This window comes from Nocardia sp. CC213A, from assembly GCF_030766805.1.
In the GTDB taxonomy this organism is placed as follows: Bacteria; Actinomycetota; Actinomycetes; order Mycobacteriales; family Mycobacteriaceae; genus Nocardia; species Nocardia otitidiscaviarum.
Genome location: NZ_JASFXA010000004.1, coordinates 284,965 through 515,650 on the forward strand (window position 1 = coordinate 284,965; position 230,686 = coordinate 515,650).

The window sequence follows — 230,686 nt, forward strand, 5'->3', positions numbered from 1 at the left end:
CCAAGGCCCAGGAGTTCAAGAAGACGCACGAGATGCTGATGGGCCAGATCCGTCAGCTCAAGGCCGATGAGGACGCCATCACCACCGGCTCCAACTGGAAGGGCGGCGCGGCCGACGCCTTCAACGCCTTCATGGAGCGCTACTACTTCCAGGCCGACCGGCTCAACGACAAGTTGATGCAGACCGCCGAGAGCCTCATCAAGGCCGGTTCCAATTACGAGGAGCACGACCTCGACTACGCGGCCCAGGTGAAGGCGCAGGTCTCCAGCCTCGACCTGCCCCCGGTGTAGCCCACCGCACACCCGGCCTCTTTTCGACCTCCCCCGAATCTCTCGACCTCCCGAGTAAGGACACAGCTATGGCAGGCTCCATGGGTCAGATCATTTCCGCCCAGTTCGCGGGCGTGGAGCAGAACGCGAACACCATCATCAAGCGCGCGGAGAACCTGCGCGACCAGCTCGAGGCCTTCCACCGCAGCGTGGAGGAGTTCGTCGCCAACAACTGGAAGGGTGACGCCAACGAGGCGTTCGCCGATCTCCAGCGCACCTGGCGCTCGCACACCGACCAGCTCAACGCCACCCTCTCCGGTGCCGCCACCCTGGTCCGCACCGGCAACGCCGAACTCCAGGCCAAGGACACCGCCCTCGCGGGCCTGTTCTGAGGCAGCCCGACCCCGTGGGTGCCCCGGTCCACAGCCGGGGCCTCCGTCACCTGCTCGGAGCGCGCTCGCGCCCCGGGCGAATCCGCTCCGATATCCTCGCGGCACCCCGTTTTCGGTGCCGACTTTCGCGCGGGGGTGTGCTCGGCACGAGGTGCAGTGGCGACGGGGCTCACCGTTGGTGCGCTCACCATGCGCTGGCCGCGCTGGCCGTTGGCGGCCTCCCAGGCCGGAAAGGTGTACCCGCGCATCGGCTTCCGGCGCACCGCCGTCATCGGCAGCACGCTCGGCTCGGTCGGGGTGGTGCCCCTGCGGCTCGTCGACGCCGATTTCGGTTGCCGCGCAGCGACGTTGGGCCGTGGCTGTGGTGGATTCGCGGGCGGCGCGAACTACGCGCCCGGGTCGCGGGACAGCCGGGAGTCCTCCAGCCAGCGGATATCGGTCGGGCGGCGGCCGGTCGTGAGGAGGGCGCGTAGGGTCCGCGGCGGAACCGCCGCCCTGTCGCCGAGCACGATGGTCCGTGTGGGCGGGCAGTCGTCCACCGCCCGCTCGAGCAGTGCCGCGAGCCGGTCTGCGGCAGTCCGCTGGAACGATTCGATCGCGCCGCGCTGGAACGATTCGATCGCGCCGCGCTGGAACGATTCGATCGCGCCGCGCTGGAACGATTCGGTCGCGCCGCTCAACGGTTCGTATTCGCAGCGTTCGATCCGGGCGCTGTTCGGGGTGCGCGCGACCACGGTCGCCGTGGTGGACGTGGAGCCGAATTCGAGTACCAGGACCCGCTGCTCGTAGCCGGTGGCGGGCTCCGCAGTGGCGGCTCGAACCGCCAAGGTGTCGAATTCGATTGTCGCGCCGCACCGCCCCGCCGCCGCACGCAAGGCTGCCAGGGGGCGCGCGCCCCAAGCCGTCGGACACGCCGCAGTGATCCGTTGTGGGGATACTGGTTGCACCCGAAGAGGATTTCCGGGGAGTAGACCTTTCTGGAATCGGCCGGACAGCTGCGGAGCGGATGGCTGGGGGCCGGATAGCAGCGGGCCGGTCGGCCGCAGGCTGGTCAGCGCGTGTCGCAGCAGCACCGCCCAGGCGTGCACCACGGTCGGCAGACAGTACCCATCGCTGCCCGCACGCTCCCTCGTGTCCGCGGCCGCCCGGTGCGCGAAGGCGATTCGATCGGAGTCGGCGAAGGCGACGAGCGAGGCCCCCAGGCTCGGCGGCACCCCCGCCATCAGCCCGGTTCCGGCGCTGGTCGGGGCGATCGTCGGCGGTCCGTCCCAACATATTTCGCGCGTGCAGGCCCGCAGGCGCGTCTCCGTGACAACCAGGTCGATGGTCATCACACCGGCGGCAGCCAGCCGAGCTGAATGAGCTCCTCGGCGGCGCGGGTGACGTAGGTGCCGCGCCCCGGCGGTTGCGGCGACGGGCGGACCGCCCCCACGAGGGTGCCCTCGTCCCGGCTGCAACTCATGATCAGCGCCGCAGAATTGAGCTCCTTCATGCGATTGAGCGTGGCCTCGTACATGGCACGCCCCGCACCACCGGACCGCCGCGCCACGATCAGATGGAAGCCCAGGTCACGGGCATGCGCGAGCTGGTCCACCAGGGCGTGCAGCGGATTGCCGGATGAGGTGGCCACCAGGTCGTAGTCGTCCACGATGACGTAGAGCTCGGGCCCCGACCACCAGGAGCGGTCCTTGAGCTGCTGCGGCGTGACGTCCGGCCCGGGCGTGCGCTGGGCGACATAGGCGGCCAGATCGGTCATGTTCTGAGTGAACTGCGGTGCGGTGGACGCGTATCCGGCCTGGTAGCCCTGCGGGATGGTGCCGAGCATGCCGCGCCGGTAGTCGCCCACGATGAGCCGCGCCTGATCCGGGGTGTTCGCGGCGCAGATGGACTGCACCAGGGCGCGCAGCAGCGTGGTCTTGCCGCACTCCGAATCCCCGATGACCAGGAAGTGCGGGCTGGCGGCGAAGTCGAGGTAGACGGGGGCGAGTTCGGATTCGTTGATGCCGATCGGGAAGCGCAGGCAGGCGGCCCCCGGGTCCACGCCGGCGGGCCAGTTCCCGGCCATCCGCAGCAGGTCTTCGCGCGGCAGCCGCTCGGGCAGCATGCGCACCGGCGGCGCGGCCCGGCCGGAGGTCGCCGCGGCGATGGCCGCCACCACCCCGGCCACCCCGGTGCCCAGGGTCACCGGATCGGAGACGCCGTCGACCCGCGGCAGCGCGGTGAGCATGTGCAGGCAGTCCGGCGTCATACCGCGACCGGGACGCCCCATGGGCACCAGCGCGGCGAATTTGCGGCCGAGATCCGAATCCATGGGATCGCCGAGGCGCAGTTCGATACGGGTGCCGATCTGATCCTTGAGCGCGGGTCGCGCCTCCGGCCACCGCGCCAGCGTGATGACCACGTGCACACCGTAGGAAAGTCCCTGGCCCGCGAGGTTCATGACGGTCTGTTCCAGGGTCTCGAACTCCTGACGGAAGGTGCCGTAGCCGTCGATGACCAGGAAGACGTCGCCGAAGGGATCCCGCTGGGCTCCGGCGGCGGCCGGGCTGGCCGTCGGATCGTCGGCGCGCAACCGCCGGAACTCCGCCATGGATTCGATGCCGAGCTGCCGGAACCGCGCCTCGCGCTGGCGCACCAGGGTGACCATCTCGGCGACGGTGCGCCGCACCTGGTCCGCGTCGAGCCGACTCGCCACCGCGCCGACCTGCGGCAGCCCCTGGAGCCCGGCCAGGGTGCCGCCGCCGAAGTCGAGGCAGTAGAACTGGATCTGCTCGGCGGTATGGGTGAGCGACATGGCCATGATCAACGACCGCAGCGCCGTCGACTTGCCGGACTGCGGTCCGCCGACCACCGCCACATGCCCGCGCGATCCGGACAGGTCCACCACCAGCGGATCGCGCCGCTGATCGTAGGGCCGGTCAACGATGCCGATCGGCGCCCGCAGCGTCGCCACCGGGGCGTGCTCACCGGTGAGCACCGACCGGGGGATGAGCTGATCCAGGGTTGGGGCGTGGTCCAGGGGCGGCAGCCAGATCTCGTGCGCCGCACGCCCGTGTCCGCGCACCCGGGACACCAGCATCTGCAGGTTCGAGATCTGCTCGGCGTCGGGCGCCGGCTCGTCGAGCACCGGCTCCGGCGCGGCCGGAAGATAGTCGCCCGCACGGTAATCCACGTGTGTGGCGGTGAACGGTCGCGCCGCCACATCGACCGCCGGAGTCCCGCCGCCGACGCTCGGTTCGCGGTGCGACCCGCCGCCCGCATACGGCCCGGACACGTACGCGGACTGGAAGCGCACGATCTCCCCCGAATCGGACTTGAGGTAGCCGCCGCCGGGATTGTTGGGCAGGTTGTAGGCGTCCGGCACCCCCAGCACCTGGCGGGACTCGTTGGCGGAGAAGGTCTTCAGTCCGATCCGGTAGGACAGGTGACTCTCCAGGCCCTTGAGCCGCCCCTCCTCCAACCGTTGCGAGGCCAGCAGCAGGTGCACGTGCAGTGACCGGCCCAACCGCCCGATCATGGTGAACAGCTCCGCGAAGTCCGGATGTTGGGAGAGCAGTTCGGAGAATTCGTCCAGCACCACGAACAGCGCGGGCATGGGGTCGAGATCCGCCCCGGCCGCCCGGGCCTTCTCGTATTCGGACACATTGGCGAAATTCCCCGCCGCGCGCAACAGCTCCTGGCGGCGATTCATCTCACCCGCCAGGGCGTCGCGCATGCGGTCCACCAGATCGGCTTCCTCTTCGAGATTGGTGATGATGGCGGCGATATGCGCTACCCCGTCCAATCCGAGGAATGTCGCGCCACCTTTGAAGTCGACGAGGACGAAGTTCAGCTGATCCGGCGAATGGGTGGCAATCAGCGAAAGCACCAATGTGCGAAGAAATTCCGATTTGCCGGAACCGGTCGCGCCAATGCACAAACCATGCGGGCCCATTCCACCCTCGGCGGCCTCTTTGATATCGAGGACGACGGGCAATCCATCGGCCCCCACCCCGAACGGCACCCGCAGTCGCTCCCGGCCGTAGCGCGGCCGCCACGCCTGCTCCGGGTTGAAACCGCCGATATCCCCGAGACCGAGCAATTGCGCCCAGGAGGAGATGACCTCCCCCTCGTCCCCGGTGGGTTCGGTTCCGCGCTGCACCACCGGCCGATACGGAGCCAGCCGCCGTGCCGCCCGCTCCGCCTCCCGCGCGGTGACCCGGTCGATCCGGGCGAAGCGCTCCATGGCCCCGGTCGCGCCCCGGCCCGAACACTCACCGCCCTCCACCACCATCTGGATACCGCGCGAAACCGCCAGGCGCGGAGCGTAATTGCACAGGTCGACAACGGTCACCCCCTCGAATCCGGTCTCCCGCAGCGGATCCTCGTCGGCTTCCAGCAGCCCGCCGTCCACCACGACCACCACCTGCACCAGGGCGGGATCGGGCGGCTGATTGCGCGAGTAGCGAACCCGGTTGTGCAGCAGCGGACGCAGGCCCGCGTGCGCCTGCCGGATGGAGCCGTAGACCATGCGCTCGGAGCCGACGCCGTCGCACGCCTCCGGATGCTGGCTGTGCGGCAGCCATTTCACCCACTCCCATTCGCGCGCGGTGTCCGGACCGCACACCACCGCGATCAGCACCTGGTCGGGGCCCTGGAACATGGCCAGCTGCAACAGCATCGCGCGCGTCATATCCCGCGCCTGCGCCCGATCGCCGCCCAGCTGGATACTCGCGAAACCCTTCACCGCGATGGCGGTCGGCAGGTCCGGCACGGTGGAGTGGGTGCGCACGAACCGCCGCAGCGACACCGCCGCGATGGGCTCCAACTCCTCCACCGGCCCGGTCTCCGGCGCGACCAGCCGGGTGGCGAGCCGCTGCCCGCCCACCCCGATGCGCGCATGGCAGAAGTCCTTGTCACCCGGCCGGCGCTCCCACATGCGGGTGGTCCCGGCCAGCATCCAGACCAGGCCGGGCTCGGGATGGCTCCACTGGACCGCGGCGCGCTGCCGCGCGGCGGTCTCGGCCACATCCCGACGCACCTGGTCCAGATAGCGCAGATAGTCCTTGCGGTCCTCGTCGGCCTCGGCCGCCTTCTGCCCCTTGCCGCCCTGCCCGGCGTACATGCCGACCATGGACACCACCATCATCATGGGGAACATGAGGCTCATGGGATTGGTGGCGATCCCGCTGCCGGAGGTGAACAGCAGCACCAGCATGCCGAGCATGCCCACGACCATGACGAGCGGCATGAGTTTGGTGAACAGATTCGCGGGAATGTTCCGGGGAATTTCCGGCGGCGGCTGCAATGTCACCTCCCCGCCGGGAGAACGCGGAATCTCCCGGCGGGGACGGCGCTGAAACCGGACGGTGCTCATCTGACGGAAATCCCCCATAGGGTTCGTGACCAGACTGCCGAATTCGGCCTCAGTGTACGGCCAGCATCCGACATGACGTACAGTGCGGGCAGCAATTCCGCACATCACGGCGTCGCCGCGAATCGGCGAACTCGCCGATAAAGAGGTGACAGCGAAAGTTGGCGACAGCGTGAACGCGCGAATGGATCAACTCGACGACGCCCGCGGCACGGTCCGCGCCCCCGACCTGGCACGGGTCACCATCCTGGCCAAACACACCCAGGTGGATACCGCCATTCCGCTCGATGTGCCGGTCGCGCTCGTCATTCCCAGCGTCGTCGACATGGTCGCCCAGCACAGCCGCGCCAACGACTTCGACCACGACGACGAGGATGTCGAACCGCACGAATGGGTGCTCGCCCGCATCGGTGAACCGCCCCTGGCCAACTCGCTCAGCCTGACCGAGCAGGGGGTGCGCGACGGTGAGCTGCTCATGCTGGAGAGCGCCGAACACATCGCTCCCACACCGCTGTTCGACGACATCATGTACAACGTCGCCATCGCCGACGCCGACCACTACCGGGGCTGGACGCCCGGCACCGCGCGGCTGACCGGGTCGGTGCTGGCGGTCGCCGCCACGCTGGTCGGCTGCCTCGGACTGCTCGCCGCACCCGATGCCGTCCCCGGCTGGGTGGGCGGTGCGGTGGCGCTGTTCGTCACCGTGCTGCTGGTCGTGGCGAGCACGGTGCTGGCGCGCCTGTACGACGACAGCGGGACCGCGCTGGTGCTGGGCGGGTGCGCGCTGCCGCTGGCGGCCACCGCGGGGATGCTCTTCGTGCCCGACCACTACGGCTGGGCCAATCTTCTGCTCGGCGCGGCCCTGCTGGGCGCGATGGCGATCCTGGCCTGGCGCGGGGTCGGGGTGGGGCCCGGCCTGTTCCTCGGCGTCGCCACGGTGACGGTGTACGCGGTGCCCGCCGCACTGGTCGGACTGCTCACCGACCTGCCCGTACGCTCCATCGGAGCAGGTGCGGCCGGGCTCGGGCTGGCCGGGCTGGCGCTCGCGCCCCGGCTGTCCATGCTGCTGGCCGGACTGCCGCTACCGCCGGTCCCCGCGCCGGGCACGCCCATCGACCCCACCGAGGACGATCCCGACGACCATCGCGCGCTGCCCACCCTGGAGGCGCTGCGCGCCGCGGCCGAGGCGGCCCGGCGCTGTCTCACCGGCTTGGTGGCCGCCGCGACGCTGGTCACGGCCACCGGTGCGCTGGCCGCCGCCGATCCCGCGGGCACGGATGTCTACCGGCCGGGGCTGGCGCTGGCGCTGGTGTGCGCGGCGGTGCTCATGTTCCGCAGCCGCACCTACGCGGGTGCGGCGCAGGCCGTTCCGCTCGTCGCGGGCGGCGCGGCCATCGTCCTGCTCATCCTGGCGGGCGCGGCCCTGCGCATGCAGCAGCCCCTGCTCGTCTTCGGCGCGGCCATGGTCGTACTGGGCGCGGCCCTGGTCCTCGGCATGATCCTGCCCAACCAGCAGGCCACCCCGCCCATGCGCCGCGCGGTGGAACTGCTCGAGTACGCCTTCGTGGCGGCGGTCATTCCGCTGGTCTTCTGGGTGACCCAGCTCTTCGCCCTCGTCCGCGGCCTCTGATCGAGCCCCCATGTCGCCGCACGCCACCGCGCCCAGCTCGCCGCGAACAACGGCACTCGCCGCACGAATCACGCGGTGTGGCAACGGGGTTCGGACGCTCGCGGCGGCTTCCGTATTGGCGCTGAGCGTTTCGGTGGGTACTGGTATCACCGCTGCACCCGCGCGGGCGGAGCGGCCGCCCGCGATCGATGCCGGGCTGCTGCCCGCCGGAGGTCCCGCCGCACCGCCCACCGAGACCGAGCATCCGCCCAATGCGCCGTGCATCAGCACCCAGGCCGGAGGCGGCGGTCCGACGATTCCGCCCGCGCAGCGGTCGCTGGAACTGGAGCACGCCTGGCGGTTCTCCCGGGGGGCCGGGCAGTTGGTGGCGGTCATCGACACCGGGGTGACCCCGCATCCACGGTTGCCCGGGCTCATCGCCGACGGCGACTACGTGGCGGTCGGGGGCGACGGCACCGAGGACTGCGATGCCCACGGCACCCTGGTCGCCGGTCTGATCGCGGCCACCAGGGTGGAGGGGCAGGGCTTCGCGGGTGTCGCCCCGGAGGCGCGGGTGCTGACCATCCGCCAGACCAGTGCGCTGTACCAGGCGAAAGGGGCTGGGCGCGACAAGGGTCCGGACGATATGCCCGACGGCTACGGCAAGATCTCCGCGCTGGCCTCGGCGGTGCGCCGCGCGGCCGACGCCGGTGCGCGCGTCATCAATATCTCCCTGGTGGCCTGCCCCACCGCTCGTCCCGACAGCCGGGAGTTCGGAATGCTCGGCGCGGCAGTGCAATACGCGGCGCTGGAGAAGGACGCGGTCATCGTCACCTCGGCGGGCAACACCGACACCTGCCGGGCGAGCAATCCGGGTACGGACCCGCTGCATCCCGACCGCGACCCCTGGGACACCGTCGTCTCCTACGTGGCCCCGGCACTGTGGGACGAGTACGTGCTGTCCGTCGGTTCGGTCGACTCCTTCGGCCAGCCTTCGGGTTTCACCGTCCCCGGCCCCTGGGTGGGCGTGGCGGCCCCCGGGGAGAACATCGTCTCCCTGGATCCGCGCAATACCGGACTCACCACCGCCAAGTTCACCCGGCAGGGGCAGCTGACTCCGTACAGCGGCACCAGTTTCGCCGCGCCGTACGTGGCGGGCGTGGCGGCGCTGGTGCGGGCGCGCTTCCCCGAGCTGCGGGCGCGGGAGGTCATCGACCGCATCCAGGCCACCGCGCACGCACCGGCCGAGGGCTGGAACCCCTACATCGGTTACGGCGCTGTCGATCCCGTCGCCGCCCTCACCGCCGAGGTGCCGGACCAACTGCCGCCCAAACGCGCCAGCGCCGCCCGCAGCGAACAACTCCCCCTCCCGACACCCCCGCCCCCGCCCGACACCACGGCCCGGGACACGGCACTGATCGGCACCGGTGTGATCACCCTGCTGCTGACCCTGGGCTGGCTGGCCTCCTTCCCGCTGCGCCGCCGCCTCGGCACGCGTGATTGAACGGACACATACGATCCGGTTGGCACGAAAAGCGTTGTGCACGAAGAGAAATAGACTTTCGATTACTACCCGAAACTACCCGGGAACGCGCCACACTGAAGTCATGCCGCGCAATGAGGCTCGACATGACCATCCATTTCGCGCACAGGAGATTCCCATGAGCATGATGCTGACCGGCCTCATCGACCTGGACGCCCCGAACGAAGCCGAACTGCGGGGAGGGCAGACCGGCACCTTCACCGAGGTGACCTTCCCGACGCCGTTCCCGCCGAATTCCCATGTGATCGTCATCCCGATGGTGCAGACCTTCAACGGCCCGGACACTCCGGGTGTCCGCATCGCGGACGTCACCACCAAGGGCTTCCGCATTCGAATGAACGAGGTCGTGGTCGAGGGCAAGGCGCTCGCGCCGCGCAGCGGTACCCACACCAAGGAAACCATCGCCTGGCTGGCGACCACGGTGTAGTCGGCGCCGGGGTCGGGTCACATACCCGGCCCCGGCTCAATTCTGGGACCGCACCGGCTCTTTCGCGGGGTTCGCGTCCGGGGCGACACCGTCGTGCGCGACCATGGCGGCGGCCCGGCTCAGGGCCGGACCCGGCGCCAGCAGGCCGATCAGCTGCCAGGGCGCGCGCTCCGGTCGGACGCTGTCGGGGTCCATGCCGAGCGCCTTCGCCGCGTCGAGGTCCACGATGCCGTAGCGCACGCCGAAATCGGAGATGTAGAAGAGGCTGTCGCGGCGCTCGCTATCGGGTTCGATCCCCGTGGATTGCGCATACGCGCCCGCGCCCGGCCGCATGTAGAAGGCATCCGCGTGCGGCCCGGAGCCGTCGGCCTGGGCGAAGGAGACCAGCCGCGCCCGGTCCGGGATCGGCACGGTGTGCCCGGTCAGCACGGTCAGCTCCGCGCGGGTGCTGCCCTCGGACTTGTCGGCGACCGGAACGGGTTGCCAGGACAGGCAGGCCACGGGTTGGTCCTTGCCGTCGACGATCTCGGGGGCGGCCGCCGGATAGTCGGCGACCCGCAGTGCCGAGGAGACCGGGGCCGCCGTCCGATCCGCTTGGGCGATATGGGTATCGGTCGGCGTGGCGCGGTAGGTGTTGCGGACGATATCGGCCGTCAGCTCCGACACCGGTTGCAGGCCGTCGGCCAGCACCACGTAGTGGCTGCCGTCGGTGCGCACCTGCACCACATCGCCGATCCGGTGATCGCCGAGCGGATAGCCCGGTGCCGCACCGACATCCGCGATGGGCGGCGGCACGATGGGCAGCACCTCGGGGATGGCGTTGAGCAGCCCCTCGCTGACGGGGCGCGGCGTCATACCGCGAATACCGAGGGCATCGACGACGGCGCGGTCGTTCATGTCCACCCGGGCCCGCCGATCGTCGTACACCAGGTACGCGGCCTCGCGGCCCCGCACCAGCAGCGCCCGGCCAGCGGCCAGCGGACCCGCCTTCTCCGCCAGCTCCGGATCACCGGCCAGCACGGCGGTGGTCAGCTCGCCGCTGCCGTCACTGGCGAGCGTGTCGCAGACCGTCCAGGCGCGGCCACGTCCGGTGTCGTCGAAGTTCAGCGAGGCGGGCGCGCCCGGAATGCCGATGAGCTGGCCGCGCGGCTTCTTGCCCAGTTCCGATTCCTTGACGGTCGCGGGTGCGGCGGCCTCGCCCGCCGCCAACCGGGCCGAGGCGAGATTGAGCGCCGGATGCACCACACCGTCGATGACCACGTAGACCGCACCGGAATCCTTGCCGATGAGGATGGTGCTGTTGCCCATCTTGTCCTGCGGACGCAGTAGAGCCAATACTCCGCAACCAGCCAGGGCGACCAGGGCGAGCACCAGGCCGACCGCGAACGCGCGCGACTGCGAGCGCATCGGGTCGTGCAGCATCCGCACGTCCCGGCGCACCAGTGCGTGTTCCATGCGGCGGACCAGGAAGCGGTAGCCGCTCACCTGCCAGCGCGTGGTCGGTTTCGAAGGCATGGATTCTCCCCCGACGGGTCATCGAGTTCGCTCGACACAGTACAGTTCCGCTGACAGCCGATTCCTATCGCACCTGGTCTTTGTCCGATTTCGGTCGCCATCGGCGGCCGCCGACGGAAGTTGGGGGACCATGATGGCCGCACCGGGCGAGACCGCCGCACCCGCTGATCCGCCGACCGCGCCGCCGCCACCGGGCCGCCCGCTGCTCGGCTGGATCACCCTGCCGGATCTGGTGGGCGCGCAGCTGGCCGGGCTGGCGGCGGGGTTGGCCACATTCGCCTGCGGGCCGACGTGGTGGGCGGCGCTGACGGTCGGCCTGGCGCTCATGGCGGCACTGCTGATCCCATTAGGCAAACGACCAGTTTCCTCTTGGCTCGCGACCTGGTGGCGCTACCGGAGACAGCGCGCCTACCGCATCGGCGACACCCTCGACTTCCGCGCCGCCGACGGCCGCTCCCTCGGGATCTACCGCGACGGCAGCCGAGTGGTCGCCGTCGTGGAGGTGCTCGCCACCAAGGGCGGACTGACCCGGCTCGGCAGCGGTACCGTGCACGCCTCCCATCTGCTGCCGCTGCCGGAACTGGCGACATGCCTGCGGCAACACGACATCCTGCTCGCCGGGATCGACATCGTCGCGCACGGATTCCGCAGCCGTTCCGGCACTCCCGCCGGTGCCAGTTACGAGAAACTGCTGGGACCGCTGCCCGCCACCGCACACCGCACGGTGTGGCTGGCCATCGCGTTCGACCCGCTGCGGTGCCCGCAGGCGGCACGACGGCGCGGCGGCGGCCTGGGCGGGGCCTGCCGGGCGGTCAGCATCGCCACCCAGCGCGTCGTGCGCACCCTCGCCGACGCCGACTGCACGGCGCGCATTCTCACCGCTCCCGAGATCCGGCAGGCGGCGGTGCAGGTGACCGGCGGCCTGGATCCGCGCGAACTCACCCAGCAGTGGCGGGGGGCCGAGGTCGGCAACGGCGTGAACATCGGTGCGGCGGTGGATCCCCGGCGGCTCGGCACCGACGTGCTCGACAGCCTCTGGGTGCCGCCGACCCGAGGCACCACCGTGGTGGTGCGGCTGCGGCCGGGGCGGTCGGCGCACACCGTGCGGGTCGGGGCGGCGTGGCGGTTGACCATGCGTGAGCTGCCCGAGAAACCCCTACAGCCGCACATGATCTCGATGAACGGACGCCACCGCGACGGACTGCTCGCCCACCTGCCGCTGGCCGTGCCCGGAGCGGACGCCGCGGTGCCGACCGACGAATTCCCCGTCGCCGATCTCGACGCGTTGCGGCTGCCGTCCGCGGGCTGCGGGCAACTGCTCGGATCCGACGCCGAGGGCCGCGGCGTCGCCATCCGCCTGGTCGGACAGGGGATTTCCCGCGTGTACGTGGCGGGCGAGCTCTATCTCGCCCAGCAGCTGATATTCCGGGCGCTGGCGATCGGGGAACGGGTGCTGATCCGCACCGACCGACCGCACTCCTGGGAGCACCTCGTCACCACCATCGGCAATCCGGAGCGGCTCACCATCGCCACCGAAACCCATCAACCCGACACCGATTTCACCGCCACCGTCGTCGACGGCGTGCTCGCGCCCGCACCGCACGCGGGCATCACCACCGTCTACCTCACCGGCGACCCGCTCGGCTGGCCGGACACCAGGCCCGAGCTGTCCCTCCACCAGCCCGGAGCCGTCGGCAACCGAATCACCTTGCGCACCGGCACCACTCGGGAGGAACTGACCCTGGTGTCCATCCCGAGCGAGACCACCTATATCGGCCGACCGCGCGGGGCACACGCCCAGACCCGGTGAGGCTCAACCGGGATACGGCTCCGACGCCCGCGCCGCCCGCAGGTGCCGACCCCACCAGTCGAGCTGGCGCAGCAGCCGCCCGGCGGCGTCGACGGCGGCACCGTCGGCGGTCTCGCCCGCCGCGTCGAATCTGCGCTTGGCCTCGTGGAAACTCACGGTCTCGCGAATCGACACCATGTGGATCTCGGCCACCACCTGCCGCAACTGCTCCACCGCACGCAGGCCGCCCGACAGTCCGCCATAACTGACGAAGCCGATCGGCTTGCCCCGCCACTCCCGTTTGGCCGAATCCAGCGCCGTCTTCAACGACGCCGGATACCCGTGGTTGTACTCCGACGTCACCGCCACGAAAGCGTCCGCTGCCGCCACCCGCTCCCGGTACGCCACCACCTCCGGCGTCTCGCTCAGATCCACCGGCAGCGGCGTATCGAGCAGATCCACCACTCCGACATCGAATCGCCCGTCTCCCCGGGCCGCCCGCAGAAACCAGTCCGCCACCACCGGCGCGAACCGCCCCGGCCGCGTACTGGCCACGATCACCTCGAGCCGCACCGGATCATCCATGCGCGCAGCCTAACCCCGCACGGAAACCGGTGGCGCACCGCACGCTGACCGGGTGTCACCATCGCCGCGGCGGGCGGTCAGGGTTGGGTGCCGGTGGCGTAGGCGGCGAGGCCCTGGGCGGGTGAGATGCGCGGGGTGAAATCGAGGGCGCGGCGGGCACGTTCGGGGTTGGCGACCAGGTGCCGGATATCGGTGGCGCGGTACCGGCCGGTGACGACGGGTTCGGGGCCGCCCAGGGCCTTGGCCAGCAGGGAGGCGACCTGCCAGACGGTGACCGGTCGGCCCGAGGCGATATTCAGCGGCACGAAGCCGGGCAGGTGCTGGCGGACGGCCGCCACCGTGGCGGCGGCGACATCGCGCACGTGCACGAAATCCCGGGTCTGGCCGCCGTCCTCGAAGATGTGCGGGGCGCGTCCGGCCGCGAGTTCGGCACGGAAGCGTGCCACCACACCGGCTTCCGCCGTCCGCACCGGACACACCGGGTCGCCGTAGACGTGGTGGTATCGCAGCACCGTGGCCGACACCCCCGGCTGCGCCGCCCATGCCAGCGCGTAGTTCTCCTGCGCGACTTTGCTTGCCGCATAGGCGCTTCGGGGCCGCACCGGCGCATCCTCACCCACCGGCTCCCAGGTCAGCAGATCTCCCGTACGCGGGGCCCGGTGATCGAACATTCCCCGATCCAGATCGCGCCGCCGCCGCATGCCCGGATGGAACACCCCACCCCGCATCCCGCGATACCGCCCCTCCCCGTAGACAGCCACCGACGAGGCCAGCACCAGCCGCCGCACCCCGGCCCGCTCCATGGCCGTCAGCAGTGCCGCGGTCGCGGCGTCATTGTGCGCCACGAACACCGACGCGCCCCGCATGAGATCCACGCCGGGCATCCGGTTCGAGTCCACCGCCTCCGCGTCGACCGCGCCCGGCCCGGCGCCCGCCAGATGGCACACCACGTCGACACCGGGCAGCAACTCCGCCAGGGCGTCGGCATCGCGCACATCGACCATCGAAACCCCCTGCGGCGGTTCGGCATCCGCCCCATGCACGTCCTCCCACATGCTGTCCACCGCGACCACCTCGTGCCCGGCCGCAGTCAGCGCCCGCCGCACATGCCCCCCGATGAACCCGGCCGCCCCGGTCACCAGCACCCGCGACCGCTCCCCCGGCCCACCACCCACGCTCATGCCCCCAGCGTAAGCGAGCGGCGACACCCCGGGACCGGCCGAACGCGCCTGCCCGAGGTCGCGCCGCGCATCCGGCCGGTTACGGCAGTTCGAACGGCAGTTTCACGCCCGTACCCGCGTGCACGCGGCAGTGGTCACAGGTGTCGTCGCGGTCGACGGCGGCGACGGCACGGCGCACCAGGGTTTTGAACGGGACCAGGTTGCGTTCGAACTCGGCGAACACGGCCGCGGCGGAGACGCCCTCGCCGGACTCCAGCCCGGCGTCCAGGTCGGTGACCAGAGCGATTGCGCTGTAGCACATTTCGAGTTCGCGGGCGAGGACGGCCTCGGGATGCCCGGTCATGTTCACCAGTTCCCAGCCCTGTCCGGCGAACCAGCGGCTCTCGGCGCGGGTGGAGAAGCGCGGCCCCTGCACGACCACCATGGTGCCGTGGTCCTTCATGGGGAGTTCGGTGACGGCGGCCGAGACGGCGGCCGCGCGCAGTTCGGCGCAGTACGGATCGGCGAAGGCGACGTGCACCCCGCCCGCGTCGAAGAAGGTCTGGTCGCGGCCGGAGGTGCGGTCCACCAGCTGGTCGGGTACGGCGACGGTGCCCGGCCCCCAGTCGGCGCGCAGGCTGCCCACCGCGCACGGACCGAAGATCCGCCGCACGCCGAGCGAGCGCAGCGCCCACATATTGGCGCGGTAGGGCACCGTGTGCGGCGAGTACTCGTGCTTGCGCCCGTGCCGGGGCAGGAAGGCCACCGACCGCCCCTCCACCGTGCCGATGGTGATCGGCGCGCTCGGCGCGCCGTAGGGCGTCTCGGCCTCGACCGTGATCGCGTCGTCACCGAAGAAGTCGTAGAACCCGCTGCCGCCGATAATGGCCAGCGTGGCCCGAGGATCCGCACTCATGCCCCGATTCTTGCGTATCCGTGCATGGGTGTCGGTGTCAGGTGGTGACGGTCCGCGCGCACGTGTACCCTAGGGGGGTATTAGCGGGCGAGGGCCGACACGGCCGGGAGTGAGGGTATGCCGGTGACCGACGAGAACACCACTGTCGAGGCGGCCGAGTCGTGCCACGATCACGCCACGCACGGCTACATCACCGCCAAGGACGACTACCTCAAGCGCCTGCGGCGTATCGAAGGCCAGGCCCGCGGCCTGCAGCGCATGGTCGAGGAGGAGAAGTACTGCATCGACATCCTCACTCAGGTCTCGGCCATGACCAAGGCCCTCCAGGCCGTCGCCATGGGCCTGCTCGAGGATCACATCAGCCACTGCGTGGTGGACGCCGCCGTCGCGGGCGGACCGGAAGCCGAGGCCAAGATCAAGGAAGCCACCGACGCCATCGCCCGCCTGGTACGCAGCTGAGCCCGGGTACGCGGCTGCGGTATCAAGCGCTTTCGCGCCCCACGAGACGGATCCGCTCGGCGCCCGGCGCGGCCGCCGTATCGCGGGAGCCACGGCGGCGTGTGGCGGCCGGGGCGTCGGGTGCGGCCACCGGCGGTGCGCCGAGCAGATCGCGCAGCGGCGGATCGACCCGGCCGACGCCGAGATTCAGATCGGCGTAGAGGAAACCCTCCTCGTCCTCGGCGAGGGGGGTGGCCAATTCGGCTCCGTCCGAGCCGAAGATGCGCGCGTAGCCCCCGCCGCGCGCCAGTCGCGCGTTCACCCCGGGCACCGACAGTCCGGCCGACCCCACCACCGCGCACGGGGCCAGCACGAATGCCCCGCCCTCGATCGCGTACAACCGGCTCGCCGTGGTGGGCGCGCCGATTCCGGCGGTATCCCCGGCGGTGAGGAATCCGGGCCAGGCCGCGACGTGGATCTGCTGTCCGTCGGCGCGCATGGCGCGGGTGAACAGCGGCCGCGAATTCTCCTGCCCGGACAATGCGCCCAAGCGTCCGATGCGGCTGCGGTGCACCGTCGGCAGGCCCGGCGTGCCCGCGCTGAACACGCGCCGCTCCTGGCTGTTCAGTCCCGGTTTGCGGCGCAGCGACAGCACCGTCCCGGCGTCGTCGATGACGGCCTGCGTCATGAATACGCGGCGATCACACCGCTCCACGAATCCGAACACCACGTGTATTCGATACTCCCGGGCCGCATCGAGCACCGCACGCATTTCCGCGCCGTCGCGGGTCATGGCATTGGAGCGGTAGTGCGCAACGGATTCCGCCGCACCGCGCCCATCCGGCGATACCCACCACGGATAGCCGGGTACGAAAGCCTCGGGGAATGCGATCAGTTCCGCACCAGCCGCAGCGGCAGCGCCCATCAATTCGACAATATGTTCGATTCCGGCGCGCAGTTGCCATTTCGGCTCTGCTTGAACGACAGCGACCCGCACTTTCTCTCCCTCGGCAACTCCCGCGTAAACCCCTTCGTCTTCGCATTCTTTGCAGGAACGGGTTGCCGCACAATGCCTATCCGTGCCTGGTTACCGACCGTCCGTGCCAGTGCGGCCGCCCACCACCCTGAATGAGGCCGGGGTCGTTCCCTTTTCGACTCGGAAGGCCCGATAGAAATGCCGTTCGGTGAGGAATCCCGATGCGGCGGCGACAACCGCTATGGGCAGCATAGAGTCTCGGGTGAGCATTTCGCAGGCGTGTTCCACCCGCATTCGCCGCAATACCGCGGCCGGACCCTCCTCGAAATCGTCGAACACGCGGTACAGGGTGCGACGCGACATCGCGCAGCCGTCGGCTATTCGATCGACGGTGAGCTCGGGATCGGTGCAGCGGGCGCGCATGAAGTCGAGTACCCGCTGACGCGCGAAGGCGTCCGCGGACTGCTCGGACTCCGCCCCTCCGGCCGCCAGGGTGACCGCGGAGGCGAGCAGATCCATTCCCGGCGCCATGAGCAACCGCGCCTGATCCGGTTCCCGTCCCTGCAGTTCGGCCAGATCCCGGAAGTACCGCGCCACCACCCCGGCGGGACTGTCGTGCGATACGGCGGTGGCGGTCGGCAATTCGTCGTCGACGAGTCCGGTGAGTTCCCGTATTCGCGCCAGCGGCACCCGCACGACCGCCATTTCCCATTCCTCGGGAATCACCCAGTGATAGGGCCGGGTGGTGTTGTAGAACACCAGCGAGCCGGGCCCCACCTCGGCGACCCGGCCGTCCTGATACAACCGTCCGTGCCCACCGAGCTGAACGGTCGCGATCAGGTACTCGTCGCTCGACCGCGCGATCAGACCATTCGTGCGCCGCGCCTCCTGCGGCGTCGATCCGACGGTGGACAAGTCCACGTCGTCGTAGTGGCCCAGTTCGATCCGTCCGTGAAAACTCCGGGACGGCAGCGGTGCGGACGCCAGCGGCACATAGCTGTCCCCGAGCAGCGCCTCCCACTGCTCGAATACCTCCGCCGCCGACTCGTCGGCACCGGATCGCAGCTCGATTCGTTCGAGCGTCGACCGATTCAATTCCGCACTCACCTTGCACCCGGTGTACGTCGATGATTGCGTTGCAGTCTGTCAGATTCCCGGCGCCGATCCCAATGACCGCGCTTACAGGTGGCTTCCGTTCACGACGACTCGTGCAGAAGTGGCGCGAGCGTGCGCAGCGTCGACAACGAATCATCGTCGAGCACCTGCAGCACTACGTGGTCGGCGCCGGCGTCGATGTGGTGGACCAGCTGCTCCACAACGGATTTCGCGCTTCCGTGCGCTACCAGGGCATCCAGTAGCCGATCGCTGCCCGGTTTCACCAGATCGGCGTCCTCGAATCCCAACCGCCGCAGATTGCTCGTGTAATTCCGGAGGTCGAGATAGAACTCCACCCGCGGTATCGCCTGCGCCCGGGCGCGCACCGGATCGGTATCCAGCACCACCTTGTGCTCCACGGCCAGCAGTGCGTCCGGCCCGAGAATCTCGCGCGCACCGCGAGTGTGTTCGGGGGTGACCAGATACGGCAGCGCGCCGGCGGTGCGGTCACCGGCGAGTCGCAGCACTCGCGGGCCGAGCGCGGCCAAGGCGCGACGTTCCTTCGGCACCCCCGCGCGGTCCAACTCGTCGAGGTATTCGACGAGCACCTCGTAGGGCTTGCGGTATTCGCCGGTCATCTCCGGATGGCCCGCACCGATGCCGAGCAGGAATCGTCCCGGATAGCGGGCGTCCAGGCGATGGAAGGACTCGGCCACCTCCTTGGCCGGGGCCGACCAGACATTCACGATGCTGGTGGCCACGCTGATGGTCTCGGTGGCGGCGAGCAGCTCCGCCACGCCCGGCAGCTCGGCCGGCGGCGATCCGCCCAGCCACAGCGTCCCGTAGCCGAGCCGCTCCAGCTCCCGGGCCTCTTCCGAGGTGAATCCCCCGTGGGCACGCCAGACACCGAATCTTCCGAGTTCCGTCATACCGAGAGCGAACTCGATCGCGCACTCGGCTATTCCACCACCGTCGCCGTTCAGGCCGCGTGCACCGCGCTGAGATCGAGCTCGACGTCGGCGAAGAGAATGCCCTCGGCCCCGCCCGCCAGCGGTGCGGCCAGTTCCCGCCCGCCGGGTGCGTAGATCCGGGTGTGCCCGCCCGGTCCGCGCACCAGTCGCTTGCCCGCGTCCGGCCCGCGGCGCTGTTCACTGCCCGCGACATCCATGACGGCGCACGGCGCGATCACGAACATGCCGCCCACCACCGCGTACCAGAGCGTGGCGGCGGTGTTCACCCGCACGCCCCAGCCCACCTCCTTGGCGACGATGAACCCCGGCCAGGACACCACGTGCAGCTGCGCCCCGGCACGCTCGAGATCCTGCCGGGCGGGCAGTCGCAGCTGCTCGGACCCGCCGTGCATGCCGATCCGCCCGATGGCGGAGCGGAATACGTAGGGCTGCACCCGATCTCCGGGCGTGAAGATCTTCGCCTCCAGTTCCGTCGGCTCCGGTTTGCGCCGCAATCCGACGAGATTCCCGCGATCGTCGATCAAACCCTGCGACAGGTACAGGTCGTTGCCGGATCGTTCGCTGAATCCCACCACCACGTGAATCCGATTCCGCCGCGCCGCATCGGTGATGCGGCGGAATTCGGCACGGCCCACGATCATCGAATTGGTCCGGTAGCGGGCGAAGAACCCGGGTCCGCCACCGACCGAGTCCAACCACAGCCACCACGGATATCCGGGCAGGAACGCCTCGGGGAAGGCGACCAATCGTGCTCCGCCGGCGGCCGCCTCCGTGATCAGTTCCACGGTCTGCTCCACGCCGGCGCGCAGGTCCAACCAGCGCGGCTCGGCTTGCACCGCCGCGACTCGCACTTTCGAAAGCACCTCGCCTCCCCTCGACACTCACCGTTGATTGACGGTGCAATCACCCTTCGCCAGGTGAGTGCCGGGGCACACCGACATCTCGTGCCGTGCTACCGACCGTGCGTGCCTGGTTAGCCGTCGGGACCGAGACCGGTGCGGAATTCGCCCGGCGTCATCCCGGTCTCGTCGCGGAAGGCGCGGTAGAAGTGCCGCTCGGTGCCGAAACCCGAGGCGAAGGCGATGGCCGACAGCGGCCGGGAGGGATCGGCGCGCAACAGTTTGCGGGCGTGCTCGATGCGCATGCGCCGCACCAGCGCGGCGGGTCCGCCGAACCCGGCGCAGACGCGATAGAGCGTGCGCCGCGAAACCAGGCAGGCGTGCGCGACCTCGTCCATGGTGAGGTCCGGGTCGGTGAACCGGCGGCGTAGGTAGGTCAGCACCTGCCGCCGGGTGAAGATCGAGTCGGTGGGCGCGGCGGTATTGCCACCCGTGGCCAGCAACACCGCCGAGGCGAGCATCTCCACGCACTGGGTGCCGAGTACGTTTGCCGCTCGGTCGCTTTCGCCGGGCGGCAGTTCGGCCAGCCCGCGGAAGAATCCGGTCACCACGCCGAGTGCGCCGTCGGTGGGCATGGCCGTGGCAATCGGCAGTTCGTCGCGGGTCAGGCCGGAGTGTTCGAGCAGTTGGTCCATCGGGGCGCGCACGATCACCGACAGCGCGTTGTCGGTGGTGAGGCTGACCAGCGGCCGCCCGCTGTCGAAGAAGGCGATGGATCCGGTGTCGGTCTGGGCGCGCCGCCCCTGCTGCTCGGTCCAGTTGACCCCGTCGACGACGAAGTTGGCGAGGAAGAACTCGTCGGTGGACTGATCCACCTGTTTACGCGATCGGATCACCCGCTGCGCGCTGGCGCGCATCAGGGTCACGCTGGAGCGCTCGAACTGGGTGCAGGTCAGCTGGCCGTGCCAGTGCCCCTGTGCCAGCGGCGCGACGGTCGCCGGCACCACGGTGTCGGCGACGATGGCCTCCCATTGTTCGAAGGCTTGGCGCGGCGAAACATCCGAGGTCGATATGACCTCGGCGGTGGCGGCAATCGGTCGGCCCACACCGCTATCTTCCCACCGAGTGGGCCGGAACTCCCAGCATTCCGATCGACGCTATGAGTTCGCTCGCTTCACATTCGCAGATAAGCGAATTCGATCGGACAAATCGGGCGCACATCAGGCGAGGACGGACACCCGGAACGCCGCCGGGGTGACCCCCTTCTCCAGCCGGAAGGCCCGGTAGAAGTGCCGCTCGGTGAGAAAACCGGACGCCCGCGCCACCGCCGCGATGGGCAATGCCGATTTCGTCAGCAGCTCGCACGCGTAGTCCACCCGCATCCGCCGCAGCACCGCCGCCGGGCCGCCCTCGATCTCGTCGAAGACCCGATACAGGGTACGTCGGGACATCAGGCAGCCCCGGGCGATCCGATCGACGGTGAGGCCCGGATCGGTGCGGTGGGCGCGCATGTAGTCCAGCACCCGCTCGCGGGCGAAGGCGTCCGGAGTGGACCGCTCACTACCCGCGGCCAGGGTCACCGCGGAGACCAGCATGTCCATGGCCGGAGCCGCCAGTGCCGCCGCCTGGTCCGGATCGGTGCGCTGAATTCCGGCCAGGCCCTGGAAATAGCGGGCCACCACGCCGGCCGCGGAGTTGCCGGGCAGCGCCACCACGGTCGGCACCTCGTCCAGGGTGATCCCGCTGTGCTCACGCAATCGGCTCAGCGGGACCTGTACGACCGCCTTCTCCCACCGGCCCTCGATCTCCCAGTGGTACCGCTCCCCGCTGCCGTAGAGCACCATCATGCCGGGACGCAGAGCGGCGACCCGGTCACCCTGATGCAACCGCCCCTGGCCCCGGACGAAGATCCCGGCCAGCAGATACTCCTCCTCGGCATCGGCGACCGCCCGCGCGGTGCGCCGCACCCGCTGCGGCGTCGACCCCACCGCCGACAGCTCCACACCGCCGTAGCTGCCGTGGCTGATCCATCCGTGAAAGTGATGCGGCGCGGTGGGCGATACGGCCAGCGGGAAGTACGTCTCACTCATGTGCGCTTCCCAGCGCTGAAACGCCTCATCCGACGAGACCTCGGCTCCGGAGCGGATCTCGACCTCGCGGATATCCGGCACCCAGCCGGTCACCGGCTGCCGCTCCCTCCGGCGGCGGTCACTCCGATCACGGTGATGGCGGCATGGCAGGTCGACACGACTACTCCTCATCTCCCGAACGGACAGCTGTGCGAATACTCAACTGCCGCAGCAGCCCTCAGCGCCGGGCACGGTGCGCACCTCTCGCGTCCGGGCATTGCGGGCGGCCAGTTCGGCGGCGGGCGGATAGTCGACGGCGACCAGACTCAGGCCGTGCGCCGGGGCCACGGTCACCGCGCTGGAACGTTCCCGTTCGCGCAGCAGGCCCGCCACCCACTCCGGCGTACGCCGCCCCTCGCCGACCGCCAGGACCGCGCCCACCAGGCTGCGGACCATGGACCAGCAGAACGCGTCGGCGCTCACGTGGGCGGTGAGCAGATCGCCGGCGCGCTCCCAGTCGAACCGCTGGAGTTCACGTACCGTGGTGGCACCTTCGCGGCGGCGGCAGAAAGCGGCGAAATCATGCAGCCCCAACAGTTCTCGCGACGCGGCGCGCATGGCGTCCAGATCGACGTCGGAGCGGCACGCGACCACGCTGCGCGCCTGCAACGGCTCCGCGCCGTAGGGCGCGGTGGTGAGGCGGTAGGCGTAGTGCCGGCGAACGGCGGAGAAGCGGGCGTCGAATTCCGCGGGCGGGAAACTCACCGCCTTGACCCGCACGTCCTTCGGCAGGAACCGCGCCAGCCGGTGCACCAGCCGCGGCCCGTCCACCTCGGCGCGGGTGTCGAAATGCGCGACCTGCCCCTCGGCGTGCACCCCCGCGTCGGTGCGCCCGGCCACGGTCAGCTGCACGGGCTCGCGCAGCACCTTGCTCAGCGACTCCTCGAGCACACCCTGCACGGTGCGCAACCCGGGCTGGCGGGCCCAGCCGATGAAGTCGGTCCCGTCATAGCCGATATCCAGCCGCACCCGCACCGCACCCGGCTCCGAGCCCGAATCCTCCACCGCCACAGCCACCTCCTGGTTGACACGAGTCGAGCCCGCCGCCCCCGAAGGGACGACGGGCTCGACATGAGTCCGACTATCGGGGCACCGGGGCGTACCCCGGCTCCCAGGGGCGCGGGGGCAGAGCCTCAGATCCCCGCCACGCACCCAGCTCATACGGGCGCGCGGGCGAAGCCTCAGATCCCCGCCACGCACCCAGCTCATACGGGGGTGCGGGGGCGAAGCCCCCGATCCCCTTCGGAAGAAAGAAGACGTCAGTCTTCCTTCTTCTCCTCCGCGGGAGCCTCGGCGACGGCCTCGGTCTCGGCCTCGTCGGCCTTCTCCTCGACCTTGGCCTCGTCGACCTTCTTCTGCGAAGCGGCAACGCGGCGGGCGCGATCGGCCTCGTTGGTCACGGTCTTCTCCCGGACCAGCTCGATGATCGCCATCGGCGCGTTGTCACCCTTGCGGGGAACGGTCTTGATGATGCGGGTGTAGCCACCCTCGCGACCGTCGAAGGACGGGCCGATCTCCGCGAAGAGAGCGTGCACGATGTCCTTGCGACGGATCACCTTCATGACCTCGCGACGGTCGGCAAGGGTGCCGGCCTTCGCCTTGGTGACGAGCTTCTCGGCGTAGGGGCGCAGCGCCTTGGCCTTGGCCTCGGTGGTCGTGATCCGACCGTGCTCGAAGAGCGCCGTGGCCAGGTTGGCGTAGATCGCCTTCTGGTGCGACGCCGACCCGCCGAAGCGGGCACCCTTCTTGGGCTTGGGCATTGTTGGAATCTCCTGTGTTGAAGGCCGGCTCGGGGCGCTACACCCCGCGCGGCCTTAGAGCTGTTCGGTTTCGGCGTAGTCCTGCTCGCCGCTGTCGGTGTCGCTGAACGAGCCGCTGTCGCTCCAGGTGCCGCTGGCGGCGTCGTAGCCGACGACGCTGGACGGATCGAAGGAGGCCGGGGAGTCCTTCAGCGAGAGGCCCAGCGAATGCAGCTTGACCTTGACCTCGTCGATGGACTTCTGTCCGAAGTTGCGGATGTCCAGCAGATCGGATTCGGTGCGGGCAACCAGCTCGCCGACGGTGTGCACACCCTCGCGCTTGAGGCAGTTGTAGGACCGCACGGTCAGATCCAGATCCTCGATCGGCAGCCCGAAGGACGCGATATGGTCGGCCTCGGCCGGGCTGGGCCCGATCTCGATGCCTTCCGCCTCGACGTTGAGCTCACGAGCCAGACCGAACAGCTCGACCAGGGTCTTACCGGCCGACGCCAGCGCATCCCGCGCGGAGATCGAGTTCTTGGTCTCGACATCCAGGATGAGCCGGTCGAAGTCGGTGCGCTGCTCGACACGAGTCGCCTCGACCTTGTAGGTCACCTTCAGGACCGGGGAGTAGATCGAATCCACCGGAATCCGGCCGATTTCCGCGCCCGAGGCCTTGTTCTGCACGGCAGGGACGTAGCCGCGACCGCGCTCGACCACGAGCTCGATCTCCAGCTTGCCCTTGTCGTTCAGGGTGGCGATGTGCATGTCCGGGTTGTGGACGGTCACACCGGCCGGCGGCACGATGTCACCGGCGGTGACGGTGCCCGGGCCCTGCTTGCGCACGTACATGGTGACCGGCTCGTCCTCTTCGGACGACACCACGAGGCCCTTGAGGTTCAGGATGATGTCGGTGACATCTTCCTTCACGCCCGGAACCGTGGTGAACTCGTGCAGCACGCCGTCGATGCGGATGCTGGTGACCGCGGCACCCGGGATGCTCGAGAGCAGGGTGCGGCGCAGCGAGTTGCCGAGGGTGTAGCCGAAGCCCGGCTCCAGCGGTTCGATGGTGAACCGGGAGCGATTCTCGGAAACGACCTCTTCGGTCAGCGTCGGTCGCTGTGAAATCAGCATGGACTGTTCCTCCTTCAAGAGCGCCCGCTATTTGACGCTCACGACATGGATTGCGGGGGACCGTTTTTCGGCGGTCCCCCACCAGCGGCGCGGTGAGCGCCTACTTCGAGTAGAACTCGACGATCAGCTGTTCCTGCAGCGGAACATCGATCTGCGCACGCTCGGGGAGCTGGTGCACCAGAATCCGCAGTCGGCCCGGGACGACCTGCAGCCAGCCCGGAACCGGGCGCTCGCCGTAGGTCTCACGCGCGATCTGGAACGGCAGGTAGCCGGCCGACTTCTCCTTGACATCGATGATGTCGTACTGGGAGACCTGGAACGACGGCACGTCGACCTTCACACCGTTGACGGTGAAGTGGCCGTGCGACACGAGCTGACGAGCCTGACGACGGGTGCGGGCCAGACCGGCGCGGTACACGACGTTGTCGAGCCGCGACTCGAGCAGACGCAGCAGGTTGTCGCCGGTCTTGCCCTTCTGGCGGTTCGCCTCTTCGTAGTAGCGGCGGAACTGCTTCTCCATGACGCCGTAGGAGAAGCGAGCCTTCTGCTTCTCCTGCAGCTGCATCAGGTACTCGGACTCCTTGATCCGCGCGCGGCCGTGCTGGCCGGGCGGGTAAGGACGACGCTCGAACGCCTGGTCGCCTCCGACGAGGTCGACACGCAGACGACGCGACTTGCGGGTGATAGGGCCGGTGTAACGAGCCATTTTCTACTCTTCCTTTCCCGCTAGACGCGACGCCGCTTGGGCGGACGGCAGCCGTTGTGCGGCTGCGGGGTGACATCGGAGATCGTGCCGACCTCGAGGCCGGCGGCCTGGAGGGAACGGATCGCGGTCTCGCGGCCCGAACCCGGGCCCTTCACGAACACGTCGACCTTCTTGACGCCGTGCTCCTGCGCCTTGCGGGCAGCGTTCTCGGCAGCGAGCTGCGCGGCGAACGGGGTGGACTTACGCGAGCCCTTGAAACCGACGTGGCCGGACGACGCCCAGGAGATGACGTTGCCCTGCGGGTCGGTGATGGACACGATGGTGTTGTTGAACGTGCTCTTGATGTGCGCGTTGCCGTGGGGGACGTTCTTCTTGTCCCGGCGACGCGACTTCTGAGTCTTCTTCGGGCCAGCGGCCCGGCTCTTCGGAGGCATGCGCTATCCCTACTTCTTCTTGCCGGCGACGGTCTTCTTCGGACCCTTGCGCGTGCGAGCGTTGGTCTTGGTCCGCTGGCCACGCACGGGCAGGCCGCGGCGGTGGCGGATGCCCTGGTAGCACTGGATCTCGATCTTGCGACGGATATCGGCCTGCACCTCGCGGCGCAGGTCGCCCTCGACCTTGAAGTCCTGCGACTCGATGTAGTCGCGGAGCTTGGTCAGGTCGTCGTCACTGAGGTCCTTCGAGCGCAGGTCGGCGCTGACGCCGGTGGCTTCCAGGATCTCCTTGGCGCGGGTACGGCCGATGCCGAAGATGTAGGTCAGCGCGATCTCCATGCGCTTTTCGCGCGGGAGGTCGACGCCCATCAGACGTGCCATGGTGGCGATTCCTTTTCTGTTCGGAGGTCTGCTCCCTGTCCGTCCCCTCGTCCGGGGCCCCGGCCTCCGTACCGGGGGTGGGCCGCCATCCGCCCCTCGCGGGGCTCGACAACGGCGACTGGCGCTGGGAGGTCTTCTTGTGTTGCCAATCCGAACTGCGTTCGGTGCTTGGCTGGTGAGCGACCGGGATTGCTCCCGGCGAGCTCGGCCTTCCGGCCGAAATCAGCCCTGACGCTGCTTGTGGCGCAGGTTGTCGCAGATCACCATGACCCGTCCGTTGCGGCGGATCACCTTGCACTTCTCGCAGATCTTCTTGACGCTCGGCTGAACCTTCACGTCAGATCCAATCTGGGTCGGTGTTCACTGGCCGTGAACACAGTTGTTCCCCGGCCGGTATGGCCGGGGAAATCTAGGGGCAATCGCCGCGGGCGATTACTTGTAGCGGTAGACGATGCGGCCCCGCGACAGGTCGTAGGGCGACAGCTCGACGACCACGCGGTCCTCGGGCAGGATGCGGATGTAGTGCTGCCGCATCTTGCCGCTGATGTGCGCGAGAACCTTGTGACCGTTCTCCAGCTCGATCCGGAACATCGCATTCGGGAGCGGCTCGATAACTCGACCCTCGACCTCGATGGCCCCGTCTTTCTTCGCCATATCCTCCGCGATCCCGTTTAGGCTGAACCTGGTTGGTTGCAGCGCTCTCGGCTAGCTGTGCGATCACTGGTTTGTCGTGCACTCCAGTCGACCCGGTGCCATACTCACGGGACACGACATGAGGACATGCCACTGCCACCGTGTAGGCGCACCGCCGACCAAGCTTACCGGTCTTCCCAGCTCGCGCCAAATGCGGGGCATTGTGACGTGCGGAGCGGAGCCCGCGCCCGGCCGTCATCCACCAGCGGAGAACCGACTGCCCCCAACGCGGCCTTGTCTCGATCGCTAAACTCTCGGCTGTCCTGTATCAGTTCGGTCCAGCATTCAGGGGGACATGTGAGCCGCAACAACGACGGCCTCCCGATGCTGCCGCCGTGGCTCTCCGAGAGTGAAGTCACCGAGGTCGGCTACGAGGCTCCCGTCGAGAACCTCCCGCACGACGAACTCATTCCCGAGAAGAAGTCCGCCCGCGGCGGCCTGTTCGGCCGCCGCAAAGGCCGCAAGGACAAGGACACCCCCGAGCCCGACCCCATCCCCCAGCGCGAGCCGGTCCGCATCCCCCCGACCCCCGCCTGGAACCAGGACCCGTCCCCCCACGACGCGCACGCCCCCGAATCCGAGCCGCCCACCGGACTCCCCCGCCGCACCCCCCAAGCCTCCGGCCACCACCCCGGCGACCCGCTCCCCGGCTCCGCCCACGGCTTCGACTCCCACCGCCAGCACGGCGAGCCGGGGACGCGGGGCGAGCACCACACCCCCGCGCAGCCACACCCCGCCGAGGCGGCGCGCCACCCGCTGCCCGACGACGCCCGGATACCGCAGCGCCACGACAACCAGGTGCCGCGACAGCCCGAACCCGGCCGAACCCCTTCGTCCCGGCACGAACCCGCCGAAGACGCCCCCCGTCGACTGCCGCCCTTGGAAGAGCCCGCGCCGCACGAAGGTGCGGCGAACGGTCGCCCATCACTGCCGCCAGCACCGGCCCAGTCGTCGGCACCGGCCCACCCGCCGGTTCCGGCCCAACCATCAACTCCGGCCCGACCCCCGGTTCCGGCCCAACCGCCGGTGCCCTCCGTCCCGACAAACGCACAACCGCCGAGCCCCGTGCCCGGCGAGACCGCCCCGGAAGGAACGCTCCCACCACCGCCGCAGCATCCCTCGCTGCCGCAATCCACACTGCCACCCGCGGCGAAGCGGGATACACCGCGCACCCCGACTTCCCCCACGAACTCGGCATTCCCCACGAGCCCAGCCCGTTCCACGGATTCCCCTGCGAGCTCGGCGCCGCCGCTGGGCACTCCCACCAACCCGGCACCCGCCCCGAGCCGGGATTTCACCCGGCCGCCCGCTCCCATCGCGCCCGAGGTTCCGACGCGCGACACCACGCCTGGCCCCGCGCCGACGCCCGCCCGGACACCGGCGGCCGAGCCCACTCCGCCGCCCCCCGGTACACCCGACGGCGCCGACCCGAGTGGCACCGCACCCGCCCCGGGTGCCGCACCGACCTCCAGCCAGCAGTCGTCGCGTCCCCCCATGCCGACCCCGGCTCCCGCCCGCCCCACAGCCCCGAACCAAGCACCGGCCCCCAGCGCCGCGACCCGCCCACCGCTCCCACCGCGTCCGCCGCTCCCGGACCCGCCCCCGACGGCCTCCCCGACCTCGACTCCCCCCGGCGCCGCCGACCCCACTCCTGTCGGAGCCCCGTCCGGGCAGCACCCCTCGCCAGCCGACGATTCTCGACAGGCCGAACAACGCCCGCCGCTGCCCGACTCGCCCGCACAACGCCCGATGCCGTCCGACACCGGATCACCGACCGCGAGCGGGCGGCCGGGGCATACCTCGGTCTCCGGTGCGAGCGATACCGCCGTACCTGATCGCTCCGCACCGCATCGACCGCCCATGGACTCGACCGGTCCCGGGTCCGGCGCTCCGTCCACCGGCCGTGATGCTGCCGGTGCCAACGACGGCACCGCGCGCACAAGTCCCACTGCACCGCAACAAGTCTCCGCAGTATCGGGACAGCAGTCGACCGACGGGGCAGTGAGCCCGAGTGCCGCCGACCCCAAGTCGGCCGACTCGAATTCGGCGGGGCGACAGACCAGTTCCGCGCCGAACGGCAGCGTCCCGCCGCAATCCACGCCCACCGACGGCACCGCGGGCTCCACCCCGGCGAACACCGACTTCGACGGTTCGGCCGTGCCGGGCGCGACCGCCGCACCGCACGGTGAGGTTCCCGAGGCCCGCACCGCGCCTGCGGGGACCCCGCCACCGTCGGATAAGGCACCGGACTCGGCGGCCCGCACCACCCCGACCGCTGCTCCTCCCACGCGGCGGTTCGACATGCCGGACGCCCCGCCGGGCGGTCACGCGCCAGCGGCCGAGCCGGTTCCCGGCACGTCCCCCGGCGGTAGGCACCGCGCCCCGACCACGCCACCGCCGAGCCCGCCCACGCGCTACGGCACGCCGCAGCCCGGCGGCCCGCAGCATCCCGGCACGGCGAATCCGGCTACCCCCGAGGGGAATCCGTCCGCCGCTCAGCCGCACGCACCCGCGGCCGAACAGCGCTGGACCGCTCCCCCGACCGCCTCGCCGACGCACCCGGCACCGGACGAAGCTCGCCCCGACACTGCGGCCGAGTCTCAGGCCCCGTACGCGACTCCGCGGCCACCGGACCCGCAGACACCACCCGCACGCGGCGCACAGGTCCCCGGTTCGACAACCGCGCGAGAACCGGACTCAGCCGGTCCGCTGGCACCCGACACTGCCGGTCCCGGCCCTATCGACCGTGGGCCGAGTTCGCCCGCAGCACAGCGCAACACACCGGCCGACGACCGCCAGGCACCGGATACGACGGGTTCCGACCCTGCCGACCGTGGGCCGGGTTCGCCCGTACCGCAACACAACACACCGGCCGACCATCCCGAGACAACGGACGCAACCGACCCCGGTCCGGGCGACCGTGGGTCGAGTTCGCCCGTACCGCAACACAACACACCGATCGACCATCCCCAGACAGCGGACGCAACCGGCCCCGACTCAGTCGGCCGTGGATCGAGTTCGCCCGTACCGCAGAGCAATCCCGCTCCCGGCCACCCGGCACCCACGCCGCAGAATCGGTGGGCCTCCCCGCCTGCCGCACACCCCGAGCACCGGGCGCCGGCAGAGCGGCCGACCAGCGGTCCGATCGACCGCCCGGGATCGGACGGGGCAGGAGCGCGGGCGGTCGGACCCTGGGCAAGCGCCGCGACCGGTCCCCAGGCGGGTGGCCCGCACACGACCGGTCCGTCGCACACGGTTCCACCGGGTTTCGAGTCCGGCGACAGTGCGCCGCAACCGGATGCGGCGCGGTTCCAGTCCGAGCAGCAGGCTCCGGAGCAGGGGCACGCCGCGCCCTACCCGCCCACGCCGGCGATGGCCTCGGAACAGGACGGCCAGCCTGGACTGCCTTGGCGGCAACAGCAGCCGACCGCGTACCCCCAGCCTCCCGAACCGCCCTCACCGACCCTCTACGCCCAGGCCCCCGAACCGCCCTCGCCGACCCTGTACACCCAGGCTCTGGAGCAGCCCTACGCCACGCACGGTCAGCCCGGCCCCGGCGGTCGGCCTGACTCCGGCGAGCGGCCCGACTCCGGCGAGCGGCCCGAACCGGAGCAACCCGCTCAGGGTCGACCCGAGCAGCCGAATCCGGGCCAGCCCGACTACGGCAGTCGGGCCGGACACCCGCACCCCGGTCCCGCCTACCCACCTCACCCCGGCCACAGCCAGCCCGGCCACAGCCAACCCGGCTACGACCAGCCCAGCCACAACCAGCCCGGCTACAACCAGCCTGGCTACGGTCAGCCCGGCTACAACCAGCCTGACTACGGTCAGCCCGGCTACGGTCAGCCTGACTACGGTCAGCCTGGCTACGGCCAGCCCGGTGCGCCCGCACAGCCGGGTTACGGCCCGGCGGGGGGCGGGCGTCCGTACGGCAATCCCGCTGCCGCACAGGGCGGCCCGATCCCTTCACTGGATGACGTCCCGCTGCGCCGCGCCAAGAAGGCCCCGGGTTCGGGGTGGCGGCGGGCCGTCCATCACCTGTCCGGCGGCGCCGTCAACCCGGGCATGTCCGCCGAGGAGCGCCGCCTACAGGAGCTGGTGGCCCGCATTCGCCAGCCCGTGCGCGGCGACTACCGCATCGCGGTGCTCTCCCTGAAGGGCGGTGTCGGCAAGACCACCACCACCATGGGCCTGGGTTCCATCTTCGCCTCCATCCGCGGCGACCGCGTGATCGCCGTGGACGCCAACCCCGACTTCGGCACCCTCTCCCAGCGCGTCGCCCTCCAGACCCGCTCGACGGTGCGAGATCTGTTGCTGGACGAGCACATCCAGCGCTACTCCGACGTCCGCCGCCACACTTCCCAGGGCACCAGCCGCCTGGAAGTGCTTGCCAGCGAACGGGACCCGGCCGCCTCCGAAGCCTTCAACGAGGAGGAGTACCGCGCCGTCGCCCGCATCCTGCAGCGCTTCTACAACATCATCCTCACCGATTGCGGTACGGGCCTGATGCATTCGGCCATGGCGGGCGTCCTGGATCTGGCCCACTCCCTGGTGCTCATCTCGTCCTCGGCCATCGACGGCGCCCGCAGCGCCGCCGCCACCCTGGACTGGCTGTCCCTGCACGGCCACGACCACCTGGTCCGCAACGCGGTGGTGGTCATCAACCTCCCCCGCCAGGGCTCCCCCAATGTCGGCATCCAACAGCTCCGCGAGTACTTCCTCGCCCGCTGCCGAGCCGTCCACATCATCCCCTTCGACCAACACCTCTCCGAAGGCGCCGAAATCGACCTGTCCCGCCTGCACAAAACCACCAAGCGCGCCCTGGTGGAACTCGCGGCAACCGTCGCTGACGACTTCACCGCCGAGCACCGCCGCTATCGCGGGTAGCGCCGTGTCCGCCACCGGCTGGGGCGGACACGGCGCACACCGGACGATCTACCAGGCGGGCAACCGCCGCCGCCCCGCCAGCACATCCCGCACCAAATCGTCATATGCGTCCGACAATTCGGCCAAATGGTGCCAAGCGGAATGCAGAATTTCGTCATTGGCGTCAAGCGTCATCAACGCGTGATGTGCTCGCACCGACGCTTCCGCCAGCCTGTCGATGACCGAACCGACCGTTTCGGTGTGTAGAGTCGCACCCAGCCGATGTTGGGGCAGATTGCGCACGACCCAGTCGTCGATCGCCATGACCAATTCGATTCGGCGTCGTTTGTTCTCGACGATGGAGGTTGGGTCCGTATCCGGCCCGGTGCCGCCCCGCCCGACCAGGCGCTTCTCATGCAATACGGCCAGGTCATGGGCGAACCACAGCAGTGACCCGCCGATGACGCGGTGGCCGCGGCATGCACGCAGGAGTAGGTCCGAGGGCGGCAATAGGCCCGCCGTCAGGGGCTGCGACTCGGCGTCCGAATAACCCGGAACGTCGGGAAGGGCCACTACGACCGTATTGGATGTCTCCGAAACTGCCACGTTGCCTCGCGTTCATCGCTGACCAACACGCATTCAGGACGTTCATTACAATAAACCGAGAAATGCGTGTGTCAAGCCTCACACGGCGGTTCGTGGGGCGGAGTAGACTTCGATGCCTTGAAGCAACAACCGAGGAGCGAGATGGCGGACGGTCCGAGGTATCAACGGATCGCAGACCTCCTCCGCGAGGAGATCCGAGGCGGCAAGTGGAAGCCCGGTGATCGACTACCGAGCCACAACGAGCTGGCCGAGCAGATGCAGGTGTCGATCACGACCGCCCGCAACGCCATCCAGGTCCTCGTCGCCGAAAACCTGGTCTACACGGCTACTTCCCGCGGCACCATCGTGCGCAGCCAGGAAGTGCTGGAATCGGTTGTCACCAACCACATCCGCCCGAACCGCCCGCGGGCGGCGCACGACATCTTCGAGGAGATCGCGCGCGCCGCCGGGCGTGAGCCATCCAAGCAGTTCACCGCCCGTATGGAGCCGGCGAGCGCGGAGGTGGCGCATTGGCTGGGGATCGCGAAGGACTCGTGGGTGGTGGCGCGTACAGTCGTGCAATACCTGGACAACGAACCGTGGTCCTGGGAGGTGAGCTTCTATCCCAGAGACCTGGCCGAGGCCACCGGCATCGACTGTCCCTACGACATACCGGAGGGCACCACGCGCAGACTCGCCGACCGCGGACACGCCGAGACGGCGCACCGCGACAGCATCGTCGCCCGCCCGGCGACCTCCGAGGAGGCCGCCGTACTCGGCGTCGGCCCCGGCACCTTCCTGCTCGACCATCTGCGCATCGGCGCCAATCACGACCGCGTCACCCGAGTGACCAGGCATCGTTCCACTGCGGCACGCAATCGCCTCACCTATGAACTCGGCGACGACAGTGGCACCGAGATGATCCGCCGCGTCCTCGGCGTCCCCTCGGCGCCCGCCAACTCCCACTCCTTCGGCAACTCCCTGCTACCCGGCTCACCATGACGCTTCGCATCCGCCCAGCCCGCCTCGATGATCTCGGGACCATCTGTAGGCTCCGACTCCAACGAACGGTATGGCTGGCGGCCCGCGGCAGTGATCAGTGGACCCGCGAGGGTCGCGGCCTACCCATCGAGACCTTCGCCGGTTCGGTCGCGCAAGCGATCAGCAATGGCGAAACCTGGATGGCGGAGGTCGACGGCGAACGCGCGGGAACCATCACGGTCAACGACCGCGCCGACGAAGGACTCTGGAGCCCAGGGGAATTGGCCGACGCGGTCATCGTGCACTACATGATCGTGGATCTGCGCTTCGCGGGACAGCGGGTCGGGGAAGCGCTGCTGGCCCACGCGGCACGGATCGCCCGGGACCGACATCGCGGCTGGGTTCGTCTGGATGCCTGGTCCGCCAATGCCGACCTGCACGCCTACTACCGGCGGGCCGGCTTCCACCTGGCCCGTTTCGCGGGCCCGGAGGCGACGGGCCCGTCCGGTGCGCTGTTCGAACGCCGCACCGAGAGCTGGGCGCACCGGCCGGTGCGGTCGCTGGCCGACAGCCTGTACCCCCTGCTGACCACGGCGACCCCGGACCGGGATGCCCCGGCGGCTCGGTAGCCAGCCGGGGCGCCGCCCGGTCACTCCGGCGGCAGGTCGATGATCTGCACCATGCGTTGTCCGGAGCGCGTCCACAGCACGCCGCGCCCGGGAGGCAGCTTCGAGGGCCGGATATCGCCGATGATCTTTCCCTCGTCCCGGGGGCCGCTCATGATCAGAGCGGGCACCGACATGTTCTTCATGGCCCCGAGCAGACCGCCGTAGAGAGCGCGGGATACGCCACCGGTATTGCGGGTGACGACGATGTGCAGGCCGATATCCCGTGCCTGCGGCAGCAATTCGATCAGCGGAGCGAGCGGATCCTGCATGCCGCCCGTGGAGACCATGTCGTAATCGTCGATGACGACGTAGATCTCGGGGCCGCTCCACCAACTGCGGTCCCGCAGCTGCTGCGGGGTGATGTCGGAGCCGGGGATCCGCTTGGTCATGAACCCCACCACCTCCTTGATCATGGGTCCGCAGGTCTGCGAGGACGTCGAATACCCGGCCAGCTGATCACCTTCCAGCGTGCCGAGCAGGGTGCGGCGGTAATCGATGAGGATGATCCGCGCGGTCTCGGCGGTGGAATTCTCGGCGATGCCGCGAATCAGCGTGCGCAGCAGGGTCGTCTTGCCGGACTCCACGTCCGCGAAGGCCATGAAGTGCGGATCGGAACCGAAATCCAGTGCCAACGGCTGCAGTTCGGCCTCGTCGATACCCACGACCACCCGGGTGGGGCTCTGTTCGACACCCCGGGCCTGGGCCAGTCGCAGCACCTGTTCGCGCGGCAGATGCTCCGGCAGCATCCGCACCTCCGGTGCCCGGAGTTCGCCGTAGAGCTGGGCCATCTGCTCCCGGGAGGTCGATACCCCCTCGGCGAGGGTCTGCGCGTTGGTGTCGGAGTCCAACCGCGGCAGCGCGATGAGCATGTGCAGCTGGTCGGGGGTCAGGCCGCGGCCCGGCCGGTTCTGCGGCACATTGGCGGCCACCCGCCGCCCCAGCTCCGAGTCGGAGGGGTCACCGAGTCGCAGCTCGATCCGAGTTCCGATCTGGTCCTTGATATTCGCGCGGATCTCACGCCACGCGTTCGCACCCAGGATGAGGTGGATGCCGTAGGACAGGCCCTGCTGGGCCAGCGCGGTGATCTGCCCGACAAGACTGTCGAAATCGTCGCGGATGACCATCCAGTTGTCGATGACGAGGAAGACGTCACCGAACCGGTCGGCGAGAATCGGATCGTCGGTCCGGCCCTGCGCCTTCGCGGCATCCTTGCGCCGTCGGTAGTCGGCCATGGATTCGATGCCGAGCTGGGTGAAGTTCTCCTCGCGCTGTCGCAGCAGGGTGGTCATCTCGGCGACCGTGCGACGAACCCGGTCCACGTCCATGGCCCGCGCGATCGAGCCGACGTGCGGCAACCCGTTGAGACCGACCATGCTGCCGCCGCCGAAGTCGAGGCAGTAGAACTGCACCTGTTCGGGCGTGTGGGTGGCAGCGGCGGCCATGATGATGGTGCGCAGCGTGGTGGACTTGCCGGACTGCGGACCGCCGACCACCGCCACATGGCCCTGCGCGCCGGACAGATTCACGGTCAATACGTCGCGACGCTGCTCGTAGGGCTTGTCGATGATGCCGATCGGCATCCACAGCTGGCCGTGCCGGTTGACCGGCGAACGCCAGTCCGGATCCGGCAGCAGCATGTCCACGGTGGGCGATTCCTCCAGCGGCGGCAGCCACACCTCGTGGGCGGGCCGGCCGTGACCGGTCAGCCGCTTCACCACGACCTGGAGCAGACTGTCGGGCACGCCCTCGTCGCCCGCGGGCGGGGGTGGCGGCAGCAGGTCCAGCGGATCCAACGGGTTCTCCGGTTCGGGTGCCTCCAGCACCTCGACCGGGGACGCGGTGAACACCCGCGGCGGCGCCTCGATGACGGCACGCCCGTCGGCCTGCCGGGTGGCGCGGGGCGCGACGTAGGGTCCGGACACATAGGTCGCGTTGAATCGCAGCGGGTCGGAGGCGTCGCTCTTCAGGTAGCCCGCACCGGGGACGGACGGCAGGTGGTAGGCGTCGGTGATACCCAGCACCGCACGGGATTCATTGGCGGAGAAGGTGCGCAGACCGATCCGGTAGGACAGGTGCGAGTCCAGTCCGCGCAGTTTGTTCTCTTCGAGCCGCTGTGAGGCCAACAGCAGATGGACGTGCAGCGACCGGCCCAGTCGGCCGATCATGACGAACAGATCGGCGAAATCCGGCTTCTGCGCGAGCAGTTCGGAGAACTCGTCGACCACGATGAACAGCGCGGGCAGCGGATCGAGGGCGACACCGGCGGCCCGGGCCTTCTCGTAGTCGTTGACATTGGCGAAATTGCCCGCCTCGCGCAGCAATTCCTGCCGCCGGTTCATCTCACCGGCCAGCGCGTCCCGCATACGGTCGACCAGCTCGATCTCGTCCTCGAGGTTGGTGATCACCGCCGCCACATGCGGCAGCGGGTCCAGGCCGAGGAAGGTGGCGCCACCCTTGAAGTCGACGAGCACCAGGTTGAGCTGATCCGGCGAATGCGTGGCGACCAGGGAAAGCACCAGGGTGCGCAGGAATTCGGACTTGCCGGAACCGGTCGCGCCGATGCACAGGCCGTGGGGACCCATGCCGTTCTCGGCGGATTCCTTGATGTCGATCTCGACGGGCGCCCCGTCGGGGGTGATGCCGATCGGCACCCGCAGCCGTTCGCGTCCGGCGCGTGGCCGCCACACCTTGGCGGGATCGATCTGCGCGGCATCCGGAATCTTCAGCAGCGCCATGAGACCCGGATCGGCGGTGGTGCTGGAACTGTCGCCGAGGCTGACGATCTGCGCCGCGGTGGCGAGCCGGTAGCGGGCCAGGCCGCGGGCGAAGGACTCCGCCTCGGCGAGCGACACCCGGTCCGCGGTGGCGAACTTCTCCGCGCCCACAGCGCTTTTGGCGAGGATGTCGCCACCGGTGGCGACCAATTGCAGACCGCGGCGCACGGCGAGGCCGTTCTCGGGTGCGGTGAGGTCGATGACCGTCACCGAGTCCAGGCCGGATTCGCTGACGAGGCGCTCGGTTCCGTTGACGTAGCCGTCGTCGATGACGACCACCAGATGCAGTCGCCCCTGGGTCGGCTGGGGATTGCGCATGAAGCGCCCGCGCTCGAGCAGATCGTCGGCGAGCCCGGTTTCCAGCTCGCCGAGCGATCCGTACATCATGCGCACCGCGCCCATGCCGTCGCGTTCGGTCCGGTGCTGCAGGTGCGGCAGCCACTTCGCCCACGCCCAGGTCTCCGAATCCGGGTCCGAGCAGACGATGGCGACCGCCACGTGGTCGGGGCCGTGGAACGCGCAGAGCTCCATCAGCATGGCCCGCACCAGCCCCCGGCTGTCTTCTTCCGGCCCTTCGATATTGATGGCGGGGAAGGCCCGCAGGGAGACCGCGGTGGGCAGGTGGTGCACCACGGAGTGGGTGCGCACGAACCGGCGCAGCGCCACGGTCGACACCGGCTCGAGGTCCTCCAGCGGACCGGTTTCCGGGCGGGCGAGCTTGGCGGCCAGGCGGTGGGTGCCGATGCCGACGCGAACATGGCCGAAATCCGGATCGTTGGGTCGGCGTTCCCACATCCGCCGCGTGCCGATGATGGAGAGCAGGTGGTCCGGTGCGGGATGGCTCCACACCAGCGTCTCCAGCTGCTTGGCCGCCGTGCGCCGCACCTCGCGCCGGGTCTGGTCCAGATACCGGAAGTAGTCCTTGCGTTCCTCGTTGAGTTCGCCGGCGCTCTTGTTGCCGCTGCGCTGCCCCATCATCATGCCGGCCATCGACATGATCATCATCATGGGGAACATCATCATCATGGGGTTGGTGAGGATGGACCGCCCCATCATGGCGAACATGGCGAGCATGCCGATCACGGCGACGACCATCACCACGGGCATGAGCTTGCTCAGCAGCGGAGCCGGAACTGCCCGCGGGATCTCCGGCGGCGCGGTGAGCGCCATTTCTCCGCCCGGCGCGCGGGGTGGCGCAATGCGGGGCCTGCGCACGAAACCTTCGGTAGCCATGGGTATTTCTCCGGTCGTTACGAATCGAGGTCGGGCAGCTCGTCGTCGCGGCGGGCACGGCGGAACGGAATCGAGACGGCGAGTCCGATGGCCAGCGCGGCGAGGCAGACGATGGATCCGACGGTGGCGACGAGCCGCGGCAGCGGGTCGGGGCCCTGGGGCCGGCCGGGTACGGGGAAGGCGCGGGGCTGATCGGCGCCGACGCTCACCGGTTCCGCGGGCAGCTGTGCGGTGAGCGCGGCCAGGGGGTCGATGAGACCCGCGCCGATGCGGTCGTCGCGGCCCGGTCCGGGACCGTGCGCGGTGCGGGTGATGCGGTCCATGACCTGCTGCGCGGAGAGATCCGGGAAGCGCGCCCGCACCAGCGCCGCCAATCCGGCCACGTACGGTGCCGCGAAGCTGGTGCCGTCGATGGGTTGCAGGCCGTTCTGCCCCTGCACCGCGTTCACCAGTCCGGTGCCGCCCGGCTTGCTGTCGAGTGAGACGACATTGCGGCCGATGGCGGCGGCCCCGACCCAGGGGCCGTACAGCGTGAGCGCCGAGGGGTCGCCATTGGGGTCCACCGAGCCCACCGACAAAACGTACGGACTGAACCAGGCCGGGGTGGCCACGGTCCGCACCTGACCCCAGCCGGTGCCCTCGTTCTGGTTCTCACAGCCGGAGCCGAGATTCCCGGCGGCGGCGACCACGACCACATTGCGGTCGTAGGCGTATCGGACCGCGGCCCCCAGTGGCGCGTCGGAGGTGTCGGATCCGGCCGGGACGCACGCGACCTCGGAGATATTGATGACCGTCGCCCCCATGTCCACCGCGCGCACCACGGCTCCGGCGAGGGTGAGCATATTGCCGTATCCGGACGAGTCGATGGCGCCCGGTTGCGGATTGCTGCGGCTGTCCTTGGCCCGGTAGGCGAGGCTGAGCTGGCGAATCGTGAGGATCTCCGCCTCCGGTGCGACCCCGACGAAGGCATCGTCCGGGCTGGGCCGCGCGGCGATGATGCCGGCCACCAGGGTGCCGTGCCCATCGCAGTCGACCGTGCCGTTGCTGTCGGAGACATAGTCGCCGCCGGCTTGCAGGGCGGGCAGCCGCGGATGCGGGTTCACCCCGGTATCGATGACGGCCACCTTCTGGCCCGCGCCCCGGCTGAACTGCCAGGCCGCCGGGAGGTCGAGCACCTTCTGGGCGAGCGGTTCGTCGCGAGGGGCCTCGCCGCGCAGCGTCGGTTCCGCGCAGATGGCGTGCTGTTCGGTCTCCTGTAGGGGGGCCGGGTTACCGCTGAGCGCCTGCGCTTCCCCGAGCCGACCGAGGTCGATCTCCGGCGGATTGACCGTCCGCACCGGCGCGGCCGCGGCCGGAGTGGACGGTCCCAGCAGCGCGGCACCGAGTAGCGATGCGGCGCACAGTGTCCGTGCCCAGGCCCCGGACCACCGACTCATATGTTCCGAGCCATCGAGTAGACGTCCATGATCCACAGCACCAACGGGACTATCGACACGATCAGGGCGTACTCGAACAGCTCGTTGCGCCGCCGGGTCACCGGCGTCACCTCGATGTGCGGACCGATCACGCCGAAGCCGATGGCGCCCACCGCGAAGGCGAGCAGCAGTGCGGCGGAGAGCAGCAGCCGGTCCGGATCGTCCATGGCCAGCAGCACCAGCAGTGTGGTGAAGGTGAGGCAGCCACCGGCGATCAGGATGGTGGCCTGCGCGAGGTCGGCGAACGAGCGACCGCGCAGGCACAGAATGACGGATATGACGACGGCCAGGGTGATGCCCTGCCAGCGGGCCTGGCCGAATACATCGGCCGCGCCGATCGCACCGAACCCGGCTCCCAGCGTCGCGCCGAGCACGATGCCGGTCTGGAACTGATTGGCCGCGCGGGCGCGCTGCCCCAGGCCCTGCGCGGACGGCAGCACCGTGGCGCCGATCGCGCCGATGCCCTCGATATTCGGGCGGGGTTCGTGGTCGGCGGGGTCGATGGCCGCACCGGCGGTCGGCACCGGCGGCACCGGCAACCGGGCCAGCAGGGCGGCCAACCGCGGCACCATGGAGAGCAGAATCATCGACGAGATCAGGATTCCGGCGGCCAGTTTCGGCAGGTCGGTATCCCAGATCATGTGCACGGCCGCGGCGACCCCGGCGAAGACGACGAGCGTGACGACGGCGGAGACGATGGCCGCGCCGACGCCGATGAGGCGGTATCCCACGACAGCGAACAGCAGGGTGGCCGAACCACCCAGCAGTGCGTGCGGGCTGCCGATGGCTCCGGGCACCGCCAGTCCCGCTCCCCCGAAGACGAGTAGCAGCATGCAGAGCATGAGTACGGTCGCGGTGAGCTCGTCACCGTACTTGCGGGCGGCGATGACGGCGGCCACCAGCGCGGCGATGGCAGCGCCGAGCAGCATGGCGGGTGCGACGAAGGTGTCGCCGTGGCCACGCGCGACCGCGCCGAGCAGTAGTGCGAGCACGGTGGCGAGCACGCCGACCACCAGGCCGGTCCAGCGCGCGGAGGCCGCCGACCAGCCGCGGAAGTCGTCGGCGGTGAGTCGGGACACCGCGTCGATGACATCATCGAACAGCGCCGGTGACTCCTTCGCGGCGACGGAGCGCAGCACCAGCAATTCACCGTCGTGGATCTCGGCGTCATTGAGCGTCTGGTTGGGCGGGATCATGTCGCGGCCGAGTTTGGCCAGCGTCCAGTTCTCCACCTGTCCCGGGTTCGAGTCCTCCTTCTCGACCGGATCCGGATTGCGTGATTGGATGAGCTGCACCAGATCGCCCATGAAGGCAGCGATGGGTACGTTGGCCGGCAGACCGACGTCGAGCTGGGTGTTCCCCCCGATGACGGACACTCGGCACAATTCGGGCTCAGTGGCGCGGACGCCGCTGGTCGACTGTGCGGTCACTTCCTGAACTGCTCCTAGCTTCTCCCTCAGTTGCCCATTCAGGGCGGTTAACCATAATGTATCCGACAGTCCGCAGCAGTGCGACGGCACTGGGTTGGTGGGGATTGTGAACGAAAGTTAAACCAGGCTCAACGAATTCGGGGTTCGACCAATATGATCGACACTCGCCAGGCACAACGCGCATTCGACGCCGGGGTGCTGTCACTGGGATTGAGCATCGACGGACAGGAGTCGACCCGCGATCTCGAGTACGCGAAACTGGCCTTCCAGCGCGCCACCGAGTGGGATCCGACCATGTGTGACGCGTGGCTGGGACGGGCCGCCGCGGGCGAGGTCACCAAGGACGTTCTGTACAACCTCCACAAGACCAGCACCACCACCCTGTACCGCGAGCAGCGCCGTCTCGGTCTGCCGGCGCGGGTGTTCGCCGGACGTTTTCTCCCCGGCCTCTATATCGACTACCCGCTCGCGAGCTTCACCGAGATCTGGCTCGCGTACGCGGCGCAGCTGATCTCGGAAAAGCAGTACGACGAGGCCGAACGCATTCTCGACGACCTGGAGAAGCACCGGCGCGAACGCACGTCGGACCCGGACCGCGAACTCGACAACCGGATTGCCGCCTATGTGCGGGCGGTGCTGCACTACAACACCCAGCGCTGGCCGGATGTGATGACCATTCTGGCCGGTTCGGCGGAGTGGGAGGACCCCTATATCGCCGCGGGCGCCCATGTGATGGTGGGCACCGCGTGCGCGCAGCTGGGCCTGTTCGGCGAGGCCGTGCAGCGCATGGAGAAGGCGGAGGCGGGGCCGATTCCGGCCGCCCGCACCGCCGCCATGTTCTGCCGCGGCCTGTGCCTGCGCGAGATGGGCAAGGCCGACGAGGCGCAGTCGCTGTTCGAGAAGGTGTACTCGCAGGCCCCGGACTTCGATGCCAACACCGCCGCCATGCGCGACCGGACCTACCGCATCACGGTGACCAACAAGGAGGTCATCGAGGCGCGCACCGACAAGTGGGATCCCGCCTCCGCGCCCTCGCTGGAGGAGAAGGAAAAGGCCGAGTTCGCCGACCGCGCCAAGAAGATCCTCGACGAGGCGCGGGCGGAGCTCGACAAGCAGATCGGCCTGGCCGCGGTGAAGACACAGGTGGCCAAGTTGCAGTCGAGTGCGCAGCTGGCCAAGATCCGTGCCGAGAAGGGGCTGTCGAGTTCGGCGCGCGGCCAGCACCTGGCCTTCACGGGCCCGCCCGGTACCGGTAAGACCACGATCGCCCGGGTGGTCGCCAAGATCTATTGCGGACTCGGCATTCTCAAGACCGACAAGGTGGTGGAGGCCAAGCGGTCCGATTTCGTGGGCCAGCATCTCGGCTCCACGGCCATCAAGTCCGAGGCGCTCATCGACAGCGCTTTGGACGGTGTGCTCTTCATCGACGAGGCGTACACGCTGATCCAGACCGGCCTCTCCGGCGGCGACGCCTTCGGCCGCGAAGCCGTGGACACGCTGCTGGCGCGCATGGAGAACGACCGCGACCGCCTGGTGGTGATCATCGCCGGATACGACGGCGAGATCGATCGCTTCCTGGCCGCCAACGACGGTCTGGCCTCTCGCTTCGCCAAGCGCCTGCAATTCCCGTCCTACACCGCGCCGGAACTGGGCCAGATCGGTCAGGTCATCGCGGGCAAGCGGGATTCGGAGCTGTCGGAGGGCGCGCTGGAGCTGCTGGTGCAGACCTGTCAGCGACTCTACGAGATGGAGAGCACCGATCAGAGCGGCCAGCCGCGTCGAGGCGTGGACCTGGCCGGTAACGGCCGGTTCATCCGCAACCTGATCGAGGCCGCGGAGGAGGAGCGGGAATTCCGGCTCGCCAACGACGATTCGCTCGACCTGAGCGCGGTCGACGAAACGGTGCTGATGCGGATCGAAGCTCCCGATATGAAGGCGGCGCTCACGACCGTTCTCACCTCGCTCGGCCTGGCGTCGGCCACGGCCTGATCGTCGGGGACAGGGTGGGCACAACGACAGACGCTGCCGGGGACGGAACTCGGCTGTACACAAGGCATTTCGGGGGTGGGCTGTGAACGGCTCGGTGAACGACCAAGCGAATGCGATGGAGCGCACCGCTCGCATCCCCCGCCCGGGGGGCGGACCGCCCCGGCATGAGCGGCGTGGAGCACCCCAGCATGAGCAATTCGGTGCGCCCCAGCACGAGCAGCGCGACCCGGCCCGACACGCGCAGGACCGTCCTCCGCGCCGGCCGGATCAGCCGCCGAGGCCGGATTCGCCCGCGCCGCAACGTGACTCCCGGTCCGCCGGATCGGGCCGCCACCATCGCGCACCGGAACCTCAGCCCCCGCAGCTGCATTCGGACGAGATGTGGCTGTTCCGGAATCTGCCGCTGCGGCTGGTGATTCCCGTGGCGCTGCTCGCCGTGGCGGCATCCCTGATCGCCATCGCGTTCGACGCGCCGTGGTGGGGTACGGCCATCGCGACCGCCGTCCCCGCCCTCATCGGCCTGGCACCGGTCGGCGGCACTCCGTTGGGGCTGCGGCTGGGCAGCTGGGTCGCCTACCGCTGGCGGCAGTCTCGCCGCCGCGCCGCCGAGGACGAGGAGGCGCTCACCGATCTGCCACTGCCCGAGGGCGGCAGCTACGGCATGCGCTGGGACGGCACGCTCGTCACCACGATGCTCCGCATCGACCCGCCGCCGGACACCCTCACCCGGCTCCGTCGTGGTTCGCTGAGCACCGATCAGGTGCTGCCGCTCACCGAGATCGCCGACTGCCTGCGGCAATACGATGTCGAGCTGGATTCCGCCGATGTGGTCAGCACCGGCACCCGCACCGCCGGCACCGACGCCGTGCTCTCCGGCTACGCCGCGAGCGTCGCGCATCTGGGCCGCATGTACGACGAGATCCTCGGCCCGCTGCCCGCCATCGCGCATCGCACCGTCTGGATCATGCTGCGGTTCAACCCATTGGCCAATGCCAAGGCGGTGCAGAACCGCGGCGGGGGTTCGGAGGGAGCGCTGCGCTCCGCCATCACCGCCACCCGCCGCGTCGCCAACCGCCTCGCCGCCCGCGGCATCACCGCGTCGGTGCTCACCAGTTCCGAGATGACCGCCGCCATCCGCGAGATCACCCGCGGCATTCCGGTGCACGAGTTCACCGAGACACCGAAATCGCTTGCGCACGATGGCATTCACCTGACCACCTACCGCATCGGCCGCGATCTGTTCACCTCCGACGGTCTCGCCAAGATCTGGGCGGTCCGCAGCCTCGCCACCACGGTGACCGTCCGCCTGCGCCCCGTCACCGACCCCACCGCCCGCCCCGGCACCAAGGCCACCACCATCGAGGTGGATGCCCGCGTCCGCTACGACACCCGCCACGAGCCCGAGGTCCCGCCGGTGGACGGCCTGCACGAACTCCCCCGCCGCCAACTGTGGGCGCTGGTAGACACGCTGGCCTTCGATTCCCAGAACGCCCGGGAGAAGGGCTACCGCGGTCCGGTCACGGCCCTGTCCGGCATCGCCATCCCCACCGCGGGCTGCGGCCAGCTCATCGGCGCCGACGCCTCCGGCAGCGGTGTCGCCGTCCCGCTGATCGGTTCCGGCTCCCGCCGCATCGACATCATCGCCAGCCTGCACCTGGCCCAGCAGACCATCCTCCGCGCCATCGCGCTCGGCGCGGGCGCGGTGGTGCACACCTCCCGCCCCGCCGCCTGGCAGGGCATGATCGCCAATGTGGCCGCCCCCCACGCCCTTTCCCTGGCGTCCTCGGTCACCCACAGCACCCGCCACCAGATCATGAGCCCCAACGCCCCCCACCCGGCGGCCACCGTCATCGTCTTCGACGGCGTCCCCGCCAGCACTCCCCCGGGCTCGGCCTCGGTGATCACCGTGCTCGACCGCATCCCCGAGCACTACCAGCCGAACGCGGACGTCACCATCGTCCAGCACCCGAACGAACCGCAGACGGTCACGGTGCACACCCCGGCGACCCGCACCACGGCACAACTGGTGACGACGCCGACGGAACAGCAGCTGATCGGGGCGATGCCCGTGCGGCGCTAGACCCCCGCGCGACCGTGTCCGATCAGAGCCCGAATACGACGAAAACCACAGCGGTCCCGATGATCAGCAGCGCGCCGAGCAGGCAGAACAGCCACCCCGAACCGCTGCTGTAGCCCTCGATGGCCATCCGGTCGGGATCGGCCGGATCATAGTGCACCAGCACCTGCCGACCGGGCCGGAAATTGACGATCCACGTCTTGCCGATCGACGCCGCACGCTCCACAACCCGCCCATCGGCCGCCACCCACCGAACCACCGGATGGTAGAGCGTGCCATTGTTCCCCGAACTCGTCGCCAACCGCACCACTTCCCCATACGCCTTGGCCCCGTTCCGGCGCAATGCGCGGGTGCGCAGCACGAAGTTGGCGCCGACGGCGAAGAACACCGATCCCAGTCCGAGCGGGATGAGGGCAAGCAACCAATCCTTGCTCATCCGGTCCCTTCTGTGGCCCGCCACCCCGCGCGGGGCAGCTTCCGGCATCATCCAGGTTGCCGCGGCAGTCTGTCGATAGCCGTTCGAGCCACGGATTCCGCTGTGGCGCAGATCTGTTCGTTCATGCCCGCACCACCGTGCACCCTTACGTTCACGACCTCGGAGTCCGCGCCATCCTGTCGGAATACGTACGTGCGGTCGCATATCGCATCCACGGTCGAGGTCGGCGCGAGCAGCTGCCGCCCGTCCCCGAGCTCGATCACCGGGGCGTCATCCAGGTCAGCGCTGCGGCTGGTCGTGATCACGACGGATTCCGAGCCTTGCCATTCGCAGGAACGTGCCGAGGCCACGGACGGGGTATCGGGGACCGGACCGATGAGCGGGAGCAGGGAGGCCGGATCGGCGAGGCCGCACGGATCGACCGATGCCAGCGAACCCGCGATATTTGCCAGACGTGGAACCTCCTCGACCGCCAGTACCCGCAGCAGGATGTGCTCGAGCAGGTCGCAGGAGTCGGTGCCGCCACTCACGGTCAAACCCCATGTCGTGCCGTCGGAGACTCTGACCGAGCGTTCGCAGCCGTACCCGTCGGAATCGCCCACGATCGGCTGGCCTGCCGCGAAGGAACCCGCGGGGACCTCGACGTCAGTCCTCTCCGAGCGGTGCACTACGTCCCCTGCATTGAAGATCAGCTGGCGGTCGCCCAGACGAACCGCCGAATGACAGCCCCATTGGGAGAAGGGGACCAGTTGCCAGGCGGAAACCTCAGCGGGCACGTTCTGGGCGAGACCGGCTGGAACCGACGCTCCCAACGCCTCTTTCAACCACGAGCAGGTATCCGCCTCGCGTACCTGGGGCAACGTCAACTCTCTGGCCGCCAGCCGTGGTGCGGCGTCACTCGCCCGCACCCATGCCACGGTGGCGGTTACCCCCATCGCGACGGCCAGCACCACCGCGACGGCGATTGCCGCCCCGACGCGTCCCCTCCGCCTACGCGTCGGGTATGGCTGCTCGCGGCGGTCGCGCACCCGGCGGACGCCAGGCAATACGGAGGTGGCATCGGGGTCGGCCGCCAAGGCGGCCAATTCCGTACGCTGCCGCTCGATTTCGTGGTGGACCGGTGCCGGCCACGGCAGCCCGTGCTGTACCGGCTGGCCCAGGTAGTCCAGGATCTGTGCCGGTGTCGGACGTGCGGCCGGGTCCTTGCGCAGACAAGGTTCGATGAGATCGCGAAGTTCCGACGGCAGCGCCTCCAGGTTGGGTTGGGTGTGGGCGATATTGAACAGCGTGTACGCCAAGGAAGCGGCCTCGAAGGGACTGGATCCGGTCGCCGCCGCCATCAGCACCGAACCAAGCGAGAACACGTCACTGGCGGGTGTAAGACGTTGTGCCAGTGTCTGTTCCGGTGACATGTACGCGGGAGAACCGAGCACCGAACCGGTCTCGGTGAGTCCACCCGGATTCTCGCTCATGGACGCGATGCCGAAATCGATGACGCGGGGACCGTCGTCGGCGAGCAATACGTTCGCGGGCTTGAGATCCCGATGAACGAGACCAGCCTGGTGGATGGCATGCAATGCCGCCGCCAATCCGACGGTCAGCCTGCGTACCGCCTGCGGGGGCAGCGGCCCGTACTGGGATACGGCCTTGTCCAGGGGCATTCCGATGACGAATACCGAGGCCAGCCACGGTATGCCCGAATCGATGTCGAAGTCGATCACCGGCGCGGTGAAGGCACCCGACACCCTGGTGGTGGCGGCGACCTCGCGGCGGAAGCGGGCGCGGTACTCCGCCTCGTCGAGCAGATGCGGATGTACCTGCTTGATCGCAACCAGCCGTCCGTCGGCGCCGACGCCGAGCAGCACCCGGCCCATGCCACCGGCGCCGAGTTCGCCGAGGATCCGATACCGACCGACATGCTGAGGGTCATCGGCCTGGAGCGGCTGGATCTTCATGTCGTCAGCCGGGGAAGCACCGTGGAGAACAGGCGCGCAGCCCGATCGCAGGTATCGGGAGCCGAATGCCAACTGCCGATGGTTATTTTCACTATCTCGGCCCTATCGTCGCGAGTGGGGCGAGCCAGATAGGTCAGCTCACATTTCGCGGTACCGTGCGCTGCCTGAATGTCATCGACATAGACCGTTTCACCGTCGATCTGCCTCGGTTCGGTGCTGCGGCTGCCGCTGGAACGATCGGGCCGGGCGCCCTCGGTCAGCTCGAGCGACACGTAGTAGTCGTCGCCGGACCAGTAGCAATTGGTCGGAGCGCTGCGCTGCCGAACGGAGTTCCCGGTCAGCTCCGTGACCTTGGGCCGATCGACCAGATCGCAGGGATCGAGTGTCCGAATAGTCCCCGCGGGCAGGGCAAGTCGTGGCGGATTGACCGCCAGCCGGGTCACCACTGCTTGTATTCCGCGTTCGGCCGCCGGACATCCGTCGGTCCCGCTGCCGGACTCCCGCGCGGTGAATCTGACCGCGACACTCGGCCGTCCCTGCGACATGACCCACCGGTCACACGATGCGCCCTGGTCGAGCAGACCGTAGATCGGCATCCAGCCGGCCACTGCTCCGGTGGGCCGCATTCGATTTCGGCTCGTCGCGATGCCGACGCCGATCGACACGTCGAAGGTTCGTTCGGTTCCGACGGAGTCGGTGAACTCGGCGCGGCATTGGCCTGCGGAGTTGGTCGAGGGATCACCCGTACGGGCTCCGAATTCATCCCGCAGCGAGCCCTCCAGCAGCGCGCAGGGGTCGATGCTTCGCCACTGCTCGCCGGTGAGCGTCACCGCGAGATCGCTGGCGGGCGCCGCGTGCCCCGGCTGCTCGGCCCACCGATGTCCGGCATAGGCGGTGGCGATGAACAGCAGCAGCGCACCGAGCGCCGCACCGGCGAAGCGAACGGTGCGCCGCCGCCGCTCCTTCAAACCGGCCAGCTGGGATTCGTATCTAGCATGTTTGGCGGTGGTCTCGACCCACCAGTCCGAGTCGGAACGGTGCTCCGAGATGGCGTCCTGGACCGCCCCGGACCACACGGGCTCGGCCGCGATCGAACCGGCGGCTTCCAACAACTGTTCCGGTGTCGGACGCTGCCCGGGATCCTTCGACAGACAGCGCTCCACGATGGCGCGCAGCGGCTCGGGCACCCGAGATGTCTCGGGCGGGGTGTGTATGACGTTGTAGAGAACCTGAGGGGTCGCGGTACCGGCGAAGGGTCCCGCGCCGGTGGCGGCCATGACCAGAATGGCTCCCACCGAGAAGACGTCGGCGGCGGGTGTCAACGGCTGCCCCTGTGCCTGTTCCGGTGACATGTACGCGGGCGAGCCGATGACGGACCCGGTCGCGGTGAGCTCCGCGTCGCCCTCCATCGCTCGGGCGATACCGAAGTCGATCACGCGTGGCCCGTCCGCGGCCAAGAGCACATTCGCGGGTTTGAGGTCTCGGTGCACCAGCCCCGCCCGGTGTATCTCGATCAACGCCGAGGCCAAACCCGCTGCCAGCAAACGCAATCCGCCCAGGGACATCGGGCCGGTTGCTTCGATCACCGTCTTCAGGGACGGACCGGGGATGTATTCGGTCGCCAGCCACGGGGTAGCCGATTCGGTGTCACTGTCCACCACAGCGGCGGTGTACGCACCGGTCACCCGCCGGCTCGCCGCCACCTCCCGACGAAACCGTTCCCGGAACTCGGCGTTCTTCGAGAGGTGACGGTGCACTTGCTTGACCGCCACCAGCCGCCCGGACACGGACTGGCCGAGGAGCACCCGGCCCATGCCGCCCTGGCCGATCACGGCCACGATTCGATTTCGCCCGAGCTGGCGCGGGTCGTTGGAACCCAGCCCCTTCATACGTCTACCTCCGTGCCCCCGCGGTATCGAGGCCGTCTTGTGATGGCCCTCATTCGCCGTCTTTCAGCAGGGCGTATTGGGCGGCTGCCAACTGCCGGACATCGGACTCCCGATCGCTGAAAACCTCGGCTACGACATTTCGATGCGGGATGACGCAGCGAAAGCGGCGCGCCTGCGCCTCCGTCGGATTCGGCACGCTGGCCTGGAAACAGTTGATCTCGTCCGTACCCGAAACGCCGTCCATCCGTACGTATTCCGAAACGGTCGGCGTCTCCGACAGGTAGCCCGCGAAGTTCACGGCGGCCCCGGGATCTGTCAGGGCGTACAGATACTTGTTGTCCGACACCGCGATCGACGTAACCCCCCGTTGCTCGAACTCGCGCACCAGGTCGGCGGGATCCTGACTGGAAAGCACGGCATAAGTGCGCAGACCGTAAACCGCGAAATCGCGCGCGTCCGGGAGATTGTCACCGGTGCCGACCAGTCGGGTCAGCAGTCCGTCGTGATCCATCGGCAGGGCCTCGAGCCCGTCGGGTGCTACGGCCGCGTACCCTTCCAACCGCCGTGCCTGTTCGCGATAGGTCTTGGTCAACAGAGCGGTGAGTTGGTCGAGTCGAGGTTCCTGAAGCTGGGCGATGACATGGACGACAACCGATCCGACCGCCATCCAACTGCCGACATTGGCGTATGAGGGAATCCAGTGCGTCAGTGCCGCGGGATAGTCGGGCAGGGACACCGGGGTATTGGAGGCGTTCAGTCCGAAATCGGCGGCGGCCATGGCTCCTGCGGCCGCGCCGGCCGACTGTTCGTCCGGAAACGCCATGAGGGTGACGCTCACCAGCGGCTGCTCCGAATGCTCACCGAGATAGGGCGAGTCCGCCGCCTCCGCCGTGAAGCCCGCGTACGGATTGAACGGCTGGGCCGCTACCACCTGGTGCGTCTGGATTCCCGACCACGCCCCACGCTCTCCGAGGGGCACCGCGGCGTAGCGCTGCACCGCGACTTCAGGCGCGATCTCACTGCCGAACACGATGTGCTCGCCCAATCGCAGTGACTCCACGAGCATTCCGCGCGCCCGGTCCGGGCGGACGTCGAAATCGCCTTCGGGAGGTTGCGCGGAGTACGTTCCGAAATCGGTCGTCGAAATCGTTCCCGGCGGCGCATCCGCGGTGCCCCCGCATCCGGCGACAACGCCGGACAATGCGGCGATGACACCGGTCGCCGCCGCACGGTGAATCCGGAATCGCACGATCCCCCCCATTTCGATCCGCTACCTTCGCGGACGCTGTCCAGACGTACTTTCGAATTGCGCGGTCAGCCGCTTGCCGACACGGAATCGTGACTGACCAGGGCGTCCTGTTTGCTCAGGGTGGGTCCGGGCACGAGTTGGCCGATGATGGCCCACGGTGCGAGATTCGGAGTATTGCCGAGGCCGAGTACGGACGCGGTATCGAGATCGGGCACACCGTAGCGGATCCCGTTGTCCGCGACGTAGAACAGGCTGTCCCGCCGCTGGCTGCCCGGCTCGACTCCGGTGACCCGCACGAATTCCCCTGTGGTCGGCGGGATATAGACACTGTCGATGCGATCACCGGTGCCATCGGACGTCGCCAGGGCCACCGGCTTCGCCGAATCCGAGAGCGGCAGCCGCGTCCCCGAGAGCAGCGTGACCGTCGCGCGGTCGGCAGGCCCTTCGGTCGCATCGGCTTGCAGCAGCCCGGCGCCACCCGACTTCGACCATGTGATGCAGGCCACCGGATGGTCCTCGGCCGCGATCACGGTCGGAGTGTCCTCGGGGAAGTCGTCGACCGGGAGCGTGTGCACCGTATTGATTCCGCTGAGCAGGTCCGGCGGTATCGACGGGATATCGCTCATACCGCGAGAGTCGGTATTCCGGATCACCTGGGCGGTGAATTCGGAAACGCGCTGCACACCGTCCTGGAGCACGACGTACAGGTCGGATGCGTCGGCATCGCTGAGTCCGGTCACCCGGATGACGCCACCGATCGGAATATCGGCGAGCCGTCCGGGTCCGGGCTCACCGCCGCGCTCGATCACCGGCGGCGTCAAGGACGGAACCTCGGTCGCCGCACCGAGCAGGCCCGCGGTAATCGGCCGCGGCTGTTGATCAGCCAACCGCAGCGATCGCTGCATAACCGCATTCGCCGTATCGATTTCGGCGCGTTTGCCGTCGTAGATCAGGTACGTCTTGTCGCCCGAACGCACCAGCAGCGCATCATTGTCGGCGACATTGTTCATCCGGTCGCTGAGCTCCAACTTCCCGGCGATCGCGGTGGTCGTCGCACCCTGCGAGGCGGCAGCCCCACCGGACGCGGACAGCTGAACCGTATCGCACAGCGTCCACTGCGACCGGTCACCTTGACCGGAACCAGGCAGCGCCGCGGGCGCGCCGGGTATCCCGAGCAGCGGCCCACGTGGCAGCGAATTGAGCTTGTTGTCCTTGACCGACGTGGGAGACTCGTTGCTTCCCATAATCAGTCGCGCCGAGGCCAGATTCAGCACCGGATGCAAAGTCTTGGCATTCTCGTCGTTCTCATCCGGCACGACGACATACAACGCGCCACTTTCCTTGCCCATCACGATATTCGCGTCCCCGATCGACCCCTGCGGCCGAATGAACGACATGATCACCGCACCGGCGACAACCAACAATGCCAGCACTGCACCGACCACCAGGGAACGGAACTGCGCCCGCATCGGATCATGCAACATCCGCACATCGCGACGGATCAGGGCATGATCGAGCCGACGAAGAAGAAAACGGTACCCGTTGACCTGGGCCCGGGTGGTCAATTGGGCTGGCACTTGTCCTCCGTCGAACCGTGAATTGCGGTCACAAGACTACTGGGTGATCTTCCGCAAGCGGAACAGGCAGCCGCGCACCCCTTCCGATCGAGAGGTGCGCGGCTGCTGTGTGTTGGATCAGAAGGCGCCGAATGCGCCAGCGATCTTGTTGTCGGCCGAAATAGCGTTGCCGAGAGCCTGGCTCACAGCGGTACGCAGTGCATCCAGCTTGACGTTGGTGTCACCAAACTCCGTGACCCACTTCGTGTGCGCACCTTGGAACGCGGTGGCGGCTTCACTGTCTTCCCATGCCACGTTGATAAGGTTCCGCGCGGTGGCGTTCAGTGTATCGATTTGACCATCGAGGTTCTTGTAATGCACCTCGAGCTTATCGATGAACTCGTTCATCACCACCGGGTCATACTGCATGTTGTCCATAGCTATCCTCCTCTTCAGATTACGGTCAGGCTGGCGATCTCTAGACCAGGTTGGTCAGCGCCGCGGCGTTGTCGGCGTTGACATTCTCCAAGGTCTGATTGCCTTCTTGGACCTGCTCGGTCATGGCGTCGAGCTTGTTGTTAAGCCGCGTCGCCTCTTCGTTCCATGCAATAGAGGAGTCGTGCATCGCCTTGGACGCAGTCCCCTTGAACCCGTTCGTGATGACCCACTCGGTGTCCTCGCCCACCTTGGAAAGCGTCGACTTGATCGCCGACACGGCATCCAAGAATTCGTTGACAGCCTGTGCGGCGGCCTGCGCGTCGAGATTTACCTTTGCCATTTTCCTCTCCCTACTTTTCGTTCTCGAGTCCGACCACGGGAGTGCCCATCAATGCACCACCCTGATATCGGCGAAGATCAACTATCCGGCTCATATATGAGTTACGACAGCCACCTTCCCCCGGGCAGCCGGTCGACCAATCCCGAAATCGCCTGTGCGACCCGATGATCGGTGCCCGGTGTCAACGTGGACCAGAGTTGCTGGTCCAATGCAGTACCGGGTGCGGCCACGATGCGGCCCTGGGCAGTGTCATACACCACCACGGCTCCGGGTACTCGGTCCGTCACGCCGTCGGCGTAGGCATAGGCCACCACCTCGGCGTAAGCCTTGCAGGATGCGAGTGCGAGACCATAGGCGCTGGCTTCGGCCTCCTCGAGGCCGTAGCTGTACACAGCACCCGCGTAGTCCTCCGATGTCGTTGCGGCATCGAAGCGTTCGAGTAGTTCTGTGGAGGGCGCGCTGAAGTTTGCTACTTCCGCGGGCGGACATCCACCGAGCGCGTCGATGATCGGGCGTGCCAGCGACTCGGCCGAGCCATCGGACCACAGCGTGCGGATTTCGAGGTTGTCACCTCGTCGCACCGCCACCGCCTGGCTGTCTCCGCGCCGCGCCGCGCACACTCGTGTCTGCCCGTCCTCGGAGAAGACCCGCACGGCCAACTCTCGTTCGGGTTGGGCGAGTACGAACATGGCTTCGGCCGTGTCGGGTTCGACATCGCCGCGACCGTCGATCACCCGACCGGAGATCAGTTCCGCGCGGGCCCGCTCCTGCGCGAGAGCCCAGTCACGATGTGATTCCTGTTGCGGCCCAACCGAAAGTACGAGCGGCAGGGTTTGCACACCGAGGTGCCCGGCGAGCGCGATCACGCCGTCATTGGTGAGAGTCGTCATGACGACGCCTCCTCACTTCTGCCCGACTCGGTGGGCTTGGCGCTCTCCGCGCCCGCGCTGCCCGCGTTGAACGCGATATCCGGAACCGCCCGCTGCGTATTCGGGTCCAGGCCGCCGAGCACCGCCGGGGCGACCTGTACCCCGGCGTTCAGACCGAGGTCGGTGTCGCCGGCCGGCATGCCCGCTAGATCCGAACGTGTGGTGTGTCCCTCTTCGGACTGCCCGGCACCCGCCGCCATCGCGGCCGGAGCCAGCGGCATGGCCGTGCTGTGCTGGATCGTCGAGACCGGCTGTACCTGCGTCCGCTCGGACTGTGTGACTGTGACCGGGGTGGTGGTTCGACCGCGGTAGTCGGTCTTCACGGGTGCGATGCTGATCGGAGCGATGGGATACCCCGGGACAGCGCCGGGCGACAGCGCAGTCGACTGGCTCGGGTCCGTCGCTCCGGGTTCCGCACCGCTGGCGGCCACCTCGGGCACAACGACAGGCGGAGCCTCGTGCTCCCACGGGGTCGCCAACGTCTCGGTCGCGGCCTCGTAGGTGCGCATGACCCGCGCCGCAACGGCTTTCGCCGCGTCAGCATCGCCTTCGACCTGTGAGATCTTGGCGAGCATCGGCGCTCCCATTGCGGTGCCGACCTGTTCCATCAGCTTCTGCAGGTCGCGCAGCGCTTCCGTCTCCTGCGCGTCGGGCATGGCCAGGCGCGCGATCTCGTAAGCGACAGCATGTGCTTCGGCCTGCGTGGCATTGCCGGCGGCGGCCGCCGCAGAGGATGTCAGCCAGTCTCGCAACATGCGGAACCGCTCGATGGCGGGTCCGCTGTTACTGGATTCCCACGCCGTGCCGAGCGTCGTGAGGATCCGGTCGTACTCGACGGCCGCCGCCGCGAAGCTCGCGCCCAACCGCGCCCACGCGAGCCCGGCCTCGGCCGCGGGCACCGCGCCCGCACCCGTCACCAGGTCTCGGGCCAGCTGCTCCGGCGGCCTGGCTTCCCAAACCGTCCCGGTGAAGCCGGGGTTCTGTGGTTCCAGCATCGGCGGCGGTTCCGATCAGACCGCGAAGCCGAGCGCGCTCTGGCTCTCGACCTGTCCGAAGTTGGTGGTCTGCGCGCGCAGCGCGGTGGCGAGCCGGCGCAGCTCGCTCACGCCGTTGTCGGCGCTCTGCTGGAACGACGCGGCGACCGCGTTGAGGGTCTGCGTCGCACGCACCGAGACCTCGTCGGAACCGGCGGAAACCAGAGTGAGCTTGGGCTGTTCGTCCCGCACACCCCCGGCGAGGCGGTCCGCGAGGGCGTCGAGCTGGGCGGCGGCGAGCAGAGCTGATTCGGGATCGAAACGAAGGCCGGCGAATTCGGTGGTAGCCATGGTGGTTTCTCCTGTTGCCCTTGGCGTTTCAGAGGGTTAGCGCTTTGTCCGGCGGCTCTTCGATCGGGGCCACGCCACCGATCACGGGGGTGGACACGCCTTCGACGACGCCGACCACTTCGTCGCCGTTCACGCCGGTGACGAGGTTGGAGCGGTCGTTCGAAGCGGTCTCGTCGGCGGCACCGGCACGATTCGCCGCACCCGCGCCGCCGCCCATGCCGGACATCATCGGCGAGGTCGACATGCGGCCGGTCTGTGTCGTGGTGCCCGTGGAGGTGCGAGCCGGAGCGCCGGATCCGGTCGGCTCCCCGAACGATGTCCTGGTCAACGGGGTATTGCTGGGCGAGGTCGGGCTCATGGGCACGCCGCCGCCACCGATGATGGAGCCGCCGGGAGTCGAATCGTCGCCGTCGATCTTGCCGCTCGGGTCATCGCCCAGCCCATCCGTGGTGGGACTGTCGGTGGTCTTGGACGGGTTGGTCGGCGTGGTCGTCGGCGTCAGCCCGCTGAGCAGCTGCTGACCGGTATCGGTCGCCTTGCTGATCACCTGCGCACCGCTGCTGACCACCTCGCCGCCCTTCTCGGCGACCTTGGTCGCGAGTTGCGCGGCGGGCTGCGCCAGCGGCTGCACCGACTGCGCGACCATGTTCGCCAATTGCACCGCATCGGCGACGGTGGGCGCGCCGGTGACCGGAATCTTCATTCCCGCACCGACGATCTGAGCGGTCTTGACACTCAGCTCGCCACGGGTCTTGGCGGCGATGATGGTCGCCTCGCCGACGACCTGGGACGCCAGGCCGAGCAGCACCGGGAAACCCGGCGGTGTCACGAAGAACGGCGCACCGGCGATCACCTCGGCGACGAATTTCGCGATGACACCGCTGAGTTCCGCGTATCCCTGGGCGACGACCCGCTCGGCGTCGAGCAGGATCGCCTTCTGCTGAAAGCCCTGTGCCTGCACCCGCCCGGTATCGTCGACGACGCTCAGGCTCTTCTGCTTGGCCTTGACCGCCGCCTCGCTCTGCCACCCGGCCGAGACCTGGTTCAGCGCCTGCATGGTCGTATCGTTCGCGCTGCCCAGCGCATTCGTGACCAGCGAGAATAGATCGGTGGGATCGAATCCGCCGCCGCCCAGACTGCCGCTGCCGAATCCCGACAGCAGCTCCACCACAGGTTGGATCAGCACCGTCGGATCAATGGACGGCAGGGTGATCTCCGGCATGGCAGGCAATTGTGGAAGCTGCGGCAGCTGGGGAATACCCAGATCGCGCAGCACATCGGCGACCGGACGATCCAGCATCGAACCCACGGGGCTGGTACGCAGTACGTCCAGCACCGTCGGGTTCAGCGTGGCGTCACTCACAGCGAGTTGACTGCGAAGCTGATCGCCGACGCGAGTTCGGTGCTCTCGTACAGCGCGACGCCCGAGTACGCGGCGGCCGCGGTCTGTCCGTGCACGGCGGCGATCTCGGCCGTCGACAGCAGATAGTTGGCCTGCGCCTGCGCGAAGGCGATGAGGAAGTCCTGACCGATCAGCCCGAACACCGGTACCGCCGATGCCAGTGCCGCCGCCGAATCGGCTGCGGCAGCACCGGCGACCTGCGCCGCCGTCGCGGCCTCGGTGCTACCGAAAGCTGTGATCTCCGCGAACTCGGCCTTCACCAGGTCGCCCATTGTGTTCCCTCCCTGACGATCGATCTTGGGTGAAGAGTACTGGCACGAAAATGGTTGCGCCAGTTGGTTAACAATTTCAAAAGGTCCGCTTAACCTGGCGGCTAACCAGCGAACTCCTCGTTGAAGCGAGTCATAAGCTCTGCCCGCTTCGTGAACGCGTTCCGCGCCGCCGCATTCGCGGTGTCGACAACAGCGCGCTCGAACTCGTCGGGCGACATCCGCGCAATCTCGCCGGAAAACTCCAGATCCCGCAGTGCGCCATTGCCGTCGACCTCGACGGTCACCGCGCCGTTCTCGGACGTCTCTCGCCCGCGTACGGCGGCGAGCTCGTCCCCGAACTCCTGGAACCGATACATCTGCTGGCGAACGCGCGTCTCCAGCTCATCCCACGACCCGACCACGTACCCCTCCCCTACACGGTCCCGAGCCAGCTCTGCGGCTCGGTCTCGTACTCCTGCTCCTCGACCAGTTCCAGACGTGCGACGTCGGCCTCGGTGGGGAGTCCGGAACGCTGCAGCGTCTCCGCGCTCACGCCCGCCTCCTCCAACTGCTTGCGGCGCTCGACACCCGCGCGAGCCGCGCTGCGCTGACACAGCCGCAAGACCTCGGCCGCGAGTTGTGATGGATCACGATGCAATTCGGAAGGATTGACACGAATGGCCACGGGCAGGCCCTGCTCAGTGGTTCGCACCTTGATCGAGCCGCTGAACGTGGCCGCGGAGAACGTCAGAACCGTCCGTTCTGCCGCGCTGGGCTCATCGCCGCCCATACTGGTACTCCCTCCCGCGTATCCCAGTGTGTATACCTACCATACGACAAGCAGGCCGCACCACATGGCTCTGGCGTGAACGGTCAGGTTGACATGAACAGTCAGCCATCTGCTGTTCAGATCGACGGGCACCACATGAGATACACTGCCGCCAAATCGCGACGTGGACTTGCTCCATCTAAAGAGGGGGATAATGGCATGACGTTCGAGGCATTCGGCCCGATGCGCCCTTTGGATTTCGCCGAACCATCACAGATTCAGACGCCTGACACTTGCAATACGTAATGCGAGGGCTAGATTTACAGGGAAACCTCATCATGTCGCAGGCCTAGGTCACGGCTTAGCTCCCGTGCACTCTGCGCGCATTAAGGTCTCGAGTAGCAGGGCTCTTTTGCACCGCCGACGAAATAACTAGGAAACGCGATTGAAATGAACATACGCTATGTTAATTACGGTTCCGATGATGAGCAAGAAGAAGAACCCTCGGTTCAGTCGGCAGAGATCAGAACCACTGAGACTGAGCACGCAGCAGGCTCTCCGTGGATCAAAATGCATCTTGATTCCGGGCTTCTGCCAATTCGGCTCGAGTTTAGTAGTAGCTGGGCTTTCGAGATCTCATCACATGAAGTAGATCGAGAGCTAATGAAGGCATACGAAGGCGCGGTTCTAAACATACTGATTCGCACTTTCAAAGCACATGGCGGTCGGCCGAACCGGCCACTCGCTCATGCGAATCGTATTCCCACTTTACGAGAGCAGATCTGCCTTCTATTGCAGACGGAAACATGGGAACAGTACCAACAGACCGCAAAGTCTTTGCGAACATTTGGAAAATATACTGCACACGGACCCACAATGATCCAGGACGAACCGGTCTTCTCGATGACAGCCGATCGAATGCAGGTAAAATCATTTCGAACATGGCCGATATGGCAGGGCAGTATCGACTCATTATCCCTTGAACGAGAGGTGCTCGCATGCACACAACAAATCCGACAATTACGTCCAAAAGTAGATCCGAACAGCAACTTCTCGCGGTACTCCGACCGACACCTCGATGAGATGCACCAACAGCATCGAATTCGCCTATCGAGATATTGATCACCCAAGGCTGCACCCAGAATCTTACCACCGCGCACCGAGAACCTCGCGACACAAACAGCCCTATTCGAAGCTAGCCAATCTATGAAGGATTTGACACTATGACCGAAAAGGTTTACATCGACGCCCTCAAGAGGTTGAAAGACACCGCCCCCGAGTGGGAGGATGCCGCGAGATTCCTCGGATCTGCAGGCAAGCTGATTGAGCAGGTCAGCATCAACGAGAACGATGCAGGCCCCTTCTTTAGCAAGGTATATACGCAATACATGAAGCCTGGGTCAGAAGAGCCGAGCTTGCCCGCTTTCGTTGATGGGATACTTAGGGATGGAGCAAAACACTGCCTTCAGATCGCAGCAACGTTGCGTCAAGCCCACGATGACTACACTGGAGTCGAAGAACTCGGATCGCGGACATTTACCAATCTCAATAATTAGAAAATTTCATAACACCGCCCGTCAAGAATGATGTGATTCATGAGTGAAGATGAACCAGCAACCGTAGGTAGCAATATTCAGGCGTCCATCACCGCCATCGATGGAAAGCAGCCCGAGTTTGACAGCCTTTCAACGAAAGTGGAAGACTCCTACAATTCTGCAATAAAATGGGCTTCAGCAGGTGCTGCAGCAGGCGGAACGCTATTACTCGGACCATTCGGTGGCCTAATTTCGGGGGCAGTCGCGTACGACTACCTGGAAACCGATCGTGACAGAATCGTCAAGCTAATAAAATTAGCTCTTGATGGCGATCCCGAGAAGGGCATACCAGGACTGGTTACCTTTATGAACTGGTACAATTTCCCGGTCAAACTTATAGAAATTGGGGACACCTGGCGCAGCATTGCGGGCGAGGTAGTAAAAGGGTACAACGAGAGCAACGATCAAACAAAACTTTCCGCCCACTGGCAGAGTCCGGGTGCACGCGAGTACGGTGATGCTCGTGAACGTCAACACGCAGGGTTTGTCGCGGTGGAAAAGGTGTGCATCGACATAGCCGAACAGCTTGAGCAGATTGCTCGGGATGTCAGGAACTACTACACTGAGCTGTCTGAGAATGTACTTGAGCTTGTGGAAGCAGTTACAGTGACGATAGCCAGCTGCAATCCTGCTACACTTATCGCCAGCACCGATTCATTTGTTAATGGCATCGCAGGTATACAGCAATCAATAAACAGCGCCATTCAGTCAATAAAGACTGCCTCGGAATCTGTCCAGATCTCATTGAACATCATGAATCAAACGACGGTACAACGTGGCCTTCCGTCACAACAGTGGCCGACTGCTGATACTGACCGATACGACGACGCCTCTGGGTGGTCGATAATCGCCTTGGATGGAGGCTACAGATGAGGAAAACGATCCTACTCGCCGGCGTTGCTCTCCTTGGTGTGACAGCATGCGGTGACCGAGTCGAGTTGAGCACTAGACACAACTCCGAAGCTCATGCGTCAGCATATACTGTCGGCGACCTCTGTCAGGGATTTCTAGAGTTTATACAGAATGAACTCCAGGTGATGGATGCCACATGGAGCCCCCCTGAAGGCCACCAAGAAGACTCATCAATTGGATTCTCCGGGATCTGTAAGATTGGTACAACGAATTACGGTGCATCAGTAGCCAACCTCCAGGCTTGGAATCCACAGCTGAAAACTGTAAGAGAACCCGACAGTGAAGGATACCAACGCCAGGAAGGTTATGATGATTCTCATGTGTGGATTAGCGATGATAACGAATTCTACGTCCAGGTTGATGAATGGGTAATGGACCTTTATTTCCGCAAGAACGGACCGATAGAGACAGCAAGTGGCGACCTCATCTTCGACGAGAACACGAATGGCAAAATAGTTCAGTATCTGGATCGTACTGCCCGAGACATTGGCGCCCGTCGTAAGTGACAAGGTTGAGGACTACACAAGCCGGTAGCACTGTCACCCAGAAGCTTGTGAACCCAGCTGTCATACTAGGTAGCTGGGTCAGGTTCTATTCTCAATCTGAATAGCCCTTTGTGCGGGAGAGCCTAAGCCCTCTCATCCTTAATCGTTTGGACGATATCCGCTACGCGAATATTGATGATCGCCTTCAGTCTGGCCGCGTCGCTCGTCATCGCCGTCCACGGCGCGGAGTGCCCGATGACATAGCGACCATCGTCCGATAGGTCCCGAAATTCGATGCGGTGCGCGTTGATTCCACGTGGACCAAATTTCGACTCGCCTTGGCTGATCTCGATAATGCCGATCCGATCGTGGCGAGCGCGAAGAAATGCGCGGACATGCTCCTCGGCGTCATCACCCGGCGCAGCTACCGGCGATACCCCGAAGGAGTGGTCGTGGTTCTCGACTGCCGCCGACAGTGGAATATCGCCCCGCCCGCCAGGTTTCGCCTCGGGCAATGCGGCGACCACGGCGTCCGCCAGCGCCAGGGCATGACACTCGATGATCGTGAACCCACCGCTGTGCCTCGGGGTCTCACCGGGCAGTTGCGCGACGAGACAACCACGGTCGCCTCGACGTCCGGCCAAGAGTCGGATCCAGCCGTCCGCTCGCTCCGGAGCCTGCGCGTCCCAACTCTGTACCGCCACCCGAATGTCAGGGTGCGCCAGTGACTCGAACACACGGACCAGCGCAGCGTCCACTTCGTCTCGCACCCGGAGCGACGTCTCGTATCTCTCGCGTTGAAAGTCGTCATACAGTGGCGTACGGCTGGTGAAAGTGAAGGGGTGTGGGAGGAAATCTCCGGTCAGTTTCTCCCACAGCACAACGAATTCCAGATCCCCGAAGTGCCAACTGCGGTTCACGTGTCGGCGACCGGCTTCACTGCGGTCGGCAGTTCACCGAGAGCTTCGGCGAGATGTGAGCGGTCTTCGAGGAAACTCGCTCGCTTGTATTCCTTCTCCTGGCTTTGCCCCGCACCAGCGGCACCGGCCGCGCCCATCGGCATCATGCCGGGTGCGGCGTAGGGCGAATTCGATGATGGTGTGCCCGCGGTTCTCGCTGTCGAGACTTCTTCCGCGATATTCGCTCGGGGATAGAGGTTCGAGGTGGGAGTGTCCGAGAGCGTGGTTTGCGGGGTGGCCGATGGACCACCACCGCTACCGGTGGGCACGGCGGATTCCGGTGTGCCGTTCGCGGGATCGTCCTGGGCGAGTTGTGGTTCCTCGAGTTGGTCTTCCTCGTCGGATCGGTCGTCGAGTTGCTGAATCTGTTCCTGCACGGACTGGATCGCCTGTTGCACTGTTTGCGCCACCTGCTGTGCTACCTGCCCAGCCATTTGCAGAGCTCCCTGTGCCAGTTGCGTCAACTGCTGGGCGGGGTCTTCGGTCGACGGAGCCGGTGTATCCGTAGCCGGGCTGGGCTCGGGAGCCTGGTCCTCCGGCTGCTGTGGGTCCTGTGGGTCGACTTCGGTGGTCGGCGCGGTGGGGGTCTGCTGTGCGGGACTGCCGCCGTCGGTGACCGGAGACGTGTCGGCTCCGGTCGGGCTCTGCGGCACCGTGGCGGGGTTCACGGGGTTGGTCGGCGGATGTAGTTTCGGGGTCGCCGTGTTGTAGTCCGCGATTCCCGCCACGTATGTCCGGCGGTAATTCTCGCGAAACTCGTTGGTGCGATCCGGGACGGCTTCGGCGGGGACAGCCAGTCCTTGTTGACCGGACGACGTCGAATAGGCGGGATTGCGTTGCTCAGTCGGCATGCTGTTCTTGCAGGCTTGCAGCCAACCGGAGATGCGGCCGAGCCCCTCGCCGATCGTCTTGATGCTCGCGACGAACGCGACGAGATTGTCGGCGTACGAACTGGCCGCCGATCTCGCGGTGTCCCCGGAACCGCCCGCCCATTTGTCGTTCGAACCGACAATCTTGGTGCTGAGCTCCGGAACCGCACCGCTCAACTCGGTGGCGATGAATCCCCAGACCGACCCGATATAGGCGACAGCCGGGGCGTCGATGCTCTCGCGCAGTTGGTAGAGGTCCTCCCAGGACTTCGACTCGGGGTTCTCGGCGCTGATGGCATTCGCGCCGGACGGTGACGTCGCGGCCGGTTCCTTGGGCTCGAAAGCGGGGACCTCGCCCCCGCCGCCCAGTGCCGGGTGCGGTGTGGTGAAGCTGCCGCCGAGTGGGCGCTGAATGCTCTCGAATGCCCTGACGGATTCGTCCTCCGCACCGGCGAAAGCCTTACCTGCCGCCTTGTACGTTGCGACCAGGTCATCGAGTGTCGTGATATGAGTCTCGAAGTAGGCAGCGAGGTCGGCACCGGCACTGGAGTACGCCCGTGCGAGATGGGTTCCGGACTCGAAGAGTTCGGGCGGACCCGCGAATGCCGCCAGCGTACTCACCTGGTCGGCGAAAGTTCGCAGCGCGAGCAGCTGACCGAGCACGCCATTGCAGGCATTGACCATATCCGCGACGACACTCGCGTCGAAGAGAAGCTGACCCCCGCCGTTTTCGGCCTGCGACTTCAGACCGCCGAACCGAGTTCCACCATCAGTCATTGATTCGGTTCCCCATCACCCGCGAACGCCCCCGGTGTGTCGCCATGGGTCCGACCGTATCACGGTGTATTCCGGTCGGCTCGCCGTCGATACCGCACCTACTGCTCCCCCGTCACTCACGGATCAGAGCGGAAACATGCTCGTCGGACGCACGGAACTGCCGGACCACGCGGATGGGAATGATGCCGTCCTCAGGTAACGCACGACGCAACAGATCACCCCTCCGTTTCATCGCGACACTGAGGATATGCGAGGCGTTAGCCAGTGCTTCCGCACTCGTCGCGCCAGTGCTCGCCGATGGCCGCTCTCGGTGCGCGGCTTCGGCGGCTTTCAGCGCGGCGCGTGCCTTGTCGACGGCTGTGACAGCCGCTTCGATCTCGGCGGCGGGAATCGGACAGCGCCACTCCGGTATCGGCGTGACCAACGGGTCGAGGGCCTCGCGGGCCGCTGCTTGGGACGGCACCACGCGGTGACGCAGTCGCCGTGGATGCGTTCGAGGAGCCGGGCGACCGCCGCACTGTTGCGTGTGTTCACAGGCAGGGGGCCGGGATCGACGCGGCACTCGTAGATGGGGTAGAGCGTTTCGGCCACCTCGTGCGTGCGGCTCTCCACATGCTCGAACTTCGCGGTGTTCATCGCGATGCGCCTGCTTCCTCGTGCTGCACTCGGGAGATGATCGCCGCGGCGGTCCACTTCTCCACCTCTGGATCCCTCGGCCGGTGCCGCCTGACCATCGACACCAGCGATACGTGCACGACCGCCAGACCGCTGTAGACCACGAGCAGAACCTGCAACGAGTCGAGAACCATGGCCACTCCTTGAAGCGTCGAGAAGAGTTGTGTGAGTAGGGATCCAGCACAACAGCTCACAACGGCGCGGAGAATGCCGAACAGAGAATTTCTGGAGATCGGCGTGTCATCCCAGGTGGATTGCCAGACTGAGAACAAGCACTTCTCAGTTCGGCAATCGCAATGGGAGTTTCGATGGTCACCGAGAAGCCCACACCGTCACTGCCGCATCGGCAGATGGGTCGGTACCTGCGCAGAGCACGCGAGGCACAGAATCTCAGTCAGGGCCAGGTCGCGGCGATGGCTGATTGGAGCGTCAGCACCCAGTCCAGGTTGGAACGGGGCGAAGTCGGCCGTCTACGGCAGCGCGATATCGAACTCGTGTGCCGGAGTCTGGGTTTGACCGACGACGAGACCGCAGCCATGGCTGGGATGTTCAAGCAGGGTGCGGAGAAGACCTGGTGGCACAGCTTCGGAGATCTCATCCCGGAGAGCTTCAACGTGTACATCGAGCTGGAGAACGAAGCTCGCACCCTCGAGATATACCGACCCGACCTGGTGCCCGGGCTGCTGCAAACCGCCGGGTACGCGCGGGTTCTCGATCGGATCTATTTCCCATACGCGACCGAAGAAGAGCAAGTCCGGCGTATCGAACTGAGGATGAAGCGTCAGCGGATTATCACCCGAAGGGCATCACCGGTTGTAGTCGATGCTGTGCTTCACGAAGCAGTCGTGCATTCCCGGGTCGGCGACAGGGTGACCATGGCTGCTCAGATGCGCCACCTGGCGGAGTTGAGCACTTCACCGAACGTCTCCATTCGTGTCCTCCCGTTCAGTGCGGGCTTCCCAGTTGGCGGCCCCGTCGGGCCTTTCGTCATCCTGGGCTACGGCGCTGACGGCGGGTCCACGGCGGCCGACCCGACCGTTGTCTACGTGGAGGGGTTCACCGGCGACCTGTACCTTGAGGGCAGGTCGCAGGTTCAGAAGTACAGCGCGGCCTGGGCGACTATCCACCATGCCGCTCTGGACGTCGTCGCTAGTCGAACCTTGCTCCGGCAACGGTTGAAGGAGTTCATGACGTGAACAATGATCTAGCTCAGGCTGTTTGGCACAAGAGCACACGCAGCTCCATGGGCAAGGAATGCGTGGAAGTCGCGTTTCTCACCAATGAACAAGTCGCCGTTCGCGATTCGAAGCACCCCTCCGGACCCGCGCTGCGGTTCAGCGGCGCAGCGTGGGCCGCGTTCACCGCCGCGTTGGCGGGCAGCGAATTCGACTTGCCGTAGTCTGCGGGAACTCACGCGGGCAAGTTGCCGACGGCCGACCGCATCACAGATTCCACTGTTGCGCAGGATATTTCCGTTTCCTTGTACGCGCCCGAGGCGTAAACCTCCAGAACCTCGGTCCGACCCCCGATTTCACGATAGGGGTAGATGCGAGTGCAGCCGTACGAAGACTCTTGTGAGGGGCTCAGTACCGACAGCCCGTCACCGAGGTCGATCGGGTGGCCGGACATCTCGTCGGGTTCGTACTGGCGCAGCTTCACGCGAACGTCCGAGCGGCCGGTCCACAGACAGGAGTGCGCGTCGGACTCCGCAGGGGCTGGCGGCAATTCGCCGAGGAGCGGATTCAGTTCGTCGGGTCCCAAGAGGGTGCAGGCGTCAACGCGTGCGAGGGATTGCGCTATGTCTTGCATACGTGGGATCGCGTTGCGAGCCGACATCACCCGGGAGAGCACGAACTCGGCAAGGGCACAGTTGTCGGCCTGGAGCGTGTAGACCTGCGATCCCCATTTCCGACCTGCCTCACCGAGTTCGAGATCACGTTGGCACCTGCTCTCACTATCGAACGCCATGACCGGCCTGCCGTCGATCTCGGAACCCGTGGGTTTCGAATAAGTGAAATCGAGCAATGTCCCGGGTTCGACTGTCAGGCTTCGTGTTCCCGTGCTTGCCCTGCATCCCCAACTGGATGTCGGCGCCCAGGACCACTCGGCGACCTGGACCGGCCACCCGGCTGCCGCCTCCGCCGGGATCGTCGAGCCCAGCGCCTGCTCGATCCAACGGCAGGTATCTGCCTCCCGGACGGCAGTGAGGGTATCCCGCGTGGCCGTATCGGCGCTGCGACCAGCCCAGACCGCGGCGGTCGCCGCCACCATCGTGAGGACGAGCCCGGCCAACGCCGCGAACAAGACTTTGGATCGCCGTCGGGCCCCAGAACGCGGTGCGAGGCGTGCCGTCCCGCGCGTCCGGCCCGATGCGGAAATAACCTGTGTCGCATCGGGATCCGCAGTGATCCCCGCCAATTGCCCGGCTAGGCGATCGATATCGGCATGCACAGGCATCGGCCACGGGCTCTCATCGCTCCATGAGTGCCCGAGATGGTCGAGTATCTGTGTCGGCGTGGGCCGGGCATGTGGATTCTTGTGCAGGCAGGCGGCGATCAGTGCGCGCAGCTCCGGTGGCACCCGCTCCAGATCAGGTTCGGCGTGCGCGATATTGAACAGTGTGTAGGCCAGCGAGGGGGCCTGGAACGGGCTAGTTCCGGTCGCCGCCATCGCCAGCAGGGAGCCGAGCGAGAAGATGTCGCTGGCCGGTGTCAGCGGCTGCGACAGTGCCTGCTCGGGCGACATGTATGCCGGTGAGCCCAGCACCGAACCGGCTTCGGTCAGCTCGCTCGTGGTTTCGATCGGCTGCGCGATGCCGAAGTCGATGACGCGAGGACCGTCGGACGCCAGCATGACATTGGCGGGCTTGAGGTCCCGGTGGATCAGCCCGGTCTCGTGAATGGCATGCAGAGCCGTCGCCAGACCGACCGCGAGGATTCGAACGGACCGCACCGGCAGTGGGCCGTGCTGAGTAACCACCTTGTCCAGCGGCAGGCCGACCACGAAGACCGAGGCGAGCCAGGGTGTCGGGCTGTCGACATCGAAATCGAGGACCGGGGCCGTGAACGCGCCGGACACCTGGGCCGTCGCCATGACTTCGCGCCGGAACCGAGAGCGATACTCCGCCTCGTCCAAGAGGTGCGCGTGCACCTGTTTGATCGCTACGAAGCGACCGTCCGGCCCGATGCCCAGCAGCACTCTTCCCATGCCGCCGGAACCGAGTACTCCCTGAAGTCGGTACCGACCGATATGGTTCGGGTCGTCCGGTGCGAGTGGTTGTAACTTCATTTCGCGAGCTTCGGTACGAGGGCGGTCATCACCTGTTTGCCACGCTCGCAGGCTCCCGGTTCACGGGCCCAGCTGGCCACGTTGACCTTCGCTACCTCGGCCTTGGTCCCCTCGAGCAGCCGGACCATGTATTTGTAGTCACATGAGCCGTTTTTGGCCTCATCGTCCGACATGTACACGGTGGCGTCAGCCATTTGGACCGGCGTGCGACTGCCTCGATCCGGGCGCCCCTCTTCGAGCAGTTCGAAGTCTATGAGGAAGTCGCTGCCGTATATCCAGCACCGGTGTGGATCGCCCGATACCTTCTCTCCGGGATCACCGGCGGTGTTCCGAGCAAGCTGCGGATCGAGGATCCCGCAGGGATCGATCCGAAATACCGAGTCATCGGGGAGGTTCCGAAGTGGCGGATTCACGGTAAGGCGCTCGACGACCTCGATCAGAGCGGTTTGACCTATCTCCGCGCACGGCGCCTCGCCGCTCACCGAGTACGCCTCCAAGGTGAGCACGACGGGAGCGCCGCTCTGTACCGCCACCGAGCGAGAGCAGGTCTGAGAGTTCTGCTGTTCCGATTTGAAGATCGGCATCCATGCGACCGTGGTTCCGGTTGGGACCGCCGCTGATTCACCCCAGGGCCAGCCGTAGTACAGGCTGAGCCAGAACTCCTGTCCCGCGTCATCGGTGACGGATGTGTTGCACAACTCAGGATTATCCGGTGCCTTGTCTTCCAGTGTCCCGAGCTCCCCGATCACCGGTTCTTCCAGCAGTGCGCACAAATCCAGCAGGCGCAGCTCCTCGGCGCTGAGCGCCAATGACGGGTCGGTCATGGGTACGGCCTGCCCCGGCTGACTCGCCAGGTCCCGCGCGGTGGCCGCGGTACCGCCCACCACCAGCAGACTGGCGGCCGCTGCGGCCGCAACGCGGAGTGAGCGTCGGCGACGGTGCCGGGCCGCGGCCAACCGGTCGCGGTGCCGAGACTCCTTCGCGGCCTTCTCCACCCACCAGTCGGTCTCGGCTTGGTGCCGCGCTATCTGTTCACGCACCGCAGGTGGCCACATCGGTTCGGCAGCGATCCGGCCCGCGGCCTCGAGCAGTTGTTTCGCAGTGGGGCGTTGCGCCGGATCTTTGGCCAGGCATGCGTCGACGAGTGGACGCATATCGGGGGGCACCCCGGTGGTGTCCGGCTCGGAGTGCATGACGTTGTACAGGATCTGCGGCGTGGACGTACCGGAGAACGGGCTGCTGCCCCGCGCCGCCATCGCCAGGATCGCCCCGACGGAGAACACGTCGGCGGCCGAGGTCAAGCTGCGACCCTCCGCCTGCTCGGGAGACATGAACGCAGGAGAACCAATGACGGAACCAGTCGCGGTCAACTGCTGATCACCTTCGAAGGCTCGCGCGATGCCGAAGTCGATGACGCGCGGGCCGTCCGCCGCCAACAGCACATTGGCCGGTTTGAGGTCGCGGTGCACCAGGCCCGCACGATGGATCTCCACCAGTGCCGACGCCAGCCCGGTCGCGAGGAGCCGCAGGCCGCCCAGGTTGAACGGCCCACACTCTTCCACAACGGTCTTCAGCGCGGGGCCCGGGATGTACTCGGTTGCGAGCCAGGGGTTCTCGGCCGTGGTGTCGCTGTCCACCACAGCGGCGGTGTACGCTCCGGCGATTCGACGGCTGGCCTGAACTTCCCGGTCGAATCGGGCACGGAAGTCAGCGTCTCCGGCCAGGTGCCGGTGAATCTGTTTGACCGCCACCAGCCTGCCGGTCGGGGCACGTCCGAGCAGTACCCGGCCCATGCCGCCCTGGCCGATGACGGCTATCAGGCGGTTTCGGCCCAAGATACGCGGGTCCTTGGGGCCCAGCGGTTTCATGCGCTTCCCTCTCCCAGAGCGGCGTACTGAGCGGCCGCCAGCTGCCGCACATCGGTCTCCTGGTTACTGAAGACCTGTGCCACGAACTCGTCGCGTGCGATGAGACAGCGGAACCGTCTGGCTTCCTTCTGAGTTGTGGACGGCTGCGTGGCCCGGTGACAGGTGATGTCGGGAACTCCCGAGACCCCCCGCAGCGGGACGTATCCCAATCCGTCATCGACCGAAGCCAAATACGCAACGACATCGGCCGCTTGGGCCGAGTCCGAAAGCTGGAACAAAAACTTGTTGTCGGACACAGCGACTGAGGAGACTCCTCGCGAGGAGTAGTTCGCGAGCGCATCGGCCGGATTGTCGACCAACAGCGAATAAGCCCGCGGCCCATAGACGGCGAACAGGCGGTCGTGAGGCGTGTAGTCGCCAGTTTTGATCAGTCGCGGCAGCAGCTTGTCCGGATCCATACGCAGATTAGGAATGTCTGCTTCCGGCGTCGGCGTGAACGATTCCAGGTCAGCCAATTGTTTGCCGTAGGCCCGGGTCGCCGAATCCACGAGCTGCTCCAAGTTCGGCTCCGGGATCCGCGCGAATACCCGGATGACCACCGATTTCCAGGCCAGCCAGCTACCGATGGTCGGCACGCCTGGCCGCCAGTGACTGAGCGCTGCCGGGTACGCGTCTACCGTTACCGGCACGTTGTCGGCATTGGTTTCGAAGTCGGCCCGGGCCATGGCGGCGGCCGCAGCAGCAGCGGACTTCTCGTCGGGCAGCGCGATGAGGGTGATCGAGAGCATGGTCTCGGTCTGATCGTCCCCGCCGTATCCCTTGTCTGCGGCTATGGCCCCGTAGGCGCCCAGCACGGAAAAGTCGTCGAGAGCAAACCGCTGTGGCGAGGAGATCATGCTCGACACGCCTCGGTAGTCGGCGATGACCCCGCCCCCACGCCCCTCGGTAAGCACTGGATCGATCTCACTCGCATAGGCCAAGTGCTCCCCGAGGCGCAACGATTCCACCAGAATCCCGCGTGCCCTGCTGGGATGGTCGTCATAGTCGCCGTCGATGCGCTGAGCCGGATAAGGACCGAAATCCCGGGCCGGATCCTTGTTTCCGTCCGAACACCCGGCCGAAACAATGGCCGTGGCGGCGAGCGCCACGGCGGCAAGCCGGTGGTACCGCAACCGCATCTCCCCCTAGGTCCGCCGCCGTGCCAGCGACCGGACTTCCTACCTTTGATCCCCGCCGGAATGCCGACCGGTCCGCGTCAATCTAACAGCAGTCCGCGCGCCGCCCCACTCCAGCGGAACGCCCCCGGACCGAGAGTTCCACGCTTCGCACCGCATTCGTCGGATCGCCGCGTTGCCCCGTCCGAGATGTGCCGCTTGGACGTTCGGTGCGTCACCCTCCGTTCATATTGTGGTCACCAACCGGCTGTGGCACAGTCGATCTCACTGTGTTGTCGCGCGCAGCGGACGGCTGCCGGAACCTCGGAGGGGATCCATGGCTGAGCGGGTTGAGGTCGATCCGGACCGGGTCGACGGGGTCGCGGATATCGCGGGGGATATTCGGGATCGGTTGTCCGGGATTGCCGGGCGGGCGCGGGCGGCGGTGTCGGCGGGGCAGGCCGCGTGGGGGGATGACGAGTTCGGGAGCAAGTTCGCGGACGGGGATGAGGGGTTCGTGGCGGGGAGTCGGAATATGGCTACCGGGACGGATAACCTGTCCAGCTCGTTCGGGAATCTGGTGCAGGGGCTCACCGAGGCCGCGCAGAATCTGCGGCTGATGGAACAGCGCAATACCGGCCGGTTCTAGGAGGAGGTGTGTACGGCGAAGGCGATGCGGCGACCCTGCTGGAGGGTTTCTCCGAGCAGATGCGGGCCATCGGGGCGGCGGCGCAGGAGCGAGCCAGGCTCACCGCCGCCGCGACGGCCGGTGGCGGACGGGTCACCGTGACCGTCAATGCCGATGGTGCGGTGATCGCTACCCGATTCGCCGATGATGTCGGCGAGTTGTCGTATGCCGAGATCGCCAAGGCGGTCACGAGTGCGGCGCAGAAGGCGGCGGCGGAGGCGGCGCGCAAGACCGAGGAGTTGATGCGGCCGCTGGCGGATCGGCGGGCCAGGATGCCGAAGCTGTCGGAACTGCTCGAGGAACTGCCCGATCTGGAAGATCAGCGGCCCGCCATCCCCGACGCGTCCATGGCACCGCCGGACGCTCGGGAACGGCTCGACCGGGAAGCCGACGCCCCGACATACGCCGATGCCGAGGAATACGAGGAGTGGCGTTCCCGAGGAAATCCCGGTGCGACCGACCGGTCCTGGTGACGATCACGCGGAACGTCGATCGACGCGGCGGCGGTCGAGCGACCCGCGCAGCGCGCCGCGAGCCACGGCGGGCCGGGCACGATCCAGTGTGAAGTTCAGCTGTAGCTCGACCACCGCTACGTCTCTCGATCCGGCTGCCGCGCATGATCGCCACGGCTGCGTCGCTTGATCGCCGCCCGGCCAGCGGCGGACGAGCGGCGCTCCCGCGTAGAAGGCAGCGACGCTACCAGCGCACCAGCGTCGCGGCGTACTGATCGCGGACGGCCGTCAGCCGTTCGCGGGTGAAGCGCCCGGGCTCCCGGGCGTATACCGCTCGGCCATCCGCGGAGAAGAAGGCCGTCGCGGGCACCCGGTTCTCATTCGGCGGCAGGAATTTCAGCACCTCGTCGACCGCCGCCAGCGCTGTCGCCAGGGTGTGCCGGGCGGTGCGGCGCGCCCGACCGTCCAATCCCGCGCCATCGGCCGGGGCCCGGCGGGCACACATATCCGAGTACCACAGCCACACACCGGGGTCCAGCAGCTGCGAAGGATCCTCCGCACCGAATCGCACCGAATCGGCGGGCGGCGGCAGCACCACGTCGGGCAGCCGGAATTCGTACACCCGATGCGCACCGCACTGTCCGCAGTCGCCGGAATAGCGGCTGGCCAGCACACCGTCCACGGTCACCACCGCGCTGCGGAAGACGCAGCTGCCCGCACCGCATTCCGGGCAGGGTTGCAGATCCAGGAACAGCCGTGCCTCGGCATTGGTCCGCGCCAACGGCAAGACATCCGGCACGGGCACTCCCCTCCTCTGACGACCAGGCACCGGGCAGCCTACTGCGGCTCGTCGCGCAGCTCCGCGTAGCGTGCGCGCTCCTCCGGTCGCAGGTCGGTGATGTACAGCTGTCCCGCGCCGCGGCAGATGGGGCAGACCCGCTGCCGCAGGCACTCCGGGCACGGCTGCTGGTCGCCGTCGGCGCCGGTGATCCAGCCCTGCCCACCGCAGGTCGGGCACCAGCCCAGACCGTCGCATTCATAGCACAGCACATAGCCGGGTGTGACCGTATCCGGTGTGCGGACCGGCTCGGGCGCTTCCGGTGGTTCCGGCGTGTAGAGCGCGACGGCGGGAGTGTGCGCGCTGTACAGCACGCCGGGAGCGTCCGCCCAGACGCGAATCTCGATCGTCATGCCGTCACGGCTGCCCGTGAGCACCATGGCGCCGCGCCCGTCGGAGTCCTCCGGTCCGGAAACGCGCCACGCGGCGGCGGTCAGCAGCTCGCTCGCGCGGTCGAGCACGCTCCCGGGATCCGCCGAGCGCGTCCCACGCACGATCGCCGAGTATCGGTACCCTTCCGGCTCGCGCCAGTCGGCGACCTTGGGTTCGGCGGGCATGAAGAGATCATCGGCCGCCTCGGGGGTCAGCCGGGCGACGAGCTCGGTGAGCTGCGCACGCAGGGCCTGACCCAGGCGGTCGAGCTCCTGTCGCGCTCCCGGAATCTCGCCCATGCCATCTCCTCCGTCGGGAGGCTATCACTAACGGTGTTCATGTTGAGTTCACCTACCCGTTGTGGCACAGTCGATCTCGCCGAGATCAACACGACACCGTCCGAGGATATGTGTGGCACTTCAGTTTCCGTCATGGCTGGAGTGGCTGGAATGGCTGGTCGGAGCGGACTGGCCGCACGGCAACGAAGACCTCATGTGGCAGATGGGCCGCGACTTGCAGGCCGTCGCGGATGAGGTCGACGCCCTCCTGAACGATCTGGACGATCTCGTTCGCGGTGTCGGTGACGCCTACCCCGACGGTACCGGCGGCGACAAGATCCTGGAGTGGCTGAAACCACTGCGCGAGGGCGAGGGATCCGAGGAGCACGGGTCCATCGGGCAACTCGCCGAGCACTACCGTTCGCTCGCCGCGGCCGCCGACGGCATGGGCGACGAACTCCAGGCCGCCAAACTCAGTTTCTACATCGCGGGCGGCTGGCTGCTGGCGGAACTGGCCTGGGCCGCTGCCGCCGGGCCCGCCGCGCCACTGCTGCACGGCACCATCTTCGCCATGGCTCGGATTACGTTCCGCAAGCTCGCGGAACGGCTGGCCCTGCGCATCACGACCACCCTGGGCAGGCACATCACCAAGCCGGTGCTGCAGCGTGTTCTCCCCAAACTGGTCTACGAGATCGGCCAGGAGGCGCTGGTCGAGACCGTGCAGGGCGTCAGCGAAGAGCTGCTGGTGCAGGCCATTCAGAACCAGACCGGCAGTATCGACGGCTACGACTGGAACAAGGTCGGCATCAACGCCCTCGTCTCCGCCTTCGCCGGTGGGGTGGGCGGCGGCGTCGGTTTCGGTGCTGGTCATCTTCTCCCCACCGATATGGGCGGTTGGAAGGGTGCGTTGAACGGCGCTCTCACCGGCGCCACCGCCGGCACGGCCGGGGCCGGGGCCGCGTGGCTGGGTGGCGGCGCCCTCACCGGCAACTGGGATTTCGATCCGCGCTCGCTCACCGGCGGTGCGCTGTCGGGGGCTGGGCCGAGCGCCCTCTACGGGTTCAGCGGAAAGTCCGATTTCTCCGGCGCGCCCCTGGACTCCACCATCGGCGATGGCAGCAGCACCGGGCCGGTCCCCGGCGGCACGACGCCCGGCCCGACCGGTACCGACCCGACCACCAGCCCGACCGGCACCGACACGACGCCCGGCCCGACCGGCACCGACACGACGCCCGGCCCGACCGGCACCGACACGACGACCAGCCCGACCGGCACCGACGGCGAGCCCGGCACCACCGGCGGCACTACGCCGAACGTGGGGGCGAACTCCGGTAGCACCACATCGGGCGACGGTCCATCCCTGCGCCCGGCCGGGTCGAGTGAGAACGCCCCTACCGGCACCGATTCCGCATCCCGGTCCGGCCGTGATCAGACCTCGAGTTCGGGGGGCGAATCCCCCGGCGGTGGGCAGACCGGGCGATCGATCTCGGAGGCCGACGCGGATGCGGGCGGGCGGTCCGACCGCGCCGATTCGGAATCCTCGGACGACGGCACGCGGGCCGGGGACAAGTCCGCCGGCGAGCCGGGCGGATCGGACTCCGATTCGTCCTCGAATCGCGACGAATCGGACCGTCGCGAGGACTCGCAGCGCGGCGAGACCGACTCGGATCATGCGACGAGTGAACAGGACTCGACTCGCGACGGAACCGAGCCCTCGGGCGCTTCCGACGACCCCCATTCGAACTCGGATACCTCGGACAATTCGAAATCGCAGCCCGGCCAGCGCTCCGCCATCGACGCGCCCGCGACGAATGCGGGATCCACGTCCCCGACGGCCGACACGGGGGCGGCATCGACAGCACCCGTCGGCGCGGGTCCGGCCGCACCCCTCGGTGGCGCACCGACCGGTCTTGCCGGAAGCGCGTCGGGCACCTCCGGCACCACCGCGTCGGCACCGACGTCGACCACCGCATCCACATCCTCCCCGTCCGGTAGCGGCGCGCGCGGTGCGGACTCGACCGGCGCGAGCCGCGTCACCCCAGCGAACGCGGGTCCGACCACACCCCCGGGCACGACCCCGACTACACCGCCGAGCGCCAGCCCGACCGCACTGCCGGGCATGACCCCGGGCGTCAGTCCGACGACATCCCCGGGCACGACGTCGCCCACACCTTCCGACGCGAACCCGACCGCACCCTCGGATGCCGCGTCGCCCACACCCTCCCACGCGAGCCCGACCACACCCTCGGATGCCACGTCGACCGCACCCTCCGACGCGAGCCCGACCACACCCTCGGATGCCACGTCGCCCACACCCTCCCACGCGAACCCGACCACACCCTCGGATGCCACGTCGACCGCACCCTCCGACGCGACGTCGGCCACACTCCCGGACAACGGCCCGACCGCGCCTCCGTTGGACGGAGGTAGCAGTGCGCCAAGCCAATTCGCACCGGCGACAGCCGATGCCGATCGGCCGTCGGCGGGTGTGGAGACCCGTGCGGGCGCGGATCGCGGCCCGTACCCGGGCACCACCGGACCGATGCAGGCTAGCCGCACCGGGGTCGAACCACCCGGCACGCTCGCGTCCGCCGATACCACCGTCGATCGCGAGCAGAGCTCACCGGATACCTCTGTCGACACCGCAGCGGTGGTGCCGATCGCGACGCCGATCCCCGGACCGAGCGGCTCCGACGCCACGCCGCAGGGCACCCGCGGCCCGAACCGCTCACCGGAGCACGGCACCGCGAGCCGGGTCGGCGACTTCGACGGCAGCGCACGCCCCGAGGGCCAGCCCGACCTGACGCCCGAGCGCCTGTCCGGGGAGATCGGCAACAATCTGGGCCTGATCACGCCCGAGGGCGTGGCGTGGAACCGGGACCAGGGCCGCCACTTCGTGCTGCCCGACGGCCGGACCGTGACGGTCGCCGTCGGCCCCACCACCGACGGCGCGGTCGCGGAATTCACCTCGCGTCCCGATGATTCGGGCTACGAGGTGCACGTCTCGCTGCGGACACGCGATCAGGACGTCGTCCGGGCGGTCGCCCACGAGCTGGCCGAGATCCGGCTGTCGCAGGATCCGGTGATCGACATCGACCCGATCGCCGATCGCCCGTCCCAGCAGACGCCGCACCTCGACGGCCGCTTCGCGGAGCTGCGGGTGCTCACCGCGCAGATCGACCGCGCGACCTTCGATCCCGCGCGGTCGCGCGAACTCCCGGGGCTGCGAACCGATCTGAACGATCTGGTGAACCAGCTCGGCTTCCACCATCCGGAGCACGCCGGCACCGTGCGGCGGCACCTGACCGACCGGCATCCCGAACTCGCGCGGCGCATCGACCTCGAATTGCGCGACGTGCTCGGCGCACGACCGACCATCGACCAGAACCTGCCGAATACCGACCTCGACCCGACAGCACACCTCGACCGCCTCCGGCACCTGCTGGGCGGCGACTTCGTCGACGATGTCGTGCGGGCGGAGCAGCGCGCGCTCGACGGGCGCATGCGCGAGGAACTCGCGCGGCGCGTCTTCGACCCCATCTTCAACGATCCCGCCGCCGCACCCGCGCGCAAGACCGTGAAGACGCCGGAGCTGTTGAGGGCACTCGATCCGATCAACGAGGCGATCAACAATCCGACCCTCAGCGGTCCGGATCGAGCCCAGGCCGTGCACCGGGCCATCGACGAATTCCACAACTCCATGCCCGACACCTTCCGCGACGCCCTCGGTCCGGCGGCGTTCCACCGCATGCACGAGGCCGCGGACGCCTTCGGGATCGGTCCGAGCCGCATCACCGGCGTCCTCGATCCGGCCACGGGCGCGCTCACCGTCGACGGTGAGCAGACCACGCTCGGCGACCTCCTCCGGCAGGTCGACCGGGCCAATCGCGGCGCCACCGAGAACGGGCTGAACCTCGAGTTCGCCGTGATCGTGCACGATCCGGCCGACGGCGCCGCCGCGGTCGAGATCCTGTCACGGCCGCGACCGCAACATCGGCTTCCCTTGGCGCAGAACGTATTCGGTCCGGACAACCAGCCGCTTCCGCATCAGCCGCGGCCGTCCGTGCCCGCGGCGGTCGCCGGTGCGCACACCATCGACGTCGGTGTCGGCCGCAGCGCCTTCGCCGTCGAGATGACGCCGGTGGGCGACCGATCCGGTGCCGGACTGGTCATCAAGACCGAACTCGCCTCCGATTTCGCCGTGGCCGGGCAGCGCCGCCGCAATCTCGGCATTCTCGACCCGGGACCGCTCACCGAACCGGGGACCGTCATGGTGTTCGGTGACCTGTTGTTCAGCGGCCACGTACTCGGCGACGGCACCACCGGCGACGTGGCACGGATCTACATCAACAATGTCAGCGCCAAACTGCCCGATGCCGCCTACGACGCGCTGGCCGCCGGACTGGCGAACACACTCGCGCCCGGTGGCAGGATCGAGCTGCAATGGGATATGAAGCCGGAGAAGCCGATCGAGAACGGCGGCCGGCTCGGCGACCGCGGGCACATCGACGGCGACAAACTGTGGGAGGCGATTCAGCGCCGCTACGGCGACACCGGCGGCCCGTTCCAGCTGGCCGAACGCACCGAGTTCCCCCCTCCGGGCAATGACGACTACGACTACACCATCGACGCCGGAGCCAGCAATACGCTCGACGCCGGAAAGATGGCGCAGTTCGTGCCGCCGCGCCCCGACCACCGCATGGCGATCGTCTATCACCCCGATGGCACGCAGGCGACGGAATCGGTTGCCGACCAAGCGAATTCGCAAGACATCCGATCCACCGACGCGGATGCGATGCCCGCCGCCACGCGCTACGCCGAGCCGACTCCCGCCGGTGTCTCGCACCATCGCGGTGATCCGGTCCTCGGCGACCTGCCCCACCGGGTGCCGCCGGATCCGAATCGCTTCACCGCCGACGTCCACATCACCCCGGACGGGCACGCGCGCATCGGCGACGACCGCTACGCACCCGCACAGTACGGCGATCTGCTCCGCCGAACCGGTTGGGACGGAAGCACTCCCATCCGCCTCATCGGCTGCGACGCCGGTTCGAACACCTTCGCCACCCGACTGGCCGAGCATCTGGGTGTGGACGTGCTCGCGCCCACGGCACCGGCCTGGACCGACTCCGCGGGCCGCGTCTACACCGCCACTGCCGAGATCGGTCCGGACGGCAACCGGCGGCCCCGCATCCCACCGGACGGGCTATGGCAGACCCATCATCCGGACGGCACCACGACACCCGCCACCGCGGACGGTTTCGCACCCGGTACCCGACCGGAGGACCCCCGCGGCCTCGACCCCGACCAGGCGCGCGACCGCGCCCGCGATATCCCGGACACGACGCAGCGGCGCGAGGACTTCCGCGAATTGCGGGACGAGAACCGGGAGCGACGCCTCGAAGGCTTCGGATCCGTCCAGGAACTGACCCAGCGGAACCCCACCGTGGACGAGGTCCGCCGCCCCCTGGACCGCACCCTCACCACCGCTCGCTACCGTGACGCCGAAACCGGCACCGCCACCGATTTCTTCAACTACAGCGGCGTGACCCACGACTGGGCTCCCGCGTCGGACGCACCGCCCCGACCGCCCAAGGGCCAGCGCGTCTTCGAGACCTTCCACGCCACCTCCTACGATCCGGAAACCGGCGTGCCGCGCCCGGGCGAGGGCACCGACCGCGCCAACGACTCCGAACCGAAACTGTTCGAGGACCTGCTGCGGCACCAGTTGGAGCAGTACAGCGGCCTGCCCCGCGAGGATGTCGAGCGAGTGCTGAACGAGGCCGTCCAGGCGGTGGACACGGCCGCCAAGGCCGAATACGCCGAGGTGCGGAAGACGTGGCTGGAGATCAACCGGTTCCTCGTCGAGGACAACCGCGAGGCGGCCCGGGAAGCCGCCGCCAACGGCACCCCCTACACACCCCGGACCATCCGGGACGCCACGGTGCACGAGTTGGTGAACGACACCGATCTGCCCTGGGAGCTGGTGGACCAGGTCGTTCAGGACGCGCAGGAGGTGCACAAGTCGGCCGTTCCCGATATGCGGCCGGGCCGTGCGGCCGAGGAGCAGCGCACCCGACTGCGCATCGAGCTGGCCATCGACGAGCTCAATGCCCGCGCCGGGGCCGCGGCCACTCGGGAGGGCCGGGCCCATACCCCGTTCACCGCCGCGGATATCACCGGTGACCTGCGACTGGTCATCGACCTGCCGTCCGCTCGGACGCACGATATGCCCGAGCGGTTCCAGATCTGCTTTTCGTGCACCAACCTGCTCGAGGTGTATCAGCGCATGTTCCCCAATATCCGGTTGGAGGCGGTCAACCTCGCGCTCGATAGGTTGTATCCGTTATGACTCGATCACAGCAGGCAGCGCGCGAGCGGATCCGGTCCGCCTTCGAGGAGGTGCTCGCGCAGGGATTGCGTCGGGATTCGGTGCGGGGCGCCACCGCGGCGGAGATCACGCGATACGCCGACCGGCAGCAGGTCGCGCACGTTCCCGACGCCGTGCACGAGGTGTTCCAGCTGATCGGCGGCGAGCCTGGATTATGGTTCGACGGAACCGATTTCGGCGTCGAGAGCGGTATCGACGACATGGTGAAGCGCGGTGTCGTCGGCCAGCTCCTCGACCGGACCGAGCAGCAGATGCGCGACCCGGCGGGCATGTTGGTGTTGTCGGCGCATCAGGGCTATCTGTTCCACGGGATCGACGGGGCGGACCTGGCATTGGACGACCCGCCGGTCTGGGAGATCGGCGAGGGCCGGGCGGTGCGCCGCTGGGACTCGACCACCGCGTGGTTCACCGAGATGGAGCCGCTCGTCGAAAGCCGGCGCCGGGAGCTGGAACGGTACGACCGCGAGGGGCGGCCGCGCCCGTCCTGGGCCCGGTTCATCCTGCCGCGCACCGCCGGCACACCCCCGGACCTGGATCCGGACCCCCGGATCGGCGAAATCGTCGAGCGGGTCTTCGCGGCGGGACTGCGCCGGAATTCGGTCGTCGGCGCATCCGACGCGGCGATCGACCGCTTCGCCGCCGCACAGAGCGTGGAACGGGTGCCGACCGCGGTGCGCGCGATGCTGCGGCTGCTCGGGGAACGCCCCGGATTCTGGCTGCACCCCATGACTTTCGGCGTCCACGGTATCGACGGACCGTTGAAACGCCATGTGCTCGAGGTGGTGGGCGGTATGGACCATGGGCTGCGCGATGCCGCCGGAATGCTCGTCCTGGCCGCGTATCCGGGTCAGACATACCACGTCGTCGACGGTGTCGATCTCGTCGACGAGGACCCACCGGTCTGGGAGATCGGCGAGGGTGAGCGGACCCGCCGGGTCCGTGCGATGTGGGGCAGCACCACCGGCTGGCTCGACGCCATGGCACCCGATGTGCCGCGCGCACGGCGCACGGTGCGCCGCGCGGTGGAGCAGAGACGTCCGCTGCCCGAATGGGCGCGGTTCATCGAGGAGGCAACGGACCGATGAGTCGGCAATCCAGCCCCCGCCTGGCGCGGGTGTACGACGGGCGCGACGGCGACGGCCGCCCGCACGCCGATCGGGTGGCGGTGGACCCCGGCGTCTTGGACGCCGTCCTCACCTATCTGGAGGCGGCTCCCGTGGTGCTGGCCGCGCGCGGCTTCGACGTGGACGAGTTCGCGCCGCGAGAACGCGACGTGCCGTTGAACTTCCGTACCGACGGCGAATGGGTCTGGGCCGGATCGGTTCCGCACTATCTGCGCAAATACGGGCTGCCACCGGAGCCGGACCTGCTGGCGCATATTGCGGACCGCGGATTCCGGATCGGCGAGGTGGCCGAGGCCGCCAAGGACCGCGCGGTGGAACTCGTCATCGGCGGGTGAGCGGCGGCCCGATCGACCGAGCGCACTCCCGCCGGTCGATGGGGGGTGCGCTCGGTCGACGGCGAACCGTCCGGATTCGACACCGGCCGGATTCAGCCCAGCGTCGAGATGGCGGAGAAGTCGGCGACGGAGTCGGCCTCCACCCGGGTGAAGGTGCTCACCTGATCGCGCAAGGCCGCGGCCAGTTTGCGCAGTTCCACGATGCCGAGGTCGGACTGGGTGGTGAAGGATGCGCCGACCGCGGTCAGGGTGTTGGCCGCCTGCACGGAGACCTCGTCGGCTCCGGCCGCCGCCACCGGCAGCACCGGAGCTTCCGCGCGCACAGCGGCCTCCAGGTTGTCCGCCAGCGTGTCCAGGGCAGCCGCCGCGGACAGTGCCGTGTCCTTGTCGAAACGTACAGCGCCCAAGTTGAATTCGCTCATTGTCCCTCCCTTCGACGGCATCCTACAGGGTCAGCGTTCGACGTGCGGAGTCTGCGTCCCCACCGCGCCGACCACCGGGGTCGCGGTGTTGCCCATATCACCCACCACGGCGTCACCGTGTTCGGAGGTGACCAGCTGGGTGCGTACCTCGTGATCGCCGGAGTCGGCGTCACCGGCCCGCGCGGCGAGTCCGGCGCCCGCACCCATCGGCACCATGCCCGTACCGCCCGTTCCCACCGTGCGGGTGGCCGGGGTGGTCGATTCGGTCACGGCGGCGGGCGCGCTGGGGGTCGTACCGGCGGCGGCGCGGGCCCCGGACCACTGGCTCAGCTGCGTTCCCGCGCCCGCTGCGCCGAGTCCGGCCACCGCCCCGACGGGTCCGCCCATGGCCTCCGGGGTGGCGAGACCGACGGGCTCCGTCTCGGTGGTCCGCAGCTCGTCCTCGGGCTGCGTCGTGGGCTGGCTGATGTCGTGCAACTGCTTGACCGTCTGCGCACCGGTCGTGGCCATCCCCATCAACGGCTGCACCAATCCGAGCAGCTGCGATACATGCTGCATCGGATCCACGCCCTGCGGGGCGTTGGTGACCTTCACCTTCTCACCCGCCGCGGTCATGGAGGCGCTGTGCCCGGTCAGCTCGGCCCTGGTCTTGGCGACCACGGCCGTCGCCTCCGCGGCCGTCTCGGTGGTCAGTGTCAGCACGAAGATCTGGCCCGGAGGTGTCACCAGGAAGGGCGCCGACGCCGCCAGCGCGGTGATGTACTTCGTGATGATGGCCGCCATGCTGGCCGCGCCGGTCGCGACCGTGCCCGCCGCACCGGCCAGCACGGTCTTCTGCTGCGCACCCTGTACCTGGAGTTCGGCCGCGTCCGAGGCAGCCGCTGTCCCCTTCTCGGCGGCGCCGGCCGCGCCGGCACCCTGCCACAGCGAAGACGCCAGCTGCATGATGCTGGTGGCGAGCGTCATCGCCTGCTGCAGGGCACTGGCGACCCCGGACAGCGCCTGTATCGGATCCTGTCCGCCGGTGTCGCCGAGCTGGCCGGTACCGAAGCTGGAAGCCAGATCGGTGAGCGGCCGAGTGAGCGCGGCCAGGTCGATCAGCGGCAGCGGGGGCAGTTCGGGCAGCGGCGGGGCCGGTGGCAGGTCGGGCAGCTGCGGCAGGCCCATATCCTGCAGGATCGAGTTGACCGGCCGGTCCAACAGCGGCCCGAGGGCCGTGCCGCGCAGCGCGTCCAACACGGTGGGGTCCAGCGGTCCCGGCGCGGAGGTCGGGACCGGGTTCATAGCTGCGCGCTGAGGTTGAGGAAATCGGTGCCGGACGCGGCGTCGACCGCCTCGTAGGTCCCGGCGGCCTCGTACGCGGCCACCGCGGTACCGGCGTGCACGGCCGCGAGCTCCGCGGCGGAGGAGAAGTGATTGGCCTGCGCATAGGCGAAAGCCGCCAGGAAATCCTGGCCGATCAAGCCGAAGACGGGCACGATCGCGGCAATGGTGGCGGCTTGGTCGGTGCTGGCGGCGCCGAGCACCGCACCGGCCATGGCGGCAGAAGCATCCCCGTAGCCGCGGATCGCGTCGGGCGTTGCAATGAGATTGCTCATAATGCTCCCGTCAACAAGTTACGTTCGAAATGTAGTCTACGAGAATAAGATTCGCCAGTTCGAGGTAATCTTCAACGAACTTCCGGCGAGCATGGTTAACAGCTGGCGGCCTAATGGTTATTTCCCGGTGGCCATTTCATCGTTGAAGTCCACCACCAGTCGCGACCGTTCCGCGAAGACCCGCCCCGCCGCCGTGGCGCAGGTATCCACCAGGACGCGCTCGAACTCCTCCGGCGACATCCGAGATACCGGGGTGCCGAGTTCCAGGTCGACCAATCCGCCGTTGCCGTCGACCTCGACGGTGATCGCGCCGTCCGGTGAGGTTTCCCGCATCCGCACCGCGACCATGGCGTCCTGCAAATCCAACAGCCGGTTCAGCTGGCCGTTCACCCGCGCCTGCAGCTCGTCCATCGACTCGATCACGCGAATCCCCTCTCATTCCCTGCCTTCTGGTGTATCGCGGAGATCAGACCGGGCGCAACCAACTATCCGGTTCGTCTTCGTAGTCCTGCTCGTCGGCGTACTCCTGGCGCGCCACCTCCTCGGCGGTGGGCAGCCTGGTCAGCGCCAGGTGTTCCGGGGCGAGCCCGGCGGCGCGCAAATGTTCGCGCCGTTCCATACCGGCGCGGCTGGCCGCCTGGCGGCACAGCAGTACGATCTCGCGGGCCAACGGCCCCAGATCGCCACGCAGTCGGTCGCGGTCCACCTCGATGCCGAGCGGCAGGCCCTGTTCGGTGGTGGTGACCACCACCGAACCCGTCCGGGACGACGCCGTGAACTCGGTCGGGAAGGGTTCGGGGTCGTATCCCATTGGCTGGTCCAGCCTTTCACACGTGTTCGTCTTCGAGTACCAGCATGACCTCGGCCATCCGGTTGTGCAGGGTGGCCGTCAGTCGACCGCGGTCGGCGGCGACGGCTACTCGCGGGTACTCGTCGATGATCACATATCGGCCGTCGTCGGTCAGGTCTCGCCATTCCAGCCGGTATCTGGCGAGGCCACGCGGGCCGAAACGGGAGCGCCCCTGCACCACGTCGATGGTGCCCACGGAGGACGCGGGCGCCGCCATAAAATCGGCGGCACGGTCCACGACCGATCCGTCCATGGTTTCGTGTGCCGGCGAAAGACCGAAACCGTAGTCCACCTCGGCGGAGTCGTCCCGTCCGGCCAGCACGATCTCCCGGCCTCGCCCGGCGCCGACATCCGGCAGCGCCGCGACCACGCGTTCGGCCAGTTCGTTCGCGTAGAACTCGGCGATCGTGAATCCGCTGCTGTGCCGGACCGTTTCACCGGGGAGCTGCGTCACCAGATAGGCGAGATCACCACACCGCGCGCCGAGGATGCGGATACTGCCGTGCGGATCGTGCGGATCGCACCCGTTCTGTCCGAACACCGCGATGCGGAGATCGGGGGCGTGCACGGCCCGGAGCACCTCGTCGACGGCACGATCTCGATCCCGCAGGGTGTCGCGGGTGCGGGCCAGGTTCTCCAGATGCTCGCTCCACCATTCGGTGCGGCTGGCGAATACCAGTGGCCAGGGCAGGAATTCCGCACCGAGGTCCTCCCAGAGCACCAACAACTCCAGATCGGTGAGAGTCCAGGTGCGCAACGCCGATTCCGTTTCCACCGATTCACCCCTCCACGACGGGCTTCGCCACGATCGGCGGTTCACCGATGGCGTCGGCGAGATGCTCATCGGAATCGAGGAAGTCCGGGCGTTTGTGCTCCTTGCCCTGATTCTGAGCACCCGCACCCGGAGCGCCCGCGGGTCCCATCGGACCGCTCATGGGCATGCCCGCGCCGGTGGCGAGACCGGCCCTGACGGTACCGACAGCATCGACGGACAAGGCGGCGCGGGGAAAGAGCTTCGAGGCGGGACTGTTTGCGCTGAGCTGAGTCTGCGGACCGCCGCCGCCCGGTGCGCCGCCGCCCCCTTTCGGTCCACCGGCGCCCACCTTCTTGGCGAGGTCGTTGAGCGCGGCGGGCATTCCCGCCAACGGTGCGTTCGCCAACTGGTTCCGCACATCGTTCTGCGCCTGCTGGGCCAATGCCTGCTGGGCCTGTTCCGCGGCCTGCTGCGCCGATTGCAGCCCCTGGTCCACGGCGCTCTGCAACTGCTGCGCGACTTGCTGACCCTGCTGTCCGCCGGTCCGCGAGTCGGACTGGGACCCTCGCGGATCCCGATTCGCGTCCGGGGAGGGCGTATTCGGACGGGGCGATCCGTTCTCCGCGTCCGGGGGCAATCCCGCCTGCCGCGCGGCGGCCAGTTGACGCTGAAGGTCGGCGCTCAGGCCACGGTCACCGCCACCCGTACCGCCGCCACCCGTACCGCCGCCACCCGTACCGCCGCCACCCGTACCGCCGCCACCCGTAGCGCCTCCGGTGCCGCCTCCGTTGTTGTTGCCGCCGTTGTTGTTACCGCCTGGATCCAGCGACGGCGGCGGGGCGGTCGGATCGGCCAGTTTCGGGATGGCGAGACTTGATGCGGTGAGGCCCGGGATGTAGTACCGCTTCCAGCCCTGGATCGCGGACTGCACCAGCGACTCCTGAATCTCGGGGCTGTACTGCGCCACATTCCGCGGCAGCGATTGCTGTGTCCCCCACAGCCATTCGGCCGCGTACAGCAGATTCCGCGAGATCGAGCGCATATCCGTGGTGAGGTCGTTGGCCTGCGCCTTGAAGCGTTTGGCCGCGGCGATGGCCGCGGCCGCGCCCTGACCGGACCACTGCTCGTCCTGCTCGATTCGTTCCAGCCTGCCGGTGAGATTGTCGAAATCCTCATCGATGCGGTCGGCGATCCACCGCCAGTCACCGCTGCTGTTGGCCACCTTCTGCGGATCCATGCCCTCCCGAGCGGTCTGGAACCAGTGGCCGGTATGGCCGTTCGGGTCCTCGGGGTCGATCGGGTCGGCGTAACGATCATCGAAGTGCAGGTTCGGGTCGTCCGCACCGGTGCCGACCGCCTTGACGTCGCTGTAGTTCGAGGACAGGATCTCCGCTGCCGTCTTCCGCCCGTCCGGCATCGGCACCTCGATCTGGCCGTAGCGAGGGCTGGGACCCAGCATGGATCTGTCCCGCTCCGCGGCGGCTGGACCGAGCCCGTCGAACGCCGCCTTGGAGTCGGTCTCGGCGTCGTCGTACAGCTTCCCCGCGATCATGAGCGTTTCGCCCATGGCGGTGACCAGGTCGATGAACTTGCCGAGCGATTCCTCGAGCCGACGGCCCTGCGCATCGAAACGGGAGGCGAGGGCGAGCGCCTTCTGCAAATGGTTGTTGTCGCTGAAGCCCTTGTGCTCCTTGACGAAGGACACGTACGTACCGACCGAGGTCAGCGAATACACCGAGTCGGCCGCGAAATTGGCCGCCTCCCGCGCCGCGGTCTCGGTGATGCGCAGCTGCCCCTGCCGCGCCTGCTGCGCCAGACCGGACCATGGATTGTCGCCTTCGGCCACCGTATCGCTCCTCCCTCACCCGAAGCCGCTGTGGCGCAGCGTGAGCGCGCCCGACTCGCCTACCCCTGCCGGAACCGCGCCGCTGCGATACCCATGAAGTGAACAACAAGTGTACGCAGTACGACGTCGAGGCACCGGACCACCGAACATAGCGCGGAGCGCCGCGGGCGCGCACGGTGCAGCGGCGAGGCGCGCCCCGGCGGGTGAGAGGTCCGTCGACTTCGAGAACGAGGAGCGTGGAGCGTCCGGTCAGACCCGCTCGTCGTCGAGGACGAAAGCCACCTCGGCGATTCGGGTCTCGATGGCGGTGAGCATGCGCTGCCGGTCGGCGGCCACCGCCATGGGCGGATTCTCGTCGGTGATCAGGTAGCGGCCGTCGTCGACGAGGTCACGCCAGCCGAGTCGATACCGCGCGATACCGCGGGGGCCGTAGGCGGAATAGCCCTGTGCCACGGTGATGGTGCCGGTGCCGGCCGCGGGCGCGGCGAGAAATTCGGCGGCACGGTCGATCGCCGAACCGTGGTAGGTCTCATGGGCCGGAGACAATCCGAACCCGTAGTCGGTCTGATCGCGGCTCTCCCGCTGCGCCAGCACCAGGTCGCGGCCGCGGCCCGCGCCGATGTCCGGAAGCGCGGCGACCACCTCCCGCGCGAGCTCCTCCGCATAGAACTCCACGATAGTGAATCCCGCCGCCTGCCCCGGGGTTTCACCGGGTCGCTGAGTGACGAGATAGCCGAGGTCGCCGCAGCGGGCGCCGAAACACCGGATGGCTCCGGCCGAACCGGGCATGGCACCGCCGTCCCGGCCGCGCACCTCGACGCGGATGTCGGGCGTGCGCAGCGCGGCCACCACCCGATCGAGGGCTGGATCGCGGTCGCGCAACTCCTCCCGGGCCCGCACCTTCTCGGCCAGATGTTCGTCCCACCATTCGGCACCGGTGGCGAACATCAGGGGCGCGGGCAGATACTCCGCATTCGTGTCCTCCCACAGGACCAGCAGCTCCATGCCGCCGAGATTCCAGGTCCGGTGCACCGGTATCAGTCCTCCACCACGGGTTTCGCCACGATCGGCGGCGCGCCGATGGCCTCCTCCAGGTACTCCTCCGATTCGAGCCATTCCGGCCGCTTGCGCTCCTTGCCGCCCTGGTTCTGCGCTCCCGCACCGCCCGCGCCCGCCGGACCCATGGGGCCCATCATGGGCGAGCCCGCCCCCGGTGCCGCGCCGGCGCGGAAGCTGCCCGCCGCCTCGGCGGCCAGGGCGGCGCGCGGGAACAGCTTCGACGACGCCGAGTCCCGGGCGAGGCTGGTCTGCGGTCCGCCGCCACCGGGTGCGCCGCCACCGCCCTTCGGCCCGCCGCCACCGGCTTTCTTGGCAATGTCGTTGAGCGCGGCGGGCAATCCCGACAACGGCGTGTTCGCCATCCGGTCGGCCAGATCGGACTGTTGTGCCTGGGACAGCGCCTGCTGGGCGGCCTGCTGGGCCGATTGCAGCCCCTGTTGCATGGCGCTCTGCAACTGCTGCAGGGCCTGCTGGCCGTCCTGACCGGTGGACTGCTGACCGGTCGGCTGCTGACCGTAGCGCGAATCCGGCGTGGTCCGATTCGCGTTCTGGTACCGCGCGTCCGCAGCCGTAGTGGTCGAACCGGTGTCCCTGCCCGCCTGCTGCGACAGGGCGGCCATCTGGCTCTGGAATCCCGGACTCAGTCCGCCGCCACTGTTTCCACCGCCGCCGCCACCGCTACCACCGCCACCGTTGCCACCGCCACCGTTGCCACCGCCACCGTTGTTGCCGCCGCCGGAGTTGTCACCGCCGTTGTTGCCACGGTCGCCCGGATCCTCCAGGCCGGCGGTCGGATCGGTCGGGTCGGTCAGTTTCGGAATGGCCGCGCTGGAGTTGCGCATTCCGGTGACGTACCAGTTCTCGAACGCCTGGGCATATCCGAGTTTGACCGAGTCGTAGTCCTCGTGGTTGTTGTCCCACTCCGACTCCCAGCGTTCGGGCATGCTGTCGCGGGTATAGCGCAGCCAGCCCGCGATGTAGAGCAGGTTGTCCGCCATGACACGCAGATCCGCGGAGAAGTCGTTCGCCTGCGCCTGAAACAGCCTGGCGGCGTTGATGACGCCGTTGGCGCCGTCACCGGTCCACGATTCGTCCTGCTCCATTCGGGCCAGCCGACCCGTGAGATTCTCGAAATCGCCACTGATGCGATCGGCGAACCATCCCCATTCCCCGGAGCAGCACGAAACGGCGGACGTGCTGATGCCCTCGCGTACCTTGACGAACCACGCACCGTCGTGCAGGTGGTTGTACGGGTTCTCGGGCGTAATGGCGGCGTGCACGCCTCCGGCAGCGGCGGCCCGATCCTCGAGGTTCTTGAAGTGGTTGTCGTACGCCGTGGCCGCCGTCTGATCGTCGCCCGGCCAGTGGGGAATATCCTCGCCGATGTACCTGGGCCGCTCACTGTTCGGCGAATCCTCCAGGGACTGCCGCTTCAGCCCGTTGAACGCGTCCCCGGAATCCTGCTCGGCATTGTCGTAGAGCTTCCCCGCGATCACCAGGGTCTCGCCCAGCGAATTGACCATATCGAGGTAGATATCGAGGATTTCGGCGAGTCGACCACCCTCGATATTGAAGTTCCCCGCCAGTTGCAGCGCCCGCTGCAAATGCCCGTTATCGCTGAAGCCCGTATGCTCGGTCAGATTCGAGACATAGGACTTCATATCGACGAGTGCGTTCGCCACATCGGCGGCGAATCCCGCGGCCTCCTGCGCCACCCCTTCGGCGACCTGAATCAGCCCGTTGCCCGCCTGCTGTTTGAGCCCAGGCCAAGGATTTACGGTCTCGCCCACTCCCCGCTCCTACATTCACCTCGACCTACGGCATCGAAACGCTAACGGCCGCGAGTGAACGAGCTGTGAATACGATCCGTCGAGACATCGAATTGCCTGTGCCTGTGGCGAATCGATACCACGCGCGGCCCGTTAGCGGGTCGCGACGGTCACCCCGGCCATGGTGAGCTGATAGAGCGCGGAGTCGATATCGAACGAACCGGTGTCACCAAACGTCTCGACCAGATGATCCCGGGTTACCGCAGCCGCCTCCGCGGCCGAGACCAGAGCGGCCACCGACTCGCGTTGCTGCTCGGTCGGCTGCTCGGCGACCAGCCTCGACACCAGATCCACCACGGTCTCGACCGTCCACATGCCCGGCAGCGCGCTGGCGAGTTCGGTCGCGGATGGAGACTCGCCGCGATACCAGTGGCCGTTCTCCCACCAGTAGCAGAAGGACAGCAGACCGTTGGCGGCACGCGGGTTCACGACCGGGTTCGCCACCCACTCCGGTGCTCCGGCATAGAACCGGGGCATGGGTGCGCCCGCGTTGTAGACCGCGTCCAGGGTGGGCGCGTCCCATACGCCGCCGGACAGCACGGCGCGGCCGCCGGGTAGGGCGTACAGGGTGGAGCCGCTGCGTTTGGCGCCTTCGAACCAGGCCAGCGACGGCAATACTCTAGGGCCCCATTGTGATTCCGCTCCCACGAAGGTCGCCGCGATCACTGCCCAGCGGGCCCACATCAGCGGGAAAGGGGGAAAATCGTTGTCGGCCACGGTAGCCGCGACCTCGGCGGCCCGGTCGGCACCGGCCTGCGCGAAAGCCGTACGGGGCGAGCGGGTCTGGCGACCGTCGTGGTGTACATAAGCAGCCAGCCAGACCGGGAGCCGGGTGCGCGGATACTCGGCGAGATCGGCACGGTACGCCGGTGCCGGGAACAGATAGTCGTCGGGGAAGGGCACGTCGCCATAGTCGTAGTCGGCCTCCAGCTTGCCGGAATCGTCCAGCGACACCAGCATTCGCCACCAGGGTCCGTCGCCCAGCCGCGCCGCCAGCCCGCGGTGCTCGCGGATGAGCTCGAGGACCGACTGTGGCGGCTGGACACGGACCGTGCTCTCGTCGGTCGCGAAGAAGACGTGCACCACCTCGGTGGCCACGGTGAGCGCGAAGACGGCGTCCATTCGCCGCCAGCCACGCGGGCCCGCGGCGGCCAGTTCCCGGGCGATGCGGTGGGTGAGTTGCCTTGCCCGCGTGGCGGGATCGACGTCAGGCTCGGGGGCTGCTACCCCGCCGAGGGTGAACCCGATATCCGGCTCATCGACGGGTTCCCCGAGCACCGCCGCGGTCACCGCGGCCTGCTCGGAGCCATCCGATACCCGGCCCTCCCCCGCGAGACCGCTCCCCTCGAGCGCCTCTTCCGCTGGTCTCGTCACGTCGCAGCCATCTCCTCGTCCGGCACCTGTCGGCATTGAACATATGTGGTGGCGCACTCGGCGTCATCCCGGGTGCGCTATGCGCGATCCGGATCGGCCGGCGCGGTCATGTGCGCGATCCGGGCGCGGCGCGCGGCCGCGTTCGAGCCGTCCAGCTGTCCGGCGAAGGCGCGGTGAGCAGTGGCGATCAGGTCGTCGTCGATGCGCGGGTGGGCGCGTGCGATCGCCCACAGCGCACCCTCGGTCTCCATATCGAGACCGGTCGCCGAGCTGACACCGCCGCCCTCGCGAACCGAGGTCAGGGCGGCCTCGAAGTTCCGGCGCAGTTCGTCGTCGGTGGGTGGACCCAGTCGCACGGTGTCTCCTCTCGTTGCGGCCGCCCATCGGGACGACACGACGTCGTGCCCACACTCGCTCGAGTGCCCGAACATTCGGCGACGGATCGGCGAAGTTCCGGTGAACCGGCCGCTCGGCTACCCGGTGAAGATCCGGGATCGGCGGTCCGGATCCGCGAGTGTGTCCCGGATGAACAGGCCGAGATCGAGATCGCCACCGATCGAGCGATAGCCGATATCGACCAGTACCCGGTCACCGGCGGTGACGGTGAACCGCGCCGTGCGTTTCTCCGGCTGCTGCCACTGTGCCCGCACCGCCGAGTCGTCCAGATCCATGACGTGCTCACCCACGCGCAGCCACAACCGGCCATCGAATCGGTAGAACACCGCCGGGATCTCACCCAGTTCGCCGTAGACGCCGCCGATCTCCCGGGCCTCCGCCACACCGGCCTGCAACCGACCGTTCGCGGGATCGAAGCTCGCCGAGACACCGAATCCGGTGTGCGGACGCACCACGATCTCGCCACCGTTACCGCGGGGCTCGGCTCGACGGCGGCCGTTCGCGGCCACCGAGCGGCCTCGGCTCGCCCCGGTGGATCCGGGTCCCGGCGGCGGCATGGGCGGCATCGCCGGGGACATCGGGTAGCCGGACGATGGCGTCGGCGCGGCGGTCGCGCCCGCCGGCGGCTGGGTCGACGCCGACGTTCCGTGGCCCCATTCGTGTTCCGGCACAGTGAGGTACGGGTCGGCGGGCGACTGCCAGGAGGGCATCTGCCCGCCCGGCGGCACCCCCGGCGCTGACGCCCAGGACGGCGGTGCGGGTGCGACGTGCTGTGGGCCGCTCGGCACCGACGGTGTGGGTGCAGCGGGCGAGTACGGTGGCCGCGCCGACGACTCCGGGGACAGCGGCGGCTGCGACGGCATCGACGGACCCGACTCCTCGGGCGCGACCTGCGCGGCCCACGGCTCACCCCCTGGCCCGGGCATCCGCTGCCGATCACCCGCCCCGGAGGTCTCCGACGCTGCGGGCGGCAGCCACGGCCGATCCACCGCCGACAGCCCCGATGGGCTGTCCGACGCCACCGGCAGTGCAGGCGAAGTAAGCGATGGTTTCGGATACCCCGACAGCTGCTCCGATCCCGGCTGCCGCTCTGATGACACCGGCGATCCCAGCGCATCGGATACCTCGAGCGGCCGCGGCGACTGCGCCTGCCCCGGAGGCTGCGGCGAACTCGGTAGGTTTGGCAGGTTCGCCCGGTCCGGCAAGTTCACCTGCTCCGGCAAGCCCGAATGGTCCGGCAGGTTCGGCTGGTTCGGCAGGTTCGGCTGATCCGCCGAGCTCACCTGGTCGGGGACTAGCGGCGACTGCGGACGTATCGGCGACTCCGGAAGGCCCTGCGGCCCACCGCGTTCTGGCACATCAGGGCGGGCGGGTGGTTCCGACGAGCCAGGAAGCGCCGACAGCTCCGGCGGCACCGACACTCCGAGCGGCTCGGACACGCCGAGCGGCCGAGGCGACTGCGGCCGCGTATAGCGCTCCGGCGTGTCCGGGGACTCCGGCGCGTGCGGCAGACCTGGCTGTTCGGGCAGATCCGAAGACTGAGGATGTCCTGGCGGCTCGGGGAGATTCAGGGGCTCCGGCAACTCGCCACGCTCCGGCAGGTCAGGGCGTTCGAGTGCGTCCGGCAGACCAGGACGCCCCGGCAGGTCTGAACGCCCTGGAAGCTCGGGGACATCCGGCAGTTCGGGGCGCTGCGGGAGATCCGGAAGCCCGGGAGACCCTGGCGACTCGGGCGGTTGGGAAGGCCGCAGCGGGTCCGGAAGCTCAGGCAGGTCGGGCCATTGCGGCAAGTCAGGGCGTCCGGGTGCGTCCGGGTAACCAGGAAGCCCCGGCAAGTCTGGACGCCCCGGCAACCTCGGGAGGTCCGGCGACCCGGGAGAACCTGGCAACTCGGGAGGTTGGGGCAGCTCTGGAACCTCGGGCAGCTCCGGAACCTCAGGCAGCTCAGGCAACTCCGGAACTTCAGGCAACTCCGGCAACTCCGGAAGCTCGGGCGGCTCCGGCAACTCCGGAACCTCGGGCAGCTCCGGAACCTCAGGCAGCTCAGGCAACTCCGGAAGCTCGGGCAGCTCCGGAACCTCAGGCAGCTCAGGCAACTCCGGAAGCTCGGGTGGCTCCGGCGGTTGCGGCAGCCCTGGGGGGTCCGGGGGTTCAGGAGATTCCGGCGCATCCGGAGGTTCCGGCGCATCCGGAGATTCCGGCGTATCCGGGGGTTCGGGCGATGCCGGTGGTGCGGGTGCGTCTGGGGCTTCCGGTTGTCCCGGCTGCTCGGGGTGTGTTGGCTGCTCCGGCTGATTCGGTTGGTTCGGCCGGTCCGGGTGTAGCCATCGGCGGGGGTCGAAGGGGTCGATGCCTTCGAAATCGGGGAGTTCGACCTCGAATTCGTGTGGTGGATGCGGGATGTGGGAGCGGAAGCCTCGCCTCGGCGGCTGGGGGGATTCAGCCGACGGTATGCGGTGGCCGTCGTGTGGAGTGGACGGGCCGGACGGTGGGTCGGCAGGGGGATCCTGCGGGCCGGCCGGGCCCGGCGTCCGGCCGGGCCCCTCATCGGTCTCGGGATCGACCGGACCCGTGGGGATCTCGTCCGGGTCCAGCGCTACTGTCGGCAGCTCATCCTGGTCCAGAGGTACTGTCGGCAGCTCATCCGGGTCGAGCGCCACCGTAGGCACCTCATCCGGGTCCTGCGGCACCGTCGGCACTTCATCCGGGTCCTGAGGCACCGTCGGCACTTCATCCGAGTCCTGCGGCACCGTCGGCACCTCATCCGAATCCAGCGGCACCGTCGGCAGGCCGTCCGGGTCCGCCCGGGTCGTCGCTACCTCTTCTTGATCGAGCTGAGCGGTCGGCAGGTCGTCGGGGCCGAACGGCCGTGTGGGGCCGTCGGGTTGCGGGGTGGTGGTGTCGGTCGCGCTGTCGGTGGCAGCGTCGGATTCGGTTGTCGCGGTGGCATGTTCCGGTGTGCGGGGTGGGAGGAAGGAGGCGGGTGGTGGGAGGGGCATGGGTTCGTAGGGGATGCCCGCGCGGTCGCCGGTGAGCGGGGGGCGGGCCGCGTCCCAATGGAATCCGTCCAGCGCGGCGACGTGGGCATTGGCCTCGCGCCAGGTCGCGGTCGGATTCGCGCGCAGGTACGCGGATTCGGCGAGGGCATCTTGCAGGAGCAGCAGATCCGGCGGCAGGGGCTTGCCCTGGATCAGGCGGTGCCACGCCTCGGCGACATCGGCGACCGCGTCCAGCGGGCTGCGCGTCAGCTGTCCGGTGACCGGATCCAACACGAGATGCCGGTCCCGCATGAGATGGTTCTTGATCTGCTCCATCTCGGCACGGGTGAACGCGGGCGGCAGTGGGTCCACGCCCATCGCGGCATTGATCTTGTCGGAGAACAGCGTGGCGAGCCGGTCCGCGTCCGCATCGGGCCCCAGCGCTCTGGCCAGCTTCTCGACGAGGGTTCGCCGTACCGCCTCGCGATGCTCCGCGAGGCCGCGCGTGATGGCGTCCAGATCGGAGTCGTCGGCGCGGAAACGGGCATACTGGGCGTCGGCCCATTCCTGCACCCGCGCCCACCTGCGCGCGGCGGCCTCCTGCTGTTCGCGCATGCTCTCCGCCACACCCATATCGGTGTCACGGCTGGTGAACTCGTTCATGGCGCGCAGCACGCCATCGACGACGCCGTCGGCTCGATGCCGAGGTGGGCGCGGTCGAGCAGCGCCGTCGGCGTGCTCCTCGGGCCGCCATTCGCGCACCATGGGCTGCACCTCGGCGGGCCGATCCCGGAACCAGGGATGTCCCTTGAACCCCGGACGGATCCGGCCCGGATTATCCGAGTCCTTGAACCAGGTGAAGCCGCTCAGTTTCGCGACTTCCAGGATCACGCGCATGATGTTGGACACCGCGTCCGCGTACGGCAGCTCATACATCGGCGTGCCGTCCGGCACCGCGGGACTGCCGCCGCCGGGGAAGTGCGGCAACAGATCCTGGTTGAATGCCTCGGCTGGACGCCCCGTCGCCGGATCGACGCCGAGCGCATCCACGACCGCGGCCTGTATCTGGTCCACGGCCCAGCTGCTGACGCCTTCCGGAAGGTCCCGGGGTTCGTACTTCTTGGGCACCTCACCTTCCCGGTTGCCCGTCCAGTCCGGGCGCGTGGGATCGACTTCGTGCCAGTTCCCCTCGGCGTCCCGCCAGCGGGTGCTGTCGAAGCGGTCCAGGCCGTACCGACCGCCGGGCTGCGAGCCGATTCCACCGGCGGTGAGATGGTCCACCTCGGGCGGCCGCAGCGCGTCGACGGTCAGATTGCCGTCGCGATCGGCCCGGACTCGCCGGTATTCGAGCCGGGTGTCCGGGTCGACGAGCGCCTGTGCCACCGCGGCACTGCGGCGCAGCGCGTCTTCGAGCGCCCGGTCGTGGTCGGCGCGGGAATGGCCGAGTTCATCGCGTGGGCCGAAGACGATGATCCGGCGCGGATCCCCGTCCACGATCGCCACCCGCTCGGATTCCATTCGGGCGCCCTCGGATTCGGCGAGCGTCCGCCACTCCCCCGCGATCCGTGCCATATCGTCCTGGAGCCGCCCGATCCGGTTGTGCGCCAGATTCACCTCGTGCGCCACGTCACCGAGAGCCGCGATGGTCCGGTGCTCGTCGGGGAGGTCGGTGCGCAGCCGAGCCAGGGTGTCGGCGAGCCGGTCGGGGCGCAGCGCCGACTCGTCCACCACGCCCTCGTCGTCGAGTACACCCAGGTGCCCGGCCAGTTCATCGCGCGCGAGCCGTCCGGGTTTGGTGATCAGCAGTTCGTCGGCCCGCTGTTGCGCCAGCCGGGCGAGTTCGGCCGTGACCAGTTCGGAAGGCGGCCGCACCCGGTCGACCCCGGCGCGCTCCAGCGCACTCATCCGCTGTTCGAGATCGAGAATCCGCTCGCGCAGTCCGAGCACCCGCTCCGACGATTCGGTCAGCTTCGACAGCGTTTCCACTCGGTAGGCGCGCTCCTCGGGCCCCGGCGACCGGGTGGTTCGCAGCGGGCCCTCGTCACCGAGTGCTCCGATGTCGACGGATTGCGATCCGGTCTCCTGGTGCAGCCGGAGCAGCGTAGCCTGGAGCGACTCACCGGTACCGAGCGCCCGCTCCGGATTGCCGCCACCCAGTTGGGCGAACCGGTAATCGCGTTTGGCGCGCTGGAACTCCAGTTCCTTCGTCAGTTTCTTGTGCTGTTCGAGCAACCGGTCGTAGTGCGCCACCGGATCCGGATCGGGCGCCGGTATCGGCTCCGGCGAACTCCGCGCCGGATCCGGTGCGGCGGACATCGGATTCGGCTCGCGCCCCGGACCCGCATCCGTGTCGATGGCCGTATTCGTCTGGCGCGGCAGCGGTTCCGGCCAGTTGCCCGGCGTCGGGCGTACATATCCGGGTTGTGCGAATCGCTGGGCGGCATCGACCAGAATGGAGTACAACGCCCGCTCCGGCCCGGATGCGTAGCGGCCGTTGATCTCGTGGGCCGCGAATGCCTCGGCGTAGGCCTCCTGCGGTACCAGGTTCTCCGGGAGTTTCGGATTCCCATTGAAGCTGTAACCGCTCAACTGGCTCAGCCACTGCACGAATCCCGCGTGGTCGTATGCCCCGGCTTCCTCGCGGTAGTACGCCTGCAAGCGCTCGATCGTGTAGTCCCGCTGCGTCCGCGGGTCCCAATGCTCGATATTGCCGGCATTGTCGAGCGCATGGCCCAGTTCGTGCAGCAGGATCGACCGCACCGGATTCTCGGAGACCCCGGGCGGGAACCAGCCGACGGACTCGCGGTGCTCCACGAGTGCCCGCAGCGCCTGCGGGTCCGCGGCGTACGCACGATTCAGGATGATCGCGTCGGTGTACATCCGACCGTCGGACCCGATTCTCGGCTCCGCCCAGGCAATCCAGTTCTGGTCGGGTGGATCGCCGATTCCGAGGCGGCGCAGCCGGATCTCCGGATAGGTGCGCAGTGTCTCGTCGACGGTCCGGGCCATTTCGCGGACGACCTCGGTGTCCACCTGCGGGTCCTCGACCCCGAAGACCGTCAGATCGTCGTAACGGTCCTGGAGGACCTGGGCCACCTCACGCGGCGCGAGCAGCGCCCATTCATCCCCGGCCAGGGAGCCCAGCAGCCGTTTCAGCATGGTCAGCGCACGGTCGGCGAGCGTGGGCGTGCGCGATTCCTGCGGGCCGGTCGGCGTGTGCGCGGCCGACCCGAGATCCGGCATACCCGCATCGAGGTCGGTGTTCTCCGGGTCCATGCTGCCGTCGGACAGTGGCTGCGGATCCAGCGGAGCCCCGGAATCCTCGGGTGCCGCGTCCTCGGCGACGAAGCGCACGGCCCGCACATCGTTGACGGTGCCCTGAATGACCACCTGCTGCAATTGCATTGCCAGGTCGTAGTCTTCGATCGGATTGAACCGCCAGGTGGCGCCCTCCGGCGGTGCACCCGTCCGCCATTCCATGATGAGACCGTCACCATTGGTGAACACCTCGGCGACCCCCGGATCACGGGTCCATGAGGTGGAGTCGCTGACATCCGACTTCGAAAGCACATGTTCTTCCGCTGAAACGCTTTCGGTGCCACGCGGAATGGCGTCGCCGCGCAGCGCCGCCACATACGCCGGATTCAGAATGCCGCTCTCCAGTTTCCTGGGAATGCCGCGATAGAGCGGGGTGCTGCCCTCGCCGTCCGGCAGCGTTCCCCCGTGCAGGACCGCGCCATTCTCCGGGCGAATGAATCTCACTGTGGCACTCAGGTTTTCACCCAGCGGACCTTCCAGATCCAGTCTGCGGTCGATGATGACATCGGTGAACCCGTACCGCTCCGCGAGCTGGCCGGTATGCGTGTACCAGGCCGACTCCTCGGGGCTGAACCCCGCCTGGAGAGTCGCGTTGAAGGTCGCGAGGTTGTCGCCGAGCGGACTGCCGCCGCCTTCGAACCAGTTGCCCTCGATGGCCCGCACCCGATCCCCGAGCACGCGCCAGGCGTCGGCGAACATCTCCGACCCCGTCGCCGTTGCGGGTCCGGCGCGCAGTTCGAGGGTGAGGGTGCCGTCGGCGTCGACGCTGGCGAGGATGCCGTGGCGGTGGTCGCCGCCGTAGCGGTTGACATACGTTCCGCCGTCCGCGGAGACGAAACCGCCCCCGGGGACCGGGACCATGCCCTCGGGGTGCCCCGGACCCGCGTGATCGGCGAGTTCCGCGAGCCGGTCCAGCACGGCATCGTGCCAACCTTCCCGGCCACGGGCGGCGAAATCCGGTCGCAGCGCCTCGATTCGGCGACGGATGGCCTCCAGCTCGGCGGCGGTGAGGGCGTGATCGGTTACTTCGAGGGTGCCGTCGGGCAGGCGGACCTGGAAATGCTGGGCGAAGGGGCTGAGCGCGTCGCCGGTGGTCGGGTGGTTGCCGAAGTTCAGGTGGTGGCCGATGCCGCTCACGCGGTTGCCGGGCGCGAGCACCCAATCGAAGTCGCCGCGGCCCGGGGTTCCGGTCAGCACATCGAGCAGCCCTAGCTCCCGGGCGCCCGCCGCGTCCAAGAACATCTCGTGGGCGTCGACGAACTTCTCCCCGGCCACCGATCCCGGCATCGGTTCCAGGTACACCACATTCGCGCGGCGCGGGTCGCGGTACACCTGCGGGACGTCGGCCCCGACCGCGCGGCCGACGAGCGAGGCCAGCTGCTCGGCGTCGGCATGCCGGGAGTTGAGCATGGTGACGCGGTGCAGCACCGTGCCGTCGTCGAAGGTGAGCCGTTCAGTGCGGCGTGGCTCGGTCAGCGACCTGCCTTCGCCGAGTACCTCGACCGAGCTCGGTCTCGTCGCGAGGGCGGCCCGAGCCCGATCCGCGAAGCTGCGAACGCCGTGCGCGACATCCCAGGCCCGGCCGTAACTCTCGGCGTAGGACTCACCGGCTTTTGTGGTCCGATGGTCCGCGAGCACCGGGCGCAGCGCCTCCAACCCCGCCTGGTTGGCCAACCGATCGAGGGTGGCGTCCGACGTGCCGGGCAGCGCCTGCGTGACATCGGCGCGCGTCCGGTCGAACGCGTCCCGGTACACCTGCTCCAGCGGGCTCACCGGCAGCTGGTGGCCCGCCTCGCGCATTTGCATGGCCACCACGATCTCCAGCGCGTAGGCCCGGCTGTGCTGCGCGAGCATCCGGCGGATGTAGTCCTCGCGCGTGGACTGCATGCGATGCCGGACGGCGACCGGATCGCGGTGCGCGAGGTCGGCGTGAATGGCGGCATGGGTCAGGGCGAGCAGATGCTCGGCATCGGTGGCACCGGGGTCGAGAACCAGCGTATTGCGGGCCGGGTAGTACTGTGCCGGAGCTCCCGTCCGGTGCGTGTAGGCGACGCCGTGGCGGTCCAGAGTCTCGTTGGCCCATTGCCCGGCCGGAGTCTCCGCGAGCACCGCGCGCAGACGCGTGATGCGTTCGGCCGTAGACTGATCCGCCAGCCGGCCCGGTGTGATGTCGGGCTGGTCGACCCGTGGCTCCGGCCGCCCGTGCGGGTCCACCGGCACGGTATCGGTGGTTTCCACGCTGACCCGGCCGTTCCCGTCAATATGAATGGTGCGCGCCTCCGGCGCGACCGACGGTGAGATCTGTTGGGCCACCGCCGGGTCGCGCAGGGCCTCAGCCAGCACGCGCTGGTGTTCGCCGGGTGGTGCGGCGATGACGAGACGGTCCGGCGCGGCGATCGCGTGATCGCCCGGGTCGCCGGGGATGAGGGCGACGTGGTCACCGAGCAGCCGCCCGCGCTCCGGAATCTCGGCGGTGAGGACATCGCGGGCCGCGACGGCCGCGAGGTTGTCGAGGTGCCGCCGCTCATCGCGCAACGCCAGTTCCCGCTGGTCGGCGAGATCGGCCAGGGTGCGCAGATCGTGGTCCAGGCGGCGCAGTTCGGCGAGCCGGTCGGCGGGAGTTCCGGAGTCGGTGAGCGCGCCCTCGAGGTGTCGGCGCAGCTGTTCGGCCTGCCGCCGAAGATCCGGTCGATCCGCTGTCGGGTCCGGCACGGGTGGGATATCCGGATCGGCGGCCAGCACGCGCTCGGCGGTCGTCGCCGCCCGCTCGGCCACCTCCCGCAGCTCGGTGGCGAGTTCCGCCGCACGCAGCTCGGCGGCCCGGCCGTCGAGCGCGGAACGGCGCATCCCGTCGGCGATTTCGGCGGTCGTCGGCAGGTGCGGCACGCCGGGACGGGTACGCGACGCGGCGTTGACGTCGTCCCAGGCCCTGCCGTAGAGGTCGGTGTAGGTCGTGCCGTCGTCGGAGGCGAGGTCGGCGATCTCCGGCCGGATGGCGTCGCCGGCCAGTCGTCGCGCGAAATCGTCGACGGCCTCGGCGGTCACGGCCGTATCCGGGTCACGGCGCGCGAACGGAGCGAGCGACGCCTCGCGGACCGCACGCTCGTAGACGTCGCGGTAGGTCTGCTCGATCCGGGCGACGGTGTCGCTGCCCGTGATCTCGTACCCCAGTTCCCGCAGCTGCTGTGCCAATTCGACCATGCGGATGCTGGCCTCGACCTCCTCGTCGATCATGGCCCGCACGAACTCGTCCCGGCCCATGGTCCGGATCCGCTCGACCGCGCTGCGCCCCTCGGTGAGGTACTCGGCGTGCAGCGATTCGTGCGCGAGCCAGAGTGCCTGGCGCACATGGTCGACGCCGCTGGTGTAGGTGACGACGGACAGATCCCCCCGCCGCGTCTCGCCGGACCTGCCGTCGGTGTGCGTGTGGTCGAAGCGCTGCCGCAGCGGAGCCGCGTCGAGGTCGGCGAGTATCCGCCTGCCGATATCGGTCTGCGCCAACAGGCTTCGCACCGAATCGGCGGGATCGTCGAGCGAACGCAGGATTGGCGGCGTTGGCTCCGGGGCGACCGCGTCGCGTGGTGCGGAAGAGTCGCCCCAGGCCGGGGTGTCCACCTCGCTGGAGTTGGGGGTGCCGTCGGTGGGGGTGCCGTCGGTCGGGGTGCCGCCCTTGGGGCCGTCGTCGGTGGGGGTGCCGTCGGTAGGTGTGCCGCCCTTGGGGCCGTCGTCGGTGGGCGTGCCGTCGATGGGAGCACTGTCGGAAGGGATGCCGTCGGTGGGAGCACCGTCGGAAGGGATGCCGACGGTGGTCCGCGCGGGCGCGGAGCCCTCGGGCTCCGCCTGATTCGCGTCCGATACCGGGCCGTGCGGTGGACCGTCCGGGGTCCCGGGCGCGGTCGGCGTCCCGTCGGAGCCGTCATCGTCCGGACCGTTGCCGATCCGTCGGAGGATGTCGTCGAACGCTGCGTCGGTCCGGCGTTGGATATCGTCGAGCCGGTTCAGTGTCTGCCGCGACAGTTCGTGGAGACGCTCATCAGCCTCGCGGGCGATGGTCTGGAAGCGGTCCCCGGGTGTTGGCGGGTGCAGATGCGCGGCAGCGGGTTCCGGTGGCGGCACGATGTTGTCGGCGGGATGCCGAAGTTCGCCGCGCGTCACCGTGATTCGGCCCTGGTCGTCGAAATCGATACGCAGTTCCCGCACGACCGTGCCCCGGTTCACCCGCTCGCTCAGCTCCGGATACTGTTGCCGCGCTTCGTCCCACACCCGTGCCGCATCGGTGTTGCCCCAGCCGACCACCAGGATGTGGGGTGGGTCGCCGTCGATGACGCCCACCCGGTCGGTGATCAGCTCCGCGCCCGCGGTGAGCAGGGTGTCGCGCTCCATGGCGGTGGCCATGGCACGGTCCAGGATGTCCACCCGCTCGGCGGCGGCGTGGTAGCGCTCGGCGGCGGTTTCCAGTGCGTCGATCCGCGCCAGGCGGCGGGGCATCTCGTCGACCCGCATGGTGGTGCCGCGCAGTTCTGCGACGGTGTCCGCCAGGCGATCCGGGGTGAGGTCCGCGGCGGTGACCGGCAGTCCGGTCATGGCCGCGTCCAGGGCATCCCAGGCCGTGTCACGGGTTCGGACGGCGGCGGCGCTGTCGGCGGCGAGGATGTCCATGACCGCTTGGCGCTGGCGGGCCGCGTCGTCCAACGCGGCCGTTTCCCGCTGGAGTGCGGCATCGATGCGCGCGCCCGGGTCGGCGGGCGGTTCCTCGAGCCGTACCGGGCGAGCGGACTCGTCGGCCGGGGGTGGCTCGGGTGATCGGTCCGCCGGGGACGAGTTCGCGTCGGCGTCCGGAACCCGCTGTGCGGCACCGTCCGAGGACGGGGTATCGGGTTGCCCCGGTTCGACGGGTCGCCGGGAGGCGTCGGCCGGAGGAGAATCCGCGCTGTCGGCGTCCGGAACCTGCTGTGCGGCACCGTCGGACGACGGACTGCCGGGCTGCCCCGGAGCGACGGACCGCCGGAAACCGCCAACCAGAGGCGCGTCCGCGCCGTCAGCGCCCGGAATTCGCTGGGCAGCACCGTCCGACGAGGGGGTGTCGGGTTGCCTCGGTGGTGCCGACGGCGGCGATTCGTCGGCGGGAGGATCGTCGCGACGCGGCGACCGGCCGTCGTCCGTGGGTGGTCCGAGCTGTTCGTTCGCGCGCGCGGCGGCCGACTCGAGGCGGGCGAGGTGCGCTTCGGCCAGGTGTAGGCGGCGAGTGGCGTCGTCGAGCCGGTCGAGTCTCTCCTGTCGCTGCGCCATCTCGTCGACGCGTGTGGTGCGGGTGCGGTGATGGTCCAGGGTCTCGTCCACCCGGCCCGGGGTGAGATCCGAGACATCGATGGGCAGTCCGTCCAGGCCGGCATCGCGGTCGGCGCGGGCCTCGTCACGCTCCCTGGTGGCGGCGGCGAGTTCGCGGTCCAGGCGGATGCGCTGCCAGTCGGCATGGGGCCGGGCCCGGTCGAGTGCGGCGCTCAGGCGGTCGATATCGGACCGCGCGGTGTGCACAGCGCGCGCGGCCGACTCCAGATCATCGATGCGGACGAGGTGTGCCGCGTGCTCGGAAATCGGGAGCGTGCGGGCGCGCAGCGCGTCGAGAGTGTCGTCGAGGCGGTCGGGGCGCAGCTCCGAGGCGTCGACCGGATGCCGCGTCATCTCCTCGGCCAGCCGCATTCGCGCGGCGTCGAAAGCCGCTGTGGCGGCGTCGAGTTCGTTGCGCACATCGGCGTAGCGCCGCACGTCCGGATGGTCGGGGCGGGCGAGCGCCGCCTCCAGCCGGGCGGCATCGGTCTCCGCGCGGGCAAGGTCGGCCTCGGCGGCGTGCACCCGCCGTGCCGCGGCGCCGAGCGCGTCCACCCGTGCCAGATGGGCGGCGTGCTCCGATACCGGCAGCGTCCGGGAGCGCAGGCCCTCCAGGATTTCGTCGAGATGCTCCGGGCGCAGGTCGGTTTCCGCCACAGGGTGGCGTGCGACCTGTTCGGCGAGTGCGCGACGGGCCTGCGCCAGTTCCTGGCGGGCGTTCTCGACCCTGCCCGCCGCGGCCACGGCCGCGGCCTCGTCGAGCGCACGCTGATGCCGATCGACGAGGTCCGCGAGGTCGGCCAGCCCGGCGGCGCGATCGCGGATCTCCGCCCGCAGCGTGGCCTGGAGTTCGGCCAGCTCCCGCGCGCTCAGGCCCTCGTGCTTTTCGATCTTGCCGTCGCGGTACTCCTCGTAGACCTCGGCGAGCCGGGCCGGATCGGCGTCGGTGATGTCGACGCCGATGATCCGCGCCCAGTCGCGATTCGCGTGCGGCACCGTGGATTCCGGATCGCGCGTCCGGTCGGCGGCGTCGCGCAGACCGTCGGTGAAGGCGTGCGGATCGCCGACGATGTCGCGCAGATGAGCGGGGGCGCCGGGATCGTGGATGCGCAGTTCCCCGTCGGCGGCCCGGGGATCCAGCGCGGGGTTGTTCCGCACATCGGTGTAGGGGTCGAGATCGAGCAGCGTGCGGGTGAACTCCGCGATGGCGGCCCGCACCTCGGTATCGCGTCCGGCCCGCTGCGCCAGGCGCATCGCATCGGTGAGGGCGCCGACGTCGATGCCCTTCGTATCCCCGTGCGGTACCCAGATGAGCGCGTTCGGATTCCGCGTCTCGCCTCGGTCACGGAAGTAGGGGTCGTCGCCGCGCAGGTGCTTTCCAGGGAGCAGGTCTTCGGGTGCCACACCGAGGCGACGGGCGAGCAGGTCGCGGGCCGCCCGCACCGCGTCGACGTCCAGACTCTTACCCAGCTGTTTGGCGTAGTCGACGAGATCCTTGACGCGCTGGCGCTGCAATGCCGACCGCTGGTCGGGATCGCCGAGCACGTCGGCGATCCGCTGTGGGGTCAGGTCGTCGTGTGGTATGCCGAGGCGGTTGGCCAATTGCTCACGGCGCCGGGTGATGTCGAAGAAGGTCTCGATATCGCTGGCGCTGCGGGCGTAGTCGGCCAGCCCTTCGATCTGTGCGGCGCGCAGCGCATTGCGCAGCCGGTGGTCCGCGATCGTCTCCGGGGTCAGGCCGCCGGGGTCGATGCCGAGTTCGCCGGCCAGGCCACGGATGGCGTCACGTAGCTCATCGACCGAACGCGGCTGATGCGGGTTCGACTGCGGCGCTTCGGAATCCAGCACCGGATGCCAATCGCCCGCACCATCGCGCAGCAGCGTGACACGCACGTCACGGCCGTCGACCGATCCCTGATAGTGGCGGACCTGCGGGGTGTCGGCGGCGTCGAGGTGGAGGCGTCCGGTCGCATCCACCCATGCGTTTCGGTAGTCGGGGACGATATCGCCGCTGTTCACCGCCGCCGCGAGTGCCGGATCGGCGGCGAGTGCGTCCGCGAGCAGGCGCGATCGGTCCCCCGCACCGTCGAAGACGACCAGTCGATCCGGGCCGCCGTCCGGATCGGCCACCCGTACCACGCCGTCGTGCACCTGCCGCCCCTGCCGTGCCCGGGTCCATTCGTCGATCAGGTGGGCGCGTTGGTCGGCATCGGTATCCGAGCGCAGGTACGGTGCGGCCGCGCGCGCGAAATCCGCCAGCGCCGCGGCACGGTCGGCGGTGTCGCCGCGCAGCCGGGCGAGTTCCTCCGCCAGCCGAGCATTCGCCAGGTCGTGCTGGATCCGCCGCATATCCGCCGGGTCGACGGCCGCCAGCAGCTCCCCGCGCTCCGCCGGGTCCACCCGACGCAGGGCGTCGGTGAGGGTTTCCGCGGCCGATTCCGGGTCGATGCCGGACAGCTGCTCGAGGTTCGATCCGGCCAGCAGCCGGGCCCGCTGGTCGGCGGGCAGGGCCAGCAGCGCGCGGGCCACCTCCCCCGGGCTCAGATCGACCAGATCCCGCACCCCCAGGGCGTTCAGGTCCACACCCAGCAGCTGCGCCCAGACGGACCGCTCGTCATTGATCTGATAGCGGCGCAATGCGTTCTCGTAGTGCTCGCGCAGACCGTCCTCGCGGTCCGGGCGGACGCCCTCGTGCGGATCGGCCCAGTGGCGGCCCGGCTCGCCGCCGTTGTTGACGCCCTCCCAGTCCAGCAGCGTCGGTTCCGTACCGCCCGCCCGCACCAGTTCCCGCAGGTACAGACCGAGCGGGTCATTGCTGTCGAAGCTGACCTCGCGGCTGAACGGCAGGCGAGCGTCCTCGGCGTTCCACCGCCGCGCCGCCTCGGCCAAGGCTTCGGCGGCGGCGGCCCGGCGGGCGTTTCGGTACTGCTGTTCGGTGAGGATCCGTTGCACCGCTGCCGGATTCGAATCCGTCAGCTCGATGTCGAGTCGTCGAGCGGCCGCGCGCAGCTCCGCGTCCGGAGACCGGAGTTCCAGGTCGGAATCGGTTGTGTTCGAAGGAGATTCATTGCCGCGACGCGACTCGCCTTCACTCGCTTGGAGTTCCCGCGTATCCGGCGCGGGGAAGAAGGTGTCGTCCGGATCCATGAGCCCGGCAAGCTTCAGCTCCGCCTCCATCTCCGCCAGCAACTCCGGATCGGCCTCGTCGATCCAGTACCGGTACTCCTCGTCGTCGGAGAGCATGGCGGGTACCACGTCTTCCGACTCGTCGCGAGTCCGAGCGGTCAAGCGGTCCAGGAAGAACGGTGCGCCCTCACGCTTCTTCCAGAGCGTGGCGACCTCCTTCCAGATGCGGGCGGGGTTGAAGCTCCCCGACGCGGCCGGGTCGGTGATACCGGCCAGATCCGAGATGGCCGTCTGACCTCGGCCGTCCTCGCCCGAGCCCGACGGGTACTTGGGATATGCGCCGTCGTAGGCGAGCGAGGACGGCGAGAAGCCTTCGCGCAGCCGCTGCCGAAGCAGGCCGTCACGCTTGGCGATCCGCCATTCGGTCTTGGCCAGCTCCCACCGCTCGCGCAGGGTGAGCGCGCCCTCCGCCGCCTTGGCCAGCAGTTCGCGGTGGCGGACATCGACGGAATCGGGGCGGGTGTCGGGGCGTGGGGTGAGTTGACCGGATTCCGTTGAGTCGCCGGCCGGAGGCACGACGCGCATCCGGCCGTCGTCGCCGGGTGCCAGCCCGACGGGCACCCGATCGCCGTCCACCTCGAGCACCATCCTGCGGGTGCCCTCGGGGGGAGTCGAGTCCGGTTCGGTCCTCAGCACATCGGCCAGGGCGGCAAGGTCTTCGGCCTGCCGCAGCGTGGCCTCGCGCAGGTCGGCCAGGGTGGGGGTGACGCGGTCCGGGTGCAGCGCCGCGGGATCGAGCCCGAGCAGGTCGGCCCACCGATCCCGGGTGGCCTCGATCTGGCGGCGGTGCACCGCGTCGGTGGCGGCCTCGTGGCGGGCGACGCTGTCGGCCAGCGCCTCGATCACACCGGCGGTCAGCAGGTTGCGGTAGCGCAGATCGGCGAGTGTGCGCGCCGGGTCGGCGGATCGCAGTTCGGCGTCCGACAGTCCCAGGCGCTGGGCGAGCCGGTCCCGAAGTCCGGAGTCGGAATGCAGTCGTGGCGTCCGATCGGGTTGTGCGGCAGGGTTCTCCGGTCGCGGAGAACCGTCCGCGGCTGTCAAGCGGGCCGGACCCGTATCGGGAGCCGGGTACGAGAGATAGCCCAGTCCGAGTGAGCGCAGTTCCGCCAGCATCCGCTGCCGCGCTCCCGGATCGGCCTCACGCCAGTAGTCCTCGTCGCCGTACAGCTGATCGACATCCAGCGGTCCGAAGTCGTCGGGATAGCGCATGTGCGCGGCGGCGGCGATGGATTCGTCGAGGAAACCACGGGCCCTTGCCATTTCGGCCAGCTCCCACAGGGTTCCGAATGGGTCGCGGTTGCCGTCGAAGGCATCCCGCAGGCCGAGCGCTTCGGCCAGGCGGCGGATGTATTCGCGTTCGCCTTCGGACAGCGTGACCGGGTCGACGCCACCGGCCCGCACGTCGGGCTGATCGAGGAAGCGTCGGACGGCATCGAGCGGATCGTCGGCATCCGGATCGGCGCTGCGTGCTCCGGCACCCGAATCACCCGCTCCGCCGGGAGGATCGCCCGCACCGTCCGCGGTGCCGTTCGTCGGCGGTAGGCCGGGTGGCCGTTGCGAGCCGCCCCCGGTCCCCGGCTCCGGAGCCGTATCCTCCGAATCCGCGGCATCGTCGGTCCGGCGTCGCGACTCCGCCAGCTCCGCATCCGTGCGCCGACTCCGTTCCGCGACTTCGGTGTCGGTGCGTCGACCGGCCTCCGCCAACTCGGCATCGGAACGCTGCCGCGACTCATCGAGCTCCGCATCGGTCCGCTGCCGCGACTCGGCCAGCTCGGCATTGGAACGTTGCCGCGACTCCGCCAACTCGGCATCGGTGCGCTGGCGCGACTCGTCCAACTCCGCATCGGAACGCTGCCGCGACTCCGCCAACTCGGCATCGGTGCGCTGGCGCGACTCGTCCAACTCCGCGTCGGTGCGCTGGCGCGACTCGTCCAACTCCGCGTCGGTGCGCTGGCGCGACTCGTCCAACTCCGCATCGGTGCGCTGGCGCGACTCGGCGAGTTCGGCCGCCATCCGGTTCGTCGATTCGTCGGGCCGCGTACCGGGGTCTGCCGGTGGGCGCGAACCGTCGTCCGGGTCACGGGCGAGTGTGGGCGGTCCGGGCGGATCCGCGGGTGGGAGCCGGGAGCCGCCACCGGCCTGCGGTCCGCTGCCCGCCGGGTGCGGCGGGGGTGCGGCGGTACCCGGTTCCTCACCCGGATCGTCGGGACGGCCGGGCAGCTGCCCACGCTCGGCCAGCCGGTGGAACTGTTCGGCCAGCTCGGCGAGCGTCCTGATCTGCTCGGCCCGGTCGCGCACCTCGCCGCGCATGCCGTCCAGAGCCGCCGCGAGATCGGCGGCGCTGAGGCCCTCGTGCTTGTCGATCCGACCGTCCCGGTACGCCTCGTACACCCGACGGAAGGTCGCGTCGTCGGCGCCGACCAGGTCCACGCCCACCAGGCGCGCCCAGTCGCCACCCGGCTGCGGCCGGGTATCGGGATCACCGCTGGGCAATTCGCCGCTCTCGGGCAGCCGCGCCCGAGCATCGGCCACGGCGTCGGCGAGGGCACTGCCGAAGTCGAGCGGATCGCCTGAGGGGACCGCACCCGCGAGGATGGCGCGCAGCCCCGGCAGGGCGTCGATATCGTGCACCGGCGGTTCGGTGTCGGCGGAACGCGGGTCGGCCGCGCGATCGCCCCGGGGCACCTCGGAATACGGGTCGACGTCGGTGAGCGCGGCGGCGAATTCGGCCAGCGCGTCCCGCGCGACCGAGGCACTCCCGTCGCGTACCAGTCCGGCGACGACCTTGCGCAGTTTCGCCGGATCGATGCCCGCGGCATCCGGAACCCGGATGAGCCGTCCCGCATCGTTATTCGTGTACTTGGTCGGATACAGCTCCGACGGCTCGATGCCGAGCTGCCGCGCCAGTCGGTCCCGTGCGGCATCGAGCGCCGCTGCGTCGAGTCCGCGCAGCCGCCGCGCGTAAGCGACGAGATCCTCGAACCGCTGGATACGTAGCGCCCGGCGCGGCGCCGGGTCGATGAGGCCCTCCGCGATCGCCCGGGCTGTCAGTTCCGCCTCCGGCAGTCCCAGGCGCTGCGCCAGCGGGGCCCGAACCTCGGCGAGACCGTAGAAGGTCTGGATATCGTTGGCGGTGCGAATGTAGTCGGCGAGCGCCTCGATCTGGCCCGCCCGCATCGCGTTCAGCAGCTGCTGCGAGGCGATCGTCCGCGCCAACCGCTCCGGATGCACGCCGTCGGGGCCGATGCCGAGGTCGTCGAGGCCGACACCGAGTCGCCGTGCCAGCTCGCCCATCTCGCGCAGTACCTCTTCGGGCGATCGCGGCGCGGTGCGATCCGATGCGCCGTCGGGCGTCGCATCGAGTGTGTCGGATACCGGATCGACGGTCTGGGGAACCGGCCGCCACTGCTGTCCGGTGTTGTCCCGCACCAGGGTCACGACCAGTTCCCGGCCGTCCACCGGGCCGCGGAAGTGGTGGACTTCGGGGGTATCGACCGGGTCGAGGTGCGGCTGCCCGGACTCGTCGACACGCACCTGCCGGTAGTCCACCCGGATATCGCCGGTGTCGAGCGCGGCCGCCAGATCCGGCCGCATGGCCAGCGTGTCGGCCAGCACCTCGTCCCGGCCGCGAGCACCGTCGATGACCACCAGCAGGTCCGGCCCGTCGTCGATCGGAATCCGGGCGATCTGGTCGCCGTACGGCTCGCCGACCTGCCGCTGATCGGCCTGCGCCAGCAGATCGGCCGCCGCGGTGGCGAAGTCGGCCAAGCCCTCCGCTCGCGCGATGTTCCTGTTCCGCAGCCGATCCAGGGTGCCGTCCAGCCGATCGGGGCCGAGGGCGGCGAGATCGATACCGAACATGGCTGCCCACGTGGACAATTCGTCCGTCAACTGACTGCGGCGCAGCGCGTGCTCGAAATAGATCGGGATACCGTCGTCACGGCCGAGCTCCGGATTCTCGCCGACCCGGTTCCACTCCGGCAGCGGGTCGGCCCCGTTGCCGACTTCCGCGCTGTCCAGCAGCCCGGGATCAGAGCCCATCGCGACCATGATCTCGCGCAGGAACAACCCCATCGGATTGTCGTCGAAGAAGCTGCGCGGCACGGCACCGACCGGCACGCTGCCACCGGGGCGGCCCTCGGCATCCGTTCCCGGCGTGCCGTCCGCGTCGTGCCAGCGATAGGGGCGGCTGTTCTCCTCGTTGAAACGCCGTGCGGCGTCGCCGAGTCCCTCGATGGCGGCGGCGGCGCGCAACGTCCGGTACTGCTGCTCGTCGAGCACCCGCCGAATGGTCGCCGGATCGTTGTCGGGCAGGTCGAACCCGAGCCGCCGCGCCATATCCGCGAGCGACTCGTCCTGTGGCGGGTTCGCGGGTTCCGCGACCGGCAGCGGATCGTTCGACACCTCCGGAATCGGCTGCTCTTCGAGCCGGACCGACTCCTCGGCGGAGATCAGACCTTGGTCGTAGAGGTCGTCGATGATCCGCTGACGCAGCTCCGGATCCGTGCTGGAATCCAGCAGATCCCGCAGTGCGGCGCGGTTCTCGTCCGCCGGACGCAACTCCAAGCGCGTCAGATCGGTCAGGATGCGGCGGCGGACCTCGGGATCGGAGGTGACGTCCAGCAGCGCTTCGAAATCGGCGCGGGCCTGCTCCGGGGAGATGATCCCGGCTTCATGGGTGACGCCGATACCCTGGCGGGCGCGTTCCGGATCGGTATCGCTGATCCAGGGCCGGTACTCCGCGCCGTCGGGCGTGTGCACCGGCATATGCTCGCCGGCTTGCGCCGCGATACGACCGGAGAGCCGATTCAGGAGGGGTATCTGCTCCCGCTGCTGCCAGAAGGTGACGGACTCCTTGAGAATCCGCGCGATATTCGGGAATCCGTCCCCGCCCGCGCTGGGCGGCTCCTGGAACACCGGGCCGGTGGGAGGCGGCGGCGGTGCGGGAGGTGGAGGGCCGAGCAGGTCCGGGGCGTCGACGACCGCGTCCCGCAGCGCCGTCTGGCCGCGGTGGTCCTCGCCGGAGCCGGAGGGGTACTTGGGGTATACGCCGCGGTGGCCGCGCACATGAGTGATGTCGCGGAAGCGCTCCCACATGCGGCGCAACGCCGACTTGCGCTCCGGGGTGTCGGAATCGGCTCGTCGGGCGGGTGTTTCGCCGCCGTCCGGGGGCGCGACGCGCCAGCGGTCGGCACCGTCGGGGACGAGACGCAGGGGTACCTGCTCACCGTCGACGTCGATGGTTCGGGTGGTGTCGGCATCGCCCTGCGGTGGTAGGACCGCGTCGGGTTCCAGGACACGCGGGCCACCGGCCTCGTCGCCGGAGCGCGAGTTCTGTTGTGCGCCTTCATCGCCCGGATCGTCGGGGGTCGTCGGAGGTGCGGGCGGATCCGACGGCGGCCGGTTCGATCCGCCGTCGGCCACCGCGACTGGGGCGTCGCCGTCGGTCCCCTGCCACACCGAGGTGAACATGTCCGACGCCGTGCGCGTGGACTGATCGCCGTCCTGTGTGCGTGGCGTCCGCGGCGCGGCGGCACCGGACCGCGGCGGAACGCCGACATCGGCATTCGAGGTGCGCACAGGCGCACCATGGTCGGCGGACGGCGACCGGGGCTGCTCCTCCTCGGCAGTGGGTGATCGGTCCGGCTCATCCTCGACAACGGGTGATCGGTCCGGCTCCTCGTCGGCAACGGACGATCGGTTCGGCTCCTCACCGACGGTCGGCGACCGGCTCTCCTCGTCAGCGGGAGGCGACCGGTCCGGGTCCACGTCGGTGGTGGGCGATCGGTCCGCATCCTCGTCAGAGGTCGGCGACCGGTTCGGGTCTTCGTCAGAGGTCGGCGACCGGTTCGGGTCTTCGTCAGAGGTCGGCGACCGGTTCGAGTTTCCGTCAGGGGCCGGCGACTGGTTCGGGTCTTCGTCAGGGGCCGGCGACTGGTCGGGTGTCTCGTCGGTGGTCCGCGACCGGCCATCGTCATCGCCGGCTGTCGGTGACGGCGGCCGTTCCTCGTCGGGTGCGGGTGTCCGGCCGCGCTGCGCTTCGGGCGGCTCCGATCGCGGGCGGGTCGGGGTGTCGTCCGCGTCGGGAGCGTCGGCGGAGAAGCGGTCGGTGAAGAATCGGACGAAGCGGCCCCACCGGTCACGGTCCGGCCGCGCGTGCCGCTCGATCTCCCGCAGGCGGTCCATGGCCGTGTCGAGCCATTCGCCACGGTCGCGAGCGGTGAACTCCGGTTCCAACGCCGCCAGGCGCGCCCGGAGCGACCGCACCTCGGACCTGGTGAATTCATTGTCGCGCCAGACGATCTCGCCGTCGTCGCCGACTCGCAGCAGATAATCGGCGAACGGGCTGACGGGATCACCGGCCTCGGGGCCCGGACCGAAGGCGTTGCGGTGGCCGATCCCACCGACCCCGTCGGGACCGATCATCCAGTGGGAATCCCGGTCCGGCATACCGATCAGCGCGTCCAGCAGGCCCAGCATCCGCCCCCGGGGCGTGTCGGTGGCACCGAGCAGCCGCGCCGCGTCCGCCCCCTCCACCAGTGTCGCCGCCACGTCACCGGGCATCACCTGCATGTAGACGGTGGTGGGAGCGTCACCGTCCCGGTGCACCCGTGGCACGTTCGCGTCGATCGCGGTGCCCAGCATGGACGCCAGGACCTCGGCGTCGGCCTGCCTCGGATCGTCGAACACCTTCCGGACCAGTCGGGTGCCGTCCTCGAAGGTGACCAGTTCCACCCGATGCGCCCGATCGCCGTCGCCGAGCGGTTCGACGCGCACTTCACCGGACTCGACGGCATCGTGCACCAGTGCGTCGAATGCCTGCCGGGACAATGCCTCCCGTTCGATCGGCCCCAGCTTGTGCGTCGGATTGCCCTCGGCGTCGAACATGATCGCGTACGTGCCGGTGCGGTCGCCGACGCCCGCCGGCGGATTCGCGATCACCTCGCCCGTCGCGGCATCCCGGATCACGATCTCGCCGTCCTCGCAGGACACCCGGTATACCCGCGTCACGGCGTCGTCGCCGTCGCCGTAGGTGTCGATCACCAGGGCGTGCACGGTGTCGCTCTCGCCCTGCCGCCGCCGCGCCGCCGCCTCGTCCCGCAGGCGCTGGCGCAGGGAACCATGGTCGTTGAACTGCCGGGCCGCCCCGTCCGCCGCGACCATGATCGCCGCGACCGGCATACCGTCGCGCCACGACTCCGGATCCGGAACTCGGATCGTCGTACTACCGGTGTCCGCCCGGATGCCCGCCAGCGCTCGCACGGCATCATTGCCGCCCGCACTCCGATCCCCGTCCGGCGCGGTGCGATTCGCCGGGGTGGCGGCCGCTGTGTCGGCGCTCGCGTCGCCATCCGGATCGGCCGGGCCGTCCGCGTCCGGCCGCCGCGCACCCCCGCTACCTGCCGAGGACTCATCCTCGGCCAGCCCGCCCAGATCGGTGTCCTCCGCGTCGTCGCGCCGTGCCGACACGGCGGAATCATCACGCGCACGACCCGGTTCGCTGCTGGCCGGACCGGATTCGTCACGCGCAGGGGCCGCTTCGTCATGTGCGAGCGCGGACTCGTCACGTGCAGGGGCAGCCTCGCCGCGTGCAGGAACCGCCTCGTCACGCGCAGGAACCGCCTCGTCACGCGCGGGAACCGCCTCGTCACGCGCTGGAACCGCCTCGTCACGCACAGGCGCAGGTTCGCGTCTCGTTGGAACCGGTTGGTCACGCCCGGGAACGGAACCCTCACGCATGGGAGTACTACCGTCGTCGCGCACGGGAGCCGTTTCGCCGCGCTCTCGAGCGGATTCCTCGCGCGCAGAAGCCGCCTCATCACGCACCGGAGCCGCCTCATCACGCACCGGAGCCGCCTCATCGCGCGCAGAAGCCGCCTCATCACGCACCGGAGCCGCCTCATCGCGTGCAGGAGCCGCCTCATCGCGTGCAGGAGCCGCCTCATCGCGTGCAGGAGCCGCCTCATCGCGTGCAGGCGCGGATTCCTCGCGTGTGGGTACGCCTTCCTCGCGCACACTGGCCGGTTCGCCGCGTCCCTGAACGGAGTCCTCACCCGCCGGAGCGCCTTCGTCACGCACACGGTCCGATTCGCCACGAGCCGGTGCGGATTCATCGCGTGCAGGAACCGCTTCATCGCGTGCAGGCGCGGGTTCCTCGCGTGTGGGTACGCCTTCCTCGCGTATGGAGGGCGGTTCGGCGCGGGTGGTGTCTGTGTCCAGCGGTGCTTCCGTTTGGGTCCGGGGCGTGGCGGCGACCGGGGCACCGGGGTCGGCGGTGTGCGGGTCGGTGCGGGTCGGAGTGGCCTCGGAGCCCGTTGTAGCCGCTTGGATACCGGTGGCGGGGTCGGGCATCGCGCTGGAAGCATGTTGTGCGCCAGCGGCTCTGGGCTCGGTGTGTGGGGCGGCGGTGGGTTCTCCGCCGGGCGGCTGGGCACCGTGCGGTGTGCCGGTGTCGGCCTCGGTGGCTGGCGAACCGGTGGGGTCGGTGGCGGGGGTACGGGTTTGGTCGCCGCGGGCCGCGTCGGACTGCATCCCCTGCGGTCGCGCGTCGGCGGCGGAGACCGGGCGGGCGGAGGCGGGCGAGGCGCCGCGTGCGTCGGCGGGGCCGGGTGACTGCGGTGCGGCGGTGGTCGGCGCTCCGGGCTGCGCCGACACGGCGCCCTGGGGCGGCAGCGCGACAGGGGTGGAACCGGCTACGGAGCCATCGGTGGGGATCACCGGCTTGACACCGGAAGCCGCTGTGCCGGTGCCCGTTTCGGCAGCGCTCCCGAGGTCGGCACCTGAGCCTGGCGCGCGCGGTGCGGCCTGTACGGGCGCACCGGCTCCATCCGCGGACCCAGCACCATCCGCGGACCCAGCACCATCCGCGGACCCAGCACCATCCACAGACCCGGTGCTGTCGGACGACCCAGCACCTTCGGCGGCCATGGAGTCGGCCGTCGTGGACGCATCCGCGCGGTCGTTCACCGCATCGCTATTCGTCCCCTCGCTCTTCCCGACCCCGCCACCGGCGTTGTCCTCGGACCGGGAGCCGGCGTCGGCCGCCGGTTGCAGCGAACCGTTCGCATCACCGGACACGCCCGCACCGTGCGTCGAATCGCCGGTGCCCGAGCGATTTCCGCTGCCCTGCCCGACGCCGTCGTTCCCACCGTGCGCATCGGTCCCCGTGGTGGTCGGGGTATTGGGGGCATCCGCCGCTCGCGTACCACCCGCCCCATCGGCGCGCCCGTCCACCGCACTGTCACCAGCACCGCGCCCGTCCACCGCACTGTCACCAGCACCACGCCCGTCCGCCGCAGCGTCACCAGCACCACGCCCGTCCGCCGCAGCGTCACCAGCACCACGCCCGTCCGCCGCAGCGTCACCCGCACCGCGCGGTTCACCCGTCCGGCCTGTCGTATCGGAGCCGTCACCGTTGGCACCCGCGCCGCGAGTGCCACCCGTATGGGCGTCTCCGGCGCGGCCGTTGGCGGAACCATCGTCCGCACCGTGCCCGCCGCCGTCGGCGGTGCTGCCCGTCCCGTCGCCGGCGGTGTTGCCCGCGCCATTGCCGGAACCATCGCCCGCGCTACCCGGTGGTGGCGCGGAGCCGTCGCCGACGAGTCCGCCCGGCAGCGTCCCCTCGGGTGAGACGCCGACCTGCGGCATATTGCCGAAATCCGGTGTGCCGTTGTAGATGTCGGGAAACCGATTGTGAAAGTGCTGGGTGGCCAGAGCCTTGTTGCCGCCGGAGAGCCCGCCGTTGATCGCCCCGGACAAGGCTCCGGTATGCATGGCGTTCCAGTCGAGCTGCGTGTTCTTCAGGCCGTCGACGGCGGAATCCCAGCCCTCGTTCTTCCAGTCGACGATGAACTGGCCGCCGATGCCGCCGAAGTACCCCGCGTATCCACCCGCCAGTCCGGCGGTGACGCCGGTCAGCGCACCGGTCGTGAAGTCGGACAGCTTGTCGCCGAAGTTCAGCCGATCGGTCAGAACGTCACCGAGCCGGTCATTGAGTCCGCGGCCGACCAGATCGCCCAGCGGCCCGGCTACCGCACCACCGGCCGCCGAGCTCACGGTGCTGATGATGACCTGGTCCCAGTTCATGTCGCGACGGTTGTCCTGGGACAGCTGCCAGGCCTGGATCCCGACTTCCTGGCCCACGCCGATGGCCGTATCGATGGCCACGTGCCGCGCCAGGAACCGGAGCAGGCCGGGCAGGTTCGCGACCCGTCGCGCGACCGCGGCGACGATCCTGGCCGCGATGGCCCGAATACCCATGCGTGTCACCGTGATCGCGGCGGCGGAGACGGCCGGGTAGGCCGGTGGGAATGCCCAGGCGGCGGCGAGTTCGATCGCCAGCAGCGCCAGCGAGCTGATCATCAGGATCTTGGCGTAGTCGATCTCGGTGCCGACGTCGTCGATGCCGAGCGCCAAGCCGTTGAACGCCTCGACGAGCTTCTCGACGGAGGTATCGCCGGAGAGCAGGCTGTCGAAGTACGCCCGCATCTCATCGACGCCCTCGCCCGAGGGGTAGGCGATGAACGTCTTGGTCTTGGCGTCCTCGATATCGGGGATGATCTGTTCCAGGGCGGTCGCGGCGGCACGCCAATCGTCGGCCAGTGCCCACATGGCGTCCTCGTCGCCGTGTGGCCAGTCCGACCCCGCAACCCATTCCAGCCACTTGAGGTAGCCGGGAATATCACCCATCTGCGATTACTCCGAGATCACCAGCTGGTCTCGGTGGCCCCGGGGGTACTCGGACGATCGTTAGCGCGGGATTCGTCGGCGGACAGCGGATCCACCTCGACGCGGCGCTGCCGGGCATCCGGATCGGCCATGGAAACCGGTGGCGCCACGGGAATCTGCTCGCTGACGTCGGGCAGGCCCTCGATCAGGTCCGAGAGCTTCGGCAACCGTGCCCGGCGATCGCGCAGGGGGCCCATGAGCTCCTGACCGCGTCGTGACACCTCGGTGAAAGCCTGCTGCGCCGCCTCGGTGACCGCGTCGGCGATCTCGCTGTAGTCCAGGTCGTCGATATCCGCGCTGAACTTCGTCTTCACGATCGCACCGTCGGCATTCACGGTGACGGTCACCCGCCCCTTCCGCGCACTGGCGCTGGCGGTGAGCCGCGCTCGCTCCCTTTGCAGCCGGGCGATATCCGCGAACTGCTGCTGCACCTCTTCGAGCAGCGAATGCATCTCGGCGCGGGCATTGTCGTTCACCATGGGAGAGCAGGCCTTTCGTGGCTACCGGTACTGGTCGCCGTTGGCTTTGTCCTGCGCCTCCAAGTAGTCGGCAGCCTTGGTCTGCCCCGCTGAGAAGGATTCGAAGGTGGTCGCCATATTCGCGAGGCTGGTCAGGTAGTCGTCCCGCGTCGTCCGGTAGCCGTCCTGGCCGTTCGCGTCGTCGGCGAAGTTGGTGCCGATCTCGTCGTCGCCCCACGGTTCACCGCGACCGTTGATCGCCGCCTTCAGCGTGGTCAGCACCGAGTCGAGCTTGGTCTGCACCGTGCCGGTCGCGGTCGCGGCATTACGCAGCTGCTCCGTGTACACCTCGAGTGGCTGTGTCATCGCATTCGCTCCTGGTGCTCGCGCGGGCCGTGCTGGTACCTGCTCGGCGGGTACCCGTTGCACGGTCGCAGGCGCGAGCGAACCGATAGCGTCGACAACTTGAACGACGAGTGTCGTCTCGGCGAATCAGCGCCGTGCGGAACGGGTTTCGCGGAGTCACTGCACCTCTTCGCCGTGCTCCACCATGTGGCGGAGGATACGGTCGACGTGCTGCTCGATGTGCTCGGCCAGCGTTCCGGCATTCGCGCCCACCGCCCGCGGCTCGGATTCGGCGAAGTCGATCAGATAGCGGCCATCGTCCGGAATGTCTCGCCAGAGCATGGTGCTCTCGGCGATTCCCCGGGGACCGTATTGCGACCGCGCCTGGAGCACCTGGATGGCACCGCTCCATTCGGCCGGTTCGGCCCACCACGCCGCGCTGCTGGGTTCCATCGTGTCGTCGAACGGGTCGAGGATGTACGACCGCGCTCCGACGTCCGCCCGCTCGCGCGCGCCGTCGATGACTATCGGCACGCTGGGTCCCCGCGCCGCCTCGGCAGGGGGAAGCTCGGCGACCATCCGGGCGGCGAGCGCCTCGGGCCCACATTCGGTCAGCGTGTAACCGCCACTGTGGTAGACGGTTTCACCGGGCAGCTGGGTGATCAACACCGCCCGCCGACCCCGACGCGCACCATGTACGCGAATACGTTTGCGCGGGTTGCCGATATCGCCGTCACTCCAGGTGCTGGAGTAGACCCGCACCTCCGGCCGGACGACCGTTTCGAATACCGAGGCGAAGCCGGGGCCGACCCGCTCCGCCAGTCGCGCGCCCGCTTCCATGAGTTCGCGATCGAATTCGTCGGCGCCCAGCGTGCGGCTGGTGAATACCAGTGGCGGGGGCATGAATCCGTCGAGGTGGCGGTCGCACAGCGCCTTGAACTCGACGTCGGTGAACTCCCATCTCATACCTCGCGCTCCACCGCCGCCGCCGACCTTCCACTCCCGTCACGACATGATTCCACCGGCTCGACCGGGGCGAACGCCCGATCGGCTGCCGCCACGACTCCGCCCTCCTCGACCATGCCCACCGCCGGTTCCAGACCGCCGCCGTCGAGACCGGCACGATCGAACAGATTCGTGAAGGACGGTGCGGTTGCGACCTGTCCGGCCGCTGGTGTGGGCACGGCCGCGGCTGTGGCCGGGTGGTCCGGCGACGCCGTGGGCGGAGTCACCGGTTGCTGTTCGGCGGCCGGTGCCAGACCGAGCAGCTGCCCCAGCTGAGACAGCTTCTCCGGGGACTGCTCGAGCTCCGCGAACGCCTGGGTGACCTGCTCCTCGGGCACGCCGAGCAGTTCGCCGATCCGAGCGTTGTCCGCTCGAGCGAGGGCGGTCTCGACCTGCCGCGCGATCGTCGGCGACTGCGAGGTCAGCTGGGTCAGCGCGGGGGAAGCGGCGAAGGCCAATGCGGACAGCATGCCGACGAGCTGGGCGGGATCGCCGGGGCTGCTCGCGTGGTCGAGGCCGGTCTGCTCGCCCGGCGCGGTCGGTGTGGTTGGTGTGGTTGGCTTCGTCGGCGCGGCCGGTGTGGTTGGCTTCGTCGGTAGGGTCTGCGCGGCCGGTGACGTGGGCTTGTCCTTCGACGTCAGCGCGAGGGTCGGGCGCGGCGGAGTAGCCGGCGCGCCCGCCCCGGACGGGCTCGACGAACCTGATGTACCCGACGCACCTGATAGGCCCGACGCACCTGGTATACCCGGCGTACCCGTTGTTCCGGACGAGCTCGTCGTCCCGGACGGGCTCGTCGGAGATCCGGGCTGATCGCGGGCGGCGGAGCGCTCTCGTTCCGGGTTCCGCTCGGTCGGGTCGCTCGGCCGCTCCGGGACGGTCGGCGAAGTCACGGTCGGCGACTCGATGATGGCCAGCACCGAGGCTGTCTCATCGGCGGGACCCACATAGTCGCGCTGGTAGAAGCCTCGATACTTGCCGAGGGTGTCCTCGCACATCTTGTCGTCGACCTCGCGCTGATCCGGCATGGTCTGCGATGTCCACGCCATCCAGTCCGCGGTGTAGTCGAGATTGAGGCCGACCACCTTCATGGCGGCGGTGAGCTGCCTGGTATCGGTCACATAGGCTTGGACCGCCTGCCTGGCTTGTTCCGCGCCGACGCCGGACCACTTGCTGTCCAACCGCTGAATCTCATTGCGGAAGTTCCCCAGTCGCTCATCGAGCCAGCCGGACATGTCGTACCAGACACCGGCCGCCGCGCCGAATGGCGCGATGTCCATCGCCTGCCCCAGATCGTAGAGCTCGTGCCACTGCATGGAGTCCTTGTGGCGGTGGGACAGATCCACGGATCGCCTCGCACCGTCGTAGTCGTTCAGTTCGCCGGGGCGCTCGGCGGGATCGTAGCGGGACTGGACATGGGTGGAGGAGTGCGACTCCGGCTGCCGCGCCGACGGTTCCAGGTTGAGGTCCGCGACACCCGGTGTGATCTTCGCGTCGTCCAGATTCAGGTTGGCGAACGCCGACTCGTTGTCGGTCTCCGTCGCGATGTACGCCTTGCCCGCGGCCACGAACGCATCGGCCATATCGGTGAGCAGGGCGATGTGATTGTCGAACGCGGTGAGCAGTTCCGTCCCCTGATCGCTGAGCTTCTGCGCCAGCAGGTCACCGGAGGTCAACGTGCCGATCTTCGGCAGGTTGTCGAGCTTGTCGTCCTCGGCCATCCTGCGGAAGTAGCGGAACTGCCGCACCATATCCGAACAGAGCTCCACCGCGTCCTCGACCGCCGTCGGATCGAACCTCAGCCAGCCCGCCGAATGCTCCGCTCCGGAGGTGAGGCTGTCCCAGTCGGAGTTGAAGGTGTTCTCAGGTGCCATCGGTCGCCTCCGTCGTCCTGCCAGATCAGCTCAGTGCCAAACCAGCTTAGTTCCGTCAATTTCCCATGGGGCACAAGGAAATTGAGAACTGCGTCGAGCGAAGTCGCACCGCTGGCCACACCCCTCCCGCCGCCTTGCCGAACGCCGCCACACAGGCTCGAACGTTAGTACAGTTAATGAATCGCAACTGTTACCGTTACACTGTGAGCAATCCGGTGGCTGCGACCTTCGATCTACTCGGTGATCGGCTGACGCTGACGATCCTGCGCTATGCCTTCACGCAGCGGGCGTGCCGGTTCAATCAGTGGCTCGACTACACGGGGGCGCCGCCCGCCGTGCTGACCGCGCGGCTCGGCGCGCTGGTCGAGGCGGGGGTGCTCGCGCGGGTGCCGCGGGCGGGGACGATGGATCGGCACGAGTATCGACTGACCGAGCTCGGGCTCGCGACCTGGGAGATTCTGGTGTGCGTGTGGGCATGGCAGCGGGAGTGGACCGCGGAGGGGGCGCGGCTGCCGGAGTTCGTGCACGAGGCGTGTGGGCATCGGGGGCCGCCGATGCTCATGTGCCATGCGTGCGGGCGCGGGGTCACCACCCATGACACGGCGGTCGAGTTGGTCGAGGATGTGCTGTGGCAGTTGACCTCCGGGCGGCGGCGGTCTTCCCGGGGGGCCGCCGGTGCGCGGGCGGACGTGCGGTTCGACGAGATCATGCAAGCCATCGGGGACCGCTGGAGTGCCGCGGTGACCGGGTTGGCGCTGGCGGGTGTGCGGCGGTTCGGGGAGTTCCGGGAGGTGCTGCGGATGTCACCGACCACGTTGACCGAGCGGCTGAACCGATTGTGCGAGGCGGGCATGCTGTGGCGGCCCGAGGATGCGGGCGGGCGGGAGTACCGGCTGACGCCCCGGGGGCGGGGGCTCTTCGGGGTGTTCGCGTTCCTGCTGGCCTGGGCGGATCTGGCGTATCCGGAGGGGCCCGAATCAGGGATCCGGATACGGCATCTGGACTGCGGGGAAACGCTGCTGCCCGCGCTGCGCTGCCGCGGGTGCGACGCGCGACTGGGCCGCACTGCCGTGCGTTTCGAGCCCTTGCCGGGGGTTGACACGACGGATTGAGACGCGTATCACTTCATTAACTGTAGTGATACGCGGACGGGATCGCCCGGCCGCATTCGGAGGCACTCCCATGACGCTCAGGGAAGAACTCATCGCACCGGCCGCCGAGGCCCTGGCGAATCCCTATCTCGAAGGTCCGTACTCGCCGACGGCCGAGGAGGTTACCGCGACCGAATTGCCGGTGCTGGCCGGGGAACTGCCCGCCGACCTCGACGGCGTGTATGTGCGCAACGGGCCGAACCCGCAGTTCGCCCCGCTGGGGCGCTACCACTGGTTCGACGGGGACGGGATGCTGCACGCGGTGCATTTCGACGGGGGGAAGGCCACCTATCGCAATCGGTATGTGCGGACCCGGGAGTTCGAGGCGGAGCGGGCGGCGGGAACCGCCCTGTGGCGCGGCGTGATCGAGCCGTGGGAGGGCAATCCGGCCGGGGATCGGCGGGAGCGGAACTCGGCGAATACGGATGTGGTGTTCCACCACGGGAATCTGCTGGCGCTGTGGTATCGGGCGGGCAAACCCTATGCGGTGGACCCGATCACGTTGGAGACACGCGGCACGGACGAGTTCGGGGGCACGCTGCCGGGCGAGGTGTCGGCGCACGCGAAGGTCGATGAGCGCACGGAGGAATTCGTGTTCTTCGACTACGGGATCAATGCGCCCTACCTGCGATACGGCGTCGCCGATCCGTCAGGGCTGGTCACCCACTACACCGGAATCGAACTGCCGGGGCCGCGACTGCCACACGATATGGCGATCACCGAGAACTGGTCGATTCTCATGGATCTGCCGCTGTACAACGATCCGCGAGCCGCGGCGGCGGGCCGGTTCAAGCTCTTCTTCGATCGCGAATTGCCTTCCCGCTTCGCGGTATTGCCGCGACACGGAGACGGCGCGCGAGTGCGGTGGTTCGAGGCGAAGCCGGGATACATCTACCACACCGTCAATGCCTGGGAGGACGGCGACGAGATCGTCATGGTGGCCTGCCGGGTGGCACGCCCCAGCCCGGTGTCGGACCGGACGCATCCGCTCGCGCAACTGCTCGCGTATCTGCGGCCCGAGGCGACGCTGTACCGGTATCGGTTCAACCTGCGGACCGGGGCGACCGTCGAAGAGCCGCTCGACGACGTCAACACCGAATTCCCGGCCATCGACCAGGGAGTGACCGGGCGGCGCGGACGCTGGTCATACCAGATGCGGCTGTCGGTGGACCGCACCATGCTGTTCGACGCGGTGATCAAGTACGACGTGCTGACGGGGGCCAAGCAGACCCAGCCCTTCGGCGACGGGATCTTCGGCAGTGAGCTGACCGTGGTGCCGCGCGCCGACAGCGACGGGGAGGACGATGCCTGGCTCACCATGTTCGCGCACAACGCGCACACCGGGCTCGGCGAGGTCTGGGTCTTCGACGCCGCCGACCTCGCGGCCGGCCCGGTCTGCCGACTCGGGCTGCCGGTGCGGGTACCGCTGGGCTTCCACGCCACCTGGGTGAGCGGGGAACGCATGCGCGCGGCGGCGCGACCGGTCGCATGAGCACCAGACTCAGTGTGAGCCTGCCGTATTGGCAGGATCGCGGCGCCATGGACGCGCTGCGGGTGGCCGAGACCGCCGACAAGCTCGGCTACCGGCGGCTGTGGGTGGGCGAGATGGCCACCTTCGACGCCTTCGCGCTGGCCACTGCCATCGGCACGGCGCCCGGCCGGATTCCGCTGTGCCTCGGGCCGCTGGCGGTGGATGTGCGCACTCCGGCGACCATCGCCATGGGCGCGGCCAGCGTGGCCGCGCTGACGGGGCGACAGGTCGGGGTCGCGCTCGGAACCTCCAGCACCGTGGTGGTCCGAAACTGGCATGGGCGGGAAAGACGCAGTACCGCGCAGCATCTGGAGGACACGGCGCGAATCGTGCGTGGGTTCGTGGACGGCGCGAAGGTGGACTTCGACGGGCAGACCGAACGCACGCACGGCTATCGACTGCGCCTGCCCGCACCCCGATGCGAACTGACCGTCGCCGCCTTCGGGGATCGAGCCCTGGCCGTCGCGGCACGGACGGCGGACCGCGTGGTGCTCAATCTGGTGACGCCCGAGCAGGTCTCGCGCTGCGCGCGGTCCGTCCGCACCCACGCGGCCCGTGCCGGACGGCCCTGTCCAGCACTGTCGGTCTGGGTGACGGCAGCGGCTCATCCCACGCCGGAAATGTACGAGACCGTGCGACGCGGCCTGGTGGCCTACCTGCGGGCACCCGGCTACGACGCCATGTTCACCGCCGCCGGATTCGGTGACACGGTGCGGCTGGCCCACTCCGGTGCGCATCCCCGCGACCTGGCGGCCGCAGTACCCGACCGCCTCGCCGACGCGGTCGGTGCGTTCGGCGCCCCGGCCACGCTGTCCGACCGCATTGCCGCCTACCGGCACGCGGGAGCCGAAGAAGTGGTCATCGTCCCGGTTACCACCGCCGACGACCCGGCGGGTCTGCGTACCCTCGAAATACTCACGGAGGTCAAGGGTGTGTGACACCGGCTCGATACCGACCCACACCGGGACGCCGCCCACGGGGCCACGACCGGGCAAGAGCCCGCGACCCTCGGACTCACCGCCGTACACACGCACCCGAGCCGCGTACCCACCGCCGGACAAGCGCACGCGGGCCTCGAGCCCACCGCCGCGCAGGAGTGCCGGAGCCTCGATCCCAAACCCACCACCGGACAGGCACACCCGAGCGGCGAGCCTACCGCCGGGCAAGAGCACCCGAGGCTCGAGCCCATCGCCGAACCAGCGCACACGGGTCTCCACCCCGGGGCCGGGCGCGGGAGCCGCGGACCAGCCGCTCCACGCTGTGGCCGGGGCGGTCGCGACGCAGGTGGTGGGTCGTGGCTGACGCCTACATCTACGACGCGGTGCGACTGCCGCGCGGGCGGGTGCGCCGAACCGGGGGCACCCTCGCCGAACTGCCGCCGTACGAGATGTTCGGCCAGTTGCTGACGGCGCTCGAGAATCGCTGCTGCCCACCGGAAATGGTCGACGATGTCGTCGTCGGGGTCAACACCGCGACGGGTGAGCAGGCCGGAGATATCGCCCGCGCCGCCCAACTGTGGGCCGGGTGGCCGGATTCCGTGCCGGGCGGGGCCGTGTCGCGGCTGTGCTGTTCCGGGCTGGACGCCATCGAGAGCGCGGCGGCGCGGGTGGCGGCCGGATACGCCGATGTGATCGTGGCGGGCGGGGTCGAGTCGATGTCGCGGGTGCCGATGCTCTCGGACCGGCCCGCCATCGCCACCGACGCGGACCTCGGTGAACGCACCGGGTTCGTGACCATCGGGGTCTCGGCGGATCTGACCGCCGCCGGATACGGGATCCAACGGGAAGAACTGGATGCCTACGCGGTGACGTCCCATCGTCGAGCCGCCGCCACGGTATCCCGCTCCGTGATCCCGGCCCGCAAGGGCGGCACCGTCCTGCTCTACGCCGACGAGGGCGCGCGGCCCGGCGCCAGCACAGCCGAATTCGGGGCGCTGCCGACGCTGTTCGGGGAGGATGCGGGCTGGGATCGGGTCGCGCGCCGGCTGCCGGACGCACCCCGCCCGGCGGCGGGACTGCACACCCTGGCGACCGCACCGCAATTGGCGGATGGCGCATCGGCGGTCGTCATCGGCAATCACGCCGCCATCGACACCCTCGGCCGCCGACCCCTCGCCCAGATCGTCGGCACCGCGCAGACCGCCGTCCGCTCCCCGCTGCTCACCGCACCGGTAACCGCCGCTCGGAAAGCACTGCGCCGCGCCGGTATCGACGCTGCCGACCTCGATGTGGTGGAGGTCAACGAATCATTCGCCGTCACCCCGCTGGTGCTCACCCGCGAACTCGGGCTCGATCCGAGGCGGGTGAATCCGAACGGCGGCGCGGTCGCGGTCGGCCATCCGCTCGGTGCGACCGGAGGGATCCTCATCGCCCAGGCTCTCGACGAACTCGCCCGCATCGACGGCGAATTCGCACTCGTCACCATTCCCGCCGCCCTCGGCTTGGGTGCAGCCATGGTGCTGCGACGTCTCCACTAGTCACCACTCCCCCTCAGGAACAACGATGTCCGAGTCACCCCGCCCCATCCCCACCTGCCACCCCGACGAGACCGTCCGCCACTACCTCGACCGAGGGTGGTGGGAACCGGAGACGCTGCCGCAGGCGCTGCGGCGACGAGTCGACGCGACACCCGATGCGGCGGCCGTCAGCGATCCGGCCAATCTCGCCGACCTCACCGGCGCCGCGCCGCGCACCCTCTCCTGGCGCGAATTCGACGACTACACCCTCGATCTGGCGAGTGTGCTGTTCGCGCACGGGGTTCGGCAGGGTGATACCGTCGCCGTCCTGCTGCCGAACTCGGTGGCGCTCACGGCCGTGTACTTCGCGCTGTGGCGGCTCGGCGCGGTGGCCACCCCCATGCCCGCCTCCTATCGGCGGCACGAACTCTCCGGCATCATGGCCGCCACCGGCGCGACCGCCGTCATCACGGTGGGGCGGCTGGCCGACCGGAAGCTCGCACTCGAGGCGGGCGAGGTGGTGCGGACCGTCTTCGCATTCGGACCCGATGCGGCGAATGGCGCTGTCGTCCTGGACGAGACGGACACCGCGGCGCGAGAGCGGGTGCGTGAGTACGAGTCCGGGCTGGCGGTGACGGTCAACGACCGGGTCACCATCTGTTGGACCAGCGGAACCGAGGCCGCGCCGAAAGGAGTGCCGCGCTGTCATGGGGACTGGCTGGCCATGGCGCGCGGAGTGCAGGACGGGCTCCAACTCACCCCGGACGCGGTGGTGCTCAACCCCTTTCCCATGGTGAACATGGCAGGGTTCGCGGGCTCGTTCCTGCCGTGGCTGCTGGTGGGCGGGCATCTGGTGCAGCACCAACCGCTGGACCTGCCGGTGTTCTTCGGGCAGATCGCCCAGCACCGCGTCACCCACACCAGCATGCCGCCCGCGCTGCTCACCATGCTCGTGCAGAACGACGCGCTGCGGGCGAGCACCGACCTCGGCTCGCTGCGGCGAGTGGGCTCGGGCGGGGCGCCGCTGCCACCGGGTGTGGTGCGCCGCTGGCAGGAGGAATTCGGAATCGAGGTGCTCAACTACTTCGGGTCCAACGAGGGCGTATGCCTGCTCGGCGCGCCCGCCGACATTCCGGATCCGACCATGCGGGCGCAGCATCTGCCGCACTACGGGGCGCCCGGGGTGCGGTGGTCCACGCGGCTGGCCGAGAGCACGGCGGTCAAGCTGGTCGATCTCACCACCGGCAAGACGGTGACCGAACCCGGCGGACGGGGTGAGCTGCGGTTGCGCGGCCCGGCCGTATTCGGTGGATACCTGCCGGGCACCGCCGCCGCGGAACCGTTCGACGCGGACGGATTCCTGTGCAGTGGTGACATTTTCGAGCTCTGCGGCGAGGACGGACGGTATCTGCGATTCGTGGACCGGGCGAAGGAGATCATCATTCGAGGCGGGATGAATATCGCGCCCGCGGAGATCGAAGGGCTGCTCACCGATCATCCCGGGGTGGCGGAGGTGGCGATCGTCGGATATCCGGATCCGGTGCTCGGTGAGAAGTGCTGCGCCTTCGTGGTGCCCGCGGCCGGGGCCACCGTCACGCTCGCCGATCTGGTCGCACACCTGAGGGCACTGGAGGTGGCCTCGTTCAAACTGCCCGAACGGCTCGAGCTCGTCGAGGCGCTGCCGCGCAACCCGGTCGGCAAGATTCTGCGGCGGGAGCTGCGCGACACTCTCGCCGCCCAGGATTAGGAGTTCACATGTCCACCAATGCTGTTCACATCCTCGGTGGTAGCCAGACCGATTTCGCCGTCAACTGGCACCGGGCCGGCCGCGAGTTCGACGCGCTGATCGGTGAGAATATCTCGCGCACACTGGAAGCCGCGCGGATCGACGCGTCCGATATCGGCGTCGTGCACGTAGGCAATGCCTTCGGCCAGCTGTTCACCGGGCAGGGACAGCTCGGCGGCATGCCCGCGACCGTACTGCCCGGACTGTGGGGCGTACCCGCCGGCCGACACGAGGCCGCCTGCGCCTCCGGCAGTATGGCCGTGCTGGCCGCCATGGCCGACTTGGAATCCGGACGCTACGACTGTGCGCTCGTGCTCGGCGCGGAACTGGAGAAGACGGTGCCCGGCGCGCAGGCCGCCCGCCATCTGGGAGCCGCCGCCTGGGCCGGACACGAGGAACCGGACACCGACTTCGTGTGGCCGACCATGTTCGCCGCCATCGCCGACGAATACGACCGCCGGTACGGGCTCGACGCCGCCCACCTGCGCGCGATCAGCGAACTCAATATCGGCAATGCCCGCGCCAATCCGCTGGCTCAGACCCGCGATTGGTCGTTCACGACCGAGAGTTTCACCGCCGACGACACCGCCAACCCACCGGTGGCCGGGATGCTGCGCCGCCAGGATTGCAGCCAGATGACCGATGGGGCGGCGGGCGTGGTGCTGGTCTCGGATCGGTTCCTGGACCGGCGTGGCGGTGTGCCGTACGCGACGATCACCGGTTGGGGGCATCGCACCGTCGGCCTCCCCCTGAACGCCAAACTCCGCGCCGCCGTCGACGACCCCTACGTGTTCCCGCACCTGCGGCAGACCGTGCGCGACGCCCTCGACCGCGCCCACCTCACCGATATCACCGAGGTGGACGGCATCGAGGTACACGACTGCTTCTCCATGTCCGAATACCTCGCCATCGACCACCTCGGCATCACCCCGCCCGGCGAGAGCTGGAAGGCCATCGAATCCGGTGCGATCGCCCGCGACGGAACCACCCCGATCAACCCCGGCGGCGGCCTCATCGGCATCGGCCACCCCGTCGGCGCGACCGGCGTCCGCATGCTCCTCGACGCCTACCGGCAGGTCACCGACCAAGCGGGCGAGTACCAACTCCCCGGAGCCCGCCGCTACGCCACCGTCAATATCGGCGGCAGCGCGACCACGGTCGCCAGCTTCGTCGTCGAGGCCGCGTGAACGATCGACGCGCATGGGATGGAAAGATCGGGTTCCGTGCGAGTACTGGTGCAGCGGGTGAGTTCGGCGGCGGTCTCCGTCGACGGTGAGGTGGTGGGTCGGATCGATCCGGCCGGGCACGGTGCGCCGCACGGCCTGGTCGCGCTCGTCGGCGTCACCCACAGCGATACCGGGGCCACCGCGAAAGCTCTGGCCGACAAGCTGTTTCGGCTGCGCATTCTCGATGGTGAACGCTCCGCCGCTGATCTCGACGCGCCCATTCTCGTCATCAGTCAGTTCACCCTCTACGCCGACACCGCCAAGGGTCGTCGGCCCTCCTGGTCGGCCGCTGCTCCGGGATCGGTGGCCGAACCCTTGGTCGACGCCTTCGCCACCACCCTGCGTGAACTCGGTGCGACGGTCGCGACCGGGCGGTTCGGCGCGCATATGCAGGTGGAGCTGGTCAACGACGGCCCGGTCACGCTGCTGCTGGAAGGCTGACCCCGGATTCGGCGTGACCGCGCGGCAACCCGTTCCCTCGGTACTGTGGCGGTCATGCTCGTGTGGATCAACGGCCCCTTCGGGGGCGGCAAGACCCAGACCGCATACGAACTCCATCGCCGCCTGCCCGGCAGTGTGGTGTGCGATCCGGAAATGGTCGGGTTCGGGCTGCACCGGACCATGCCACGCGCGCTGCGCGGCGACTTCCAGGACCTGCCCGCCTGGCGACAGGGGGTGTTCGAGGTGTTGGATCTGGTGCTGAACGAGCACGACGGACCCGTCATTGCCCCGATGACCGTAGTGAACCCGGCCTACTTCGCCGAGACGGTCGGCCGACTGCGCGAAACCGGCCATGACGTCAAGCACTTCGCGCTGTTGGCCAGTCGCGAAACCGTCCTCGAGCGCCTGCGGGAGCGTTCCCTGATCCGACTCGGTCTGCGCGGCGACACCTTCGCCGCCGCCAATGTGGACCGCTGCCTGGACGCGCTCCGAGACACCGAGTTCGCCGAGCACATTCACACCGACGACATCGGGGTCACGCAGGTGGCCGATCGAATAGCCGAATCCTGCGGACTCCGGCTCACGCCGAATACCGACGGCCGACTCCGCGCCCGGCTGCGGCGGGCCGGAGTGGGCATCCGGCATATCCGGTTCTAAGCCCCGGAGATTCAGGCACACAGGTCCCGGGTGGCGGGCACCACCTCGGAGATCCAGCGGCGCAGCTGCGTCTCGTCCTCGGATTCGGGCCAGTAGACGAAGGTGTCGAATCCGGACTCACGGGCCAGGTCCGCCAGGATGCGGGACCAGCCGGCGGCATCGGTGCGGATGGGCTCCTCGCCGCGCAGCGTCACCGGGCCGGGGGCGTCGGTAATGGTGCCGACCAATTGTGCCATGCGGGTGATCGCCGCCGGATCGCGTCCGGCGTCGGCGGCCGCCGCGGAGATGGTCCGCTGAGCGGCTGGCCATTTCCCTGCCGGCCGGTAATGCGGGATGGGCGCGGCGGAGGGGTACGGTGGCGCAACAGCTCAGAGGTTCAAATGCAGCCTGAGTGCCCGATCCAGCCTTGTCACCGTACCTGCGGGAAGGCGACCCAGAACTCGGCCGACCCGCTCCACGGATACCGACCGCACTTGTTCGGCTTGAGCCTTCGAGGGCACCCGCAAACCTGGAACGTCTTCGAGTAGAACTTGAAAGGGGAATGTCTTCTCGACGTTGCTGGTGACCGGTACGACCGTCACGACGCCACGGCCCAGCTCCACCGCCCGCCGGTTGGCGCCATCATTGCTGACGACAACGGCTGGACGCCGCTTGGCGACCTCGTTGCCCCGAACCGGATCGAAGTCCACCAGTACGATATCCCCGCGCCGCATCACGCCAGCCCGTCATCAGCAGCAGCCGACCACACAGACTCCTCGTCAGAACTTTCCCACTCGTCCCACGCCTGCTCGTAGGCATCCTCCAGCGCACGGGCGCGCAGGAGCGCGATCGCCTTCTGCACAGCGGCGGATCGGCCAGGCAGCCCGGCTCGACACACTTCCGCATCGAGCGTCGCCAGATCCTCTTCGGTCAGGCTCACACTCAGCTTCATACTTTGATGCTACCACCGGTAGGAACGCCTGGTGCCTGGGATCCACCGCAGAGACGGGCCACCTCGACACGAGGCGGCACGAATAGCCGTGGGGATTACTCCGGGCGCAGAGTCAGGATGCGGGGGCCGTCCTCGGTGACGGCGACCGTGTGCTCCCAGTGGGCGGCGCGGGAGCCGTCGGTGGTGACCACGGTCCAGTCGTCTTCCAGGGTCTTGGTTTCCGTGGTGCCGAGGGTGAGCATGGGCTCGATGGCCAGGACCGAACCGACCACCAACTGCGGACCCTTACCGGGCTTGCCCTCGTTGGGGAGGAACGGGTCCATATGCATTTCGCGGCCGATGGCGTGGCCGCCGTAGCCGTCGACGATGCCATAGGCGCGGCCGTGTTCGGCCTCGGCGGCGCGGGTACCGAGTTCGATGGCGTGCGAAACGTCGGTGAGGCGGTTGCCCGCCACCATGGCGGCGATCCCGGCCTCCATGGACATCTTGGTGGCCTCGCTCAGCAGCCGGTCGGCCTCGATGAGGCTGCCGACACCGAAGGTCCACGCCGAATCGCCGTGCCAGCCGTCGAGGATCGCACCGCAGTCGATGGACACCAGATCACCCTCGGCCAGCACATCCTCGGTCGACGGGATGCCGTGCACCACCCGGTCGTTCACCGATGAACAGATGGAGCCGGGGAAGCCGTGGTAACCCTTGAACGACGGGATCGCCCCGGCCTCGCGGATCACCTGCTCGGCCACCTCGTCCAGCTCCAGGGTGGAGACCCCGGGCTTGGCGGCGTTACGCACCGCCACCAGGGCGCGGCCGACGACAGCGCCGGCCGCCGCCATGGCGTCCAGTTCACCGGCGGTGCGGAACGGCACCACCTTCTTGTGCTTGCGCCCGAAGACCATTCAGCGACCCAGCGCTTTGAGCGCCCGTGCGTTCACGTCGTCGATCTCGCCGACGCCCTCCACCGTCACCACCAGCCCGTCGTAATGCTCGAGCAGCGGCTCGGTCTCCTCGCGGTAGACGCGCATCCGGTTGCGGATGGTCTCCTCGTTGTCGTCGTCGCGGCCGCGGGCGAGCATGCGCTCCACCACCACGTCCTCGGCGACCACGAAGCAGAGCACCGCGTCCAGCTTCTTGTCGGCCTGGGTCAGCATCTTCTCCAGCGCCTCCGCCTGATCGACGGTGCGCGGGTAGCCGTCCAGCACGAAGCCGTTCACCGCGTCCGGCTCGGCGATGCGGGCCTCGACCATGCGATTGGTGACATCGCTGGGAACCAGGTTCCCGGCGTCCATGTACTTCTGCGCTTCGCGGCCCAGCGCGGTCTGCTGGCTGATGTTGGCGCGGAAGAGATCCCCGGTGGAGATGTGCGGCACACCCAGCTTTTCCGACAGCAGAACGGCCTGCGTACCCTTGCCAGCCCCCGGCGGTCCGAGCAGAACAACTCTCACTTGAGGAACCCTTCGTAATTTCGATTCATCAGCTGGCTCTCGATCTGCTTGACCGTATCGAGGCCGACGGACACGATGATCAGCACCGCAGTACCGCCGAACGGCAAGTTCTGCACACCGGTGTTATTGCCCATATTGAGGAAGACATTCGGCAGCACCGCCACCGCGCCGAGGTAGATGGAGCCCGGCAGGGTGATGCGGCTGAGCACGAAGTTCAGATAATCCGCGGTCGGCTTGCCCGGGCGGTAACCCGGAATGAAGCCGCCGAATTTCTTCATCTCGTCCGCGCGCTCCTCCGGATTGAAGGTGATCGCGACGTAGAAGTAGGTGAAGAACACGATCAGCGCGAAGTAGATCGTCACGTACACCGGATTGCTCGGATTGACCAGATACTTCTGGATCTGCTCCTGCCACCAGGCGGGATCACCGGAGGTGTCCTGCGTCAGCTGCGCCACCAGGTTCGGCAGGTACAGCAGCGAGGACGCGAAAATCACCGGGATCACACCGGCCTGGTTGACCTTCAACGGCAGATAGGTCGACGAACCGCCGTACATCTTGCGGCCCACCACGCGCTTGGCGTACTGCACCGGAATCCGGCGCTGACCCTGCTCGACGAAGATGACGGCGACGATGACCGCGAAGGCGGCCAGCACGACCAGGGCGAACTTCATGTGGGACCCGCTGTCCCAGATCATCTTGCCCTCGGCCGGGATGCGCGCCGCGATACCGGCGAAGATGAGCAGCGACATACCGTTGCCGACGCCCTTTTCGGTGATCTGCTCACCGAACCACATGACCAGCGCCGCACCGGCGGTCATGACCAGCACGATGATGATCATGCCGAAGATGGAGGTATCGGCCAGGATGTCGTCGGGGCACCCGCGCAGCAGCTGTCCGCGCGCTGCGAGCGCCACCAGACCCGTCGCCTGCAGGACCGCCAGCGCGATCGACAGGTACCGGGTGTACTGGGTCATCTTCGTCTGACCCGCTTGGCCTTCTTTGCGCAGTTCCTCGAACCGCGGAATGACGACGGTCAGCAGCTGGATGATGATGCTCGCGGTGATGTACGGCATGATGCCGATCGCGAACACGGACAGCTGCAGCAGCGCGCCGCCGGAGAAGAGGTTGATGAGCTGGTAGATACCGGCGGAATCACCACCGGAGACCAGATCCACACACTTCTGGATGTTCTGGTAGTCGACGCCCGGTGAAGGCAGCGCGGCACCGACGCGGTAGAGCGCGACGAGGCCCAGCGTGAAGAGAATCTTCCGCCGTAAGTCCGGGGTCCGGAAAGCCGACACGAAGGCGGAAAGCACAGATCCTCCTGGCTAACGACATGGGTCAGGCCATGGCTTCAGCGATTGCGGGAAACGCCGATCCCCATGACGGTGTTGGCAGACAACACTTGAACTTTAACAGTGGCACCGGACGAGCTCTCCACTCGTCCGGTGCCGCTGTGTTTTCAGCCTACCGTCAGGCCAGCTCGGTGGCAGTGCCACCGGCCGCGGTGATCTTCTCCTTGGCGGAGCCGGAGAACTTGTCGGCGGAAACCTGAACGGCCACACCGATTTCGCCCTCGCCGAGCACCTTCACGAGCTCGTTCTTGCGAACGAGGCCCGCGGCGACCAGCTCGGCCTTGCCGATCTCGCCGCCCTGGGGGAACTTCGCGGCGATATCACCGACGTTCACGACCTGGTACTCGGTGCGGAACGGGTTGGTGAAGCCCTTCAGCTTGGGCAGACGCATGTGGATCGGCATCTGCCCGCCCTCGAAGCGGACGGGAACATTCTTGCGAGCCTTCGTACCCTTGGTACCGCGGCCCGCGGTCTTACCCTTGGACGCCTCACCGCGACCCACACGGGTCTTCTCGGTCTTGGCTCCCGGGGCAGGACGCAGGTGGTGCAACTTGATGGTCATGCCTTAAACCTCCTCAACCTGAACGAGGTGGCGCACGGCATTGATCAGGCCACGGTTCTGCGGGTTGTCCTCGCGAACCACGGACTTGCGGATACCGCGCAGCCCGAGGGTGCGAAGCGACTCGCGCTGATTCGCCTTGGCGCCGATGCTCGACTTGATCTGGGTCACCTTGAGCTCAGCCATGTCAGACTCCCTGTCCGGCACGCGCACGCAGCATGCCCGCGGGAGCGACATCCTCGATCGGCAGACCGCGGCGGGCGGCCACCTCTTCCGGACGCTGGAGCATCTTCAGCGCGGCAACGGTCGCGTGCACAACGTTGATGGCGTTGTCGCTACCCAGCGACTTGGCCAGAATGTCGTGGATGCCGGCGCATTCCAGCACGGCACGCGCCGCACCACCGGCGATCACACCGGTACCGGGCGAAGCCGGACGCAGCATGACCACACCGGCGGCCGCCTCACCCTGAACCGGGTGGGTGATGGTGGAGCCGATCATGGGAACGCGGAAGAAGCCCTTGCGAGCCTCCTCGACACCCTTCTGGATGGCCGCGGGAACTTCCTTGGCCTTGCCGTAGCCGACGCCGACCAGACCGTTGCCGTCACCCACGATCACGAGGGCGGTGAAGCTGAAGCGACGACCACCCTTCACGACCTTGGAGACACGGTTGATGGCGACGACGCGCTCGAGCTGGTTGGTCTTCTCGGCCGCCTGCTCGTTCCGGCGGTCGCCGCGGCGACCCCGGTTGTCGCGGTCATTGCTGTTCTGTCCGGCGGGTCCGTTGCCGCCGTCACGCCGCTGACGTCCCGGCATCAGACAGTCCTTCCGTTCACGCAGGCGGGGCCTGCACTGTGCACAGTGTTGATCATCAGAACTTCAGCCCACCTTCGCGAGCGGCATCGGCGAGGGCCGCGATGCGGCCGTGGTAGTCGTGACCACCACGGTCGAACACGACCGCCTCGACACCGGCGGCCTTGGCGCGGGCGGCGAGCAGCTCGCCGACCTTGGCGCTCTTGGCGGACTTGTCGCCCTCGAACGCGCGCACATCGGCCTCGATGGTGGACGCGGCGGCAATGGTCTTGCCGGCCGAGTCGTCCACCAGCTGGGCGTGCAGGTGCCGCGAGGAGCGGTTCACCACGAGACGCGGACGCTCGGTGGTTCCGGCGATCTTCTTGCGCAGACGGAAGTGACGGCGGGTCTTCGACAGACGCCGCGCGGTCGAAACATCCGTGCCGGCCGGCTTGCGCCGGGCCTTCTGGTTGTCAGTTTGTGCCATGGCTTACTTACCCGTCTTTCCGACCTTGCGGCGCACGACCTCACCGGCGTAGCGGATGCCCTTGCCCTTGTACGGATCGGGCTTGCGCAGACCGTGGATCACCGCGGCGATCTGGCCGACCTTCTGCTTGTCGATGCCGGACACGGAGAACTTGGTGGGCGACTCGACCGCGAAGGTGATGCCCTCCGGGGCCTCGACCGGAACCGGGTGCGAGTAGCCCAGGGCGAACTCCAGGTTCGAGCCCTTGGCCTGCACGCGGTAACCGACGCCGAAGATCTCCATCTTCTTCTCGTAGCCCTGGGTCACACCGACGATCATGTTGTTGATCAGGGTGCGGGTCAGACCGTGCAGCGAGCGGTTCTCCCGCTCGTCGTTCGGGCGGGCCACCTCGAGCTCACCGCTCTCGGCCTTGGTCACCACGATCGGCTCGGCGACCACGTGCGAGAGAGTTCCCTTGGAACCCTTCACCGTGACCTGCTGGCCGTCGATGGTCACCTCGACACCGGCGGGAACTGTGATCGGCTTCTTACCGATACGCGACATTGTTCCTACCTCCCTTACCAGACGTAGGCGAGGACTTCGCCGCCCACGCCCTGCTGCTTGGCCTGACGGTCAGTGAGCAGACCGGACGACGTGGAGATGATCGCCACGCCGAGGCCGCCGAGCACCTTGGGCAGGTTGGTGGACTTCGCGTACACACGGAGACCGGGCTTCGAGACACGACGCACACCCTGCAGGGAGCGCTCACGGCTCGGGCCGTACTTCAGGTCGACGATCAGGGTCTTACCGACCTCCGCATCCTCGGAGCGGTAGTCGGCGATGTAGCCCTCGCGCTTGAGGATCTCGGCGATGTTCGCCTTGAGCTTCGAGTGCGGGGCCTTCACCTGATCGTGGTACGCCGAGTTGGCGTTGCGCAGACGGGTGAGGAAGTCTGCGATCGGATCAGTCATGGTCATAGGTTGACCGCTACCTTTCTCGCCGCGGTTCCCATTCAGCACCGTCACACGGGCGGTCGTGGGCCTACGACAATTCGGCTCGGTCCGGCCGACAGCATGTCGACCGGATGATTCACAGCGGCCCGGAACACGCCGCACGCGGACGCATGCGGACACAGATGTGCCCGAGCAACCGGTCTAGTGTAGGCAACGCCGCTGGTCTCGCCAAATCCGGGGGTCGATCCGACACGTGGCTGACCGGCGACGATCGCCCGACCGCACGGATTGCCGACCGACAACGCGGTCGCGTAAGTTCACCCGTCACCAGGGGCACCGCGGATCGGGCTGCGGGCGAGGATGTTTCGAAGGCGGGTGGGGATGACCGGCGACGCGAACCGGAGAAGATGCGGGCGCTGGCCACGCATGTCCGCGACCGCGCCACACGATCTCCGGAAATACACCGGTAGCGGGAACGCGGGCCGGTGGTCCGAACGGAATCCCGAGCAGGACACGGGTCTGAAGCCTGGTACTTACGTACCGCTCCCGGGACGGTGATGAGGATGCACAACACGAGAATGGGAGTTTTCGCGGCTATCGCGATTGTTTGGCTGAGCGGCTGCTCCGAAACGGCACAGCAAGACCTTGCGGTGCCCAGATGCGAATCGATATTCGACCTGCTCGAGGTTCCCGAATCACTTGGCTCCAGCGACCGCTTCAACGCGGCGTTGGAGGACTTCAGCAATCGAGAGGGTAACTACCGTCTGGGCGACATCACCGTGGCGGCGGGATGGACCGAGGACTGGGACCGCGTCGTCGAGGTACGGACGAATATCACCGACGGCAAGCTGAACAGCAAGGCTGAAACAGAAAGCTGCTGGAGAAATCTGCCGGAATCCGACGGCGAAGGATACCGGCCGCAGGAGTACTATCTCTTCATAAAGAACAAGGAACCCGTTCAGGTAGTTCCGTGGCCGGATGTGGTCGGCGAGCTCAAGTTCGGTGATCACGGCGCGTTGACGCGAGATTCCCTCCTCTCCTCCGATGGCAACGGCTGGATAGTCGCCCACCCGTAGTAGCAAACAGGCGGATTACCAAGGGAGGCGTTCCGGCAACGGCGACGAAGCTATGGTGAAGGCTCGAAAAACCGCACTGGCTGCTGTAGCGGCGATCTTTATCGGTGGCTGCTCCAGCACTCCGCAGGAAGATCTCGCGGTGCCCGTTTGCACATCGACATTCGACCTGCACGACAGGGCCGAGCCACTTGGAGCCGGTGAGCGGCTGAATGCGGAGCTGACGAATTTCAGCCGCAGTGCCGAGCCGTTCCTGATGGTAGATGTGACTCGTGCGGCTGGGTGGTCCGACGAGTGGGACAGAATGGTACAGGTATCTACCGGCACAACTGCGGGGAAATTGAACAGGAACGCCGGGACGGAGTACTGCTGGGAAAACCTTCCCACCTCCGCAGGATTCGATGAATCCTATCCGCCGGAGTTCTATCTGTTCACGAGGGGCGGGCAGCCTGTTCAAACGGTCCGGTGGCCGGAAGCGGTCAGCATCATTCAGTTCGGCGACCACGATGCGTTGACCAAGGAGTCCGTTCTGGTAGTCGACGCCGAGGGGTGGATCGTTCCTCAGTAATAGGGACTACATCGGCGTCCCCCCGTGGTACGACGACAGCAGTCGGCCGCGCGCCTACGTTCGAGGCATGAACAGGGAGGGTTCGCGGGCCAGGTCGTTGCCGCGTCGCATCGGTCGCTACGCGATGCTCGGGACCGCCGGGCTCACCGTGTGCGCGGTCGTGGTGGCGGCGGTGCTCGGGGTGGGGTCGTGGTGGTGGGGGCGGCGGGATGATGCCAAGGCTCGGATGAGCACGTCGGGGCCGTATGAGGCTTCGTTGGGGTCGGTGCGGTCGCATCCGTTGCCGGGGTGGTTTCGGGATGCGAAGTTCGGGGTCATGGTGCATTGGGGGCCGTATTCGGTGCCGGGGTTCGCGCCGGTGGGGCGGACGTTCGCGGAGACGCTGCGGGAGGATTACGGGCATGCGCTGACGCGGAGTCCGTATGCGGAGGACTATGCGAATCAGATCAAGGATCCGGGGTCGCCTGCGGCCGCTTTTCATCGGGAGCGGTACGGCGATGCCGACTATGCGGATCTGGCGCTGGAGTTCGAGCGTGGGCTGGACGCGTGGGATCCCGACGCCTGGGCGCGGACGTTTCGGGAGAGCGGTGCGTCCTATGTGGTGTTGACAGCCAAATATGCCGACGGGTATTCGCTGTGGCCGACCGCGGTGCGGAATCCGCATGCGCCGGAATTCCATTCGACGCGCGATCTGGTGGGGGAACTCGCGCGGGCGGTGCGGGCGCAGGGGATGCGGTTCGGGCTCTACTACTCGGGCGGCGTGGACTGGACATTCCATCCGGCGGTGGTCGAGACCCTCGGCGACTATGCGTTCGGACCCTACGCGGAGGGCTATCCGGAGTACGCCGAGGCGCAGGTGCGGGAACTCATCGAACGGTACGAACCCGATCTGCTGTGGAACGACATCGGCTGGCCGACCGGGCAGCAGCGGCTCAACGCGCTGTTCGCCGACTACTACAACACCGTGCCGGACGGGGTGGTCAACGACCGGTGGGAGACGGCGTCGTTCCTACGCGAGGTCATCTCACTCGGCCCCGTGCGGTGGATCTTCGACCAGGTCATGCGGCGGGTGCTGGCCGAGCCGGGCGCGGCCGAGCGGGTCACCACACCGCCCGACGTGCCGCACAGCGACTTCCGCACCCCGGAGTACACCGGGTTCGACACCGTGCAGGAGAAGTTCTGGCAGCAGGACCGCGGTATCGGCGGATCGTTCGGATACAACCGGCAGGAGACCGACGCGGACTACGCGCCGCCGGAGGAACTGCTGACCAGCCTGGTGCAGGCCGCCGCGAACACAGGGGCGCTGCTGCTGAACGTCGGTCCTACGGGCACCGGGGAGATCGTGCCCGAGCAGCGACGCCGACTGGACGCCATCGGGGCCTGGCTGCGGGTGAACGGCGAGGCGATGGACGGTTCCCGGCCGTGGGAGGTCTCCTCGGCGCGGACCGCCGACGGGACGCCGGTCATGTTCACGCGCAGGGGATCTCGGGTGTACGCGATTCTGCTTGGGCGACCGGCGGGACCGGTGACGCTGCGCGACATCCAGCTCGATGGAACCGCACGAATGCTCGGCTCCGGAGCACCGGCCCAAGTGCGCCGGGTCGGCACGGACACGGTGCTGGACGCGGCGTTCACCGGGTCGTTCGCACCGGTCGTCGCGGTCACGACCGAGTGAATCGGCGGGCGTGCGATCGGCCCCTCCGTCGATTCGCAGAAAACGGAGATTCTTCGCGGGAATTGTGAGGAGGGTGGCTGGCAGTTACCGATGAACCGCCTACGTAGATCCGAGATCGAACTACTCGGCACTCGACTGACCGCCGACTGTCGCCGACCGCAACGCGGAGAAGACGACCAGCGGGAAAGGCAACCAGATCGACCAACGACGACCCACTGGAAAACCGTCGCGGCACCACATTGAAAATGTCGATATCACATGACTATCACCATTCTGCCGCAACGGAATTCGCGATAGAATCAATGTATGAATCCGGAGGGGGACGCGCCAGGCGGTGGTATCGCGGCCGGGTTGTCGGCCGCGATGGACACCCTGCTCGCGACCGGGTTCTCGGATTCCGATCTCGTGGGCGTGATGCGGGAATTGGAATCGGTGCGGTGCCGGATGGCGGCGTTGTCGCATCGGATGATCGCCGAGGTCGAGGGCAGGCATCTGTGGGAACGCGCCGGAGCCAAGGGGATGCGGGGCTATCTGATCGATGTGCTGCGCCTGTCGGCCGCTGAGGCGGGAGCGCGAGTGCGGGCGTCGGTTCCGTTGCGGCCCCGCGTGTTCTGCGGAGAGTCGACCCCGGCACTGTTGCCGACCACCGCGAGCCTGCAAGCCGAAGGGGTGGTGTCGCCCGAGCACGCGCGGGTGATCATGCGGGTGATGGAGCGGGTGCCGAACGCGGTCCCGGCCGAGCGCAAGGCCGAGGCCGAACAGCAACTCGCCCACGCGGCCACGCAGATGCCGCCGGAGTATGTGACCAAGGTCGGGCAGGTGCTGTTGACCTGTCTGGACCCCGACGGGGTCCTCACCAACGACGACGACCGTGCCCGACGCCGCGAACTGCTGGTGGGCAAGCAGCGTGTCGATGGCATGAGCGAGATCAAAGGCGTGCTCGACCCACAGTTGCGAGCCCTGTTGGATGTGGTGCTAGCCAAGTGGGCACGCCCGGGCATGTGCAATCCCGAAGACCCCGCCAGTCCCCGCATGGGACCCGGGGCTCTCGACAAAGACGCGGTCGATGCCGCCGCGCGGCGGGATCGGCGTAGTGCCGGGCAACGCAATCATGACGCGCTCAAGGCGTTTCTCGCTGCGGGTGGTGGCCCGCAGAACCTCGGTAGTCATCGGGGTGTGCCCGTCTCGGTGGTCCTGACCTTGAGCCTGACCGATCTGCAAGCCGGGTCCGGGTACGCGCACACCGCGTCGGGTTCGGTGATGTCGGTCCCCGACGCCCTGCGCATGGCCGAGGGCAGCTATCCATTGTTGATGCTGTTCGACGGGCAGGGGTTACCGCTGCACCTGGGGCGCGGCAGATACCGGTTGGCGTCGCCGTGGCAGCGGCTGGCGTGTATCGCCGCCGACCGAGGCTGCACCCGCCCCGGCTGTGAAGCCCCGGCCACGATGTGCGCGGTACACCACATGATCCCGTGGCTGCGCGGTGGCCGCGCCGATATCGACAACCTCACCCTGGTCTGCGACCGCTGCCACGCCCAGATCCCCGAGGACGCCGAGGACCCGACCGGCTGGGCCACCCTCGGACGCGGCAGCGGCAGCCGCCTCGCCAACAGCAGCAGTGGCATCGGCGGCGGTGGCAGCAGCAACCGCAGTGTCGGTGGCAGCGGGGTCGATAGCAGCGGTGTCGGTAGCGGGCGATATCCCGGCCGTGTCGTGTGGGCACCCCCGACCCGTATCCACCCCGCCCGGGCTCCCCGCGTGAACCTGCACCACCACCCGCAGCAGTGGCTCACAAACCACCACGGCCCACGCCCGGGACAAGCCCGGGGCGATCACCTACGCCAATAGGCCGCGCCGCAACACGACCCACTCGACAACACCACCCCCGGCCGGGCTCGTGAGCCGGGGGTAGAAGCAGGCCACACAGCCGCATGTCGGCGAGAATCGGCCCAGGCGCATCACACTCGCCGATGCCCTCCTGAATGAAAGACGCCGAGATCACCTCATTCATGATTCTTGCTACATCGACAACGCAGTGACCAGCGACTCGTCTCGAGTGACCAACCGCAGTCGTGGCGGATGTCGGCGTCGAGGGACAGTTGCCAGATGGTTCACGTTGGAGCGCAACCGATGCAGAGCGGCGACTCGCGTTGCAATACTGACGGCTTCGGAGAACGCCGTAGCCCCTCCCGAATCGATCTCGGGAGGGGCTACGGCGTTCCCTGGGCTCGAGCGCCCCCTCATGGGTCTCGAACACCGCACGGGCCGGGGCGATGCGCTCAGGCGTCGATGCTGCGATCCTTGGTCTCCACGATCAGCCGGGTGCACAGCACACTAACCACGGACAGCGCCGCCAACAGCACGCCCACCCAGAACGAGCCGGGACCGGCGAGCAGTTTGGTGGCGATCAGCGGTGGCAGCGCGCCGCCCAGAATGCCCGCCAGGTTGTAGCCCATACCCGCGCCGGTGTAGCGGTAGCGGGCCTGGAACATCTCCGGCAGCAGCGCGCCCGCCGGACCGTAGGCGATGCCGAAGACGGCGAGGGTGCCGAACAGCCCGATGGCGAAGGCGGCCGGGCCGCCGATGTCGAGAATCGGGAAGAGCGCCAGGGTCCAGGGCACCGCGACGGCGCAGGAGACCATGATGACGCGGCGGCGGCCCACCCGATCCGACCACAGTGCCGAAGCGGCGGTGGCCAGGCCGAAGACGATCGCGGCGAGCATCCCCATGGTGAGGATGTAGTCACGGGACAGCTTCAGGGTGCCGACGCCGTAGCTGGTGAGGAAGGCCGTGCCCGTGTAGAAGAGGGAGAACAGGCTGGTCAGCGCACCTGCCGCGATCAGGATCTCCTTGGGCTGGTACCGCACGGCGTCCAGGAAGGGCAGGCTGCGCGCGGCCGGTGCGGGCTCGCGCACCCGATCCCGGAACACCGGTGTCTCCGCGACCGCCAGCCGCACCCACAGTCCCACGCCGACCAGCGCGAACGACAGGATGAACGGAATCCGCCAGCCATAATCCAGGAAGGCGTCACTGGTGGTGCCGAGGGTGCGGCTCGCGATCAGGAAGGTGCCGCTGGACAGGAAGAACGCGAAGGCGGGACCCAACTGCGGGAACATGGCGTACAGGCCGCGCTTGCCCGGCGGCGCGTACTCCGCGGTGAGCAGGGTCGCGCCGGCCCATTCACCGCCGACCGCGAAACCCTGCAGAAAGCGCATGGCCACCAGCAGCACCGGGGCCCAGATGCCGATGCCGCCGGGGAACAGCCCGAAGGCCCCGGAGTCGTACCCGGGCAGCAGCCCGATGGCGACGGTGGCGAAGCCCATGATGAGCAGCGTCCACACCAGGGTGCGCTTGCGGCCGATGCGATCGCCGAAGTGGCCGAACAGGATCGCGCCGACCGGCCGGGCGAAGAAGGCGACCGCGAAGGTCGCGAACGACGCCAGGGTGGCCGTCGACGGATCGGCCGCCGGGAAGAACACCGTCGGGAACACCAGCGCGGCGGCGGTGCCGTAGATGAAGAAGTCGTAGAACTCGATCGTGGTGCCGATCGAACTGGCCGCCGCCACCCGTCGCAGGCTGGTGCGCCGAACCGGGGTGGTCACCGCACCCGTCGGCTCGCTCGGTGGCGGATTGTCTTTCATGGTCGTCACCGTGGGTCTCACTCTCTCGCGAACCCCGGCGCCTCATCACGCCGGGTGCGATCACGGTAGTTACCTGCGTCACATCCGCAGCACCCCCGAAATGGGGTAGGGCGCTACTCGATCAGCCGAACGCTGGCGAAGATCTCGCGCGCCAACTCCGGGGTCACCTCGCCGTCGACTTCGCGGTCGGCGGCGATGGTAAGCACCAGCATTGGGTGCTGCGGACCGGGAAAGGCGAAGGTGTACACCGAGAATCGGGTGCTGGCGCACTCGGCGCTCTTCGGCGTCCAGGTTCCGGAGGTCTCCGCCATCTGCCCGGTGATACCGCTCAGGGTGGTGACCGGAGTGGCCTCGGAGGTCCGGCGGCCCCATTCCGGACCCTCGAAACCGAGTTCCGCCACCCGCCGGGCCACCTCGGCGGCGGCCGTCGCCGGATCCGACTGGCTCGACCTGTGAACGAAAGTGACGGTGCGCGTGGAGGACTCGCAGTAGTCCTTGCCGTCGACGGTGGTTCCGGTGCCGGACATGCGACCGCTGTCGCCCTCGAATCCGCGGATGAGGCCCGGCTTGTCCACCGTCCACTCGGCAGGCACGTCGTAGGCCACTCCCCGGGATGACACCTCCACCCCCTGGTATCCGGGCAGTACCGCGACGGTGGTGGCGGGCGTTCGAGGCGGCATTGTGATGGTGCCCGGCGGCGGCGAGGTCGTCCGCGGCACGGAGAGTGCCAGGCGGGTTGAGGGGGTGTCGCGGGTGTCGTCGCTCGACGACGGGGCGAACAGTCCGGCAACCACCACGGCGGCCAGCACCAGCACGACGCCGATCACGCCGAATAGCGGCCCGGCGAAGTTGCGTCGAGGCGGGGGTGGTGGCACCGCACCAACCTCGGTGTACCGCGCCTGGAACGGATTGCGATGGTCCTCCAGCGCCGGAAACTCGAACGGCTGATGCGGCATGTTCTCGAGCGGCGGATACTCGAACGGCCCCGGTTGCGGCGTCGGCCGCGCTCCAGGCACTCCCGGCCGTCCAGATCCCGGCGTCCGCCACGCATTGTTGTGCACCACGGACCTGATTCTGTTCGATCACGCCCGGTCACGCACGCGAGACTCCTGTCCACGACATGCTCGAGCCGTCAGCTGAACCCGCCGAGGCCTCACGACGGCCCTACCCGGACAGTGTCCGGTGATGTCGATCATGGCCGATGCCGGGGACCGGGCCCCCTTCATCACCGGAGCGTTGCAGGTTCAGCTGAAGATCAACATGCTCGAGCGCCGCGCCAACGAGAAGGCAGGACGCGAATCCTCGACCGACGCGATTCGCGACGCCGCGCAGGCCCTCACCGATGCGGGCAACTCGGTCGAGCAAAGCGCAGCGATCCTAATCGCCCCGCGTCGGCGCTCCACACGGCTCTGACCGAATATGCCTCCGCCGCACACTCATTCGCCGATCAGATGAACAAGTTGACGCTGGGAGCCAGCGAAGACAACGCGTTCATGACAACCCAGAGCCGGTAATTCGACGCCAAACAGAAGGCGACCGACCTCTGCACCTGAGCCGCCGCCGGGGATCACGGCGGGCGAATTCGCCTCCGACTTCGCCTAGGACACCGAACCGGGAGGCGAAATCCACTGCGTCGCTTGATATCAGTGCATGTGGAGCACGAACGCCGCAGGCCCCCGGCGAGACGGGTCTCGCCGGGGGCCTGCGGTGTCGGTGTGTCAGCTCACCAGGAGCTCTTGTGCACGCCCGGCAGTTCGCCGCGGTGCGCCATTTCGCGCAGGCACACGCGGCACAGGCCGAACTTGCGGTAGACGGCGTGCGGCCGGCCGCAGCGCTGGCAGCGGGTGTAGGCCCGCACCGCGAACTTCGGCTTGGCGTTGGCCTTGTTGATCAGAGCCTTCTTAGCCATGTGCTCAGTTCTCCTTGAACGGGAAGCCGAGGTGCTTCAGCAGCGCGCGGCCTTCTTCGTTGTTGGTCGCGGTGGTCACCACGGTGATGTCCATACCACGCGGACGGTCGATCTTGTCCACGTCGATCTCGTGGAACATCGACTGTTCCGAGAGACCGAAGGTGTAGTTGCCGTTACCGTCGAACTGCTTCGGCGACAGGCCGCGGAAGTCGCGGATACGCGGCAGCGCGATCGAGATCAGGCGGTCCAGGAACTCCCACATGCGGTCGCCGCGCAGGGTGACCTTCGCGCCGATCGGCATGCCCTCACGCAGCTTGAACTGCGCGATCGACTTGGTGGCCTTGCGGATCTCCGGCTTCTGACCCGTGATCAGGGTCAGGTCGTGGATCGCACCGTTGATCAGCTTCGCGTCCCGGGCGGCGTCGCCGACGCCCATGTTCACGACGACCTTGACCACGCCGGGGATCTGCATGACGTTGTCGTAGTTGAACTCGGAGTTCAGCGCGTCCTTGATCTCGGCGCGGTAGCGCGCCTTGAGCCGGGGCTGGGTCTTCTCGGTGGAGGTCATCAGATGTCCTTCCCGTTGCGACGGGAGATGCGAACGCGCTTGCCGTTCTCATCGGTACGGTAGCCGACGCGCGTCGGGTTGCCGTCGGAGTCGATCACCATCACGTTGGAGGCCTGGATCGGCGCTTCCTGCGTGACGATGCCGCCCGAGCTGGCACCGCGCTGGTTGGCGGAGTTCGCGACGTGCTTCTTGATCCGGTTCACGCCCTCGACCAGGACCTTGCCGGTCGCCGGGAAGGCCTGGATGACCTTGCCCTTGGCGCCCTTGTCCTTACCCGAGACGACGAGCACGGTGTCGCCCTTGTGCACCTTCATGGTCAGAGCACCTCCGGGGCCAGCGAAACGATCTTCATGAAACGCTTCTCGCGCAGCTCACGGCCGACGGGGCCGAAGATGCGGGTGCCGCGCGGATCGTTGTCCGCCTTGATCAGCACAGCGGCGTTCTCATCGAACTTGATGTACGAGCCATCGGCGCGACGACGCTCCTTGACGGTGCGCACGATGACCGCCTTGACGACCTCACCCTTTTTGACGTTGCCGCCGGGGATGGCGTCCTTGACGGTGGCGACGATCACGTCACCGATACCGGCATAGCGGCGCGACGAACCGCCGAGCACGCGGATGCACAGGATTTCCTTGGCACCCGTGTTGTCGGCGACGCGCAGCCGCGACTCCTGCTGAATCACTTCAGCTCCTCCTAGACCTGGACGTTATGCACGCCGGATTGCCGACCCGACGGGCATGGTCAGTTGCCCTCACAGCTGAGCCGTTCGGCCCGCTCCGCGAGGTACGCGGGGCAGCGCCTGCCAGTGGATATCCTTGATCGAAGTTGATCAACCACTGTGGGTTCGCGGCCGGAGTGCGGGCATAGCTCCCGCAGGCAACCGCTCAAGTGTAGCCAACGCCCAGGTAGCGCCCAAATCAGGGGGCGGACGCACCCGCGCGACCCGGGCGGGGCTGCGGGCGACACCCCGGACATGCGGCTAGCCTCGACACCGAGCAACACCCGAGCAATCCATCTGCACTTCCGACCGAGGAGTCCCGTGAGTTCGCCGGAGCAGCCGTTCGCTCTCGACCGCCGCACCCTGTTGAAAGCCCTGGGGCTGGCGCCCGCGCTGGCACTGCTGCCAGCCTGCACCACCGATAGGCCCGGCACGGCGACGGGGCCGGATATGTCCGGATCGGATCCGGGGGTGCGGCCACAGGACGATCTCTACCGCTACGTCAACGGCAAGTGGCTGGAGAACTACCGACTGCCCGCCGACAAACCCGCCTACGGCACCTTCGCCGAGGTCGAGGACCGCACGCAGCGGCACCTGAAGGAGATCGTGACCGGGATCCACAATCCCGCGGACGGCTCCCCGCAGCAGCAGATCCGCGACCTCTACGACGCCTACCTGGACCCCGACGAGATCGACGCGCTGGGCATGGCCCCGCTCGCCGATCCGCTGCGCCGCATCGACGCGGCGCGCTCCAAACCCGATCTGGCGCTGGTGATGGGTCAGTTGCCCATCGACGGGCTGATCGGACTCTCGGTCGGCCCCGACGACCGGGACGCGGCCCGGAATATCGCGTCCATCAGCCAATCCGGGCTAGGGCTGCCCGAACAGGACTATCGGAAGCCGGAATTCGCCGACATCCTCGCGGGCTACCGCACCTATCTGGAGCGCATCGCCGCCGGAGCGGGCTTCGCGGACCCGAAAGCCATGGCGGGGCGGGTGTTCGAGCTGGAACAGCGGATCGCCGCGGGTTTCTGGGACAATGTGCGCACCCGCGATCCGGAGGCCACCTACAACCGGATGAGCCGAGCCGAACTCATCGCCCTCGGACCGGAATTCGACTGGGGCCCCTGGCTTTCCGGGCAGACCGAGCGGCCCGCCGAACTCTTCGACACGGTGGTGGTGCGCCAGCCCTCGTTCGTGACGGCGGCGGCCGGACTGTGGGCCGAAGTCGATATCGCGACCTGGCGGGACTATCTGCGGCTGAGCCTGGTCCGCACCTGGGCCGAGTACCTGCCGAAAGCCATCGCGGACGCGAACTTCGCCTTCTACAGCACGCTGGTGAACGGCCAGCGGGAGCGGCCGGAGCGCTGGCGTTCGGCCATCACCGTCCTGAACACGTATCTGGGCATGCCGCTGGGGAAGCTGTATGTCGCGGAGTTCTTCCCGGCCGAATCCAAGCGCCTGGTGCAGGATCTCGTCGGCAACCTCCGTTCGGCCTACCGGGAGAACTTCCGCACCTCGAGCTGGATGTCGCCGCCGACCCGGGACGCCGCCGTCGCCAAACTCGACAAGATCGACACCAAGATCGGCTATCCGGACACCTGGGAGGATTACTCCGGCGTCGTGGTGACCCGCGGCAAACTCCTCGAATCCCTGCTGGCGGTGCACACCTTCGAAGCCCGGCGCATGTTCGACAAACTGGGCGAGCCGGTCGACCGCTCGGAGTGGGGCATGCCGCCGCAGACCGTGAACGCCTACTACGAGCCCACACGCAATGAGATCGTCTTCCCGGCAGCCATCCTGCAGGCCCCGTTCTTCGACTCCGATGCCGAGGCCGCGGTGAACTACGGCGGTATCGGCGCGGTCATCGGCCATGAGATCGGGCACGGCTTCGACGATCAGGGCTCGCGCTACGACGGCGACGGCAATCTGCACGACTGGTGGACACCCGCGGACCGCGCCGCCTTCGACGCCAAGACCCAGCAGCTCATCGCGCAGTACGACGCCCTGGTGCCGACCGGGCTGCCGCCGACCGCACACGTCAACGGCGCACTGACCGTCGGGGAGAACCTGGCCGATCTGCGCGGACTCGGCATCGCGTTGGCCGCCTACGCCATCGCCGAGCAGGGTGGGGACGCAGCGCAGCCGGACGCGGCGCAGCAGCCGGACACCGCGCGGCTCGACCTCGCCCCGGTCTTCCAGTCCTGGGGCCGGATCTGGCGCATCCAGGTGACGCCGGAGTACGCGGAAGCACTGCTGGCCGAGGACCCGCACGCCCCCGGTGAATTCCGCTGCAACCAGACGGTGCGCAACCTGCCGCAGTTCTACAGCACCTTCGCGGTGGTCGAGGGCGACCGGGAATGGCTCGCGCCCGCCCAGCGGGTCACGCTCTGATCCCAGCCGCGAACGTCCACCCGCCCTTGCCGCCGCCGCGCCGGTAGCCTCGTGCCGAAGCACAGCCACGGTGCGGCATCACCGCACGCTCAGAGAGGGGTACCCGTGACATCGCCCGGTCCGGTCCGTATCGATCGCCGCGCCTTCCTCGTGGCGCTCGGATTAGTGCCCACCGCCGCCTGGCTGGCCTCGTGCAGCAGCGACGACGCGCCGACGACCACATCGACCACCACGCCGCTGAAGGGTCCGGACCTCTCCGGGGCGGATCAGGCCGTGCGGCCGCAGGACGACCTGTACCGCAATGTGAACGGCACCTGGCTGCGCGAATACGAACTGCCGCCGGACAAGGTCTCCTTCGGCACCTTCGACGAGGTCGGCGACCGGGTCGAGGAGCAGTTGCGCGGCATCATCGAGGGCATCACCGAACCGCAGGACGGCACCGAGGCGCAGCAGATCCGCGATCTCTACGACGCCCGCATGGATATCGACGAGATCGAACGCCTCGGTATGACGCCGCTGGCCGACCTGTTCGCGCGCATCGACGCCGCCGACGGCAAAACCGAACTGGCCAAGGTGATGGCCGGGCTGCCGATCGGCGGCATCATCGGGCTGGGCGTCACCATCGACCGGAAGAATTCCAGCGCGCATGTGGCCGCGGTCGGCCAATCCGGTCTCGGGTTGAGCGAGCAGTACTACCGCAAGCCCGAGTACGCCGACAAGCTCGCCGCCTACAAGACGTTCCTGGAATCCATCGCCAAGGGCGCGGGCTTCGACGATCCGGCCGGAATGGCCACACGCGTCCTGGATCTGGAGACCCGGATCGCCGCGGGCTTCTGGGACAATGTGCGCAATCGCGATACCGACGCCACCTACAACAAGATGTCGTGGGACGAGATGACCGCGCTCGCTCCGCAATTCGATTGGGATCCCTGGCTCGCCGGGCAGACCGACCGGCCGAAGAACCTGTTCGACACCATCATCGTGCACCAGCCGTCGTATCTCACCCATGCCGGAAATCTCTGGCACGACACCGATCTGGGGCTGTGGCGCGACTATCTCAAGATCTATCTGGTGCGCGAGTTCGCGCGTTTCCTTCCCAAGACCATCTCCGACGCCAATTTCGAATTCTTCGGCACCGTGATGAACGGGCTCGAGGAGCGGCCGGAGCGCTGGAAGTCGGCCGTGGCCACGGTGAGCAGCAATCTGGGCGAGCCGCTCGGCAAACTGTATGTGGCACAGCACTTCCCACCCGAAGCCAAGGATCGCGCCCTGGAGATGGTGGACGATCTCAAGGCCGCCTACCGCGACAACTTCCGCGCCTCCACCTGGATGTCCCCGGCCACCCGCGATGCCGCCATCGAGAAACTGGAGAAGATGGGGGCCAAGATCGGCTATCCGGACAAGTGGGAGGACTACTCCGACCTGAAGATCACCCGGGGCAAGCTGATCGAATCCCTGCGCGCCGTCAATGCCTTCGAGGTCGAGCGCATGTTCGGCTACCTCGGCAAGCCGGTCGACAAGAGCGAGTGGAGCAGCCCGCCGCAGACCGTGAACGCCTTCTACTCCCCCGTCACCAATGAGATCGTCTTCCCCGCCGCCTTCCTGCAGCCGCCGTTCTTCGACAAGGACGCGGCACCGGCGGTGAACTACGGCGCGGGCGGCGCGGTCATCGGCCACGAGATCGGGCACGGCTTCGACGATCAGGGCTCCAAATACGACGCCGACGGCAATCTGAAGGACTGGTGGACGCCGGAGGATCGCACCGCCTTCGAGGCGCGGACCCAGAAGCTCGTCGAGCAGTACGACGTGCTGGTCCCGGCGGGCCTCGACCCCGAGCAGACCGTGAACGGCGAGCTCACCCTCGGCGAGAACGTGGCCGATGTGCGCGGCCTGCAGATGTCCATCGCCGCCCTGGCCATCGCCGAGCGGCGGCGTGGCATCGAGACGCCCGACTACAAGCCGCTGTTCGAATCCTGGGCTCGCAACTGGCGCGACAAGTCCACCCGCCAGTACACCGAGAACCTGCTGGCCAATGACACGCACGCACCCAACGAGTTCCGCGCCAACCAGGTGGTGCGGAATCTGGAGCAGTTCTACACCAGCTACGGCGTGCAGGAGAGCGACAAGCTGTTCCTGCCCCAGGACCAGCGCGTCACCTTCTGAGCCGCGAGCACCCGGGCGGCGTCACCCGCCGACCCCGTCCGGGTGCTGTTCCACCAGTGCGCGCGGCGCGGCCTGGGCCCACGAGTCTGTCACGATGGCCTCGAGCTCCGCCGGATCGTCGAGGGCGGCCAGCCGCACCCGCACCCAGGCATTGTTCGCCTCATGCCCCGCGATCCAGAACTTCCCGGGTTCGGCCGCCACCAATTCGTCCCGGTCCAGGATCGGGCACCGCACCGCCATCGAGGTCTCCCCCTCCGGCAGGGTGAGGAACAATTTCCCCGCCACCCGGAAGGTCGGCATCTGCCATTCGAATCCCTCCCGGACCTCCGGCAGCGAAAGCGCAACCGCGCGAGCATCATCCCCAGTCGCTGTCATGAACAGATGGTCTCAGGCCCGACCGACAGCCGCAGCGGCTACCGCACGGCGGTCATCACATGTCGTGGCGGCCCAGGTCGAAGACGCGGGCCGGAGTCGTGGAGATCGGGGAACGGCCGGTCGACGCGATCATGGCTCTCGCTGCCGACGAGCGGCGCGGCAACCTCCGCGACGAGCAGCGGATCGCCCGGGCCGACCGAAGGGGCGGTCGGGTGGGCGGTTCGCGGCCGGAGCGACGGGACGCGAGCGGGGGGACGGAGTGGATCGGCGCACAGATGTGATGCCCGGGGTATCGGGACGCGATGCTGTTAGGTTAGGGTTGCCATAGTTGACGTTGGCGATACGAGCGATGGAGAGCGTTGTGCCGGAACTCCTGGCCGCTGTGGAGCGGCAGCGACTCGTCGACGAGTGGGCGAATGGGGTCGAGCTTTCGGGTTACCCGGGCGTCAGCGCCCTGATCGAGCGCGGTCGGCGGGTGCCCGCCATTCGCCCGGCACTGCGCTGCGGGGCGGCGACCCTGACCTACGGGGAGCTGTTCGAGCGGATGGCGCACACGACCGTCGCCGAGCGCTGCGAGGCATCCGTCGACGGTGCGGTCCGGCTGCTGGCCGATATCGCCGCGGCCGCGAAGTCCGGTGCGGCGCTGACCCTTTCCATGCCGACCGGTGTGTACGGCTCGACCGTCGGACTGCGCGCCGACGCGCTGGCCGCCGCCGTCGACGATCGCCGCGCCGTGACCACCGACTGCCGGGCCGGACATGTGGATCCGGCCCAGGGAACGTCCAATATCCGGCTGCTGGCCACCGCCTGGGCCTGCGCGGACACCGCCGTGGAACTGCTCGCGGCCATTGCCGACGGTGCGACGCTGGTGGTGGCCACCGAGGCGCAACGGCGCGATCCGGCCGCGCTGGCCGACCTGATCGCCGACACCGGAGCCACCCACGTGGTGGCCGAGGCCGCCGTGCTCGCGCGCTTCGCCGATACGGCCGCCGTCGCACTGCCCACCGTGCGCCGCTGGGATGTCACCGGAATCCACTGCCCCGCCATCCTTCCCGGCCTGCTGCGTGAACTCGCGCCGGGCTCGGTGGCCGGATTCGCCTACACCGCACCCGGATACGCGGGCGTGGTGGCGCGCGGACCGCTGGACGGCAGCGGCCGGGTGCGACCGATTCCGGGTGCGCGCGTGCTGGTGCTGGACGCGCAGCTGCGACCGGTGGCACCGGGCCGATTCGGCCGGGTGTATCTGGGCGGCGCCGCGCTGGTGGCCGAGATCGACGGCGGCACCGCACTGTTCGTGGCCGATCCGTTCGTTCCGGGTGCGCGCCTGTGCCACGCCGGAATGCCGGGTCGCTGGACCGCGGATGGATGGTTGACATTCGCAACCGGCGACATCGTCGCCGAACACGAAGCGACCGGTTCGAATCTTGGCGTCAATGCGACCATATTCCCCGAAATCGCCGCCTGATACCGCTTCGCCCCCGGTCAGCGGACCGGCACGGCGGGAAACCGCGCACGAATTCTCCGGCAATATTTACTGATCCGACGATTCACTGTGATCTCCGGCTATATCGTGTAACTCAGTCACTGGCCGCCGAACGCAATGAGGCGCTTCGGGGTGCCACAGATTATGGTCTCACCGCGCGATGACGGTGACGATCTCGCCATCGGTGCTGAAATCGTGCGCGCCGTATCGCCGGGCTGCCATGAGCGATGGCACCGGTCGGCGCGACGATCGCCACATATGTCCATCCCCGCGGAAGCGCTACCCATAGCTCGGCTCGCACTCTTCTGCTGCACCGGAGACAGCAGACGAGCCGAAAAACCCTGGGATCGAGGACTGTTCGGTCGCCCACCGACCCGCACGGCCACACTGTTCGGCATCGGGTAGCCGCGATGCCGTCCGATCGGTCCCTGGAAGGTGGGTCATGACCGCAGCATCCGCGGCGCCGAGTCCGGCGTCCTCCAACACCCTCGTACCGCCCGAGCGCAAGAGCCTCCGCATCGCGATGGTCGTCCCCCCGTACTTCGACGTGCCGCCCAAGGCGTACGGCGGCGTGGAGGCGGTGGTCGCCGACCTGGTCGACGCACTGGTCGAGCGCGGACACGAGGTCACCCTGCTCGGCGCCGGCGTGCACGGCACCCGAGCCGCGGAATTCATACCGCTGTGGGACGAGATCCAGGCCGCCCGGCTCGGCGATCCGTTCCCGGAGGTGCTGCACGCCTTGAAGGTTCGGCGGGCACTCGAACGCCTCACCGCGACGCGCGGGCTGGACCTGGTGCACGATCACACCTTCGCCGGGCCGCTCAACCTACCCGTGTACCGCGCCCTCGGCCTACCCATGGTGGTCACCGTGCACGGACCCGTCGACGGCGATCCGCACATGTACTACAGCGAACTCGGCGAGGACGCCGCGTTGGTGGCCATCAGCGACCGGCAGCGCGCACTGGCTCCGGGCCTGAACTGGGTCGGGCGCGTGCACAACGCGCTGCGCGTCGCGGACTTCCCCTTCCAGCCGGAGAAGGAGGACTACGCGCTGTTCCTGGGCCGGTACACCCCGGAGAAGGCCCCGCATCTGGCACTGGCCGCCGCGCATGCCTGCGATATGCGGCTGGTGCTGGCCGGGAAATGCGCGGAACCGCCGGAGATCCGGTACTTCGACGACCAGGTGGCCCCGCTGCTCACCGAGCGGGACACCGTCTTCGGCATGGCCGACGCCGCCGCCAAGAAGAAACTGCTCGCCGGGGCGCGCTGCCTGCTGTTCCCGGTGCAGTGGGAGGAGCCGTTCGGCATGGTCATGATCGAAGCCATGGCGTGCGGAACACCGGTGGTGGCACTGCGCGGCGGCGCGGTGAGCGAGGTGCTCGTGGACGGCGTCACCGGACGCATCTGCGACGATCCGGACGAGCTGCCCGCCGCCATCAAGGAGGTGCGCGACTACGACCCGCAGGCGTGCCGCGACCACGTGCTCGAGCACTTCGGGACCGACACCCTCGGACGCGGCTACGAGGAGGTGTATCGCAAGGTCGTCGCGACCCGTCCGACGCGGACCGGCCGCATCACGGTGCACCAACCGCCCACCACCCCGCCGACCCGCACCGCGGGCGCCGGCCCCGGACGGGCGACTCCCGCACCGGCCCGCACCGCAGGACCCACCCCCAGCCGCGCACCCTCCCCTGCCGGTACCTCGGCAGCCGGTGGGCCGGGACATGCTCCGACCACCGTTCCGGCACGAACGACACCGGCACGACGGGCAGGCACGCCGCCACGGAAACGCGGGCAGCGGTCCGTGGCAGGCGCGAATCCGGCCCGCCGAACACCCGATCCGGCGAGCGCGCCCGTTCCAGCAGGCAATTCGGACCTGACAGGCACTCCGAATGGACTACCTTACATTCCACTCGGAAGCATTGAAGCTCCGATCGGAGGCGCTTTGACTCCGTACGGACCTGCGCGCACTCCGGGCGGACCCGCCATCGCCGCCGATCCGGTCGCAAGCCCTCGCCACCCGAATGATGTTGTCTCGAGCGATGTTCCGAACAAGATCTCGCGCACGGGGTCTGGCACCATCGGCGGAACCCGCGCCCCGCGCATCGGGTCGGGATCGCTCGACGACACCCGGCCGCCGACATTCCCGGATACGGTGATCGAGAGCGGGTTGCCCGCCCTCGGCTCGATTGCGGCGATCCCCGATTCCGGGGAGGCCGTGGAGCGGACGGCGGGAACGGCCGCACACCCGGGAACGTCCGGGGGCGAGCGCACGCGGACACGGCGCGCCGTGGCGCGGTCCGCCGCCAAGCGTGGCCGCGGCGTGAAGAGAGTCGACAAGGCAACAGGTTCCGCGTCGAACCCCGAGACCGGTAGCGCACCGGAGAGCGGGAGGGACGCCCCGACGGGAGGTTCTGCATGATCGGAGAGACGCCCGCCGCGCTCAATGCCGGCGAGCCGTCGACCCTGGGTGGCGGCGGTGGCACCGTCACCCTGGTGGAGGGCAGCACCTTCTGCCTCTCGGACCGGCTCGGCGATGTCGAGCCGGACACCCCGCACGGGCTGTTCTATCGGGACGCCCGGGTGCTGTCGCGCTGGGAGCTGCGCGTGGACGGGCAGCGGGCCGAACCGCTGTCGGTGCTGAGCCCGGAGGCGTTCACCGCCCGATTCATACTGCGCCGGCCGCCCCGGGCCGGCGCGGCCGACAGCACGGTGCTCATCGTGCGGGAGCGACTGCTGGCCGAGGCGCTGCACGAGACCATCACCGTGGAGAACCTGGGACGCGAAACCACCGCCGTCGATCTGCAACTGCATGTGGACGCCGACTTCGTGGACCTGTTCGCGGTCAAGGAGGGCCGCACCGGCCACAGCCGGGCCGAGGTACTGGTGGCCGATGTCGAACTGCTGCTCAACGACCGCTCGGACCGCGCGCGCGGCGTGGTGGTGACCTCGTCGGAAACCCCGGCGGTACTGCCCGGTTCGCTGTCCTGGCGGGTGGTGGTGCCCGCCGGAAGCACGTGGCGGACCGAGATCCTGGCCCAGCCGACCATCGGCAGCCAGCCCATCCATTCCTCGCCGCATCCCGGGGCGCATTACGAATTCAGCGAGCCGAGCCGCAAGATCGCGGCCTGGCGGGATACCGCCACCACGATCACCGCCGCCGATCCGCAACTGGCCTGGGTGCTGGAACGCACCGAGAGTGATCTGGGGGCGTTGCAGATCCACGACGATATGCGCGGCGGCCGACCGTTCGTGGCGGCCGGTGCGCCCTGGTTCATGACCCTTTTCGGCCGCGACAGCCTGCTCACCGCGTGGATGGCGCTGCCCCTGGACGTGAATTTGGCGCTGGGCACCATGCAGCAGCTCGCGGAGATGCAGGGGAAGCGGGTGAATCCACTGACCGAGGAGGAACCCGGGCGCATCATGCACGAGATGCGGCGCGGTCCGGCCAGCGGTGCGGTGCTGGGCGGCGAGACGTACTACGGAACCGTGGACGCCACGCCGCTGTTCGTCATGCTGCTGGCGCAGGCGCGGCGCTGGGGCGCGGATACCGAATCGGTGCGGGCGCTGCTGCCCGCCGCCGACGCCGCGCTCACCTGGATCACCGACTACGGCGACCGCGACGGGGACGGTTTCGTGGAATACCGCCGCGCCACCGACCGGGGCCTGTTCAACCAGGGCTGGAAGGACAGTTTCGACGGCATCAACGACGCGACCGGACATGTGCCCGAACCGCCGATCGCACTGTGCGAGGTACAGGGCTACGCCTATGCCGCGCTGCTGGCACGGGCCGAACTGGCCGACGAGTTCGGCGACGCGACCACCGCAGGACATCTACGCGACCGGGCCGCCGAACTGCGCACCAAATTCGCCGAAGCCTTCTGGCTGCCCGAAAGAGGCTGGTTCGCGGTCGCTCTGGACCGTAACAAACGCCGCCTGGACGCGCTCACCAGCAATATCGGCCACTGCCTGTGGTCGGGCATCGCCTCCGACGAGCACGCCGCGCAGGTGATCGAGCGCTTGGCGAGCCCGGAGATGAGCACCGGCTTCGGGCTGCGCACCCTGGCCTCCGATATGGGCGCGTACAACCCGATGAGCTATCACAACGGCTCGGTCTGGCCGCACGACACCGCCATCGCCGTCGCCGGTCTGCTGCGGTACCGGCATCTGCCCGGGGCCATCGAACTGGCCACCGAACTGGCGGAGGGCCTGCTCGCCGCGGCCGGGGCATTCGGTGGGCGACTGCCCGAACTGTATTGCGGTTTCCCGCGTTCGCGGTTCGCCGCACCCGTCCCCTACCCCACCTCCTGCTCACCCCAGGCGTGGGCGAGCGCGGCGCCGCTGCTGCTGGTGCGCTCGTTCCTGGGGCTGGAGCCCGATGTCCCGCGGCGCACCCTCACGGTGCTGCCGCACCTGCCCGCCCGCTGGGGCAGCGTCGAACTCACCGATCTGCGGCTGGGCGGCACGGTGATCGACCTCACCGTGGAGGGCGACCGCGTCACCGCCTCCAACCTGCCCGAGGACTGGCGGCTGGTCACGCACTGACCGCGGCTGTCACCCGAGCCGAGCGGTCGCACGTCTCGATTCCGGGACTCGCGGCCTGGCGTCGGCGCGGTATCACGCGGGGGCGATCGTGGCGGCCCGGTTCGGCGGCTCCTGGGGACGGGCCGACGCCGTCCGGTCCACCACCGCCGCCGCGAGTTCGGCGACCGTGGGCATGTCCACAATGGTGCGCACCGGCAGCTCCACCCCGAATTCGGCGCGGATCCGGGCGGCCAGGCGGGTGACGAGCAGGGAGTGGCCGCCCAGGTCGAAGAAGGAGTCGTCGGCGCCGACCCGATCGCGCGCGAACAGGCGGGCGAACAGCGCGCACATGCGACGTTCGGCGTCGGTGGCGGGCTCGCGGTGCCGACGGCGACGCACGACACCGTGCGGCGCGGGCAGGGCGCGCTTGTCGAGTTTGCCGCTGGCCGTCCGGGGGATCTCGTCGACCACCGCGAAGGCGCGCGGCACCATGTAGTCCGGGAGCACCGCGGCGGCATGCGCGCGGACCCGCTCGATATCGACGGTCCGGTCGGGTGCCGGCACCAGGTACGCGGCGAGCATCGGGCCGGTGGCCGGATCGTCGGCGACCAGCACGACACAGCGGGCCACCGCGGCGTGCGCGGACAGCGCGGCCTCCACTTCACCGAGTTCGATGCGGTAGCCGCGCACCTTCACCTGCTCGTCGGCCCGGCCGACGAACTCCAGCTCGCCGAACTCGTTGCGGCGCACCAGATCCCCGCTGCGGTACAGCCGGGCTCCGGGCGTGAACGGGTCGGCCACGAAACTCGCGGCGGTCGAACCCGGACGGCCGAGATAGCCGCGGGCCAGCTGCGCACCGCCCAGATACAGCTCACCCACCACACCGGCGGGCACCAGGTGCAGCGCCGCGTCCAGCACGTAGGCGTGCACATTCCGATTGGGGATGCCGATGGGCACGATACCGGGGCCCATCGGTCCGTCCACCGGCATATGGGTGGCGCAGACGACCGCCTCGGTCGGCCCGTAGTGATTGCGCAATTCGGCGTCGAAGACACCGGCGAACCGGTCGGCCACCTCGCCGGGCAGCGGCTCACCGCCGACCGGCACCCGGCGCAGCGCCCGCCATGCGCTGATCTCGGGCAGTTGCAGGAAGGTGCTCAGCAGGGACGGCACCATGTGCAGCACCGTGACGCCCCGCTCGGCGATCAGCTCCGCGACATAGCGCATGTCTTGGAACGCACCGGGTTTCGGCACCACCAACCGAGCGCCGAGGGCTAGCGTGACGAAGATGTCGAGCAGCGAGGCATCGAAGCCGACCGACGACGATTGCAGCAATCGGTCGTCGGAGGTCATCCCCCAGTCGGCGATGAAACTCAGCACATGCTCGGCGATGGCCGCGTGCGCGACCGGAACACCCTTGGGCCTGCCGGTCGACCCCGAGGTGTAGATGGCATAGGCCAGATTGGCCGGACGTAGCGGCCGCACCCGATCGGCATCGGTGGGCGCGGACTCCGGCAGCGCGGCGGCCAGCTCCTCCGCGAGTTCCAGCTCCGCGCGGCCCAGCACCAGGCACGGGCCCGCATCCTCGATCAGGTAGTCGACGCGGTCGGCGGGGTCGGCCGGATCGATGGGCAGGTACGCGGCACCGGCCTTCAATACGGCGTAGACGGCCACCAGGAATTCGATCGAGGCCCCCAGGCGCAGGCCGACCAGGTCCTCGGCGCCGACACCCCGGCGAATCAGCCAGTGCGCCAACCTGTTCACCCGGCGGTCGAGTGCGGCGTAGGTGAGTTCGGCGGTATCGGAGACCAGCGCCAGGGTGTGCGGCGCGGCGGCGACACTGCGCTCGAACAGGGCCACCATGGTGGTGGGCGCGATATCCGCGACCGCACCGCGCGAGGCGGCGAGGACGGCGTCGCGGTCGCGTGCGCCGAGCATGTCCAGATCGCCGATGCGGCGGTGCGGTGCGGCCAGCGCGCTGTCCAGCAGCCGCACATAGTGCTCGAGCATGGACTCCACCATGGGGCGGGTCAGCACGTCCACCTGGTATTCGGCCTCCACCAGCGCATCCCCCGCACCGTCGGTGACCACGGCCAGCGCCAGCGGCACCTGCGCCGTGGGCGCACCGAGTTCGTCGAGGCGGGTGGAGGTGACACCATCGAGCGTGAACCCGTGGGTGCTCTCCCGGGTACTGAAGCCGAGCCGCACCAGCTGGTCCATGCCGTCGCGTCCGGCCACCCGCTCCGGATTGGCTTCGCGCACAATGCGATCGATGCCGACACCGCGATGTGCGAGGGCCTCCCGGCAGTGTCGCTCGGTAGCGGCGACGAGCCCGCCGAAGGTGGCGGCCGAATGCGGGGTCAGGCGGAGCAGCAGCGTATTGCCGAAGTAGCCGATCAACCGACGGGCGGCGGCCGAGCGCCGGTTGGTGACCGGGATGGAGACGAGGAAATCGCCTGCGGCGGTGTAACGCTCGACCAACGCGGCATACACGGCCAGCAGCACCGCGAACGGTGTGGCGGCGTGGTCACGCGCGTAGGAGTCGACCCGGTCGAGCAGGTCACGGGGTAGCGCGATGGTGGCGCGGTCGGCCCGCTTGGACGGGTTCATCACGGCGGAGCCGGGCAGCAGCAGCGGATCGGGCAGCGGACGCAGCACGGACCGCCAGTAGGCGATAGCGGCCGCATCGTCGGTGTCGTCGGCTGCGCGGGCGGCGCTATCGGCAGCACGGGCGGTGTCATGGGCAGCGCGGGCGGTGTCGTCTACACCGGGAGCGGCACCAGCAGCGGGAGCGGCACCAGCAGCACCGCGGGCGGCACCAGCAGCAGCGGGAGGGGCAACATCGGTAACGCGGGCAAGACCAGCGGCAGCGGGAGCGGCGACGTTGACGACGGCAGCGGTGTCGAAGGCGGCGGTGTCGGCGGTGCCGGTGGCGGAGCGATCAACCGCCGCATTGATTTCGGCGGCGTTGACTTCGGCTCGGGCGGCGAGGGTGCCCTCGATATCGATGAATCGCGCTGGCAGGGCCGCCATCTCGTGGCCGTTGTAGGCGGCGTCGACCTCGGCGAAGAACACCGGCCAGGAGTCGTCGTCCCAGCAGATGCGGTGCACCGCCAGTAGTAGCACGTGTTCCGTGGCGGCCGTGCGCACCAGGGTCGGGCGCAGCGGGGGTTCCGCGGCCAGGTCGAAGCAGCGCGCGAATTCGCGGCGCGCCAGCACCGCCACCCGGCGGGTCCGGTCCGCCGGGGGCAGTCCGCTCACGTCGTGTGTCTGCCACGGAACCGAAATCCCCTCGGAGCGAACCTGATACGGTTCCCCTTCGGCATCCACCCCGTAGGTGGTGCGCAGCACGTCGTGGCGGGCGGCGACCGTGTCGACGGCGGCGCGCAGCCGTGCGACGTCCAGCGCACCCGACAGGCGGTAGGCCACGCAGATGTTCAGCGTGGTGTCCTCGGGATCGCGGGTCTGGAGGAACCACATGCGCCGCTGGCCTACCGACAGCGGGTGGCGGTCCGGGGCGGGGCTGGCGGTAACCGACATGCGAATTAGCATAGGCTATCCTTACCAACCGAGTGATCGAGGTAACGACCGAACGGAGCTCCACCCCTATGAACCGGACGTACGTGCTCAAGCGCGAGCTGACCGACATTCCCGAGAACGTCCGCACCGCGCCCGCACCCGTCGTTCCCGACTTCGACCATCCCTTCGACCTGCGGATCGTCGATGCCGACGGGGCCGACCCGGAACTCATCACCGAATGGATGCACCGGCCGCACCTGGTCGAGACCTGGGAACAGGACTGGCCCTCGGCCCAGCGCCGCGACGACTGCGCCGCCCAGTTGGCCGGAACCTTCTCCCGGCCATGCATTCTCGGCTACGACTTCACCGCGGCCGACCTGCCCGAACTGGGCCGCCAAGAGGTCGCCTACGTCGAGCTGTACCGGCCCGCCAAGGACGAGATCGGCACCCTGTACGCCGCCGACCCGCGCGATATGGGCTTCCACATCGCCACCGCCGAGACGAAACTCATCGGACGCGGGGTGATGTCGGCCTGGATGCGGGAGCTCGCGACCAGGGTCTTCGCCGCCGAACCCGAGTGCCGCCGGATGATGTGCGACCCCGACCACCGGAACGCGCCCATGCGCAGGGCGCTGACGAAGAACGGCTGGATACACCTGGGCGACTTCGATATTCGCCCCGATCGCCGTATCTCGCTGTACACCCTGCCGCGGGCCGGCGGGGACGTGCCGACCCTGCGCTGAATCCGATCGCGCCTCGGCCACCGCCGCACGAGTGGCGGACGAGGCGTTTCGCGTTGCAGCAGCGGCCCGGAACCCGATCGCTCCGGGCCGGCGGTTCCGCCGGGAATACCGGCCCGAGCGGCCAGCAGCGTGCCACACGGCGGCGCGGCTACCCGACGACGGCGGCCCCGGCGCGGACCGAATTCCGGCGACGGCCCTGATCCGTCCGCAGCACCCGGTCCGAAAGTTCGCCCAGGCAGCTGAGATTCGGGAATCCGGGGCCCTGCGCCAGCGCCGCCATATTCGGCAGATAGAGCTTGTTGTCGAGATCGGCGACCGCCAGGTCGTAGCCGATGGCCGCCTCCACCCGCTCCTGCGTGATCGGCCCGCCCACCGCCAGTTCGAGCAGATCCGTCGCGCCCGCGTCGAGCAACTCCAGGTACCACAGCGGATCGCCGCCGGTGGCGTCCACCACCAGGTCGTAGGCGTGCACCTGATCCGGTCGCAGCTCGTTGCGCAGCGTCACCGCGACGCCGTCGCCCTGATCGACGGTGCGCACCACGCGGCCCTGAAGATGATGAACGCGATTGTCCCCCAACAGCGTTTCCTGCACCCGCACCGAGAACACGCCGCGATCGGTCCGGCGGATCACGTCGCGCCGCTCGGCCATGCCCAGCGAACTCCATCGGACGGGGTCGCTGAAGAGCGAATTCTCGAAATAGCCCTCGCCCCGGGTGTAGATGGTGGCCTTCGGGGTGATCACCGAGATGGACAGCATCTCGTGCCGCACCAGCTCGTCGAGCGCGGACCCCGCAGTCTCGCCGCCGCCGATCACCGCCACCCGCGAGGAGGGCGGCAGGCGGCGCTTGCCGGCCAGATCCCAGAACTCGGCGATGCTCAACACCTTCGGATGGTCGGCCAGCGCCCGGTCGCTGCGTCCGGGACCGGTGATCATGACCGCGTCGCAATCGATTTCGCAGGTCTCGCCCGCGGCGTCGGCCACCGTCACCAGCCAGCCGTCATCGGCGGCGGCAATGGTGCGCACGGTGCCGAGCACCAGTTCCATATCGGTCTTGCGGCCCACCCACTGGAGGTATTTGGCCCAGACATGGTGCTGCGGGCTGGGGCGACCGCGGTCGATCCACTCGGCGTAGGTGCCGTGCTCGATCAGGAACGCGGTCCAGCTGAAGGCGGTCATGCCCTCGTCGATCGCCTGATTGTGACCGCGTGCCCAGGTGGAGTGGTAGGGGAAGCCGACATCCTTCTCCGGGCTGGTGCCCAGGCGGTGCTGACCGTCGGTCCACCCGCCGCTGGGCAGCCAGTTTCCGCCCACCGCATGGGCTTCCACCACTATCACCCGCGGCGCGGGCAGGCCGAGCCGCCGCAGCACGTGCGATTTCGCCGCCACCGCCATGGCCTTCGGCCCCGCACCGACCACCAGAAGTGTGTCCACCGGTTCTCCTGCCCTCCTGTTCGGCGTCAGCCCGCCGTCTCGCGATCCCGCCCCAATATTTGCATAGGCTTACCTTATCTACCGGACTCCCGCTTGCCCAGACCGATGAATCCGCGCGACTCCGTCCTGAACCGCACCCTCGAACCGAAATCCTGAACACCGGAATCCCCTCGCACGGACGGGCGTTGACGGTGGCATGACCACGACCGACGCCCGTTCCTCGCATGAGCCCGTCGTAGACCCGGGCACCGAGTTCGGCAAGCACGTCACCGAGCGGTTCCGGAAGGACACCGTGGCCTGGCTGACCACGGTCGGATCGTCCGGCACGCCACAGCCCAATCCGGTGTGGTTCCTGTGGGACGGCACCGAATTCCTCGTCTTCAGTCAGCCCGATCAGGCCAAGTTGCGCAATATCGCCCGCAATCCGCGGGTTTCGCTGCACCTCAACAGCGCCGAGAGCGGCGGTGACATCGTCATCGTCACCGGTGACGCGCGGATCGATCCCGAGGGCGCGACACCGCCCGAGATCGTGCAGTACACGCGCAAGTACACCCGGGGCATGGTGGATATCAAGATGACCGACGAGCAGTTCTACTCCTCGTACTCGGTCGTCGTGCGGATACGACCCGACCGACTGCGCGGCTTCTGAGCGCGCCGGCCGCGCGGGTTCCGCGTGACGCCGTCCACACCCGCCCCCACCTGCGAGATCACCGTTCGGCCCACCCCGATAGGGTCGAGCCGGTGAGACGCAGGCAGCAACCGCCGCTACCCAAGCGGCACGGGCTCGACCCGGCCCGGTTGCGACTACCGGAGGACGGCCACTGGGCGACCGTCCGCGACCATCTGGTGGAGCGGCTGCCGCGCGTACCCGCGCGCCGCATCGACGAACTGCTGCGCGAGGGCGGGATCGTGGACCTCGAGGGTCCCCTCGCCCCCGACGCGCCCTACGTTCCCGGCGGGGCGATCTGGTTCCACCGGGATCTGCCCGACGAAACGCCCGTGCCGTTCGACATCGGCATCGTGCACCGGGACGAATCAATCCTGGTTGCCGACAAACCGCACTTCCTGGCCACCATTCCACGCGGCCAGCACATCCTCGAAACCGCCCTGGTGCGGCTGCGCCGGGAGCTCGACCTACCCGATCTCGTTCCGGCCCACCGGCTCGACCGCGTCACCGCCGGGCTCGTGCTGTTCGTCGTCGATCCGGCCCGGCGCGGGGCGTACCAGACCCTGTTCCACCGGCGACTCGTCCACAAGGAGTACGAGGCGATCGCGCGCTTCGACCCGCATCTGGAACTGCCGCGCGTGGTGCGCAGCCGCATCGTCAAGGAGCGGCAGGTGCTGCAGGCGTACGAGGTGGACGGCGAGCCCAATGCCGAAACCCGGGTGGAACTGCTCGAGCATCGCGACGGGCTGGGCCGCTACCGACTGCTGCCGCGCACCGGGCGCACCCATCAGCTGCGGCTGCACATGAACGGACTCGGGGTGCCGATTCTCGGCGACGACTTCTATCCCGAACTCACCGACAAACCCGTCGACGATTTCACCCGGCCGCTCCAACTGCTCGCTTCCGCACTCGAATTCATCGATCCGGTGACGCGGGAGCCGCGCCGGTTCACGACGAAACGGACTCTTCAGGCGTGGGATGATCCACGCGGCTGGGCGGGGTCTGAGAACTAGCGCGCAGTTCGCCACATCCGGGTGCGTTCTCAGGATATGAACGTAGACTGGCCGCGATGTCTCGAAATGATAACGGCGCGGTCGCCGTCAGCCCGGCTCCGACGGCCCCGCAGCCCCGAAGGCTGCACGCGTATATCGACGTCGCCGTTGTCATCGTCGTGCTGACCGGCACGAATCTCATCGCACACTTCACCACCGCCTGGGCCAATATCGTCACGGTGCCCATTGCCGCGGTGATTCTGCTGGCCATGGTGCGCCGTCGCGGGCTGAGCTGGAGCGACCTCGGACTCTCCCCGCGACACTGGCGCACCGGTTCGCTGTGGGCGCTCGGCGCGGTCGGGGTGGTGCTGGCCGCGGTCGCCATCGGCGCGGCGCTGCCGATCACCCGGCCGTTCTTCCTGGCCGATCGGTACGCCACCATTTCGGGTGCGCTCATCGCGTCCATGGTCGTCATTCCGTTGCAGACCGCGATTCCCGAGGAGCTGGCCTTCCGAGGCGTGCTACACGGAACGCTGGACCGGATCTTCGCGGCCCGCGGCGTATTCATGGCTGGGTCACTGCTTTTCGGACTCTGGCATATCGCCTCGTCCTTGGGACTGACCAGCGGGAACAAGGGCCTGTCGAGCTTCCTCGGCGGCGGGCCGCTCGGGCAGGTGCTCGGCATCGCGCTCGCCGTACTCGTCACGGCCGTCGCGGGCGCGATCTTCACTTGGTTGCGGCGGCGCAGCGGGAGCCTGCTCGCGCCGATCGCCTTCCACTGGGCCGTGAACGGCGCGGGAGCCCTGGCGGCGGCGGTCGTCTGGCACGTCACGCTGCACTGAATCCATCTGACTGGAACTCGTTTCAGTATTTTTCCAAAAGTTCCACGCGGCCAACTGGACGCTCGCTAAGGTTCGCTGGTCCGCATCTGATGCGGGTAGGCACCCGAGGAGTTTCCCCATGACGAAGTCCGTGAACAAGCACATCGCGCGGCGGGCCGGTGTCGGCGTCACCGCCCTGGCCGCGATGGCCTGTTCGGCGGCGATGACGGCGCCCTACGCGACCGCCGTCCCCACCGGCCTGTCGGTCAACGCCCGCACCATCTACGAGGCCTGCACCTACGAGATCACCGCGACCGTGGACCACTGGTTCGAGGTCTGGTTCCACGACAGCGGCCGCGTCATCAAGGGCAGTCCGGTCAAACCGGTCAACGGCAAGGCCACCATCCAGTGGACGCCGACCTTCGCGGGCACCCACACCCTGGCCGTGCTCCAGGGCTCGGCCTGGGAACTCAAGGTCGATGTCCGCCAGCCGACCCTGACCGGCAGCGCCACCTGCGGTGCGTCACCGCTGGGCTTCCTTGGTTCGTAGCGCAGACCCGGTTCGGCAGGGCTCGGCCCCCGAACCGCCCGGGCCAGGTCGGCAATTCCTCTGTTCCCTCGCCGGCCTGGCCCACCCGTGAACCGACCGGCAGTGGCCCGCCCTCGCCTGCGAGGGCGGGCCACTGCCGTCGTCGACGCGGCTACCGGTCCGCGGTGTCGCGCCCCCGTTCGAAGTAGCCGATCGACCAGTCCGGATCGTGGTCGCCGGTGCGCTTCTCGTCCCCGTGCCCCGGCCACCAGGCCCGGTGCCCGATGAGCGCGGTGAGCGCCGGGGTGAAGAACATCGACATCACGAAGGCCGCGATGGCGATACCCACCGAGATGGCGAAACCCATCTGGGCCAGCACACTGTTGCCCGCCAGCATCATCGAGGCGAAGGTGCCCGCGAGAATGAGTCCGGCCGCCGCGATGGTCGGGCCGCTGTGCCTGACCGCGGACGCCGCGGCCCGCCTCGGATCCAGCCCCTCGCGCGCCTCCTCGCGCAGCCGCGCCACCATCAGGATGTTGTAGTCGGTGCCGAGCGCGACCACGAACAGGTACATGATGATCGGCAGCGTGAAGATCAAGCCGGAGTCACCCTGCGCGTGCTGGAAGACCAGCACCGCCGCGCCGAGCGTCGCGGCGAAACCGAGGAACACCGACGCCATCAGGTACCAGGGCGCGACCAGACTGCGCAGCAGCAGCGCCAACACGATCATGATGAGCAGCGCGGCCACCGGGAACACGATCAGGTAGTCGCGCACCATGGCGTCCTGGAAGTCCACGAACACCGAGGTCATACCGCCAACCAGGGCCACCGTGCCCGCGGGTGCGGCCGCATGTGCGGTGTCGCGCAGGGGATTTCGCACGGTATCGAGCGCGGCGTCCGACTCCGGGGCGTCGGTCAGGGTCACCTGGTACTCGGCCACCGTGCTGTCCCGGGAGAGCTGCGGCCGCGACACCTGGCCCACGCCCTCCACCGTGGTGAGAGCCGCGCCGAACTCGGCCACCTGGGCCTCGGTCAGCTGATCCTGCCCGTGGGTGCGCAGGTACACCAGAGACGGCTGGGTCGCGCCCGCGGGCATGCCCTTGCGCAGTTCCTGGCCCCAGACCACGGATTCGGAGGTGTCCGAAGTGGACCCGGAGGTCAGGTCGAAGGTCGGGTTGAAGCCGATCGCGAAGCCGCCCAGGGCCACCAGCACCAGTCCGGACAGCACGGCGTACGCGGCGGGGCGCTTGCCCAGCGACCGGCCGATGGCCGCCGACACCGCACCCTTGGGTTCGCGCTGCCAGCTCTTCGACGGCCAGAACACCCTGGTGCCCAGCAGCGAGACGATCGCCGGGATCAGGGTCAGACCGGCCACCAGCATGACCGCCACCGCGATGGCCAGCGAGACGCCGAGTGAGCGGAACATGCCGAGAGCCGAAAGCACCAGGGCCGCAAAGGCGATGATGACCGCGAAGGCCGCGGAGGCGATGGCCTCGCCCACCCGGGCGACGGCATTGACCATGGCGGTCTTGGGATCGTCACCGGCCCGCAGCCGTTCCCGGTACCGGAAGATGAGGAACAGGAAGTAGTCGGTGCCCACCCCGAACAGCACCACCAGCAGCAGCGCCTGCACCGAACTGTCGATGGAGAACTCGAAGGTGTCCGCCGACCACGCGACCACCCCGTGCACCAGCAGGGATATGGCGTAGATGATGAGGATCGGCAGCAGCGCCAGCACCGGGCTCCGGAAGATGAGCATCAGCAGCACGATGATCAGCAAGATCGTGGCCACGCCGACGATGGCCAGACCCTTCTCACTGGACTCGATCTGATCCAGCATCGATGCGGCGGAACCGGTGACACCGGCCTTCAGATCCGTACCGGAGACGGCCTCCCGCAACGCATCGCGCAGTTCCTGCACCGCATCGGTCTGGCGGGTGTCGTCGGCGGCGCTGACCTTCACCATCTGCACGCCGATCAGCTGCACCAGGCGGTTCTCCGACGGCGGGGCGGCCTGCACGCCGGTGATGTGCTCGATATTGCGGGCGGACAGCTCGGCGGCCAGGGCGGTGACAGCGGCCGAATCGCTCGCGGTGAGCGGCTGTTCGTCGGCGCGTTGCACCACGACGAGGGCCGCCGGTAGCTGACTGTCGCCGAAAGCCTTCTCCTGCAACGCCATCGCCTCGACGGACTCGTAGTGCGAGGGCAGGAACTCGGCCTGGTCGGTGGTGGCGGTGAGCTTCGGCGCGGAGGCCACCACGCCGATGATGGCGATCAGCCAGATGCCGATGACCACCCATGGTTTGTGGACGACGAAGCGTCCGAGCCTGGCGAACATGCCTGATGGTTCCTTTCGCGAGCGCAATACACGTGAGCGATTGCGCATATGAGCATGGGTGTGCGACACGACACCGACCACTCGATTTCGCAGTGCCGCTTGGTGTTTCGACTGTCGATCCAGAGGAAGCCGCGAACACCCGACCGCCTCCGAACCCACTATAAGTAGACGTATACGTATAACGCAAGCGGTGGTCGGGACCACATCGAACACGTACCGTGGTTGCCATGGCGCTGACGCTGCAAGAACGACAGGAATTCCTCGCCCAACCGCACATCGGTGCGCTCGCCGTGGCCGTCGGCCCGGACCGCGCACCACTCAATGTCCCGATCTGGTACCAGTACGCACCCGGTGGCGAACTCTGGATCCTGACCGGAGTCGAATCCGTCAAGCTGCGGCGATTGCGGGATGCCGGGCGGTTCAGCCTGATGGTCCAGGTCGTTGAGCCGACTGTTCGCTATGTGACGGCGGAGGGGTCGATCACCCGGGTGGAACCCATGACCGACGAGATGCACCGCGAGATGGCTACCCGCTACGTACCGTCAGACAAAGTCGACGCCTACCTGAAATCCGCGGAAGGATTCGGCGACCAGGTCGCCGTCTACATGCGACCCGAAAAGTGGCTTTCCGCCGATCTGGGCGGCTACGAATAACTCGACCTACCGTCGCCGGAACGATCGCAGGCCCAGCATCCCGTACCGGAGGTGGGCCTGCACCGTACGACCTGACGGACCTTCGCCCGACGAACCTGCCGGATCACCGTCGTACCACGACGTAAGCTGCGGTTCTCGCCCGCACCGCGACTCCGTGTTTCCGCTCGATCACCGTCAGCGAAAGGTAGCCATGTCGAGGATTGTCGCCGCCACCGCCGCACTCGCACTCGCACTCGGAGCGGCCCTGCTCGGTTCCACCGCGAAAGCCGCTGCGGCAGTGCCGTTTCCCGCCGTCGTGACGCTCGCGTCCGCCGGAACCTGCGCGGGCGAGATCAGTGCGGTGGCGCTGCCGGGCAATGGGGTGGCCGCAATCTATCTGCGCGGTACCTTCATGACTCCGGTGCCCCAGCCCGCCTGCGTAGCCACCACCACCATCGCGTGGCGCAATCTCGACAGCGGCACCTCGGGCACCGCCGGGGCCGATGTCACCGGGAGTCCCGGCGGGCGGCCCGGACCGATCACGGGCGCGGTGCTGCCCACCGGTCCGGGGCGCGTCGAGGCGTGGGTCTCGACCGTGCCGCTGCCGCACCTGCCGAGCATGGTCAGCTTCACCGTCGGCTGAGCTGCGGTAACGCCCATGCGGCGGGGTTCGACATACCCTGCGAACTCTCGCGGAGCGGGCTCGTACACCGCCGCCCCGATCGTCGGCACGCTCGAAGCACCCGAAGCGATGCGCGGAGCACTTGTCGACGACGGCACGACCACACTCGTCAGCGCGAAAGGCAGGCTCCCATGATCGCCACTCTCGGTCGCACCGCTGTACTCGGCATCGCCGTCACCGCCGCCCTGGTCGCCACCACCGGCACCGCCTCGGCGGCCACCGCCTTCTCCCCCACCTACACCCTCGCCACCGGCTGGACCTGTGCGGGCGAGGTCAGCGGCACCGCCATCCCCGGCCCCAGCGACTACAGCGCCCCCGGAGAGGCCGCCGTCTACCTGCGCGGCACCTTCTGGAGCGCCACCCCGGGCTCCCACCAGTCCGGCTGCTCCGTCACCGCCACCGTCGACTGGCGCAATCTCGACACCGGCGCGTCCGGCTCCACGGCGACCGTGGTCGTGGGCGGCCCCTTCGGCGAAACCGGGCCGGCCACAGGCGTTCTCCTGCCGACCGGCCCCGGCCGCGTCGAGGCGACCGTCTCCACCGCACCCCTGCTGCACCACCCCGGACAGGCCACCTTCACCGTCGACCCGGCCTGAGTGCGTCCGGCGGCGAAAACGGCGGGATGACACCGCCGCCGAACGGCAACGCAGTACCGAACCACCGCCGGCAGAGGCAGCTCCGGGCGGACGGATCACCGGCGACCACCCCCCGGTTTCGCGCACCGGAACGACGGACGTGCCGAACCGGATGCCGCGCATCGACTCACCTGCGCCGGCGGCCGGGGCGTGCGCAAGCAGGTCACCTGCACCCCGCCCTCCAGCACGCCTTCGAGACCGGTCACACCGAGGAGGAAACTCCTTTGGCACGGCGGCCGCTCGCACCGTGCACAAGGGGGTCGGCACGCCTCGTTCGGGCGAGCGGAGATCACCGCGCCGTCACGGTGGCACAGTGGTGGGATGAGGTTCGATCACCTGCCTCGAATGGCTGCTTGGCGGCATCGCGGGGCGCGCGAGGGGTTCGAGGTCGTCTTCCCGCGCATCACTGATTCCGGTGTCCTGATAGATGGTCACACCACCGCCGTCGAGGAGGGGCGAGGCTGGTCGGTGGACTACTCGATCGAACTCGACGGACACTGGCGCACCCGCGCCGCGCGGGTGTCCGTGCGTGACGAGAAGGGTTGGCGGACCGTTCGATTGGCGGCGGACGGGGCGGGGTGCTGGACCGTCGACGGCGAACCGGCACCCGCGCTGGACGGGTGCGTCGACATCGACCTGGAAGCCTCGGCCTGCACCAATACCTTTCCCGTGCACCGGCTGCCGCTGGCCGCGGGCGTGGACACCGCCGCTCCGGCCGCTTACGTGCACGTGGCGGTACCGACGGTCACCCGGCTGGAGCAGCGCTACCGCCGCTTGCCGGGCGAGGGGCCGGGGCACCGATTCGATTACGAGTCACCGGAATTCGACTTCCGGACCACGCTGGTGTACGACGCGGCAGGGCTCATCGTCGACTACCCGGGAATCGCGGTGCGGGCTACGTAGCGGGCGGAACTATCAGCAGTAGAAGCAGACGCCGTTGGCCGGGAGCTGGGTGAAGCAGGAATCGCAGACCGCGACGCGGGCTTCCTCGGCGGGCTTGGGCTCGCCCTTGCGGACGGAGGCGTTGCGGCTGGCGGCCACCTTCGGGGTGAGGGGCGGGATGCCGCCGTCGGCGGGCACCTCGCCGTGCGCGGCATAGCACTGCCAGCGCGCGTAGGCGGCGTGCAGTTCGAGGTCGGTGGGAATGGGCAGCCCGGCCACCTCGAGGATGTACTTGTAGTGGTCGCCGACCTTGTGGTTCTGGCGCACGCACAACGCCGCCAACGGCGGTTCACCCGCGGCGTGGCAGCGGCGGGTCACCTTGCGCAGGATGGCGTCCATCCAGGTGCGGGTCGGCGCGCTGGTGTGCACACCGGACATCTCCTGCACTCGCTCGGCCAATTCGTTCACAGTGACGAAATGTCCGTATTCCGAGGCGGTTTCGACCAACACCTCGTGCGCGGCCAATGCCCACGCCACCGAGGCGTCGCGGAACGACACCGCCTCTCCATCACTCGCCCGCCAAGCACCCGAAGCCGTAGTCACCGCACTCATAGCACCAAAGAAGATAGCGGTCCAGCGCCGCTCGCGCCAATACCACGGCCGGTGTGTGAGAGATCTGCGCGACACGAACGACCCTGTGCCGGAACGCACGAAGGCCCGCTTCCCCCGAAACGGGAAGCGGGCCTTCGCACAACGAACCAACCAGTCACCTGGTCCGGGGCCACGGGGCGGAGCCCCCGGGTACCCACGGGGCCGGAGCCCCGCGAGTCCTACTTGGCCTTCTCCAGGACCTCGACCAGACGCCACCGCTTGGTGGCCGACAGCGGACGGGTCTCCATCAGCTGCACGCGGTCGCCGACACCGGCGATCTCGTTCTCGTCGTGGGCCTTCACCTTCGAGGTGGTGCGGATGATCTTGCCGTAAAGCCGGTGCTTCACGCGATCCTCCAGCTCGACCACGATGGTCTTGCTCATCTTGTCGGAGACGACGTAGCCGATGCGCACCTTGCGCGAGCCACGCTCCTCCTGCTTGGCCGGCGTCTTGGCCGGGCCCTTTACGTCGCTCATGCGGCGTCTCCCTTGCCTTCAGGACCGGTGGCCAGGCCGAGCTCGCGCTCCCGCATGACCGTGTAGATACGCGCGATCTCATGCTTGACCACACGCAGGCGCCGGTTGTTCTGCAACTGGCCGGTCGCCATCTGGAAGCGCAGGTTGAACAGCTCTTCCTTGGATTCGCGCAGCTTGGCGACGAGCTCGTCTTCGGTGAGCTCGCGCAGCTCTGCAGCCGGAGTTCCGGTAGCCATCAGAACTGCTCCTCCCTGGTCACGATCCGGCACTTCATCGGGAGCTTGTGCATCGCGCGGCGCAGGGCCTCACGAGCGGTCTCCTCGTTCGGGTAAGACATTTCGAACATGACCCGACCGGGCTTCACGTTCGCGACCCACCACTCGGGCGAACCCTTACCGGAACCCATGCGGGTTTCGGCCGGCTTCTTGGTGAGCGGGCGGTCCGGGTAGATGTTGATCCAGATCTTGCCGCCACGACGGATGTGGCGGGTCATCGCGATACGCGCCGACTCGATCTGCCGGTTGGTGACGTAGGCGGGCTCCAGGGCCTGGATGCCGTATTCGCCGAACGCCACCGAGGTGCCGCCCTTGGCCATGCCAGAGCGCTTGGGGTGATGCTGCTTACGGTGCTTGACCTTGCGAGGCATCAACATAGGTCAGCCCTCCTTGGACTCTGCCGGAGCGTCGGCCACCGCGGTAGCGGTGCCCTGACGCCCGGCCTCGGTGCTGGTCGCCGTGGTGCCCTGGGCACCGGAACGACGCGGACGGCTCGGCCGCTCACGACGCTCGCGACGCTCACCGGACGGCGCGGCGGTCGCGGTGACCTCACGCTTGCCGCCGACGATGTCGCCCTTGTAGATCCAGACCTTCACGCCGATGCGGCCGAAGGTGGTCTTCGCCTCGTACAGGCCGTAGTCGATGTCCGCACGCAGCGTGTGCAGCGGCACGCGACCCTCGCGGTAGAACTCCGAGCGCGACATTTCCGCGCCGCCGAGACGGCCGGAGCACTGCACACGGATGCCCTTGACGTTCGGCGAACGCATGGCTGACTGGATGGCCTTGCGCATCGCGCGACGGAACGCCACACGGTTCGACAGCTGCTCGGCCACACCCTGAGCGACGAGCTGCGCATCCGACTCGGGGTTCTTGACCTCGAGGATGTTCAGCTGCACCTGCTTCTTGGTGAGCTTCTCCAGCTCGGCGCGGATGCGGTCGGCCTCGGCGCCACGACGGCCGATCACGATGCCCGGACGCGCGGTGTGGATGTCCACCCGCACGCGGTCACGGGTGCGCTCGATCTCGACCTTCGAGATGCCGGCCCGCTCCATGCCGGTGGCGAGGAGCTTGCGGATCGCGACGTCTTCCTTCACGTAGTCCGCGTACTGCTTGTCCGCGTACCAACGCGACTTCCAGTCGGTGGTGATACCGAGGCGGAAGCCATGGGGATTGATCTTCTGTCCCATTTACTTTGCCCCTCCCTTCCGGCGGCTACGAGCTGCAGCGCCGGCAGTGGGCACGCTCTCGACCTCGATGGTGATGTGGCTGGTGCGCTTGCGGATCCGGAACGCGCGGCCCTGGGCACGCGGCTGGAAGCGCTTCATGGTCACGCCCTCGTCGACGTAGGCCGTCGAGATGACCAGGGTCGCCGGGTCCAGGCCGAGGTTGTTCTCGGCGTTGGCCGCGGCGGAGGCCACGACCTTGGCGACCGGTTCGCTGGCGGCCTGCGGAGCGAACCGCAGGATGTTCAGCGCGTCCTCGACCCGCTGGCCGCGGACCATGTCCACGACGCGGCGCGCCTTCATCGGGGTCACGCGGACATGCTTGGCGGTCGCGCGCGCGGTCGGGTTCTGAGTATCAGTGCTCATCGCCGCTTGCTCTTCCGATCTTCCTTGACGTGGCTCTTGAACGTGCGGGTCGGCGCGAATTCACCGAGCTTGTGTCCAACCATGTTCTCCGACACGAACACCGGCACGTGCTTGCGGCCGTCGTGGACCGAGAACGTGTGGCCGATGAAATCGGGGATGATGGTGGAACGACGCGACCAGGTCTTGATGACCTGCTTCGAGCCCTTCTCGTTCTGGACGTCCACCTTCTTGAGGAGGTGTTCGTCGACGAACGGGCCCTTCTTGAGGCTGCGTGGCATCTTTAACCTCCTCCTTAACGCTTCTTGCCGCGGCGGCGGACGATGAGCTTGTCGCTCGGACGGTTGGGCTTGCGGGTACGGCCCTCGGGCTGGCCCCACGGCGAGACCGGGTGGCGACCACCGGAGGTCTTGCCTTCACCACCACCATGGGGGTGGTCGACCGGGTTCATGACCACACCACGCACGGTCGGGCGGATGCCCTTCCAGCGCATACGGCCGGCCTTGCCCCAGTTGATGTTGGACTGCTCGGCATTGCCGACCTCGCCGATGGTGGCGCGGCAGCGCACATCGACGCGACGGATCTCGCCGGAGGGCATACGCAGGACGGCGTAGGAGCCTTCCTTACCCAGCAGCTGGATGCTCATGCCGGCGGCACGGGCCAGCTTGGCGCCGCCACCCGGACGCAGCTCCACCGCGTGGATGGTGGTACCGGTCGGGATCGAGCGCAGCGGCAGGTTGTTGCCGGGCTTGATGTCGGCGCCGGTGCCGGACTCGATCTTCGTGCCCTGGGTGACGTTCTTGGGCGCGAGGATGTAGCGCTTCTCGCCGTCCGCGTAGTGCAGCAGGGCGATGTTCGCGGTCCGGTTGGGGTCGTACTCGATGTGCGCGACCTTGGCCGGGATGCCGTCCTTGTCCAGTCGACGGAAGTCGATCAGACGGTAGGCGCGCTTGTGGCCGCCACCGCGGTGCCGGGTGGTGATCCGGCCGTGGGCGTTACGACCACCGGACTTGGTGAGCGGACGCAGCAGCGACTTCTCGGGGGTCGAGCGGGTGATCTCGGCGAAGTCCGAGACCGAAGCACCGCGGCGACCCGGGGTCGTCGGCTTGTACTTACGGATTGCCATGAGTTCTTCTCTGCTTTCTGGAGCTCCAGCCGCTTACGCGACCGGGCCTCCGAAGATCTCGATGGGCTTGCTGTCGGCCGAGATGGTCACGAGCGCGCGCTTGGTGCTCTTGCGCTTGCCGTAACCGAAGCGGGTCCGCTTGCGCTTGCCCTGACGGTTGGCGGTGTTGACGCTGGTCACCTTCACACCGAAGACCTTCTCAACGGCGATCTTGATCTGCGTCTTGTTCGAGTCCGGGTGCACCAGGAAGGTGTAGGTGCCTTCTTCGATCAGCCCGTAGGACTTCTCGGAGATCACCGGCGCGAGCAGGATGTCGCGGGGATCGGCGATGGTGGTCACTTGCTCTCCTCCTGTGCAGCTTCGGCGGGGCCGTGCACGAAGGCGTTGAGCGCCTCGACCGAGAAGACCACGTCGTCGCTCTTGAGGACGTCGTAGGTGTTCAGCTGGTCGGGAGCGATCGGGTGCACACCCTGCAGGTTCGCCACGCTCTTCCACGCGGTGACATCTTCACGGCCGACCACGACCAGGATGTTCTTCCGCTCCGACAGCTCGGCGAGGAAGGACTTCGCGGTCTTCGTCGACGGAGTCTGGCCGGGGACCAATTCCGTAATCACGTGGATGCGCTCGTTGCGGGCCCGGTCCGAGAGGGCGCCACGCAGCGCGGCGGCCTTCATCTTCTTGGGCAGGCGCTGGCTGTAGTCGCGCGGCTGCGGGCCGTGCACGGTGCCACCGCCGGCGAACTGCGGCGCGCGGGTCGAACCCTGACGGGCGCGGCCGGTGCCCTTCTGGCGGTACGGCTTCTTGCCACCGCCGGAGACCTCGCCCCGGGTCTTGGTGGCGTGCGTGCCCTGGCGGGCCGCGGCCTGCTGGGCCACGACGACCTGGTGCATCAGCGCGATATTGGCGGTCACGTCGAAGATCTCCGCGGGGAGTTCGACGGTGCCGTCGGTCTTGCCGCCCGGTGCCTTGACCGGGAGGGAAAGATTCGCCTTCTTCTCGGCGTCGGATTTCTTAGTGCTCACAGCGCTCACGCCCGGGCACCACCCTTCACTGCACTCTTGACGATCACGACGCCGCCCTTGCGGCCCGGGATCGCGCCCTTGATCAGCAGCAGGCCGTTCTCGGCGTCCACCTTGTGGACCGAGAGGTTCTGCGTGGTGACGCGGTCGTTACCCATGCGACCCGCCATGCGCATGCCCTTGAAGACACGGCCGGGGGTGGAGCAACCACCGATCGAACCCGGACGACGGTGCACGGCCTGCGCACCGTGCGAGGCACCCTGGCCGCGGAAGCCGTGGCGCTTCATGGTGCCCGCGTAACCCTTGCCCTTGGAGGTGCCGGTCACGTCGACGTAGCTGCCCTCTTCGAACACGTCGGCGTTGATCTCCTGGCCGACCTCGAAGGTGGAGGCGTCGGCGACGCGGATCTCCACGATGTGGCGGCGCGGGGTGACGCCGGCCTTGGCGAACTGGCCGGAGACCGGCTTGTTCACCTTGCGCGGGTCGATGGCGCCGAAGGCGACCTGGACGGCGGAGTAGCCGTCGCGCTCCTGGGTACGAATCTGGGTCACGACGTTGGGACCAGCCTTGATGACGGTCACCGGAACGACGCGGTTCTTCTCGTCGAAGACCTGGGTCATGCCGAGCTTGGTGCCCAGGATGCCCGCTGCCGGGCGGCTCTTGTTGTCAGTCATATCTGCAGTCCCCGTCACTGAATGTTGACGTCGACGCTGGCCGGGAGGTCGATGCGCATGAGAGCGTCAACCGTCTTCGGCGTCGGGTCGAGGATGTCGATCAGCCGCTTGTGCGTGCGCATCTCGAAGTGTTCGCGCGAGTCCTTGTACTTGTGCGGCGAACGGATGACGCAGTACACGTTCTTTTCGGTCGGCAACGGCACCGGGCCGACGACACGGGCGCCGGTGCGGGTCACCGTCTCGACGATCTTGCGCGCAGACGCGTCGATCGCCTCATGGTCGTAGGCCTTGAGCCTGATGCGGATCTTCTGTCCCGCCACGCTGAGTGTCCTTTTCTCCGCTTACGTTGTGGCACTGGAGCTTTCGCTCCCGAACCACCCTCATTTGCACAGCCCGAACACACGAAGACGCATCAGCTACCAACTCGACCGGGGCGCACCCCGCTCCGTCACCGCTGTTCATCTGTCATGGTTCTTCCGGCCCACGCGGTCGGGCGTGTCGCTCAGCCGCTCATTCCTCGGCCCCGGATGAAATCCTTATGAGCCTCGGAACCTCGTTCCGGACGCACCCGCGCCGCACTCGGCCGGGTACAAAATTGGGTCTTGCTCACCCGCTACCACCAGCGTCTTTCCACAGAACAGACGCAGCCCGGTGCGGGCAACCCGAACAGTATGCCTCGAGGCGAGGGGCGATCTCAAATCGCCCCCCTCCCCGATCAGCGGCCGATGACGCTGGTCACACCGCTACCCACATCAGGGCAGATCCTGCACGATCAGGAACTGGTAACCCCCGGCGAGGGCCGGGTCCACCAGCGCGATACCGACCTGCCCCTGCCGCGCGGCCGCCTCGTTCACCACCGCACCGGGCGTGGCATAGAGGAGGCCGTCCACGACGGGCAGCACCGAGTCGTCGTCGAGGACGAAGCCGGTCCGCTCGGCCGGCAGGAACTGGGTCAGCAGCCCCGGAATCGCACTGCTGCCCAGCGCGGCGGTCTCGGCCGGATCGAACTCCAAGCCGAAGTAGACACCCTGGGCCGGTTCGATGACCGGGTTGACGGCGGCGGCCGACGCGGCCCCCACCGTGACCATGGCGGCCGCACCCGCCAGCGCGATCCCCAGCGACGCGACAGCGGTCTTGATACGCATGTTTTCTCGAGCTCCATTCCCCCGACAAGCCGGCGAGTTGGCACCGGCACCAGCTGCTCGATGTAGCTCGGCAGCGGCGACACCCTAGACCAAAAAAGCAACCAACCAGTTCGCCCGCGAACCGGTTGCCCCTGCGTCACCTACGAACCACCCGGTGCCCCCGAGTCGGCATACGCTTCGAACATGGCGGAACTGACGGTACAACTGCCCGACGACCTCGCCGATGCGATCATGATCGCGGCAAATGGCGACATGTCCAGCTGGTAGCCGAGGTATGCGAGGAAGCGCTGCTGCGAGCTGCGGTACGTGGCGAACTGGACGTTGAACGAAGGTCGCCCGCCGCATTCATCTCGCATGCCGACCGCGACGAGGAGATGGCGGCATTCCGGTCCTGAACCAGTCCCAGCCGCACAGCAACGCGGGCCGCTGCGCCCGTATCTTACTTTCGAGTAAGATACGGGCATGAGCAATGAGACCTCCACGCTGCGCGGCTGGAAGAAGCTGCCCGACAATCGGCTGGGCCACGCCCTCTTCTCGCTCGGCATGGTCGCGCGGGTGCCGTACTTCGGCACGGTGCTGCCCAGCGTCGTGCGTCTGGAGCCGGGGCTGTGCGAGGTGACCGCGCCCAAGTGGTTCGGCATCCACAATCACCTCGGTACGTTTCACGCCATCGCGGCTTGCAATCTGGCGGAGGTCGCCATGGGCATGCTCAGCGAGGCCACGGTCCCGACCACGCACCGGTGGATCCCCAAGGCCATGAACGTCCAGTACCTCGCCAAGGCCAACTCGGGCCTGCGCGCGGTCGCGAAACTGCCCGAGGTCCCCGACTTCGACGCGATCACCGAGGGGCGGGACCTGATCATCCCCGTCTCCATCTACGACAAGACGGGCCTGGAGGTCGTCCATGCCGACATCACCACCTGGGTGACGCCGAAGTAGTCGCGGCGGACTCCTCGGATCCCCGCCCCTCAGATCCCCAGCATCCGCTTGACCCGCTTGCGATCCGCCTTGGCGAAGTCCTCTTCCATATTCAACCGCCGCATCCGCGTGGAAGGCTTCTTCTCCAAGAGGTGATTCTTGTTCGCCTGCGCTCGTCGCAACTTCCCCGAACCAGTCACCTTGACGCGCTTGGAAATTCCTTTGTGCGACTTGTTCTTCGGCACTCGAACCACCATCCCTGAAGCGCCGGACGCCGTGCGGATATCCCTCCAGGGTAGAGCTCGCGTTACCCGCGCGAGTCCGAATCCGGAAGTGCCGCTGCGAGGTTCGAGTTGCGGGGAATTCACAGGAGATCAGTCCGGCAAAAAGGCGATGGATATTCGATCGCCGATGACGGCAGCGCCGCGAATCGCCCAGCGGGACAAGGTCAGGAGGCTACGCAGACCACGTAGCGCCGCTCGTCGTAGACGAAGCCTTGGTCGCCCGCGGAGCAGGCGTTGACATCGGTGGTGTTGCGCTTGATCTCGACCACCCGGACGCGGCCGGGGGCGGCGGCGGTGCAGTCGACGGGGGTGGCCATGTCGCCGGAGAGGTCCATGCAGGTGCCGGGGACCCAGGCGATGTCGAGGCAGAGGGCATCGTGTTCGCCACCGGGGAGGGTGCGTCGGTGGGAGTGGTCGATATCGCTCGGGCAGGGAGCGCCGTCGGTGGCCAGGTGGGTGACGATGTAGGCGGAAGTGCCGCTGCCGCAGGCAGTTTTCGCCAGGGCGGCGTCCGGGCCGCCGACGGCCACGCAGTCGCCGACGGTCAGTTGCAGTTCCGGGCTGCCCTGGCTGACCGTCTTGTGCACGAGCGCGGAGGTGGCCGGGGCGGCGGGCGCGGCGGCCGCGATACCGGGCTGCGTCGCGCCGTCGACGACGGCGGTCTCGGTGGCGGCCACCGATGTCGTTGTGGCGCCGCGGTTCTCCACCGCCGCGGCGCGGCGCTCGGCGACCTGCGAGAGCACGGCGGCCAGCGCACCTGCCGTGGCCAGCGCGCCCACGATGACGACGCCCGCGAGAGCGATTCCGGCTCGGGCCTTTCGAGGCGCCATTTTCTGCCCTTCCCTGCAATGCTTCGAACCTCAGGCCCGCCCCGCTCGAAGTGTCGGCTGATTACGACATTCAGGACATGTCCTACACCACCGGCCGGGGCACCGTCTAATTGTGAATGTGCACATTTTTACAACGCTACTTCGGGCAATTGTCCAGATTTCATTCTGATAACGATGATCGCGATGGGCTCGCCAATCTTGTTTGCGGGCACCAAGGTTCGAACGCTGTAAACGTTCGTACATTCGGCCTGCGCGGGTCGAGGGTTTGCCAGAAGGAATTTCCTGAATGAAGTTCGGCCGCTTCGCCACCGTCGCGTTCCTGACCGTCGCCGCCCTGGGGATCACCGCGGGCGGTGTCGGCGCGGCACCGGAGTCCACCCCGCGTGAGCTCTCCGCCAGCGGCGATGACCAGGGGGTCCGCTATCACGCCGTGCTCTCCGACTTCTCCCGGTCGCTGACCACCGCCGTCTCCGGCGGCACCTTCGCGGTCGATGCCGACGCCACCGCCGTCACGCTCACCTCCGACGCCGGGGAGGTGGTTGCCACGGTGCCGCTGGCCTACGAGATCTCCGGCACCACCGTCGAAGTGGCGCACCGCATTTCCGACGACGGCCGCGAACTCGCGCTCGAACCCACGGTGACCGCGAGCGAGATCGGCGAGATGCAGCCCATCAACTCCATGGCCCGGCTCACCAACGAGATCAACGACAACGTGGTGGGCGTCGTGGTCGGCGGCGTGCTGGGCGGCCTCATCGGCACCGTGCTCGGCATGGGCTTCTTCAGCATTCTGACCGGCCCGATCGGCCTGCTGGTCGGTGCGATCGCCGGTGGCTACGCCATGGGCGGACAGCCCTTCCTGGACGCGGTGACGGCCGTGGTGACCGGCCAGCCCTGACCCGCCGCGCACGACCGCGTCCGCCCCCGGGGAACCGGTGCGGGAACCAAGGGTGGTCTGGCGTACGCCCGGCACGGCTGTTTGAATGCGGGTATGAGTGGCCTGGAGATCGGCAAGGAAGCCGATGTGTGCGTGGTGGGGCTCGGGCCGACGGGGCGGGCGCTGGCGCATCGGGCGATGCGGGCGGGACTGCGGGTCGTCGCGGTGGACCCGCGCCCCGAACGGCTGTGGGTGCCCACCTACTCGTGCTGGGTGGACGAGCTGCCGGAGTGGCTGCCGCACGGCGCCATCGCGAGCCGGATCGACCGCCCCGTGGTGTGGACCACCGCCGAACGCCGGATCGAGCGCCCCTACTGCGTGCTGTCCAAGCGCGGGCTGTGGGATGCGCTGCCGCTGGACGACGCCACCGTGCTGGCACAGCGCGCCCGGACGGTCGAGGCGCACCGGGTGGAGCTGGCGGACGGCACCGAGGTCGTGGCCGGGGCGGTCTTCGACACCCGCGGCCAGGCATCGCCAGGGCAACGCCGAACGGCCAGCGCCCACGGCATTTTCGTGGACGAGGACCGCGCCGCGCCCATGGTCACCCCGGGCGAGGGCCTGATGCTGGACTGGCGCGACGAGAACGGGGCGGGCCCGGACGCGCCGCCCTCGTTCCTGTACGCGGTGCCGCTCGGCGACGGCACGGTGATCTTCGAGGAGACCAGCCTCGGCCTGCGCGGCGGAATGCCGCAGCACGAGTTGCGGCGGCGCACCCTGAATCGACTGGCGGCGCACGGCATTCGACTACGCGGTGACGAGAAGAGCGAGGCCGCGCACTACCCGCTGGACTACGCACCGCCGAAAGCCGGTCCGGGGCAGGTGATCCCCTTCGGCTCCCGGGGCGGGATGATGCACCCCATCACCGGTTACTGCGTGGCGGATTCGCTGTCACTGGTGGATACCGCACTGGATGCCCTCCAGCGCGGCGACGATCCGATCCAGGCCATGTGGCCGTGGCGGGCGCGGCTGGTGTACTGGATGCGGATGCGCGGCGTGTACGGCCTCGGCCGCCTCACCACCGCACAGTCCAGATCCATGTTCGACGCGTTCTTCACCCGACCGCCGCGCCAACAGCGGGCACTGCTCTCCGCCCACGACGACTACACCGCACTGAGTGCGGCGCTGTTCATGACCGTGGCCACCACCTGGCCTTTCCGCTGGCGCTACGACCTGGTTGGCTGGACCAACCGCAACCGCTGGGTGGGATACGACTTCGGACGCGCGTCCGACACCGACGAGATCGTCGCGGCCGCGGAGGAACTCCCCGGTCACCTGTAGCGCCACCGAACGTCCGGGGCGAGGCCGCTGCGCCGACGGCCGGTACCGGACATGATGCCCGGAGATCGACCGTTCCATCGCGCTGGGCGCTTCGCCGCCACCGTCTGCCCGGGTCACCCGGCCGGTCGAGGCGGCGCGGAGGCGGTCGGCGTCGATCGGCTCGCCGCACGAGCCTCGGTCGGCTCGGTCGGCTCGGTCGGCTCGGTCGGCTCGGTCGGCTCGGTCGGCTCGGTCGGCTCGGTCGGCTCGGTCGGCTCGGTCGGCTCGGTCGGCTCGGTCGGCTCGGTCGGCTCGGTCGGCTCGGTGCGAGCATCTGTCGTCGCCGGGGTCACACCCAGTTCTCGATCCAGTACTTCCAGATGATCGGCGCGTACCCCGCCAGCGGCGGCACCTTGATATCCGTCCCGGCCAGCGCCTCGGCGGCGCGGCGGCAGTCGAACCAGCAGGTGAACTCGCTGTGCTCGATGATCTCGGTGGGCACCCCGACCTGGCGCAGGATGCGACCCACGCCGGGCATCCGCAGCGTCATGTCGAGGGTCTGCTTCGGCATGACCTCGACCAGATGCGGCGCTCCGGCCTCGTCGGCGAAGAGGTTCAGCGCGTCGGCCACGCTCTGGCGGCGCGGGTCGACCAGATGGAAGGTGGTCCCGGACTCGGCGGCGGCGTGCGCGATATGGTCCAGCGCCCGCGCCACGAAATCGACCGGCACCATGTTGGTTTCGCCCAGCTTCGGCGCCACCACCGGCAGCAGCCGCGGCAGCTGCGCCGCCATGCGCAACAGCCGGAAGAAGTAGTACGGCCCCTCGATCCGGTCGATCTCGCCGGTGCGGGAATCGCCGATCACTATGGAGGGCCGGTAGATCCGCCACGGCACCGAGCAACTGTCCCGCACCGCCCGCTCGGCCTCGAGCAGCGACCGCTGCCAGGGTGTGGCGAGCACCTGCCCGACCTCGAACATGTCCTCGGAGAAGCGGCCCTCCCAGTCCCCCGCCACCGCCACATTCGAAATATGGTGCAGCGCACCGGCCGACAGCTCTCCGGCCAGGCCCACCACCCGCCGGGTGCCGCCACCGGCGCCGATCGCGTCGTACCCGCCCGCCAGATGGAAGACGTGCGAGATCGAACCGCGCTGCGCCGCAATCCAACGCGGGTCGATGCCCATACCGGGTGCGCTGAGGTCGCCGCGCACCGGCCGCACCCGGTCCCCGGCCGCCCAGCCGCGTAGGCAGCGGTTGAAGCGCAGGACCGAATCCTCGCCCGGCCGTACCAGCACGAAGACCTGTTCGCCGCGTTTCAGCAGCTCCGGTACGAGGAATCTGCCGATGAACCCGGTCGCTCCGGTAACCAGGTAAGCCATGGGCTCACCCTAGCGTGACCCATGACACACCCCGGCGGGCGCATCCTCGCGAGCCGGTCATACCGGACGCGTGACTCGCCGCGACCAGGCGGAGATCGACGAACCTGCCCGTCCGAGGCGGTGATTCACGGCATGCTGTGCGCGTGAACCTTCGGACTCTGACAACCGCATCGGTGATGTGCGCGGGTGTGCTGGTGACCGGCTGCGGCGGCGACTCCACGGGAGCGTCCGACACTGCCCCCAGCACGCCCCGCGATCAGCTGCTCCTGAGCGGTTCGGAACTACCCGCCGACGCCAAGCCGGTGAACCTGCCCGTGGAACGGCTGCGCGAGCAGCTGACCGACTTCGCGGGGGTGCAGGCGAACTCCACCATCGAACCGCAGGAATGCCGCGCACCGCAGCTGGATCTGGAGGCCGCGAGCAAGCGGGCTCTGGACGAGGCGGCGGTCACCGCCGTGGTCGCCGAGACGGCCATCTTCATCGAGTTCGTCTCAGGTCACGGCATCGACCCGCACGAGTTCGCGCAGACCGAGGCCCGGTGCGCGGAGCTGACCGTGAGCAGCGAGTTCGAAGGCGAGCGGGTGGACTCCCGGGTGCGCACGGAAAGCCGCACCCCGCCCGCCGCCCTCGCCGGTATCGACGCCATCGCCTCGTATTCGACGAGCACCGCGTCGGTGCGCGATGTCCCGCCGACGACCACCGTGTCCTACGCGGGCTGGGCGTCCCTGCGTGGCACCACCGTGGCGGTGCGGGTGACCTCCCTCGGCGACACCCTCGACGAAGCGAAGGCGGAACAGTTCTTCGCCGACGCCGTGCGGAAAGTCGAGGACGCGCCGTAGCTGCCGCGACTACCCGGCGGTCAGGCCGTCTCGGCGGCGCGCTGATAGCCGCGGATCGCCGGGTAGACGAACAGCACGACCATGCCGATGGTCCAGGCGAGGGTCTTCAGCAGCGGAACCGCCACCGGACCGTCCCAGGCCAGGCCGCGCATGGCGTCGATGGCGCAGCTCATGGGCTGGTTCTCGACGATCGGTTGCAGCCAGGTCGGATACGCCTCGATCGGCACGAATCCGGTATTGAAGAACATGAGCAGGTTGCTCACGATGCCGACCATCTGGACCAGCACGACGCCCTCGCTGATCGTCGCCAGCGAGGTCACCAGCACCGCGAAGCCCACCGCGAACAACACCGGAATCGCGATCATGGCGATCGTGGCGAGCGGGCCGTTCCAGAACCGGAAGCCCAGGGCGACGCCGACGACCAGCACGAACAGAGTGGTGACCAGGACGCGGACCACCTCGGCCAGCAGGCGGCCGGTCAGTCCGGCGGCGCGGTGGATGGGCATGGTCCAGAACCGGCTCAGCAGTCCGGTGACCTTCTCCACCTTGAAGCCGAGTGCGCTCACCACCGCGCCGGTCATGGCCGCGACCAGCATGACCATCGGCACCTGACCGTAGATGGCGGGCATACCGGTCGCCTGCTTGATGGAGCCGCCCAGCACCACGTCGAACATGAGCAGGGTCAGTGCGGGGTACAGCAGCACCTGCACGGTGACCGCGGGATTGCGCGCCCAGCCCATGAGCATGCGCTTGCACTGGATCAGGCTCTGCTCGACGAAGGTGGTGAAGGCCCGTTCGGAGCGCGGCGGCACCACCGGCAGCGGGACATTGCTCGGCACCCGGTCGGCCACGGCCGCCGCGGCGCTGTTCTCGACCGTACTCATGACCGCCTCACGCTCGCCCAGATCGCCAGTGGGATGAATACCACGGACAGGCCCCCCAGCCACACCAGTGGCACCCACAGCACCTCCCAGGTGACCCCGCCCGCGGCCATATCGCGCAGCGCGAAGGAGAACTGGGAGATGGGCTGGTTGCGCACGAAGGGCTGGATCCACTCCGGGAACCGGGACTCGGGCACGAATCCGCACGAGAGCATGCCGAAGATGAGCGTCGGCAGGGTGAGCGCCTGGCTCAGCGATTCCGGACTCTTGGTGAGCGAGCCCAATCCGTCCGCGCCGATCGCCAGCACGGTGCCGACCAGCAGCGAGAAGACGCAGAACAGGACGGCCTGCCCCCACCCGGCGACGAATCGGAAACCGATCAGATGCCCCCAGATCAGAGCGGCGGTCAGCGAGGTCACCGACCGCACCAGTCCGGCGCTGATGCGGGCCAGCAGCGGCACCAGCGAACCGATGGGCATGGTCTGCATGCGGGTGGTCAGGCCGGTCATCGCCTCGAAGGCGGCCATCTGCGCGTTCGACATCATGGTGAAGGCCATGGTCTGCAACACGATGATCGGCATGACGTACTGCGCGTAGTCGACACCGAGCAGGTTCATGATGGCGCGCAGCGGCAGGTAGAAGCCGACCGTGAACACCAGCGGGGTGATCACGGCGACCACGAGTTCGCCCTTGGTTGCCATCACCCGCACGATGCGCGCGGTGAGCGCCCACCACTGTGCGAGGCTGGACGGCTTCGCCGCCGGTAGCCCCGCGAACAGCTCGGACTCGGGCTCGGCGGCCAGTGCTGTGCTCATGCCTGCCTGCCCGAATGCCCGGTGAGGGCCAGGAAGACGTCGTCGAGGGAGGGCCGCCGCAGGCCGATGTCGGCGAGTTGCACGGACGCGCCGTCCAGGCGGCGCAAGGCCTCGGCGAGGGTGGCGGCGCCGTCGGGGGCCGGGATGGACAGCCGTTCGGCGGTGTCGAGTTCCGAGCGCACGGCGGCCGGGACCAGGTCGCCGAGCGCGTCGGCGACCTTGGCCAGCTGAGCCGGGTCGAGCGGGATGATCTCGCAGTAGCTGCCGCCGGTCTTCTCCTTGAGTTCGTCGGCGGTGCCTTCGGCGATGACCGTGCCCTTGTCGATCACGATGATGTTGTCGCTGAGGATGTCGGCCTCTTCGAGGTACTGCGTGGTGAGCAGCACGGTGATGCCCTGGGTCTTGAGCGCGGACACCAGATCCCACACCCCCTGGCGGCTGCGCGGGTCGAGTCCGGTGGTCGGCTCGTCGAGGAACACCACCTCGGGCCGGACCACCAGACCGCAGGCGATATCGACGCGGCGGCGCATGCCGCCGGAGTAGCCGCGCACGGCGCGACGCCCGGCGCCGGTCAGATCGAATTCCTCGAGCAGGGTGTCGGCGCGCTGCCGGGCGGCCTTGCGGGACAGCCCCATGAGGCGACCGAACAGCTCGAGATTCTCACGCCCCGAAAGGTTTTCGTCCAGGGCGGCGTACTGCCCGGTCATCATGATGGAGCGGCGCACCCCCGCCGGGTCCTTGCGCACATCGTGTCCGGCCACGCGGGCGGTGCCGGAGTCGGGGCGCAGCAGGGTGGACAGGATCTTGACCGTGGTGGTCTTGCCCGCGCCGTTGGGGCCGAGGATGCCGAGCACGCTGCCGCGCGTCGCGGTGAAGCTCACGCCGCGCAGGGCGTGTACCTCGCCGAAGGATTTGCGGACGTCTTCGACGTACACCGCCGGGTCGTCGCCCACGCTGGCGGTGTTCGACTCCGGTTTGTCCAAGCTCGGCATCAACTCTCCACTATCGGCTACGGCGGGGACGATTTCGCCTCCGGTGGGGATGATCCCCTCCGCCCCGCGTGATGTTACCGGCGCGGCAGATGCTCGTTCGTTGCTTCGGTGAAGCATCCATGACCACCCTGTGTCCTTGGTCACAAACTCGACGGTCCCCGGATAGCCGCTGGTCGCGACACAGACCACCCGGTCCGTGCGACATTCCGAATCTTGTCGGGTATGCCGAACGGACCATAGTCTGAGCCATGGGGAGACGTTTTTCCGGCCTGCGAGAGGTGATCATGGCCGAGTCCGCGCAGCCACGCACGGCAGCGCACCCGGGAGGAACTGGCCGACCGAAGGTGCTGACGTCCTACGACCCGCGCACCGGCGAAGTCGTGGGCGACTACGCCATCATGGGCTCCGGCGAGGTCACCCGCACCGTCCGCGCCGCGCACGCGGCCGAACAGTGGTGGGCGGCAATCGGATTCGACGGGCGCAAACGCTGGCTGCTGGACTGGAAACGCGCCGTCGCGCGCGGCACCCGCGAACTGGTCGACCTCGTCAGCGCCGAGACCGGCAAACCCAGGCTGGACGCGGCCATCGAGGTGACCGCCGCGGTGGAACATCTGCACTGGGCCGCCCGCAGCGCCGAGAAGGTACTCGGGCGACGAACCACCGGACGATTCCGGCACACGCGGCAGGCATCGGTCGGCTATCGGCAACTGGGCGTGGTCGGTGTGCTCAGCCCGTGGCACAACCCCGTGCTGACCGCCATGAACGGCATCGCCTGCGCCATGGCCGCCGGTAACTCCGTGGTGCTCAAACCCAGTGAACTCACCCCGGGCATCGGCGCCTGGCTGGCCGACAGTTGGAGCCGCCTCGCCCCGAATCAACCGGTACTGCAGGTGGTCACGGGTGACAGCACGACGGCCGCGGCGCTGTGCCGGGCGCGGCTGGCGGCCATCTCCTACACCGGCTCCCCCGCCGGGGCCCGCGAGGTGACCGCACTGTGCGCCCAGCACTCCACACCCCTGCTCGTCGAACAGGGCGGCCGGGGCGCCATGGTGGTGCAGGTGGACGCCCGGCTGCCCGAGGCCGCCGCGGCCGCCGTCTTCGGCGCCATGGCCAATGCCGGGCAGAATCCGGCCGGGGTGCAGTGCGCGTACGTGGCCGAGTCGGTGTACGAGCCGTTCCTGGATCTTGTTGCGGCGCAAGCGCGTCAGTTGCGTCCCGGGGCCGACCGGCGCGCCTCCTACGGGCCGATGACGCTGGAGTCGCAGACCGACGTGGTGCGCCGCCACGTGCGCGACGCGCTCAGCCGTGGCGGTCAGGCGGTGGTCGGCGGACTGGACTCCATTCGCACGCCCTACATCGAACCGATCGTGCTCACCGAGGTACCGGAGGTGAGCCTGGCCCTCAGCGGGGACGCGGTCGGGCCGGTGCTGGTGGTGAACAAGGTGCGCGGCATGGACGAGGCGGTGGAGCGGCTCGGTAGCCGCTCCCCCTCGGTCTCCGTCTTCACTCGGGATGTGCGCAGCGTGCCGGAATTCGCCGAACGGCTGAAAACCGAAGTGGTGACGGTGAACTCGGCTCCGGTCTACGGGACCGACGGTCCGGGCCGAACTCGCGACGAACAGCGGCTGCGGGATTTCGCCCGACCCCTCACCATCACGGAGAAGCACCGGCGCGATCCGGTCGAACAGTCCACCTTCGAGCGACATCCGCAGCATCTGCGCCTGGCGCGCATGATCTTCCGGCTCCGGCACCGAGTGTGAGGGCGTAATCGTCAGTTCCGCACGGGGGCTGTCGCGTCGACGCCGAGCAGCACGGCTCGCATGAGCGTGCTCACCCGCGCGATGTTCTCGGGGCGGGCGTCGAACTTGATGCGCCGCCCCACATCGATCACCTGGGCGATGGCCGCGTGCACCCGGAAACGCGCCTCCACGGGATCGCCGTCGAGCAGATTGGCCCATTCCAGCACGTTCTGACGCTGGATGGAGCGCAGTCGATGCTGTTCGGAGGCTGGCAGATTGGAGAATTCCGCGAAGTAGACCGGCAGGATCTCCGGCATGGTGAAGGTCATCCGCGCGAAGCGCTCGGCGATGCGCACGGCGGCGTCGGCGCGGCTGGTGGCCTCCGCAAGCGCCTCCGCATTGGCGATGGCCACCCGTTCGCCGGTGCGATGGAACGCCGCGGCCAGCAGATCCGATTTGCTGGCGAAGTAGCGGTACACGCTGGAGGCGTTGATGCCCGCGGCCGCGCCGATCTCCTCGATGCTCGCCTCGTGGTAGCCCTGCCGACCGAAGATGCGGATGGCCTCGGTGAGCAGCTGTTCGCGCTTGGAGATGACCGGCAGGCCGCGCGGGACGGGATCGCCGGTGACGGGCGGCGGCGCGGGTGGCAGCTCGGTGCACAGGATGGACCGGCAGATGTCGTCGAGCAGGCCGACCAGCCGGGTGGTGGACAGCGTGGTGCGATGGTGGGTGATGCTGCCGATGGCGCTGAGGACGGCCGCGGTGAGCAGCGTGATGTCGGCGGGGTCGGCGTCCGGGCGTAGCTCGCGGATCGGCACCGCCACGGTTTCGTGCAGATCCACGTACATGACCCGGATGCGATCGCGGTCCGCGCGCTCCAGATAGCGGCGTTCCCAGCGGTACAGGCCGCCCTCGCGGCGCACGTCGATGGTGTACTCGGCAATGCCGCGAATCAGCTTGGTGAGTCGCGGTTCCGGTTCCAGCTCGGGATCGTCGGCGGCCTCGGCGGCGTCGAGCAGCTGCTGCGCGCCCATGTCGGCGGCGGCGACCAGCAGGGCGTACTTGTTCTTGAAGTGCCGGTACAGGGCGGGGCCGGAAATGCCGACCTCGGCGGCGATCTCATCCACTCCGACCGGGTGATAGCCGCGTTCGGCGAACGCCCGGGCGGCAACCCGCACGATCTGACCCTTGCGGTTCTTGGGTCGACGCCGGGGCGTCGCATCGCCGTCCGGTCGCGCGGAAGCGAGTCCCGGCTCGCTGCGATCGGCGACCATTCACCTTCTCCTTCTCGGTGGCACCGACTGTTGACAGTGCCGAACAAGTACACCTAAGTTAACCACAATTCGCAATGCGGACCACAATGGCAAGGCGAACCACATCGGCACCGTCGCCGTTCGCGTACCCAGGAGCACCCATGACCGATATCGCGACCACCCCGGGCTTCACTGCCGTTCCGGACGGACGGGTACTGCGTATCACGATCACCAACCCCAGGCGGAAGAACGCCATCGATTACGACACCATGGTCGGGCTCGGGGAGACGGTGCGGGCGGCATCGCAGAATACCGCGTTGCGGGTCATCGTTCTGACCGGCGAGGGCGGCGACTTCTGCACCGGGGCCGATCTCGCGGCCGCACCCGCGGCGACGGCGCGCGGCGTCACCTCGGAGATGACCATGGACGCCGCCAACGCCATGATCAAGGCGATCGTGGATTCTCCGCTGCCGGTGATCGCCCGGGTACGGGGAGCCGCCGCCGGGATCGGGGCGGCGTTCGCGCTCGCCGCCGATCTGACCTACCTCGCCGAGGACTCCTATCTGCTGCTGGCCTTCATCAATATCGGCCTGATGCCCGACGGCGGTGCGGCGGCCATGGTCGCGGCGGCGGCCGGTCGTCCGCTGGCCGCCGAAATGGCGCTGCTGGGCGAGCGACTGCCCGCCGCCAAGGCCAAACAGCACGGCCTCGTCACCGACGTCCTGCCCGCCGACGAACTCGACGCCCGCGTGGAGGCCGCGGTCGCCAAACTGGCCAACGGCCCCCGTCGCGCCACCGAACTCACCAAGCGCGCCCTCCATCAGGCCGCCCTGGCCGCCCTGGACGGTGTGCTCGCGGCCGAAAAGGTCGGCCAGTCCGAGCTTTTGGAGGCGCCGGACTTCGCCGAGGGCGCTGCCGCGATGCTCCAGAAGCGCAAGCCGGTCTTCGCCGACTGAGTCACCGGGACGCCGCATCGTCCATGCGCCACGTCCGTTCGCGCGGCGCGATACACCGGCGCGTCGGCATCCCGCGCGGCACGAAGGCCGCCCGCACCCTGCGGGCTTTCCTCATACCGCTCGCGCGCAGCCGCGCAGCGATTCCAGATATCGCGTCATGGCGTCGCGGTTGCGGGTCAGCAGGTCGATGCGCCGGCTCATGCGGTCGCGCTGATCTTCCAGGGTGGCGATGATTTCCGGTGTGGCATCGGCGAAGTGGATGTCGGCGGGGTTGTCGAGGCAGGGCAGGATCTGTTTGATGATGCGGGTCGGGAGGCCGGCCTCCAACAGACCGCGGATGTGGACCACCTGATCGACGAGCCGTTCGTCGTAATCGCGATAGCCGTTGGCGGAGCGGTCGACTCGAATCAACCCCTGCTCCTCGTAGTAGCGCAGCAGCCGCGGCGGAGTTTCGGTCCGTCGCGCCAGTTCGCCGATTCTCATATGGCACACCTCACACCGGATGACGTTTGACCTTCACATCTATGTCAAGGTTCGAGCATATGCGCATGAGCAAGGACATCACACTCTTCGACTACAGCCCCATCACCGAACGGGAACCGATCCACTGGCCGGACGGCAAGCGCGTCGCCTTCTACGTCGGGCTCAATATCGAGCACTTCTACGTGGATCTGCCGAGCACCTCCATCAACGAGAGCACCGCCGGGCTGACCCCGGATCCGCTCAACTACGGCTGGCGCGACTACGGTGCGCGCGTGGGTGTCTGGCGCGTGATCCAGGCTCTGGACCGATTCGGCGTGCGGGCCAGCGTGCTGCTGAATTCCGATGTGGCGCAGCGGTACCCGCAGATCATCACGGCCGGCGTGGAGCGCGACTGGGCGTGGCTGGCGCACGGCAGCAGCAACAGCCACCTGCACACGGGCCTCACGATCGAGGAGGAGCGCACCGTACTGAGCGATATCCTCACCACCATCGAGAAGAGCACCGGAGCGCGCCCACGCGGCTGGATGGGTCCGGCCCTCGGCGAAACATTCAATACGCCAGAGCTTTTCGCTGAGCTGGGTGGCAGGTACGTGCTCGACTGGACCAATGACGATCAGCCGTACCACCTGAATGTGCCCGGTATGCTGAGCGTTCCGTACACGGTGGAACTCAACGATCTCGGCATCTTCACCGCCAAGGGGCATACCGGCCCGGAATTCGTGCAGATGATGAAGGATCAACTCGACCAACTCGTCGCCGATGCCGAGGCGGACGACAGCGGCCGGGTGCTCCCCCTGGCCCTGCACCCGTTCGTGATCGGGCAGGCATTCCGGCACCGCTATCTCGTCGAGGCGCTCGACTACATCACCAATCACCCCGCCGTGTGGGTGACGACCAGCGACGACATCGCCGACCACTACGCGGGCTCGATCGCCGCCTGAGCGGTGCCGCGCGCCCCCGCTCCGGATGCCCGGAACGGGGGCGCGGCCCTGCGTGCGGCCCCCTGCGCCGCACGAGCGGTTGCGAAACCGCGTGGGACACGGTCACCCTCCGGTGACCGTGAGATAGATCAGCGCCACGTTCAGCGCCGAGATGATGCCCGCAACCAGCCAGGCCAGCCCGGTGGTGAACCGATGGTTGACGTCCTCGCCCATGAGCGCGCGGTCGCTGGTGAAGCGCACCAGGGGGATCAGGGCGAAGGGGATGCCGAAGGACAGCACCACCTGCGAGACGATGAGTGCCCGGGTGGGGTCGAAGCCGACGGCCAGGATGGCGAGCGCCGGAACGAGGGTCACCACGCGGCGCACCAGCAGCGGCACCGTGCGATGCAGCAGCCCGTCCATGATCATCGCGCCCGCGTACGCGCCCACCGAGGTGGAGGCCAGGCCGGAGGCGAGCAGCCCGATGGCCAGCAGCAGCGCCGCGCCCGGGCCGAGCACGTCGCGCACCGCCCCGTGGGCGGCCTCGATGGTGTCGATGCCCTCGCGCCCGCGCAGGGTCTGGGCGGCCATGAGCAGCATGGCCATGTTCACCGTGCCCGCCAGCACCATGGCCAGGCCCACATCGACCTTGGTGATCTTCAGCAGTCGAGCGCGCAGCGGACCGGGTTCGGGGCTGCCGTGCCGGTCGCGGGCCAGTCCGGAGTGCAGGTACACCGCGTGCGGCATGACGGTCGCGCCGATCATGGCGGCGGCCAGCAGCACGCTCTCGGTGCCGTCGAATCGCGGGACCAGGCCGCCCAGGGTGCCCGACGCCGACGGCGGCGCGATCACCACGCTGGCCAGGAATCCCACCGCGATGACGGCCAGCATGCCGGTGACGATCCGTTCGAAGGGCCGCTGCCCGCGCCGGTTCTGCACGGCCAGCAGGGCCAGCGACACCAGTCCGGTGATCACACCGCCCAGTAGCAGCGGCAGGCCGAAGAGCAGGTTCAGCGCGATGGCACCGCCCACCACCTCGGCGAGATCGGTGGCCATGGCGACGGTCTCGGCCTGTGCCCAGTACGACAGCCGGATCGGGCGGCCGGCCTTGGCGCGCACCGCCTCGGGCAGCGACATGCCGGTCACCAACCCGAGTTTGGCGCTGAGGAATTGCACCAGCGCGGCCATGACATTCGCCATGACGATGACCCACACCAGCAGATAGCCGAATTGCGCGCCCGCGCTGATATTCGAGGCGACATTGCCGGGGTCCACATAGGCGATGGCGGCGACGAAGGCCGGACCGAGCAGTACCGCCGCGGACCGCGCCCGCTGCCATGCGGAACGCGGCGGGTCGGCCAATACGGTAGTGCTCACAAAACAAAGTTTATGGGTTACCGAACTTATCGTTCAGCGAGCCCCCGAGAAAGAGACCAATCTCCCTGTTTCCAGGTGAAATCGATCGGCGCCCCACGAAAACGCCCCGCCCGCACCAACAGTGCGGACGGGGCGTCGAGCCTCGGATCGGCTACCGCCTACAGCCCCAGGCCGCGGGCCAGCACCGGCCACGAGTTCTTGAACTCGTCGTTCCAGTAGCCCCACGAGTGGGTGCCGGAGTTGCGGAAGTTGTAGGTCGCCGGGATACCCAGCGAATCCAGCTTGTTCTTCAGGTTGGCGGTGCAGTACTGGGTGCCCGCCTCGATCGCGCCGCCGATGATGAGCTGGTTGGCCAGACCGTACGCACCGGGCAGCGCGTACTCGCCGTTCAGCGTGTCGTACTGGCCGGGCAGGCCGTTGCCGGTGGAGATGTACAGCTCCACGCCGCGCAGCTTGTCGGCGTTGACGACCGGATCGTTCTCGACCCAGGCGGGCGAGTCCGGCGGACCGTACATGTTCTCCATCTCGCCGCCGCCCCAGACCTCGACGGTCAGGCGCATGAACTCACGGCCGACCGGATCGGCGAACTGGGCGCAGCCGGAGTAGGCGGCGGCGGCCTTGTACAGGCCCGGGGCCTTCTCGGGTAGCTGCAGGACGGTGGTGCCGGAGGTGGAGATGCCCGCGATGGCATTGATGCCGTTGGTGCCGAGGGCGGCGTCGATGAGCGGCGGCAGCTCCTCGGTGAAGAAGGTGGTCCACTTGTTGACGCCCAGATTCGGGTCGGGCTGCTGCCAGTCGGTGTAGTACGACCACTTGCCGCCGATGGGCTGGACCACGTTGACGTTCTTGTCGCCGAGGAAGCCGTTGACGATATCGGTCTTCTTCTGCCAGGAGGCGTCGTCCTGCCCGCCACCCGCGCCATTGAGCAGGTAGAGGGTCGGGCGCGGTTCCGAGGTGTCGGCGGGCCGCTGCACATCGACCGGATAGGTGGCGTCCATGGCGGCCGAGTAGACGTAGAGGCGGATGTTCCGCTCGTCCTTCATCTCGGCCTTGGTGATCCTGGACCCGTCGGGGGCCACGGGATCGGCGAGCAGCTTCTTGTTGTCGATGATCGGGTCAGCGACAGCGCTCTGCGTGCCGATGCCGGCGGTCAGACCGGTGAGTACGGCGGTGGCCGCGATGAGCGCGGCAGCACGCGCGCCGCGGCGACGGCCGACGGCAACCCCGTTCCGGACAGATCGACGAATCAATGTTTCACACCTTCGCTTCAATTCGAGTCCTGGCGACCACCCCGACCGTCGGGGATCTCCCGACGGCCTCCACACCGTGGCCAGAGCACTTCGACAGACCATACGGCCTATGCAGTCGCCACAACAGGGGTCAATGTTACGTATTCGATGCCCGGCCGTGCTCGGCTAGCCCGCCCAGTGCCTGTACCCAACCTTCCACCAAACCCTTCACCTGGTCCAAGGACAACACGGCTCCGGCGTAGTCGAATCGTGCGATGAATCCGTCCTGGGTGGTGTCGACGGTGATGTCCAGGTGCAGGTCGGGCGCGGCGGTTTCGGGGTGTACGCGGGCCGGTCGCAGATCCCGGTAGCGGAATCCGATCCGGCCCGCCGCGCCCGCGAGTTCCGGTGCGGCCGTGCCGAGGTGGCGCAGCAGGCCGAAACCCACCCCCTGCGACGGCACCGTCCGGCACATGTCACGGACGTGTTGAATCACACTTCCGGCGACCGGGCCGCCCTGGCGGATCTCGTCGAAGTCCACCGCGTTCAGCCGCAGCGGCAGCGGGTAGCTGGTGGTGAAGGCACCGATGGCGCGCTGGGCGTCGGGGTCGCCGAACAGGCGGCCGTCGGCGGGCAGCCGGACCACCGAGCCGAGCAGCTCGGCCATGCCGTCGAGGGCGGGCAGGGTGACGGCCAGCGCGGTGAGCAATACCTCGTCGATGGTGGCCTGGTAGCGCCGGGCCACGGTGTCGACCGCACCCGCGCCCTCCGCGGTGATGGTCACCGTGATCCGCCCGCGTCCCCCCGCGGGGTCGGCATCGGTGATCGGCCCGGCCTCCAGGGCATCGAGCCACCACGGCAGTTCGGCCACGATGTCCGGGTGGTCGGCGCGGCGCGCCAACTCCCGGGCGAGGCCCGCCGGATGTGCGACGGCGGCGGGTGGCGTGGCGTGGCCGCCGGACCAGGACGCGGTGAGCTCCTCGATGATGGTGCGCCACGAGGTGTCGTCCACGACCAGCCCGTTGGCGATCACCACCAGCGTGGCGGCCGCCTCGTCGACGGTCTCGGCGACGGGGTCCACCTCCTTGGCGTCGAGCAGCACGAAGCGGACATTGCGCCCCTTGTCGGGATCCAGTTCCGCGGCGGCGGCACGGATGACGCTGTCGACGAGATCGCCGGAGGTCTCCCCCGCCCAGTCGAACCGCCACACCACCGCGTCCTCCGGATCGGCGTCCGGGTACTCGAGGCTCAGGCCGTCCGCGTCCCGGCGCAGCCGGGTCCGCAGCCCCGGGTGCCGTTCGAACAGCGCGACCACGGACTGCCGCACCCGCCAGGGCGGGCAGTCGGCGGCGATATCGAGCGTGATGACGCGAATGACGAGCCCGGACGGTTCGGCGGCGAGCACATCCACCGCCCCCGGCGGCAGCGGCGACACCTCCACGGGACCGGATGGCGCGTCGGTGTCGCCGCCCCCGCCCGACACCGCCATCGCGTCCACGGGTACCGCCGGACCGAATGGTGAACCGATCACGCCGCTGTCCGACGCGCCGGTCAGGTAGCCCGACTCGGTCGACCGGCGACCCGGTTCGACGTCGCCGACGGCCTCGCCTGCCTTCGCGTCGGGATCGCGCCCCGCGTCGTCCGATGCGGGTGTGAGCCCGTCATCCGCGCCCATCGCGATCGCCTCGCCGTCTCGCGCCGCCACGGCGTCCGTCGGCTCCCGGTGCGGCGCACACGCGTCCTCGGCTGCGTCCAGCAGTTCGGCGATGCGCGGGCCGATGACCGCGAGCGCCTCGTCACCGGTCATCTGTTCGTGCGGCACGTCGATCGCGTGGTCGACGATCCGGCCGGAGACGTAGGGCTGCCAGTCCGCCGCCGTCCACTGCCGCATGGTTTCGGTGCGGTCGACGGTGGCGGTGAAGAACTGGAGATTGCCGCGGAACATCTCGGTGGGCTCCACGTCGGCCAATTCCACGCTGCGCATGGCGACCTGGTAGATGTGCCGCAGCCGCTCCGGCGTCATGGCCGCCAGCTCTCCGGCGATGGAGGCGTGCAGCGCGGCCAGCGCCGCGTCGCCGAGCTCGGTCAGATTGCCGGTGTCCGGCAGGTCGTCGACGGCGACGCCGAGGCTGGTGAACGTCTCCCGGACGGCCGACCTGAAATCGGTGTCGTCCACGCGCGGATACCCGTCCAGGATGGCCAGCAGGTCCACCCGTTCGCCCGCACCCTGCAGGCGCGTGGCCACGGCGTGGGCGAGCGTGCCGCCCAGCGACCAGCCCAGCAGTCGGTACGGCCCCTCGGGCTGCGCCCGCCGGATCTCCGCCGTATAGCGATCCGCGATATCGGCCAGCGATTCCGGCGCGTAGTCCGGCTCGGTGAGCGCCGGGGTCTGGATGCCCAGAATCGGCTGCTCCACGGGCAGGTGGCGGGTGAATCCCGAATAGCACCACGACAATCCGCCCAGCGGATGCAGCACAAACAGCGGCGGTCGCTGCCCTTCGGCACGCAGCGGCAGCACCACCGCGAGGGCAGCCGCCACGGCTGCCTCGGCGTCCTGCTCGGACTCCAGCAGGATGCCCAGTTGCCGGGCCAGACCGGAGACGGTGGCGTCGCCGAAGAAGGCCGCCACCGCGATCCGCGCCCCGGTGCGCTCGTGCAGGTCGATGACGACTCGGGTGGCCAGCAGCGAATTGCCGCCGAGCGCGAAGAAATCGTCGTCCGCACCGACCCGCTCCACTCCCAGCACCTCGGCGAAGGCGGCTGCCACCGCCTCCTCCAGCGGTGTGCCCGGGGCGCGGTACTCCCGTTGCGCCAGGACGGGTTCCGGCAGCGCGGCGCGGTCCAGCTTGCCGACCGGCGTCAACGGCACCTCGTCGAGCACCACGACAGCCGCGGGCACCATGTGCGGGGGCAGGCTGTGCGCGGCGAAATCGGTGAGCGCGTCGGGATCGACAGCCCGGTCGGACTTCCCGCGCACATAGGACACCAGCATGGTGACGCCCGCACTGTTCGCACGGCCCAGGGTGACCGCGAAGTCGACATCCGGGTGGCTGGCGAGCACCGCGTCGATCTCGCCGAGTTCGATGCGGAAGCCGCGGATCTTGACCTGGAAGTCGCTGCGCCCCACGTAATCCAGCTCCCACTGGATGGACGGCAGCGCGCGGTTGCCACTGCGATCCTGCGGTTCGGCGTACCAGCGCACCACGTCGCCGGTGCGGTACATGCGCGAACCCGGTGCGCCCCAGGGGTTCGCGACGAACCGCTCGGCGGACAGCCCGGGACGGTTGTGGTAGCCGCGCGCCAGCGCACCGCCCGCCAGGTACAGCTCACCCGCGACGCCCGGCGGTACCGGATGCAGGCGGGCGTCGAGCACCAGCGCCGACATGCCGTGCACCGGCGTGCCGATGGTGATGTGCCGACCCGGCGTCAACTGCGCGTAGGACGAGATGATGGTGGTCTCGGTGGGGCCGTACGCATTGTGGTACACGCGGCCCGGCTGCCACTTGGCCAGCAGTTCCGGGGTGGTGACATCGCCGCCGACGGACAGCATTTCGAGCTGTTCGAGTCCGTCGGGGTCCATGGTGCCGAGCACGGCCGGGGTGATGATGGCGTGGGTGACCTGCTCGGCCCGCATGAGGTCGGCCAGTTCCGGGCCGCCCATGATCTCCGAGGGCACGATCACCAGTGTCGCGCCCGTGTAGAAGGCGCACACCCACTCCAGCACCGACGGATCGAAGCTGGGCGAGCAGATGTGCAGCATCCGGTGATCCGGATGCAGGTCGTACCGCGAGGTGGCGTAGTCGGCGAGACCGCCCACACCCGCGTGCGTCACCACGACGCCCTTGGGCCTGCCGGTGGAACCGGAGGTGTAGATCATGTACGCCGGATGCCGCATCCGCAGCGGCGCACGGCGATCCGCGTCGGTCACCGGCGCGTTGGACCGCAGCGACACCAGCTGATCGGTGGCCGGGTCGTCCATGACCAGCCAATCCGCCTCGGTGGGCAGGATATCGGCGTACGCCTTGGAGGTCAGGCCGAGCATGGCACCGGAATCGGTGATCATGTGCCGCACCCGGTCCGCCGGGTAGGTCGGGTCGATGGGTACGTGCGCGCCACCGGCCTTGCTGATGGCCAGCACCGCCATCACCATGCCGAGTGAACGCGGGAAGGCCACGGCCACCAGCTTTTCCGGCCCCACGCCGCGGTCGATGAGCAGGCGTGCCAGCCGCGACGAGTACTCGTCGAGATCACCGTAGGAGATGGAGTTGCCGCGCCAGCGCACGGCGATGCGGTCACGGCCGTGCCGCAGTCCCGCGGTGAGCAGGTCGGGCAGCAGGCCGGTGGCCATGACATCGTCGCCGTGCACGTGGGTGAGCAGTTCGTACTCGACCGGATCCAGCAGCGGCAGATCGCCGACGGGGGTGTCGCGGCGGGTGGTGAGCTCCGCGAGCAGCGCGGTGAAGCGTTGCGCGAACACCTCCACCGTGGACTCGTCGAAAAGGTCACGCGCGTAGGTGAATACGGCGTAGATACCGGCCTCACCGGTCTCCCGCAGGGCCAGCGCCAGATCGAACTGCGATGTCTGCGCATCGGATTCGAGCGGGGTGATGCGCAGGCCGGGCAGGTCGAAGCTGCTGTCGTGCAGGTTCTGGAAGGCCAGCATCACCTGGAACAGCGGGTTGCGGGCGGTATTGCGCTCCGGGTTGAGCACCTCGACGAGACGTTCGAACGGCAGGTCGGCGTGCGCGAACGCGCGCAGATCGGTGTCCTTGACCTCGGCGAGCAGCTCGTCGAAGGTCAGCTCACCGGCCACCCGGGTGCGCAGCACCAGGGTGTTGACGAACATGCCGATCACATCGTCGAGTTCGGCCTCGCCACGACCGGCCACCGGGGTGCCGATGGCGATATCCGAGGTGCCCGACAGGCGGGACAGGAACACCGCCAGCGCGGTGTGCACCACCATGAACATGGTGGCGTTGCGCTCGCGCGCGATCTCCCGCAGGCCCGCCTGGATCTCGGCGCTGATCGGGAAGCTCACCGTGCCGCCGCGGAAGGAGGCCACCGGCGGGCGCGGGCGATCGGACGGGAGGTTGATCTCGTCCGGCAGATCGGCCAGTTCGGTACGCCAGTAGTCGGTTTGGGCGGCGATGAGGCTCTGTGGGTCGTCTTCCGAGCCGAGCACCTCGCGCTGCCACAGGGTGTAGTCGGCGTACTGCACCGGGAGCGGGGTCCAGGCGGGGGCGTCGCCGTGGGAGCGGGCGGCGTAGGCCAGCATGACGTCGCGGGTCAGGGGGCCCATGGACCAGCCGTCGGCGCTGATGTGGTGGGCGACGAAGACCAGGACGTACTCGGGATCGGTTGCGAGGGTGCCAGGGTCGCCGGTGTGGACAACGGGCTCGCCCGCGTGGATGCGCGGGTCGCCGGTGTCGAAGCCCGGGCCACCCGCGTGGTCACCCGAGTCGCTTGGGTGGACGCCCGAGTCACCCGTGTGGATGCCCGAGTCGCCTGTGTGAATGTGGAAAAGGGCTGCGCGGAGGGGGACTTCGGTGGTGACGTCGAAGCCGGTGGTGGCGATGGTGGTGATGCTGTCGCGCAGGGTGGCGGGGGTGACGGGGGTGGGGGTCAGGTCGGGGATGGCTTGGGACGGGGGGAGGATCAGTTGGTGGGCGGTGCCGTGTGCCTGGGGGTAGATGGTGCGCAGGGTTTCGTGGCGGGAGATCACATCCGCCACCGCCTGCTGCAACGCCTCCACATCCAGATCACCGGTCAAACGCACCGCGACCGGAATGTTGTACGCCGCCGACGCCGTATCGAACTGGTTCAAGAACCACATCCGCTGCTGCGCCAACGACAACGGAACCCGCTCCGGACGTGGTTGGGCCGTCAACGCCCGACGATCACCCGCACCCGCATGCTGCTCCACCCGCGCCGCCAAACCCGCCACCGACGACGCCTCGAACAACACACGCACCGGAACCCGCGCATCCAACGCCGCACCGATACGAGCGGCCACCTGCGTCGCCAACAACGAATTACCGCCCAGCGCGAAGAAATCATCATCCGCACCGACCCGATCGACACCCAAGACCTCGGCGAACACACCCGCCACGATCTCCTCGATCGGGGTCGCCGGCGCACGGAACGCCGTGGACTCGAACTCCGGCTCCGGCAACGCCTTACGATCCAGCTTGCCGTTGACATTCAACGGCAGCGCGTCCAAGACCACGAACGCCGACGGAACCATATAGGACGGCAACGCCGCCGACAACGCCGACTTCAATCGGGCGGTATCCAGGAGTGCGGGCTCGGGAACGTCCGGACCGGTCGTGGGGAACGGGTCCGCCTCCGGGGTGCGCGGCTGCGCTTGCCCACCCCGCGCCCCTGGCGCAGACCGCCCAAGCGCGAGCGACTCGGTGGACATGTTCCGCTCCCCCGACGCGGGGACCACGTACGCCACCAAACGGTCACCCGTGCGGGCATCCGACTTCGCCAACACCGCCGCCTGAGCCACCTCCGGCAACGCCAGCAACGCCGACTCGATCTCACCGAGCTCGATACGGAAACCACGGATCTTCACCTGGAAATCCGTACGACCCCGATACTCCAACTCACCGGCAGTGTTCCAGGCCACCAAGTCACCCGTGCGATACATCCGCGAACCATCAACCGCGAACGGATTCGCCACGAAACGATCCGCCGTCAAATCCGCACGCGCGAAATAACCACGCGCCAACTGCGCACCCGCGAGATACAACTCACCCGCGACACCATCGGGCACCGGATGCAAACGCGCATCCAGGACATACACCTGGCTGTTCCACTCCGGCACACCGATCGACACCGAACCGGTGTCGGCGTCGGTCACCAGGTGCGTGGTGATCGACACCGCCGCCTCGGTCGGGCCGTAGAGATTGAACAGCTGAGCCTGAGCGTTGGCGGTGCGGAAACGCTGAGCCACCGCAGCGGGCAGGGCCTCACCGATGGCCAGCACACGGCGCAGCGAACCCGCCAGGGTGCCACCCGATTCGGTGATCAGCGCGTCCAGCATGGACGGCACCACGTGCAGGGTGGTGACCTGCTCGCGCGCCATCAACTCGTTCAGATACGCCGGGTCACGATGGCCGTCGGCCGACGCGATCACCAAACGCCCACCGGAGACCGCCGCCGACCAGAACTCCCACACCGACAAATCGAATGTCGCAGCCGTCTTCAGCAGGACCGCGTCGGCCGCGCCGAGGCCGAATTCCGCCGTCTTCCACTGCAACTGGTTGACAATGGCGGCGTGCGGCACCGCCACACCCTTGGGACGGCCGGTCGAACCCGAAGTGAAGATGACATACGCCGTGTGTTCGGGGCGTAGGGGGGCGATGCGGTCGGCGTCGGTGAGCGCCATGAAATCGACTGTGCCGAGGTCGAGTTCGTCCATCCGCACCAGGGGGGCGCGGTCGGTGTGGAAGTCGGCGGCGGCGTTGGTCAGGACGCAGACGGGGGTCGCGGTGTCGAGGATGTAGTTCGTGCGGTCGGCGGCCTGGTCGGGGTCGACCGGCACATACGCGCCGCCCGCGACCGAGACCGCGTACATGGCCACCACCAGGTCCACCGAGCGCCGCAACGCCAGCGCCACCCGCGCCTCCGGACCGACACCCAGCGAGATCAGGTGCCGCGCCAGGCGATTCACCCGTTTGCTCAGCTCGGCGTAGCTCACCGTGTCGCCGTCGGGGCCGATGAGCGCGATGGCTCCGGGCACGGTGTTGATGCTGCGGTCGAGCAGCGCGGCCAGGGTGGTGGCCTCGACGCGGTGCGCCGTGTCGTTGCGGGCCTGGAGCAGTTCGGTGCGTTCGGCGGGGGCGAGCAGGTCGATATCGCCGACCCGTGCGGCGCTGTCGGCGACCACGGCCGCGAGCAGGCGGTGCAGTCGCTCCACGAAGCCGATCACGGTGCGTTCGTCGAACAGGTCGGTGGCGTAGGTGATGAAGCCACCGATACCCGCGGGTGCGCCGTGTTCGTCGTAGCCGTCGGAGACGATGAGGTGCAGGTCGAACTGGGAGACCTCGAGGTCGGCGTCCACCCCGGCGATGGTGAGGCCGGGCAGTTCGAGCGCGGCGCGGGCCATGTTCTGGAAGGACAGGCCGACCTGGAACAGCGGGTGGTGGGCGGTGGTGCGCGGCGGGCTGAGCACCTCGACCAGGCGCTCGAACGGAATATCGGCGTGCGAGAACGCCTGCAGGTCGATATCGCGCTGCCGTGCCAGCACGTCGGCGAAGGTGTCGCCGCCGTCCAGGCGGGTGCGGAAGACGACCGTGTTCACGAACATGCCGATGAGGTCGTCGAGTTCGCGTTCGCCGCGTCCGGCGACCGGGGTGCCGATGGCGATGTCACCGGAGCCGGACAGTCGCGCCAGCAGCACCGCGAACGCGGTGTGCACCACCATGAACATGGTGGCGTTGTGCTCGCGGGCCAGCCGCACCAGCCCGGCATGGGTGTCGGCGTCGATGGTCACGTCGACGCGCGCACCCGCCAGCGACGCCACCGCGGGCCGCGGCCGGTCGGTGGGCAGCTCCAGCAGGTCGGGCAGGTCGGCCAGCGCCGTGCGCCAGTAGTCGATCTGCTGTGCGGCAATGGATTCCGGGTCATGTTCGTCGCCGAGTACGGCCCGCTGCCACAGCGCGTAGTCCGCGTACTGCACGGCCAGCGACTGCCAACCGGGTTCGTAGCCGCCGGTGCGGGCGGCGTAGGCGGTCATGATGTCGCGCACCAGCGGCCCCATGGAGGAGGCATCGGCGGCGATGTGGTGGGCGACCACGGCCAGTACGTATTCGCGCCGCGAACCGGGTGCGAGATCGCTGATCTCCAACAGCCGCACCCGGATCGGCACCTCACGGGTGACGTCGAAGGGGGTGGCGGCGAGTTCGACGACCGCTGCGAAGGCTTCCTCCGAGGTGACGCGCACCGGCGCGAGCCGCACGGCCGCCTCCGGCGATCCGGCGGGCAGCACCAATTGCACCGGACCGTCGGCGGTTTCGGGATAGACGGTACGCAGCACCTCGTGCCGGGTCACCACGTCGTCGAGCGCGTACGCCAGCGCCTCGGTATCGAGACTGCCCGACAGTCGCAGCGCGAACGGCAGATTGTAGGCCGCCGAACCCGCCGACACGGTGCCGTCGCCGAGATCCTCGAAGCGATTGAGGAACCACATGCGCTGCTGCGCCAGCGACAACGGCAAGCGCTCCGGACGCGCGATAGCGCCCAACTCGTGGGTGCGGCCCCGGCGCGTCTGCGATTCCGCCGCCGCCGCCAGCGCGGTCACCGTCGGCGTCTCGAACAGGGTGCGCACCGGCACGCGCGCACCGATGGCGGCCCCCAGCCGCGCCACCACCTGCGTGGCGACCAGCGAATTGCCCCCCAATGCGAAGAAGTCGTCGTCCGCGCCGACCCGCTCGATCCCGAGCACCTCGGCGAACACCCCGGCGACGATCTCCTCCACCGGCGTCGCGGGAGCACGGAATTCGCGTCCGGCGAAGGTCGGTTCGGGCAGCGCCTTGCGGTCCAGCTTGCCGCTCGCGTTCAGCGGGAATTCCGCCAGCGTCACGACGGTCGCCGGAATCATGTACTGCGGTAGCGAATCCGCCAGCGCCGCCAGCAGTTCGGTCTGCTCGATGGTGTGGCCGGGCGTGGGCACGGCATAGGCCACCAATTGGTCGCCCAGCTCGGACGGCACCACCAGCGCTACCGCCGCGCTCACCGCGGGCTGGGCCAGCAGTGCCGTCTCGATCTCGCCGAGCTCGATCCGCTGACCACGGAACTTCACCTGGAAATCGGTGCGCCCGATGTAATCCAGGCGCTCCGGCCGCACCCCGTCGGATTCGCGCCACACCACCAGGTCACCGGTGCGGTACATGCGCTCACCACGACCGAACGGGTTGGCCACGAACCGATCCGACGTCAGGTCCGGTCGCCGCACATAACCGCGCGCCAGCTGATCACCGGCCAGATACAGCTCACCCGCGACACCGGCCGGAACCGGCCGCAACCGCGAATCGAGCACGTACACCCGACTGTTCCACTGCGGCAGACCGATCGGCACCGAGGACCGTTCGTCCCCACGCGCCTGCCAGTAGGTGATGGACACCGCTGCCTCGGTGGGGCCGTACAGGTTGTGCACCCGCGCCCCCGACACGGCCCGGAACGCGGCGACCGTCTCCGGCGGCAGCGCCTCACCGATGACGAAGACGTCCTGGAGCGTCGGAATACTGCCGGGCGCGGTGTGCGCGGCGAAGACGGTGAGCATGGACGGCACGAAGTCGGTGATCGTGACGCCCTCGCGGGCAATGGTTTCCGCCACGTACAGCGGATCCCGGTGGCCGTCGTGGGTGCCGACCACCAGCTTCGAGCCGGTGCGCAGCGGCATGAAGTAGCCCCACAGCGATACGTCGAAGGTGGTGGCGGTCTTCTGGAAGTAGACGTCGTCCGGCGTCAGCGGGTAGGCCGCCAGCATCCAGGTGGTCTGATTGTGGATGGCGGCATGCGAGACCGCGACCCCCTTGGGCCGACCGGTGGAGCCGGAGGTGAAGATGACGTACGCCGGATGATCGGGCCGCACCGGCCGCAGCAGCTCACCGGAAGTAACGGGCGCGGCGGCGAATTCGTCCAGCGGCGCGGTGTCGAGCCGGATGACCGGCGTGCCCTCGGGCACCAGCACCTCGTCGGCGCTGGTGGTGAGCACCGCCACCGGTTGCGCGGTGTCGAGAATGTGGGCGATGCGCTCGGCCGGATGGTCCGGATCCAGCGGCACGTACGCGCCACCGGCGGTGATGATCGCGTACATGCCCACCACGAGATCCAGCGACCGCCGGATCGCCAGGCCCACCAGTGATTCCGCGCCCACACCCTCGGCGATGAGCAGCCGGGCGAGCCGGTTGACCCGTTCATCGAATTCGCGGTAGGTGAGTTCCGCCCCCTCGTACACCACCGCGACGGCGTCCGGATGCCGCCGCACCGCGCGGCGGTACTCGTCCAGCAGCAGTTCGGGGGCGATGGGATGCGCGGTGTCGTTCCAGTGGTGCAGGATTCGCTCCCGCTCGGCGGCGTCGAGCAGGTCGATCTCACCGAGGGCGGCGCGCGGATCGTCGGTGACGGCGGTGAGCACGCGCACCAGCCGTTGCGCGAACTCCGCCACCGTGACCTCGTCGAACAGGTCGGTGGCGTAGGTGAACACGGCTGTCATGCCGTCGGCCGCACCGTCGCGCTCGCGTGGAATCACCGACAGCTGGAGGTCGAATTTCGCTACCGCACCGTCGAATTCGACGGCCTCGGCGGTGAGTCCGGGCAGCTCCATGCGCGGGGTCTCGATATTGTGGAAGAACAGCGCCACCTGGAACAGCGGGTGGTGTGCCTGCGACCGCACCGGGTCCAGGATCTCCACCAGCCGCTCGAACGGCAGCTCGGCGTGCGAGAACGCCGCCAGATCCGTTTCTTTCGCGTTCTCCAGCAGGTCCGCGAACGTCGCGCCCGTGTCCACCCGGGTGCGCAGCACCAGCGTATTGACGAACATGCCGATGAGGTCGTCGAGTTCGCGCTCGCCGCGGCCCGCGACCGGCGTGCCGATCACGATGTCGTCGGTGCCCGAGAGCCGCGCCAGCAGCGTAGCCAGCGCGCCGTGCACGACCATGAACGGCGACGCGCCGCTGTCGTGGGCGAGTTCGGTGAGGCGCGCGTGCAGCGCGGGGTCGATCTCGAAGGTGTACACCGCGCCCCGCCCGGACGCGATGGACGGCCGCGGCCGGTCGGCCGGCAGGTCGAGACGGTCCGGAATGCCCGCCAGGGTCTCGCGCCAGTAGTCGATCTGGTTGGCGGCCAGCGAGCCGGGTTCGTGTTCATCGCCCAGCAGCGCCCGCTGCCACAGGGTGTAGTCGGCGTACTGCACCGCCAGCGGCTCCCAGGCGGGAGCCTCGCCACCGCGACGTGCGAAGAAGGCCGCCAGCAGATCTCGCATGAACGGTCCCACCGACGCGCCGTCGGCGGCGATGTGGTGCACCACCACCGCGATCACATAATCGTCGCGCCCGATTTCGGCGAGTTCGATACGCAGCGGCACCTCGGCGGCCACGTCGAAGCCGCGCAGCGCCAGCCCGGTGAGCCATTCCGCGACCCGCTCCGGCTCCACCACCTGCGGCTCCAGCTCCGGAGTCGCCTGCTCCGCGGGCAGCACCACCTGATAGCCGGTGCCGTCCACGGCCGGGTACACCGTCCGCAGCGTCTCGTGCCGCCGCACCAGGTCACCGATGGCCGCACGCAGCGCCGCGATATCGAGCGCACCGGTGAGCCGAATGGCGAACGGGATGTTGTTGGCCGCCGAGGCGGTGTCGAACTGGTTGAGGAACCACATGCGCTGCTGCGCCAGCGACAGCGGAATGCGGTCGGGGCGCGGCTGCGGCGTGAGCGCGGGCCGTCCGCCCGCGCCGACGAGCGGTTCCAACTGGGCGGCCAGTCCGGCGACCGTCGACGCGGTGAAGATCATGCGGGCCGGGACGCGCGCGGAGATCTCCGCGCCCAGCCGGGCGGCGACCCGGGTGGCGATGAGCGAATTGCCGCCGAGTTCGAAGAAGTCGTCGTCCGCGCCGATGGGATCGCCCGGGTCGAGCAGGTCGGCGAAAACGCCCGCGACCAATTCCTCCAGGCGACCGGCCGGGGCGCGGAATTCCTTGGTGCGCAACTGCGGTGCGGGCAGGGCGCGGCGGTCCAGCTTGCCGACCGGGGTCAGCGGAATCGTATCCAGCACCATGATGGTGGTGGGCACCATATGCGCGGGCAGGCTCTGCTCGGCGTAGGCGGTCAGCTCGTCCACATCCACCGACGCGCCCGGGGCGGCATGGACGTAGGCGGCGAGAATGGTCGCCCCGGAATCGAGCTGGTGACCGACGGTGACGGCGAAGTCCACGCTGTCGTGCGAGCCCAGCACCGCGTCGATCTCGCCCAGTTCGATGCGGAAGCCGCGCACCTTCACCTGGAAGTCGTTGCGCCCCAGGTACTCCACATCACCGGAGGGAGTGCGCCGCACCAGGTCGCCGGTGCGGTAGAGGCGGGATCCGCCCGGATCGAGCGGATTGGCCACGAAACGCGCCGCCGTCAGGCTCGGTCGCTCGTGGTAGCCGCGCGCCACCTGCGCACCGGTGATGTACAGCTCCCCCACCACGCCGTCGACCACCGGCACCAGCCGCTCGTCGAGCACGTATTCGGTGATGCCGCGCACCGGACCGCCGATGGTGACCAATTCCCCCGGCACCAGCGGTGCGCTGATATTGGTCATGATGGTGGTCTCGGTGGGCCCGTACCCGTTGTAGAACTCCCGGGTGCCGCCGCCGGCAATGGGAAGTACCCAGCGCCGCACCAGATCCGGCGGGCAGGCTTCGCCACCGGCGACCACCACGCGCAGGTCGTCGAGCCCGGTGGGATCCACCGATGCCAGTGCGGCCGGGGTGATGAACGCGTGCGTCACCCGTTCCCGCCGCAGCAGCGCGGCCAGTTCGTCACCGCCGAGCACCTCGGGCGAGGCGACCACCAGCGTCCCCGCCCCGCCGAGGGCGAGCAGCAGCTCCAGCACCGAGGCGTCGAAGGACGGGGAGGCGAAATGCAGTGCGCGCGATCCGGTTCCGGTGCGGTAGCGCTCACGCTGCTCATCGCAGAAGCCGGACAGACCGGCCTGGGTGACCACCACGCCCTTGGGCTTGCCGGTCGAACCGGAGGTGTAGATGACGTAGGCCGGATGTTCGGCGCGCAGCTGCCGCACCCGGTCCGCCGAGGTGATGGCCTCCTCCGAATACGACGCCACCTGCCGCTCGAATTCGGCGGTGTCGATGGTCAGCCATTCGACGTCGTCGGCCAGATCGTCGCGCACCGCGGCGACGGTCAGTCCCAGCACCGCCCGCGAGTCGGTGACCATGTGGGTCACCCGGTCGGCCGGATAGTTGGGGTCGACCGGAACGTATCCCGCGCCGGTCTTGGCGACCGCCCACACCGCGACGACGGAGTCCAACGACCGCGGAATCCCGACCGCCACCAGATCCTCGGGTCCGATCCCCCGCTCGATCAGCAGCCGTGCCAGCCGGGTGGAGCGCGCGTCCAGCTCGGCGTAGCGGAGCGTCCCCAGCGTGGCCGCGGCATCGGCGTAGACGACGGCCTCCCCGCTCGGATTGGCCTCCACCGCCGACGCCATGAGCTGCGGCAGCGTGGTGACCCGGGGTCGACGGGTGCGGGTGGGCCGCTGACGAACCGGCCGGGTCATGCCCGCGGCCCTTCCCCCGTCAGCGTGCGCTGCTTTCCGTCTTCCCGACCCATCAACTCCGCCTCATTCTTGCCGTCTACGTCTGCGCGCCGCGCGGGCGCACATCCTGCTTCATCGAATCTCTGCGCATCGACCGTTACCCCGGCGGTGGACGGCCGCCGGAGTATGGGGATTCCGGCTCCACAGCATGCCGGAATGACGGACGGAATGCACTCAGTCCAGCGGCACGACCGCGGGCAGCCAGGGAATGCGCCGCGCCGCGTCCAGGTCCGCCCCGTCGTAAACGACGACGGCGCCCAGGTCCTCCAATGGTTCACCACCGAGCTCGGCGAGCCCCGCGCCGTCGGTGAACAGATGCGATACCCATTCGTCGGCCAGCACCTCGGCCAGCGCGCCGTGCGGCGGCACCGCGGTGACGACCACGGACGCACCGCTGGCGCCGGCGGCGAGCACCTCGACCACGGCGGCCAGCGCATCGGCGCGGCCGAACCGGAAGGTTCGCGACTCGAAGGTCAGCTCGGTGTGGCCGCTGACCCGGTTCACCAGTTCCGCGAGCTCGTCGTAGCTCAGTCCCCGGTCGGCGTGCGCGAAGGCGAGGTCGCCGCCCTGCAGGGCACGGGCGCGGTTGGCGTAGGTGACCGGGCGGGGTGAGGCCGCCGCGATCTCCGCGACCAGGGTGGGGTCGGCCAGGACCAGCCAGTCCACGCCGTTGCCGGAGTTCTCGGCGCTCGCGGTGAGGCCGACCTTGACCACCAGGTCGGTGGGCAGCTCGGCAGCGGCGGCGGCGACCGGGACCACGGCCGCACCGGACTTGAGGACCGCCCAGGTGGCGACCACGGCGTCGACACCGCGGTCCAGGCGCAGCGCGACACCGGTGCCCGGACCGCAGCCGCGGCCGATGAGCACCCGCGCCAGCCGCGAGGAGCGGGCGTCGAGTTCGGCGTAGGTCAGGGCGTCCTCGCCCCAGACCAGGGCCGGACCGTCCGGGTCGTCCTCCACGGCGGCGGTCAGCAGCAACGGCAGCTGGGTGCCGCGGGTGACCGCGGGCGCGGCGTCGGAGAACCCGGCAGCCGCGCTGTGCGAACGCTGCTGTACGCCACCGAATTCGATGGCTCCCACGCGTTGGCGCGGGTCGGCGGCCACGGCCGCCAGCACGCGCTGCAGGCGCTCACCGAAGGTGTGGATGGTGGACTCGTCGAAGATGTCCGAGGCGTAGGTGAGGGCTCCGGCGAGTTCGCCGACCGCGCCGTCCTCCCACTGTCGTGGGTCGATGGTGACCTGGAGGTCGAACTTGGCCGACACCGCGCCGGTGTCGAGCGCGCTGATGGACAGGCCCGGCAGTTCGAGGTCGGGTCGGTCGGTGTTCTGGAACGACAGCACCACCTGGAACAGCGGGTCCTGGGCGTTGGCCCGGTCGGGCGCGACCACCTCGACCACGCGCTCGAAGGGGATGTCGGCATTGCCGTAGGCGGCGAGGTCGGTCTCCCGCGCCTTGTCGACCAGCTCGTCGAAACTCGCCGCCGAGTCCACCGCGGTGCGCAGCGCCAGGGTGTTGACGAACATGCCGACCACATCGTCGAGCACCCGCTCACCGCGACCCGCGATGGGCGTGCCGATGGTGACGTCGCCGCTGCCGGACAGCCGCGACAGCAGCACCGCCAGCGCGGCGTGCACCACCATGAACAGCGAGGCGTTGTGCTCGCGGGCGATCCGCGCCAACCCCTCGTGCACCTCGGCGGGCACCGTGAAGGTGGTGGCCCCGCCCTGCAGGGTGCGCACCGCGGGTCGCGGACGGTCCAGCGGCAGGTCGAGGGTGCCGACCGCGCCGTCGAGCCGATCCCGCCAGAAGGCCAACTGCCCCGCGGCGACCGAGTTCTCGTCGTCGTCGGTGCCGATGACCTCGTGCTGCCAGAGCGCGAAGTCGGCATACTGCACCGGAAGTGGCGACCAGGCGGGCGGATTGCCCTGGCAGCGCGACACGTACGCGGTCACCAGATCGCGGGCCAGCGGCGGCAGCGACGCGCCGTCCGCGGTGATGTGGTGCACCACGACCACGAAGTAGTGGTCGGTTCCGGTGTCGCCGTCGGTGCACAGCAGCGCCCGGATGGGAACCTGTGCGGTGACGTCGAATCCGGCGGACAGCACCTCGGTCATGCGGTGCAGCGCATTGCCCAGCGGCTCCACGGTCAGTCCGCCCGGCAGCGCCTCCGCGACGGACACGATGTCCTGGTAGGCGATGCCGTCGGCGTCCACGGGATAGCGGGTGCGCAGCGATTCGTGCCGCTCCAGCACGTCCAGCACCGCCAGGCGCAGTGCCTCGATGTCGAGCGTGCCCGAAAGCCGCAGCGCCAGTGGGATGTTGTAGGCGGGCGAATCCGGATCGAGCTGGTTGATCACCCACATGCGCTGCTGCGCCAGCGACAGCGGCACCCGCGCGGGACGCTCGGCGCGCACCAGCGGCGGTCGGTTCTCGGCGGTGCCGGTCACCACCCGGGCGGCCAGCGCGGCGACGCTGGACGCCTCGAACAGCTCCCGCACGGCGAGATTCGCGCCCAACGCCTCGTTGATGCGCGCCACCGCGCGGGTGGCCAGCAGCGAATTGCCGCCGAGGGCGAAGAAGTCGTCGTCCACGCCGACCTCGGTAGCACCCAGCAGGGCGGCGAATTCGGCCGCCACCACGCGTTCGGACTCGGTGCGCGGGGCCCGGTACTCGACGGAGCCGCCGAATTCCGGTGCGGGCAGCGCCTTGCGGTCCAGCTTGCCGTTCGGAGTGAGCGGCAGTACGTCCAGGGCCACGATGGCGTCGGGAACCATGTAGGCGGTAAGGAATTCGCCCAGCGCGGCCTTGATCTCGGCCGGGTCGAGCGCGGTATCGCCTTCGGGCACCACATAGCCGACGAGTTGGTCGACGCCGTTGTCGTCGCGCACCAGCACCACGGTCTGGCTGATGCCCGGAACCCGCAGCAGCGCCGATTCGATCTCGCCGAGTTCGATGCGGAAGCCGCGCAGCTGCACCTGCTGGTCGCTGCGGCCCGCGTACTCGAGGTTGGCCTCGCCGCCGAATCCGGCCCAGCGGCCGACGTCACCGGCGCGGTACATGCGCGAGCCGGGCGGGCCGTAGGGGTTGGCCACGAACCGTGCCGCGGTCAGGCCCGGACGCCCCAGGTAGCCGCGTGAGAGCTGTGCGCCGTCCACGTAGATCTCGCCCGCCACGCCGACCGGAGCCGGGTGCAGGCGCTGGTCGAGTACGCGCGCGCCCAGGCCGGGCAGCGCCCGGCCGATGATGCTGCTCGGCTGCTGCGCCAATTCCTCGTCCAGGGCCAGGAACGACACGTGCACGGTGGTCTCGGTGATGCCGTACATGTTCACCAGCGTCGGCGCGTCCGGCGCGTGTCGGTCGTACCAGCGTCGCAGTTGCCGCAGATCCAGTGCCTCACCGCCGAACACGACATAGCGCAGCGCGTAGTCGCCGCTCTGCGCCGCGGCGGCGCGGTCGGCCTCGGCCAGCTGGTAGAACGCCGACGGTGTCTGGTTGAGCACCGTCACCCGCTCGCGAATCAGCAACTCGCGGAACTGTTCCGGCGATCGCGAGGTCAGGTGATCGACCACCACCACCGCGCCGCCGTTGGCCAGCGCGCACCACAGCTCCCACACCGAGAAGTCGAAGGCGAAGGAGTGGAACAGCGTCCACACGTCGTTCTCGTCGAATTCGAAGTGCGCCTGGGTGTTCGCGAACAGCTCCACCACATTGCGGTGCGCCACGCCCACCCCCTTGGGCACGCCGGTGGATCCGGAGGTGTAGATCACGTACGCCAGGTGATCGGCGCGCAGCGGGGCGCGCCGTTCGGCGTCGGTGACGGGCGCGTCGGAGAAGCTCGCCACCTCGTCGAGCAGCACCACCGGGAAGTCCCCGGCGGGCACCGACTCCCGCTCATCGGTCGTGGTCAGCACACAGGCGGGCTGGGAATCGGCCAGCATGAATTCCAGCCGCTGCGTCGGGTAGGCGGTGTCGACGGGCAGGTAGCCCGCACCGGAGATGAGCACCGCGAGCAGCGCCACGGGCAGCTCCTCGGTGCGCGGAACGGCGACCGCCACCAGCGTTTCCGGGCCGGCGCCGTAGGCGATGAGGGCCCGCGCCACCACATTGGCGCGGCGCAACAGCTCGTCGAAGGTCAGCGTGGTGTCGCCGTAGCGGACGGCCGGGGCGTCGGGGCGACCGGCGGCCTGCGCGGTGATGAGGTCCACCAGGGTCACGTCCGGCACCGGCACGCCGGGCGTATTCCATTCGTGCAGGACGAGTTCGCGCTCCCCCGGCGCGTAGACGGCGATATCGCCGACCACGGCGCGGGCGTCGGCGGCCACGGCCGCGAGAATGCGGCCGAGCCGATCGGCGAAGTCCAGTACGGTCGCCGGGTCGAACAGATCCACGGCATAGGTGTAGGTCAGCGCCATGCCCTGGGTGTCGGTCCGCTCGGTGACATCCAACTGGAGGTCGACCAGCGCGGTGCGCTCGCCGCGCCCGGTCTGCCCGGCGGTGAGCAGCACCTGGAACGGCGGATGCCCGGCGGCCGAACGAATCACGTCGAGCACATCGGCCAGCCGCTCGGAGCCGCCGCCCGCGCGGCCGAACACCTCGGCGTCGGCGCGGGTCACCGCCTCGAGCAGGTCGGCGAAGGCGATGCCTGGGTCGATCTCGGTACGCAGCACGACCGCGGCCGAACCCGGGTGCACCGCACCGAGTTCCGGGGACACCGCGCCGACCGCGATCTCCCGGGTGCCGCCGGACAGCCGCGCCAACAGCACCGCGAAGGCGGCGTGCACGACCGTGAACAGGGTCGAATCCGTCTGCCGCGCCAGCTCCGCGAGTGCGGCGGCGACGTCGGCGGAGATGTCGAAGCGCAGCTCCCCGCCGCGGCGCGTGGGCGTCGCCGGACGCGGCCGGTCGGCGGGCAGTTCCAGCTGGCCGGGCACCGCGCCCGCGCGCCACCAGTCCGCCCGCGCCGCGAGCGCCTCCTGCGGTGCGCCGACGAAGCGGCCGATGAGCATGCGCAGCAGGTCGGCCAGCGCCCGGGCCGCCGGGTCGCCGACGGTGTCGCGGCGGTGCCAGATCTTGAAGCGCAGGCACGCACCGGATTCCACCACCACGGTCACCGGGTAGTGGGTGAAGGTCACCGACTTCACGCCCGCGACCTCGAGGCCGTCGATGGAGCCACCGGCGGCCTGCAGGCCCTCGGCGTCCACCGGATAGGACTCGTAGGCCACCAGCGAATCGAACGCCGCACCGGTACCGGCCGCGCTCTGGATCTCGGCCAGGCCCAGGTAGTGGTGTTCGAGCAGGCCCGCCTGCTCGGACTGCACCGCGGTCAACAGGTCCCGCACGGACTGCTCGGCGTCGAAGCGCACCCGCACCGGAATGGTGTTGACGAACAGGCCGATCATGTCGTCCACGCCGTCCAGCTGCGGCGGACGACCGGAGACGACCGCGCCGAAGACCACATCCTCACGATCGGTGAGCGTGGCCAGCACCAGCGCCCAGGCGGCCTGCACGACCGTATTGACGGTCACCTCGGCATCGGCGGCGAACGCGGTCACGGCCTGCGTCTCGGCCTCGGAGAATTCGAATTCGATTTCGCCGTAACCGATCTCCGCCTGTTCAGGGCGTTCCAGCACGGCGGAGACGGCGGTGGGCTGCGCACCGGCCAGGGTGTCGCGCCACGTGTCCAGGGTCGCCGCGCTATCCTGCCGCGCCAGCCACGCCAGGTAGTCGCGGTAGGGCCGCACCGGCGGCAGCGGCGACGAATCACCGTGCGTCGCATAGAGGACCAGCAGATCCTTCATGAGCAGCGGCAGCGACCAGCCGTCGAAGAGCAGATGGTGCGTGGTCAGCACGAAGTGGATGCGGCCGGTGCCGGTGCGGTACACCGTGAAGCGCATGAGCGGTGCGGCGGCCGGATCGAAACGGGTGCGCTGGTCTTCCTCGAGCAGCGCCGGAATGTCCTCGTCGGCTACGTCCAGCAACCGCCACGGCACCTCGAGGGCGTCCACCACGACCTGCACCGGGGTGCCGTCGGCGGCGGTCACGAAGGCCGCGCGCAGTCCGGCGTGGCGGTCCAGGATGGCCTGCGACGCCCGGTGCAGCCGTTCGAGATCGACCTGACCGGCCAGTTCCAGGGCGAACTGGGTGACGTAGTCGTCGGCCGCGCCCTGGGTGAGCTGGGTGTGGAAGAGCAGGCCCGCGCCCAGCGGCGACAGCGGCAGCACATCCGAGAGCCCCGGATACGCCGCGCGCCAGCCGTCGAGTTCGACCTGGGACACCCGCACCAGTGGCACATCCGAGGGCGTCAGACCACCGGCGGCGGGATCCTGCACGTGGCGGGCGACGGCGGTGAGCGCGCGCACCCAGTCCTCGGCCAGTTCCCGCACGGCCGCCTCGTCCAGAATCTCGGCGGCGTACTGGACCGACACCGACATGCGCGGGCCGTCCTCGCCGTCGGTGACGATGGCGTTGAGATCCACCACCATGCCCGCGGGCATGGTCGGATCCTGGTCGACGCTCAGCTCGCCCAGCGCGTCGGTGGGCAGCCACGCGGCGTCGGCCATGCCCTCGGGCACCTCGCTGGCGGAGACGCGGCCCAGGTAGTTGAAGCCGATCTGCGCCAGCCGCCCGTTTAGCTCCGCGGCGGATTCCGGGTCGAGGTAACGCAGCAGGCCGAAGCCGATGCCCTTGTCGGGCACGGCGATCAGCTGTTCCTTCACCGACCGCAGCGCGGCGGCGGTGACCGAGCCGCCCTCGAGCGCGGCGGCGGTGTCGATGCCCGACAGGTCGAGCGCGACCGGATAGACGGTGGTGAACCAGCCGACGGTGCGCGTGATGTCCGCGCCCGGCAGCACGCTCTCCTCGCGGCCGTGGCCCTCCAAACGCACCCGGGTGACCGGGGATTCGATGCCGCGGCGGGCGCGCCAGCCGCGCACGGCCAGAGCGAGCGCGGCCAGCAGGCCGTCGTTCACGCCGCCGCGGTACAGCGCCGGAACCTCGGTGAGCAGGGCTTCGGTGATATCGGCGGGCACCTGCACGGAGAACCGCCGCACGGTGGCGAAAGTGTCCACGGCGGAATCGAGTTCGCGCGCGCCCAGCAGCGGGTCCGGGGTGGCGAGCACCTGCCGCCAGTACGGCAGCTCGGCCCGACGCTCCGCCGAGCCGGCCACCTCGTGCAGCCCGTGCGCCCAGCGCCGGAAGGAGGTGCCCACGGCGGGCAGCGTCGGCCGCTGCCCGGCGGCGCGCTGCATCCAGGCCGCGACCAGATCGGAGATGAGGATGCGCCACGAGACGCCGTCGATGACGAAGTGGTGCGCGGCGATCAGCAGCACGTCCGCGGCGTCCGGGCGGTGCAGCCAGGTGCAGGCCAGCATGCGACCGGCCGCCGGGTCCAGTGCGTCCAGGGTGGCGTCCATGGCGGCGCTGCCGATCCGGGCCAGCTCCTCGCCGGTGGCTCCGGCCGGGACGTCACCCTCGGCGAGCAGCGAATCGGCCGATACGGCACCGGCTTCGGGCACCTCGAGCTGGAATCGCCCGTCCCCGTGGACCAGTCGCGCCCGCAGGATGTCGTGGTGGGTCAGTACGTGGTCGAGGGTTTCGGTCAAGGCCGCACGGTCGATGTCCTCCGGCAGCGACAGCACCATGCTCTGCGAGAACCGGTTGTACACACCGTCTTCGAGATAGTCGGCCAGCACCGGGGTCAACGCGATGGTGCCCACGCCGCCGCCGGGCAGCTCCTCCAGGGTGACCGGCGCACCGCCGTCGCCGACAATGGCGACCTTGGCCAGCGCGGCCACGGTGCGCTGCTCGAAGACGTCCTGCGGGGTGAACACGATGCCCGCCGCGCGGGCCCGCGACACCAGCTGGATGGACAGGATCGAATCGCCGCCGATGGCGAAGAACGAATCGTCCGCGCCGATCTCGGACACCCGCAGCAGTTCCGCGAACAGCTCCGCGATCTTCTCCTCCACCGGGCCGGACGGGGCACGGGTGGTGGTGGTCTCGAATACCGGCTCCGGCAAGGCATCCCGGTCCAGCTTGCCGTTCGGGGTGAGCGGCAGGTGGTCGAGCACCACGATGGCCGAGGGCACCATGTGCGCGGGCAGGCCGCGTCCGACGTGCTCGCTCAGCGCGGCCGGATCGGCGGCCCGGCCCGGCTTGGCCAGCACGTAGGCGACCAGCGCGGTCGCGCCCGAGGGCAGCGTCTTGCCCATGGTGACCGCGAAGTCGATGTCGGGATGCGTGGTCAGGGCATTGTCGATCTCGCCGAGTTCGATGCGCAGACCGCGGATCTTGACCTGGAAGTCGGAGCGGCCCAGGTATTCGATGACGCCGTCCTCGCGGCGGCGCACCAGATCGCCGGTGCGGTACAGCCGCGCTCCCGGATGCCCGGTGTCCGCGCCGAACGGACTGGCCACGAAGCGTTCCGCGGTCAGGCCCGGCCGGGCCAGATAGCCCTGCGCCAGTGCCGGACCCGACAGGTACAGTTCCCCGGTCACGCCCGCGGGCACCGGCCGCAGCCGGGTGTCCAGCACGAACGCGCCCACCCCGGCGATGGCCGGGCCGATGGTGATGGGCTCGCCGGGCACCATGGCCGCGGTGCTGGTGGCCAGGATGGTGGCCTCGGTGGGGCCGTAGCCGTTGTAGAAGGAGCGGCCCTCGACCGCCCAGCGCGCGACCAGCTCGGGACCGAACTTGTCACCGGCCACCACCACGACCCGCAACTCGTCGAGTCCGGTCGGGTCGACCGACTCCAGCGCGGCCGGGGTGATGAGCATGTGCGAAACACGTTCGCGGCGCAGCAGTTCGGCGAGATCGTCACCGCCGAAGACGCGGGGCGGGGACACCACCAGCGTCGCGCCGGAGGAGAAGGTGAGCAGCAGCTCCAGCACCGACACGTCGAAGTTCGGGGAGCACACGTGCAGCACGCGCGAATCCCCGGTCACCGCATAGTGTTCGCGCTCGGCGGCCACCAGACCGGCCAGACCGGTGTGGGTGACCACCACGCCCTTGGGGCGGCCGGTGGAACCCGAGGTGTAGATGACGTAGGCCGGATGCTGCTCGGTGAGCGGGCGCACCCGGTCGGCATAGGAGATGGGGTGCGCCGGATGGGCGTCGATGCGCTCCGCGCGCACCGGATCGTCCAGCTCCACCCAGTACACGGTGGTGCCCAGGGCCGCGCGATGCGCGGAGGTGGTCAGCCCCAGCACCGCGCCGGAATCGGTCAGCAGGTACTCGATGCGTTCGGGCGGGTAGCTCGGATCGACGGGCACGTACGCCGCGCCGGTCTTGGCGACCGCCCACACCGACAGCACCGACTCGATGGACCGGGCGATGCCGATGGCCACCACGTCGCCGGGCCCGACACCGCGCGCGATGAGTTCGCGGGCCAGCTTGGAGGAGGCTTCGTCCAGCTCACGGTAGGTGAGTTCACGGGTATCGGCCGGAGCTCCGGTCGGATTGAACCGGATGGCCACCGCGTCGGCGGCGGACTCGACCGCGGCCGTCAGCAGTTGGGCGAACAGCGGGCTGCCCGACCGGCGGCGACGGCTACCACGTGCGGAACGGCGGACAGTATCCATTCGAGCTAGTTCACCTCTCGCAATTCATCAGGTCCGCGCGACCGAATAGCGAATCCGGCCCGCGCCCACGGCGTCGATCCGGTGTCGTCGCCTGGGCCTGCGGTCCGAGCAATCCTATATGGGGGAAGCGATGCGGCCGAGACCGCCCGAGCTCCCTATACCCATCGGTACGAGGGGGCGCAGGTGTTGCACGGTTCCGTCAACGCAGTGACATACACCACAGAGAGTGTCGGTCAGAGCCAACCCCGCCGGGTGGCCTGCACGCCCGCCTGGAAGCGGGTGCTGGCTCCGAGCCGTTCCAGCAGGCTCGCGGTCCGCCGCACCACGGTGCGGCGGGACAGGCCCAGTCGCCGCGCGATGGTGTCGTCGGTGGCCCCCAGGCTCATGAGCGTGAGGATGGCGCGATCACGCTCGTCCAGGGACTCCTGCGGGTTCACCGAGATGGGCGTGGACATGGCCCACAGCACGTCGAAGGTCTTCACCAGCAGGTCCAGCGTCGGGGAGACGCTGATGCGCAGGCCCATGGGGTCGCCGCGGCGCTCGTCGGTGTGCAGCACCAGGATGGCGCGCCGGTCGTCGGCGACGATCAGCTTCATCGGCGGATCGGGCAGCGTGCGCGCCTGCGCCCCGGCGGCATTGGTGGCCAGCACGTGCCGCAGCCGTTCCGGATCCTGGTAGATGGTGTCCTGGTACAGGGTTCGGTAGCCGATGCCCTGGGACAGCCGCGCGGTCTTGAGCTCGAAGAGCCGCTCCTCGGTCTCCACGTCGGAGAGGTAGGGGCCGCGTTCGATCGTCTTCACCTGGGTGTGCGCGGTGTGCTGCAGATCCTCGAAGTCGGCCAGCAGCTGCCGTCTTTCGTACACCGCGACGATCGCGCCGTTGGTGTCGGTGGCACGGCGCACCGAGCGGAAGGTCTCGCCCAGCCGTGCGGCGGCGGCCTGCATGCGTTGCGTGTCGTGATGGCGGCGACGCGATTCGGCCTCCGAAAGAGCTTCCGGCGCATGGGCGTCCCAGCGGACGCTGCCGTCGTGATCGACGATGCGTACCGCCGCCTGAATGTGGCAGAGGGCTTCCAGCGCTGCCTCGGTCACGCGGGGCGGGGCGCCCAGTCGTGCCGCGACTTCGGTCAGTGTGGACCGCGGGTGCTGGACCAGCGCGGCGTACGCGCGGCCCGGCAGCGTGGTCGGGTCGAATAGTTCATCCAAGGTCGTCACCGCACCCACCGGGACGCGTCGGTCCGGAAACCGTCCCGGCACGGGCGCCTGACGATCTACAGGCCCGGGCCCCACTGCTGCTGCATGACGACGCCCTTGCTGGCCAACCACGGCAGCGGATCCATCTTGTTGCCCGCGGCATCCCAGATCTCCAGGTGCAGATGCGGGCCGGTGGACTGACCGCGATTGCCGACGGTGGCGATGACGTCGCCCGCGTTCACACGCTGGCCCTCGTGCACCAGCATGTCGTTGACGTGGCCGTAGACGGCGGTGGTGCCGTCGTCCTGCAGGATGCGCACCCACAGGCCGAAGCCGGAGGCCGGACCAGCCTCGACGACGGTGCCACTCATGACGGATTTGATCGGCGCGCCCAGCGCGTCGGCGAAGTCGACGCCGTAGTGCATGGCGCCCCAGCGGCTGCCGAAACCGGAGCTGATCTGACCGGCCACCGGCGCGACGGCCGGGGCGAACTGCTGCTGCAGGCTCTTGAGGGTCTGCTCGGCCTGGGCCAGCGGGGCGGCGATCTCGGGCGGCAGGTTGGTCAGGCCGAAGGGGGCGGCCTGGCCCGCGATGGGGGCGGCCTGCGCGTCGGGCACCGCGGGGGCCGCCGGAGCGGGGGCCTCGGCCTCGGTGGCCTGCTCGAGGGTCTGGGTGGCGAGGCTCAGATCGGTGTCCTCGGCGGCACGCTTCTCGGCATTGTTGCCGGACAGCGGCGCGGCGTTGGCGAGTGCGGGCACCAGCTGGCTGGCGCTGCCGATGAGGGCGCCCGCGGCGACCGCGGCGCCGGCGGCGACCTTCACCCGGTCGGCCGTGCTGGGCTCGGCGCGATGCCGACGGTTGGCCCGAACGCCGCCCGCGTTCTCGCCCAGCAAATCCATAACTGATACGGAGTTCGAGTTCTCTCGGTGCTGAGCCAAAGCTTTGTCCTAGCGTTCGGGTGGTGATGCTTCCGGTAACGATTCGGCATCGCTGTGACGGAAACTGTACTCCGTCGTGACCATTCCGCAACCTTGCTTGGCCGAAATTTGGGTACTCAGTCCTATCCCCTCGACGGAAACCAACTGGACACATGCCTTCTACCTGCGGTTTCCGCCCGCGCCCCGGACACCCGGCAAACCGGACGACACGCATCGAGGGGACGGCCCGTGCTGTTACATACCGCCCGCGCCGTGACCTCGAGGTCATCCGGAGCACACTGGGCGCATGCTTCTGGACGAGCTGCGCACCCCCATCGTGTCGGCCCCCATGGCGGGCGGACCCTCCACACCCGAACTCGCCGCCGCGGTGTCGAACGCGGGCGGACTCGGCTTCCTGGCCGCGGGCTACCTCTCCGCCGCCGACACCGCCGCGCGTATCGCGCGCACCCGGGAGCTCACCGCCGCGCCGTTCGGCATGAATCTCTTCGTCCCCGCCGCGCCCACGCCCACCGCCGACTACACCCGTTATCTCGAGGAACTGCGCCGCGACTTCCCGGTCGGCGAGCCGCGCTACGACACCGACGACTGGGCGGCCAAACTCGACCTGCTGACCGACGCGCCGGTGCCCGTGGTGTCGTGCACCTTCGGCTGCCCCTCGGCCGCCGAGATCGCCCGGCTGCGGGCGGCCGGATCCGAGGTGTGGGTGACCGTCACCTCGGTGGCCGAGGCCCGGCTGGCGGTGGCGGCGGGCGCGGACGCGCTCATCGCACAGGGCAGCGAGGCGGGCGGTCACCGGGGTTCGTTCGCGGACCGACCGGAGGACGACACCACCGATCCACTCGGCCTGCTCGCCCTGCTGCAACTGCTCACCGAGGCGGTGCGGGTGCCGATCATCGCGGCGGGCGGCATCGCGACCGGCGCGGCCGTCGCCGCCGCGCTCACCGCGGGTGCGTCCGCCGCCCAACTGGGCACCGCCTTCCTGCGCTGCCCGGAGGCCGGCACCCCGGCCCTGCTCCGCGACGCCCTCCCCCTCGACACCCCCACCATGCTCACCCGCGCCTTCACCGGCCGCCGAGCCCGCGGCCTGCGCAACCGCTTCCTGCTCGACCACCCGGACGCCCCCGCCGCCTACCCCGAGATCCACTACGCCACCGGCCCCCTGCGCGCCGCCGCACGAGCCGAGGGAAATCCCGACGCGGTCAACCTCTGGGCCGGCCAGAGCCACACCCTGACCACCGCGCAACCGGCGGGCGACCTGGTGCGACAGTTGTCCGAGGAGGCGAAAACCGCTCTGCGAAGCACACTTTCACGACGGTTCGAATGAAATTGACAATCTTTGTCATTTAGAATCGGCTGGCACCTTCCGCCATCCCAAGGAGAGCGCCATGTCACTCGAGGTACCCACCGCACTGTTGGAACGCGCCGAGCGCGGTGAGGTCAGCGACGCCGACTTCGTCGCATGCGTGCGCGATTCGCTGCCCTACGCCTACGCGGTCGTCGAGCGGGTGGCCGCGGAGCTGCGCTCCGGCACGGCCGAATACGCCGACAACACCATTGCCCCGCCCGACGAGACCGCCCGCGGCCAACTGCTGCGCGCCATGGCCTCCGATGCCATCCGCGGCGGTCTCGAGCGCCACTTCGGCGTGAAGCTCGCCTTCCAGAACTGCCACCGGGTAGCGGCCTTCCCGCTCTCGGCGGTGGGCGGCGACACCTACGGCACCTTCGTCTCCACCCGCGCCCAGCTGCTCAACCAGAGCCCGGAACTACGCAACTGCTGATGTTCACCACGGATTCGGCGTGCGGGACGGCAGTGTCCTGCACGCCGAATCCCATGGTGAACACACGCACTCGGTGGTGACCCCCCTTCGGACACCACCAGCCCATCGAGATTCCGATCCGCACCCCGCTCACGTCAAGCCGGCGGTGGCACACATTTCGTGTACTGTGCGCCTGCTCACCGCTCCCGCATCGAGCGCGGGGTGAGCAGGAAGATCTCGTAGTCGCACCAGGGATGCAGGGACTGGAGCGAGCGCATGCGCCAATTCGTCTCGCGGCCCGCAGGATCCAGCATGACGACGTGATCGTCGTCGAAGATGGCGGGATCCATCGGGTTGTTCCACATGTATTCGAAGCGCGGGTGCGACCGGCACGCTTCATAGACAGCGGCTACCTCCGTGTCGGGCACCACACCGGCCGAGAACTCGCGCAGCCCATAGATCATCCGGTGCACGATGGGCTCCCAGTTGACCAGGATCTTCTCGGCCCGCGGATCGGTCATCATCTGCACGATCACATTGATGGGTCGCTCCGGCGTACCCAGCGCCGGATCCAGGAAGGGGCACATCTCGTTGGCGGCCGCGTTCGCCGCCAGCACGTCGTACTGGGGCACCCGGTGCAGATACGCCGGGTACGGCATGGAGTCGATGAATTCGAGGGCATCGGGGGTGATGGCCTCCGGGGATCCCACGGCCCAGGGCGCCAGCTCCCCCATCACGATCGACATCACCCGGCGGCGTTTGTCGTAGCGCAGGTCCAGCGCGTCGCACCACTGCCGGATGACCGGCACCGTCGGATTGCGCTCCTCGTTCTCATACTTCTGATATGCGGACTTGGACATGAACAGCGCGTCGGCCACCTGTTTCTGCGTGAGCCCCTGAAGCAGCCGCTGCTGTCGCATATACCCGCCGATCGTCTGGTGGGCCTGCTCGTAGATCGGGGATTCGGGTGGTAGCTCGGGCATCGTTCCTCCTGTTCTATCCACCCGAATCCTCCCATTCGGTCCTGAGAGCCGGGTCGCGGCGGCGCAGGGGCGGCGGCGAACGCCGTGGACTACTTGGGCGGGGCCGGGGTCATCGGGTTCTTGCAGGCGGGGAGTTCGGGCGGGCAGGGGGACAGGATGGTGCTGAAGTACTGGAAGGCGGAGAAGAGGGCGAGGGGGCCGCCCACCGTGACCAGGCCGACCATGCCGCCGACGGCGCCGAGGGTGGCGGCGCCCATGACGCAGCCGGCGATGGCGGCGCCGACGAAGGGCAGCAGCAGGGCGATGACCGGGCTGGCGATGGTCGCGCCGGCCGCGCCGCCGACCAGGCAGCCGATGCCGCCGCCGACCACCGCGCCGATGATGGCGCTGATGGCGCTGCCGATGGTGAGGCGTTGCGCCAGGGTGCCCAGCGCCGCCTGGTCGCGGGGGGTGAGCGATTCCGCGACAGGCGCGGCGACCTGGTCGGCGGTGACGATCTCGCTGGCGGCGATATCGGCCACCGGGGTGCCGCCGTCACGCTGCGGCGTCAGCACCGCGGTGCCGCCGTCGATGCGCGCCGTGATCGGGTACGCGGTGTCGTTCATGCGGTAGGTGAGCGGGACGGCCGCCACCGGAGTGCCGTCGGCGGCGGTCAGCACCAGTTGGTCGCCGACGGTCCGCAGCGCACCGTCGCTGGTGGTGAGGACGGCCGCATCGCCTTGGCGGCCGACCTCGTAGTGCACCTCGGTCTGGGTGGGTGTGGGCGCGGGTGCGGCATTGCCGGTGCCCGCGGCGATCCCGAGGGAGACGGTGGCGAGTGCGGCGGTGACGACGGTCTTACGGAACTTCATGGTGATCCTCGTTGATCCGGTGGGGAACTGAATGGGTCGTAGGGACAGGGCTATTCACTGGTGTCGATGACGGAGCCGACGGCGGTCCAGTGGTCGTTCTCGAAACGCTGGATCTGCACGCCCTCCATGGGGAAGGCGTCGTCGGGTCCGGTGGTGAGGGTGATGCCGGGCAGCAGGGTGTCGATCTGCACGCCGGACAGCGACCTGGCCGCGGCGCTGAGTCCTTCGCGGGTGGGGCATTTCGCGGAGGCGAAGGTCTTGGCGAAGCTGTCCGCGGCGGCCCAGCCGATCAGGGTGTAGGTGTTGGTCGGGTCCGCGCCCGGGGCGTAGGTGGCCAGCTTCTCCCGATAGAGCGTGATGGCCGGATCGTCGGCCCACCGCGGATCGGCCGGATCCTTGGTGAAGGCACCGGACACCACGCCCTGCACGTTCTCCAGCCCGACCGGCTTCAGCACGCTGAGCGAGTTGGCCACCATGGACAGGATGTGCAGCGGGTTCCAATCCGGGTTGCGAGCGTCCCCGGCCAGGGCTTGGGAGGCGAACTTGGGTGTCGAGAAGTTGAGCAGCACATCGGCTTTCGAGTTGGCCAGATTGCGCAGCTGTGGGTCGACGGTGGGATCGGTGACCTCGTAGCTCTGTTCGGCCACCACCCGCACCCCGCTGCCGCCGATGGCCTCGACGAAGTTGTCGCGCAGGTCTTTTCCGAAGTCGTCGTTCTGGTACAGCACGGCGACGGTGGCGTCGGGCTTCTCCTGCCGCACGAACTCGGCGAAGGCGCGCCCCTCGGCCCGGTAGCTGGGCTGCCAGCCGATGGTCCACGGATGTTCGGTGTCCGCGCCCCATTTGGTGGCACCGCCCGCGACGAAGATCTGCGGTACCTCGCGCTGGTTCAGGTAGTCCCAGACGGCCGAGGAGGTGGGGGTGCCGAGGGTCTGGAAGATGGCGAACACCTGATCCTGTTCGACCAGACGGCGCACCTCCTCCACGGTCTTGGGTGGCTGGTAGCCGTCGTCGCGCACCTGGTATTCGACAGTGCGGCCGTCGATTCCGCCGTGTTCGGCATTGAGGTAGTCGAAGTAGGCCCGCACCCCCTTGGGGATCTCCCCGTAGGCCGATGCCGGACCGGAGAGCGGGTAGACCCCGCCCAGTTCGATGGTCGAGTCGGTGATGCCGACCGTCTGTTGACCCTTGCAGTCGCCCTGGGCGACGGTGCCGTCACCCTCGCCGCGACCACCGCAGGCGCTCGCCGCGAGCAGCACGGCCGCTGCGGCTCCGATGACGCGAATGACCTTAGTGCGCATTGGTTTTCCCTTTCCGAACGAGATTCCCGATCCACTGCGCCGCACGGCCGGCGAGCCCGGCCAATCCGGTCGGCGCGAGGTACATGACCGCGACGAGCAGCAGTCCGAAGACCACGCCGGGCGCGGCCTGATTGACGTCCTGGGCGAGGCTGGGGACGTACATGACGAACAGTCCGCCCAGCAGCGGCCCCCAGAGCGAGCCCAGTCCGCCGACGACCAGTCCGGCCAGCAGCGTGATGGACAGCCCGGTCGCGAAGGAGTCGGGTGAGACGAAGGCGATCACCCAGGTGTAGACGCAGCCCGCGATCCCGGCGAACATGGCGCTCCAGGCGAAGGCGAGGGTCTTGTAGTGCGCGGGGCGCACACCCATCACCTCCGCGGCGGTCTCGTGATCCCGAATGGCGTTGAGCGCCCGCCCGACTCGCGAGCGCACCACCCCGGCGACGAACAGGAAGCTCACCGCCGCGACCGCGAGGGACAGCAGGTACAGCCACTGGTCCTCGGCCAGCCCGGTCCATGCGGGCGCTTCCGGTTTGGCCACGGTGAGTCCCATGGAACCGCCGGTCAGCGTTTCGAAGCGTTTGAGCAGCGGCACCAGGAAGATGGCGATGGCCAGCGTGACCAGGGCCAGATAGAGCCCGCGCAGCCGCAGCGCGGGCACGCCGAGCGCGTAGCCGAGTACGAAGGTCAGCGCGGCGGCCACCGGCAGGGTCGCGAGATGCGGTGTGTCCCAGCGATCCAGCAGCACGGCGGTGGTGTACGCGCCGATCGCCAGGAACGCGCCGTGGCCGAGCGAGATCTGCCCGGTCTGCCCCACCAGCAGGTTCAGGCCGAGCAGGGCGATGGCGTACACCAGTGCCATGGACAGCTGGAAGGTGTGGAAGGGCGCGAGCTGGAACGGCGCATAGCAGGCCACGCCCAGCAGTGCCAGCGCGGCCACCGGATGCCGGTGGCGCAGCGGCCAAGCGGGAACGGAGCGTCCCTGCGTACCGGAAGGCGTTGCGGCCGTTCTTTTCTCCGTCAGGACCGTGGTCTCGTCACTCATACCCGCTCCACCACCGCTCGCCCGAACAGCCCCTGCGGTCGCAGCAGCAGGACGCCGAGGATGATCACCAGCGGCACGCCGATCTTGAGTTCGGTGCCGATGACGTCCACGTAAGCGCCGGTGAGGGTTTCGGTGACGCCGACGATGAGGCCACCGGCCACCGCACCGCCCGGACTGTCGAAGCCACCCAGGGTGGCGGCGGCGAAGGCGTAGATGAGAACCCCTCCCATCATGTTGGGTTCGAGAAAGAGCACAGGCGCGGACAGCACTCCGGAGACGGCTCCGACCAGGGCGGACAACCCCCAGCCGAGGGCCAGGACGACGCCGACCCGAATGCCGGACAGCCGCGCCGAGGCGGGATTGCTCGCCACCGCCCGCATGGCCAGGCCGATCTTGGTGTAGCGGAAGAGCAGGTAGATCAGTGCCATGACCAGCGCCACCACCACGATCACGCCGAGGCTGCCGTATCCCGCGGTCACTCCCCCCGCACGTAACGCACCGTCCGGGAAGGGATTCGGGAAGGACTTCACCTGGTACGACCAGATCCACCCGGCCGCGGCGTTGACGAAGAAGTAGAGGCCGACGGTGACGATCACGAGGGTGAGTTCGGGCGCGCCCTCGACGGGCCGGATCACCACCCGCTCGATGAGCATGCCGCCCAGGAACGAGACGACGAGCGTGGCGATGAGCGCCTGCCAGAACGGCATTCCCATCTCGGTGAACTGCCAGGCCAGGAAGGCGGAGAACATGGCTAGCTCGCCCTGGGCGAAGTTGACGATGCCGGTGAACCGGTAGATGAGGACCATGGCCAGCGCCAGACCGGCGTAGATCGCACCGGCACTGAGCCCTTCGATGAGCTGTTGCAGCAGTCCGGACACGATCACACCCGGTATCCCAGGTAGGACCGCGCGACCTGGTCGTCGGCGCGGATGGCGGCGGCGGTGCCGGACAGCACGATTCGCCCGGCCTCGATCACATGCGCGTGCTGAGCGATCTCCAGCGCCAGGTGCGCGTTCTGTTCGACGACTATCACGGTGGTGCGCTCCTCGGCGTTGATGGTGTGCACGATTCGGAAGAGCTCCTGGGTGACCAGGGGCGAGAGTCCGAGAGAGGGTTCGTCGAGCAGCAGCAGCCGGGGCCGCAGCATGAGCGCGCGGCCGATGGCCAGCATCTGCTGCTGGCCGCCGGACAGGCCGCCCGCGGGTTCGGCCAACTTGTCCCGCAGCACCGGGAAGAAGTCGAAGACGCGGGCCAGGTCGCCGTCCACTCGGGTGCGGTCGCGTCGGGTGTAGGCCCCTACCCGCAGGTTCTCCTCGACGGTCAAGGCCGTGAAGGTGCCCCGCCCCTCGGGTACGTGAGCGACACCCAGTCGCGCCACGGATTCCGGTGCGCGCCCGGTGATCTCGGTACCGTCGAGCCGAATCTCGCCGCTCACCTTCACCATTCCGCACAGCGCCCGCAGCAGGGTGGTCTTACCCGCGCCGTTGGGTCCGAGCACCGCGCACACCTCACCGCGACGGACCGCGAAGTCGACCCCGTGCAGCACGCGCGCCGCGCCGTATCCGGCGTGCAGGTCGTCGACGGTGAGGAAGGGGCCCTCGGGTGCCGCCACCGATCGCCGGGCGGCCCTCGGCCGTCCCCCGCTCATGCCGCCGCCCCCGACCACGCGACCGCTCCCGCGCTCATGCGGCGCTGCCCAGGTAGGCGGCGATCACGGCCGGATTCCGCTGCACGGCTTCGGGTTCGCCGTCGGCGATGACGCGGCCGAACTCCAGGCAGACGACGTGCTCGCAGGTGCCCATGACGAATCCCATGTGGTGTTCGACCACGATCACGGTGAGCCCGAGGTCGCGTTGCAGGGCGCGCAGCCGTTCGGCGAACTCGTCGACCTCACCGTGGCTGAGGCCGTTGACGGGTTCGTCGAGCAGCAGCAGTCGGGGCCGCACCGCCAGCGCCCGGGCCAGTTCGATGCGTTTGAGCGTGCCGAAGGGCAGACCCGCGGCGGGCCGATCGGCCACCTCGGTCAGTTCCAACCGCTCCAGGAGTTCGTCGATCTCCGCGCGCAGCCGTGCCTCCTCGCGGCGCACCCGCGGCAGCCGCAGCCCCGCCGCCAGGAATCCGGCGCGGGCGCGGTGGTGCGCGCCGACGAGCACGTTGTCCCGGACGGACATGCGGGTGAAGAGGCCGAGGTTCTGGAAGGTCCGGGCGATGCCGAGGTCGGCGAGCGCGTAGGGCGGCCGCTCCAGCAGTGACGCGCCCTCGTAGACGATCGATCCGGCATCCGGGGTGTACCGCCGGGTGAGGCAGTTGAACAGGGTCGTCTTGCCCGCGCCGTTGGGCCCGATGAGACCGACCAGGCCGCCGGCGGCGACCCGGAAACCGACGTCGGACAGCGCGGTGATCCCGCCGAAGCGGAGCGTGAGTTGGGAGATTTCGAGCATGCGTCCTCCGGCCCACCGCGCGGCGGCGGGCTGTCGTCGGTATCGAGCGCGAACCGCGCCCGCCACCGGAGGGATAGAACTCGCTCAGCGTAAATTCGCAGGTCAGGGGGCACACTGGACGCGGAGGACCAACTTCGCGGACGGCATTTGTCCCCCGTGGACATGGTCTGCGTCACATTCCCGGCGTTGACACGCCGGGGCGACACGTGGATTAATCCCGTCCCATGTCCGCTGGATCACAATCGATCGGGGCCGCGCATTACTCCGAGAGCGTGCTGGCCGCCCGCACGCGCATCGTGACCCGGCTGTTCGACCACGTGCACGACATGGCCGATATCGGCGTCGCCGCCATCATGGGCCGGATTCCCGCCTATGCCGCCCGCGATGAGACCTTTCACGCCGATGTGCACGATCAACTCGCCCAGCTGTGCCGGATAGGGCTGGCCGCGCTGCTGGAGAATCGGAAGGTGACGCCCGGGGATATCGCCTACACGCGGCGGGCGGCGGCGCGGCGGGCGCGGTCCGGACTCGCGCTGGTCGACTACATCAATGCCTTCCGGCTGGGTCAGCAGGCGCTGTGGAAATCGCTCATGGACTACGCGGGCGACTCCGAGGACGACCGCGAGGCCGCGCTGTCGATGGTGGTGCCGCTGAACCGGTACTGCGATCTGATCAGCACCCAGGCGGCCAACGCCTATCTGGAATTCCAGCGCTACCAGTCCGAGAACGGCCACGAGAGCCGGGAACTGCTGGATGCGCTGCTGAGCGGCGCACTGCCGGAACGTGGTCCGCAGCTGTCGCTGGCGCACGGCTTCGGCATCGGCGTCGACGCCGCCGCACCGCTGGTGGTGGTGACCGCGGCGATATTGGATCCGCCCGACGCCGATTCGGACGCCACGCAGCTCACCGCGTCGGCGCTGGCCCGGGTGGGGGTCAACGGCCTGCGCACCCTGTCCGGGTCCTACCGCAACGAGGTGGTGGCGATTCCGGCGCTCGGCCGCGGCAGCACCGACGAGCTGTGCGCGCGGCTGCGTGCGGCCCACGACAAACTGCGGACGGCTGGGATCCGGCTCGCCGTCGGCGTGAGCCCGGTGGTCACCCGGATCGCGGATCTGCCACGGGCACATCAGGAGTCGCGCTCGGCACTGGAGCTGCTCCCGGAGGACGGCGGCGTCATGGCGCTACCGCATCTGACACCGTTCCGCTACCTGATGCTGCGCGCCGACGACACCGCCCGGCATCTGGTGGACCCGCGCATCGCGACGCTGCTGGCCGAGGACCGCTCGCGGGGCGGGGTGCTGGCGGCGACGATCCGCGCCTTCGCCGCCGCCGATATGAATCTGCGCGAGGCGGCGGAAGCACTCTGCATCCACCCGAATACGGCGAAGTACCGGCTGGGGCGGATTCAGGAGCTGAC

General features: G+C 68.7%; 178 protein-coding genes and 1 pseudogene (2 of these 179 running past the window's edge). 59 read left to right on the forward strand and 120 right to left on the reverse strand.

The window, feature by feature from the left end:
* A protein-coding gene (locus tag QJS31_RS09800) for a WXG100 family type VII secretion target (protein ID WP_186000594.1) crosses the window boundary here: on the forward strand, positions 1 to 290 show its 3' portion. It extends 40 nt beyond the left edge of the window; 290 of the gene's 330 nt are visible here — the last part of the coding sequence; the start codon falls outside the window, past its left edge; the stop codon is at positions 288 to 290.
* A gap of 68 nt (positions 291 to 358) precedes the next feature.
* Positions 359 to 661: a WXG100 family type VII secretion target gene (locus QJS31_RS09805; protein ID WP_228808589.1), complete on the forward strand. Its 303-nt coding sequence runs from the start codon at positions 359 to 361 to the stop codon at positions 659 to 661.
* A gap of 386 nt (positions 662 to 1,047) precedes the next feature.
* Here the strand turns inward: QJS31_RS09805 and QJS31_RS09810 are convergent, their stop codons facing one another.
* Both QJS31_RS09810 and eccCa (QJS31_RS09815) read right to left on the reverse strand, forming a co-directional pair.
* Positions 1,048 to 1,992: a hypothetical protein gene (locus QJS31_RS09810; protein ID WP_306356481.1), complete on the reverse strand. Its 945-nt coding sequence runs from the start codon at positions 1,990 to 1,992 to the stop codon at positions 1,048 to 1,050.
* Complete coding sequence (gene eccCa, locus QJS31_RS09815; RefSeq protein WP_306356482.1) at positions 1,992 to 6,017, reverse strand: type VII secretion protein EccCa; 4,026 nt, start codon at positions 6,015 to 6,017, stop codon at positions 1,992 to 1,994. Before eccCa (QJS31_RS09815) ends, QJS31_RS09810 begins: the two co-directional genes overlap by 1 nt.
* A gap of 145 nt (positions 6,018 to 6,162) precedes the next feature.
* Between eccCa (QJS31_RS09815) and eccD (QJS31_RS09820) the strand changes: the two genes are divergently transcribed.
* The 3 genes from eccD (QJS31_RS09820) to QJS31_RS09830 all read left to right on the forward strand — a co-directional run bounded on the left by eccD (QJS31_RS09820) (position 6,163) and on the right by QJS31_RS09830 (position 9,593).
* Positions 6,163 to 7,644 carry a type VII secretion integral membrane protein EccD gene (gene eccD, locus QJS31_RS09820; protein WP_306356483.1) on the forward strand — a complete coding sequence of 494 codons (1,482 nt, stop codon included), beginning with the start codon at positions 6,163 to 6,165 and terminating at the stop codon, positions 7,642 to 7,644.
* A 133-nt stretch (positions 7,645 to 7,777) separates the two neighbouring features.
* Entirely contained in the window at positions 7,778 to 9,127 is a 1,350-nt protein-coding gene (gene mycP, locus QJS31_RS09825) for a type VII secretion-associated serine protease mycosin (protein ID WP_282784739.1), read from the forward strand.
* Positions 9,128 to 9,284: 157 nt separating this feature from the next.
* Positions 9,285 to 9,593, forward strand: coding sequence for a hypothetical protein (locus QJS31_RS09830; RefSeq protein WP_039809956.1), 309 nt, complete (start codon positions 9,285 to 9,287; stop codon positions 9,591 to 9,593).
* 36 nt (positions 9,594 to 9,629) lie between these two features.
* On the opposite strand, the gene eccB (QJS31_RS09835) is transcribed toward QJS31_RS09830, so the two are convergent.
* Entirely contained in the window at positions 9,630 to 11,108 is a 1,479-nt protein-coding gene (eccB, locus tag QJS31_RS09835) for a type VII secretion protein EccB (protein ID WP_282784737.1), read from the reverse strand.
* Between the two features lie 130 nt (positions 11,109 to 11,238).
* Between eccB (QJS31_RS09835) and eccE (QJS31_RS09840) the strand changes: the two genes are divergently transcribed.
* Complete coding sequence (gene eccE / locus QJS31_RS09840; RefSeq protein WP_306356484.1) at positions 11,239 to 12,918, forward strand: type VII secretion protein EccE; 1,680 nt, start codon at positions 11,239 to 11,241, stop codon at positions 12,916 to 12,918.
* Between the two features lie 3 nt (positions 12,919 to 12,921).
* Here eccE (QJS31_RS09840) and QJS31_RS09845 read toward each other — a convergent pair whose 3' ends face one another.
* The 3 genes from QJS31_RS09845 to QJS31_RS09855 form a co-directional block, all read right to left on the reverse strand.
* Positions 12,922 to 13,482 (reverse strand): NADPH-dependent FMN reductase, encoded by a 561-nt coding sequence (locus tag QJS31_RS09845; protein WP_282783574.1) that lies wholly within the window; start codon positions 13,480 to 13,482, stop codon positions 12,922 to 12,924.
* A gap of 77 nt (positions 13,483 to 13,559) precedes the next feature.
* The gene (locus tag QJS31_RS09850) at positions 13,560 to 14,663 is read right to left on the reverse strand and encodes an NAD(P)-dependent oxidoreductase (protein ID WP_306356485.1); all 1,104 of its coding nucleotides are present in this window, start codon (positions 14,661 to 14,663) and stop codon (positions 13,560 to 13,562) included.
* Between the two features lie 79 nt (positions 14,664 to 14,742).
* Entirely contained in the window at positions 14,743 to 15,558 is an 816-nt protein-coding gene (locus tag QJS31_RS09855; protein ID WP_306356486.1) for an S-methyl-5'-thioadenosine phosphorylase, read from the reverse strand.
* A 117-nt stretch (positions 15,559 to 15,675) separates the two neighbouring features.
* Here QJS31_RS09855 and QJS31_RS09860 point away from each other — a divergent pair, with 117 nt between their 5' ends.
* Positions 15,676 to 16,017 carry a metal-sensitive transcriptional regulator gene (locus tag QJS31_RS09860; RefSeq protein ID WP_051036898.1) on the forward strand — a complete coding sequence of 114 codons (342 nt, stop codon included), beginning with the start codon at positions 15,676 to 15,678 and terminating at the stop codon, positions 16,015 to 16,017.
* Positions 16,018 to 16,039: 22 nt separating this feature from the next.
* Here the strand turns inward: QJS31_RS09860 and QJS31_RS09865 are convergent, their stop codons facing one another.
* The 15 genes from QJS31_RS09865 to QJS31_RS09935 all read right to left on the reverse strand — a co-directional run bounded on the left by QJS31_RS09865 (position 16,040) and on the right by QJS31_RS09935 (position 27,936).
* Positions 16,040 to 16,993 carry a nitrilase-related carbon-nitrogen hydrolase gene (locus QJS31_RS09865; protein WP_306356487.1) on the reverse strand — a complete coding sequence of 318 codons (954 nt, stop codon included), beginning with the start codon at positions 16,991 to 16,993 and terminating at the stop codon, positions 16,040 to 16,042.
* Between the two features lie 90 nt (positions 16,994 to 17,083).
* Positions 17,084 to 18,067 (reverse strand): helix-turn-helix domain-containing protein, encoded by a 984-nt coding sequence (locus tag QJS31_RS09870; protein WP_306356488.1) that lies wholly within the window; start codon positions 18,065 to 18,067, stop codon positions 17,084 to 17,086.
* Between the two features lie 101 nt (positions 18,068 to 18,168).
* Complete coding sequence (locus tag QJS31_RS09875; RefSeq protein WP_306356489.1) at positions 18,169 to 18,996, reverse strand: LLM class F420-dependent oxidoreductase; 828 nt, start codon at positions 18,994 to 18,996, stop codon at positions 18,169 to 18,171.
* Positions 18,997 to 19,046: 50 nt separating this feature from the next.
* Complete coding sequence (locus QJS31_RS09880) at positions 19,047 to 19,901, reverse strand: nitrilase-related carbon-nitrogen hydrolase (RefSeq protein ID WP_282783569.1); 855 nt, start codon at positions 19,899 to 19,901, stop codon at positions 19,047 to 19,049.
* Between the two features lie 110 nt (positions 19,902 to 20,011).
* The gene (locus QJS31_RS09885) at positions 20,012 to 20,983 is read right to left on the reverse strand and encodes an AraC family transcriptional regulator (RefSeq protein ID WP_282783568.1); all 972 of its coding nucleotides are present in this window, start codon (positions 20,981 to 20,983) and stop codon (positions 20,012 to 20,014) included.
* A gap of 114 nt (positions 20,984 to 21,097) precedes the next feature.
* Positions 21,098 to 22,060 (reverse strand): AraC family transcriptional regulator, encoded by a 963-nt coding sequence (locus QJS31_RS09890; RefSeq protein ID WP_306356490.1) that lies wholly within the window; start codon positions 22,058 to 22,060, stop codon positions 21,098 to 21,100.
* Positions 22,061 to 22,165: 105 nt separating this feature from the next.
* The gene (truA, locus tag QJS31_RS09895) at positions 22,166 to 23,017 is read right to left on the reverse strand and encodes a tRNA pseudouridine(38-40) synthase TruA (RefSeq protein WP_372341726.1); all 852 of its coding nucleotides are present in this window, start codon (positions 23,015 to 23,017) and stop codon (positions 22,166 to 22,168) included.
* Between the two features lie 248 nt (positions 23,018 to 23,265).
* Complete coding sequence (rplQ, locus tag QJS31_RS09900; RefSeq protein WP_282785977.1) at positions 23,266 to 23,766, reverse strand: 50S ribosomal protein L17; 501 nt, start codon at positions 23,764 to 23,766, stop codon at positions 23,266 to 23,268.
* A 54-nt stretch (positions 23,767 to 23,820) separates the two neighbouring features.
* The gene (locus tag QJS31_RS09905; RefSeq protein WP_029923719.1) at positions 23,821 to 24,879 is read right to left on the reverse strand and encodes a DNA-directed RNA polymerase subunit alpha; all 1,059 of its coding nucleotides are present in this window, start codon (positions 24,877 to 24,879) and stop codon (positions 23,821 to 23,823) included.
* A 100-nt stretch (positions 24,880 to 24,979) separates the two neighbouring features.
* A complete protein-coding gene (rpsD, locus tag QJS31_RS09910) occupies positions 24,980 to 25,585 on the reverse strand; it encodes a 30S ribosomal protein S4 (RefSeq protein WP_029923718.1) in 606 nt (201 codons plus the stop codon).
* 20 nt (positions 25,586 to 25,605) lie between these two features.
* A complete protein-coding gene (gene rpsK / locus QJS31_RS09915) occupies positions 25,606 to 26,019 on the reverse strand; it encodes a 30S ribosomal protein S11 (protein ID WP_029923717.1) in 414 nt (137 codons plus the stop codon).
* Between the two features lie 9 nt (positions 26,020 to 26,028).
* Positions 26,029 to 26,400 carry a 30S ribosomal protein S13 gene (gene rpsM / locus QJS31_RS09920; RefSeq protein WP_029923716.1) on the reverse strand — a complete coding sequence of 124 codons (372 nt, stop codon included), beginning with the start codon at positions 26,398 to 26,400 and terminating at the stop codon, positions 26,029 to 26,031.
* A 222-nt stretch (positions 26,401 to 26,622) separates the two neighbouring features.
* Complete coding sequence (gene rpmJ / locus QJS31_RS09925) at positions 26,623 to 26,736, reverse strand: 50S ribosomal protein L36 (RefSeq protein ID WP_025347279.1); 114 nt, start codon at positions 26,734 to 26,736, stop codon at positions 26,623 to 26,625.
* 96 nt (positions 26,737 to 26,832) lie between these two features.
* A complete protein-coding gene (infA, locus tag QJS31_RS09930) occupies positions 26,833 to 27,054 on the reverse strand; it encodes a translation initiation factor IF-1 (protein ID WP_003886926.1) in 222 nt (73 codons plus the stop codon).
* A gap of 324 nt (positions 27,055 to 27,378) precedes the next feature.
* A complete protein-coding gene (locus tag QJS31_RS09935) occupies positions 27,379 to 27,936 on the reverse strand; it encodes a hypothetical protein (protein WP_306356491.1) in 558 nt (185 codons plus the stop codon).
* A gap of 2,529 nt (positions 27,937 to 30,465) precedes the next feature.
* Between QJS31_RS09935 and QJS31_RS09940 the strand changes: the two genes are divergently transcribed.
* A complete protein-coding gene (locus QJS31_RS09940; protein WP_306356492.1) occupies positions 30,466 to 31,980 on the forward strand; it encodes a MinD/ParA family protein in 1,515 nt (504 codons plus the stop codon).
* 48 nt (positions 31,981 to 32,028) lie between these two features.
* On the opposite strand, the gene QJS31_RS09945 is transcribed toward QJS31_RS09940, so the two are convergent.
* Complete coding sequence (locus QJS31_RS09945; RefSeq protein ID WP_306356493.1) at positions 32,029 to 32,532, reverse strand: DUF4254 domain-containing protein; 504 nt, start codon at positions 32,530 to 32,532, stop codon at positions 32,029 to 32,031.
* Positions 32,533 to 32,706: 174 nt separating this feature from the next.
* On the opposite strand from QJS31_RS09945, the gene QJS31_RS09950 reads away from it, so the two are divergent.
* Together QJS31_RS09950 and QJS31_RS09955 are read left to right on the forward strand one after the other, a co-directional pair.
* Complete coding sequence (locus QJS31_RS09950; protein WP_051036894.1) at positions 32,707 to 33,546, forward strand: GntR family transcriptional regulator; 840 nt, start codon at positions 32,707 to 32,709, stop codon at positions 33,544 to 33,546.
* Positions 33,543 to 34,154: a GNAT family N-acetyltransferase gene (locus QJS31_RS09955; RefSeq protein ID WP_282776067.1), complete on the forward strand. Its 612-nt coding sequence runs from the start codon at positions 33,543 to 33,545 to the stop codon at positions 34,152 to 34,154. Before QJS31_RS09950 ends, QJS31_RS09955 begins: the two co-directional genes overlap by 4 nt.
* 20 nt (positions 34,155 to 34,174) lie before the next feature.
* Here QJS31_RS09955 and eccCa (QJS31_RS09960) read toward each other — a convergent pair whose 3' ends face one another.
* The 3 genes from eccCa (QJS31_RS09960) to eccD (QJS31_RS09970) are packed head-to-tail and all read right to left on the reverse strand — an operon-like array spanning position 34,175 to position 41,105.
* Positions 34,175 to 38,200: a type VII secretion protein EccCa gene (gene eccCa, locus QJS31_RS09960; protein WP_282776065.1), complete on the reverse strand. Its 4,026-nt coding sequence runs from the start codon at positions 38,198 to 38,200 to the stop codon at positions 34,175 to 34,177.
* A gap of 17 nt (positions 38,201 to 38,217) precedes the next feature.
* Positions 38,218 to 39,636 (reverse strand): type VII secretion-associated serine protease mycosin, encoded by a 1,419-nt coding sequence (gene mycP / locus QJS31_RS09965; protein ID WP_306356494.1) that lies wholly within the window; start codon positions 39,634 to 39,636, stop codon positions 38,218 to 38,220.
* Positions 39,633 to 41,105 (reverse strand): type VII secretion integral membrane protein EccD, encoded by a 1,473-nt coding sequence (gene eccD, locus QJS31_RS09970; RefSeq protein ID WP_306356495.1) that lies wholly within the window; start codon positions 41,103 to 41,105, stop codon positions 39,633 to 39,635. The genes mycP (QJS31_RS09965) and eccD (QJS31_RS09970) overlap by 4 nt, the downstream gene beginning before the upstream one ends.
* A gap of 153 nt (positions 41,106 to 41,258) precedes the next feature.
* On the opposite strand from eccD (QJS31_RS09970), the gene eccA reads away from it, so the two are divergent.
* Together eccA and eccE (QJS31_RS09980) are read left to right on the forward strand one after the other, a co-directional pair.
* Entirely contained in the window at positions 41,259 to 43,094 is a 1,836-nt protein-coding gene (eccA, locus tag QJS31_RS09975; RefSeq protein ID WP_282776060.1) for a type VII secretion AAA-ATPase EccA, read from the forward strand.
* Positions 43,095 to 43,473: 379 nt separating this feature from the next.
* Positions 43,474 to 45,174, forward strand: a complete 1,701-nt coding sequence (gene eccE, locus QJS31_RS09980; RefSeq protein ID WP_306356496.1) for a type VII secretion protein EccE — start codon at positions 43,474 to 43,476, stop codon at positions 45,172 to 45,174.
* Positions 45,175 to 45,196: 22 nt separating this feature from the next.
* Here eccE (QJS31_RS09980) and QJS31_RS09985 read toward each other — a convergent pair whose 3' ends face one another.
* The 14 genes from QJS31_RS09985 to QJS31_RS10050 all read right to left on the reverse strand — a co-directional run bounded on the left by QJS31_RS09985 (position 45,197) and on the right by QJS31_RS10050 (position 57,731).
* Positions 45,197 to 45,607 carry a DUF3592 domain-containing protein gene (locus tag QJS31_RS09985; RefSeq protein WP_306356497.1) on the reverse strand — a complete coding sequence of 137 codons (411 nt, stop codon included), beginning with the start codon at positions 45,605 to 45,607 and terminating at the stop codon, positions 45,197 to 45,199.
* A gap of 47 nt (positions 45,608 to 45,654) precedes the next feature.
* Positions 45,655 to 47,562 (reverse strand): serine/threonine-protein kinase, encoded by a 1,908-nt coding sequence (locus QJS31_RS09990; RefSeq protein ID WP_306356498.1) that lies wholly within the window; start codon positions 47,560 to 47,562, stop codon positions 45,655 to 45,657.
* Entirely contained in the window at positions 47,559 to 49,451 is a 1,893-nt protein-coding gene (locus QJS31_RS09995) for a serine/threonine-protein kinase (RefSeq protein ID WP_282776056.1), read from the reverse strand. Before QJS31_RS09995 ends, QJS31_RS09990 begins: the two co-directional genes overlap by 4 nt.
* 49 nt (positions 49,452 to 49,500) lie before the next feature.
* The gene (locus tag QJS31_RS10000) at positions 49,501 to 50,712 is read right to left on the reverse strand and encodes a hypothetical protein (protein WP_306356499.1); all 1,212 of its coding nucleotides are present in this window, start codon (positions 50,710 to 50,712) and stop codon (positions 49,501 to 49,503) included.
* A gap of 53 nt (positions 50,713 to 50,765) precedes the next feature.
* Positions 50,766 to 52,277 (reverse strand): type VII secretion protein EccB, encoded by a 1,512-nt coding sequence (eccB, locus tag QJS31_RS10005; RefSeq protein ID WP_306356500.1) that lies wholly within the window; start codon positions 52,275 to 52,277, stop codon positions 50,766 to 50,768.
* A 117-nt stretch (positions 52,278 to 52,394) separates the two neighbouring features.
* Positions 52,395 to 52,694, reverse strand: coding sequence for a WXG100 family type VII secretion target (locus tag QJS31_RS10010; protein ID WP_306356501.1), 300 nt, complete (start codon positions 52,692 to 52,694; stop codon positions 52,395 to 52,397).
* A 40-nt stretch (positions 52,695 to 52,734) separates the two neighbouring features.
* Positions 52,735 to 53,034, reverse strand: a complete 300-nt coding sequence (locus QJS31_RS10015) for a WXG100 family type VII secretion target (RefSeq protein WP_195145130.1) — start codon at positions 53,032 to 53,034, stop codon at positions 52,735 to 52,737.
* Between the two features lie 101 nt (positions 53,035 to 53,135).
* Positions 53,136 to 53,924, reverse strand: a complete 789-nt coding sequence (locus QJS31_RS10020) for an ESX secretion-associated protein EspG (RefSeq protein WP_306356502.1) — start codon at positions 53,922 to 53,924, stop codon at positions 53,136 to 53,138.
* The gene (locus tag QJS31_RS10025; protein WP_306356503.1) at positions 53,921 to 54,958 is read right to left on the reverse strand and encodes a PPE domain-containing protein; all 1,038 of its coding nucleotides are present in this window, start codon (positions 54,956 to 54,958) and stop codon (positions 53,921 to 53,923) included. The genes QJS31_RS10020 and QJS31_RS10025 overlap by 4 nt, the downstream gene beginning before the upstream one ends.
* Before the next feature lie 15 nt (positions 54,959 to 54,973).
* Positions 54,974 to 55,288, reverse strand: a complete 315-nt coding sequence (locus QJS31_RS10030) for a PE family protein (protein WP_029923697.1) — start codon at positions 55,286 to 55,288, stop codon at positions 54,974 to 54,976.
* Positions 55,289 to 55,316: 28 nt separating this feature from the next.
* The gene (locus tag QJS31_RS10035; protein ID WP_282776046.1) at positions 55,317 to 56,651 is read right to left on the reverse strand and encodes a hypothetical protein; all 1,335 of its coding nucleotides are present in this window, start codon (positions 56,649 to 56,651) and stop codon (positions 55,317 to 55,319) included.
* Positions 56,648 to 56,962, reverse strand: a complete 315-nt coding sequence (locus QJS31_RS10040; RefSeq protein WP_029923695.1) for a hypothetical protein — start codon at positions 56,960 to 56,962, stop codon at positions 56,648 to 56,650. Before QJS31_RS10040 ends, QJS31_RS10035 begins: the two co-directional genes overlap by 4 nt.
* 101 nt (positions 56,963 to 57,063) lie before the next feature.
* Positions 57,064 to 57,363, reverse strand: a complete 300-nt coding sequence (locus QJS31_RS10045) for a YbaB/EbfC family nucleoid-associated protein (protein WP_195119904.1) — start codon at positions 57,361 to 57,363, stop codon at positions 57,064 to 57,066.
* An 11-nt stretch (positions 57,364 to 57,374) separates the two neighbouring features.
* Positions 57,375 to 57,731 (reverse strand): hypothetical protein, encoded by a 357-nt coding sequence (locus tag QJS31_RS10050; protein WP_282776041.1) that lies wholly within the window; start codon positions 57,729 to 57,731, stop codon positions 57,375 to 57,377.
* A 1,202-nt stretch (positions 57,732 to 58,933) separates the two neighbouring features.
* Between QJS31_RS10050 and QJS31_RS10055 the strand changes: the two genes are divergently transcribed.
* From QJS31_RS10055 to QJS31_RS10065, 3 genes are read left to right on the forward strand one after another with little or no spacing between them, the layout of a single operon-like run.
* Positions 58,934 to 59,266, forward strand: a complete 333-nt coding sequence (locus QJS31_RS10055; protein WP_282776039.1) for a hypothetical protein — start codon at positions 58,934 to 58,936, stop codon at positions 59,264 to 59,266.
* A 39-nt stretch (positions 59,267 to 59,305) separates the two neighbouring features.
* On the forward strand, positions 59,306 to 60,178 hold the full coding sequence (locus QJS31_RS10060; protein ID WP_306356504.1) for a hypothetical protein: 873 nt from the start codon (positions 59,306 to 59,308) through the stop codon (positions 60,176 to 60,178).
* On the forward strand, positions 60,175 to 60,723 hold the full coding sequence (locus tag QJS31_RS10065) for a hypothetical protein (RefSeq protein ID WP_306356505.1): 549 nt from the start codon (positions 60,175 to 60,177) through the stop codon (positions 60,721 to 60,723). Before QJS31_RS10060 ends, QJS31_RS10065 begins: the two co-directional genes overlap by 4 nt.
* A 122-nt stretch (positions 60,724 to 60,845) precedes the next feature.
* Here QJS31_RS10065 and QJS31_RS10070 read toward each other — a convergent pair whose 3' ends face one another.
* From QJS31_RS10070 to QJS31_RS10085, 4 genes are all read right to left on the reverse strand, one after another.
* Positions 60,846 to 61,622, reverse strand: a complete 777-nt coding sequence (locus QJS31_RS10070) for an ESX secretion-associated protein EspG (protein WP_306356506.1) — start codon at positions 61,620 to 61,622, stop codon at positions 60,846 to 60,848.
* Complete coding sequence (locus QJS31_RS10075) at positions 61,619 to 63,307, reverse strand: hypothetical protein (protein ID WP_306356507.1); 1,689 nt, start codon at positions 63,305 to 63,307, stop codon at positions 61,619 to 61,621. Before QJS31_RS10075 ends, QJS31_RS10070 begins: the two co-directional genes overlap by 4 nt.
* A gap of 112 nt (positions 63,308 to 63,419) precedes the next feature.
* The gene (locus tag QJS31_RS10080) at positions 63,420 to 63,773 is read right to left on the reverse strand and encodes a hypothetical protein (protein ID WP_306356508.1); all 354 of its coding nucleotides are present in this window, start codon (positions 63,771 to 63,773) and stop codon (positions 63,420 to 63,422) included.
* A gap of 166 nt (positions 63,774 to 63,939) precedes the next feature.
* Complete coding sequence (locus tag QJS31_RS10085) at positions 63,940 to 64,116, reverse strand: hypothetical protein (RefSeq protein WP_306356509.1); 177 nt, start codon at positions 64,114 to 64,116, stop codon at positions 63,940 to 63,942.
* A gap of 174 nt (positions 64,117 to 64,290) precedes the next feature.
* Between QJS31_RS10085 and QJS31_RS10090 the strand changes: the two genes are divergently transcribed.
* Positions 64,291 to 65,178 (forward strand): helix-turn-helix transcriptional regulator, encoded by an 888-nt coding sequence (locus QJS31_RS10090; protein ID WP_306356510.1) that lies wholly within the window; start codon positions 64,291 to 64,293, stop codon positions 65,176 to 65,178.
* Positions 65,175 to 65,381 carry a DUF397 domain-containing protein gene (locus QJS31_RS10095; RefSeq protein WP_306356511.1) on the forward strand — a complete coding sequence of 69 codons (207 nt, stop codon included), beginning with the start codon at positions 65,175 to 65,177 and terminating at the stop codon, positions 65,379 to 65,381. Before QJS31_RS10090 ends, QJS31_RS10095 begins: the two co-directional genes overlap by 4 nt.
* An 11-nt stretch (positions 65,382 to 65,392) precedes the next feature.
* Here the strand turns inward: QJS31_RS10095 and QJS31_RS10100 are convergent, their stop codons facing one another.
* The 3 genes from QJS31_RS10100 to QJS31_RS10110 are packed head-to-tail and all read right to left on the reverse strand — an operon-like array spanning position 65,393 to position 70,286.
* Positions 65,393 to 67,270: a serine/threonine-protein kinase gene (locus tag QJS31_RS10100; RefSeq protein WP_306356512.1), complete on the reverse strand. Its 1,878-nt coding sequence runs from the start codon at positions 67,268 to 67,270 to the stop codon at positions 65,393 to 65,395.
* Positions 67,267 to 69,138 (reverse strand): serine/threonine-protein kinase, encoded by a 1,872-nt coding sequence (locus QJS31_RS10105; RefSeq protein ID WP_306356513.1) that lies wholly within the window; start codon positions 69,136 to 69,138, stop codon positions 67,267 to 67,269. Before QJS31_RS10105 ends, QJS31_RS10100 begins: the two co-directional genes overlap by 4 nt.
* Entirely contained in the window at positions 69,135 to 70,286 is a 1,152-nt protein-coding gene (locus tag QJS31_RS10110; RefSeq protein ID WP_306356514.1) for a hypothetical protein, read from the reverse strand. The genes QJS31_RS10105 and QJS31_RS10110 overlap by 4 nt, the downstream gene beginning before the upstream one ends.
* 343 nt (positions 70,287 to 70,629) lie before the next feature.
* On the opposite strand from QJS31_RS10110, the gene QJS31_RS10115 reads away from it, so the two are divergent.
* Positions 70,630 to 70,941 carry a hypothetical protein gene (locus QJS31_RS10115; RefSeq protein WP_143982774.1) on the forward strand — a complete coding sequence of 104 codons (312 nt, stop codon included), beginning with the start codon at positions 70,630 to 70,632 and terminating at the stop codon, positions 70,939 to 70,941.
* Between the two features lie 8 nt (positions 70,942 to 70,949).
* On the forward strand, positions 70,950 to 71,453 hold the full coding sequence (locus QJS31_RS10120) for a YbaB/EbfC family nucleoid-associated protein (RefSeq protein WP_085996344.1): 504 nt from the start codon (positions 70,950 to 70,952) through the stop codon (positions 71,451 to 71,453).
* A 223-nt stretch (positions 71,454 to 71,676) separates the two neighbouring features.
* Here QJS31_RS10120 and QJS31_RS10125 read toward each other — a convergent pair whose 3' ends face one another.
* Both QJS31_RS10125 and QJS31_RS10130 read right to left on the reverse strand, forming a co-directional pair.
* Complete coding sequence (locus QJS31_RS10125; RefSeq protein WP_306356515.1) at positions 71,677 to 72,231, reverse strand: hypothetical protein; 555 nt, start codon at positions 72,229 to 72,231, stop codon at positions 71,677 to 71,679.
* A gap of 38 nt (positions 72,232 to 72,269) precedes the next feature.
* On the reverse strand, positions 72,270 to 72,941 hold the full coding sequence (locus tag QJS31_RS10130; protein ID WP_282776014.1) for a hypothetical protein: 672 nt from the start codon (positions 72,939 to 72,941) through the stop codon (positions 72,270 to 72,272).
* Positions 72,942 to 73,053: 112 nt separating this feature from the next.
* Here QJS31_RS10130 and QJS31_RS10135 point away from each other — a divergent pair, with 112 nt between their 5' ends.
* The 3 genes from QJS31_RS10135 to QJS31_RS10145 are packed head-to-tail and all read left to right on the forward strand — an operon-like array spanning position 73,054 to position 80,770.
* A complete protein-coding gene (locus tag QJS31_RS10135) occupies positions 73,054 to 79,272 on the forward strand; it encodes a hypothetical protein (RefSeq protein ID WP_306356516.1) in 6,219 nt (2,072 codons plus the stop codon).
* Entirely contained in the window at positions 79,269 to 80,396 is a 1,128-nt protein-coding gene (locus QJS31_RS10140) for a hypothetical protein (RefSeq protein WP_306356517.1), read from the forward strand. Before QJS31_RS10135 ends, QJS31_RS10140 begins: the two co-directional genes overlap by 4 nt.
* Positions 80,393 to 80,770 carry a hypothetical protein gene (locus QJS31_RS10145; RefSeq protein ID WP_306356518.1) on the forward strand — a complete coding sequence of 126 codons (378 nt, stop codon included), beginning with the start codon at positions 80,393 to 80,395 and terminating at the stop codon, positions 80,768 to 80,770. Before QJS31_RS10140 ends, QJS31_RS10145 begins: the two co-directional genes overlap by 4 nt.
* 92 nt (positions 80,771 to 80,862) lie before the next feature.
* Here QJS31_RS10145 and QJS31_RS10150 read toward each other — a convergent pair whose 3' ends face one another.
* The 16 genes from QJS31_RS10150 to QJS31_RS10225 form a co-directional block, all read right to left on the reverse strand.
* Positions 80,863 to 81,192 (reverse strand): PE family protein, encoded by a 330-nt coding sequence (locus QJS31_RS10150; protein WP_195119930.1) that lies wholly within the window; start codon positions 81,190 to 81,192, stop codon positions 80,863 to 80,865.
* A 30-nt stretch (positions 81,193 to 81,222) separates the two neighbouring features.
* Positions 81,223 to 82,476, reverse strand: a complete 1,254-nt coding sequence (locus tag QJS31_RS10155; protein WP_306356519.1) for a hypothetical protein — start codon at positions 82,474 to 82,476, stop codon at positions 81,223 to 81,225.
* Entirely contained in the window at positions 82,473 to 82,790 is a 318-nt protein-coding gene (locus QJS31_RS10160) for a type VII secretion target (RefSeq protein ID WP_282776002.1), read from the reverse strand. The genes QJS31_RS10155 and QJS31_RS10160 overlap by 4 nt, the downstream gene beginning before the upstream one ends.
* A 117-nt stretch (positions 82,791 to 82,907) precedes the next feature.
* Positions 82,908 to 83,213, reverse strand: a complete 306-nt coding sequence (locus tag QJS31_RS10165) for a hypothetical protein (protein ID WP_029923674.1) — start codon at positions 83,211 to 83,213, stop codon at positions 82,908 to 82,910.
* A gap of 43 nt (positions 83,214 to 83,256) precedes the next feature.
* Positions 83,257 to 83,601 carry a hypothetical protein gene (locus QJS31_RS10170; RefSeq protein ID WP_039809873.1) on the reverse strand — a complete coding sequence of 115 codons (345 nt, stop codon included), beginning with the start codon at positions 83,599 to 83,601 and terminating at the stop codon, positions 83,257 to 83,259.
* A gap of 16 nt (positions 83,602 to 83,617) precedes the next feature.
* Entirely contained in the window at positions 83,618 to 84,415 is a 798-nt protein-coding gene (locus QJS31_RS10175) for an ESX secretion-associated protein EspG (protein WP_306356520.1), read from the reverse strand.
* 4 nt (positions 84,416 to 84,419) lie between these two features.
* Entirely contained in the window at positions 84,420 to 86,240 is a 1,821-nt protein-coding gene (locus QJS31_RS10180; RefSeq protein WP_306356521.1) for a hypothetical protein, read from the reverse strand.
* Positions 86,241 to 86,489: 249 nt separating this feature from the next.
* A complete protein-coding gene (locus QJS31_RS10185; RefSeq protein ID WP_306356522.1) occupies positions 86,490 to 87,272 on the reverse strand; it encodes an ESX secretion-associated protein EspG in 783 nt (260 codons plus the stop codon).
* Between the two features lie 5 nt (positions 87,273 to 87,277).
* Positions 87,278 to 89,089, reverse strand: a complete 1,812-nt coding sequence (locus QJS31_RS10190) for a hypothetical protein (RefSeq protein WP_306356523.1) — start codon at positions 89,087 to 89,089, stop codon at positions 87,278 to 87,280.
* Positions 89,090 to 89,221: 132 nt separating this feature from the next.
* The gene (locus tag QJS31_RS10195; RefSeq protein WP_282785943.1) at positions 89,222 to 90,502 is read right to left on the reverse strand and encodes a hypothetical protein; all 1,281 of its coding nucleotides are present in this window, start codon (positions 90,500 to 90,502) and stop codon (positions 89,222 to 89,224) included.
* Positions 90,503 to 90,579: 77 nt separating this feature from the next.
* On the reverse strand, positions 90,580 to 90,858 hold the full coding sequence (locus tag QJS31_RS10200) for a hypothetical protein (RefSeq protein ID WP_306356524.1): 279 nt from the start codon (positions 90,856 to 90,858) through the stop codon (positions 90,580 to 90,582).
* Between the two features lie 117 nt (positions 90,859 to 90,975).
* Positions 90,976 to 116,397 carry a hypothetical protein gene (locus tag QJS31_RS10205; protein WP_306356525.1) on the reverse strand — a complete coding sequence of 8,474 codons (25,422 nt, stop codon included), beginning with the start codon at positions 116,395 to 116,397 and terminating at the stop codon, positions 90,976 to 90,978.
* Positions 116,398 to 116,414: 17 nt separating this feature from the next.
* Positions 116,415 to 116,915: a YbaB/EbfC family nucleoid-associated protein gene (locus QJS31_RS10210; RefSeq protein ID WP_282777891.1), complete on the reverse strand. Its 501-nt coding sequence runs from the start codon at positions 116,913 to 116,915 to the stop codon at positions 116,415 to 116,417.
* 21 nt (positions 116,916 to 116,936) lie between these two features.
* Positions 116,937 to 117,260: a hypothetical protein gene (locus tag QJS31_RS10215; protein ID WP_282777889.1), complete on the reverse strand. Its 324-nt coding sequence runs from the start codon at positions 117,258 to 117,260 to the stop codon at positions 116,937 to 116,939.
* Between the two features lie 156 nt (positions 117,261 to 117,416).
* On the reverse strand, positions 117,417 to 118,205 hold the full coding sequence (locus tag QJS31_RS10220; protein ID WP_306356526.1) for an ESX secretion-associated protein EspG: 789 nt from the start codon (positions 118,203 to 118,205) through the stop codon (positions 117,417 to 117,419).
* Positions 118,202 to 120,115: a hypothetical protein gene (locus QJS31_RS10225; RefSeq protein WP_306356527.1), complete on the reverse strand. Its 1,914-nt coding sequence runs from the start codon at positions 120,113 to 120,115 to the stop codon at positions 118,202 to 118,204. The genes QJS31_RS10220 and QJS31_RS10225 overlap by 4 nt, the downstream gene beginning before the upstream one ends.
* A 203-nt stretch (positions 120,116 to 120,318) precedes the next feature.
* On the opposite strand from QJS31_RS10225, the gene QJS31_RS10230 reads away from it, so the two are divergent.
* The 8 genes from QJS31_RS10230 to QJS31_RS10265 all read left to right on the forward strand — a co-directional run bounded on the left by QJS31_RS10230 (position 120,319) and on the right by QJS31_RS10265 (position 129,362).
* Positions 120,319 to 121,227 carry a helix-turn-helix domain-containing protein gene (locus tag QJS31_RS10230; protein ID WP_306356528.1) on the forward strand — a complete coding sequence of 303 codons (909 nt, stop codon included), beginning with the start codon at positions 120,319 to 120,321 and terminating at the stop codon, positions 121,225 to 121,227.
* A 70-nt stretch (positions 121,228 to 121,297) separates the two neighbouring features.
* Positions 121,298 to 122,758 carry a carotenoid oxygenase family protein gene (locus tag QJS31_RS10235; protein ID WP_282777881.1) on the forward strand — a complete coding sequence of 487 codons (1,461 nt, stop codon included), beginning with the start codon at positions 121,298 to 121,300 and terminating at the stop codon, positions 122,756 to 122,758.
* On the forward strand, positions 122,755 to 123,735 hold the full coding sequence (locus tag QJS31_RS10240; RefSeq protein ID WP_306356529.1) for an LLM class F420-dependent oxidoreductase: 981 nt from the start codon (positions 122,755 to 122,757) through the stop codon (positions 123,733 to 123,735). The genes QJS31_RS10235 and QJS31_RS10240 overlap by 4 nt, the downstream gene beginning before the upstream one ends.
* Positions 123,736 to 124,091: 356 nt before the next feature.
* Positions 124,092 to 125,273, forward strand: coding sequence for an acetyl-CoA C-acyltransferase (locus QJS31_RS10245; protein WP_282777877.1), 1,182 nt, complete (start codon positions 124,092 to 124,094; stop codon positions 125,271 to 125,273).
* Between the two features lie 25 nt (positions 125,274 to 125,298).
* Complete coding sequence (locus QJS31_RS10250; RefSeq protein WP_282777875.1) at positions 125,299 to 126,999, forward strand: class I adenylate-forming enzyme family protein; 1,701 nt, start codon at positions 125,299 to 125,301, stop codon at positions 126,997 to 126,999.
* An 8-nt stretch (positions 127,000 to 127,007) separates the two neighbouring features.
* The gene (locus QJS31_RS10255) at positions 127,008 to 128,225 is read left to right on the forward strand and encodes an acetyl-CoA acetyltransferase (protein ID WP_282777873.1); all 1,218 of its coding nucleotides are present in this window, start codon (positions 127,008 to 127,010) and stop codon (positions 128,223 to 128,225) included.
* 36 nt (positions 128,226 to 128,261) lie between these two features.
* On the forward strand, positions 128,262 to 128,705 hold the full coding sequence (gene dtd / locus QJS31_RS10260; protein ID WP_029923655.1) for a D-aminoacyl-tRNA deacylase: 444 nt from the start codon (positions 128,262 to 128,264) through the stop codon (positions 128,703 to 128,705).
* Between the two features lie 54 nt (positions 128,706 to 128,759).
* A complete protein-coding gene (locus QJS31_RS10265; protein WP_306356530.1) occupies positions 128,760 to 129,362 on the forward strand; it encodes an AAA family ATPase in 603 nt (200 codons plus the stop codon).
* 11 nt (positions 129,363 to 129,373) lie between these two features.
* Here QJS31_RS10265 and QJS31_RS10270 read toward each other — a convergent pair whose 3' ends face one another.
* The 12 genes from QJS31_RS10270 to rpsH all read right to left on the reverse strand — a co-directional run bounded on the left by QJS31_RS10270 (position 129,374) and on the right by rpsH (position 135,882).
* Positions 129,374 to 129,598, reverse strand: a complete 225-nt coding sequence (locus QJS31_RS10270) for a hypothetical protein (RefSeq protein ID WP_306356531.1) — start codon at positions 129,596 to 129,598, stop codon at positions 129,374 to 129,376.
* A 132-nt stretch (positions 129,599 to 129,730) separates the two neighbouring features.
* Positions 129,731 to 130,078, reverse strand: coding sequence for a type II toxin-antitoxin system PemK/MazF family toxin (locus tag QJS31_RS10275; RefSeq protein WP_282777867.1), 348 nt, complete (start codon positions 130,076 to 130,078; stop codon positions 129,731 to 129,733).
* Positions 130,075 to 130,293 carry a ribbon-helix-helix protein, CopG family gene (locus tag QJS31_RS10280; protein WP_282777865.1) on the reverse strand — a complete coding sequence of 73 codons (219 nt, stop codon included), beginning with the start codon at positions 130,291 to 130,293 and terminating at the stop codon, positions 130,075 to 130,077. Before QJS31_RS10280 ends, QJS31_RS10275 begins: the two co-directional genes overlap by 4 nt.
* Before the next feature lie 95 nt (positions 130,294 to 130,388).
* On the reverse strand, positions 130,389 to 131,189 hold the full coding sequence (map, locus tag QJS31_RS10285) for a type I methionyl aminopeptidase (RefSeq protein ID WP_282777863.1): 801 nt from the start codon (positions 131,187 to 131,189) through the stop codon (positions 130,389 to 130,391).
* Positions 131,190 to 131,735 (reverse strand): adenylate kinase, encoded by a 546-nt coding sequence (locus QJS31_RS10290; protein WP_282777861.1) that lies wholly within the window; start codon positions 131,733 to 131,735, stop codon positions 131,190 to 131,192.
* Positions 131,732 to 133,051, reverse strand: coding sequence for a preprotein translocase subunit SecY (gene secY / locus QJS31_RS10295; RefSeq protein ID WP_282777859.1), 1,320 nt, complete (start codon positions 133,049 to 133,051; stop codon positions 131,732 to 131,734). The genes QJS31_RS10290 and secY overlap by 4 nt, the downstream gene beginning before the upstream one ends.
* A 157-nt stretch (positions 133,052 to 133,208) precedes the next feature.
* The gene (gene rplO, locus QJS31_RS10300) at positions 133,209 to 133,652 is read right to left on the reverse strand and encodes a 50S ribosomal protein L15 (protein WP_029923649.1); all 444 of its coding nucleotides are present in this window, start codon (positions 133,650 to 133,652) and stop codon (positions 133,209 to 133,211) included.
* Between the two features lie 3 nt (positions 133,653 to 133,655).
* Positions 133,656 to 133,835, reverse strand: a complete 180-nt coding sequence (gene rpmD, locus QJS31_RS10305; protein ID WP_029923648.1) for a 50S ribosomal protein L30 — start codon at positions 133,833 to 133,835, stop codon at positions 133,656 to 133,658.
* Between the two features lies 1 nt (position 133,836).
* Positions 133,837 to 134,463, reverse strand: coding sequence for a 30S ribosomal protein S5 (rpsE, locus tag QJS31_RS10310; protein WP_029923647.1), 627 nt, complete (start codon positions 134,461 to 134,463; stop codon positions 133,837 to 133,839).
* 55 nt (positions 134,464 to 134,518) lie between these two features.
* Entirely contained in the window at positions 134,519 to 134,926 is a 408-nt protein-coding gene (rplR, locus tag QJS31_RS10315; protein WP_029923646.1) for a 50S ribosomal protein L18, read from the reverse strand.
* 3 nt (positions 134,927 to 134,929) lie between these two features.
* Entirely contained in the window at positions 134,930 to 135,469 is a 540-nt protein-coding gene (gene rplF / locus QJS31_RS10320; RefSeq protein ID WP_282777855.1) for a 50S ribosomal protein L6, read from the reverse strand.
* Positions 135,470 to 135,483: 14 nt separating this feature from the next.
* Positions 135,484 to 135,882: a 30S ribosomal protein S8 gene (gene rpsH, locus QJS31_RS10325; protein WP_029923644.1), complete on the reverse strand. Its 399-nt coding sequence runs from the start codon at positions 135,880 to 135,882 to the stop codon at positions 135,484 to 135,486.
* Between the two features lie 539 nt (positions 135,883 to 136,421).
* On the opposite strand from rpsH, the gene QJS31_RS10330 reads away from it, so the two are divergent.
* The 4 genes from QJS31_RS10330 to QJS31_RS10345 all read left to right on the forward strand — a co-directional run bounded on the left by QJS31_RS10330 (position 136,422) and on the right by QJS31_RS10345 (position 141,022).
* Positions 136,422 to 136,934 (forward strand): hypothetical protein, encoded by a 513-nt coding sequence (locus QJS31_RS10330; protein WP_282777852.1) that lies wholly within the window; start codon positions 136,422 to 136,424, stop codon positions 136,932 to 136,934.
* A 52-nt stretch (positions 136,935 to 136,986) separates the two neighbouring features.
* Positions 136,987 to 137,499: a hypothetical protein gene (locus QJS31_RS10335; protein WP_282777850.1), complete on the forward strand. Its 513-nt coding sequence runs from the start codon at positions 136,987 to 136,989 to the stop codon at positions 137,497 to 137,499.
* Positions 137,500 to 137,566: 67 nt separating this feature from the next.
* On the forward strand, positions 137,567 to 139,174 hold the full coding sequence (locus tag QJS31_RS10340) for an alpha-L-fucosidase (RefSeq protein ID WP_306356532.1): 1,608 nt from the start codon (positions 137,567 to 137,569) through the stop codon (positions 139,172 to 139,174).
* A gap of 306 nt (positions 139,175 to 139,480) precedes the next feature.
* Positions 139,481 to 141,022, forward strand: coding sequence for an HNH endonuclease signature motif containing protein (locus QJS31_RS10345; RefSeq protein WP_306356533.1), 1,542 nt, complete (start codon positions 139,481 to 139,483; stop codon positions 141,020 to 141,022).
* Positions 141,023 to 141,453: 431 nt separating this feature from the next.
* Here QJS31_RS10345 and QJS31_RS10350 read toward each other — a convergent pair whose 3' ends face one another.
* Together QJS31_RS10350 and QJS31_RS10355 are read right to left on the reverse strand one after the other, a co-directional pair.
* A complete protein-coding gene (locus tag QJS31_RS10350) occupies positions 141,454 to 142,815 on the reverse strand; it encodes an MFS transporter (RefSeq protein WP_282777844.1) in 1,362 nt (453 codons plus the stop codon).
* A 113-nt stretch (positions 142,816 to 142,928) separates the two neighbouring features.
* A complete protein-coding gene (locus tag QJS31_RS10355; protein ID WP_306356534.1) occupies positions 142,929 to 143,879 on the reverse strand; it encodes a hypothetical protein in 951 nt (316 codons plus the stop codon).
* 121 nt (positions 143,880 to 144,000) lie between these two features.
* On the opposite strand from QJS31_RS10355, the gene QJS31_RS10360 reads away from it, so the two are divergent.
* A complete protein-coding gene (locus tag QJS31_RS10360; protein ID WP_306356535.1) occupies positions 144,001 to 144,228 on the forward strand; it encodes a hypothetical protein in 228 nt (75 codons plus the stop codon).
* A gap of 310 nt (positions 144,229 to 144,538) precedes the next feature.
* Here QJS31_RS10360 and QJS31_RS10365 read toward each other — a convergent pair whose 3' ends face one another.
* The 4 genes from QJS31_RS10365 to rplN are packed head-to-tail and all read right to left on the reverse strand — an operon-like array spanning position 144,539 to position 145,977.
* Positions 144,539 to 144,724 carry a type Z 30S ribosomal protein S14 gene (locus QJS31_RS10365; RefSeq protein WP_029923637.1) on the reverse strand — a complete coding sequence of 62 codons (186 nt, stop codon included), beginning with the start codon at positions 144,722 to 144,724 and terminating at the stop codon, positions 144,539 to 144,541.
* Positions 144,725 to 144,728: 4 nt separating this feature from the next.
* Positions 144,729 to 145,292: a 50S ribosomal protein L5 gene (gene rplE / locus QJS31_RS10370; RefSeq protein ID WP_029923636.1), complete on the reverse strand. Its 564-nt coding sequence runs from the start codon at positions 145,290 to 145,292 to the stop codon at positions 144,729 to 144,731.
* Positions 145,292 to 145,606 carry a 50S ribosomal protein L24 gene (gene rplX / locus QJS31_RS10375; protein ID WP_029923635.1) on the reverse strand — a complete coding sequence of 105 codons (315 nt, stop codon included), beginning with the start codon at positions 145,604 to 145,606 and terminating at the stop codon, positions 145,292 to 145,294. Before rplX ends, rplE begins: the two co-directional genes overlap by 1 nt.
* Before the next feature lie 2 nt (positions 145,607 to 145,608).
* Entirely contained in the window at positions 145,609 to 145,977 is a 369-nt protein-coding gene (gene rplN, locus QJS31_RS10380) for a 50S ribosomal protein L14 (protein ID WP_029923634.1), read from the reverse strand.
* A gap of 357 nt (positions 145,978 to 146,334) precedes the next feature.
* Here rplN and QJS31_RS10385 point away from each other — a divergent pair, with 357 nt between their 5' ends.
* Positions 146,335 to 148,407, forward strand: coding sequence for a M13 family metallopeptidase (locus tag QJS31_RS10385; RefSeq protein WP_306356536.1), 2,073 nt, complete (start codon positions 146,335 to 146,337; stop codon positions 148,405 to 148,407).
* A 105-nt stretch (positions 148,408 to 148,512) separates the two neighbouring features.
* The gene (locus QJS31_RS10390) at positions 148,513 to 150,570 is read left to right on the forward strand and encodes a M13 family metallopeptidase (protein WP_282779737.1); all 2,058 of its coding nucleotides are present in this window, start codon (positions 148,513 to 148,515) and stop codon (positions 150,568 to 150,570) included.
* A 21-nt stretch (positions 150,571 to 150,591) separates the two neighbouring features.
* On the opposite strand, the gene QJS31_RS10395 is transcribed toward QJS31_RS10390, so the two are convergent.
* Positions 150,592 to 150,945 (reverse strand): MmcQ/YjbR family DNA-binding protein, encoded by a 354-nt coding sequence (locus tag QJS31_RS10395; RefSeq protein ID WP_282779738.1) that lies wholly within the window; start codon positions 150,943 to 150,945, stop codon positions 150,592 to 150,594.
* 361 nt (positions 150,946 to 151,306) lie between these two features.
* Here QJS31_RS10395 and QJS31_RS10400 point away from each other — a divergent pair, with 361 nt between their 5' ends.
* The 3 genes and pseudogenes from QJS31_RS10400 (at position 151,307) to QJS31_RS10410 (ending at position 156,973) form a co-directional block, all read left to right on the forward strand.
* Positions 151,307 to 152,410, forward strand: a complete 1,104-nt coding sequence (locus QJS31_RS10400) for an AMP-binding protein (RefSeq protein WP_306356537.1) — start codon at positions 151,307 to 151,309, stop codon at positions 152,408 to 152,410.
* Positions 152,411 to 152,951: 541 nt separating this feature from the next.
* Positions 152,952 to 153,995, forward strand: a pseudogene (locus QJS31_RS10405) (glycosyltransferase family 4 protein); the annotation flags it as partial.
* A gap of 851 nt (positions 153,996 to 154,846) precedes the next feature.
* Entirely contained in the window at positions 154,847 to 156,973 is a 2,127-nt protein-coding gene (locus tag QJS31_RS10410; RefSeq protein ID WP_282779740.1) for a glycogen debranching N-terminal domain-containing protein, read from the forward strand.
* A gap of 72 nt (positions 156,974 to 157,045) precedes the next feature.
* Here the strand turns inward: QJS31_RS10410 and QJS31_RS10415 are convergent, their stop codons facing one another.
* Entirely contained in the window at positions 157,046 to 160,492 is a 3,447-nt protein-coding gene (locus tag QJS31_RS10415) for an amino acid adenylation domain-containing protein (protein WP_372341756.1), read from the reverse strand.
* A 68-nt stretch (positions 160,493 to 160,560) separates the two neighbouring features.
* Here QJS31_RS10415 and QJS31_RS10420 point away from each other — a divergent pair, with 68 nt between their 5' ends.
* Complete coding sequence (locus QJS31_RS10420; RefSeq protein ID WP_282779742.1) at positions 160,561 to 161,214, forward strand: GNAT family N-acetyltransferase; 654 nt, start codon at positions 160,561 to 160,563, stop codon at positions 161,212 to 161,214.
* A gap of 148 nt (positions 161,215 to 161,362) precedes the next feature.
* Here QJS31_RS10420 and QJS31_RS10425 read toward each other — a convergent pair whose 3' ends face one another.
* Positions 161,363 to 162,646, reverse strand: a complete 1,284-nt coding sequence (locus QJS31_RS10425) for a SidA/IucD/PvdA family monooxygenase (RefSeq protein WP_306356538.1) — start codon at positions 162,644 to 162,646, stop codon at positions 161,363 to 161,365.
* A gap of 196 nt (positions 162,647 to 162,842) precedes the next feature.
* On the opposite strand from QJS31_RS10425, the gene QJS31_RS10430 reads away from it, so the two are divergent.
* From QJS31_RS10430 to QJS31_RS10445, 4 genes are all read left to right on the forward strand, one after another.
* Entirely contained in the window at positions 162,843 to 163,295 is a 453-nt protein-coding gene (locus QJS31_RS10430) for a TIGR03667 family PPOX class F420-dependent oxidoreductase (RefSeq protein WP_282779744.1), read from the forward strand.
* A 92-nt stretch (positions 163,296 to 163,387) separates the two neighbouring features.
* Positions 163,388 to 164,326, forward strand: coding sequence for an RluA family pseudouridine synthase (locus QJS31_RS10435; RefSeq protein WP_306356539.1), 939 nt, complete (start codon positions 163,388 to 163,390; stop codon positions 164,324 to 164,326).
* 56 nt (positions 164,327 to 164,382) lie between these two features.
* Positions 164,383 to 165,147 carry a CPBP family intramembrane glutamic endopeptidase gene (locus tag QJS31_RS10440; RefSeq protein WP_306356540.1) on the forward strand — a complete coding sequence of 255 codons (765 nt, stop codon included), beginning with the start codon at positions 164,383 to 164,385 and terminating at the stop codon, positions 165,145 to 165,147.
* A 118-nt stretch (positions 165,148 to 165,265) separates the two neighbouring features.
* Positions 165,266 to 165,676: a hypothetical protein gene (locus tag QJS31_RS10445; protein WP_282779747.1), complete on the forward strand. Its 411-nt coding sequence runs from the start codon at positions 165,266 to 165,268 to the stop codon at positions 165,674 to 165,676.
* 151 nt (positions 165,677 to 165,827) lie between these two features.
* Here the strand turns inward: QJS31_RS10445 and QJS31_RS10450 are convergent, their stop codons facing one another.
* The gene (locus QJS31_RS10450; protein ID WP_306356541.1) at positions 165,828 to 167,993 is read right to left on the reverse strand and encodes an MMPL family transporter; all 2,166 of its coding nucleotides are present in this window, start codon (positions 167,991 to 167,993) and stop codon (positions 165,828 to 165,830) included.
* A gap of 227 nt (positions 167,994 to 168,220) precedes the next feature.
* Between QJS31_RS10450 and QJS31_RS10455 the strand changes: the two genes are divergently transcribed.
* The 4 genes from QJS31_RS10455 (at position 168,221) to QJS31_RS10470 (ending at position 170,845) form a co-directional block, all read left to right on the forward strand.
* Entirely contained in the window at positions 168,221 to 168,646 is a 426-nt protein-coding gene (locus QJS31_RS10455; RefSeq protein ID WP_306356542.1) for a pyridoxamine 5'-phosphate oxidase family protein, read from the forward strand.
* A gap of 190 nt (positions 168,647 to 168,836) precedes the next feature.
* Positions 168,837 to 169,268, forward strand: coding sequence for a hypothetical protein (locus tag QJS31_RS10460; protein WP_306356543.1), 432 nt, complete (start codon positions 168,837 to 168,839; stop codon positions 169,266 to 169,268).
* A 170-nt stretch (positions 169,269 to 169,438) separates the two neighbouring features.
* A complete protein-coding gene (locus QJS31_RS10465) occupies positions 169,439 to 169,903 on the forward strand; it encodes a hypothetical protein (protein ID WP_306356544.1) in 465 nt (154 codons plus the stop codon).
* Positions 169,904 to 170,263: 360 nt separating this feature from the next.
* Entirely contained in the window at positions 170,264 to 170,845 is a 582-nt protein-coding gene (locus tag QJS31_RS10470) for a putative glycolipid-binding domain-containing protein (protein WP_282778719.1), read from the forward strand.
* 12 nt (positions 170,846 to 170,857) lie between these two features.
* Here the strand turns inward: QJS31_RS10470 and QJS31_RS10475 are convergent, their stop codons facing one another.
* From QJS31_RS10475 to QJS31_RS10535, 13 genes are all read right to left on the reverse strand, one after another.
* Positions 170,858 to 171,382, reverse strand: coding sequence for a hypothetical protein (locus tag QJS31_RS10475; protein WP_282778718.1), 525 nt, complete (start codon positions 171,380 to 171,382; stop codon positions 170,858 to 170,860).
* Positions 171,383 to 171,654: 272 nt separating this feature from the next.
* On the reverse strand, positions 171,655 to 171,951 hold the full coding sequence (gene rpsQ, locus QJS31_RS10480; protein WP_282778717.1) for a 30S ribosomal protein S17: 297 nt from the start codon (positions 171,949 to 171,951) through the stop codon (positions 171,655 to 171,657).
* Positions 171,948 to 172,187 carry a 50S ribosomal protein L29 gene (gene rpmC / locus QJS31_RS10485; protein WP_029923614.1) on the reverse strand — a complete coding sequence of 80 codons (240 nt, stop codon included), beginning with the start codon at positions 172,185 to 172,187 and terminating at the stop codon, positions 171,948 to 171,950. Before rpmC ends, rpsQ begins: the two co-directional genes overlap by 4 nt.
* Positions 172,187 to 172,603, reverse strand: a complete 417-nt coding sequence (gene rplP, locus QJS31_RS10490; protein WP_029923613.1) for a 50S ribosomal protein L16 — start codon at positions 172,601 to 172,603, stop codon at positions 172,187 to 172,189. The genes rpmC and rplP overlap by 1 nt, the downstream gene beginning before the upstream one ends.
* A 3-nt stretch (positions 172,604 to 172,606) precedes the next feature.
* Positions 172,607 to 173,413 (reverse strand): 30S ribosomal protein S3, encoded by an 807-nt coding sequence (rpsC, locus tag QJS31_RS10495; RefSeq protein WP_282778714.1) that lies wholly within the window; start codon positions 173,411 to 173,413, stop codon positions 172,607 to 172,609.
* Positions 173,414 to 173,815: a 50S ribosomal protein L22 gene (gene rplV, locus QJS31_RS10500; protein ID WP_306356545.1), complete on the reverse strand. Its 402-nt coding sequence runs from the start codon at positions 173,813 to 173,815 to the stop codon at positions 173,414 to 173,416.
* On the reverse strand, positions 173,812 to 174,093 hold the full coding sequence (gene rpsS, locus QJS31_RS10505; RefSeq protein WP_029923610.1) for a 30S ribosomal protein S19: 282 nt from the start codon (positions 174,091 to 174,093) through the stop codon (positions 173,812 to 173,814). The genes rplV and rpsS overlap by 4 nt, the downstream gene beginning before the upstream one ends.
* A 14-nt stretch (positions 174,094 to 174,107) precedes the next feature.
* Positions 174,108 to 174,938, reverse strand: coding sequence for a 50S ribosomal protein L2 (rplB, locus tag QJS31_RS10510; RefSeq protein WP_029923609.1), 831 nt, complete (start codon positions 174,936 to 174,938; stop codon positions 174,108 to 174,110).
* 33 nt (positions 174,939 to 174,971) lie between these two features.
* Positions 174,972 to 175,277 (reverse strand): 50S ribosomal protein L23, encoded by a 306-nt coding sequence (gene rplW / locus QJS31_RS10515; RefSeq protein ID WP_029923608.1) that lies wholly within the window; start codon positions 175,275 to 175,277, stop codon positions 174,972 to 174,974.
* Entirely contained in the window at positions 175,274 to 175,969 is a 696-nt protein-coding gene (rplD, locus tag QJS31_RS10520; protein ID WP_282778709.1) for a 50S ribosomal protein L4, read from the reverse strand. The genes rplW and rplD overlap by 4 nt, the downstream gene beginning before the upstream one ends.
* On the reverse strand, positions 175,966 to 176,631 hold the full coding sequence (rplC, locus tag QJS31_RS10525; RefSeq protein ID WP_143982819.1) for a 50S ribosomal protein L3: 666 nt from the start codon (positions 176,629 to 176,631) through the stop codon (positions 175,966 to 175,968). The genes rplD and rplC overlap by 4 nt, the downstream gene beginning before the upstream one ends.
* A gap of 14 nt (positions 176,632 to 176,645) precedes the next feature.
* Complete coding sequence (rpsJ, locus tag QJS31_RS10530; RefSeq protein ID WP_003938093.1) at positions 176,646 to 176,951, reverse strand: 30S ribosomal protein S10; 306 nt, start codon at positions 176,949 to 176,951, stop codon at positions 176,646 to 176,648.
* Positions 176,952 to 177,383: 432 nt separating this feature from the next.
* Entirely contained in the window at positions 177,384 to 177,776 is a 393-nt protein-coding gene (locus QJS31_RS10535; RefSeq protein ID WP_282778705.1) for a hypothetical protein, read from the reverse strand.
* A gap of 462 nt (positions 177,777 to 178,238) precedes the next feature.
* Between QJS31_RS10535 and QJS31_RS10540 the strand changes: the two genes are divergently transcribed.
* Positions 178,239 to 178,715, forward strand: a complete 477-nt coding sequence (locus QJS31_RS10540) for a hotdog fold domain-containing protein (protein WP_306356546.1) — start codon at positions 178,239 to 178,241, stop codon at positions 178,713 to 178,715.
* A gap of 29 nt (positions 178,716 to 178,744) precedes the next feature.
* Here QJS31_RS10540 and rpmI read toward each other — a convergent pair whose 3' ends face one another.
* Positions 178,745 to 178,939 carry a 50S ribosomal protein L35 gene (rpmI, locus tag QJS31_RS10545; protein ID WP_306356547.1) on the reverse strand — a complete coding sequence of 65 codons (195 nt, stop codon included), beginning with the start codon at positions 178,937 to 178,939 and terminating at the stop codon, positions 178,745 to 178,747.
* Positions 178,940 to 179,142: 203 nt separating this feature from the next.
* Positions 179,143 to 179,808: a hypothetical protein gene (locus QJS31_RS10550; RefSeq protein WP_282778700.1), complete on the reverse strand. Its 666-nt coding sequence runs from the start codon at positions 179,806 to 179,808 to the stop codon at positions 179,143 to 179,145.
* A 286-nt stretch (positions 179,809 to 180,094) separates the two neighbouring features.
* Between QJS31_RS10550 and QJS31_RS10555 the strand changes: the two genes are divergently transcribed.
* Positions 180,095 to 180,703 carry a hypothetical protein gene (locus QJS31_RS10555; protein WP_306356548.1) on the forward strand — a complete coding sequence of 203 codons (609 nt, stop codon included), beginning with the start codon at positions 180,095 to 180,097 and terminating at the stop codon, positions 180,701 to 180,703.
* Positions 180,704 to 180,796: 93 nt separating this feature from the next.
* Positions 180,797 to 182,020 carry a lycopene cyclase family protein gene (locus tag QJS31_RS10560; protein WP_282778697.1) on the forward strand — a complete coding sequence of 408 codons (1,224 nt, stop codon included), beginning with the start codon at positions 180,797 to 180,799 and terminating at the stop codon, positions 182,018 to 182,020.
* Between the two features lie 328 nt (positions 182,021 to 182,348).
* On the opposite strand, the gene QJS31_RS10565 is transcribed toward QJS31_RS10560, so the two are convergent.
* Complete coding sequence (locus tag QJS31_RS10565; RefSeq protein ID WP_282778695.1) at positions 182,349 to 183,377, reverse strand: SDR family oxidoreductase; 1,029 nt, start codon at positions 183,375 to 183,377, stop codon at positions 182,349 to 182,351.
* A 143-nt stretch (positions 183,378 to 183,520) separates the two neighbouring features.
* Between QJS31_RS10565 and QJS31_RS10570 the strand changes: the two genes are divergently transcribed.
* A complete protein-coding gene (locus QJS31_RS10570; RefSeq protein ID WP_306356549.1) occupies positions 183,521 to 184,216 on the forward strand; it encodes a hypothetical protein in 696 nt (231 codons plus the stop codon).
* A 20-nt stretch (positions 184,217 to 184,236) separates the two neighbouring features.
* Here QJS31_RS10570 and QJS31_RS10575 read toward each other — a convergent pair whose 3' ends face one another.
* Genes QJS31_RS10575 through QJS31_RS10585 form a run of 3 tightly spaced genes read right to left on the reverse strand, consistent with a single transcriptional unit; the run spans position 184,237 to position 186,904 of the window.
* The gene (locus QJS31_RS10575; RefSeq protein WP_282778692.1) at positions 184,237 to 185,100 is read right to left on the reverse strand and encodes an ABC transporter permease; all 864 of its coding nucleotides are present in this window, start codon (positions 185,098 to 185,100) and stop codon (positions 184,237 to 184,239) included.
* Positions 185,097 to 185,912, reverse strand: a complete 816-nt coding sequence (locus QJS31_RS10580; protein ID WP_282778691.1) for an ABC transporter permease — start codon at positions 185,910 to 185,912, stop codon at positions 185,097 to 185,099. The genes QJS31_RS10575 and QJS31_RS10580 overlap by 4 nt, the downstream gene beginning before the upstream one ends.
* Positions 185,909 to 186,904, reverse strand: a complete 996-nt coding sequence (locus QJS31_RS10585) for an ATP-binding cassette domain-containing protein (protein ID WP_282778689.1) — start codon at positions 186,902 to 186,904, stop codon at positions 185,909 to 185,911. Before QJS31_RS10585 ends, QJS31_RS10580 begins: the two co-directional genes overlap by 4 nt.
* 248 nt (positions 186,905 to 187,152) lie before the next feature.
* On the opposite strand from QJS31_RS10585, the gene QJS31_RS10590 reads away from it, so the two are divergent.
* The gene (locus QJS31_RS10590) at positions 187,153 to 188,664 is read left to right on the forward strand and encodes an aldehyde dehydrogenase family protein (RefSeq protein WP_282778688.1); all 1,512 of its coding nucleotides are present in this window, start codon (positions 187,153 to 187,155) and stop codon (positions 188,662 to 188,664) included.
* Positions 188,665 to 188,675: 11 nt separating this feature from the next.
* Here the strand turns inward: QJS31_RS10590 and QJS31_RS10595 are convergent, their stop codons facing one another.
* A complete protein-coding gene (locus tag QJS31_RS10595; RefSeq protein ID WP_306356550.1) occupies positions 188,676 to 189,917 on the reverse strand; it encodes a TetR/AcrR family transcriptional regulator in 1,242 nt (413 codons plus the stop codon).
* A gap of 140 nt (positions 189,918 to 190,057) precedes the next feature.
* On the opposite strand from QJS31_RS10595, the gene QJS31_RS10600 reads away from it, so the two are divergent.
* Complete coding sequence (locus QJS31_RS10600; RefSeq protein WP_282778684.1) at positions 190,058 to 190,852, forward strand: enoyl-CoA hydratase-related protein; 795 nt, start codon at positions 190,058 to 190,060, stop codon at positions 190,850 to 190,852.
* Positions 190,853 to 190,963: 111 nt separating this feature from the next.
* Here QJS31_RS10600 and QJS31_RS10605 read toward each other — a convergent pair whose 3' ends face one another.
* A complete protein-coding gene (locus QJS31_RS10605) occupies positions 190,964 to 191,335 on the reverse strand; it encodes a MerR family transcriptional regulator (protein WP_029923592.1) in 372 nt (123 codons plus the stop codon).
* 65 nt (positions 191,336 to 191,400) lie between these two features.
* Between QJS31_RS10605 and QJS31_RS10610 the strand changes: the two genes are divergently transcribed.
* Positions 191,401 to 192,276 carry a polysaccharide deacetylase family protein gene (locus QJS31_RS10610; protein WP_195114477.1) on the forward strand — a complete coding sequence of 292 codons (876 nt, stop codon included), beginning with the start codon at positions 191,401 to 191,403 and terminating at the stop codon, positions 192,274 to 192,276.
* A 102-nt stretch (positions 192,277 to 192,378) separates the two neighbouring features.
* Here the strand turns inward: QJS31_RS10610 and QJS31_RS10615 are convergent, their stop codons facing one another.
* The 6 genes from QJS31_RS10615 to QJS31_RS10640 form a co-directional block, all read right to left on the reverse strand.
* Positions 192,379 to 193,617, reverse strand: a complete 1,239-nt coding sequence (locus QJS31_RS10615) for an Nramp family divalent metal transporter (RefSeq protein WP_282785124.1) — start codon at positions 193,615 to 193,617, stop codon at positions 192,379 to 192,381.
* Between the two features lie 173 nt (positions 193,618 to 193,790).
* On the reverse strand, positions 193,791 to 194,813 hold the full coding sequence (locus tag QJS31_RS10620; protein ID WP_372341757.1) for an alpha/beta hydrolase: 1,023 nt from the start codon (positions 194,811 to 194,813) through the stop codon (positions 193,791 to 193,793).
* A gap of 205 nt (positions 194,814 to 195,018) precedes the next feature.
* Positions 195,019 to 209,142 carry a non-ribosomal peptide synthetase gene (locus QJS31_RS10625; protein WP_306356551.1) on the reverse strand — a complete coding sequence of 4,708 codons (14,124 nt, stop codon included), beginning with the start codon at positions 209,140 to 209,142 and terminating at the stop codon, positions 195,019 to 195,021.
* Between the two features lie 213 nt (positions 209,143 to 209,355).
* On the reverse strand, positions 209,356 to 218,760 hold the full coding sequence (locus tag QJS31_RS10630; RefSeq protein ID WP_306356552.1) for a non-ribosomal peptide synthetase: 9,405 nt from the start codon (positions 218,758 to 218,760) through the stop codon (positions 209,356 to 209,358).
* Between the two features lie 233 nt (positions 218,761 to 218,993).
* Positions 218,994 to 219,974: a helix-turn-helix transcriptional regulator gene (locus QJS31_RS10635; RefSeq protein ID WP_195145073.1), complete on the reverse strand. Its 981-nt coding sequence runs from the start codon at positions 219,972 to 219,974 to the stop codon at positions 218,994 to 218,996.
* Positions 219,975 to 220,030: 56 nt separating this feature from the next.
* Positions 220,031 to 220,852 carry a M23 family metallopeptidase gene (locus QJS31_RS10640; RefSeq protein WP_306356553.1) on the reverse strand — a complete coding sequence of 274 codons (822 nt, stop codon included), beginning with the start codon at positions 220,850 to 220,852 and terminating at the stop codon, positions 220,031 to 220,033.
* 325 nt (positions 220,853 to 221,177) lie between these two features.
* Between QJS31_RS10640 and QJS31_RS10645 the strand changes: the two genes are divergently transcribed.
* Together QJS31_RS10645 and QJS31_RS10650 are read left to right on the forward strand one after the other, a co-directional pair.
* On the forward strand, positions 221,178 to 222,215 hold the full coding sequence (locus QJS31_RS10645; RefSeq protein WP_306356554.1) for a nitronate monooxygenase family protein: 1,038 nt from the start codon (positions 221,178 to 221,180) through the stop codon (positions 222,213 to 222,215).
* Between the two features lie 61 nt (positions 222,216 to 222,276).
* On the forward strand, positions 222,277 to 222,669 hold the full coding sequence (locus QJS31_RS10650) for an SCO5389 family protein (protein ID WP_039817336.1): 393 nt from the start codon (positions 222,277 to 222,279) through the stop codon (positions 222,667 to 222,669).
* 176 nt (positions 222,670 to 222,845) lie between these two features.
* Here the strand turns inward: QJS31_RS10650 and QJS31_RS10655 are convergent, their stop codons facing one another.
* From QJS31_RS10655 to QJS31_RS10685, 7 genes are all read right to left on the reverse strand, one after another.
* Positions 222,846 to 223,631, reverse strand: a complete 786-nt coding sequence (locus tag QJS31_RS10655; protein WP_282786520.1) for a helix-turn-helix domain-containing protein — start codon at positions 223,629 to 223,631, stop codon at positions 222,846 to 222,848.
* Between the two features lie 89 nt (positions 223,632 to 223,720).
* Positions 223,721 to 224,482, reverse strand: coding sequence for a hypothetical protein (locus tag QJS31_RS10660; protein ID WP_306356555.1), 762 nt, complete (start codon positions 224,480 to 224,482; stop codon positions 223,721 to 223,723).
* Positions 224,483 to 224,532: 50 nt separating this feature from the next.
* Positions 224,533 to 225,783 (reverse strand): ABC transporter substrate-binding protein, encoded by a 1,251-nt coding sequence (locus QJS31_RS10665; RefSeq protein ID WP_306356556.1) that lies wholly within the window; start codon positions 225,781 to 225,783, stop codon positions 224,533 to 224,535.
* Positions 225,773 to 226,828: a branched-chain amino acid ABC transporter permease gene (locus QJS31_RS10670; RefSeq protein WP_306356557.1), complete on the reverse strand. Its 1,056-nt coding sequence runs from the start codon at positions 226,826 to 226,828 to the stop codon at positions 225,773 to 225,775. The genes QJS31_RS10665 and QJS31_RS10670 overlap by 11 nt, the downstream gene beginning before the upstream one ends.
* The gene (locus tag QJS31_RS10675; protein ID WP_282782512.1) at positions 226,825 to 227,712 is read right to left on the reverse strand and encodes a branched-chain amino acid ABC transporter permease; all 888 of its coding nucleotides are present in this window, start codon (positions 227,710 to 227,712) and stop codon (positions 226,825 to 226,827) included. Before QJS31_RS10675 ends, QJS31_RS10670 begins: the two co-directional genes overlap by 4 nt.
* Positions 227,709 to 228,476: an ABC transporter ATP-binding protein gene (locus tag QJS31_RS10680; protein WP_306356558.1), complete on the reverse strand. Its 768-nt coding sequence runs from the start codon at positions 228,474 to 228,476 to the stop codon at positions 227,709 to 227,711. Before QJS31_RS10680 ends, QJS31_RS10675 begins: the two co-directional genes overlap by 4 nt.
* Before the next feature lie 34 nt (positions 228,477 to 228,510).
* The gene (locus tag QJS31_RS10685) at positions 228,511 to 229,269 is read right to left on the reverse strand and encodes an ABC transporter ATP-binding protein (RefSeq protein WP_282782516.1); all 759 of its coding nucleotides are present in this window, start codon (positions 229,267 to 229,269) and stop codon (positions 228,511 to 228,513) included.
* Positions 229,270 to 229,493: 224 nt separating this feature from the next.
* On the opposite strand from QJS31_RS10685, the gene QJS31_RS10690 reads away from it, so the two are divergent.
* A protein-coding gene (locus tag QJS31_RS10690) for a CdaR family transcriptional regulator (protein ID WP_282782518.1) crosses the window boundary here: on the forward strand, positions 229,494 to 230,686 show its 5' portion. Its footprint extends 94 nt past the window's final position; the window shows 1,193 of its 1,287 coding nt (coding positions 1-1,193); it begins with the start codon at positions 229,494 to 229,496; the stop codon falls past the right edge of the window.

Coding starts and splice junctions, on each gene's coding strand:
- QJS31_RS09805 (WP_228808589.1), top strand. CDS start 359: ATGGCAGGCTCCATGGGTCAGATCATTTCCGCCCAGTTCGCGGGCGTG.
- QJS31_RS09810 (WP_306356481.1), bottom strand. CDS start 1,992: ATGACCATCGACCTGGTTGTCACGGAGACGCGCCTGCGGGCCTGCACG.
- eccCa (WP_306356482.1), bottom strand. CDS start 6,017: ATGAGCACCGTCCGGTTTCAGCGCCGTCCCCGCCGGGAGATTCCGCGT.
- QJS31_RS09830 (WP_039809956.1), top strand. CDS start 9,285: ATGAGCATGATGCTGACCGGCCTCATCGACCTGGACGCCCCGAACGAA.
- eccB (WP_282784737.1), bottom strand. CDS start 11,108: ATGCCTTCGAAACCGACCACGCGCTGGCAGGTGAGCGGCTACCGCTTC.
- eccE (WP_306356484.1), top strand. CDS start 11,239: ATGATGGCCGCACCGGGCGAGACCGCCGCACCCGCTGATCCGCCGACC.
- QJS31_RS09845 (WP_282783574.1), bottom strand. CDS start 13,482: ATGGATGATCCGGTGCGGCTCGAGGTGATCGTGGCCAGTACGCGGCCG.
- QJS31_RS09850 (WP_306356485.1), bottom strand. CDS start 14,663: ATGAGCGTGGGTGGTGGGCCGGGGGAGCGGTCGCGGGTGCTGGTGACC.
- QJS31_RS09855 (WP_306356486.1), bottom strand. CDS start 15,558: ATGAGTGCGGATCCTCGGGCCACGCTGGCCATTATCGGCGGCAGCGGG.
- QJS31_RS09860 (WP_051036898.1), top strand. CDS start 15,676: ATGCCGGTGACCGACGAGAACACCACTGTCGAGGCGGCCGAGTCGTGC.
- QJS31_RS09875 (WP_306356489.1), bottom strand. CDS start 18,996: ATGACGGAACTCGGAAGATTCGGTGTCTGGCGTGCCCACGGGGGATTC.
- rplQ (WP_282785977.1), bottom strand. CDS start 23,766: ATGCCCAAGCCCAAGAAGGGTGCCCGCTTCGGCGGGTCGGCGTCGCAC.
- QJS31_RS09905 (WP_029923719.1), bottom strand. CDS start 24,879: ATGCTGATTTCACAGCGACCGACGCTGACCGAAGAGGTCGTTTCCGAG.
- rpsD (WP_029923718.1), bottom strand. CDS start 25,585: ATGGCTCGTTACACCGGCCCTATCACCCGCAAGTCGCGTCGTCTGCGT.
- rpsK (WP_029923717.1), bottom strand. CDS start 26,019: ATGCCTCCGAAGAGCCGGGCCGCTGGCCCGAAGAAGACTCAGAAGTCG.
- rpsM (WP_029923716.1), bottom strand. CDS start 26,400: ATGGCACGTCTGATGGGCGTCGACCTCCCGCGCGAAAAGCGCATGGAG.
- infA (WP_003886926.1), bottom strand. CDS start 27,054: ATGGCGAAGAAAGACGGGGCCATCGAGGTCGAGGGTCGAGTTATCGAG.
- QJS31_RS09940 (WP_306356492.1), top strand. CDS start 30,466: ATGGCCTCGGAACAGGACGGCCAGCCTGGACTGCCTTGGCGGCAACAG.
- QJS31_RS09950 (WP_051036894.1), top strand. CDS start 32,707: ATGGCGGACGGTCCGAGGTATCAACGGATCGCAGACCTCCTCCGCGAG.
- QJS31_RS09955 (WP_282776067.1), top strand. CDS start 33,543: ATGACGCTTCGCATCCGCCCAGCCCGCCTCGATGATCTCGGGACCATC.
- eccCa (WP_282776065.1), bottom strand. CDS start 38,200: ATGGCTACCGAAGGTTTCGTGCGCAGGCCCCGCATTGCGCCACCCCGC.
- mycP (WP_306356494.1), bottom strand. CDS start 39,636: ATGAGTCGGTGGTCCGGGGCCTGGGCACGGACACTGTGCGCCGCATCG.
- eccA (WP_282776060.1), top strand. CDS start 41,259: ATGATCGACACTCGCCAGGCACAACGCGCATTCGACGCCGGGGTGCTG.
- eccE (WP_306356496.1), top strand. CDS start 43,474: ATGTGGCTGTTCCGGAATCTGCCGCTGCGGCTGGTGATTCCCGTGGCG.
- QJS31_RS09985 (WP_306356497.1), bottom strand. CDS start 45,607: ATGAGCAAGGATTGGTTGCTTGCCCTCATCCCGCTCGGACTGGGATCG.
- QJS31_RS09990 (WP_306356498.1), bottom strand. CDS start 47,562: ATGAAGATCCAGCCGCTCCAGGCCGATGACCCTCAGCATGTCGGTCGG.
- QJS31_RS09995 (WP_282776056.1), bottom strand. CDS start 49,451: ATGAAGGGGCTGGGTTCCAACGACCCGCGCCAGCTCGGGCGAAATCGA.
- QJS31_RS10000 (WP_306356499.1), bottom strand. CDS start 50,712: ATGGGGGGGATCGTGCGATTCCGGATTCACCGTGCGGCGGCGACCGGT.
- QJS31_RS10010 (WP_306356501.1), bottom strand. CDS start 52,694: ATGGACAACATGCAGTATGACCCGGTGGTGATGAACGAGTTCATCGAT.
- QJS31_RS10015 (WP_195145130.1), bottom strand. CDS start 53,034: ATGGCAAAGGTAAATCTCGACGCGCAGGCCGCCGCACAGGCTGTCAAC.
- QJS31_RS10020 (WP_306356502.1), bottom strand. CDS start 53,924: ATGACGACTCTCACCAATGACGGCGTGATCGCGCTCGCCGGGCACCTC.
- QJS31_RS10025 (WP_306356503.1), bottom strand. CDS start 54,958: ATGCTGGAACCACAGAACCCCGGCTTCACCGGGACGGTTTGGGAAGCC.
- QJS31_RS10030 (WP_029923697.1), bottom strand. CDS start 55,288: ATGGCTACCACCGAATTCGCCGGCCTTCGTTTCGATCCCGAATCAGCT.
- QJS31_RS10040 (WP_029923695.1), bottom strand. CDS start 56,962: ATGGGCGACCTGGTGAAGGCCGAGTTCGCGGAGATCACAGCTTTCGGT.
- QJS31_RS10050 (WP_282776041.1), bottom strand. CDS start 57,731: ATGGGCGGCGATGAGCCCAGCGCGGCAGAACGGACGGTTCTGACGTTC.
- QJS31_RS10055 (WP_282776039.1), top strand. CDS start 58,934: ATGACCGAAAAGGTTTACATCGACGCCCTCAAGAGGTTGAAAGACACC.
- QJS31_RS10060 (WP_306356504.1), top strand. CDS start 59,306: ATGAGTGAAGATGAACCAGCAACCGTAGGTAGCAATATTCAGGCGTCC.
- QJS31_RS10065 (WP_306356505.1), top strand. CDS start 60,175: ATGAGGAAAACGATCCTACTCGCCGGCGTTGCTCTCCTTGGTGTGACA.
- QJS31_RS10075 (WP_306356507.1), bottom strand. CDS start 63,307: ATGACTGATGGTGGAACTCGGTTCGGCGGTCTGAAGTCGCAGGCCGAA.
- QJS31_RS10085 (WP_306356509.1), bottom strand. CDS start 64,116: ATGGTTCTCGACTCGTTGCAGGTTCTGCTCGTGGTCTACAGCGGTCTG.
- QJS31_RS10090 (WP_306356510.1), top strand. CDS start 64,291: ATGGTCACCGAGAAGCCCACACCGTCACTGCCGCATCGGCAGATGGGT.
- QJS31_RS10100 (WP_306356512.1), bottom strand. CDS start 67,270: ATGAAGTTACAACCACTCGCACCGGACGACCCGAACCATATCGGTCGG.
- QJS31_RS10105 (WP_306356513.1), bottom strand. CDS start 69,138: ATGAAACCGCTGGGCCCCAAGGACCCGCGTATCTTGGGCCGAAACCGC.
- QJS31_RS10115 (WP_143982774.1), top strand. CDS start 70,630: ATGGCTGAGCGGGTTGAGGTCGATCCGGACCGGGTCGACGGGGTCGCG.
- QJS31_RS10130 (WP_282776014.1), bottom strand. CDS start 72,941: ATGGGCGAGATTCCGGGAGCGCGACAGGAGCTCGACCGCCTGGGTCAG.
- QJS31_RS10140 (WP_306356517.1), top strand. CDS start 79,269: ATGACTCGATCACAGCAGGCAGCGCGCGAGCGGATCCGGTCCGCCTTC.
- QJS31_RS10145 (WP_306356518.1), top strand. CDS start 80,393: ATGAGTCGGCAATCCAGCCCCCGCCTGGCGCGGGTGTACGACGGGCGC.
- QJS31_RS10150 (WP_195119930.1), bottom strand. CDS start 81,192: ATGAGCGAATTCAACTTGGGCGCTGTACGTTTCGACAAGGACACGGCA.
- QJS31_RS10155 (WP_306356519.1), bottom strand. CDS start 82,476: ATGAACCCGGTCCCGACCTCCGCGCCGGGACCGCTGGACCCCACCGTG.
- QJS31_RS10160 (WP_282776002.1), bottom strand. CDS start 82,790: ATGAGCAATCTCATTGCAACGCCCGACGCGATCCGCGGCTACGGGGAT.
- QJS31_RS10170 (WP_039809873.1), bottom strand. CDS start 83,601: ATGGGATACGACCCCGAACCCTTCCCGACCGAGTTCACGGCGTCGTCC.
- QJS31_RS10205 (WP_306356525.1), bottom strand. CDS start 116,397: ATGGGTGATATTCCCGGCTACCTCAAGTGGCTGGAATGGGTTGCGGGG.
- QJS31_RS10210 (WP_282777891.1), bottom strand. CDS start 116,915: ATGGTGAACGACAATGCCCGCGCCGAGATGCATTCGCTGCTCGAAGAG.
- QJS31_RS10215 (WP_282777889.1), bottom strand. CDS start 117,260: ATGACACAGCCACTCGAGGTGTACACGGAGCAGCTGCGTAATGCCGCG.
- QJS31_RS10220 (WP_306356526.1), bottom strand. CDS start 118,205: ATGAGATGGGAGTTCACCGACGTCGAGTTCAAGGCGCTGTGCGACCGC.
- QJS31_RS10225 (WP_306356527.1), bottom strand. CDS start 120,115: ATGGCACCTGAGAACACCTTCAACTCCGACTGGGACAGCCTCACCTCC.
- QJS31_RS10235 (WP_282777881.1), top strand. CDS start 121,298: ATGACGCTCAGGGAAGAACTCATCGCACCGGCCGCCGAGGCCCTGGCG.
- QJS31_RS10240 (WP_306356529.1), top strand. CDS start 122,755: ATGAGCACCAGACTCAGTGTGAGCCTGCCGTATTGGCAGGATCGCGGC.
- QJS31_RS10250 (WP_282777875.1), top strand. CDS start 125,299: ATGTCCGAGTCACCCCGCCCCATCCCCACCTGCCACCCCGACGAGACC.
- QJS31_RS10255 (WP_282777873.1), top strand. CDS start 127,008: ATGTCCACCAATGCTGTTCACATCCTCGGTGGTAGCCAGACCGATTTC.
- QJS31_RS10265 (WP_306356530.1), top strand. CDS start 128,760: ATGCTCGTGTGGATCAACGGCCCCTTCGGGGGCGGCAAGACCCAGACC.
- QJS31_RS10270 (WP_306356531.1), bottom strand. CDS start 129,598: ATGGCACAATTGGTCGGCACCATTACCGACGCCCCCGGCCCGGTGACG.
- QJS31_RS10280 (WP_282777865.1), bottom strand. CDS start 130,293: ATGAAGCTGAGTGTGAGCCTGACCGAAGAGGATCTGGCGACGCTCGAT.
- map (WP_282777863.1), bottom strand. CDS start 131,189: ATGGTCTTCGGGCGCAAGCACAAGAAGGTGGTGCCGTTCCGCACCGCC.
- rplO (WP_029923649.1), bottom strand. CDS start 133,652: ATGACCATCAAGTTGCACCACCTGCGTCCTGCCCCGGGAGCCAAGACC.
- rpmD (WP_029923648.1), bottom strand. CDS start 133,835: ATGGCTGAGCTCAAGGTGACCCAGATCAAGTCGAGCATCGGCGCCAAG.
- rpsE (WP_029923647.1), bottom strand. CDS start 134,463: ATGCCGGGACGTCAGCGGCGTGACGGCGGCAACGGACCCGCCGGACAG.
- rplR (WP_029923646.1), bottom strand. CDS start 134,926: ATGGCACAAACTGACAACCAGAAGGCCCGGCGCAAGCCGGCCGGCACG.
- rplF (WP_282777855.1), bottom strand. CDS start 135,469: ATGTCGCGTATCGGTAAGAAGCCGATCACAGTTCCCGCCGGTGTCGAG.
- rpsH (WP_029923644.1), bottom strand. CDS start 135,882: ATGACCATGACTGATCCGATCGCAGACTTCCTCACCCGTCTGCGCAAC.
- QJS31_RS10330 (WP_282777852.1), top strand. CDS start 136,422: ATGCACAACACGAGAATGGGAGTTTTCGCGGCTATCGCGATTGTTTGG.
- QJS31_RS10335 (WP_282777850.1), top strand. CDS start 136,987: ATGGTGAAGGCTCGAAAAACCGCACTGGCTGCTGTAGCGGCGATCTTT.
- QJS31_RS10340 (WP_306356532.1), top strand. CDS start 137,567: ATGAACAGGGAGGGTTCGCGGGCCAGGTCGTTGCCGCGTCGCATCGGT.
- QJS31_RS10345 (WP_306356533.1), top strand. CDS start 139,481: ATGAATCCGGAGGGGGACGCGCCAGGCGGTGGTATCGCGGCCGGGTTG.
- QJS31_RS10350 (WP_282777844.1), bottom strand. CDS start 142,815: ATGAAAGACAATCCGCCACCGAGCGAGCCGACGGGTGCGGTGACCACC.
- QJS31_RS10360 (WP_306356535.1), top strand. CDS start 144,001: ATGTCGATCATGGCCGATGCCGGGGACCGGGCCCCCTTCATCACCGGA.
- QJS31_RS10365 (WP_029923637.1), bottom strand. CDS start 144,724: ATGGCTAAGAAGGCTCTGATCAACAAGGCCAACGCCAAGCCGAAGTTC.
- rplE (WP_029923636.1), bottom strand. CDS start 145,292: ATGACCTCCACCGAGAAGACCCAGCCCCGGCTCAAGGCGCGCTACCGC.
- rplX (WP_029923635.1), bottom strand. CDS start 145,606: ATGAAGGTGCACAAGGGCGACACCGTGCTCGTCGTCTCGGGTAAGGAC.
- QJS31_RS10395 (WP_282779738.1), bottom strand. CDS start 150,945: ATGACAGCGACTGGGGATGATGCTCGCGCGGTTGCGCTTTCGCTGCCG.
- QJS31_RS10410 (WP_282779740.1), top strand. CDS start 154,847: ATGATCGGAGAGACGCCCGCCGCGCTCAATGCCGGCGAGCCGTCGACC.
- QJS31_RS10415 (WP_372341756.1), bottom strand. CDS start 160,492: ATGTCGGTTACCGCCAGCCCCGCCCCGGACCGCCACCCGCTGTCGGTA.
- QJS31_RS10420 (WP_282779742.1), top strand. CDS start 160,561: ATGAACCGGACGTACGTGCTCAAGCGCGAGCTGACCGACATTCCCGAG.
- QJS31_RS10430 (WP_282779744.1), top strand. CDS start 162,843: ATGACCACGACCGACGCCCGTTCCTCGCATGAGCCCGTCGTAGACCCG.
- QJS31_RS10440 (WP_306356540.1), top strand. CDS start 164,383: ATGTCTCGAAATGATAACGGCGCGGTCGCCGTCAGCCCGGCTCCGACG.
- QJS31_RS10445 (WP_282779747.1), top strand. CDS start 165,266: ATGACGAAGTCCGTGAACAAGCACATCGCGCGGCGGGCCGGTGTCGGC.
- QJS31_RS10450 (WP_306356541.1), bottom strand. CDS start 167,993: ATGTTCGCCAGGCTCGGACGCTTCGTCGTCCACAAACCATGGGTGGTC.
- QJS31_RS10455 (WP_306356542.1), top strand. CDS start 168,221: ATGGCGCTGACGCTGCAAGAACGACAGGAATTCCTCGCCCAACCGCAC.
- QJS31_RS10460 (WP_306356543.1), top strand. CDS start 168,837: ATGTCGAGGATTGTCGCCGCCACCGCCGCACTCGCACTCGCACTCGGA.
- QJS31_RS10465 (WP_306356544.1), top strand. CDS start 169,439: ATGATCGCCACTCTCGGTCGCACCGCTGTACTCGGCATCGCCGTCACC.
- QJS31_RS10470 (WP_282778719.1), top strand. CDS start 170,264: ATGAGGTTCGATCACCTGCCTCGAATGGCTGCTTGGCGGCATCGCGGG.
- rpsQ (WP_282778717.1), bottom strand. CDS start 171,951: ATGAGCGACGTAAAGGGCCCGGCCAAGACGCCGGCCAAGCAGGAGGAG.
- rpmC (WP_029923614.1), bottom strand. CDS start 172,187: ATGGCTACCGGAACTCCGGCTGCAGAGCTGCGCGAGCTCACCGAAGAC.
- rplP (WP_029923613.1), bottom strand. CDS start 172,603: ATGTTGATGCCTCGCAAGGTCAAGCACCGTAAGCAGCATCACCCCAAG.
- rpsC (WP_282778714.1), bottom strand. CDS start 173,413: ATGGGACAGAAGATCAATCCCCATGGCTTCCGCCTCGGTATCACCACC.
- rplV (WP_306356545.1), bottom strand. CDS start 173,815: ATGAGCACTGATACTCAGAACCCGACCGCGCGCGCGACCGCCAAGCAT.
- rpsS (WP_029923610.1), bottom strand. CDS start 174,093: ATGCCACGCAGCCTCAAGAAGGGCCCGTTCGTCGACGAACACCTCCTC.
- rplB (WP_029923609.1), bottom strand. CDS start 174,938: ATGGCAATCCGTAAGTACAAGCCGACGACCCCGGGTCGCCGCGGTGCT.
- rplC (WP_143982819.1), bottom strand. CDS start 176,631: ATGACTGACAACAAGAGCCGCCCGGCAGCGGGCATCCTGGGCACCAAG.
- QJS31_RS10535 (WP_282778705.1), bottom strand. CDS start 177,776: ATGCGTATCAAGACCGCTGTCGCGTCGCTGGGGATCGCGCTGGCGGGT.
- QJS31_RS10540 (WP_306356546.1), top strand. CDS start 178,239: ATGAGCAATGAGACCTCCACGCTGCGCGGCTGGAAGAAGCTGCCCGAC.
- QJS31_RS10550 (WP_282778700.1), bottom strand. CDS start 179,808: ATGGCGCCTCGAAAGGCCCGAGCCGGAATCGCTCTCGCGGGCGTCGTC.
- QJS31_RS10555 (WP_306356548.1), top strand. CDS start 180,095: ATGAAGTTCGGCCGCTTCGCCACCGTCGCGTTCCTGACCGTCGCCGCC.
- QJS31_RS10560 (WP_282778697.1), top strand. CDS start 180,797: ATGAGTGGCCTGGAGATCGGCAAGGAAGCCGATGTGTGCGTGGTGGGG.
- QJS31_RS10565 (WP_282778695.1), bottom strand. CDS start 183,377: ATGGCTTACCTGGTTACCGGAGCGACCGGGTTCATCGGCAGATTCCTC.
- QJS31_RS10575 (WP_282778692.1), bottom strand. CDS start 185,100: ATGAGTACGGTCGAGAACAGCGCCGCGGCGGCCGTGGCCGACCGGGTG.
- QJS31_RS10580 (WP_282778691.1), bottom strand. CDS start 185,912: ATGAGCACAGCACTGGCCGCCGAGCCCGAGTCCGAGCTGTTCGCGGGG.
- QJS31_RS10585 (WP_282778689.1), bottom strand. CDS start 186,904: ATGCCGAGCTTGGACAAACCGGAGTCGAACACCGCCAGCGTGGGCGAC.
- QJS31_RS10590 (WP_282778688.1), top strand. CDS start 187,153: ATGGGGAGACGTTTTTCCGGCCTGCGAGAGGTGATCATGGCCGAGTCC.
- QJS31_RS10595 (WP_306356550.1), bottom strand. CDS start 189,917: ATGGTCGCCGATCGCAGCGAGCCGGGACTCGCTTCCGCGCGACCGGAC.
- QJS31_RS10600 (WP_282778684.1), top strand. CDS start 190,058: ATGACCGATATCGCGACCACCCCGGGCTTCACTGCCGTTCCGGACGGA.
- QJS31_RS10605 (WP_029923592.1), bottom strand. CDS start 191,335: ATGAGAATCGGCGAACTGGCGCGACGGACCGAAACTCCGCCGCGGCTG.
- QJS31_RS10610 (WP_195114477.1), top strand. CDS start 191,401: ATGAGCAAGGACATCACACTCTTCGACTACAGCCCCATCACCGAACGG.
- QJS31_RS10625 (WP_306356551.1), bottom strand. CDS start 209,142: ATGACCCGGCCGGTTCGTCAGCGGCCCACCCGCACCCGTCGACCCCGG.
- QJS31_RS10630 (WP_306356552.1), bottom strand. CDS start 218,760: ATGGATACTGTCCGCCGTTCCGCACGTGGTAGCCGTCGCCGCCGGTCG.
- QJS31_RS10640 (WP_306356553.1), bottom strand. CDS start 220,852: ATGGATTTGCTGGGCGAGAACGCGGGCGGCGTTCGGGCCAACCGTCGG.
- QJS31_RS10645 (WP_306356554.1), top strand. CDS start 221,178: ATGCTTCTGGACGAGCTGCGCACCCCCATCGTGTCGGCCCCCATGGCG.
- QJS31_RS10650 (WP_039817336.1), top strand. CDS start 222,277: ATGTCACTCGAGGTACCCACCGCACTGTTGGAACGCGCCGAGCGCGGT.
- QJS31_RS10655 (WP_282786520.1), bottom strand. CDS start 223,631: ATGCCCGAGCTACCACCCGAATCCCCGATCTACGAGCAGGCCCACCAG.
- QJS31_RS10660 (WP_306356555.1), bottom strand. CDS start 224,482: ATGAAGTTCCGTAAGACCGTCGTCACCGCCGCACTCGCCACCGTCTCC.
- QJS31_RS10665 (WP_306356556.1), bottom strand. CDS start 225,783: ATGCGCACTAAGGTCATTCGCGTCATCGGAGCCGCAGCGGCCGTGCTG.
- QJS31_RS10670 (WP_306356557.1), bottom strand. CDS start 226,828: ATGAGTGACGAGACCACGGTCCTGACGGAGAAAAGAACGGCCGCAACG.
- QJS31_RS10680 (WP_306356558.1), bottom strand. CDS start 228,476: ATGAGCGGGGGACGGCCGAGGGCCGCCCGGCGATCGGTGGCGGCACCC.
- QJS31_RS10685 (WP_282782516.1), bottom strand. CDS start 229,269: ATGCTCGAAATCTCCCAACTCACGCTCCGCTTCGGCGGGATCACCGCG.